The following is a 230,686-nucleotide window of genomic DNA, read 5'->3' as shown; positions in this document are numbered from 1 at the left end:
CCGCCAGCTTTCCATCTTCAATGCCGGCAGTGAAACGCTGGATATCGACATCACCTCCTATGCCGAACTGGCGCTGTTGCCGCAGGCGGCCGACCTTGCGCATCCGGCCTTTACCAAACTGTTCGTACAGACCGAATACCTACCCGCCACCCGTGCCCTGATCGCCACCCGCCGCAGGCGCACACCCGATGAGGCGGGGATATGGGTCGCCCATCTGGCCATGTGCGATACCCCTGTCGAGATCGAGACAGACCGGGCGCGCTTCATCGGCCGGGGTCACAGCGTGCATGACCCGGTGGCCCTGCGGGCGGCAGAGCCTCTTGGCGGCCATACCGGTACGGTGCTCGACCCGGCCCTGTGCATCCGCACGCATGCCACCATCCGCCCGGGCACCATGGCGCGGGTCACGTTCTGGACCATGGTGGCCCCCACCCGCGCAGCCCTGCTGGACCTGATTGAGACCCACCACGACGCGGCGGCTGTCGAGCGCGTGCGCACGCTGGCGTGGACCCAGGCACAGGTCCAGTTGCGTCATCTGGACATGACACCTGCCACGGCGGACCTGTTCCAGCAGTTGGCGGGGCATATCATATTTGCGGGGCCCGCCCTGCGCGCAGGTTCCACCGCGATTACAAAGGGTGCCGGTCCCCAGCCACTTTTATGGGAGCAGGGCATTTCTGGCGACCTGCCGATCATGGTGCTGCGCATAAAGGAAAACGCCAACATGGATATCGTGCGCCTGCTGCTGCTGGCGCACGAATATTTCCAGCTCAAGCAACTGGCAGTGGACCTTGTCATCCTGAACGAACATCCCGCCTCCTACCTGCAGGACCTCCAGGTCTCGCTTGACCAGCTTGTCCATGCACGACCGCGCGCGGGCAATGACATGGGATCGGTGCGGGTGCTGCGTACGGACCTTGTTACCCCTGCCATGCGCAACCTCATCATATCGGTAGCCCGTGTGGTGCTGGATGCGGAACGCGGGCTGGCCGAACAACTGGGGCAGGCAGAACGGACGCCACCACGCCCCTTCCCGCCAGTAGCCGCCCGTCCGCAGCCTGATACACCGGACTTTGGCATGCCGCCGGTGCCAGTGCTTGAATTCTTCAACGGTCATGGCGGTTTTGCACTGGACGGGCATGAATACGTGATCGTGCTCGAACCCGGGCAGACCACGCCCGCGCCATGGGTCAACGTGATTAGCAACGACCGCTTCGGCTTCCAGGTCTCGGCCGAGGGAAGCGGCTATACATGGTCAGGAAACAGCCGCGAGCACCAGATCACCCCATGGTCAAATGACGCGACCAGCGACCATGCGGGAGAGATCTTCTACTTCCGCGATGAAAATACCGGCACGCTATGGTGCCCCACCGCCACCACACGCCGCGACCCACAGGCGACCTACGTCACCCGCCACGGCTACGGTCATACGCGCCTGGAGCGGATTGCCCATGGCATAGCCAGTTCGCTTTTGCAGTATGTGCCCACAGACGACCCGGTCAAGATCACGCGCATCCAGCTCCATAACCAGTCGGGGCAGGCGCGCACACTGTCCGTTACCGCTTATGTGGAATGGGTGCTGGGGGCTGCGCGCAGCACGACCGCCCCCTTCATTTCCACCACCATGGACCCTGATACGGGGGCACTGTTCGCGCGCAACCACTGGAAGCCGGAATATGCCAACCGTGTGGCCTTTGCCGATATCGGGGGCTACCTGAGTGCCAGTTCGGGCGACCGGGGGGCATTCATCGGCCGCAACGCCACAATGGACAACCCGATTGCCTTCATACACCCGAACGGGGTGCAGGGACGGACCGGGGCGGGGCTGGACCCGTGTGGCGTGGTGCAGACAGTGGTGACCCTGCCACCAGGCGGGCGGGCGGAAATCGTGTTCCTGCTGGGCGAGGGCACGGACGAGGAACAGGCCCGCGCACTGGTAAGCCATTATCGTAGCGCCGACCTTGACCGTGTGCTCGCTACGGTCAAGGCACACTGGAAAAAAGTAACGGGAGGCATTGAAGTCCATACACCAGACCGCACGATGGACATAATGCTCAATGGTTGGCTACTGTACCAGACACTGGCCAGCCGCGTGCAGGCGCGCGCGGGCTTCTACCAGGCCAGCGGGGCCTACGGCTTTCGTGACCAGTTGCAGGATGGCATGGCGCTGGCCCTCACCTGCCCGCAGCGTGTGCGCGCCCATCTGCTGCGTGCGGCATCGCGCCAGTTTGTCGAAGGGGACGTGCAGCACTGGTGGCTGCCCGATACCGGGGCCGGGGTACGGACCCATATCTCCGATGACTGCACATGGCTTGCGCATACGGTCCTGCATTACGTCACCACCACCGGCGATATGGGGGTACTCGAGGAACAGGTTCCTTTCCTTGAAGGCCCGGCGCTGCCCCTGAACGAGCATGACCGCTTCATGATCCCGGTCCGCTCCGCCCTGACCGGCACCCTGTTCGAGCACTGTGCCCGCGCGCTGGACCACAGCATGGCGGTGGGCACGCACGGATTGCCGCTGATGGGCACCGGTGACTGGAATGATGGCATGAACCGCGTAGGCGAAAAGGGACAGGGCGAGAGCGTATGGCTGGGCTGGTTCCTGCATGCCACGCTGGGCGCCTTCATACCGCTGGCACGTGCACGCGGCGAACACACGCGCGCGCAGGCATGGCAGGACCACGCGCAGGCCCTGGTCACGGCACTGGAAGCCACGTGGGATGGCGATTGGTACCTGCGCGCCTATTTTGATGACGGCACGCCCCTTGGCACCCATAAGGCCGCGGAATGCGAGATCGATGCCATTTCCCAGTCCTGGGCCGTGCTTTCGGGCGTTGCGCCGCCTGAACGGGGGGAACATGCCATGCGCTCGGTCATGACCCACCTGGTACGCAGGCAGGACGGGCTGGTTCTGGTGCTGACGCCGCCTTTCAATACAGCGGAGCCCGATCCGGGCTACATACGTGGCTACCCGCCAGGCATACGCGAAAACGGGGGCCAGTACACCCATGCCGCACTCTGGACGGTCATGGCCATGGCCGCACTAGGCGATGGAGACCAGGCGCATGCCCTGCTGCACATGCTCAACCCGATCAACCATGCCCGGACCCCGGCGGATGTCGCCCGCTACCGGCTGGAACCATATGTGGTCGCGGCCGATATCTATTCTACCCCGCCCCATGTGGGCCGGGGCGGATGGTCATGGTACACCGGATCGGCGGGATGGATGCAGCGCGTGGGCGTGGAGACCATACTGGGCATCCGCATTGTCGGCACGCAGCTTGTCGTACAGCCGTGCATCCCACACCAGTGGCCGCAGTTCCGCGCCCTCGTACGCTGGCGGACGGCAACCTACCACATTACCGTACTTAACCCGCACCAGGTCTGCCGGGGAATTGGTCATGCCACACTGGACGGCATGCCCCTACCTGCCACCGGCGTGATTGATATGGTGGATGATGGCGCAACCCATAATGTGGACATGACACTGGGCATGACCGCATAAGTCCCATCTTCCATCCCTGCCCTGTATCCGGTGCAATACAGGTCTGCACAGTACTGTCCAGGATGCAGGAAACAGGTGCCGGATATTTATTCTCACGACTACCCGGACAATACAGAACCATCCTTCATGTACACCGTTACCCCTACAGGTGGCGCGACAGGGAAGAAAAGCCGCCTTGCGCACTCATACGCGCCACAAAAGGTCTGCAGGCGTCTCCGGCCTGTCCCTGTTTTCCATTCGCACAAAGGGAGCCAACAATGACTTACACCATGCATGAACGCACCCTGCCCCACGGCGTTGTGCTGTCCCCCCCACGGCATGACACGCCACCCCGGGTCGGTACGCCAGGGCAGGGCGGACCACGCGCGGGTGAGGACGAGCCTGAATCCACCCGTGATAATGACGAAAAAATAGAAAAAACCAGCCACCGCGACACAGGGCGCAACAGCCCCCATGGTGGCGGTACCAAACCGCATGCCCATAAACCGGCCCCTGCCGGTCAGCCCGACCAGACACCCTGCTGAGCCATACCGTGTGCCGTATGATGGCATGCATGCAAATCATGCACGTGAATACTGTCATCTGAAGTCGGCCCGCTTTTACTATAACCGGGCAACAGCCATGCAACCTTCCCGCGCATGGTTTCTTTAATCAGCAGCATATTTTTCACCAAACCGAAAGGCGCACCCAATGGCCAAGACATTCCGCTCAGCCCTGCTGGCAACGCTCATTGCCAGCGCCCCTGTAATGGCGCTGGCCCAGTCCAACATGCAGACAAACCCAGCACCCACCGCCGATTCAGCGGCATCGGAAGTAGGCAAGAACCCGCCTTCGGCCATATCGAACTCGGGCAAGCGCGTCGAACCGTCCGACAAGCTGTGGAATAACCCGCGCACTGTAGATGAACAGCCTGGCACGCAGCCGCCCACCAGTGGTTCCGGCGGCACCAGTACTACCAGCAGCGGCTGGCATCACCACGGGGGCGCGGAAGCCGGGCGCAGCAGTCATGGTGGCAACAAAACCCCTGCCCCCGCTGATAGCAGCGGACAATAAAACTGTCGGCCCAGCGCCCTTCGCGCATCAACCCGATGCGAACGGCCATGTCCCTGCCGTATGCTCATATATCCGGCCAGCCGCCATTATCGCCACCGGCTCCGCCCGTTCCACAGGACTATCCCCCGTGGGTCCAGGAAAGCTCTTTCCCTTCGACACATCCTCCCAGCCGCCGCCATTGCACAACCATGCTACCGGCCTGCAGGGCACAGGGCACAGGGCACAGGGCACAGGGCACAGGGCACAGGGCACAGGGCACAGGGCATCATTCACACTGGCGAGGAAAACTGACAATGCAGCAAAAACCTGATCCCGATATGGAAAAGCAACCCGGCCCGACCCAGCAGCACGAAGACGAAGGCCGTGACGAAGCGTTGGATGAAAGCTTTCCCGCAAGCGACCCACCCGCGCAGGGGCGGACAACCGAACCGAACAAAAAGCCGGAAAAATAACACTACCAGAGTGGGGTATGCGACATGACGGAAAACCGCACTTTCCTGGGTTATTATGCCACCAGCATGCTCTACGCGGGTGCCGTTACCCTTGAGGCGGCCGTGACTGGAAAGCAAAGCCCGGCTGACTGACCCCATCCCCGGCCCAGTCCGCACAATCCTGCACCTTACAGAAAATCGATAACAGCCCGGACACGGCATGTCCGGGCTGTTTTGCGTATATGTCCGTACTTACGATGAAGACTGTAGACCCATCGCATGGTTACGCCTGTACAGGCGGGCAACCTGACGGGGCAGATCATCACCCCCCTGCAGCGTACGGTTGTGGAAGGCACGTACGCTGTCATGCGTTGCGTAAAAGCGCTGTGTGACACGGTCCGCTTCTATAATGAGGGTACCGACAAATGTGCCGTCAACTTCGACAATACGGGATTCAAGCATTGGATGACTGCCTTGCGGGACTGTGGACCGGGGTCATGGCCCCCAGTTGTTTGCCGGCAGGCGCTCCGCCGACTGTTCTAACGATAGCCCGCCCATGCACAGGACATGGCAGGCAGGTTGCTACATCGACCGATGCACCACATTCGCATTGCTGGATGGTTCATGTCAGATCACCCTGTCCGTGTCTGTTCACGCCTTATACCATAGGACGTTGAGGCAGATCATACATGAAAGACGGACACCGTCAACATACCATCATATTAATTGTATTATTTTTTAATATGACATTTTATGTGTATTTTTTGTCAAAAATCGAGAATAATTTATATAATCTTATATTTAACAAATGGTTAAATAAATTTTCTTGTTAAAGATCACCCAACCTGATGCGCCGGAACGGCCTTACACCGTGCTTCCCCTCCCCATTTTTCGAGAATGGGAGGTCGAAGATTTTTGTACATTTTTTATGTTGTATTTTTATATAACATTTTTAATTAGCATAATTTTTGAAACACGCTACATTATCCACAACGCCTGAAAGGATAAGCCATGTGTTCGTATAAAACAGGATGCCTGCCCCCATACAAACCAGAAATACGGCCAGCGCATTGTCCCGCGCCCGCGTAATGATGACAGCTTTCTCCACCCGGCTACAGTTCTTGCGCACGCTGTCGCCATCCTGTTTAAGGAAGAACCTGCAATGGCACTTTTCCCCGGCTGGCAGGCCCCGGATTTCACGATTGAAACCACAACCGGCCCGATCCGCTTCCACGCATGGGGGCAGGACTGCTGGCGAATTGTGATGACCCATCCGGGTGATTACAGCCCCCATAGCCTGCGCCTGGCCCTGCGGCAGATACGCAGCGGAATAGCCAGCATACACCTGCTGGGACTTTCCCCTTTCCCCGACGCTGATCAGGACATGATGGTGCGGTCCGGTGCGACGGCACTGGCAGACCTGACGGATCTGGCAACGGTTACGGATGATACGGCCAGGGTGATGGCCCTGTGGCAGGGCATTGCCGTGGATGCAGGACAGGACAGCCCCTTGGTGGATATGCATGCAGCCTTTATTGTGGACCCGGAAAACCGGATTCACAGCACGGTCACCTATCCTCCCACCACCGGGCGGGATTTTGCAGAAGTGCTGCGCGTGCTGCCAGAACCGGCGCCGCACTGCTGTCCCACGCTGGAATCTGCCCGCCGCGCGGCATAACAATGCACGCCCTTCCCTGCACATGACCCGATAGCGAAAAACATGATGATGCCTTTCCTCTCAGTCGCCATGGCGCTTCGCCCCCGCACTACTGGCATACCCCCGCAGGCGCCATTCCCCCTAGCAGATGAGTTGGACTGCACACAGGCAACCAGACGACTGGTGCGTGCGCTGGCGGGGTTTGATGTGGTGATCGTGCCGGGTCTGGATGGTTCCCTGTCCCATCACTGGCAGTCACGCTGGGAACATGTGCTGCGCCTGCACGGGATTGGCGTGCACCGCGTAAGGCAACGGAACTGGGCACGGCCAACTTACCGTATGTGGGCGGACACCCTGCGCCTGACACTTGGCCGCACGGGTCCCCGCCCTGCCATAGTGGTAGCGCACAGCCTTGGAGCCGCGCTGAGCGTGCGCATGGCTGCGGAGGAAGGGCTGGGCAATGTTGCCGGGATCTTTCTGGTAGCGCTGGCGGATGTGGCGTCCTACCGGGGGGCGGAACAGGCGCGTGTAGCGGAATTCGCGGCATTGCCCACAGGCGCGCTGCCTCTGCCCGCCATGCTGGTAGCCAGCCGCAATGATGAGTGGCTGGCCATGTCCCGCGCGCGCAGCCTGAGTGCGACGTGGCACGCCACATTACGTGATGCAGGCAGAGCCGGGCATATCGGTAACTACGCCCCCATCGGCGCATGGCCGGACGGGATGGACATGCTGGCCGATTTTGCTGCCAGCCTGCCTCATACCACCAGGTCATAAGGAAGTTTTTGGTGAAGATTTTTTCAAGAGGGCCTTCAGGAAATGCCGCCTTTAAAAAAGGCGGTACGCAGTAACTTTTCCTGATTTTTCAGGTCGCATGCCGTCATGCCAGATTGAAGTCGGACCTATACACCGGTTTCAGTATGCTGCCTGCGTACCCCCACAGGGTGGATACGCAGGCTGTCGGCCACATGCGTGCCATCCAGCAGATCATCCCCACCGAACAGCTTGTGGCGCAGGGTGCCGGGACGATAGGCGGTCTTGTACCGCCCGCGCCGCTGCAGTTCGGGAATAACCAGGTTCACGATATCCTCAAACGTTTCCGGTGCCACGGCATAGGCAAGGTTGAAGCCGTCCACCCCGGTTTGCGCCATCCATTCCTCCATCTGGTCGGCAATCTCGGTCGGGCTGCCCACAATGGTCACGCCCATTCCGCCAATCGCGGCATGCCGGGCCAGTTCACCTACGGTCCAGACCTTATCCGGGCTCTGCACGGTCAGGGAGTCAATGGCGGAATTGATGGCGTCATTCCTGACATGCCGCACCGGTTCATTAGGCTCAGGACTCATAGCCAGAAGATGACGGTTGCAGCGAGACAGATGGCTGAGAAGAAGACGTTCGGGCATCTGTCATAGCGTGTTGCGACCCGCCGCCAGTCCTTGAGGCGGCCGAACATGATTTCGATGCGGTTGCGTCTTTTGTATTTTCGCTTGTCGTATTTGACTGGTTTTCCGCGGGATATTCTTCCCGGAATGCAGGGCCTGATCCCTTTTTCCTCCAGGGCATCCCGGAACCAGTCAGCATCATAACCCCGATCCGCCAGCAACCACTGTGCCATGGGAAGGTTGTCCAGCAGAGCAGAAGCTCCGGTGTAATCACTGATCTGTCCGGCTGTCATAAAGAAGCTCAGCGGTCGTCCGTTCTGATCGGTGACCGCATGCAGCTTGGTGTTCATGCCCCCTTTAGTGCGTCCGATCAGGCGGCCTGGATCCCCTTTTTTAACCGCAGGCTTGAAGCCGTGCGGTGTGCCTTGAGATAGGTCGCATCAATCATAATAGTCTGAGGCTCAGCCTTCGCGGCAGACAGGCCATCCATCATCCGCATGAAAATGCCCATGTCGCCCCAACGCTTCCAACGGTTGTAGAGCGTCTTGTGCGGACCGTATTCCCGGGGCGCATCACGCCAGCGCATACCATTGCGGTTCACAAAAATGATGCCGCTCAGCACGCGGCGGTCATCAACGCGCGGTTTACCATGGCTCTTGGGAAAGAACGGCCGCAGACGCTCCATCTGTTCATCCGTCAGCCAAAACAGGTCACTCATCTTCAGTCTCCTTGCAGAACCTGAAGCAAAATTCCCTACACAAATCAATGGGTCCTGAGCCTAAAGGTCATGTCCCGAGGTGTGCTGTCCTGATCGTGACGGGACAGACACACAGGGCAGGGCAGTCCGTTCTTCAGGCCAGCGCGGCCTGTCCCGCCCTGCTGCGCAGTAGTTCGCCATGAGGAGCATGAATGCGGCCGCACAGGGCATCGCGGTGGGCGCGTTCCAGCGGGTTGTGGGCCGAGAGTCCGGCATTGCCCGCAAGTCCCATGATGGCCGAGGTGAAATCCCCCGCCGCGTCCACCACCTTTGCCTTGATGACCGCCGCATCGGCATTCAGGCGTTCAGGCGGTGCGTCGGTCTCCACGCCTGTCATGTATCGGTCCAGCAGCATGGTGTTCATGTGCAGGGTCAGCGAAAAGCCGCCCACCGCATCGCGCATGCCGGGCAGTGTTGCCAGTGGCGCACCCAGACTGGAGGGGACGCGGGTCTTGAGGAATGTGACAAACCAGTCAAGTGCTGCGGTTGCAATGCCATTGTAAAGTGCGCCCAGCAACCCCGTGTTCCATAATAACAGCGTATTGCGTGGCGCAGGTGGCGTATCGGGCAGGTGCAGGTCAAGGGCAGCATCGGCCCTGAGCGGCACATCATGCAGGATCACCTCATGGCTGTTGCTGGCCCGCATACCGATATGGTCCCAGTTTTCAATGACCGTAATGCCCGGGGCCGTGGCCGGGACCATGAACAGCCCGACCCGGGGCGTCTCTTCCGTAGTGCGGGCGCGCACCAGCAGCCACGACAGGCCGGGAATACCCGTGACATAGGCCTTGCGCCCGTTCAGGCACCACCCCGCAGACGTACGGGTTGCAACCGTGCCCGGCAGTCCGCCACGTGACGCGGAGCCTAGATCAGGCTCGGCCAGCAGGATGTTGAGCAACTGGTCATGCTGTTCCTCTTCCACCCATCGGGCCAATGCAGCCGATCCACATTCGTGCCGCGCCATGGCCGCACGCACCATGTAATGATTGACCAGCACCAGCGCTGTGGAGGCATCGGCCTGTGCGATCGTGCCGACAATCGCCGCCACCACGCCAAGTTTGAAGGCTGTTGGTCGCTGTGGCGTGTCGATAGGGAGCGACAGCAGCCCGGCCTGGCGCAGATCCTCGATATTCTCATGCGCGAACTGGCCAGTACGGTCATGACGCGCTGCTCGTGTGGTGAAAACTGACTGAAGATGTCGGGCGGCTTCCATGGCCTGAGGGGCGTCGTGCAGGGGAAATGACATGGGCTTACCTTATCCTCATGCGATGGCGATATCATGACCGGTCCGGTCACTCAATTTTACAAATTATATAGTTTAATATGGATCATAACCAAACCCGGATAAAAAATCATATAAAATAGTGGAATATATCGTTCGGACCGTCACGGATGCGCTATTTTACGGTTAGCATGAAAAAATAAAATACATATATACTTGTATATTTTTTACATAAAAAACACATTTAAATCAACATGATAATATAAATTTTTATAGAAAATACGAAAATAAACGGGAATAAATCGCAAATTAATTCGGTTGTTTTTTATAATAATTTAAAAATACGTGAATTATATAATTGACTCTAAAATTACAGTTGTTAATGTCGTTAAGGTTAAATACGAATAAAAATAGTAATATCCTCCATGCAATGAGGTTGTCATGACAGATCGGGTCCATCCCGCACGCGGCTTCTCCCCCCGGATTGAAATGGTGGCACAGACGCTGCGTCCCGTTTTTGCTCGGATTGCTCAGGGTGCGGTCGAGCGTGAACACCACCGCATCCTTGCGTATGATGCGGTGCAGTGGCTGCTTGAAGCCGGTTTTGGCGCGCTGCGGGTGCCCGTGCAGCATGGCGGCAGTGGCGCCAGCCTGACCGAGACCTTTGCCCTGCTGGCGGAGCTGGCAGAGGCGGATTCAAACCTGCCGCAGATTTTCCGTGCCCACTTTGCCTTTGTCGAAGGCCAGTTGCATGAAGGGGCCAGCCCACAGGCCGCACGCTGGCTGGAACGCGTGGCGCAGGGTGCCCTGTTTGGCGCCGCCATGGCGGAACTGACGGACAGTACCGGCACCACGACAGCCCTTACCCCCCGGCTGGATGGGGACGGGTGGCGGCTGGAGGGCACCAAATACTATTCCACCGGCACGCTTTATGCTTCGTGGATCGTGGTGGTAGCGACCGACGGGACAGACCGCATCCAGTTGATCGTGCCCGCCACCGCCCCCGGCGTGACCCGCGTGGATGACTGGGACGGTTTTGGCCAGCGCCTGACGGGTAGCGGCACCACGGTTTTTGAAAACGTGAGTGTGCCGGATGAAAACATCCTGGGCCGCACCCCACTGTCCCAATTCCCCACCAACGAATATTTCACCACTTATTACCAGTTGTTCCATCTTGCTACGCTGGCAGGCATCGGGCGGGCCATCGTGCGCGATGCAGTGGCCTTCGTCCGGCCGCGCACGCGCACCTTCGGCATACCGGGGCAGGTGGCACAGCGGCATGACCCGCTGGTGCAGGGTGTGGTGGGGCGGCTCTCGGCGCTGTCCTTCTCCGCCGATGCATTGGTGGAAAAGGTGGCAGAGGGTCTGGAAGACACGTTCCCCCTGTGGGTGGCAGGCCACGAAAGCGGCCCGGCATTCGACCGCGCACAGGTGCAGGCCTATCAGGCCCAGCAGATCGTGGCCCCCCAGGTGCTGGAAGCGGCCAACCTGCTGTTTGAAGTGGGCGGAGCATCCGCCACCAGTGCCGCTCGCAGGCTGGACCGGCACTGGCGCAACGCGCGTACGCTGGCGTCGCATAATCCGCTGGTGCAACGCCAGCGTGAACTGGGTGACCTTGTGCTCAATGGTACGGCGTTCGGCTCCCGGTGGCGCACGCATGCAACCGATGCTGCACCGCAGGCTGCCGGCACCCGCACCCGGTCGGAGCAGGTGGCATGAGCCGCCCAAAAAAACAGCTGCACGTCAACCTGTTCGAGATGGCCTGTGTCAGCCATATCGTGCATGGCATGTGGCGTGCCCCCGGCAATAACCGCCATCGCTTTGGCGAGATGGGGTACTGGCTGGAAGTAGCAAAACTGGCCGAGGAAGGGCTGTTCGACGCCGTATTCCTGGCCGATGTGATCGGCACCTATGACCGCTTTGGTGATGGCAATGCGGCTGCCCTGCGTGAGGGGCTGCAGATCCCGAATCTTGACCCGCTGATGGTCGTGCCCGCCATGGCGGCGGTGACGCAGAATCTGGGCTTTGGTGTCACCTTTTCCACGACTTACGAGCCACCCTTCGCCTTTGCCCGGCGCATGGCAACGCTCGACCTGCTGACTGGCGGCCGCGTGGGCTGGAACATCGTGACATCCTACCTGCGCAGTGCCGCCCGCAATTTCGGGCTGGATGATGAAATCCCGCACACGCAGCGATACGCCATCGCGGATGAATACCTCGATGTGCTGTACAAGCTGTGGGAAGGCAGTTGGGATGATGATGCGGTCGTAAATGATGCGCAGGCCGGCATCTATACCAACCCCGATGCGGTCCGCCCCATCAATCACGATGGCCGATACTTTCGCGTGGCGGGACCGCATCTGGTCTCGCCGGGGCGGCAGCGTACGCCGGTGCTGTTCCAGGCTACCGGGTCGCCAGACGGGCTGGAATTCGCCGCCCGTCATGCGGAAGTCGTGTTCATTGGCGGCCAGACGACCGAGGCCGTGCGCGCCAACATCGCCCGCACGCGCGAACGTGCCCGCGCCCATGGTCGCAATGGTGATGATATTCGCTTTATTGTCATGGCCGGGATCATTGCCGATACCACGCAGTCCCTGGCGGAAAAGAAGTTGGAGACCTACCGCCAGTATTACAGCGTGGAAGGCGCGCTGGTGCATGCGCAGGCGGAAATCGACCTGCGGCGCTTCAGCCCCGATGAACGCATTGGCGATGTGCTGAAGCGCGAAGGGCTGGCATTTGGCAACATGGGCCGGCGCTTCCGCCCGGAGCAGACGGTGGGCAGCGCACTGCGCCAGATTGCCTCGTTTGATGAAGGGCGCTTCTTTGTTGTCGGCACGCCCGACAGGATTGCCGATGAAATCGAGCACTGGCTGGACGTTGACGGCATCGATGGCATCAACCTGCGCCAGTACCACACCTTTGGCACCGCGCGGGATTTCATTGATCTGGTCGTGCCCGAACTCCAGCAGCGCGGGCGCTATCGCACAGCCTACACGCCGGGCGAGACCCTGCGCGAACGGCTGTTCGGTGCGGGTCGCGCGCGTCTGCCCGCGCAGCATTTCGGCAGCCGCTACCGCGACCCCGCAGGCCTGAACCTGACTGCGGCTCCGCTTTTTCCCCATGAAACATTTTCCAAGGCGTCCTGAGAATGTCCTACGCAATTCCTGACAAGATCAATGTGCTGTGGTTTCTGCCCACGCATGGCGACAGCCGTTATCTGGGCACGCAGAAGGGCGGCCGCCCGGTTGACCTGCCTTACCTGCAGCAGGTGGCAAAGGCTGCCGACGCGCTGGGCTATTACGGTGTGCTGATCCCTACTGGCCGCAGTTGCGAGGACAGCTGGGTTGTTGCATCCGCCCTGGCGCCGGTTACCGAGCGCCTGCGCTACCTGATTGCCGTGCGGCCCGGCCTGCTGTCCCCAACCCTTGCCGCGCGCATGACAGCAACGCTGGACCGCTTTTCGGCCGGGCGGTTGCTGATCAATATTGTGACCGGTGGCGACCCGGCGGAAAACGCGGGCGATGGTCTGTTTGCCGACCATGCCACGCGCTACGAAATCACCGATGAGTTCCTTGACATCTACCGTACGTTATTACGCGGCGAGACTGTCAATTTTGAAGGAAAGCACTTCACTATAAAGGATGGTCGCCTATTGTTTCCCTCCTTTCAGGAAAACGGGCCACCACTGTACTTTGGTGGCTCATCGGAAGCAGCGGCGCATGTGGCCGCGAAGTCGATTGATAAATACCTGACATGGGGCGAACCCCCGGCCCAGGTGGCCGAGAAGATTGCCCATGTGCGCAGGCTGGCCCATGCGCAGGGGCGCGATGTGTCATTCGGCATCCGCCTGCATGTGATCGTGCGCGAAACGGCGGAGGAAGCCTGGCATGAGACTGACCGCCTGATCAGCCATCTGGATGACGCTACCATCGCAAAGGCCCAGAAGGTCTTTGCCCGCATGGATTCCGTGGGCCAGTCGCGCATGAGCGCGCTGCATGGCGGCCAGCGCGGGAAGCTGGAAATCAGTCCCAACCTGTGGGCGGGCGTGGGCCTGGTGCGTGGTGGTGCTGGCACGGCGCTGGTGGGCGACCCCGATACGGTGGCGGAGCGGATTGACGAATATCGCCGGCTTGGCATCGACACCTTCATCTTCTCGGGTTATCCGCACCTGGAGGAAGCCTATCAGTTCGGTGAGCTGGTGTTGCCCAACCTGCCCACGGCGCACCCCGTGCGGGGTCGGTCAACCCTAAATAACATGGGGCCGTTCGGTGAGACGATTGCAGGCGACCACCGTCCCACGCGCGCTGCGTGAGAATGGTGCGCGCCATGCGGGTTTCCTCTCATAGTCCCCATATCGCCATTATTGGCGGCGGGTTTAGCGGTGCGGCGCTGGCATGGCATCTGGCGCGCAGGCGCGGCGGCCCGAAACGCATCACCGTGTTCGAGCCGCGTCCCTTCCTTGGGGCGGGGCTGGCCTACGGCGCGCAGGACCCGCAGCATCGGGTCAATGTGCCCGCAACCCGCATGAGCATCGATACCAGCCAGCCTGATGATTTCATCAACTGGATCCACCAGACCGACGCGCTGGCCGATGATCCGGCGGCGATCAGGCCCGATGGCAGCGTCTTTCCTGCCCGCGCCGTGTTTGGCCGCTATGTGGCGGACCGGCTGGCAGCACTTTTGCAGGCGGGCACAATCACGCATCTGCGCCGCAGGGTGACGGGCGTACACCGGACACCCGATGGTGGCTGGATCGTGACCGATGCCACCGGCGTTTCCCTGCATGCTGATATTGTGGTTATCGCCACCAGCCATCCGGCCCCCGAAGCGCCAGCTGTGTTGCGTGATCTGGAACTGCATCCCGGCCAGCACCCTGTGCTGGTTACCAATCCGTGGCAGGCAGGGGCGCTTAACGCCATACGCGATACGGACCGGGTGCTGGTCGTAGGCACGGGACTGAGCATGGCCGATGCCGTCGTAAGTCTGAGCGCGCGGGGGCATGCGGGCAGGATCACCGCCATTTCGCGGCGCGGACAGCGCTCGCGCGCGCATGCGGCAGACGTGGTGGACCCGGTGGGGAATTTCATTTCCCCCCCCGTACGCACGGCCAGCCTGCTGCTGCGGCGCATCCGCCATGAACTGGCCCGCCATGCAGGCCAGCCATGGCAGGCCGTGTTCGACCGCATCCGCACGCAGGCACCCGATATATGGGCAGCCCTGCCGGTGCCTGAACGCAGGCGGCTGGTCCGGCACCTGCGCCCGTTGTGGGATACGCATCGCTTCCGTATTGCCCCCCAGGCCGATGCAGTACTGCGCGCGCGCGAACAGGCGGGCACGCTGGATATCCGCGCGGGCCGCCTGATTGGCGTGCAGGTGCGTCACGGGCATTTTGTCGTCAGCCTGCGCCATGGCAATGCCCCGACGTGGAGGGCGGATTTTGATGCCATCATCACGACCACCGGCCCGGCGCATGGCACGATCATGCAGGCTCAGCCTTATCTAGGCGAACTGGCGGCGGCGGGCCTTGTGGAACGTGATGCAACGGGCCTTGGCCTGCATGTGGATGCGCTGGGCCGGGCCTGTGTGGGCGGCCGGCATGAAGACAGCCTGTTTGTGGCGGGCCCGCTTGCACGTGGCCGCTTTGGCGAACTGATGGGCCTGCCCGAAGTCACGCATTATGCCGAGAAACTGGCCGTAATCATCAGCGCGCTTACCGCCGGGGGTACTGGTGCTTTCCACCATCATCAGGAACGGGCAACGACATGACGTTACAGATATCCACCGCGCGCCCCGTCGTGCGCGATGCGGATGACATTTCCGCCATTGTCAACGCAGGGCCTGCGGCGCAAAGCCATGCGCGCATGGTCGTGGCGCTGGCGCTGGGGGGCGTATTCCTTGATGCATATGACCTGACCACCCTTTCGTGGGGTATTACGGACGTGCAGGCTCACTTTGGCCTGTCCGCGTTCCAGACGGGGCTGGTGGCAGCAGCACTTAATGCCGGGACCATCGTGGGCAGCCTGGCAGGTGGCTGGCTGACGGACCGCATCGGCCGCTACGCCGTATTCATGGCCGATATGGTGTGCTTTGTCATCGCTGCTCTGGTGGCGGGGTTTGCCCCTACGGCCGGTATCCTGATCGCGGCCCGTTTTGCCATGGGGTTCGGAGTGGGCATGGACCTGCCGGTGGCCATGGCGTTCCTGTCGGAGTTCTCCCGGCTGGAGGGGCGTGGTAGCAAGGCGGCCCATGCGGCCGCGTGGTGCCCGACATGGTATGCCGCGTCCTCTGCCTGCTTTGTAATCGTGTTCGTGCTCTCCCATGTGCTGCCCGCCACCCATCCAGACTGGTTGTGGCGGGCCTCGCTGGCTTTTGGCGCAGTTCCCGCCCTGATCATCATTCTGGTACGCGGGCGGTACATAAGTGAATCCCCCGTATGGATCGCACGCCGGGGTGATCTGGAGCAGGCGGCGGCAATCCTGCGCCGGTCGTACGGCGTAGATCCGATTGTCTGCCCCGTGCGGGGCAGGCCGCCGGTGGTGATGCAGGCGGACCCGTGGCGGCTGGCGCGCAGGCCGCTGCTGGGGCGCGGACTGCAGGTGGGCGCCATGACGCTGATCAGTTCCATGTCTTACAACATCATTATCTTCGGCCTGCCTACCCTGCTGGTCTCCATCATGCATGCCAGCGCGGTGCAGGTGGTGGTGATTTCCATCATCCTTAACCTTGTCGTGGCTTTTCCCGGCGGGCTGCTTGGGGTCCGGCTTGCACGCAGCGTGCGTTCGCGGCCCATCTTGCTGGCAGGCTATATCATGCAGGTCGTTGGTGTTGGCCTGCTGGCCATGACCGGCGTGCCCCATGGCAGCGTGGGGGTCATTGCAGCACTTGCCGGTTTTGCCGCCTTCCTGTTTGCGCAGGGGTTCGGGCCGGGGTGCCAGCTTATGGTGTATCCCACGCTGAGTTTCCCGACTGAACTGCGTGGCATGGGCATAGGTGTGGCGCGCCTGGTCTCGGGCGTGGGGGGCACATTGGTGCTGCTGTCTTTCCCGTGGCTGAATGCGCATCTGGGCCCGGCGCTGTTCTGGCTGGTGCTGCTGGCGCCACTGGCGGGCGTGGTGATTACCTGCCTCTCGCGCTGGGATGTATTTGGCTACGACCCGGACATGGACCCCGCACTGCGCCAGTCCGCCCGGCCCGATCCACACGCTGCGCTTCCAACTACCCCTGAACTGCTGTTTTCCTCTGATATCGGGAACTGATCAATAATGAACAACATGATTGCACCGTTCGGTTACAACCAGTCGGATGTGACTGCTGTGCCTGTCGAAGCCTTCCGCAACGGCATGGCGGCACTGGCCAGCGCGGTCACGGTGGTGACGACGGATGGACCCCACGGCCCGCATGGCTTCACGGCATCGGCGGTGTGCAGTGTATCGGACACGCCGCCTACCGTGCTGGTCTGTATCAATCGTGGCACGGGGGCACATCCCTATATTCTCAAACACGGGGTACTGGCCATCAATGTCCTGCATGCCGGCCAGCATGAACTTTCCAATATTTTCAGCAGTCGTTCGCGTTCCATGCAGGAGCGTTTTGCAGCAGGCCGCTGGCATGCCGGCCCGACCGGCGCACCCGTGCTGGATGATGCGCTGGCCAGTTTTGACTGTCGCATCCGTGAAATCCGTGATGTGGGAACCCATACGATCGTCATTGCCCATGTGGTTGATGTCAGTCTGGCGGTCGATGGGGTCCAGCCCGGCCTGGTCTGGTTCAACAGGCAGTACAGCCGCGTCATTCCGAAATAAGAATATCGAGTATTTCCGAGGATAAAAACAGATGTGTACACGCTAAGGGGTCGGACAATGAACAAGAAATACATACGAAATAATCATGCAGATGCATCTACCCATGGAATTATGCCCAATGGCACGGATATCCTTACACCGCCTGTCTGACAGGTCCATCTTTCGCTCCCGCCTTCTTTCACATCGCACGACACTGGTAGTCGGCTCCTATCTTATGGGTTTTGCCCCCGCAGCCTTCGCGGCGGATGTGGCTCCCGCCCACCCCGTACGGAACACTACACCCGCAGCACAGCATGATCGCCCCGCAGGCCACGGGGCAGTCCCTGCCGCGGCCGCCCCCCAACCGGAAATCATTTCCGTCTCGCGCCATCGCCTGTCGCCTGCAGCGCGGGCGGAAGCGCGTCTGGCCTCCATACCGGGGGCAACCAGCGTGATCGATGCGCAGAAAGTACTCAAGGGCCGTAACTTCACCAGTGCGGATACACTGTCCTTCCAGCCCGGTGTATTTGCACAGTCCTCGGGCGGGGGAGACGGGATACGCCTGTCCGTGCGCGGGTCGGGCATTGCCACCGGTACCAACTATTTTCGCTCCGGCATGCTCATGATGTTCGATGGCCTGCCGGTCACAACGCCTGCGGGCACGCCCTATGAACTGTTTGAACCCCTTGGCCTACGTTACACGGAAGTACTGCGCGGGGCGAATGCGTTCGACTATGGCGGCATGCAACTCGGCGGTGCGATCAATTACGTCAGCCAGACCGGCTATGACGCCCAGCGCTATCAGGCGCGCGTGGAGGCAGGCAGCTTTGGTTACGTAAAGGAACAACTCAGCTCGGGTGGGGTATTTGGCAAGTTTGACTATTACATCAGTGCCACCAATTCTTACCGTAGCGGCTATCAGGACAATACCAAAGCTACCAGTTTCGGGCTGAATGCCAATTTTGGATATAAGTTCAATGACCGTGTCTCCACCCGCGCGTTCTTTCGCTACCGGCAGACGGTCAACGGCTATCCCGGCTACCTGACACGCGACCAGATCCTGTCCGATCCCAAACAGGCGCAGTCACCTTATTACGCATGGGGCGCGCACCGTATCCAGCCGGGCACGAAGTATTACGGGTCCATGACCTCTATCCGTATTGATGACAAATCAAAGATAGAAATAGGCGGCAACTACCAGGACGCGCCGATCGATATCCAGAACACCGCCTCGTCCCAGATATGGGGGTACAAGACGATCGCGGGGGTGCTCAATTATGATCGCCATGACGTGCTGGCCGGTCACAGTAGCGATACCCAGGCCGGTATCATGAGCTATAGCGATATCGAGGCCTGGCAGCGCAACCGCATCCGTGTCAGCAGCGTGTTTGGCGGGGCACCGGATGGCATGTTGCTGCGCAATGTCAAATATGGCGGAACGGAAAACTATTTTCATCTTCGCAACAATACCGAAGTGGCGCACAATCTGTGGCTTACGGCGGCGGGCGCGCTGGCGTTCATCAAGCGTACGTCTGATGTCACCTATCCCAACCGCAGCGACCTGCATACGTCTTCGGTCAATTTCATTCCCCGTGGCGGCTTTCGCTACAAACCTGACAGTCATGTCGAGATTTACGGCAATGTCAGCCGCAGTATCCAGCCGCCCAATGACTGGAATTACAATTACGCGGGCAGTTACTACAATGCTGCATCCTACCCGCTACAGGCGGCAGCGGGCGAGAACGCGACTTCTGGCCGTCTGCGCAACCAGACCGCCACCACATTCGAGATCGGCACCACAGGCCATTACTTCCATAATAAATGGAGCCTGACCTACTACCATTCCTCCGTTCATAACGAATTGCTGACCGTCACTACCCCGGAATCGCTTGCGGCGGGCACGTCCATTTACGGCAACGGATCGCCCACCATGCACCAGGGGGTTGAATTCTCGCTGGAGACAGAATTACTGAAATGGTCAGGTAATACGCTGTCGCTGCGGCAGGCCTATACTTACCAGGACTTCCGCTATAAACATGATGCCGTATTCGGCCACAACCGCCTGCCGGGCATACCGGAGCATTTCTATCAGGGTGAAGTGCATCTGGACATGCGCAACGGGTTTTATGCCGGGTTCAGTGCGCAGGTCTCCTCCAAAGTGGGGGCATCGTATGACATGGCGTATTTCGCGCCTTCCTATCACATCTATAACGCCAATATCGGCTATTCCTGGCCACGCCGGCATCGTGAAGTGTTCGTAAGTTTCAACAACCTTGCCAACACGCATTATGCGGCAATCGTTGTGCCGGGTTATCAGGCGGCGGGCAAGCAGTTGTCTGTCATGCAGCCAGGCGACGGGTTTGGCGTGTTTGTCGGCGCATCCATCGGTTTCAACTAAGCTCAATGAGAAGCAGGGCAGGGCTGGAAACATGAAAGAAATTCGCCTCAACGCGTTTGATATGAACTGCGTTTCCCATCAGGCCAGCGGCCTGTGGCGGCACCCGCGCGACCGTTCGGACCAGTATCATACGCTACAATACTGGACCGACCTGGCCCGACTGCTGGAACGCGGGCTGTTCGACAGTCTTTTCCTGGCCGATGTTCTGGGTGTGTACGATGTGTACGGTGGCAGCCCTGATGCCGCCCTACGCAATGCGGCCCAGGTGCCGGTCAATGATCCCGCCATGCTCGTTTCAGCCATGGCGGGGGTGACGCGCCACCTTGGCTTCGGGCTTACAGCGACACTTTCCTATGAGCACCCGTACCCCTTCGCCCGGCGCATGTCCACGCTGGACCACCTGACACAGGGGCGCATCGGGTGGAATATCGTGACCGGCTACCTGAACAGCGCGGCAAAGGGCACGGGCCGCAAACAGCAGCCGGGACACGATACACGTTACGATATTGCTGATGAATACATGCAGGTCGTCTATGCCCTGTGGGAAGGCAGTTGGGAGCATGGTGCCGTGCGACGTGATCGCGCCAGCGGCATCTTTACCGATCCGGCGCGGGTGCGTTCCATCCGGCATGAAGGAGACTATTTTACCCTTGATGCCATTCACCTGTCCGAGCCTTCACCTCAGCGCACGCCGGTGCTGTTTCAGGCTGGGGCTTCGCCACGCGGGCAGGAATTCGCTGCCCGCCATGCCGAATGTGTGTTCATTGCCGGTCCGTCGCGCGCCAGTGTGGCAAAAACGGTGACCAGTATCCGCACGCAGGCGCGCGCGGAGGGGCGTACGTCCGGCACGCCACTCATCTTTTCACTGCTGACTATCGTTACGGCGCCAACATCGGCACAGGCATGGGCCAAATATGAAGACTACAGACAGTAAATAAGCCTGGAGGGCGCGCTCACCCTGCTTTCAGGCTGGACCGGCATTGATTTTTCACAATATTCGCCTAGGTGTTTGGTCCCGGGGTTTTATGGTGCAATCTTTTCATCGGAATGGAAGGAAGCACTATGGGCCAGGTGGAGGGTTCGAAAAACCCCTGGTTCTGGCCCTCTGTGTGTGATTCCCTCTCTTCTGTGATGATTGAGGGAATGGCTCATGAAGCAGCCGGGCTTCTTTGATGTGGACGAGCGACTAGCCCGTTTGAGTGGCCTTGGCGATCAGCTCGAAGCGTTTTCTCGGACTGTGGATTTTGAGGTGTTCCGTCCTGATCTGGACAGGGCTCTGGCCTATGCGGATGGAAGTAAAGGTGGCCGTCCCCCGTTTGATCCGGTGCTGATGTTCAAGATCCTGGTGATCCAGACGCTGAACAATCTCTCCGACGAGCGAACGGAGTATCTGATCAACGACCGGCTGTCCTTCATGCGCTTCCTCGGCCTGGCGTTATCGGACCGGGTGCCTGACGCCAAAACGGTCTGGCTGTTCCGTGAACGGCTGACCGAGGCTGGCGCCATCCAGAAGCTGTTCGAGCGCTTTGACGCCACCCTGCGAAACGCCGGGTATCTGCCGATGTCCGGCCAGATCCTGGATGCCACGCTGGTGGCGGCGCCAAAGCAGCGCAATACCAACGCGGAGAAAGTTGATCTTCGGGAAGGCCGCATTCCGCAGGACTGGCAGGACAAGCCTGCCAAGTTGTCCCACAAGGATCGCCATGCGCGATGGACACTGAAGTTCACGAAGGCAAAGCGGCAGGAGGACGGGACGCTCCCGTCCACGGACCTCGCCATCCCGTTCTTTGGCTACAAATCGCATATTTCCATCGATCGAAAGTTTCGACTGATCCGGAAATGGAAAGCGACGGATGCCGCCGCCAGTGATGGTGCCAGGCTGCGCGAGGGCTTGCTGGGACTATCCTGAATTTTGTGCGGTGCGGTGATAATCTGCTCGAAGAGGAGCCCCCGCATGAGCATTGATAAAGATCTTCTGGACCGTCTGATGGAAGGTCGTTCACCGGGCGACCTGTTTGGCAAAAGCGGCATACTCTCGGAATTGACGAAGGCTCTGGCGGAGCGGGCGCTCAACACGGAGATGACACTTCATCTTGATGAGGAGCGCGCCGATGGCGCCTCTGCTGAGGATAATCAGCCGCCCAACCGCAGAAACGGCAATAGCCAGAAGACCGTGACGACACAGAGCGGCAAGGTTGTTCTGGATATTCCCCGGGATCGGAACGGTACGTTTGATCCGATGTTGATTGCAAAGTATCAGCGTCGCTTTCCCGAGTTCGACCGCAAGATCATCAGCATGTATGCCCGAGGTCTGACAACCCGCGAAATCCAGGGGCATATTGAAGAAATCTATGGCGTTGAGGCCTCCCCGAGCCTCATTTCCGCGATTACCGACGCCGTGATGGAGGAGGTCGCCGCCTGGCAGAACCGTCCGCTGGAACCCTGCTACCCGATCGTCTTCATGGACGCGATCCGGGTCAATATCCGCAGTGATGGGACTGTCTCGAACAAGGCTGTCTTCGTGGCGCTCGCGATCCTGCCTGACGGCACACGGGACGTTCTGGGGCTGTGGTTCCAGGCGAATGAAGGGGCCAAATTCTGGGCCAAGGTCCTCAGCGACCTGCGCAATCGGGGTGTGCAGGACATCCTGATCGCCGTAGTCGACGGGCTGAAGGGCTTTCCGCAGGCCATTGAGGCGGTCTTCCCCAGAACCCGCATTCAGACGTGTATCGTTCATCTGCTGCGTCATTCCATGAGCTTTGCCAGCTACAAGGACCGCAAGGCCATCGCCACAGCTCTCAAGGCAATCTATACAGCAGTGGACGCCACAGAGGCCGAGGCAGCCCTCGGCGGGTTCGAAGAAAGCGATCTGGGCAGACAATACCCGGCCATCGCGCCCAGTTGGCGCAGGGCATGGAATGAGGTCATTCCGTTCCTCGATTATCCTCCAGAAGTGCGCAGGTTGATTTACACAACAAATGCCATTGAGGCCCTGAACTCAAAGATCCGTCGTGCCGTGCGCACCCGCGGCCATTTCCCCAGTGAAGAGGCCGCAGCAAAATTGATTTACCTGGCGCTCAATGCTACCTCAGCACAGTGGAAGCGCTCAGTGCGCGAATGGTACGCTGTCAGATGCCAGCTCGCTATCATGTTCGATGATCGTTTCCCAATGGCCTGAAAAAATGGCACCGCACAAAATTCTACACAGTCTCGGCTTGCTCGATAAAACCAATACGGCCTCAAGCGTTTGGGCCGACACCGCGTATCGCTCGAAAGCCAATGAGGACTTCATGGACAAAGAGGGTTTCGTCTCGAAGGTTCACAGGAAAAAGCCGCATCTCAAGCCCATGCCTCGCCATATCCAGCGCTCTAACGCAGGGAAGTCCGTCATCCGATCCCGCGTCGAGCATGTCTTTGCCGATCAGAAATCGCAGACGGGATTGTTCGTCCGGACCGTGGGCATTACCCGGGCCACCATGAGGATTGGCTTGGCCAATATCGTCTACAACATGCGCCGCTTCCTCTTCCTCGAGAGGTTGAACGCGGCCGCGTAGCTATCCCATTGGCGACAGCGTCCGATCTGCTCAAGACGCAGATCAAAAGTCACCCCAAGAACCGTCAATCAGCACAACAAAAGCCTGAAATCAGGAACCACGCGCGCCAATCAACGGTTCTTCGATCCCTCCACCTTGCTCGTGAACAGGCCGATTTACATACGGATACTTTCTTAAAAGCCCCATAGTCCCGTGGTTTTATTTCAAATAACACTCATCTGTCTTCTTGAAGGCGAATTCTATTTCTCCATTTTCTGGTTCCCGCCGTGGCCCTTCGCGTACGCCTGCGGTCCGTTTTCATGGCCACCATCGGTGCGCCTTGTCCTGCCGCCCCTGTCCTGTCGGTTTACGATTGTCCAGGCATAGCGTGTGGCTTCGTGTTCATCCACGCCCCGGTTTTCATAATTTTCCTCAATATGAGCGATCTGGCACTTCTGCCTGTCGGTATAGCCGACTTGTCGCCACGAGGCATGATCCACCTCCCTGCATGATGGACCTGCATAGCGTGCCGCAAAAGTGTTCGTTCTCACCGTGTGGCGCAGGTTGGCTTTATGCCGGTTTTACGGCCAGTTGCACGATCAGGGCATGAAGACCGGCTGGGGATAGCGCCACGGGTGGCGACGCAGCTTGATCATCAGGCCTGCCTGCGGGAAGGGATACGGCAACATAGGGCACGTCACGCGCGGCACCGGGCGTGAATATACCGGGGATGGATGGTCGATGGTCCCCATAGAAAACAAGCAGGATGTTCCGGTCCATGCCTGACAGGGCATGCATAAGGTCAAGCAGCATGCGGTCGCTATTGCCAAGATGGCGCAGGTAATTGGCAAGCCCCTGTGCCGGTTGTGAACTGGCGGCCCATGGGCCATGGTTCTCCATGGTCACGGCATGGACCATAATGGGTCCCGACGCTGAACGGACAAGGGTTTCAATGCTTTTGCCCAGCGCCATGTCACTCACATAAGGCATGTCGGCACTGGCTGTGTGGCCATAGGCTTCGGGGCCGATCATGCGCCCGAATCCGCAGGCGGGCATCAGCAGGTTACGATTATAGAAGCGTATGTCATGCGGATGTACGAAAACACTTTCATACCCGGCTCCCTTCAGGCGGTTGGGCAAAGCATAGGAACTTTCCTGCATGGCTGTCAGGAACGGGTCAAAAGCACGAAACCCCAGTTCAGCCTCCGTGCGCCCGTACAACACGCCATATTCCGAACGCATGGTATAGGCACCAAACCCGCTGACCTGCAGTTCCCCCTGCTGAACCGCCCACCTGCGTGCCTGGGTCAGGCCGGGCATGGCAACTGGCCCCACCGATGCCGGAAGGGGCAGGCAGGCGGGATCGGCAAAGGATTCACACTGTATGACCACCACCGCATCATAAGCAGCGCTGCCCGGCAGGGGGGGGACGGCAGGCGGGATTGGGCTGGCCTTCCATTGCCGCCAGTACAGGAACGTGATGCCCGGCAGGCCGAAGCGCTGCAGATCCTGCTCCAGTGCCGGGGTCGGCACCCAACGGGCTGCAGGCAGGGCATGTATGCCCAGCAGACCAAGCACCGTCATGGCAATGCCGACAAGATGGGGCCGAATGTCTGGCACCACAAAGAAAAAGGCGCCAACGACAAGGAAAAGCAGGAAAACGACAACAAATACGCGTGCATACCACGGTATGGAAAACAGGTAGAATTTGGGATGCTGCAGAAAACTCCGGGCCACAAAAAGATCGCTGAACAGCAGCGGTTCACCCAGTATTTTATATTTTATGTTGGAGACCGATACGAAAATGACCTCAAACAGCACCGCCACAAGCAGGGATACCACGGGATTACCCGTCAATGCCAGCAACAGACCAACCGTGAACAGCGCGCACAGGATATCGATATAAACCCGCCGGGGCGGAATAGCCTTGCCACTGCCGCCTGTCCTGATCCCCGCCAGTTCAATAAAGGGCATGACGATGAGAATGCAGGCCACAGACAGAAAAAACATCATGTGCATCAATAAAAAACCCTGACGGGCATTACCCGTGCTTCCCTGCTGCATGGCGGGACGATCCGATATGGACCGGTTACCGTTGAACAAGCCCCCTCATGCCACAGCGGCCGCGCCGTTTCCACCCGGCGCAACCGCCCTGCCCTTTACGCATGCAGGTGGATCGGGAATAAGATACAACAATGCGGGCAATGGAGGCCACCATGCCCGCCTGAAACCACAGATATGAAATCGGGCGGATGAACAGTACTTTCTGGCAGGCCAAATGGCAGCGCAATGAAATCGGCTTTCACGAACACAGGCCCAACGTGCTGCTGGTCCGTAATTTCCCCGCCCTGTGCCTGCAGCACGGCGCACGGGTATTCGTGCCGCTATGCGGGAAAAGCCTCGATATCCACTGGCTGCTGGCGCAGGGCCACCAGGTGGTGGGGTGTGAACTCAGCCCACTTGCCGTCGGGCAACTTTTTGCCGAACTGGGGTTGGCCCCGCATGTATCCATCTGTGGCACGATGCAACGTTATGATGCGGAAGGGCTATGTATTTATGTCGGGGATATATTCGACCTGACGGCAGATGCGCTGGGGCAGATCGATGCGGTCTATGACCGTGCGGCGCTAATCGCCCTGCCCCCCGCACAACAGGCCGACTATGCCGCGCACCTGTGCGCCATCACGCATCAGGCCCCTCAACTGCTGATCTGCCTGGAATACGACCAGTCCCGCCTAGCAGGGCCGCCCTTCAGCGTTGATGCAGCACAGGTCAGTCAGTACTATGGTGCCACCTTTACCCTCACCTGCGTTGAAAGGGTCATGGTGCCCGGTGGGCTGAAAGGCGCATGCCCGGCAACAGAAGCGTTATGGCACCTGGTACCGGCCTGATAAAACCGAAAAAAATGCAGTACCGGCAGCAGGAGCTTCATGCCTCTCCGCCATGGCCGGAATCCATGAAGCCCTGCACCAGCGCAAGGAAGGCGGCAGGGGCCTGTGCATGCACCCAATGCCCTGCCTCCCTGATGGTCTCCAGCCGGTAATGGGGGAAGAGACGGCGCATGGCCGGATAACTGGCAGGCTGGATATAACGTGAGTTCCCGCCTGCAATGAACAGCGTGGGACCATTGTAATGCACGCCCGGCACAATGGGGGGCCAACCGATGATGGCAGACATGGACGCCGCAATTTGCTGCAACCCGATACGCCAGCGCGACTTTTCTCCCAGTTCAAGGTTCATTAGCATCAGGTCGCGCACGGGCGGGTCGGTAATGACCTGCCCCAGCCAGGCTTCCGCCCCGGCGCGATCCAGGTAATCGGGCAGCGGCAGGGCAGCCAGATCGTGGGCCAGTTGCCGGGACTGGGCAAACCCGCCCTCACCCGGCGCAATATCGGCAACAATCAGGCTGTGGACAGCGTTAGGATGGTTCAGGGCCAGCATCATCGCAGTTTTTCCCCCCATGGAATGACCGATAACCATGGCGGGAAGGGCCGCATGCGCCACAAGGGTTTCATGCACATGGAGGGTTCGAAAAACCCCTGGTTCTGGCCCTCTGTGTGTGATTCCCTCTCTTCTGTGATGATTGAGGGAATGGCTCATGAAGCAGCCGGGCTTCTTTGATGTGGACGAGCGACTAGCCCGTTTGAGTGGCCTTGGCGATCAGCTCGAAGCGTTTTCTCGGACTGTGGATTTTGAGGTGTTCCGTCCTGATCTGGACAGGGCTCTGGCCTATGCGGACGGAAGTAAAGGTGGCCGTCCCCCGTTTGATCCGGTGCTGATGTTCAAGATCCTGGTGATCCAGACGCTGAACAATCTCTCCGACGAGCGAACGGAGTATCTGATCAACGACCGGCTATCCTTCATGCGCTTCCTCGGCCTGGCGTTATCGGACCGGGTGCCTGACGCCAAAACGGTCTGGCTGTTCCGTGAACGGCTGACCGAGGCTGGCGCCATCCAGAAGCTGTTCGAGCGCTTTGACGCCACCCTGCGAAACGCCGGGTATCTGCCGATGTCCGGCCAGATCCTGGATGCCACGCTGGTGGCGGCGCCAAAGCAGCGCAATACCAACGCGGAGAAAGTTGATCTTCGGGAAGGCCGCATTCCGCAGGACTGGCAGGACAAGCCTGCCAAGTTGTCCCACAAGGATCGCCATGCGCGATGGACACTGAAGTTCACGAAGGCAAAGCGGCAGGAGGACGGGACGCTCCCGTCCACGGACCTCGCCATCCCGTTCTTTGGCTACAAATCGCATATTTCCATCGATCGAAAGTTTCGACTGATCCGGAAATGGAAAGCGACGGATGCCGCCGCCAGTGATGGTGCCAGGCTGCGCGAGGGCTTGCTCGATAAAACCAATACGGCCTCAAGCGTTTGGGCCGACACCGCGTATCGCTCGAAAGCCAATGAGGACTTCATGGACAAAGAGGGTTTCGTCTCGAAGGTTCACAGGAAAAAGCCGCATCTCAAGCCCATGCCTCGCCATATCCAGCGCTCTAACGCAGGGAAGTCCGTCATCCGATCCCGCGTCGAGCATGTCTTTGCCGATCAGAAATCGCAGACGGGATTGTTCGTCCGGACCGTGGGCATTACCCGGGCCACCATGAGGATTGGCTTGGCCAATATCGTCTACAACATGCGCCGCTTCCTCTTCCTCGAGAGGTTGAACGCGGCCGCGTAGCTATCCCATTGGCGACAGCGTCCGATCTGCTCAAGACGCAGATCAAAAGTCACCCCAAGAACCGTCAATCAGCACGACAAAAGCCTGAAATCAGGAACCACGCGCGCCAATCAACGGTTCTTCGATCCCTCCGGGTGGGACAGGTCACCATTTTCAGGGCCACGTTCGATCGTATTGAGCAACATGGGCAGGAAGGCTCCGTTTTTTCCGTATTATCACGGACAACTTTAAAGACTTTGCCCAGACAGCGCCTTTCATATCTCTGTGGGCATGTGCGGCACTGGCCATTCATGACCAGTCCCTCTGTGGTATGATCACGCCACAGTCGGCCCGGTTATGAAACCAGGCCATCACCATGCAGTAACCCGCCGCCTTGCCACATAGACCAGCACAAAGAAAAGCGACGTGCCCAGACTGGCAAGTGCCACCATGCGCTGCGCAGGGTCCATGAGCATGACGACAAAAATAATGACAACCCCAGCCAGCGTCAGGAAATTGAGCGCCGGAAAGAACGGAATGCTGAAAAGACGCGCACGCTCCCCTGGCGGTGTGCGTTTACGCATGACCACATAAGCAGTGACGATAAGCGAGTACACCAGCAGCATCACGCCCCCGCTGCAACTAAGCAGGAATGCAAAAACCGTACCCGGTGCCAGAATGGAAGAAAAGGCGACAAGCACCCCAGCCAAGGAATTGGCAATAATGGCATTGACGGGTGCCTTCTGCCCGCCCCTGCGCCGCAGCATGGCGGGGGCATCCCCATAGGATGCGAGTTCCGCCATAACGCGGGAGGTGATGTACAGGCTGGAGTTCATGCATGAGAGAATGGCCGTCAGCACCACGATGCGCATGGCGGGCGCCGCACCGGGAATTCCCATAACCTGCATGGCCTAAACAAAGGGGGAATATCCGGGCACTACATCCGACCATGGTACGATCATCACGATCAGCGCCACGGAAAGGGTATTGAACAGCATCAGGCGAAGGCCCAGCGTGCGGGTGACACGCCCGACATTCCTGGCCGGTTCTGCTGACTCACCTGCCGCAACAGTTGCGATTTCCGACCCGATCATGGCGAACAGGACCGTGGGCACGATGGACACCATTGCGGCAATGCCATGGGGAAACATGCCCCCCGACCCGACAAGATTGTGCATGACCGGCACACCAGTCCCAAATATGTGAAAAATATACAGGCTACCCGCCACAATGAAAAATACGATACTGATGACCTTGATCAGCGAAAGCCAGAACTCACATTCACCAAATATGTGAACTGCCGCCAGGTTGATCAGCTTCAGCACCACGATCAACACCGTTGCCAGCAGCCAGACAGGCAAGTCGATCCATTCATGCAGTATGATGGCACCCGCTATCGCCTCACTCCCCAATGCGACCAGCCAGAAAAACCAGTACAGCCACCCTGCTGTAAAAGCCGCACCCGGACCATGGGCCATGCGGATATAGGCAATGAAGGAACCCTGACCAGGACGTGCCGCAACCATTTCCCCCAGCATGCGCATGATCAGCATGACCAACAGACCAACCACGGTAAACGCCAGCAGGGCACAAGGCCCCGCCGCCGCGATGACAGCACTGCTACCCACGAACAGTCCCGCCCCGATGGCGCCGCCAAAAGCGATCATGATGATATGGCGCTGCCTGAGTACGGAATGAGGAGGTTGTGTCATGCCGGATGTCGGTTCCTTAAAAAGTAAGGGAGAACGCGTTCTGCACAGGACGTAACCATGCCCAGCAGTTCATCATCCGCCAGCCTTTCCCAAAAGCCTGACTGGTCCAACAGGGCAACCCTGGTGGCCGGACAGACCCGCCAGATGAAGGAAGGAGGCCCGACCCAACAAGAATGGCGGATCATGCCAGCATGCAAGCCGGACAGGGGCGGAAACGCGAAGACCTTAGCGACCGAGGAATTGTTTCGGTTTCATTCCTGTCATAGGACCGGAAGCCGCCCGACCTGTAAAAAGGAACGCGCAGGTACGGGGTGATGCGCAACGGAACAAATCCGCCCCCATGCAAACCTGCTCCCCCATCCCTCCACAAGCGGATGCAAAGGTTGTATCAGGGGCATCCTCCCGCCTGTAACAAGTGGATCACCTGATGAATTCGCCTGCCCCGTCATCCGCTACCTTCATTCTAACCCTGAGTTGCCCCAACCGGCCCGGCATCGTCGCCGCCATAAGCCAGCATCTGTATGAGCATGGCGCCAACATAACCGAAGCCCAGCAGTTTGATGATACGGGCAGCAAGCAGTTCTTTATGCGGATTGTATTTGAACTGACGCGCCACGACGATCTGCTGCACACCCTGCGCAAGCAATTTGTCAATATTGCCCACACCTTTTCCATGACATGGACCCTGACGGATATCCGCCACCGCCCGCGGGTGCTGCTGCTGGTCTCACGTTTCGATCACTGCCTGGTTGACCTGCTCTATCGCTGGCGCATCGGAGAATTGCGGATCGAGCCCGTGGGGATCATTTCCAACCACCCACGCGAGACATTCGCCGATGTGGACTTTTATGGCATTCCTTTCCACCACCTGCCCGTTACCAAAGATACAAAAGCCGAACAGGAAGAGAAGATCTGGGCCATCTTCAACCAGAGTGATGCAGAACTGGCGGTCCTGGCACGCTATATGCAGGTACTCTCCAACGAGATGGCGGCACGCCTGAGCGGGCGATGCATCAATATCCACCATTCCTTCCTGCCCGGCTTCAAGGGTGCTCGCCCCTATCATCAGGCATTCAGTCGCGGGGTCAAGCTGATCGGGGCCACCGCGCATTACGTGACCAGCGACCTTGATGAAGGGCCGATCATCGAACAGGATGTAGAGCGCATCTCGCACGCGGATTCGCCCGAGGACCTGATCCGCAAGGGTCGTGATATCGAACGCCGCGTGCTGGCCCGGGCAGTCAGGTTCCACATTGAACGCCGCGCCATCCTGAACGCCAGCAAGACCATTGTCTTCACACCCTGAACGCCCGCTACCCATGCATGACCGGGGAGGCAACACAGCCATTTGCTTTCAGCTACACGACAGGATAGCCCCGTTTTGATAAGCTCCGTTACAGTACAAAACCTATCGGGAAAACTATGAAAAAGATCCTTCTATGCGGCATTGTCCTGACCGTGGCTGGCTGCGCTTCCAACCCGTCTGATATCGGCGCGCAATATGTGGATCCGGCCCCTTACCTGCAACAGAGTTGCGCCCAGTTGGCCCATCAGGACCAGGCAGATACGCAGGATCTGGCCTCGGCCGAGAAACATCAGCGCCGAATGCATCAGTCCGATGAATGGGGTGTCGCACTGATTGGCGTGCCAGTTGGCAGCATAGGGGGCGACAGGCACAAGGATATCGGCCGGCTGAAAGGAGAACTGGATGCCCTCCATGCAGCCGAACGGGGCAAAAACTGCGTGGGCAGTTACAGTCCGACCGATTACAATGGTACGCCGTCGGCCTACCCTGCCACCCCTGCGGCCGGGGCACTCCCTGCCGACACAGGCATGACAGACCCCGCCATCCCTGTCACAGCAGGCCAGCAAGGCAACGTGGCCAGGACTGGCGGCGTGCCACCCGTCACCACGCCCTCCAATTACAACCCGCCTGCGTACCATATGCCTGCAGCAGGCTATGCCTCACCGTCCTATTCCGACAACCCGTTCCGATAAAGGGATGCTGCGCGCGGCAACCCAAACGCTACTGCCACGACGCGATTTAAAAGGTTTCCAGATGGTCTTTACTTCTGGAAACCTTGCATACTCACATGGTCTGGAAAGACCTGTATCTCATATTTTTTGTGATGAGGCCTGGTAGATTTCATCGATCGACGCGGCCAGGGTTTGGTTGAATTGCTCATCCGTCATCTGATAACGGAGTTCCTCAAGCAGGGCGCGCGAGAAGCTGGCAATCATGCCATGATTGGCGGACAGACGTTTGCACGCCTCATCGCGCGGGTAGCCACCAGACAGCGCAACAACACGCTGCACCCGCGGGTGCTTGACCAGATCAAGGTACAGGTCAGACTTTTCGGGAATACTGACCTTGATCATGACCTGGTAGTTGCCCGGCAGCCCATCCAGCCCACGCTTGAGTTCTTCATGCAGCAGAGTCTCGGCTCCCGCCTTGTCCGGGCTTTTGATCAGCACTTCCGGCTCAAGGATTGGTACAAGCCCATGGGCCGCGATCTGCTCGGCCAGCGCGAACTGCTGCTTTACGATGGCGGCCACACCGGCAGGTTCAGGCAGGCGGATGACCGAACGGGCCTTGGTGCCATAAATACCAAGCTTGACCGCATGTTCAAGTAACACGTCCAGACCAGGAATGGGTTTCATCATCTGAACCCCCCCCGCTTCGGCCTCCAGTCCCTTGTCCACTTTCAGGAAGGGAACAATGCCACGCTCCTTCCACAGATAGGTCGGGGTCGGAACATCCTTTACCAGCCCATTCATGGTCTGTTCAAACAGGATGGCGGCAATGATTTTCTTGCCCGTAAAGGCAGGCGATGTGATGACCCTGACCCGCATTTGGTGCATAAGCGCGAACATCTCGGCATCATTACTGTAGGCGGTATCCGGAATTCCGTAATGTCTGAGCGCGCCGGGGGTTGATCCACCGCTCTGGTCCAGCGCCGCGATAAAACCGGCATGTGAGGACATGTTTTCCTTCATCTGAGCAATCGACATAACCCTTAATTCTCCCTTTGAGCAATTCATTCCCATGATCAGAAACATCACGGTGTCATATGGTATGCATCCGCCTGTTTTTAACTTATCCCAGCCGGTAAATTTTCTCCTCGCCAAGCCGTGATGCGGCTGGCATGTCCAGTCTGACATGCCTATCATGTTACCCGGTTTTGGCAAAATCATGAAATCAAAGTATCAAGACCAGATCGGTACCAATAAAGCCGCACCGGATGCTGGTTGTCCGATGTACCGGCATCAGATGTTCTTTCGGAAAAAAATAACGCAATACCGCAATGACTGCCCGAAGTGATCAAGACTGCCCACCGTCGCAATGGCGCGCTGGGCACAAAGATGCAGTTCCCAAGCCCCGCCCATCATCGAGGCGGGACAGTGATTTCATAATTCATTAATGATCATGCCTATCCGTCCGGCCTGCTCATGCATCAGGTGCGCGGGCCGGTTCCGTGCCGTGGCATCAGAAATCAAGCGATGTCTTGACATAGTATATGCCACCGCTGAAACCGTAAGGGAAACAGAACGGATACTTCGTCAGTCCCTGCTGTTTATTGGAAACGATCATCAGTACAGGGGTCGTATATTTGTTGCCGATTTTTTTTAGCGCCCACGCTGATAGCCCATTCCGGCAGGATCTTGTAGTCAACTACCGGGTTGGTGACGAAGGCCGGGTTCTGTTCACACGGCATGCCATCAAAGGCCGGTGGAGGCCGCCATGTAAGCTCAGGACTTATTAACCTGTTGAATTGAACTACGTACAATAATTCACAGATATTCGGGCGAATAAGTCCATGAGTGATGTGTTTTTGCTCTCTGAGAGTTAGATGGAGAAGATTGCACGGTATTTTCCTCTGGCTCATGGAATGCCGCGCGTGGATGATCACCGCGTGCTCAGCGAGATGGTGTATATGATCCGTAACAGGATTCAGTGGAAAGATGCGCCCGAAGTGTATGGCCCACGTAAGACCTTATACAACCGCTTCATCCGCTGGAGCCGTTCGAAAACATGTTCGCAAGGCTGAAAGACTGGCGACGTGTTGCAACCAGATACGACTGGTGCAGTCATATATTCATGTCTGCCATTCAGATCGCGGCAAGTTTCTTCTATCTCAAATAATGAATCCCGAGCCCAGTCAGCGCACTGATCCGGCTGGGGAGGCATGCTCCTGTCGATGCGGGATAAGCACAGGCAGGGTCAGCCTGCATCTCCGTAAACAGGCGGAGTGGGCACCAGACTGGCCCATAGGTAGCAGCGTATCGCATTGATGACGGGTGACCTGCCATGATTACCATCAATAAATGCATAACAGGCATGCTCAATATGCGTTTTTGGTCAAAATATCGATACCACGCCGATCTGAACATAACAGATGAAAACCAGCGCCGGACAGAAACCCGTCCAGTTTTAAAATACAGATGAAATATAGATTTTTTTTATAGGATAATGAAAATAAATGAAAAAAATTATCTCATTTATCCTGCTTATAATGTCACCTGCCTTACGAAAGTTGCTGTTATTTTGTCGCTCAGGCACTCTTGCCACCATGGGCCATCCGCTTATGGTAGGCATCCTTGAAGTGTTACGCATGTATCACCCGAAGGGAGTTTCAGTCCGTTGGCTACACCTCAACCCGTTGATACGAAAATAACCCAGGCTGCCATCTTCCTGGTTCTGACCCTGAACCATGATGAAGGAACTGCCGGGACGGTCCGGGATCTTCTGGGAGATCTGTCCTCCCTCCAGCGTGCTGTCGGCTTCCGCATACCCGACGGTCAACTCAGTTGCATTACCGGCATAGGTTCGGATGCATGGGACAGGCTGTTTGGCGCACCCCGCCCGCGAGAACTTCACCCGTTTGCAGAGATCAACGGCGTTCATTACGCACCTTCTACCCCTGGAGACCTGCTGTTCCATATCCGTGCAACACGGATGGACCTGTGCTTTGAGCTGGCCGCCAACATCGTCTCCCGACTTGAAGGCGTCGCACGCGTTGAGGACGAAGTACATGGCTTCAAGTATTTCGATGAGCGTGACCTGCTGGGCTTTGTGGACGGAACAGAAAACCCATCAGGCCAGGCCGCGCGCGATGCGACCCTTATAGGAGAAGAAGATGCCGCCTTTTCGGGCGGTAGTTACGTGATAGTACAGAAATACCTGCATGACCTGAAGAAATGGGATGCCATCCCGACAGAAGTGCAGGAACACATAATCGGCCGCAAGAAAGTATCCGATATTGAACTGTCCGAAGCTGCAAAGCCCAGCTACGCCCACAATGTACTGACCAATATTGAAGAAAACGGCCAACAGTTGCAGATCCTGCGCGACAACATGCCTTTTGGAAAAGTAGGCAGCGGTGAGTTTGGCACGTATTTCATCGGATATGCCTGCTCACCTGCACGAATAGAACAGATGCTGCAGAATATGTTTGTGGGTAAGCCGCCCGGCAATTACGACAGGATACTGGACGTCAGCACCGCTGTAGGGGGTACTCTGTTCTTCATTCCTACAGCCGATTTTCTGGACAATGCGCCCGGTGCTGGCCCCGTTGCCACGCCCGCTACCCGAACAGACCGGCCATCTAGCCCCCCGCATGATGTGGCAGACCGGCATAACGGTTCCCTAGGAATCGGATCACTCAAAAAGGAAGCCTGACATGAACAACCTTCACAGACATCTGGCCCCCATTTCCAGCGCGGCATGGACAGAAATCGAAGAGGAAGCGGCACGCACCATCCGCCGCCATCTTGCCGGACGACGGACAGTTGACACATCCGAACCCAAAGGCGCGGCGTATGCCGGTATCGGTTCCGGTCGGGGTACATTGATCGATGCCCCGCAGCAGGGTATCCGGGCCATGCGCCGCGAAGTACTGCCACTGGTCGAGTTACGGGTGCCTTTCAGCCTGTCACGCGAGGAAATCGATGCGGTTGAACGCGGATCTGTTGATTCCGACTGGCAACCGGTCAAGGACGCCGCGCGAACGATTGCCTTTACAGAAGACCGTGCCATTTTTGATGGCTATGCGGCGGCAGGCATCGTTGGACTCAGGCAGGGAACGTCCAATTCCCGTCTTACCCTGCCTACAGCTGCCAAGGACTATCCGCACGTTATTGCCCAGGCACTCAACACCTTACGTCTGGAAGGCGTAGGTGGTCCCTATTCCATCGTGCTGGGTGCACAGGCCTATCTGGCGCTGAATGGGGGCGATGACGATGGTTACCCTGTCCGCAAGCATATCGAAAGCATGATCGACGGAAACATTATCTGGGCACCCGCTATTGAGGGGGCTTTTGTCGTATCAATGCGCGGTGGTGACTTTGCCCTTGATATTGGGCAGGATTTTTCAATCGGCTATCTGGGACATACAGCAGAAACAGTTGAACTCTACCTGCAGGAAAGTTTTGTATTCCGTGTCCTGACGCGCGAGGCTATTGTCGCGATCGGGTAAGGTATGGATAGGAGCATGACCGCAATATCAGAATATCTGCCTTACGGTCATGTAAAAACAGTTCCTTAAGCTTATGCTCTTGGCCACCATTTACCAGTGCGGATGGTGGCCAGTCCGCTCCACAACAATGGCCTGCCTGTTTTTTAATCCCTATGCGGCATTGCGTAGGTCTTGCCACTTTCCAACTGGGTAACATACGGACCGGTCCAGTCGCGCATGAAGATGGCATTCAGGTCCCGTGCAGGCGATGCGCCATGCACGAAAATAGCGGCATTGACCGAAGTTGTGAAATAGCTTGGTTCCCAGTTTCCTGTGCCAATATAAACCGCATTGTCATCAGCCACGGCATATTTACAATGCTCCACACGGGCATAAGGCACAGGATTACCCTTTATTGCCGGAACGGTGCTGAACTTTACCGTAACATGAGGCAGGACGGATAGAGATTTGAGATAGGACTGCATGGGTTCCGAGAGAGCCCAGTCTGATACGATAATCTGTGTCTCCACACCACGGGCCGCGGCATCACGCAATGCCGTATCCAACACGGGCCAGTAGCCCGGTGCCCCATAGTGGTTGATGGCGCTCATGGTCAGTACCTGCAGTCTGAAATTCTTGCGGGCTGCATGGATCATGTCAACAAGTGCCCTCTGCTCGGTTGTCAGGGCCGCTGGCATCATGACTGCGGGACTGAAGGCGGGAAAAGCTATAAGGGGTTCTTCCCCATCTGAAAGGATGACCGGGTTATCTTGGGTCACAGGCACAAAATCCGGCGTGCCAGCAAATTTTGTCTGAACTGCTGGTAACGCCGCACCCTGCGCCAGCATCCAGAGCATATTGAAGTCGGTTTCAAAATCACGCGCTATGGGTTCATTATCAATACGGGCACCAATTTCATGAATATGTTCAAGGGCACGCCAGTCCCAGTTCTGGCTGCCAACAAACACGGTTCTATTATCCACCACCATATATTTTGCGTGCAGTATTCCACCTGTCAACTTATGCCCCGGCAGGATGGCCGTCGTGATATTGGGAACATCTTTCAGCTTTTCCAGAACGGGTGCCGTTTCCTTTAGAAAAGACTGTTCAACTACAATCCTGATCTGGATACCTGCCCTGGCACGTTCAACCAGACTATCAAGAACGTCAGATATGCCATGACCTGGCTTGTCCGTAATATAGAAAACGGCGGCATCAATGGAATGCTGGGCGTTATGGATCATATCAAGCCAGACATCCTTGGTGCGTGGTATGCCGACCTGCCCGTACTGCGTCTGTTCGGGTATGCTTTCAACGATCTGGAAATTCTTTTCTTTCTCACTTGCACAGGCAGTACCCGTTGCGGAACAGGCCAGAATGACAGTCGCAATGTAGCCAAGTGGCCTTGAAATCTTTTGTGAGATCATTTTTGAATACCGTTCCTGTGTTTCCAACTAAGGCGACATCGTTTTCTTATTAATTAGAAATGAAATAATCGATCATATCCCGTATATCCCCTACCCGATGCACGACAACAATACGAACTGCCGCATATAATGACTACTGCAAAAAGCATACCATCACCAGGAAGGCACCATGGCAGTGGTCTGGAGAAGGGTACATTCTCCAGACATACCAGTAATTGGGTCAAGAAAATCGTGAAATTGGGGGCCTGATATCCAATCCGTAAACACCACCGGTCATGGATACGATAGCATCCCCCAGTTCCCATCATACTGCCAGACAGGCTGGCATGACAAACGATCAGAAACCACTGCTCATGGAGAAAATGGCCGAGAACGGAGAAGCGATACCATAGGTTGGCACATAGCCTTTTACGGATTTACCATTCATTGCAATAGCAGTCTGAGCGTTTGTTTCAATACCAGAAGCATAGTTCAGGTAGTGGTTGTTGGTAATGTTGGACAGGTTCAGCTTGATGGTCGGGCTTTTGAATAGTCCCCAGCTCTTGAATCGGTACCCTACACCGATATTCATGCGGACATAGGACGGAACAGCTTCGTCATTCATGAAAGTTGAATACTGCTTTGCTACGTATTTCAGGCTGAAATTCCCGAATATACCACCGTTATCATAATCCAGGCCAAGGCCAAACTGGTAACGCGGTGTCTGAGGAGCAAACTTTCCTTTTGTCGGCAGGAGTGCGCTCACACCCCTGGTCTGGGCAGCAAGATTGCTGTCATTGCGAGCATCGATATATTCAGCCGAAAAATACGGACGAATATTATAAATGGGACGTGTACCAATTTCAAAATCAACACCATTCGTGGTTTCGCCACCACCATTGATGCTGGTTGTATAGTAATCGCCCATATTATGGGGATCAACAATGGTCTGGGTAAAGAGCCGATTCGTGAAATTGTAATGGAAATAAGTCAGCGATGTATTGATCAACTTGCCCTGATAACGCCAGCCAAACTCCTCAGAGATGGACACTTCCGGCTTCAGGCCCGTGGCTGCGTGGTTGCTGTACCCGCTGCCTGCGTAATAGGCCCCTGAATCATAAAGGGAAGAATTCATCGGCACACGATAGTTTGTTGCAACAGAGAAGAAGAGCTGGTTCTTGCTATCCACCTTGTAGCGAAAGGCCATAGTCGGCAGAGCTTCGCGATAGGTCTGGTTGATGACGGTCCCGGTGGATGTATCTGGCAGATAGTTACGACCATCACGGGTAATGATGGAATATTTCAGACCTGCATCGATTGTCAGGCGATTGTGAAAGAGTGAAATGCTGTCACCAATGAATGGCGTATTAATGATCGTACGCGTCAGCGTGTCACGATACTGGGCGACCTGACCGTTGGCGAGGATAAGGTTGGCCCCATCACCATACTCATTGACCGGCGTGCCATCGGCATTCAGTGCACTGTAAGGGGATGTCTGGCGCTGATACGAATATTCAAACCAGTAACCAACCATCAGCCGGTTGATCCCTGCGGTCCAGGTCAGTTTCGTCACCGCACCCGGACGATACGTTCTAGTTATGGATGGGTTATAAAGCACGACATTCGTATTGCCGGCACTCTGCCCATTGATCGTGCCAGACATGGTCTGGGACCCATAGCTCATCCGGGTCATGTTTTCCGAATAGGCACCGCCACCGTTGCCGTAACCGTACCAGAAATAGGGTGTCTCGGTCAGGCTGAGATGACTTCCCAGATTGAAGTGGGACGGTGCACTGATATAAATGTTCGTAAACGGGTTGATACGGTTCTTGTAATAATACTGATCAATCTTCGGGTTACCGGTCATGACAGAGTTATAGACCGTATTAGCAGGCGTACCAGAGGGTGAGCCATCAATTGCTCCCGGAACCCCGATACCATATTTGTTCCATGATGCCATGGAAACCGATGGCTGGCTGTAATTGTTCAGCTGGTTACCAACAACAACCAGGGACATCCGGTTGCCTTTACCCCATTCCTTGACAACCTTCATCTCACCATGAAGCTTGCTTTCATCACCCGGCCCACGCCACATCTCTTCATGCGTGTCAGAGAACGAAAAATACGCGCGTGTACCGGAATTCCCCATAAGGCCCGTGTCAAACCGCGCAAAACCGCGGACCGCGTTATATGAACCGTATGAAAAGTCTGCCCGCCCCCCCATCTTCTCGGTCGGGTCGATGAGATACATGTTCACCACACCACCGGACGCGCTGACGGTCGGACTATCCAGATCGGCGGACCCCTGTGCGACCTGAATACTTGACAGGTTTTCCGAATCAACAATTTCCTGTGGATAGACGGCATAACTCCCGATATCATTGAGCGGAAAACCTTCAAGGGTATAGCCCATCGAGTTTTCGTTCATGCCACGGACGGATGTATGTCCCCCTGTCAACCCCATCGGGTCGGAATCCGTTGCATTGACACCAGGCAGCAGCGCAATCAACTGCATGGGGTTCAGCCCCGGGGTCTGCTTTTCAATATAGTCGCGTGTAATGGTTGATTTGGATTTGGGCGCATCTTCCTTGACCATAAGGCCACCACCAATGGCGCGACGCGTTACACCATCACTATAGTGATGACCTAGTACCAGCATTTTCTCATCGGTCGGGGCAGTCTGGCCAATCATGGTGGGGCGATTATCAAGATTGACATCCGCAGTGTCGGCCGTGCCTGTGGATGCGGGTACATTCTGTGCCTTGCCGCCAGCGGACAAAGACATGGTCGTGCCTTGGGCAAATGCGCTGGAAACCCACAAAGACGAACACAGGAATGCCAGTTTGACACTGGACTTTCCGACGACAGACCGATTCATTTCGTTGTGGAAAAAATATCTTATCATTCTTTACTCCACATAAATGTGTCTCATTTTAAAAAAAATGATTGTTGCTGCGATAGTTTTTACCGTGGAGACAAGATTATTATGAAATTCATAGAAAATTTATGAAGTTATTTTTAAATCTTATAGCTTGTTTCGTAAGTGTTGTTATATTTAAGCACCTGGAAATCTTGTATATCTTTTTATTTTTTTGCTCACTCTGTTCAATATCCGATTTTACGTTTCTTGAACATGGTGTATATAAAAAAAGAACAGTATTGTATCGTGGAGGCTGTTCTGTCTGATACAGGTCTATGCCGTTCATATCATTCACAGAGCGCAGAACCACCAGTACAGGCAGGGTTTGTTACCGGATGATATGATACTGCATCCACACCCATCCTGCCCAACCGCCCTTACGGCAGCCCATGGCGGCCATGGCACCGAATGACACATGCTACGCTTTAATCGAACCAACAGCTTTACACGTGGAATACCAGACCAGGATGGAATCGACTGGCTACAGTGCAATAAGACATGGCTGTAGCCGGACAGGGTCACCGTATCGTTTCATTCCTGTGAAGGCCACGCAGCCGCAAGCGTGCCTCATGCCGCGCCTTAAGGGCCAGACGCTCGTAATGGATATGCTGACGTATCCAGTTGAGCATGCCAGACAGCGTGACCACCACAATCCCAACACAGGTCCAGCTATCAAGCGGTTGATGGAACAGGAAATAGCTGAAGGCAACGGCCCAGAGCATCTGGCTGTACTGCGGTAGGGCAACCCGGTTAGCCGGCGCGCGGGCGGTAGCCATCATCATAAGCAACTGACCTAGTGCCGCCAGAAAGCCATAACCGAACAGGAACATCCACGTTCTGACCCCATGCGGCCAGTGTGCGTGCGCGAACATGAGCGCCCCATCACCAATCAATGGACCGAACAGGCTGGAGCCAAACAGGGAAAGTCGTGGGGTATCATTACCTGCAAGCCGATAGGCAATGACTCCCACCGCATTTGCGATGGCCGCGATCAGGGCGCACAGATGCCCCAGATGGAGGGCACGCATACCCGGCCGCAGGACAATCAGCACCCCGACAAATCCCAGAATGACGGACAGCCATGCCCAGCCTGAAACTTTTTCCCGCAGCAGGGTAACGGACAGAATGGTAACAAAGAGCGGCATGAGAAACATGAGCGAAAGCGCTTCAGGCATGGGCAGGAGCATGAAGGCTTCCACGCTTGCAGCCGTGGCGGCAAAGGTAGCTACGGCCCGTACCACCCACATGCCCGGATGCTGCGGGGCAAAAATATCCAGATAGGATTCACTGGGCCTGCGGATAAACGGGATAATCAGGAAACCAAAGACCCCACCGGAAAAAGCCACCTCGAAGGGATCCAGTTGTCCGGCGAGCAGCTTGGAATAGGCATCACTGACCGAAAATGATGAATATGCAGCAAAAGCAAGCATCATCCCTGATGTAAGAAAGGCGAATTTCATCTGTGACATCCCAACCTGCGGTAAGGGAAGCCATTATAAATATGCAGTCCCAAAAACCAGTGCGGGTAGGGAGAGCCTGCCATGCGCCATGCAGCACCGCCCGTGGGCCATCTGTCCAGCCGGTTACCGCAGACCCAGCGCTTTTATCTTGCGGTATAGTATTGCCTGCCCAATGCCAAGGTTACGGACCGTTGCCGTCATATTTTCATGGGCCAGCGCCAGGGCCGCGCGGATGACATTCTCCTCTGCCCTGCGGAAACCGACCCTGTTCTCGGTTGCAAGCCTGTCCAACAGGTTGGGGTAGGTACGGAGCACGTCAGCGGTCCAACCTATCATGATGCGGGTACCATGGGTGGCGCCAATGACCTCTCCCTCCCCGTTTATGGCAACCGGGGGGCAGAGCAGCCTTCCACTGGCCCAAGAGATCAGTATCCTCTCGTCCTCATGGTATTCACGGAACAGTTGTTCCGCTATCCGGCAGCCGGACTGTTGCAACGTATCCAGCACAAGGGAGCGGCGTTGGAATGGACCGTACCGTTGAAGGTCGCAATGTTAATCACCCTGGCCACCTGCCCTACTGCATTGACCACCGGCACCGCATCACGGGCCAGCAGCGAGAAACAGAAACGACAGTGTTCGCCCGCCCGTAGAAAGATGAGACAAGCGTCGCGCATTGCCGTGCCGATACCATTCGTGCCGGCTATAGACTCATCCCATCACCTGCACGCAGCGCCAGTCTACTGCTGCATACGGACAGATGGACAGGGTCCATATTGCAAGCAAGAATCGTAACATCCAAGGTCAGCCAGCAGAATCATGAAATCCAGCCGCTGCATTTCAGGTATGGCGGTTTTAAGCAGGGCAGCGGAGCGATGGCTGACATGGCGCAGTTCTGCACCAGAAAGTACCTCCGCCTTCCATCATTATGAAGGATCAAGGTTGTATGACGACATACAACGTTGCCAGGACCTGATGGCTTCTGTCCAACCCGATGCCCGGGAATCTGACTTGAAGCGGGATATCTCCCTGTTTCTGACTGTCTCCATCCCTTGCTGCCCCCTGATCAGTCTGTCTGGCCTTCCTTCATGCATGTCAGGTGAGTTGCAGGGTTGCGTGAAAATTATCTAAAAAAACAGAAAAGAATTTTTATACCCATTATCCTATGTGCAGGACTTTATCAGTCTCTACCACAGATAGACAAATTTTACATAATATGCATTGCTTTCAGGAATATTACGTCCGTCAACAGAATGCGAATAGCGTGTTGTAAAGGAAAGATGCTGTGAAATATTGAACATTGCACCTGCCCCCAATGTTATTTCACGGCTGTTTGAATCATCAAGATACTGGCCGGCAGTACGGTCATATGTTCCTTTTACGTTCTGCCAGTCCAGAGCAAAGAAGGGCTCAAACAGGTGGGTCGCCTTCCAGCTGAAGCGCAGGTTCGTATAAAACACCACACCGGGGGAATAGGTATGCCCCCCCTTCACATGCTTGGCAGCCCCCGCCACAGTCCCGGCATCGCCATCAAAACTGAAGTGCTTCCATTCGTAATCAAATATGAAACTGGAAATATTTGACCAGTAATTGGGTGATGTCGCATCGCGCGTGCCGACAGCCGTTTGCATAAAGGTCTGGATACCGAAAGTACTGTGTTTGTTAGGTTTGAACCATGCCGCAGGCCCCACAATGGTCGGGCCAAGGCCACCATAATTCGTACCATCAGCCAGGCTATAGCTTTCGCTCTGGATCAGTTCGAAAGCGAAGCCGACATGTGGGATGGCCTCAAAACTGCGGAAATGGACATATTTCGTCATACCTGACCAGGTGTGACTCCCTCCCATCGGTTTGCGCTGCCCCAGACTGTTATAGGAATGGCCGGCGGCGTTACCATCGCCGTACTGCACCAGAACATTGAACGGCTTGAAATCGACCGGCAGGTCATATTCATGGGGTCCGATGATCCCCAGAGTCACATCCGAAGCCTGTGCCCTGGGCGCAAGGTCGCTAACGGCGGACGTAATGGTAAGACTCAGCATAGCATATAGCCATACCGATCTTTCTCTCAGACGCATGGGAAAACTTCCATGTAAAGCTGCAGGAACCGAGCATGATCGGGTAACTACACGGTTATTGTTATTTATTGGGATGCGTTGTTACGCAAAACCTTGCCGATAGCGGGATTGAAAACCTGCGTGCCATTATCAGCGCCTACGTCCATGAAGACAACGCCACACCCAGTCACAATATTGCCACCAAAAAAGTGCATGCTCGTGTCCACAGATCGGATACCATACGCTACTACTGTTCCTTATAGTGTTTCAGAAACCGACATTGCATGCGGAAACAGGAAAATTCCCATTAATGAGCAATACTATAAATATCAGAAGCGATAATGACCCCCTGTAGGCTTCGTGCATGCCGTGCGTCTTTCCATCAGTCTCCCGGGCTGCACGACATACGAAAGGTTCTGGCTCCGTGTTATGTCCAGTCCATGCCCTATGCGGAATGCCGCGCAAAAGTTTGTCTTATGTCGACCAAACTGTCTCGGATATGAGACAGTTTTCCGGGACGGAACCAGATTCCATCTATCCCTGCACCATGAAGCCCGCAGTACGGATGTAAGGCCTGAGTTCATTCATGAATGCACGGATACTGGCCCGTGTGTGCTGGCGGCTTGGCAGTACGGCGTACAGGTCAATCTTTTCGCCCTGCAGATCAGGAAATATACGTACAAGTTTTCCTTCTTCCAGATCCTGGTACACGTCACAAAGCAGCTTGTAGGCGATCCCCTGGCCTGACAGGGCCCAGTCATGAATGATTTCCGCATTGGTTGTGGATAGACGGGGTTCGACAGTCACAACCTCCGTTTCCGTATCGTTGCCGATCGCCCACCGGTTCAGCAAAGCCATGGTTTTGTTGCGACGCAGGCACAGGCAGTCATGTCGGACCAGTTCGCGCGGGTGTCCGGGCAAGGAACGCCGACGGATATAGTCGGGAGAGGCACATAATACCCGCATGGTCGAAGCCAGTCGGGTCACCACGGCACCGGGTGTATCGGGCAGCCCCAGTCTGAGCACCACATCAAGCGAGTCACTGACATCATAAACCCCTTCCGAAGCCAGGGCGAGGTTGATGTTCAGCCCCGGATGGCGGGCACTGAAAGCCGCGATGAAAGGGGCAATCTGCCTGCGCCCCAACTCCACCGGGGCGCCGATGGCCAAGGTTCCCTTGGGTGCGCGGGTGGAAGAGGAAATTTCCTCTTCCAGATGATCTATATCAGCAACGATGGCCAGACCACGTTCGTAATAGAGCCGTCCCGTCTCGCTCAACCCGAAATGGCGCGTATTGCGAATGACCAGCATGCTTCCCAGCCTGGCCTCGATCCGCGCCAGCCGCCGCGATACGGCGGCTGGCGATGTACCCAGGCTGCGTGCGGCAGCCGTCAAGCTGCCGGAATCCACCAACGTACTGAAAAAACGTAGATCTCCAACTTCATTATATGACAAATCCGGTACCTCCTCTCTGTCCTGATTACCCCGCTTTTTGCGTTTTCCGTAATATTATTTTTCCTTATAGATCACTACCGAACTATTCAGGTAAAAGGTATGTTACCACCAACAGATACCGACACTGCGCGTAAAGCGGTACCATGCATCAGCGATGGAGACATGAAGATGCCCGTTCAGGATACCATGCAGCAGACCGGAACCCCGTACGTGGGAGAGGAACTGCGGCAAAAACTCATCGGGACATGGGAACTCGTGTCCTACAAGGTGGAAGAAAAGGAGAGCGGTACCTTCATACCGGCAATGGGGCCCGCACCCAGGGGACGGGTCGTGTTCACAGCCGATGGCTGGGTGGCGTTCAATCTTGAAGGCAGCCATCGCCATCCGGCAAAAAATGATGAAGAGCGCGCCCGGTTGATGAAAACACTGGTGGCCTATATCGGTCGCTTCCGGGTGGAGGGAAACCAGTGGATCACGCATGTCCAAACCGCGTGGGCACCTGAATGGGTAGGCACAGAGCAGCGCCGCACCGTTGTGGTAGAAGACGGACACGCCAATGTACTGACTCCATGGCGCAGGATGCCCAACTGGGCCGAAGGGCGTCTGTCGCGCAGCATCATCCGCTTCCGCCGCGCACCCGCCGCCTGACCGGACTCCCATAATCCCTGAACGTAATCCTGCACTTTCATGATCGTAATTCCGGGATGGCGATGCGGGCACACCAACCGCCCATGGTACACAGAAGCCTCGCTGCGGCCTGTATCACACAGCCTCCCCGCCCCGGCCCAGACCGAGGCTTTTTTGTGTCCTGCCCTTGGGTTATGCACAGGGGTGCCCGTTACATGCACAAAAATGCAATGTTCAAATAAAAATAAAGAACACTATTCACAAAATCGTGTTATTTGTTAATATAATCTTTCTGCTCTGTAAACCGATACACACTCTGTTCCTGATAGCCGAGCCTGCGGCCCCAAGGCGCGCGGGAAGGGAGAGCAGACAATGTGTGTCATCAAGACATGCGCCAAGAACGAGAATAAGTCTGCAATAAAATGGAACATCATTCCTGCCTGTATCAGGTCACTGGTCATTACACTGGGAATGCTGTTCGCCGGTTGCACACTCACTTCCGCAGTATTGGCCCAGACAGAAACTGCAAAGACCGCGTTCACCACCCATTACGAACCAGCCGCCTTCCCCATGACCGAAATGGGACAGGTGGCGATTGGCCCCCTCGTACCCATGCTGACCGCCTCCCCCCATCTGTTCGGGACCTGGGGCGGCATCCAGCCATGGCTGGCAAACCGGGGCATTTTCTTCAATGTCACCATCAATGAAGAATACATGGGCAATGTTACCGGTGGTAAGCAGCGCGCCAACGTGCTGGCGGGACAGGTCGCGGGTGCGCTGGACATAGACTGGCAGCGCCTTGCGGGGGTCCCGTCTTTCTGGACCCATATGCTGGTCATTAATGGCCATGGCAACAGCCTGTCTAACGCCATGGGGGATTCCATCACCAATCCTGAGGAAATATATGGCGCGCGTGGCAACGTAGTCGCCCATCTGGTGGACATGTATGCCGACAAGGGTTTCCTGCGCGACCGCATCATTCTTTCGGTGGGCGTGATCCCGACAGGCAGCTTTTTCAACCAGGACTATCTGGCCTGTTCGTTCATGAACGTATCGGTATGCGGCAATCCCGCACCTTCCAAATACGTGCCGGGCGGCCGGGACTGGCCTTCGGGCAACCTTGGGGCGATCCTGCGGGTGCGGCCCACGCTGCGCACCTACATCATGGGCGGTATCTTTGCCGTCAGTCCCCATGCTTATAACGGCGGCATATCAGGCTGGGCACTGGGGCAGGACGGGTTGGGCAAGCTGTCCTCGCAGGTCGAAATCGGATGGAGTCCCTCCTTTGGCAGGCACCACCTGCTGGGGCACTACAAGATTGGGTACTGGTATGACAATTCCCGCTATCCCAACCTGTATGCCGACATAAATGGCAATTCCTTCCAGGCGACCGGCCTGCCGCGCCGTTATGAATCCGGTATGAATGCGGCATGGCTCATGTTCAACCAGATGATCCACCGCAGCGGTGATGGACTGGCAAACGGCCTGATCGTGATTGGGGGCGTTGATTACACCCAGGGTAGCCAGGTAGCCATGCGTGACCATGAATGGATTGGCCTGCTACAAAGCGGCACGCCATGGGGCCGCCCGCTGGACCAGATCGGCGCCATGTTCCAGTACATGGAAATGGGCCATACCGTAGCGTTGCAGCAGGAATCTTCTCTGGCACTTGGCCTGCCCTACCTGCCCAACCAGTGGGGCGCGGTGTATGGCATCCAGAGCCATGAAAACGTGTGGGAAGCCTTCTACAGCATCCATGTTGCCCGTGGCACGGCCTTCCAGCCTGATTTCCAGTACCTGCAGCGCCCCGGTGGAACAACCACCTTTCATGATGCGGCGGTGATCGGGTTCCAGTTCACCACTAACCTGTAAAACAAAAAAATAAAGTAAAAACTTTGGGGCCATGATCCGTTATTGGTAATAATATATAAAAAAGGAATGCAGCATGGCGGAATACGTTGGCGCGATAGACCAGGGCACGACCAGTTCCCGGTTTATGATATTCGACCGCAAGGGGACCGTGGTTTCCGTTGCGCAGAAGGAGCACCGACAAATCTATCCCCAGCCCGGCTGGGTCGAACATGATCCCATCGAAATTCTTGAAAACACGAATGAAATGATTGGCGCTGCCATGGCGCGCGCCAATCTGGGGGCGACCAGCCTGGTATCGGTCGGCATAACCAACCAGCGCGAAACCGCCGTGCTATGGGACAGGACAACCGGCCTGCCGCTGCATAACGCCATTGTCTGGCAGGATACCCGTGTAGACCAACTGGTCAGGGAATATGGCAGCGATGGCGGGCAGGACCGCTTCCGCGCCATTACCGGACTGCCGCTGGCAAGCTACTTCGCGGGGCTGAAACTGCGCTGGCTGCTCGATAACGTGGAAGGCGCGCGCCAGAAGGCCGAAAGCGGACAGGCGCTATTCGGCACGGTAGATAGCTGGCTTTCATGGAACCTGACCGGCGGGGTCAACGGCGGCATCCACATCACCGACGTGACCAATGCCTCGCGCACCCAACTCATGAACCTCAGAACCTGTGCGTGGGATGAGGACATGCTGCGTGCCTTTTCCATTCCCGCCGCCTGCCTGCCCCGTATCGTGCCGTCTTCGCAGGTGTACGGCACGATCACGATCCCCAGCCTGCAGGGTACGAAACTTGCCGGCATTCTGGGCGACCAGCAGGCGGCTCTGGTCGGGCAAACCTGTTTTTCGCCGGGGGAAGCCAAGAACACCTATGGCACCGGCTCGTTCCTGCTGATGAACACCGGCACCGACCCGGTCCAGTCAAAGGCAGGGCTGCTGACAACGGTGGCTTACCAGTTCGGTATGGAAGAACCGCGTTACGCGCTGGAAGGCTCCATTGCCATTACGGGCGCGCTGGTGCAGTGGCTACGCGATAACCTGAAACTGTTTGACCTGGCCACACAGATCGAACCGCTGGCACGCAGCGTTGCTGATAATGGCGGGATCTACATCGTGCCCGCCTTTTCCGGACTGTATGCGCCTTACTGGAAGGAAAATGCGCGTGGCACCATTGTCGGGCTGACCCGCTATGTCACGCGCGCGCATTTTGCACGCGCAACACTGGAGGCCACGGCCTATCAGGTCCGCGATGTCGTGGCCGCCATGGAGGAAGACAGCGGCATCGTTCTGACCAGCCTGAAAACCGATGGCGGCATGGTGGCGAACGAACTGCTCATGCAGTTCCAGGCCGATATCCTCAACGTACCGGTCGTGCGCCCCAAGGTGGTGGAAACCACGGCGCTGGGTGCAGCCTACGCCGCGGGCCTGGCCGTGGGATACTGGGAAAACATTGATGACCTACGTGCAAACTGGGTGGTGGACCATACCTGGCAGCCCACCATGCCCGCGGAGCAGCGCAGCCGCTACCTGGGGTGGTGGAAGAAAGCCGTACAGAAATCCTTTGACTGGGCGGAATGACGCACCCGTCCTGCATACACAGACAGGGAAACAGGCCAATGAATCGCGCATTCCTCGGCGAACTGATTTCTGAAGCCCTTGCCGTATTCATCATCATCGCCTTTGGTGATGCGGTGGCGGCGATGTACCTCCTTTATGATCCCAGTCCTTACCTACAGTCCTACTGGGGCGTATGCATCGTATGGGGGCTGGGGGTAACCGTTGCCATCTATGCCACCGGGTCGGTATCGGGCACGCATGCCAACCCGGCCGTTACCCTTGCGCTGGCAACCTATCGTGCCTTTCCATGGAAAAAGGTGCTGCCTTACTGGGGTGCGCAGGTCGTAGGGGGTTTTGTGGGGGCAGGGCTGGTCTATGCGCTGTATTACCCTGTCATCAACCACTTCAATGATGTCCACCAGCTTACCCGCACGGGCGGTGGCGGTGCGGGTGTATTCTTTACCGCACCCGCACCGGGCATAAGCATATGGCATGCCTTCAGCGATGAAATCATCCTGACCGCCATACTGGTGTTCGGCATCTTTGCCATTACCGAACAGTATAACGAAATGGCGCCGGGCGCCAATTTTGGGGCGCTGATCATAGGCTTTCTGGTTGCGGCCATTGGTGCCTCCATGGGGTATCTGGAAGCATGGGCCATTAACCCCGCGCGCGATCTTGGCCCACGCCTGTTCGCCTATGTCGCGGGCTGGCATGAAGCTGCCCTGCCCGCGGCAGGCCATTACTGGTGGGTGCCCGTTGTCGGCCCGCTGATCGGGGGGCTGCTGGGAGCCACGGCCTATGAACACCTGATATTTCCTTTCCTGCCTGCACAGTTGCGTGCACAGAAGGCACTCCAAAGCAAGATCGAAGAAGAGAGCATCATTATAGGAGAATAAGCCCCTGCCCGCCCCCCTGCTTTTCCGGTAACGCGACACAGGGTCGAGGAGCCATTACCCCGATACGAAGGTGGAGGGTTCGAAAAACCCCTGGTTCTGGCCCTCTGTGTGTGATTCCCTCTCTTCTGTGATGATTGAGGGAATGGCTCATGAAGCAGCCGGGCTTCTTTGATGTGGACGAGCGACTAGCCCGTTTGAGTGGCCTTGGCGATCAGCTCGAAGCGTTTTCTCGGACTGTGGATTTTGAGGTGTTCCGTCCTGATCTGGACAGGGCTCTGGCCTATGCGGACGGAAGTAAAGGTGGCCGTCCCCCGTTTGATCCGGTGCTGATGTTCAAGATCCTGGTGATCCAGACGCTGAACAATCTCTCCGACGAGCGAACGGAGTATCTGATCAACGACCGGCTGTCCTTCATGCGCTTCCTCGGCCTGGCGTTATCGGACCGGGTGCCTGACGCCAAAACGGTCTGGCTGTTCCGTGAACGGCTGACCGAGGCTGGCGCCATCCAGAAGCTGTTCGAGCGCTTTGACGCCACCCTGCGAAACGCCGTAACCGGCCGTTTGAGGCCGCCTTATGATTGAGGATTGTGACTGGTAACTTACCGTCGTTAACGACGTCGTTAACGACGTCGTTATTGACGTCATTTGAGAGGTAAGAATGACCCAGGAAATCCTGATTGGCGTTGAACGCCGCCGCCGCTGGTCGGATGAACGGAAGCTGGCGATACTGGCTGAAGTTGGTGTGGATGGAGCAAGTGTATCGGATGTGGCACGTCGACATGACCTGACCCGCCAACATCTTTACCAATGGCGGACGTCATTCCGTCAAAGACTATCTTCCCCAGATCAGTCTGTGGCGTTTGTTCCTGTTGCTTCAGTGACGACACCTGCTGTGGCATCTGGCGGTGATCCTGACGAACTGGCCATAGTGCTGCGCAATGGCCGTAGTATCAGGGTGACGGGACATCCTGCCGAAGATCTTCTGGCCCGGGTCATCCGGATTGCGGAGACGGCATGATTGGCGTGGGCAACGGCGTGCGTGTCTATCTGGCCTGCGGGGTGACCGATATGCGCAAGGGCATATCGGGTCTGGCAGCACTGGCACAGGACGTGCTGCGTCAGAACCCGACATCAGGGGCGCTCTTTGCCTTTCGTGGTCGCCGTGGGGACAGGATCAAGCTTCTGATGTGGGACGGTCAGGGGTTCTGTCTTTATTACAAGGTGCTTGAGAAGGGACGTTTTCCATGGCCGTCTCCGGCAGAGGGCGTTGCACGCCTGACGACAGCACAGATGGCCATGCTGTGGGAAGGCATGGAGTGGAGACGCCCTTCCTGGTCTGCACCACCGTCTCGCGTGGCCTGATTTTTATGGCGTGAGAGTGCAGAACATTTTGAATTTTCTTAGGTTTTCTGCTATTTTTTCATAATGACGTCTGCACCTGCGGTCCTGCCTGATGATCCGGATACCCTGAGGGAAATGATTGTTTCCCTGCAGACCGAAGTGGCTCGGCTTTCTGCGTCAGCCCGTGCGTATGAAGCTCTTGTCCAGTCTCTCAAAATCCGGATCGCACGTCTTCAGAAACAGAAATTCGGGGCCAGTTCAGAAAAGATAGACCGTGAGATTGAACAACTCGAACTGCTCCTTGAAGATGTAAAAATCGCCATCGCGGCAGCCGATCCTTCTCCTGATATCAGGGAGCATGATGTCAGCGATGATGCACTCTCTCCCCCACGGCAGCGTGGCAAACCAAAGGTTTCTGACACGACACCACGGGAGCGTATTGTTCTCGACCCAGGTGAGGCCTGTCCTGCCTGTGGCGGTCCCCTGCGTCTTGTAGGCGAAGATGTCACCGAAATACTGGACTTTATTGCGGCAAAACTGAAAGTTGTCGAAACGGCACGGCTGAAGAAATCCTGCCGTCACTGCGAAACACTGGTGCAGCCTGAAGCACCGTCGCGCCCTGTCCCACGGGGGATGGCTGGCACCGGGCTTTTAGCCCATATCCTGGTCTCGAAATTCGATGACCACATTCCGCTTTATCGTCAGAATGAGATCTTTGCCCGTCAGGGTGTGGACATTCCCCGTTCAACCCTGATCGACTGGTGTGGTCAGGCCGTTGCCGTTCTGCGTCCTCTGACAGATCTGATCCGTCAGGATGTCGTAAAGGCAGACCTGCTACATGCTGATGATACACCCATCCAGGTTCTTGACCCCCGTCTGCGTCAGGCTGGCAAACCCCGGGGCGTGAAGGAAGGGCGGATCTGGAGCTATCTGCGCGATCCCCGCCCATGGGGAGGGAGTGATCCGCCCGCCGTGGCCTACTGGTTCTCTCCCGATCGCAAGGGGATCAATCCCCAGACCCATCTGGCACAGTTCCGGGGCATTCTGCAGGCTGACGCCTACGCCGGGTTCAGGGATCTGTATAAACCAGACGCAACAGGAACCGTGCACGTGCGCGAAGCGGCCTGCTGGGCTCATCTCCGCCGGGCCTTCCATGATGTCTGGAAGGGCAGTGATTCGACAATCGCAAGGGAAGCACTTGAACAGATCGGAGAGCTCTACGATATCGAGCGCCAGATCACCGGACACCCGGCCCCGTATCGTCTGGCTGTCCGACAGGAACAAAGCCGCCCCCGTGTCACAGCATTCCACGCATGGTGCGAAACACAGCTTGCCCGTATCCCTGGAAAGGGGGAACTGGCAAAAGCGATCCGTTATGCGCTCAACCGGTGGAAGGCCTTTACCCTGTTCCTCGAAGATGGTCGTGTCGCCATCGACAACAATCCTGCCGAACGCGCCATACGGCCCGTATGCGTGGGGCGAAAAAATTATCTCTTTGCCGGATCCGACACCGGGGGCGACAACATCGCTGATGCCATGACGCTTATCGAAAGCGCAAAACTCTCCCGGCTTAATCCGCACGATTACCTCGCCGACGTCCTGGCCCGTATCAACGAGCACAAGATCAACCGGCTCCACGAACTGTTGCCATGGAACTGGAAACCCGTGAATACACTGCACAGACAGGCCGCATAATCAAGGCGGCCCAGAGCGGCCGGTTACGAAACGCCGGGTATCTGCCGATGTCCGGCCAGATCCTGGATGCCACGCTGGTGGCGGCGCCAAAGCAGCGCAATACCAACGCGGAGAAAGTTGATCTTCGGGAAGGCCGCATTCCGCAGGACTGGCAGGACAAGCCTGCCAAGTTGTCCCACAAGGATCGCCATGCGCGATGGACACTGAAGTTCACGAAGGCAAAGCGGCAGGAGGACGGGACGCTCCCGTCCACGGACCTCGCCATCCCGTTCTTTGGCTACAAATCGCATATTTCCATCGATCGAAAGTTTCGACTGATCCGGAAATGGAAAGCGACGGATGCCGCCGCCAGTGATGGTGCCAGGCTGCGCGAGGGCTTGCTCGATAAAACCAATACGGCCTCAAGCGTTTGGGCCGACACCGCGTATCGCTCGAAAGCCAATGAGGACTTCATGGACAAAGAGGGTTTCGTCTCGAAGGTTCACAGGAAAAAGCCGCATCTCAAGCCCATGCCTCGCCATATCCAGCGCTCTAACGCAGGGAAGTCCGTCATCCGATCCCGCGTCGAGCATGTCTTTGCCGATCAGAAATCGCAGACGGGATTGTTCGTCCGGACCGTGGGCATTACCCGGGCCACCATGAGGATTGGCTTGGCCAATATCGTCTACAACATGCGCCGCTTCCTCTTCCTCGAGAGGTTGAACGCGGCCGCGTAGCTATCCCATTGGCGACAGCGTCCGATCTGCTCAAGACGCAGATCAAAAGTCACCCCAAGAACCGTCAATCAGCACGACAAAAGCCTGAAATCAGGAACCACGCGCGCCAATCAACGGTTCTTCGATCCCTCCAGATCGCTTTGATGCGGCCCTGCGGAATGCGGGTTATCTGCCCATATCAGGCCAAATCTCCGATGCCGCGCTGGTGGCAACACCCAGGCAGCGCAATACCAATATGGAGAAGGCCGACAAACCGGCTCCAGCCCAGCATTACTCTATAGAAGCTGTCGGATCGCCCATTCAACACGATCAATGTCAACATACCATCCATTATGCGGTCCATCTTCAAAAAAGAGCATGGAATAATAACGGCAACCGGCAATCTGGGCCAGGCGCATTGGTCCTACATTGAGATAACTGGCCTGTATTAGCTCAAGCAGGGCCGTACCTTCACGGGCAAACAGCATGTTCGATACGCCTGCACCATGGCCTGCCACGACAAGGCGGGCCTCACGAAATATTCTGATCTGGTCTGCCAGACTGGTCCCGGTTGCGACAAGAATTTCAAAGCCGAGAGACCGCAGGCGATCAATCAATGCATCCTCATTAAGAATGCGCCTAGCTTTTGTGTCCTGCCGCGATATATAAACCAGCCTGTCGGTCCTGCCGATCTCGCGCAAGCCTGTCTTTTCAAGCAATGTTTTCTGGAAGGCAACCCTTTCGGCAACAAGCCCTGGTTGCGGCAGAGCCCTGCCCAACAGGCGGCTGCAATAGAGTGTCCTATCGGTCCGCACATATTCATTACGCGCGATCTCCACCAACCGGACATTATGACGCCCCTGCAGCAAAATATTGAAATAGCTTCTCCGCAGGGGATCGAGTGTTCCGGTCAGGATGGATACTGTCCCCTCACCATCCTCACCATCAAGAATATCAAGGCACAAGCTGACTGCATTGAAGGCTTCAGCCATGAAATGATAATAATTCCCGTACAGATGGTTAAAACCCATAATGGAAATGCCGGGCACAACATGCTCGTGGTGCTGCTTCTGCATGCCTTCCCATACCGACTGGTGCAGGGATGTCTGGATATAGGGGATCAGATAATCACTACCAAATACTGGCTTCCTGCCTGAAAAGATGAAACCTGACCCACCAACTACACAATCGGGCAGTTCATGGACCGAAAGGTCTAACCACTGGGGAGCAGACATCCCGCGCCACTGCATCTGTATTCCGGCCTGGGTCTCGTTATGTACCGTCGCTCCACTGTCGAGCAGTACAGCCGCATGGATTTCACGACCACCCAGCAGGGATATGGCATCTTCAGGTGTGGCATATAATTGCGTTCCCAGGTCATGCGCATGCCGGAAGTCATCAAGCAGAAAACCACCCGCCCGCGCGTGCGGCTGTACAAGACGGGATTCAATCAGTTCCAGGTCACTACCCAGGCTAACCTTGGGGGCATCAAACCCGCGAACGACAAAAGCCGACATGTTGAATATTGTCTCATCAAATACATGATTGGGGCGGGCAGCCAACTCCCTGTAATCCACATCATGTAACCATGTCTGCGGCACGATCCACCAGGCACGCACATCAAATGTCGGTTCGATGCCAAAATGCTCAATGTGGTAGAGTCCGCAACTATGCCCTATTTTCCTGAAAAAACCGACATTAATCTGTCCAAACATCCTGTTTTCCCGGTAATTCTCATGAAAACTCTTGTATCCCAACCCAGCCAGATATGCCCGCCCATCTGATGAGGGTTCGATAAAGACAACCATGGGAAACCGCGTACAGACCCGGGCTACAAAATCAGATGCGGTATCGATATCCGCAGCATGCGTAAGCTCCAGCGCACAGAGCAGTATCCTTGCCTGCGGATATTCTGAAGCTTCTGCAAGATCTGCAATCTCGATAACATCATAAGACGAAAAAAAATGTTCGATATTACTGCGCACTTCATATGGCGTTTTTAGCAACAGTGCCTGTTCTTTTTTAGGTTCTTGCATACCGCAGACCCTTTTTCCATTTCACCCGCACCCAAAGCGAACACTTAATCAGAATAATAAAACCACAACTGCTATCTACTATTTTAATGTTATATGAGACGGAGAGATGCAATTCTCGTTTTCTTTAATAGAAAATAATATAGAATCCATTTTTTCATTTTTTACAACATCAAAGCCTGCAGACTTATATAATTTTTGACACGGCATATTATCCTTGGTTTTCATCATGACGGCATTCACCGCCTTGCACTTAGAGGCCGAGCGTATTTTCTTCACAATCTCATCAACAACAAAATATTCTATGTCCATACCCATAACCCGGCAGCTCATAAGGAACTGTATAATGGTATTACCCTGCACATATACGACACCAACAAGGCCATAGTCAGCGAATTTATCTTTTACTGAAAATGTAAATATTAATCCGCCACTAAATAGAAACTGCGTTACCTTCTCATTTGTCCACCTGACTCCTGTCGTATTAAACTGGTTTGTTTTATTGGTCAGTTCAAGAACGCGGCCCAGATGCCGGTCTTCCCCGTTCGCAATTCGGGAAATCATGACTTCTGTTCCCAAAGAGCCAAGGAATTCGGTACGGGTTATTGAACTGCGAACCTGTTCACGGGCAATCTGCCCCTTGACCATGACTTCACGCCTTGACGACTCATCAGTCAGGTGCAGAATTTGTGTCTCTGCTGACCATAGAAGAATACGACGCACCAGATAAGGGTTGCTGCCAATAACACGGATGCCGGGTAGCGCTGCCCTTACGGATTCCCGTTCAACCGGATTGTCATCAACAAAAACAACATTCTTGGGTTTTATATTAAATAGACTGCATATTTCGTGAATATTTTCTGGCTTGGGCTGCCAGTTTATCCGTATGGCTGCAAAATCATCAAGAGACAGGAACCCGGGCTGGACAACACTTTCCCATCTTTCCCGTACAAGCGCCATGTCGTTTTTTGAACAGATGGCCACCAGAATGCCACGGGCCCGCAAGTGATGGATTGCTTCCCATATACCAAGAGGCCAGCCATCTGTTCTGGGCCACGGTTGGCGATCGGGGCGATAATCCTCTGCAATCTGCCCCCGCCACAGGGTATTGTCCAGATCAAAGATGACGGCCTTCACCTGGTCCACCTGTCGGACAGTGCGATATGTTGAGACAGCCTGTTCATAAACGGCTGCCAGCAATGCTGATTGATGAGATTCATAAAATGTATCAAGCGCTGGCACGGCTTCAATACGATTATGCGGCGCACGATCCCATTCTTCTTGGAAAAAACTGGCGCCATGTGAATAGAAATAGATCATGTCATCAAGAAAATACTGCTTGCCCAGACTATTACCCAGTGCATCAACATCACATAAAACGACATTATTGTATTTTCGAATACTCCGGGCAAGATAAGCATTGAGTTCACGCACGACCTGTGAAAGATCCCCTGCCCCATGCCTCTCCGCCAATGAAAGCACGATATTCATCTGCGGGACGGAAAAATTGGCGACAAAAGTCAGAAGACCATGGACCTTGTTATAACCCAGGGCGGAATCCAGCATCGTATCCATGATGCCATATCCATCTTCAAGGACCTGGTCGAGAAAACCCGGGGTTCCCAACCTCATCGCCCATATGACCCTGTCTGTCAGGATAGACCGCAAGGGGATCTGGATATACTGGAAATTATAGGTTTCCACTCCCATCGGCGGGCAATCGGGCAGGCTGCCGGCGTAATTGAACGGAATATAGTCAAAATGCACATCTGGGTACAGCCGACTGAACTGCTCATAATAAAGGGCCGTGAGGCATGACCCGACAAGAAGGACGCGGGTAATGCCCGCAGGGGTCATGCTCAGGTCTGTCGGGAACAGGAACCGGGCAGGAGACAACGGGACGTTATGCTGTATGGTGGGCCGAAGGGAAAAATGCACGCCGGGATCGGCAACAGCCTGCAGGATGATTGTTTCGTCATCTGCCGTGCGGACCTGCTTCCACATGGGGATGGCCTTGCTGTTATAGATGACAAGCCCATCATGCATGATATCCCAACGGGCTTCATTTGGATGTTCATACCCTTGTATACAGCCATCTGCTGCAAAGCGCATGATCGTGGTCAGAGGTTTCCCTGCACCCAGGCCGAATGTCCACTCTCCTGTCTGCAACCGGGCACGGATGAAAGCAATCTGATTGTTCATGACCATTCTCAAAGCAGTAAAGAATTTCACCTCCAGATGAGGAAAAAATATTTTAAAATAATATTATTATCTAAATGTTAATACACTCTGTTTTTTATTTTTGTCCGGCACTGTGAAACGGTTCGATGATCACAACCGCCCTACCCCACGACCTGATATGGCCTTAAAAACTTAACAGTCAGATAATACACGACAAATGCTTTCTGTTACGTTTAGACTTCATATACCCGATGGCAGGGCCAATACAGAACGCGCATTATGATATGGATCAATCGCCGTTCCACACTGGCGCCCCTCTACAGATTTTGGGGGAACATCGACATTCTGCCGCTCGACGTCGGGGCGCAGGCACCATATCCTGTCCACTTCAGGCACCCGGGCAGAACCGGCCCCGCGACCTGAAAACTTTACGGCCCAGCAACGGGCATTGAACACAAAGAGGAGACACCGAAAAGGTGGCCAAACGCGTAACCCTGGCAGATCTGGCGGAACAGACCGGTCTGAACATTTCCACCGTAAGTCGCGCGCTTTCAAGACCCGACCGGGTCAGCAGCGAAACACGCAGGCTAGTTGAAAAAGTTGCCTCTCAACTCGGTTACGCAACGAATATTGCCGCGCGGAACCTCAGTCGCGGCACATCGGATACCATTCTTGTCCTGGCCTCCAGCTTCAAGGGACAGGCGATTTCCCCGGTTTTCACCCAACTACTGCTGGGGGTATGCGAAGAAGCAAAGTCCCAGGGCCTGAATGTCATGCTGCAGCAATGCCTGGAGCAGACCATATCGGCCCGTGATATTATCCGGTACCTACAGACCGGCGTAGCGGACAGCGCGCTGCTGGTGGCTGCAGAGCAGTGGCTGCCCCCGACAGATAGCGAAACAGGAGAGAAGATACTGCCAATTGTCAGCATCTTCAAAGATCTGACGGCGGCTGGCCTGACCAGCGTCATGACACAGGAGACGGATGGTTATACGGCAATCGTCGATCACCTACTCGCACGCGGGCACCGCCAGTTCGCCTTTGTCTCTGGCCCGGAAGACATAATGCATGAACAGATCCGATATCGCGCCGTGAAGCAGAGACTGTCGGCCCAAGGGCTTGACAACGCGCTGATCCGCCTGAAGGGCGGCCCATTCGACATGCCTTCGGGCCAGAAAGCCGGACAGGCCTTCGTAGCATTGGAAAACCGTCCTTCCGCCGTGATCTGCTGTAGCGATGCGCTGGCACTGGGGTTCATGCATGCCGTTATGGAAAGCGGCCTGCGCGTACCGCAGGACGTAGCCATAGCAGGCTTTGACGGTATGGATTACACTGCCTTCACCACCCCAAGCCTGACAACTGTCATCCAGCCCGCCGTGGAACTGGGCCGTGTTGCCGTGCAGTTACTGGGCGACCTGCACAATGGCAAAATTACAGTCCCGCGCCTTGTCGCCCTTGCACCAACCTTCATGGCACGACAGTCCACCTGCCCCCCTGCCAAGACTGATGGCAAGCGCTTGCATTCCTGCTTCATTGCTGTATGCAGGGATTAAGTATTGCACTCAGTCCATAAAGCCGCCCTCTCCAGGCGGTAAGGGAGCACGCACGGGTGAAAATTGGAACCGACCTGGTCACTTTCTATAATCCTGCGTTCTGGAGACTGACAACACAGGCGGACATCACCAACTTAGCCCGTGCAGATGGCCGCGCATTCTGGACCCGGATACTGGACAGCCTGCACGAAGCGGGCATAACCGGCATTGAAATGACTTTCCCCCCCTTCGACCAGATGGGAGCGGTTGCGGCATTTGGTTCGGAAGCGTCGCTTAAACATGAACTGGGCATCAGGGGGCTGGAAGTATGGTCGTGTTTCTTCGCGGCGCTGGATCGCATGCCTGCAGGCCATTACGCGAGCACTGAGTCGCAGATCCTGACTGAAGTCGATGCTGCTGCCCGCTTCCTTTGCGCAATGGGCGGGTCCGTCCTTGTGGTGGGCCTTCCCTGCCGTCAGACTTTTCTCTCCACGCCGTCTGCCTTTATTGATCTGGCCTTTGCAGCCCCCCTGTGCGGGCTGCTCAACCGCATGGGGTTTGCTGCCGCACGCCATAGCATCACACTGGCCATCCATACGGAATCCCATACCGTCGCCTGCGCCCCGCGTGATGTGGACCTGTTCATGCTCCTGACCGATCCGCGTTATGTTTCCCTGTGCCCCGATCCGGCGCATATCATTCTGGAAGGGGGTGATCCGGTTGCCCTCATCACCCGCCACCGCGAACGGGTGGTGGCGATGCACTGGAAAGATGCAACCCGCGCCATGCCGGTCGATACCCCCATCGATACGGATATCCATACCCGCCACCGTGCCTTTTTCTGTGAACTGGGCGATGGCAGGGCCAATTTTGGGCAACTGGCCGCACAGTTGGGCCATGCTCCTCTGCGATGCGGCCCTATCTTGGAACTTGATGCCTGTGCGCAGCCGGTGCCCGTGCTCCGCCGTGGCATCGCGTTCATCAGGGATCTGACTGAAAGACGCACACCATGAAAGGGCCCGGCCTCTTTGTTGCCCAGTTCATCGGAGCACAGGCTCCTTTCAACACCCTGTCCGGCCTGGCCCGTTGGGCAGGCGGCCTGGGTTACAGGGCACTACAACTCCCGACACATCTCGATCATATATTCAACCTGGCACAGGCAGCCTCCAGCCAGGATTACTGTGATGCGGTGCGGGGCACACTGGCAGAACATGGCCTGGTGATCTCGGAACTGTCCACGCATATCCAGGGTCAGTGCGTGGCGGTCCATCCGGCTTATGATCTTCTGTTCAACCGTTTTGCCCCTCTGTCGGTACGGGACTGTGCTTCTTCGCGCACGCAATGGGCCGTTACACAACTTGGCCTTGCAGCCCAGGCTTCGGCCCGGCTGGGACTTAAAGCCCATGCTACCTTTTCCGGCGCGCTGGCATGGCCTTATCTGTATCCATGGCCACCACGCGATAACGGGTTGATCGACCTTGCCTTTTCGGAACTGGCAGCCCGCTGGCAACCGATTGTAACAGCATTCGAGGCAGTCGGGGTTGACCTGTGCTTTGAACTGCATCCCGGCGAGGACCTGCATGATGGCACGAGCTTTGAACGCTTTGCCGGCCTGCTCGGCAATCCGCCGCGCTGCGCCATCCTGTATGATCCCAGTCATATGCTGCTCCAGCAGATGGATTACCTGTCCTTCATCGACCTTTATCATGACCGGATTGGCGCCTTTCATGTAAAGGATGCCGAATTCCACCCTACCGGCCGGCAGGGCGTCTATGGCGGCTTTGCGGACTGGCGCGACCGGGCAGGCCGCTTCCGCTCCCCCGGCGATGGGCACATTGACTTCAACGGCGTTTTTTCGCGCCTGACGCAGTATGGCTATGAAGGCTGGGCGGTGCTGGAATGGGAATGCTGTCTCAAATCCGCGACACAGGGTGCACGTGAAGGTGCCTCTTTCATACAGCGCCACATGATCGAGATGACACAGCAGTCATTTGATGATTTTGCAGCCAGCCCCCTCTCCACGCAGGAACGGCAGCATTGCCTGGGTTTGTCAGGAACGGACAATATACCATGAAGACATGGCCCGTCGGCATGATTGGTGGCGCGCCCGGTGCTTTCATGGGTGATGTCCACCGACGCGCGCTTGCCCTGAGCGGACAGTTCTCACTGGTGGCAGGATGTCTGTCGCGCCACCCGCAACAGGCCCTTGCGGCCGGGCGGGCACTGGGGCTGGCACCCGAGCGTACCTATGCCGACTGGGCACAGATGGCACGGGCCGAGGCCGCCCGGCCAGATGGCATTGCCCTTGCCATTATCGTCACGCCAAACGACACGCACCTACCTGTTGCCGCGGCCTTTCTTGCAGCGGGTATTCCGGTGCTGTGTGAAAAGCCGCTGGCGCTTACGCTGGAACAGGCACAGCATTTTGCCAGTCGTTTCACTGCAAAAGCGAACGATATGGTCATGGCCTATACCTACAGCGGTTATGCCATGGTCAGGGAAGCCCGCAGGTTGGTACAGGCAGGCGCGCTGGGGGCAATCAGGAACATTCAGGTCGAATACCTTCAGGACTGGCTAGGCAACGCCGACAGCAACGGCGGATGGCGGCTTGACCCGCAGACTGGCGGCGCGGGGGGCTGTCTGGGTGATATTGGTACGCATGCCTTCCATCTGGCGGAATTCGTATCCGGCTTGCAGTGCCAGAGCCTGTCGGCACGGGTTTCGCGGCTTGTACCCGGTCGCGCCGTACCCGATGATGCCCAGCTCCAGCTTCGCTTCTCGCACGCGGCGATAGGCAGCCTATGGGTAAGCCAGGTTGCCACCGGCTGCGGCAACGGCCTGCGATTGCGGCTGTACGGCGAAAAAGCCGGACTGGAATGGAAGCAGGAGCAGCCCGATACCCTGGCCCTTTCGACCATGGATGGCCGCACCACCCATACCGCACGCGGTGGTAGTGCTGTCCTGACCCCTTCCTTCCTGCCACGTGGCCACCCCGAAGGGTATCTGGAAGCCTTTGCCCGCCTTTACAGCGATACGGCGCGCCTGCTCGGGGGGCTTGATGCGCCGCTCCTACCCCGTTTGGCGGCAGGGGTGCGCGGGCTGGGATTTGTCGAAGCCGCTTTACAATCCGGCGCACGGGACGGTGCATGGACCATGCTGCGGACATAACCATCAAACCCGTCCATGCTTTTGCTCCATCAGGAATGGAATATGACCGAAACGCGATACGATGTCATTGTCGTCGGCTCAGGCGCCGCAGGAGGGATTGCCGCCAAGACCCTGACAGATGAAGGCCTGTCCGTACTCGTAATCGAGGCGGGACGTACGCTTTCAGACAGCGATCTCAAGCCCCCACGCGGGGGGAAAAACGATAACATACAGCTCTTTCCCCGCATCCGGGCTACCCTGTCAGGCCAGCATATCCAGTCTCGCGTAGCGTTTTTCCGTGAAACGCTGAAGCATCTTTTCGTCAATGACCGCCAGCATGGCTATACCACCCCGAAGGATGCCCCCTTCCTATGGATACGCGGGCGGCAGACGGGCGGGCGGCTGCATACATTCGGGCGCGTGCTGTTCCGCTGGTCCGACCATGACTTCAGGGGTGCCAGCAAGGGCGACGGTGGCGTGGACTGGCCCTTTTCCTATGCCGATCTGGCACCGTGGTATGACAGGGTGGAAACTTTTCTTGGCATCCACGGCACCCGTGACGGGATCGAAACCGCGCCCGATGGCATCATGGCGCAGTCCACCCCCCTTACACCGGAAGAACGCAGTTTCCGCACGGCGGTCGAGACACGGTGGCCAGATCGGCATGTAGTGCCATGGCGCATCAATCCACATAATGGCAGCCCGCTGTCCAGCGCGCTGCGGGCGGCAATGGCGGGCGGCAGGCTGACGGTCCGCCCGGATACCGTGGTGTGCGAAGTCCTGACGGACCCTGCATCGGGACGCGTGACCGGTGTGTCCCATGCCGACCGCACGACGGGGGAGCGCGGCGTGAGCCAGGCCAGGGCAGTAGTCGTGTGCGCCTCCCCCATAGAGAGCATCCGCCTGTTGCTGAACTCGCGCAGTCGCCTGCATCCCAAGGGGCTGGGCAACAGTTCCAGCCTGCTTGGGCATTATTTCATGGATCAGTGCCCCAGCCTCATGTTCGGGCGCTGGCCCACGTCGTGCCGTGAAGGTAAAGATGAGCCCCTGCCCACTCATACCTTGTTCGGCACGACCGGAGGACTGTACGTTCCCCGTTATGAGAATGCCTGCGAAGCGCATGACCCAGCCTTCATGCGCGGCTACACGTTCCAGGGTTCCATAGGCCGCCATCCTTCGGAACCGGGTAAGGATATGCCGGTCACGATCATGGGTTTTGGGGAAATGCTGCCTTATCATGACAATGCCATCACCCTTGACCCACAGCGGCGCGACCGATGGGGCGTGCCCCTGCCCCATATCCGCTGCGTTCCACACGCCAACGAACGCGCCATGCTGCACAGGCAGATCCGTGACTGTGCAGACATGATCGAAGCATGCGGCGGACAGGTTGACTTCTGGGCTTCCCCCCTCGGCCTGAGAGAAAAAGGTGCAGGGCTGTATCCTGATAAACCGTTCCCCATCCGCTGGTTCATACGCACGATGTTCCCCAGAAGCCTGACCATGGGCGCTGCCATTCATGAAAGCGGTGGCGCACGGATGGGAAATGACCCGGCAACATCCGTGCTCAATCCCTTCTGTCAGTCATGGGATGTACCCAACCTGTTTGTCACGGATGCCTCGTGCTTTCCCACTGGCGGGGCGCTGGGCACGACACTGACCGTCATGGCCGTAAGCATGCGGGCCTGCCACCATCTTGCCGGCGCGCTCAGGGCAGGCCGCCTGTAGTCGCTCATTCTCTGTCGGGAGGCGCCCATGTCATCCATCATCACCGAAGTTTCCCTGCGTGAGAAGATTGCTTATGGATGCGGCGACCTGTCCTCCAACCTGATGTGGGGCATGACATCCTCCTACCTCATGTTCTATTATACGGACATATATGGCCTGCCTGTGGTGGCGGTAGGGTGGATCTTGCTGGCGGCACGGATTTTCGATGCTTTCTGTGACCCTGCCATCGGCTATATCATAGACCGCAAGGGCGGGCACATCGTGCCCCGCCTGATCCGCAACCTTGCCGTGGTGTTCGGGTTGCTGGGCTGCCTGTGTTTCCTGCCTGCCCCCTTTTCTTCGCAGGGGAAAATACTGTGGGCCATGCTGACCTATACTGCATTTGGGGCCATCTATTCCTGCATCAATACACCTTATGGCGCATTGGGCACGATGATGACCCGCAGCGCACGCGACCAGGTTGACCTGAACGCCTTTCGCATGATGGGCTGCCAGGGTGGCCAGTTCATCGTATCCCTGCTGACCATTCCCGCCATCACATGGCTGGGGGGCGGTGCCAGCATGCTGCAGCGCCAGCATGGCATGGCGCTATACGCAATGATGCTTGCCCTTACGGCCACCCTACTCTGGCGCTATGTCGGGCGGGTCTGCATTACACGATACCCGCCCCCGCCGGTGCGCCATTCCCCCATGGCGATGCTGCACACCCTGACGCGGAACCGGAGTTGGTGGATCTGCAATGCGCTTGTCTTCCTGCAGTTTTCCGGCCTGGCAGCACTGTATGGCTTTGCACTGTACTATGCCCATATCATTTTGCGTGGCAGTGATGAACTGGGCAGCATTCTGCTGACGGTCGCCACCATAGCGGGCTTTACCGGCGCAGTCATATGCCCGCATGGCGTACGCCTGCTGGGGGTGGTCGGCACTGCCTTGACCTGCCTGGTTACACAGGTGGCAGCCTACATACTGCTTGTGCTTGCCGGAAGTTCGATACCATTCTTTTTTGGAGCTTTTGTCACGCTGACCCTGGCTCAGGGTATCGCATCACCCCTCTATTATGTGCTTCTGACGCATGCCATAGACCGGGGCAGGCAAGCATCACCCCCCAACACGGCTGGAGTAGCTTATTCAATCAATACGTTGATCACCAAAATATCTATGGGAATAACTGGTTTTATACTCGCAGGCTTCCTCTCATATGGCCATTATGCGGTGGGTGTCAGTACATACCCTGCCGAGTTGCAGCATTGGGTCATGGCCGGTTTTGTATGGCTGCCGATGGGCGCTGCCGCCCTGCAACTTGTGTTTCTGGCATTATGGCCACGGGGCGTGGTGCCGCGGCCCAAAACTGCCTGTTCGCTTTCCTGACGTGCCATTCGGGGCCGGGAGCGCCATAAGGCACGGCTGGACGAGATAGCTTCAGCTCCGTTGGGAGAGAAACAATGTCCGCTACCGCGCACTACAACCCCGGACCAGCAGGCAACCCTGTTTCAGCACAAAACACGAGATTTTCTGGTGCGTTAGCGACGCCATGCAGGTCCAGCCCAGCGGAGATACCCTGCCGAGTTCGGTATTATCTCGGCGACTGGCGTCGCGGGCCTGAACCAGATGATTGCACTGCTACATGCAGAACAGAAGGCACTGACCGAACCCGCGCGGAAACTGTTTCAGGAGATTGTTGCGCATATGCGGGTTCTTGAGCAGCAGATCGACGATATTGAGAAGCAGATTGTCGCCGCTGTCCCAGATGCTTCGACTTTCCGGTCAGGACGTCAATGTGCTGCCTGGCTCGGTCTGACGCCCAAAAGTCACAGCAGTGACAGCAAGGAACGACAAGTTGGCATCAGCAAGGATGGGGACAGCTATCTCGTCCTGGAAGCAATGGCCGTGATCCGGCTGGCACGCAAGGAAAGTGCTGGTCAGCAATGGGCTACAAAGCTGCTTGAGAAGAAAGCAGCGCGTGTCGTATCCGTCGCCTTGGCCAACAAGACAGCCCGGATTGTCTGGGCGGTTCTCACGACAGACAATGAATACAGCCGCCCGGAGTGCCTGATAGAATACAGAGATTTGCCCTCATCGACCGACAGGAACGACGAAGGTGAAAGTGCGGAATGGTGAAATATGATGGCAAACCGGTCAGGCCGGGGAGAGGACAAACCCGACGGGACCAAGTGCTGCAAAAGCACGCAGAGGTGATCAGGTATCCAATCCCCAGACTTCATCAGAGCCAGCAGCCCTTGGGCTACGCAAACAGGCCGGACACATGGTTCACCCGACATCAAAGTCATACCATTTGCATCGTCAGGACCGTCCACGCATAGCTCTGTCTGGGTGATATCGGCATCCTACCCCGGTGTGATATCGAGTTCGCCGGATTGCCCAGAGTATCGCAAATGACATGGATCCTTTGTAATCAATCCGCCTTATAGGCATCCGATGGCCTGATCCGTGAGCCCCCTCTTTTTGAGAACACCCACGCTGTGCTCATACGCCCGGACAATGATGCTGTTAATCATCATGTATTCGTTGTCGTGATCTGCGGGCAGATGACAAAAGATCCTTTCGATGCCACCGCTTTCACACCAGCGGTGCAGACGGCGATGTATGTTTTTCCAGTCCCCGAAACGGGCAGGAAGGTCACGCCAGGGGATGCCTGCACGGTAACGATACAACACGGCTTCCACAAACAGACGGTTGTCCGCAGGCGTGCCGTCGACGTGACCTTCACGACCGGGAAGAATATCCTTTATCCGCTCCCACTGATCATCGCGTAAACCGTAGCGCCGCATCTGTCTGCCTCCCAAAAAGAAGGGGAAACAATCAGCACAGAGAGACAGAAAGTACAACCCACAGCCGTCAGGACCAGCGGTTAACTGACGACACGCCGTAGGACTATTTAATTTATTTTCCTGAAAATGAGGAAGAATATGCTAAAATTATGTTATTACAAATATATAACACATATTGCATATATGAATAAATAACAGGTTTATTTATACTAATAAGTAATGCAAAGGTTCAAAATTTTATAGAAACCCACGAATTATTAGTATAATTATAAGTCTTATGCTCAGCGTATGATTTTCTGGATTTCAAAAAATCGATTAGATATGCACAAAATGCATATAAGCCATAAGGTGAAATCAGAACGCATCGTTATTATATAATCGTGATGAAACTTTAGAGTGAATATAATACAAGAGGTTGCAAAATAATGAAGGGTATTGTTTTTAATATTCTGGAAGAAGTCGTGGAAAATAACCACGGCGTGGAAGCATGGGATACCCTGCTGGAGGCCGCCAATGTCAGCGGCGTCTATACTTCACTGGGCAGCTACCCCGATGCGGAAATGCAGGCGCTGATAGTAACAGCTTCAAAGCACTTGGGTATTACGCCAGCCGAATTACTGCACAGCTTCGGGCGAGATGCCATGCCCATCCTCAAGAAACGCTATCCGGAACTGTTTAATACGCATCCCAATTCGCGCAGCTTTATCCTGAGCGTGAACAGCATCATCCATCCCGAAGTGCGAAAGCTCTATCCCGGCGCGATGTGTCCGTATTTCCACATGAAGGAAAACGACGATGGCACGCTAGACATGACTTATAGTTCCGAACGCCACCTGATCGACCTGGCGCAGGGCTTTGTGCTCGGTGCGGCCGATGTGTTTGGCGATAAAGTTGAAGTCGAGCGTTTCCCACCCGGATCTGACAAAAAAAACATGTTGCGGGTGAAGTGGTTATGACCATCAACTCTGGATCGGAGGCAGAAGTAACGGATTATGAAGCCCTGTACCGCCGCATCCGTCGCCGTTATGAGCGCGAACGCGAAGTGCGCATGGAAGCTGAACGCATCGCGGAGGACGGGTTGAGCCAGTTGTATGCGCGTAACCGTCAGCAGACCTTGATGGAAGCGGTTGCCGCCCAGGCCAATAGTGGCCAGTCAGTGGAGGACATCGTCCGCTTTGCTTTTTCGCAGGCCTGCGAGATGGGACCATGGTGCATGGCCCTGGCATGGTTGCCAGACAGTAAGGGCAGCGACCGAGTGTTTCGTCTGGCCAGCCATCTTTCAGGACATGAGAATGCAGCTGCCGGTCGTGCACTGCCTATCGGGTCTGACGATGCGCTATTGCCCAGCATCTGCTCACGTTTGCAGATGGAGGGTTCGAAAAACCCCTGGTTCTGGCCCTCTGTGTGTGATTCCCTCTCTTCTGTGATGATTGAGGGAATGGCTCATGAAGCAGCCGGGCTTCTTTGATGTGGACGAGCGACTAGCCCGTTTGAGTGGCCTTGGCGATCAGCTCGAAGCGTTTTCTCGGACTGTGGATTTTGAGGTGTTCCGTCCTGATCTGGACAGGGCTCTGGCCTATGCGGACGGAAGTAAAGGTGGCCGTCCCCCGTTTGATCCGGTGCTGATGTTCAAGATCCTGGTGATCCAGACGCTGAACAATCTCTCCGACGAGCGAACGGAGTATCTGATCAACGACCGGCTGTCCTTCATGCGCTTCCTCGGCCTGGCGTTATCGGACCGGGTGCCTGACGCCAAAACGGTCTGGCTGTTCCGTGAACGGCTGACCGAGGCTGGCGCCATCCAGAAGCTGTTCGAGCGCTTTGACGCCACCCTGCGAAACGCCGGGTATCTGCCGATGTCCGGCCAGATCCTGGATGCCACGCTGGTGGCGGCGCCAAAGCAGCGCAATACCAACGCGGAGAAAGTTGATCTTCGGGAAGGCCGCATTCCGCAGGACTGGCAGGACAAGCCTGCCAAGTTGTCCCACAAGGATCGCCATGCGCGATGGACACTGAAGTTCACGAAGGCAAAGCGGCAGGAGGACGGGACGCTCCCGTCCACGGACCTCGCCATCCCGTTCTTTGGCTACAAATCGCATATTTCCATCGATCGAAAGTTTCGACTGATCCGGAAATGGAAAGCGACGGATGCCGCCGCCAGTGATGGTGCCAGGCTGCGCGAGGGCTTGCTCGATAAAACCAATACGGCCTCAAGCGTTTGGGCCGACACCGCGTATCGCTCGAAAGCCAATGAGGACTTCATGGACAAAGAGGGTTTCGTCTCGAAGGTTCACAGGAAAAAGCCGCATCTCAAGCCCATGCCTCGCCATATCCAGCGCTCTAACGCAGGGAAGTCCGTCATCCGATCCCGCGTCGAGCATGTCTTTGCCGATCAGAAATCGCAGACGGGATTGTTCGTCCGGACCGTGGGCATTACCCGGGCCACCATGAGGATTGGCTTGGCCAATATCGTCTACAACATGCGCCGCTTCCTCTTCCTCGAGAGGTTGAACGCGGCCGCGTAGCTATCCCATTGGCGACAGCGTCCGATCTGCTCAAGACGCAGATCAAAAGTCACCCCAAGAACCGTCAATCAGCACGACAAAAGCCTGAAATCAGGAACCACGCGCGCCAATCAACGGTTCTTCGATCCCTCCAGATTGCCCCGAAAAGCCAGACGTTGGGCATAGTGCTGGCGGGCTCCCCGTTTGGCCCCTTGCCGGACGACGCCGTTCTTTTGCCCGCTCCGCGCTTCGTCCTGAAACCAGATTTCGATCCGTTTGCCGCGCGGCAGATGGCCGGTGCAGGACTTCAGGATTGTCAGGAAGTTTTTTTTGAAAGCATCCATAACGGACGGGTCCTGTCCCGGATGGGGGGCCCTGCGCTGACATGACTGAAGCCCGGTCTCTTCAGCAGGGTGGAAACGTGGCGCTTGTGATACGAGACGTCCAAGCGCTCCTCAATCACCCACTTCAGATCAACGCGGCACCACGCCGTCCCGGTTACGGTCGGGTCCAGCCATTTCCGCCTGCGGGTCTGCCATCAGGCGACAGACAGAGCCGTTTCACCATTGATCCCGCAGCATTGAACCGGTGCCCCAGTCCCGCAGGGTCTGCCGGTTCATGCCACCGATCCGTGTCGCGTCCCCTCGGCTGGCACCGTCCCGCACCAAAGCCAGAGACAAAAGGCGCCGTGCAACATTCGCATCCCATGCACGAGAGGCCAGCCGCCGAAGCGCTTCAGCCGTACAATCCGTCTGCAATGCAATCGCTCCTGCCCTCTCCGATCCTCCCTCACAAGACAGAATTAAAACAGGACGGCTACGTCACTTCACAGATTAGGTACATGTAATAGCCTTTATTATAACATACATATTCATTGAATACATAATTTTTATAATATCTATGCCCGCACCCCAAATATCCGACCAATTGCAGCCGTCACTACCATGGCCATAATGCCCCAAAAAATGACCCGTATCGCCGGACGCCATGGAGAGGCCCCCCCTGCGCGAGCACCTACAAACCCCAGAACCGCCAAGCCTGTCAGGGATACGGCGGAAACTGCCCACGACACCACCCCGGCAGGCGACAGCAGGGCTGCCAGCACAGGTAGTATGGCACCGGATGAAAACGCACCAGCCGATGCGAAAGCGGCCTGTACCGGGCGCGCTGCCGTTGCTTCGGAAATGCCGAGTTCGTCCCGGGCATGGGCTCCCAGCGCATCATGTTTCATAAGCTGGAGGGCAACCTTACGCGCCAGAATGTCGTCCAATCCACGCTGACGATAGATTCCAGCCAGTTCGCTCACCTCAGCATCCCAACTACAGCCAAGTTCCTTTTTTTCACGCGCAAGGTCAGCCTTTTCTGAATCCGCCTGCGAACTGACGGACACATATTCCCCGGCCGCCATGGACATGGCCCCTGCAACCAGACTGGAGATCCCAGCCAGCAGGATGCTTGCCTGTGTCGCATTGGCACTGGCAACGCCAATGATCAGGCTGGATGTTGACAGGATACCATCATTTGCTCCCAGAACAGCCGCTCGCAGCCAGCCCAGTCGCGATGTCGCATGGATTTCCTTGGGCCGGACCGAAGTGTTATTTGCCATATTCATCAGATGCGTTTCCTGTCATCAGCATTCTCTGAAAGATGCTGTCCCTCAAAATGAAGTAATGAAAACATGCCGCCAGCGCGTGACCGGTAGCCAGAAAGATGATCAGCCAGCCATTCCACTGATGCAGCTGGTGCAGCAGGCTGATCGTTGAAGCTGAAAATTTTTCGAACGGTGGCATCAGTTGCAGGGCGAAGAAGCTCATGGGCTGCCCGTTCCCCCACCGCCACAGGTACCCAAGGGCAATTTCCAGCGTAACCAGCCCGTACAGGCTATATTCCACGCTGCGCGCCATCACGCAGTCCAGCCAGCGGTCCGCCGCCTGGATATGACGCCCCCATCCTATCCGCCACATCAGACGAATGGGAAACAGGACACTCAGCATCATCCCTGCTGTCAAATGGGTAACCACCAACTGGTGATGCAGCGGGTTACGGAACAGTCCCCATACGTTGGCGCTTGCGAACTGCAGTATAATAATGAAGGCGCAGACCCAGTGAAACAGGATGGTTGGCTTATCATACCGCAATGCCTGAAAAGAGGGTCGATGGCTCATCCTGATGATCCTATATTTCAAACATGACGCAAACCTGAACGCAGCCGCTCACGTATCATCAGGGATGGTCACGATCTCCGGGTTTGGAAAATACAGGGAGACACCCAGTCCCCTTGTCGAACCAACAAGGGGGGAGCGTAACTGCATGCCGGCATCCATTTGGCTGGCTATGTTGCTGGCAATGGCCAAGCCAAGCCCACTGCCATGGGCGGCAGTACTGCCCCGTACGAACGGGCTGGTCAGCCGTGACAGGGTATCGGGCGTGAGGGCCGTACAGTCATTGGCTATATCAATGCTGCCGTCAGGGCGGACCACAACCTGAACGGGTATGCCGGAGTTACCATGCAGCAGCGCATTTTCAAGCAGGTTACGCATCAGGATGCCCGTCGCGTCCATGTCCCCATGCACGAACACATGGCCAATGCCGTTTGTTGTCAGGACCAGGCTCCGGCCATCGCGCGGGTTATGCCCCAGATCGTCCACCAGCACATGCACCACCGCCAGCAGGTCAAAGCGGTCACGCCGGAAAGCTACGCCAGAGGAAGCACGTGAAAACTGCAACAGTTTTTCCACTGTCCGGCCCAACTGGCGGGTACGTCCGGCAATGACGTCCACCCGCCTGCCCGCGTCCGAGCTTTCCGGCACCATGCGGCCCAGCATCTGCACCTGCGCCAGGAGGGCACCAAGCGGGTTACGCAACTCATGCGCGGCGCTGGCGGCAAACGCCCGCTCGGTGGAAAGCGCCGTTTCCAGTCGGGCCAGCAACGTATTGACCGCACTCTGTATGGAAATCAGTTCGACAGGCAGGTCAAGTGGCGGAATGGGTTGCAGGTTGCCACTGTCGCGTGCGCGCATCTCATCATGCAAGCGATCCAGCGGGCGCAGGGCGCGGCGTACGATCAGGCGCACCAGCCACCAGATTACCGGCAGGAAAACCAGCATGGGCACAATGGAAATCAGCATTGCCCGCCGCACAGTCTCGCGCCGGTGAAATGTTGGCTCGCCCACGATCACACGATATTTCCCTGTGATCGGTGCCGCCATGTAAACGCGGAAATGCGGCACATTGGCAAAGCCGGTCTGCCGATCCCTGACAAATGGGTCCTGTGGTGCATTCTGTGAGCGCAGTACGACATGGCCGGATCCGTCCATCACCTGATAGGCCAGCGTGCGGGGACCGACTTCGGGCAACAGGGCCACCGATCCGGCAGCCTGATCGTGCAGCCGGGCCGTCACAACCGCCTGTAGGCGTTCGGAAACTTCCTGCAGGGAATTGTCCAGCCGTTCCGTTACTTCATAACGGGTAAACCCGCCCACGGCCGTACTCAGCAGCAGCAATCCCAGTATCACGACAAGCAGCACGCCGCTGACAATCCGTGTGGACAGGCTCCAGCTTTTCATGAACCGTTCTTTTCATCCAGACAGTAACCCCGGCCGCGTATGGTGCGGATGACGGCATTGCCTACCTTGCGCCGCAGTCGGCTTATGAAAACCTCGACAGTGTTGCTATCCACGTCGTGCTCCAGCGCATACAGGGCCGTTTCGATCTGCTGGCGTGAATGGATCCGACCCGGGCTGCGTGAAAGCAGTTCCATAATGGCCCATTCCCGTGCGGTCAGGTCCAGCACCCGCCCATTGCGCGATACCGAGCGATTTTCCCGGTCAATCGTAATCTCGCCAATACGGTAATGGACCTGCCTGCGCGGTGTCGCATAACGCCGCGCCACGGCAGCGATACGGGCCACGAGTTCGTTCAGGTCGTAAGGCTTGACAATATAATCATCCGCCCCTTCGGACAGACCGGTAATGCGATCACTGATCTGATCTTCCGCCGTGGTGATGAGGATGGCAATATCGGACGACGTGCTGCGGATTTCACGTAGCAGGCTGCGCCCGTTGCCATCCGGCAGCCCAAGATCGAGCAACATGAAATCATAATCCACGGTCGCTATGGCCGCGCGCGCGTCCTCCAGCGTCATGAACCAGTCCACTGCGTGCCCATCCAGCCGTACGCGCTCCTGCACTGCCGCCCCAAGGTCACGTTCATCTTCCACAATAAGGATACGCATCAGTTCCGAACCTTCTCTCGCATGACCCGGGCATAAAGCGATGGCAGCACCAGGAGTGTAAGCAGTGTGGACGTAACCAGCCCGCCAATTACCACACTGGCCAGCGGGCGCTCGACTTCTGCCCCCGCACTTTCGGAAAACGCCATGGGGAAAAAGCCAAGGCTGGCGACAAGGGCCGTGGCCATGACCGGGCGGAAGCGGGACTCAGCAGCAGCAAAGGCCGCCTGCGCCACCGCCATACCGCCCACGCGCAGGGTTGCGATTTCACTGACCAGTACTACACCGTTGAGGATAGCCACGCCAAACAGTGCAATAAAGCCGATCCCTGCCGAAATGCTGAATGGCAGGCCGCGTAATGTCAGCGCCACGATGCCACCGGTCGCCGCCACCGGCAGATTGATGAATACCAGAAGAGCAGGACGGACCGCACCAAACGCCACCACCAGCAGGGCAAAGATCAGGCCAAGGGCAATGGGCAGGACGATCTCCAGCCGCAGCACGGCTGATTGCAGGTTACGAAACTGGCCATCCCACTGCATGGTATAGCCTGCGGGCAGTTTCACGTCCCGCATCACACGGGCCTGTGCCTCGGCCACGTAGGATGCAAGATCGCGCCCGCGCACATTGGCCTGCACCACCATGCGCCGACGCACGCCATCGCGGCTGATGCGCGGCGGGCCATCGACTTCATGCACATGCGCCACCTGTGAGAGCATGACACTGCCTTGCCCGTCCGCACGTCGCACCAGCAGCGCACCGATGGCCGCAGCCGAGGTCACGCGCTTCGGGTCCAGGCGCACCTGCGTGCTGATGATGGCGTTATCCACGATCACCGGTTTCGTGCCGATATGTCCGCCCACCGCCTCTACCATATCCAGAATATCCTGTACCGCCACGTTGCGGCTGGCGGCCTGCGTGCGATCAATATCGGCCACGATCAGTGGCACGGTGCCATCGCCCGCCGCCGCCACGTCCGCCGCGCCTTTTACACCCGACATGGCGGCCACCACCCGGTCACCCAGTTCGGCCAGCGTAGTCAGGTCATCACCGAAGATCGAGACGGCAATCTGGGTACGCACGCCAGAGAGCAGGTCGTCCATGCGCATCTGCACCGGCTGGCTCCATGAATAGAGCGCATCGGGCAGTTCGCGCCGCAGGGTATCGTCCATCGCCGCGACAAGCCCGGCCTGGGTGCGGGCGGTTTTCCATGTGGAGGACGGGTTGAGGAAGATGAAGCTGTCGGTCTCGTTCATGCCCATCGGGTCGGTCGGGATGGCGGATGTGCCGGTATTGCTGACCACCGTCCTGACCTCGGGAAAGCTGCGTAAAATCTGCTCCTGCTTCGTAACTGACGCCAGAACCGTGTCGAGTGAGGCCGAGGGCAGTCGCGTGGTGGTGACCGCAAGAGCCCCTTCATCAAGCTGGGGAATGAACTCGCCGCCCAGCCGTGTGGCAAGGACAGCCGATATGACCAACACCGCGATCGTACCGCCAAACAGAGTGCGCGGATGCGCCTCGCCCCATGTCACCATGTGCGTATAGGGACGGCGCAGCCATGCGATCAGCCGCGTATCACCCGTAGGCCGCACCTGCCCCAGCGCCAGGCTGGCCAGCACCGGAATACAGATGAAACAGTATGCAAGCGAGGCCAGCAGCGCCATGATAACCGTCTGCGCCATGGGGCGGAACATATGCCCTTCTATCCCCTGCAGGGTCAGGATAGGCAGGTAAACCATTATGATGACCAGGATAGCGAACCCCACCGGACGCATGACCTGCTGCACGGATGATACCACGAGAGGCGTGAATTCCAACTCCGGTTCCTCCTCGCGTCGTGACAGGATATGTTCGATCACCACCAGCGACCCATCGACGATCATGCCGAAATCGATCGCGCCAAGGCTGAGCAGGTTGGCTGAAATCCCGAACTGCCGCATGCCCGCCATGGCGCAGACAAGGGCCACCGGAATGACCGAGGCAATGACAAGAGCTGCCTGCCAATATCCGATCACCACCACCAACACGCCTACCACAAGAACCGCGCCCATCACCAGGTTGTCGCGCACGGTAGCGATGGTCTGCCCGGTCAGGGTGGCGCGGGTGTAGTAGGGTTCCAGCGTAACCCCTGCGGGCAGCGCCTGCCTGATACCCGGCAGGGCGTGGTTGATCGCGGCAAGGGTGGCGTTGGAACTGGCCCCGCTTTCCATCATCACCACGCCGATCACGATTTCGCCCTGTCCATCGCGCGTGACCGCCCCCAGTCGGGTACGCGCACCCGTGGTGATGCGCCCGAGGTCGCGCAGGCGTAAGACCGAGCCGTCCGTATTGGTCCGCACGGCGATGTTGCCAAAGTCCGCAAGACTGCCCAGCAGTCCGCGCCCGACCACGCTCTGCTGTTCGGCATGATGCGTGATCCAGCCACCACCGGACGCGGCATTATTCTCATCCACCGCGCGATAGACCTCACCGACGGAAAGATTGACCCCGATCAGCCGTGCCGGATCGAGCGTGACTTCATAGGTTTCCTCCGCCCCGCCATTGACGTTGACATCCACCACGCCGGGCACAAGGCGCATCTGCGGCACCACGGTCCAGTTCATGATGCGGTTGAGTTCCATGAGCGAACGCCCAGCGCCGCGGATCTGGAACTGCATGATCTCACCCATGCCGGTGGCCAGCGGCCCCATGCTAATGGTGATTCCGGGCACGGATATGTTCGAACGCGCCTGCTGCATGCGCTCGTTCACGCGGGTGCGGTCAAGGTTGATGTCGGTATTGTCGGCAAACTGTACATACACCACCGACACCCCGCCACGGGAGACGGAGCGCAGGTCGGTCATGCCGGGAATGCCGGTCATGCTGGCCTCGACGGGAAAGGTGATGAGTTTCTCCACCTCTTCCGTCGCAAGGCCGGGGGCGACGACCGAGACAAGTACCTGTTTGGGCGAGATATCGGGCACTGCCTCCACCGGTAGACCCAGAACCGCCATGATGCCTGCCGCCAGCAGCAGGAAAAGCCCCCCCAGAACCAGCATGCGCGCACGCAACAGGGTTTCAAGATATCTGCGCGCCATCAGTCCGCATCCATCCCGGCAAGGCCGATGACCGAACGTAGGGCGAAGCTGCCGTGTCCTACAACCGGCTCGCCCCCCTTCAGGCCGGAACGGAGAACCGCCCGTGTCCCGTCATCCAGCGCCACATCCACCACGACGGGTCGGTAATCGGTTTCGCTCACCCGCACGAACACGACGCTATGCCCGTCAATCTGCTGGATGGCTTCGGACGGCACGACAATGCCCGCAACGCCGTCGCGCTGCGCCAGTGTCGCATCCAGCACCATGCCGGGCACCAGTGCGCCGGTGGGGTTGGCCACGGTGCTGATGACTTGGACCAGTCCGGTCTGCGGGCTGGCCATGCCGTCCACCGTGTCGATACGCGACGTGAACGGGCCACCTGCCGCCTGCGTCACCTGCTGTCCGCCTGGCGCAATCCGTGCGGCCTGATCGGGCGGAATATCGGAGACAAGCCATATGCGGGACAGATCCGCCACGGTCGCCACGTCCATGGTCGGGTTCACGTCACCCGCCACCGACGTATTGATCGCCTGCACCATGCCATCGACAGGGGAAATCAGGGTGGAGGTTTCATCTTCCGTGCCTTGGCCGCCCTGTTCCGATGATGAATTAAACTCTTCCGCAAAGCGGTGGCCCAGCGTGCCCACATCCGCCTGGCGCGCGCGCATGGTGGCATCCGCCTGCGCCAATGCATCCTGCCTGCGGCGCAGTTCGGCCATTGACAGGCTTTCACCCGCCAGTGCCTTTGCCCGTTGCACGGCGGCCGCCGCATCGCTCCGGGCTGCGATAGCAGCAGTGAGCGCGGCACGCATCTGGACCGCCTGCAGGCGCGCGACATGCAGGGAATGGTCCTGATACCGTAGCAGCGCCTGCCCGCGCACGACATGCGTGCCAGGCTGTACCAGAACCGCCAGCACCTTGCCGCTGCCAGCAGGGTGGATATGCACGACCCGCGTCGTATCGGGCATGACCCGACTCATGACCGGCAGGGCGGGCGCAACCGTGCCGGGTGCTGCTGTAGCGATGGTAATACCCTCGTTCGTCACGGCCGCCCCATCCAGTTTCACGACAGGAGGCAACGCCCCATCTGTAGCGTGGGCTGGCGGGCAGGACAGGCCCAGTATGAACAAGGCAGAGGTAAGCCGCTTCATGGTACGATCCCGGTTGCGATCAGCATGCGAATGCTGGCGACATGCCATTCCACCTCTGCCCGGACACTGGCCAGCCGAGTATTGGCCGCCGTCTGCCGGGCGGCAAGCGCCGTATCCAGACTGGCTTCACCCAGCCGCCAGGCCCGTTCCTGCGCCTCGGCCCTCTTCTCCATGTTTTCGGTTGCGGTGCGCGTGGCCTGTCGCGTCGTGGTGGCTGCGATCAGACGTTCGCGTACCCGCATCATTTCCAGATGCACCATACGGCGCGCCTGCGTTTCCTGACTAGTCGCGCTGGCCAGCCGGTTGCGTGCTTCGGACATGATGGGGGTATTACGGACTTCACTGGGTAGAGGGATACTGAAATTCAGTCCCACCCGATCATCCCACGGACTGCCATACTGCTTTTCATGGATTGCATCCACGCCAATTTCCGGGTTGGGCATAAAGGAACGGCGCGCCAGCTTCATGTTGGCCTCGGCAGCTTCAACATTGCGGTGCGCCACCCTGATGCGGGGGTCATTGTCCTCCATGTCATGGGGCGTGATAAAGCGGGCGTGGGTAATGTCACCCGCCCCGTAACGCGCAAGATCCGGCACAACCGGGCGGCCAAGGAGCACCTCCAGTGCAGCCGTTGCGTTCCGGGCTTCCTCCTGTGCCAGGGCCAGTTCATTGCGGGCGTTCTCCACTGCTGCCTGCGCCATCTGTCCATCGACAGAGGCCAGTTCACCACCATGCACTGCCCGTGTGGTGCTGGTGGCCATGCGTGCTGTCGCATCGTACAGGGCACGGGCCACGTCCACCCGTGTAAGGGCAATCAGGGCGGCAGCACCTGCATCAAGCACCCGGATGGACAGCGCCATGTGTTCGACATTGAGCTGTTCATCAAGCGATGCGGCTTCCGCGCTTGCAACCTGTTGTGTGGCGCTACCCTGTCCCGGCAGCCACAGCGGCACGGACACCCCGCCCTGATATGTTGTATAGCCTTCGTTACTACCCAGCATGTGGTCATCCATATATTCACCCGACAGGGTCGGGCCTCCGGCAAACCATGACCCCGCCGCACTGGCGCGGGCACGGGCGGAATGATGACCGACCTGCAGTTCGGTACGGACCGGATCAATGGCCCATGCCATGCCGACCGCTTCATGGAAGGATGGGCCGGACCGGGGCACCTGAGCCCGGGCCAAAGCCCCCCATGCCAGGACACCGGTCATCACGACCGACAGGATGGGGCGCATGACGCGCTTCATACTTTAGGACCTTATGGAATGACAGGACCATCATGGCTGATCCGTGAGGCGAGATCGCTCCACAGTCGCGCCATCATGAGATTGATGTCGGACGAAACCGAGAAGGGAGACTGGGAACGCGCCAGAGGGGAGAGGGACATACGCTCCCCTATGACAAAGCGCCCCTTTGCGAAAAGCCGGGCGGAAATCGAGCCCTGCTGCCCCTGTCCCAAGGGTCTCGTAACGGATATACGCAGATGAGGTGCTGGCTCGGCGATAAGGTTGAATGCATGGAGTTCAGCCTCATCAGACGGGCAGGCCACGCCCTGCAGCACGGCATCGCGCAGTACGGAGTGGGGATATCCGCCATACATGCCGTCTACATGCAGGCGGATGCCATGCTGGACTGTCATGCATACGCCTTCCGTCCCGCTGTCTGCCCAGGTGGGCGATACCATCAGGAAGAAAATACAGGCTATATACAGGCTGCCGTGCAATATCCTTCGCATAATATGGGTCTGTTTCCTGTCAAACGTAGAATTCCTGTCATCACGATGATGACGTCTTACCGATAACAGGGAAACCTGACGTGAACCTGAACATGTCATTTACGGAAGAAAATTTATATTATGAAAATGATTATCGTTCTGATATTTTTGTGGGGATTATGAATGAAGGTACATTAATAAAATATAATATTATTGAAACTTGTTAGGTTTGGAATGATACAACGGGCAGCATAACTATTTATGACGGGCATGATGTAGTCTGTCTGAAAAGGTCAGAAGCGCAGATCCAACATAGGACAGGGTCTTTCCTGATGGCATGACTATCCGTGTCCATCACAAAGCGGTCGGAGTTGTCAAAAAAGATGATACGGTGGGACGCCACAGGGATCGTGAGGCGGACGGCCTCTTACAAGGAGGTTGTGACACCAGGGGATGCGTAGCTGTAGATGGGCAAGGGCGCTGTCCTTCACGCTATTGCCCGGTCAGGCACTTGAACGTAACCGGCCGCTCTGGGCCGCCTTGATTATGCGGCCTGTCTGTGCAGTGTATTCACGGGTTTCCAGTTCCATGGCAACAGTTCGTGGAGCCGGTTGATCTTGTGCTCGTTGATACGGGCCAGGACGTCGGCGAGGTAATCGTGCGGATTAAGCCGGGAGAGTTTTGCGCTTTCGATAAGCGTCATGGCATCAGCGATGTTGTCGCCCCCGGTGTCGGATCCGGCAAAGAGATAATTTTTTCGCCCCACGCATACGGGCCGTATGGCGCGTTCGGCAGGATTGTTGTCGATGGCGACACGACCATCTTCGAGGAACAGGGTAAAGGCCTTCCACCGGTTGAGCGCATAACGGATCGCTTTTGCCAGTTCCCCCTTTCCAGGGATACGGGCAAGCTGTGTTTCGCACCATGCGTGGAATGCTGTGACACGGGGGCGGCTTTGTTCCTGTCGGACAGCCAGACGATACGGGGCCGGGTGTCCGGTGATCTGGCGCTCGATATCGTAGAGCTCTCCGATCTGTTCAAGTGCTTCCCTTGCGATTGTCGAATCACTGCCCTTCCAGACATCATGGAAGGCCCGGCGGAGATGAGCCCAGCAGGCCGCTTCGCGCACGTGCACGGTTCCTGTTGCGTCTGGTTTATACAGATCCCTGAACCCGGCGTAGGCGTCAGCCTGCAGAATGCCCCGGAACTGTGCCAGATGGGTCTGGGGATTGATCCCCTTGCGATCGGGAGAGAACCAGTAGGCCACGGCGGGCGGATCACTCCCTCCCCATGGGCGGGGATCGCGCAGATAGCTCCAGATCCGCCCTTCCTTCACGCCCCGGGGTTTGCCAGCCTGACGCAGACGGGGGTCAAGAACCTGGATGGGTGTATCATCAGCATGTAGCAGGTCTGCCTTTACGACATCCTGACGGATCAGATCTGTCAGAGGACGCAGAACGGCAACGGCCTGACCACACCAGTCGATCAGGGTTGAACGGGGAATGTCCACACCCTGACGGGCAAAGATCTCATTCTGACGATAAAGCGGAATGTGGTCATCGAATTTCGAGACCAGGATATGGGCTAAAAGCCCGGTGCCAGCCATCCCCCGTGGGACAGGGCGCGACGGTGCTTCAGGCTGCACCAGTGTTTCGCAGTGACGGCAGGATTTCTTCAGCCGTGCCGTTTCGACAACTTTCAGTTTTGCCGCAATAAAGTCCAGTATTTCGGTGACATCTTCGCCTACAAGACGCAGGGGACCGCCACAGGCAGGACAGGCCTCACCTGGGTCGAGAACAATACGCTCCCGTGGTGTCGTGTCAGAAACCTTTGGTTTGCCACGCTGCCGTGGGGGAGAGAGTGCATCATCGCTGACATCATGCTCCCTGATATCAGGAGAAGGATCGGCTGCCGCGATGGCGATTTTTACATCTTCAAGGAGCAGTTCGAGTTGTTCAATCTCACGGTCTATCTTTTCTGAACTGGCCCCGAATTTCTGTTTCTGAAGACGTGCGATCCGGATTTTGAGAGACTGGACAAGAGCTTCATACGCACGGGCTGACGCAGAAAGCCGAGCCACTTCGGTCTGCAGGGAAACAATCATTTCCCTCAGGGTATCCGGATCATCAGGCAGGACCGCAGGTGCAGACGTCATTATGAAAAAATAGCAGAAAACCTAAGAAAATTCAAAATGTTCTGCACTCTCACGCCATAAAAATCAGGCCACGCGAGACGGTGGTGCAGACCAGGAAGGGCGTCTCCACTCCATGCCTTCCCACAGCATGGCCATCTGTGCTGTCGTCAGGCGTGCAACGCCCTCTGCCGGAGACGGCCATGGAAAACGTCCCTTCTCAAGCACCTTGTAATAAAGACAGAACCCCTGACCGTCCCACATCAGAAGCTTGATCCTGTCCCCACGGCGACCACGAAAGGCAAAGAGCGCCCCTGATGTCGGGTTCTGACGCAGCACGTCCTGTGCCAGTGCTGCCAGACCCGATATGCCCTTGCGCATATCGGTCACCCCGCAGGCCAGATAGACACGCACGCCGTTGCCCACGCCAATCATGCCGTCTCCGCAATCCGGATGACCCGGGCCAGAAGATCTTCGGCAGGATGTCCCGTCACCCTGATACTACGGCCATTGCGCAGCACTATGGCCAGTTCGTCAGGATCACCGCCAGATGCCACAGCAGGTGTCGTCACTGAAGCAACAGGAACAAACGCCACAGACTGATCTGGGGAAGATAGTCTTTGACGGAATGACGTCCGCCATTGGTAAAGATGTTGGCGGGTCAGGTCATGTCGACGTGCCACATCCGATACACTTGCTCCATCCACACCAACTTCAGCCAGTATCGCCAGCTTCCGTTCATCCGACCAGCGGCGGCGGCGTTCAACGCCAATCAGGATTTCCTGGGTCATTCTTACCTCTCAAATGACGTCAATAACGACGTCGTTAACGACGTCGTTAACGACGGTAAGTTACCAGTCACAATCCTCAATCATAAGGCGGCCTCAAACGGCCGGTTACACTTGAACTGCCATCCGCGCTTATGCCCTGCTCGACGATCTGCCGCAGCCATCGACCTATGTCGTCTATGATCGTGGGTATGCTTCGCACAAACTCTGTGAATATTTCTGGAACCGGGAACTTCGTCCTGTCATTCCGTTAGGGAAGAATGACCCAGAAGTCGCCTGTCCCAAAAGGGCTTGTAGACATCTGGTCGAAAACCTGTGGGCATGGTTCGAGGAATGGCGGACTGTCTCAACCCGATATGGTAAAGGTAGCCGCTTCCTTGCTCCCCGTCATTCTCATCATGGCTACAGCAAACTGTACCAAGGTTCCTAAATAGTTGGCAGAGCCGCTACAGACAGCACTTCGGTCGCATACTATGGTGCGGCAGGGTTCGAGGGATAGCGATCCGTCATGCCGTTTTTTATACTGAATTGGCAGTCGGCATGACCGGATGGTCAGTTAACACGCAGCATGTAGATTATTTTTTTTGAATCCGCCAGTGGACATAAAACCAGCATTGTCTACTAATAATAATTATATATCAGCATGTTATTACCACAAAATCGGCAAAAAAACGGTTGGTTTATTCCTGGAATATTTTTATTGCTAATCCGTTACGAGGATGATAAGAAACTAACCATATGGTCAAAAATGTTTGTTCACAAAGCTCATAGTGTAACCCACCGGGACCGAATGTACGGAACACCTGAAACGACTATAGGGAGCTGGAAAGTTGAATCTGTTCATGAAGGATTTGTTTTCCCCCACCGTGCAATCTGGTCTCCCGCTCAGGAGACGGAAGATCTGGAAACGGATATCATGTTGCGCAGGTGATGAAGTTCAGACCAATCTGACGCTGCGGGAAACAGGTCTGGAGGCACATCGCAATAGAAGGCTATATTTTTAATAATAGCCAATAATACATGTATATTTTATATTGATTTATGTGAATTGCATTTATTTTTAGTTGAATGATAGCAGCCTGCTGCGGCATATCTTACAAATAAAATGAAAGCAGGAACAGGTCTTGTTTTTGAATTCATTATCCTGTCACCGCCATTATGGCGGCAGGATGTCAATGCGCAAATGATACAGGCGGAATAGATTTGCCTATATGGCAGGCCCGTTGATGAGAGACGTAACAATAATGCCGGGTGGTCCCGGGGTGCGTGCAAGGCATGGGTCATGCCTGTTCCAACCTCGTGCCCATACCGGAGGCATGTGTGTTGGAGGTGATCTTGACGGTTCTATTGCGTGTTTCCATGACCAGCCTGCTGGCCTGCTCGTTATTAAGTGGTATCGGGACGAATGATGCGCTTGCCCGCACCCTTGGCAACACGGCAACGGGGAAAGCAAAAAACCTCCATCCGGGGAAGCTGGCAACCAAAACCACGACGCCTATGGATGGTGTCGCACCGGTAAGCGCCCCCGAGGTCATCCATGTCTCGTCCAGTCATGCCACCGGGCAGCGCGAGCAACCCGGCGGCGGGCTGCTACGAGTGGAAACCGCGCCCAAGGCAATCCAGACAGTCTCGCGTGATTTCATTTCCAAGCAGTCACCTACGACGAATGTCGAACAGGTCCTGAAAATGATGCCAAGCGCCAACGTGAACGATCAGGACCCCTTCGGCCTGCAGTCGGGCAGTATGTCGGTACGTGGCCTTAATCAGACGGAAATCGGCTGGACACTTGATGGCATGCCGATGAACGATATTGGCGGTGGTGCTTTCTATGCCAACGAAGTGCTGGAGGCGGAAGATCTGGAATCCGTTTCGCTACAGCCCGGTTCCGTCAATCTGGACAGTCCTGTAATCAGTGCGGCGGGGGGCCTGGTTTCTGCAACCATGAGCAACCCGACACATAAGCGTGGCGGGCTATTTGATGCCACTTTCGGCTCATTTGGCATGAAGCGTGAGTTTATCCGCTATAACTCGGGCGATATCGGCAATACCGGTGTGCGGGCTATGTTTTCTTTCGGCCATACCTATGCCGATCACTGGCGTGGCCCCGGCCATGATGAGAAGTTTCATTATGACCTGAAGGTCCGCAAGGATTTTAGTAACGGTAGCAATACCGGCATCACAATTTCATATAATGACCAGATCAATGATTCTTACCTGAACCCCAATTATACCCAGTACAATACCACGGGGTACGATACGAACTATCTGTCAAATTATGCAGGAGTGAACAGTCAGGGCGCGCAATATTATAAATTGCATGCAAACCCCTTCCGTAACATCATTGCCTCAGCGCCCACGCATATCGAGGTCACGCCGCGTTTCTCGATTGATGATACCGCCTATTTCTGGTTTGGTCAGGGTAACGGTACCGGCGCATCGGTGCTGAACGCGAACCAGACCTATTATGGTGACCAGAAGCTTAGTGGTGTCCTGCCTTCTGATGGCTCCACGCTGGTTCTTACCCCGTCCAATCAGGAGCAGATCCGCTCGGGCAATACGCTCAAATTCAATTACCGTCTGGGCAGCCACCATCACATAACGGCGGGCTACTGGTATGAATACGCCAATCTAGAGCAGTTTTCTCCCGTTGGAATGGTCAACCAGGCAACGGGTCAGCCGTCAAACATCTGGGGCACGTCGGGTGTATATAAAATGCCCAATGGCCAGAATTATGATTATCGCAACTTCCTCAATCTGTCACAAGTCAACATGCTGTTTGTGGGTGACAGCATGGATTACTTCAACAAGAGACTGCATATTGATGTCGGCTTCAAGGAAGCCATGGTCACCCGCCGGGTCTATAACGATATTCCCGGCACAACCTATAACCGCAACCTGCATTCTGCCGAACCGCTACCCCAGCTTGGCATAAGCTGGCAATTCAATAAACAACACCAGATCTACATAATGGGCGCGACCAATTTCAAGATGCCCAGCAATACATCACTAGTAGACCAGCGCAACAATACAACTGGTGCGATTTCGCAGATGGGCGGTGCCAGCAACCCAGAATATTCAATCTCGGAAGAAATTGGCTATCGTTACAATGGCCCTCTGATCATTGGTAGCATTTCGTTCTTTAATTATAACTTTACCAACCGTCAGCTGACAGTTGATTATTACCTGAACGGGGCAAGCTACAGCCAGTCGGTTAATGCGGGTGGGCAGACCAGTCGCGGTGTGGATATTCAGATCGGCACACGTCCGCTCAAGTATCACCTGCGGCCTTATGCCTCGTTTGAGTATCTGGATGCTCGGATTGATAACAACTTGCGTGCAGTCGGAACTTATGCCAATGGCGTGCAGGGCACTGATTACCTTGCCACCAAGGGCAAAACACAGGTCGAAAGCCCAAAGGTACAGGCTGCACTAGGTCTGGATTATGATGATGGCCATTTCTTTGCGGGCGCGCAGATCAAGTATGTCGGAAAACAGTATTCAACAATGATGAACGATAACAGCATTCCACAGTTCATTACGGATAATATTAATTTCGGGTATCGATTCCGAACGATCGGCTTCATGCAGACGCCAAAGATACAAGTCAACCTTTCCAACCTGACAAACGCGCGTTTCCGCAGTGGCGTCTATACAATGCAGACCAATGCCAATGCTACGACCGGGGTCAATGGTTCGACCATCAAGGGCAGCAGTCCGGCCTATTACCTGCAGGCGCCATTTACAGGTGTTGTGACCATATCCACCAATTTCTGAACAGTGAGCAGGGATCTGCCAGATCAATGACCAGACATAGGTTATCCGCCATAAAATCTTTCAGCATGCCTGTGGCCGCGGCTATGGTTTTCTGGCTGGCGGAAGTCATGGCAGGTCACGCATCTGAAAACCCGGATATATTGTGGCATATTGTACATGAGCGTTGTACGATCAAACCGGATGAGCAAGGAACCGTGCCGTGTGAGGAAACGAATGTCCGCGCCGGTTACGCCGTGCTGAAGGACCATACCGGCCCGGCACAATATCTTCTTATACCAACGCAGCGTGTAACGGGCATGGAAGATCCGGCTATCATAAAAAAGGATGCGCCGGATTACTTCGCCTATGCCTGGAAACAGACCGAACGTGTCAACCGCCATCTGGCGCATCCCCTGCCGATGGATGATATGACGCTGGCCATCAATTCAGCCTATGGCCGGACACAGAACCAGTTGCATATCCATGTGGATTGCATCCGCCCGGATGTAAAAGTAGCCCTGCACTGGGCGCGCCCACAGCTTGGTACAAAATGGGTGGCACTGTCACTGAACGGGCATGGATATCGAGCGCGTCTGCTGCCTGTCCTGTCCGGTGCCCGCCCCTTTCAACTCCTGGCAACGGATATGGCGGATCCGGCAAGTGAAATGGGCCAGCATACGCTGGTTATAGCGGGGATGGCACAGGCTGATGGGCGGCCCGGTTTTGTCCTGCTTGATGACCGGATCGATCTGCAGCATGGCGATCATGCATCGGGAGAGGAATTACAGGATCATACCTGCCAGATCCAGAATTTTCCCTGAAAATGATAAACGTTTCCGGACGCTGCCTTTTTTAAAGGGGCTGACATAGGTAAGCATTGTTTGCGACGGTTCACGCGGGCAGTCTATACCAAAAGACGTAGCCACTGACTTGTATATGAAGTGGCTACGCCCTTTGGTATAAGATTACCACCGCCCCGGGTTGCGTAGCGGAAGAGCTGGAAGAGCGATGACCGAGGATCTTCCTGTCGCGTAAGACCTCGAATTGGTTCTCCGGTGTCGTTGAGGGAGAGCCGTGGCATAATGGGCATGTCGGTATCATGATCATTTGCCCAGACACCTGCTTATTCAAAAATTGTCCAAAGCGCACGGTGTGCGACCCTATTCAGCACGGGGAGGAAGGAAGAACCGGGCCATTGCGGGATCCCTCAAGGCTCTTATGCTGGTTTGTGCATGGTGTCAGACAGCCGGGCTGATACAGTCGGTTGCATCAGGAACCCGGAGATCTGTATTTCCCATGAAGTCATATCGTCTCGCTCTTGCCACGACCATCCTGCTGGTAGGTGTCTCCACATCCGCTTTCGCAAGTCGCGAAGAGCGGCTCATGAAAATGTCCGAGGCAGAAATTCAGGAAAAAACGATGGTCGTGAACCAGCCCTGGGATCAGGCCATCATGATCGGACAGAACCGATTACCGCTAAAGGGATCGGTGGATGAGGGGCGGGCATGGCTGGATGCAGCCATCCTGACGAAGCCCAGTCCACTTGGGAAGCCTGGCGATGCGCTGTTTTACGTGGGGGCCGGAGCATGGGGCAAGAAAGCGTATACCGGCAGTGAATTCCGGGATTATGCCCACATGAAATATATGGACAGTACCGGCCCTGCGTTCATCAACGTCAACCAGACGAACAAGAATGGCGAGTGCTCGGAAACAATCGTGCCACATGGCGGGATTGTCGACGGGTTCCTGCCCCGCGAGACGATCGAGATGGATTGCGCGCATAGCGTCGAACTGCTGTCACCCATCCTGCGTAGCACGGTTGAATATATCGCCAGCTTGGACCATCCGTGGGAATTTCAGTTCGTCGCGACAGATGGAACCGCCTTCACGGATATCATAACCCCAAATGAAGCCAAGGCGTTGCTGGATAGGGTTGATGAAGAAAAGGCCAAAATGGCCAAATAATTCATATCCGCGTTTCCCGATATTTGACCGGAAAACGCGGACGGTCAGAAAGTCGACCGCCTCAATGCCATGCGGGAAAAGGCTGGTGATGAATTCTTTTATATTCGCTTGCGAAATATTGGAAGGCTTGGCTAAAGCCGGTTAAATCTACCGTACTCGTACCTGAATCGCTCGTGGCACTGAAGGTTTCAGCACTCATTAGTGCTTGAAGTGCTGGCGTCCAGTGTGAAAGATCATCATCTTTCACGGCCCACCCTCCTGGTGGGTTCGTAACCCAACCGTTGATGTGATGATAGGAGCCAAAATCGAACGTGACGTTTTTATTTATATCTTTGTTATGGAGCTCATAATAATATAAAATTGGAACCCTTTTTTTTTCCGGGCTTTCCACGTCAATCGTAGTTCTTATTAAGATACTTGGCTCCGTTTTCATCTCTCCACAAAATACAATAACTTCCTCAAATGTATTTGGAGCAGGACCGACCATGCAGTGTCCGAATTCTCTTGGCATTACATCTGGGTCAGCATACGTCGTCGACATCAAGGAAGCTAATGTTCCAAATAAACCGACTGAGAACGCGACGCAAACGAGATGTTGTCTCGTAGTTTTACGCATGATCTAATCATCCCCATAATATTTTCGACTTTTCGACTACAAGAAATAGCATGACGCGCGATGCTATACATAGACCGGAAAATGCATTCCAGATATACATCCAACTATACAGGCGAGCATGCAGATTGATATAAGAACTTGTATCAGAAAGCGGTTTGATTGATTTTTTGTAGAACTCTGCGGATAGCGGCAATCATCAACCACACGTGGGATGACGAGATTGTTGCCTTGACATCCTTCGTGAAGCAACGTCCGGGCCATGCAAAGCTGCGCTTCACTATCCAGCGTTTGGGCAGGACAACGAAGTCTCTGGCCTGATCGCTACGTTTGACGATCATCCATCAGCCAAGTTCAGCCAGCGCACCACATAACGTCTCGCCAGCATATCCTTCCATCACCGATCAGATGACGAAATCAGTGAAGCAAGAACCTGATCCGGGCCGCGACAAGCGGCGCGCCGTCACGATCCTGGATGTCGGCAGGATGCATTACGGCCGCGACGATATATCCCTGTGTATCGGTCGCCTGCAAAATTCCTGAAAATACTTACTCAGTGGGCTAAACTGCCCACGTGAACCGTCGCAAAAAATGCTTACCTATTCCAACCTCAATTATTATTCTTCCTATATAGAAATATACCGACACATATATTGATGAATATCTAATCGCATTACACGCTATATGTGTCTTACGCACAACAAACTGCAAACTGTAAACGTATCCCGGTTGTCGTTGGGGAAACATGATGCTTTTCGAAGGATACCATACTGTGATGCAAATGCGACCGGTCTTATTTCTTCGGACATACGCTCCATTGACCTTGCAGCTCTGTCTGTTCGGTATTCCATGGAAAGCATCTGCCACGCCAGTCAAAGCACCAGGGGTCGCTTATTTTACTCCCCAGAACGCTTCGTCATCTTCGCCACACTCGGTTCCACTTTCCAGTCCATCCGCAACACCGAACTCGCGCACCTTACAGGAAAGTTTTTATCAGAGCGCCCCCTCCCCCCGCTCGTTTGCGACGTCGCCTGACCTTAAGAATTTGGATCATGTTGGCCCTTTTGCAATCGAACATAGCCAGAGCAGCCCTATTCCGCTGGAGCAGGGAACAACGATCACAGCAGCTTATCCCGTAAAAGGCGTGCAGGGCATGGACCTTGTTGTAAACGCCTTTGGTGGCCATAGACAGACCAATACAGGTAGCAACGTAGGCTCCGCCGCTGTAACGGCTGGCGTACGTTTCAAGTGGTAAATCCAGAATGTGATGTAACGACTGGATATAGGTATCGCTGACCAGACAATGATCTATCTCTTTGAAAACGTCATCGATCTGGCTGCTGCGATGCGGCAGGCATCTGAAATAGATGAACTGAACCAGTCTTTTCGGACACTCGTGGCCCGACTTGGGCCGTTTGCTCATGCTGCGGGGACAATCCACAAGACCCGGCTTGGAGACCGTTACTTAATCGACACGACATATCCTGAACAGTGGCTGGAACACTACGTCCAGAATAATTACCAGAAGATTGATCCTGTCATAGATCCCGTCAACCACGGTCTGACGCCCTATGACTGGAATCAGGTGTATATCCGGAATGCGGACCAGCGAAAAATAATGAATGAATTCAGGGATATCGGTTTTCAGTCTGGGCACGCCATCCCGCTTTACTTAACCCCGAGCATGCTACTTCTTGTGAGTGTGGCTTCACCTGAAAAAGAGATCGACTTCCAGACACAAGCACTGCTTCAAATGATTGTTGGTCAATATCACACGCGCTATTGTCAACTCGCCAAACTGCTGAGTCATGATGACCAACCGCTTGTGACAGAGCGAGAGCAAGAATGTCTCCTTTGGGTTGCCCAGGGCAAAGACACAATCGAAATCGGTTCCATTCTTTCGATAAGCGACAATACCGTCAAACATCATCTAAAGAACCTGATGCAGAAGCTTGGTTGCCACAATCGTGTACAGGCTGTCGTACGCGCCATTCAACTTGGCCTGATACATCCATGATGTGTATGGACGACCAATTTGAAACATATTGTAACGTATTGGCTACCCGGATGGGTAATAGGCCATATTTATCAATTTTCTAGAATGCAGAGATCGCAAACTTTGTGGTTTTTGTGTTCATGCTTTCACCGCTCGTCCACTTCATGTCCGGTCTGCCGCGGTCAGGTTCGACCCTGCTTGCCGCAATCCTACGCCAGAATCCGGTTGTAGCCGAAGCGGGGTATATTTCTCCCGTTGCACCGATGATCGTTAAACTCACCTCGGTCATGGTTGAGGGAGAATACCAGACCGAATTTGACACCAAAACCCGCGATCGGGTCCTGCAGGGCGTGCTTCTGAACTATTACGGCAAGCTGTCTGCGCCCGAAGGTCAACAACCGATGATCATTGATAACAGCCGCATCTGGTGTACCCGTCTTGGATTGGCAAATGCACTCTTTCCCGGTTCCAAAGTCATCTGCTGCGTACGGGATCCGGTCTGGATTATTGATTCCTTCGAGCGTCTCATTCAGAAAAATCCGCTGCTGGGATCAAAAATCGTGCCCATCGAACGCCGGGGCAATCTCTACAGCCGCATAGACTATATCCTTGCGGCAGACGGCCCGTTCGGCTTCTGCTGGCGAGCTTTCAATGAAGCCTATCATGGTGATATGGCGCATAACCTTATTGTGGTCGATTATGACCGTCTGGTGAACGATCCGGCCGAAACAATGGCCATCCTCACCGATGCACTCCAGCTTCCTGCATGGCGCTACGATTTTGAACGCGTACAATTTGAAGAACCTGTTGCGTTCGACCAGAACCTGAATTCGCCCGGTCAGCATATCGTGCGTGAGCGAGTTGGGGCTATACCTCGCAGACTATCTATTCCTCCCGAAATTTCTTCCCGGTTGGCAGGTGGTACTTTCTGGCGTGATCCCCGCAAAAATCCGGGTGGAGCTACGATCATTGCCTGAGTGCTCACCGCCCGGGATTGTGGCGACAATCGGTCCTGTTTCTGCAAATCGTGAGATGCTGCTGGCGCTTGATGGTGCAGGCATGACAATGGCGAGATTGAACGGCTCGCATAACACAAGCGAATGGCACCGGCGAACAATCAGGCTGATAAAGGAAACTTTACCCGGTATTCCTGTTCTTCTGGACATTCCCGGCAGGAAGATCAGGACAATACCTCTGGTTCATGAACCCGCGTTCAGGACCGGGGATGTCATTATCCTGACCACTGACCGACAGCATGACGGTTCAATCAAAATACCGGTCAATTTCGATCAGTTTCATGAATTCATGATGCCTGGCCTCGAGATTCACGCCGATGATGGTCATCTATCATTCACCGTGGAAAAAGTATACGGGCGCGACGTACATATCCGGGCAAACGTCGATGGAGTGCTGCGAAGCCGCAAAGGCGTTAATGTGCCGCAGGCTCGCTTCGAGCGACCACTGGTTACGAATCATGACCGTGAAATGATGGCCTTCGTCCAAGAAAATGACGTGGACTTTGTTGGTATCAGTTTTGTAGAAAGCGCGGGACACGTCGCAGCAATTCGTGATCTCATAACGCAAGAGCGGTTGGGTGTCGTCTCCAAGTTAGAAAATCAGGAGGGGCTGGACCATATGGATGAAGTTATCGCCACATCCAATATGGTCATGATCGACCGAGGTGATCTTGCGGTCGAAACCAGTCCCGAACTGGTATGTCTATTTCAGAAAAGCATTTTGGCAGCAGCACAAAGACAGAAAACGCCAGTTATCGTAGCGACCGAACTCCTGAACACCATGATCGAGCACCCATACCCCACCAAGGCTGAAATCAGCGATATTACCAACGCAGTTCTGGACGGTGCCCGCTTTCTGATGTTGTCGGGTGAAACAGCGATCGGATCTTATCCAGTGGAGGCAACATCCCGTTTGCAGCGAATAGGGCAAGCTGTTAGCACGTATATACATCAACGCAGTTGATGTTTGATCGCGAACCCTGAGTCACGTTTGATAACGGGGGATGAGCTATGATCTGGTGGTACACACTCGACCAAGGGGAGCGCGCTGCTTTCTGGCTCTGCCGCACTCTTCTTGATCCGACGTTACATTTATAATACCAACGGCTATCGTCTTTGACTTTTATGACACCATTTTCTGCGGCCGATGGAACGGATGGTGCCAGGGAACGCGGCGAGGTTGTTCCACGCGCTACAGGCGGCATTGATACAGCCAGTTGGCGTGGAGGAAAACTGCCAGACATTCTTGACCGGGTTCTGTGCGGGAACGCGCGAGGCCAGGAAGATCAGGCCGACGTTAAGCGACAGTCTGATTTTGGCGGTCGTTATGCCATGGCGCGTGATCAAGCAGAACGACGGCACGAGCTCCCCGGGCCACACAGCGCGCAATCCCATCGAGGTGCAGTTGCATGCTGTCCGTGCCGATAAACGGGAGAGCGGGGCCTGCGATCTTGTCTCATGCGGGACAGATTGCCCCAAACAGACAGGCGTTGGCATAGCGCTGGCGGGTTGCCCGTTTGGCCTCTTGCCGAACGACACCGTTCTTTTGCCCGATCCGCGCTTCGTCCTGGAGCCAGATTTCGATCCGTTTGCCGCGCAACAGATGGCCGGTGTGGGGATTCAGAAGTGTCAGGAAGTTTTTTGAAGGCGTCCATGATGGACGGGTCTCTCCCAAAAAAGAGAATCAGAAATGATGCACTACGTCACTTCACATATCAGTCAGTGGTTATGTACTTTGTTATTACTTTAAGTTTCTTAAGAATTAACCACAAAACCACGAAGAGTACTTGACTGGAAAACACCAGCAGAGGCACTCGACCAACTCCTCAAAAAGTATATAATCGAAGGTGTTGCCATGACCAGTTAAAGCCGCCTTGGGTGTCCTGATCGGGAACATCAAGCTGTTTGAAGGCAATACAGCACGCCCCATTTCCGACCATCTTGTCACTGGGAACCCCGATGGGTGGTATGCCCCGCGCCACATGCCCTGCCGCTGGACGGGCAGGCCAGCCTTCATCTGGGGCTGCTTTGTCTCGAAATTCTTGCAGGCGGCCCATATATCGTCAGGAACGATGAAGCTCCTGCATCCATTCCCGCTTCCCTGCACCCGATCAGGGTGCAGGGACCAGACACTTCCTGAACTTACGGAAGAAATTCTTAATAAAACGACGCTCTCGGAGAGCCCCCCTTAGAACGGGCACCTGTCAAGGCGGTCATCCTTCCCGCTGCGGCCCTTCAGCGCCTGTCAGGCATGTCCAGATCCAGCCTCAGCGCCATGGCCAGTTCAAGCGCCCGCCGCCTCTGAGCGTGGTCGTGCACAGGCAATGCAAGCAGAAGTTCATCGGGCTGGTAGCGCTGCACGAAGGTGCCCAGCGCGTGCGCGATTGTGGTAGGCGTGCCGGCAAAGGTGCAGGCCAGCGCATGGTTCAGCATGGCCTGCTCCGCCCCCGACCACAGGCCCGTGGCATCAACCACCGGCGGCGGAAAGGCAATGGGCCGACCGCGCCGCAATGCCACGAAATACTGCTGGAGCGATGTGACCAGATGGGCGGCTTCCCCCGCGCTATCGGCCGCGACCATGTTTATGCCCAGCATGACATGGGGCTTCGCACAGCGTTCTGACGGGATGAAGCGGTGGCGGTAGAGGGTGATCGCCTCCTCCATTTGCGCAGGCGCGAAATGGGAGGCAAACGCATAGGGCAGGCCCAGTTGCGCCGCCATTACGGCAGAATACAGCGACGAGCCGAGCAGCCAGACCGGCACCCGCAGACCCGCACCGGGAATGGCGCGGACAATATGGGGGGTATCATCCATGGCGGGTTCAAAATACTGCAGCAGTTCTTCCACATCCTGGGCAAAACGCTCAGGAGCATGCGGGTCCCGGCGCAAGGCACGTGCGGTACGCGGATCCGACCCCGGCGCACGGCCCAGCCCAAGGTCGATCCGGCCAGGAAAAAGGCATTCCAGTGTGCCGAACTGCTCGGCTATGACCAGCGGGGAATGGTTGGGCAGCATGATCCCGCCTGCGCCTACGCGGATATGGCGTGTCGCTGCCGCGACCTGACCGATCAGGACGGCGGTCGCGGCGGACGCGATACCGGGCATGCCGTGATGCTCGGCCAGCCAGTACCGCGCACAGCCCAGGCTTTCCGCCAGCCGGGCAAGGTCCATTGTGTTGCGAAAAGCATCGGCCGGGCCATGGCCGCGCGTAATGAGGGACAGGTCAAGAACGGAGAAAGGAATCACCAGCATACCTCGGCATAACAATCACGCACCTACAGCACATATGGGAGCCGGGAGCAGGCAATCCAGATGGCGCGCAATGGCGCAGCCCCGCCGGGCAACCATCGGGATCGGGCCACGTTGGTTGGGCAGGCATCTTGTGGAGTTTTCCCATGCTGACCCTTCTCATCATCATCCTGCTCATCCTCGCTATTGGTGGCGGGGGTTATGGCTTCCGCTCCGGATGGTATGGCAGACCAAGGGGTACGGGCTTCAACGGCCTGGGCCTGCTGCCTGTCGTGCTGTTCATCATCGTGCTGTTCCTGCTGTTCTACCCGCCCGGCACGGCCCCCACGCCCTGACCCCGGCGTGCGACCGCGATCGGGGTTCAGACATTCTGATCGCGTGGCGGGCGGGCCGCCCACAGGGCCGCCAGCGCCGAGCCTGAAATATTGTGCCATACCGAAAAGACTGCTCCCGGCAATGCTGCAAGCGGCGAGAAATAAAGCCGCCCCAGGGTTGCCGCCAGGCCAGAGTTCTGCATGCCTACCTCCAGCGCCAGGGTGCGGCAGACCGCCTCATCAAACCCCAGCAGGCGCCCACCCCAATATCCACCCAGCAGCCCGGTCGCATTATGCAGCACCACCCCTACAAGCACGAGCGGGCCGACCGCAGCAAGTGCTGGCGCGGCACCCGCGACGATACTGCCAATAATGGCCATGATCGACACCATGGCGACCAATGGCAGCGCCGGTTCCACCCTGCGGATTACGGGCGCGCATAGCGTGTTGACCGCAACCCCGCCCAGAACCGGCAGGGCCACGATCTCCATGATGCTGCAAAACAGCCCCCAGCTGTCCACGCTCACCCCGGCCGAGACATAGAACCGGGTCAGTAGCGGCGTGGCCACAATACCCACCAGCGTGGAAAGCGTACTGATGCTGACCGACAGCGCCACATCCCCGCGTGAGAGGTAGATCATGACATTGGAGGCCGTGCCACTGGACACGCAGCCCACCAACACCATGCCAGTCATGATCATGGGGGGCATGTGCAGCAGGTGGGCAATGACCCAGGCCGCCAGCGGCATGACCAGGTAATGCAGCACCACCCCGGCCAGAACCGGGGCCGGACGGCGTGCGATACGCACGAAATCGCTCCCCCGCAGCGTAACACCCATGGTGAACATGATGAAGGCCAGCAGCGGCGTGATGGCAGGCGTCAGCGCCACGAAGGGCGCGCGCCACAGCACAGCAGCAACCGAGACAAGCACGGCCCATAGCGGGAACAGGCGCGTCAGCACGGGCATGGACCCTGCGGATGGGCTGATGGGGTCACCACTCTGTCTCCTCCTCCATATGGGGCCGCAGGCTTAACAGACGGCACGCCTGCCATCAAACCACGCCCACCACCAGCCATGGCGGAACCACAGTCGCATCGCGATGTTGTATGCATGATGCTGCCGTACCGCTTATAATAAGCGACAGACCCGGAATTTTCCGCCCTGTCCGCCCCGCAATCCCAGTCTGGAGGTCCGTGTGCCTGATACCATTTACCGAAATGCCATCCTGTTTGACGGGACGGGCAGCACGCCCGTCATTTCCGATGTCGCCGTATCTGGTGGCAGGATTTCCGCGATTGGCCCGGCACTTGAGGTAGAGGGGGAGGCCAAGGAAGTGGACTGTACCGGCCTGTGGCTCATGCCCGGGCTGCTGGATATCCATACCCATCTTGACCTTGAACTGGAGCTCTCCCCCGAACTGCCCGAAGTGGTGCGTCACGGTACGACCACGGTGGTGATCGGCAACTGCTCCATCGGGGTAACATACGGCAACCAGCGCCGTGACGGGGAAGACCCGATCGTGGACTGTTTCGCCCGCGTGGAAAACATGCCCAAACCCGTTCTGGCCAAGGTTGCGAATACCTGCACATGGTCGGATTCACAGGGGTATCTTGACCATCTTGGCGAGCTGGCGCTGGGGGCGAATGTCGTGCCACTCGTGCCGCATTCCATGCTGCGGATCGAAGTGATGGGCCTGCAGCAGTCGATCAGCCGCAGCCCCACACGGCGCGAACGCGGACGCATGGAGTTGCTGCTTGATGCGGCCATGGCGCAGGGTTACGCCGGTTTTTCAACCGATGCCCTGCCCTTCCACTTCCTGGCCAACGATCCACACAAGAAACGCAAGATCCCGACCCAGTACGCCAGCTACCGGGAACTCAGGCAGTTGACCGGTGTCGTGCGCCGCTATGGCCGGGTATGGCAGGCAACGCCACCCAAGGATGACATAATCGAGGCCATGCGCGCCTTCCTGCTGACCAGCGGGCGACTGTTCGGCCGCCCGCTCAAAACCACTGTACTGGCCGCGATTGACCTGCAGACCAACCGCATGGCGGTCAGGCTGTGCCTCATGCTCTCCGCCATCCTTAATTCACGCCTGCTGGAGGGGATATTCCGCTTTCAGGTACTGTCCGGCACGTTCCGGGTCTGGAGCGACGGCGCCATCAATCCTCTGGCCGACGAAATCCCTGAATTGTGCGCACTGAACGAACTGGAACTGGACGACCGCGAGGGGCGGGCGCGCATCATGGATGACCCGCAATGGATCGCGGCCTTCCGTCGAATGTGGATGCAGGGCAAGACGGGCTGGTCACTGGCACGCCTGCGCCGCCTGCTGCGGCAGGAAGAAACTGTGCTGACCCGCAACCTGGCCGACATGACCGTGGCCGAATGCCCGCTACCACAGTGGAACGGCGAGAACTTACAGGCCCCCTATGACCGCCTGCGCCGGTGGCAGAAATCACATGGTCGACGAGGCGCATATGACGCGACAGAGGCTGCGTTCTTTGCGACCTTCCCCAACCCGGTGGGGGATGACGCCAGCTTCCTTCTGCACCTGCTACGGCAATGGGATACCAACCTGCGGTGGGAGACGACGTTTGCCAACCGCAATCCCGCCACCCTTGCCAGCCTGCTGTTCAACCCACAGACCCTGCCCGGCTTCAACGACAGCGGCGCCCATCTGGCCAATATCGGATTTTATGATGGCAACCTGCGCTTCCTCAAGATCGCGCAGCAGGCTGGCGGCATGGATACGGTGGCCAATGCGGTGCACAGGCTGACCGGCCTGCCCGCCGCCTTTTTCAACCTCAATACCGGGACCATAAAGGTAGGTGCGCAGGCCGACCTGTGCACGATCGACCCCCTTGCCCTGCATGCGTGGGAACCCGAAGAAACCTATGCCTTCGTCCATCGTGCCCAGTTCGGGTGCAGGCAGGTGATCAATCGCCCCACGGGGGTGGTGCGCCACGTGATGGTGGGCGGAAAAATGGCGTGGACAGGCACGGATTATGCCCCATCCTTCGGGCAGGAAGCCTTGGGGCGGGTCATGCGGGCAAAGGACCATCCGCTTGAGCGGGCATACAGCCCGCCCGCGCCACATACCCCCGGCAATGGGCCGCAACAATAATTTGACTGCCCGCCTCGCGGCAGGCCCATGGTATGAACACGAACCTGATATCGCCTGTTACGTGGAGATACCAAGCCTTGTCATTCCGGTTGCGGGCCGGACCTGCCGCAGCAGGTCTGCTGGCCTGTTTTTACACGACGGCCCAGGCCCAGAGCGTGCCTGCACTGGCCCTGCATGGCGTAACCATCAAGCCCTATGCCACCGACCAGCTTGACGTAGGCGGCTTTGCCAATGCAGGCCCCGCCCACCCCGGCACCGGCGCGCGTGCGGCACGGCTGCGCAATGGCGTGCGGATTGATATCCACAAACAGGTGGAAATCGGGGCGATATGGGATTTCGGCCCCGCGCCCGCTGGCCCCATGCGGCTGTTTGAAGGGCAGGTTTCCTATACCGGCCTGCGGCATTTCGTGTTTACGGCGGGCATTTTCAAACCCAGCTTCGGGCTGGAATCCATGGCGGCCCAAGGCGATACGGTTTTTGTCGAGCGCTCCAGCATTTCCACCATAACCCGCAACCTTGCCACGGGTATCGAGCGTGAGGCGGTACAGGCCGAAAGTTATGGCAGGCGCTACCATATTGCCGTATCCGCCACGGCAGGCACGGCCGGCCCCGGCGTAGATGGCAACCAGCGCGCCATGGCCTTCCGCGTGGTGGGACTGCCGGTGCGGACCCGGTCGCTCCTGCTGCATCTGGGTTTTTCGGGGGAGTGGATATTCCACCCCGCCAGCGCGCACGGCGCAGGCCCCGGCCTGGCACTGTCCGACAACCCCGAACTTAATCCCGGTACGGTGTCCAGATACCTCAATACAGGGCGAATCGCGGTCGATGCCGGGGGCGCATTCGGCGTGGAAGGAGCGCTGTCATGGCGCAGGCTGCTGGTACAGGCGGAAGGCTATGACATCATGCTCCATACCCGCGCGCCGCAATACAGCCACCAACCACACTTCCATGGCTGGTACGGCATGCTTGCCTATACGCTCAACGGGCGGGGACGGCAGTGGAAAGGCCGGTCGGCGGCATTTTCCTCTCCCACATGCAACACGGCGCAGACCGTGATGTGCAACGGATATGGCGTGCTGGAAGTGGCAGCCCGCTATTCACAGGCCGACCTGCAATCCGTCGGCATACAGGGCGGAAACCAGCACACTGCGGCACTTGCACTGAACTGGTGGCCAACCGCGATCATGCGCGTGACCATACAGTATGAATATGGCCAGATCCGGGATGGCAGGATACCCGAACACTTTCATGGCATCATGTCGCTCTTCCAGATAAAATTCTGATCACTCACGTTACCCAGTATCACTGGACCAGCATGGTCCCGTCCGGGAGGCAATACCCATGGCACAGCAACCCGCCACGGCGGCACCGCATTCCATCCAGCCGGTCATGTTCCTGCCCCATGGCGGAGGTCCCTGCTTTTTTATGGACTGGCCCGATACGTGGGACCATATGGCAGCCCACCTGCGTGGCATTGCCGCCACCCTGCCCTGTCGGCCTGACGGGATTGTCGTGGTATCCGGCCACTGGGAGACCGGCGTGCCCACCGTGACATCTTCCCCCCACCCGTCGCTGATTTATGACTATCACGGCTTCCCCGCCCATACCTATGAACTGCGCTACCCCGTGCCGGGCTCCCCTACCCTGGCGGCACAGGTGTGCCACCTGCTGGATAAAGCGGGCATACCCAATGCACAGGACCCTACACGCGGGCTGGACCATGGGGTGTTCATCCCCTTCCTGCTGGCCTTCCCGCAGGCGGACATTCCCGTGGTGGAACTGTCCCTGCAGCGCGACCTGCTCGCTGGCATGGAACTGCGGATCGGGGCGTCACTCCAGCCCCTGCGGGCGCAGAACGTGCTGATCGTGGGCACGGGCATGACCTATCACAACCTGCACCACTTCATGAGTAGCAACCCACAATTCAACACGGTCTCACACGATTTTGATACGTGGCTGACCCATGCGGTAGAAGCGCAGCCAGACATACGCAACGAAGCCCTGACCCACTGGACACAGGCACCCGGTGCCCACATCTGCCACCCCCGCCCCGAACACCTGCTGCCGCTGGTATTTGCCGCCGGTGCCGCAGGACAGGACCGGGGCGTGCGTGACTACAGTGATACGATAATGGGCAAGGCGCTTTCGGGATTCCGTTTTGGCTGACAGGGGCCGGTCCCGGTTTTTCGTTACACTTTGCAATACCGCCACAAAGGCGAAACGATAGATGGGATCTTGCCATCATCCCCTATCTGAATTCATAAAGATCGGGCGATAACGGGCAGGAGACTGGCTTTGCGACCTCGTATGACCGGGGGGCGCGTGGGTGTTTGCATATCAGCGCTGATATATTGCACATCCCTGCCACCTGCGCCCGCGCTTGCAGTGGGCCAGCCCGCCGCACCGGCTGCCCACCACGCCGACATGGTCATGATAGGCGATCTGGAACGCCGGACCTTCCAGTGGTTCTGGGACTCAGCCGATCCGCGTACCGGCCTGGTACCCGACCGCGCGCCATCGGCCCAGACATTCAGCAGTGTCGCCTCCATCGGCTTCGGGCTTACGGCGTACGGCATCGGGGTCACGCGCGGCTACATCACCCGCACACAGGCCATTACCCGCACCCTGACCACGCTGCACTACCTGCTGGACGGCCCGCAGAATGACAGCGCCGATGGAGCGATGGGGTACAGGGGATTCTACTACCACTTCCTCAACAGGGCGACCGGCCTGCGCTACAACCACGAGATCGAACTCTCCAGCATCGACACGGCACTGCTGATGGAAGGCGTCCTGTTCGCCCAGTCCTTCTATGACTACCACACCCCGCGTGAAGCCGAGATCCGTGACCTGGCCGACCGGTTGTACCGGCGTGTGGACTGGCAGTGGATGAAACGCCCCGACAACAGGCTTAGCATGGGCTGGAGCCCCGAACACCAGTTCATCCCCAATTACTGGGAAGGCTACAGCGAAGGCATGATGGCCTACATCCTTGGCCTTGCTGCTCCTACCCACGGGCTGGAACCTGCATCGTGGCAGGCATGGCTTGCTACCAACAACCAGCGCTGGGGGAATTATTACGGCCAGACCTTCCTCAACTTCGCTCCCCTGTTCGGCCACCAGTACAGCCATGCCTGGATTGACTTCCGTGGCGTGCGCGATGAATGGGCGCGCGGCAAGCAGATCGACTATTTCGAGAACAGTCGCCGCGCGGTCTACGCCCAGCGGGCCTATGCCATGGCCAATCCCGGCAAATGGCAGGGCTACAGTGCCACCACATGGGGCCTGACCGCCTGTGACGGGCCGGGCGAGGTAACGCAGAAGCTGGATGGACGGGACCGGCATTTCCTGTCCTATTCCGCCCGTGGTGCGGGCCGTGACTACACACAGGATGACGGCACCATAGCGCCCACCGCCGCCGCCGGTTCCATCGCCTTCGCCCCGGAGATCGTACTGCCCACCCTGCGCGACATGAAAAACCACTACGGCCAGAAGATCTATGGTCGCTACGGCTTTGTCGATGCATTTAACCCCAGCTTCCACAGCGGCCAGTCTTACTGGACCGACAGCGAGTACCTGGGCATTGACCAGGGACCGATCCTGCTCATGATCGAGAACTGGCGCACGGGACTGGTCTGGAACGTGATGAAGCGCAACCCTTACATCCGCGCAGGGCTGGAACGCGCGGGGTTTGAGGGCGGGTGGCTACCTGCTGCACCGCCTGCCCCGGCAGGCGGGCATGATGCCCGCACCACCCAGCTTGCCCCACTCCCCGCCACGGGCGGCACCGCCAGCGGGCAAACAGGCAGAAGGGACGGGGCGGCATCGGTTCATCCATCGTGACACGCCCACCATCAGGGGGCCGCATCAATGGGCACGACATCAATCAGCTTTTTGTTAACGAACTCCTGTATGCCCATGGATGACAGTTCCCGCCCGAACCCTGAACGCTTGACACCACCAAAGGGCAGGTCAGACGTGGTCCAGGTGGGGTGGTTGATATAGACCATGCCGGTCTCGATCTGTTCGGCGACGCGCATACCGCGCGCGGTGTCGCTGGTAAAGACCGAGCCACCCAGGCCATACGGGTTGTCATTGGCCAGTTGTATCGCCGCATCATCATCCTTGACCCGGAAGAACATGGCCACCGGGCCGAACAGTTCCTGATGGAACACCGGGTTATCGGGCTTCACATTGGTCAGGATGGTTGTCTGCACGAACGCGCCGGTATTGGGTGGCGTGGGGCCTACGCGCATGGCAATCGCGCCATGCCTGACCGCCTGCTCCACCTGCTCGTTCAACTGGTCGGCTGCCGCCTGCGATGACAGAGGCGGCACGCCACTTTTCTCATCCATCGGGTTGCCGGGCACAAGCTTGCCCAGTTCGGTGGCAAACCGGTCCAGGAAGGCATCGGCAATCGGCTCCGCCACGATGATGCGCTTGGCCGCCACACAGCACTGCCCGCCATTGTTCATGCGGCCCCATACCGCCCATTTTACCGACTTTTCAAGGTCGGCATCATCCAGCACGATAAAGGCATCACTGCCGCCCAGTTCCATCGTGGTTTTCTTGAGCGCCTTGCCCGCCTGTGCCCCCACAATGGCTCCTGCCCCCTCGCTGCCGGTCAGGGCCACGCCAATCACACGGTCATCGGCAATGATGGCACCAAGCTGGTCGCGGGTAGCGTAGAGGTTGGTGTACAGCCCCTCCGGCGCACCAGCATTGGCAAAAAGCTGCTCGAAGACGGCAGCCGACTGCGGCACGTTGGAGGCATGCTTGACCACCACAACATTGCCCGCCATGAACTGCGGCCCCACCACGCGGGCCAGTTGGTAGTAGGGGAAGTTCCACGGCTCAATGGCAAACACGATACCAAGCGGCTGGCTGACCACCATGGCCTGGTCGCCCCGGCCGCTCTTTTCGGTCAGTTTCTGCGGGGCCAGGAATTCCTCGGCATTATCGGCGTAATACTGGAGAATATCGGCTGAGAGTTCCACTTCCGCCAGGCTCTCGCGGTACAGCTTGCCCATTTCCAGTGTCAGGTAACGGGCATATTCGTTCTTGTGCGCGCGCAGCAGTTCCGCTGCCCTGCCCACAACAGTCGCACGCCGGGCAAAGGGCAGACGTGACCATTCCCTGTAAGTCTCCTGCGCGCGGTCCAGCTTGCAGGCCAGCTCCGCATCCGTCAGATCGGGGAAGGTTGCCACGGTCTCGTTAGTAAAGGGGTTAACGGTCTTGTACGCCATTGGTCTGCCTCCGTACACAGTGCACCAGGCATGTCCCGTGCGGCAGGAACCTGAATGATAAAAGTACGCTCCGCAGGCTGCCTGTCCATGCGCAACGGCATGCAGTCACAAGGGTTGCATGACCATTGCCGGGCTCGATGTCACAACCCGGAACGAAAACACGCCCGTGCAGGGCACGGGCGTGTCAGATCAGGCGCAACGGTGGCGGCCTCATCAGGCCGGCACGGACCGGGAGGCCGGGGCTGGCACGCGGATCAGGTAATCAAAGGCCGAGAGGGCTGCTGTGGCCCCATCACCAATGGCGATGACGATCTGCTTGTAGGGCGTTGTCGTGGCATCGCCTGCGGCGAACACGCCCGGCACGGACGTCGCGCGATGGTCGTTGACTACAATCTCCCCAAAATCGTTGAGTCTGAGCGTGGTCTTCAGCCAGTCGGTATTAGGCAGCAGACCGATTTGCACAAACACGCCTTCCAGATCGACATGGTGGTCGGCCCCGTCGCCGCCACGATAGGTCAGGCCGGTCACGTTCCTGCCGTTGCCTTCGATCCGGGTGGTCAGTGCCTCGGTCAGCACCGTCACGTTGGGCAGGCTGTGCAACTTGTCCTGCAGCACCTTGTCGGCCTTCAGGTACGACCCGCGCTGCAGCAGCGTGACATGCGCAACAATGCCGGCCAGGTCGATCGCAGCTTCCACCCCACTATTGCCACCACCCGCCACGGCCACGCGCTTACCCTTATAAAAGGGACCATCACAATGCGGGCAATAGGCAACACCCTTGTTACGGTATTCCTCCTCACCCGGTACACCCAGGTGCCGCCAGTGGGCACCAGTAGCCAGTATGACGGTGCGAGCATGCAGGATCGCCCCGCTTTCCAGCGCAACACTATGGAGGCCACCCGGCAGGGCCGCCGGAAAAAGTTCCTTGGCGCGCTGGCCGCTGATGATCTCGACATCATAGGCACGCACATGCGCCTCCAGTGCCGCTGCAAGCTTTGGTCCGTCGGTTTCGGGCACGGAGATAAAGTTCTCGATCCCGGCGGTATCCATGACCTGCCCGCCAAAGCGCTCGGCCACCACACCCGTTCGCAGGCCCTTGCGCGCGGCGTAGATTGCAGCCGATGCCCCAGCGGGGCCACCGCCAATGATCAGCACGTCAAACGGAGCAATGTCCTTCAACTTTTCCGCAGCACGGCGGGGAGCATCAGCATCCAGCTTTGCCAGAAGCTGCTCCATATCGGCGCGCCCGGTCTCGAACGGCGCGCCATTAAGGTAGACCTGCGGCACGGACATGATGTTCTTTGCCGTGACCTCATCTTGAAACAATGCCCCGTCAATCGTGACATTGCTGATATTGGGGTTGAGCACGCTCATGGCATTGAGCGCCTGCACCACATCAGGGCAGTTCTGGCATGACAGCGAGACATAGGTCTCGAAATGGTATGGCCCCGGCAGCGCTTTTATCTGTGCGATTTCATCATCAGACAGCCTGGGCGGGTGTCCGCCCACCTGCAGCAGCGCCAGCACGAAAGATGTGAACTCGTGCCCCATGGGGATGGCGGCAAACGTAACCCCTGCCCTGCCCCCTTCGCGCTTTATGACAAAGGAGGGCCGGCGCGTGGCCTGCCCCGCCTCTGATACCTGCACCTTGTCGGAAAGGGCGGCGACCTCGTGCAGGAGTTCATGCATCTCGCGCGATTGCGCGCTGTCATCCAGCGATGCCTCAAGCACGATGGGGTGCGCGAGACCTGCCAGATACCCCTTGAGCTGCGCTTTGATGGGATCTTGCAACATGGGAAAACTCTCCGCTCTTTGCCGAAAAAGGGGCAGGATGGCCCGGCCCTAAAAGGGCCAGGCCGTGACCGCAGGGCTCAGATCTTGCCCACGAGGTCCAGCGACGGGGTCAGTGTTGCGCCGCCTTCCTTCCACTTCGCGGGGCAGACTTCACCGGGATGGGAGGCGACGTACTGGGCCGCCTGGATTTTATCAAGCAGTTCGGCGGCGCTACGACCGATGCTGCCGGCAGTCACTTCCATGTACTGGATCTTGCCTTCGGGGTCGATCAGGAAGGTGCCGCGGTCGGCCAGACCTGCTTCCTCGATATACACATCAAAATTGCGTGCGATATGGCCGGTCGGGTCCCCCAGCATGACATACTTGATCTTGCTGATGGCCGGCGACGTGTCGTGCCAAGCCTTGTGGGTGAAATGCTTGTCGGTCGAAACCGAGTAGATCTCGACACCCAGCTTCTGGAAGGTCTCGTAATTGTCAGCAAGATCTTCGAGTTCAGTCGGGCAGACAAACGTGAAATCTGCCGGATAGAAGAAGAATACGGACCATTTGCCCTTCACATCGGCATCGCTCACCTTGATGAACTTGCCGTTATGGAAGGCGTCGGTCTCGAACGGCTTCAATGACGAATTGATGCGTGCCATGTCGAATGCTCCTTGCTTTTGCTTGTCAGGTTTTGACGGGCCTGTTGTCCCACACACACGAAATGCGGGGAAACTGTTTCTGTCAATGGTTGTGATCGGTAAAACCTTTTTACAAATCAGTCTATATCGGTCTTATCTATAATCATGAGTTCTGTTCACCTTTCCGGCCTGTCGCTGCGCGATATCGAATATGTTGTGGCGGTGGATGACCTGCGCAACTTCTCCCGTGCTGCGGAACGCTGCGGTGTAAGCCAGGGCGGCCTGTCCGAGCAGGTGCGCAAGCTGGAGGCGCTGCTGGGGGTTGTGCTGTTCGAGCGTTCACGCCGCCATGTGGCCCCCACGCCTGATGGCGCGCGCCTGATCTCCATGGGGCGTGATGTGCTGACGGCGGCACGGGCCATGATCGAGGCCGCGCGCGCCCAGACCGGCCCGCTGCAGGGGCTGCTGCGCATGGGGGTGATCGCCACCCTTGGCCCTTATTACGTGCCCGACCTGCTGCCGCTCTTGCGCCGCACCTACCCCGAACTGCGCCTGCAACTGACCGACAGCCTGACCGGCACCATGCTGGACGCACTACGCCACGACAGGCTGGACATGGTCTTTGCCGCCCTGCCGGTCAGAGGCGAAGGCTTTGCATGCGCACCGCTGTTTGACGAACCGTTCGTGGCCGCCTTCCCCGCCGGACACCCGCTTGCCCGCTGCGGCAGGCTTACCATGGCGGACCTGAACGGCCCGGACCTGCTTTTGCTCGAAGACGGGCACTGCCTGCGCGATCAGGCGCTGTCCCTATGCGGCACGACCTCGCCGCAGACACAGCAGCGCCTTGCCACCAGCCTGGAAATGCTGTGGCACATGATCGGCGCAGGGGAAGGCCATTCACTCATCCCCCGTCTGGCCCTGCGCCACCGGGGTGCATGGCAAGACCTGATCACGCTCACCCCGCTGCCCGGTGCCAGCCGCACCATCGGGCTTGTGTGGCGCGCATCTGACCCACGCGGAGCCGCCTTTGCCGATTTTGCCCGCTTCCTGCGCGAAAACGTGCCCGATGGCTGCATGCCCGCCAGCACCGTGCCGTGCGGAAACGACGGGACGTGACGACTTGTTTCGATGGTCATCGGAAAATATTAAGGATAGGATGAAGGTTATATTAGTTCAGAAATCATGGACATACCTAGTAAATTACTAAAAATAATCCTGAAAACTATTCCAATACAAGAAATATAGTTATAAAATTAATCGATAGTGTTGAAAAAATCGCGCAGGAGCTTTCACTCAACATTTAGGTTCGATACAACAATGTATAGAGCACTGTAATATATGAGGAATTTTCATTTCCCATTGCATACAAAATCCTGAACGAACACCTCAGCCTGACTTTTTCAACACAATCAATCCATAGCGGACCGGAACGGAATACGCCCGTCAGCTACAGCCTGCACCTGCTTGCCCATGGCGACGCGCCGGTTACACCTGTACCGCGCCGCGCTGGTGGATGTCCATTACAGGCTGTCCGTTGCTATCGCAGGCTGGAGCGGATTGATCCAGCCATGGACAGGCTGAAGGTGGCACTGGCACAATACTGCCACCTTGCCGTCCGCAGGTCAGAAGAATTCCGCATGCGGCTGGCGCGCTGTCTACTGAATATGACGACGTCCAACATGATCTTCAACCAGTATGAAACCGCACTGCACAAAGCGCATGAGGCAGCAGCCCTCTACACTGACCTGACCCAGCCGGACCGCGAAACCTACCAGCCTCTTCTCAGGAAAATATGCGATCAGCAGGCCCTAATCCGCAAGAAGCTGCAACGCTGAATGCACAGTGCCCCCTGCACAATAAAGCTATTGCGGCCCGAGCCGGGTTACCAGCAACTGGTTGATGCGGAAGCCCTCCACATCCACCACCTCAAAGCGGAAACCATCGGTATCTACCCGGTCCGCCTTGCGGGCCATCCGGCGCAGGCAGTGCAGGACAAAGCCGCCAATTGTATCAAAAGGCCCATTTTCATCGAGGTCCAAAGCCTCGAGTTCACGCTTTACGTCCCCGATGGAAGCCGCCCCGTCAATCAGCCATGAATTGGCATCGCGGCGCACGATCAGCTGTTCCTCGAACGGATTGACCAGACCGCCCATCAGCGCGCCCATGATGTCCTTGAAGGTGATCAGTCCCACAACCAGACCGTATTCGTTCACCACCAGCGCAAAGCCCACGCCATGGCTGTCGAACTGGGCCAGCGTATCCCACAGATTGATCGTCTCAGGCACGGTCAGCACGTCACGCCGCATGCGCAAGATCGCCTTGCCGGTAGGCAGGCCCTCATTTGTGGCGCCCGAGGGGTCGGGGTCCACCACGGCAGCCAGCACGTCTTCAGCCCGGATGGAGCCGATAACGGTGTCCAGCCCGCCATTGCACAGGGGATAGCGCGAATACGGCTTGGCGCGGACCTTGGTTTTCTGCACCTCCATGCTTTCCTGTACATCAAGGAAAACAATTTCATCACGTGGAGTCATGGCGGAGGTAATGGAGCGGTCCTGCAGGCCCAGTACATTCTGGATCATCTGGTGTTCCTGCTCCAGCAGAACGCCCGATGCCGTACCAGCCGCCAGGATGGCGCGCAGATCCTCGGGCGTTACGGGTTCGACCGCCGAGGCCGCCGGAATTTTCAAAGCCCGCAGCGTCGCATCCGACAGTTTGGAAAATACCCACACAATGGGATAGAGCATCCTAAGCGCCGCAGCGGGAAACCAGCCCACCGCAAGCGCGATCTTGTCAGGCGCGTTCATAGCCACGCGCTTGGGCAGCAGGTCAGCAAACAGCACGAACATGCCCGTAACCAGCATAAACCCGAAAGCAGAGGCCAGCATCTCGGCCGTGGCGCGCGACAGGTGCCAGCCCATCAGGCCATCGGCCATGGAGGGCGCGAGCATTTCCGAACTGATCATGCCACCCAGCACGCCCACGCCATTGAGGCAGATCTGCAGGACCGTCATGACCTGCCCGCTGTTGCGGCGCAACCGCAGGAAGGCGGTAGCCCGTTCGTCACCCGCCTCTGCACGCGCGCGCAGGCGCACATCGCGTGCGGCAGCAAACGATATTTCCGACAGCGAAATAAAGATATTCAATGCGACCAGAAGCACCAGTGCTATCAGGCCGGAAAAAAACAAGATCACCACTACACCCAGAAAACAGTCACGGGACATTTATAGCAGGTCGTTTTACAAATGCGTATAAATATATCAGGCTTGGACTGAAACATCCTGCCTGCATTACATTTCGTTCCATCAACAATAGACTGGTACTGTTCCGCGAACCCCGCCATCCTGGGCCCGCCTGTCGTGCATCTTGCAAATACCACGAGGCTTTCAAATAAATTACTTTCGATAACATCGATCTGGATGTTAGGGTCTGCTAGATCTTGAAATCCTTCCTATATTTATAGGGATAGAAGAAGGAGACGGAACAGGCACTTTTACGGACGAGACATGGGCGATCTAGGAACCTCTGATTGAGGCGGTTCGTCCACGAGGCAAGACGCCGCCCCATGATCCGCGGCGCACGATAGCAGCGATTTTCTGGCGCCATGAGAATGGTACGAAATGGCGGAGCATTCCCGCTGAACTGGGTCCGTGGTGGCGGGCAGCACAGCTTTTCATCCGCTGGGCGAAACCCGGCGTATGGAAACGCCTGTTTGAACGGGTTCAGGAACAACACGGCGTGACGTTCGGAATGACTTTTCTGGATGGTACGAACATCAGGGCTCACCATAAAGCGGCGGGAGCCCAAAAAAGGGGCCTCTTTCGAAAAGCGAGACCATCGTGAAACACCTGGCCGCTCTCGCGGCAGTTATGGCACAAAAGTCTGCGTGATCGCGGACGGACATGGAAAAGCCTTTGGTTTTGCATTGGCCCCCGGACGGCTCATGAACTGCCTCTGGCACCAGTCATGCTTGACAGCCTTCCCGCCACTCCCCTGTGGGTCGTGGCGGACAGGGGCTACGCGTCAAACGCCTTTCGTGAACGGATATGGGACATGGGAGCCCGGCTCACCATTCCTGCGAAACGATACGATGGGGCGGTCGCCTGCCCCAAATGAGTCTATCGGGGCCGGCATCTCGTTGAGAACCTCCGGGCTCGCCTCACGGGATGGCGCGCTGTCGCAACCAGATACGAAAAAACAGCAACGTCGTTCCTCGCGGTCATCCACATCGCTGCCGCAGCAGACTGGATCAAGCCCTAACAGGCCCTAGCCACGGGCGAGATCGTCGGCGTTGTCAGCACGACAATCGCCTCGCAGATGTGCTGATCACGTTGCCCCGCCTCATGGCGATGAAAGCTCAGTTGCAACATCGCGACCCACTTTCAAGTCATGGGACGACCTCAGCCTGAAAGCAGACCCCCTCATCCTGTGAGGCAACATCATCCAACCAATCATGCCGGTGCAGCCACCGGGACCGTCCGGCAGCAGACTACCAGAAACCGTAAAACACAATCTGGCGGGCAATACATGCCTGCCATCCAGGCAGCATGGCGCATGTATTGCCTATGCTGATAAAATTCTCTCATGCAATTTAATATAGCATATTGCATATTTCAGGATGATCGGATTGACTGATGCCATGACACCGCTCGGAACACCCCCTACCTCCGCCCGCCCCGCATGGCGCTTTGCCAACCCGGCGGATCCCGAACGCAACAGCCTGCCCGAGGTTTTTGCAAGCGTGCGGATACCCGGTCCCGGTGCCTCGTGGCTACGGCGGTTCCTTGCCTTTGTGGGGCCGGGATACATGGTATCGGTCGGGTATATGGACCCGGGCAACTGGGCTACAGACCTGCAGGGGGGCGCGCAGTTTGGCTATACGCTGCTGGCGGTGATCATGCTGTCCAACTTTATGGCCATACTACTGCAGGCCCTTTCCGCCCGACTGGGGATTGCCACGGGACGAGACCTTGCTCAGGCATGCCGGGATCATTTTCCGCCAGCACTCAACATCGTGCTCTGGTTGGCATGTGAATTGGCCATCATTGCTTGCGACCTGGCTGAAGTCATTGGCACGGCGGTCGCGCTCCAGTTACTGTTCGGTCTGCCCTTGCTGGCAGGCACCCTTATTTCGGCGCTTGATGCGTTTATCGTTCTACTGCTCATGAACCGTGGCTTCCGTTATCTGGAAGCCTTCGTGATTGGGCTGCTTACGGTCATCGCCGTCTGCTTTGCCGTTCAGGTCGTGGCGGCGCAACCGCCTGTTGCCGCCGTACTGCGGGGTTTCCTGCCTTCGAGTGCAATCATCACCAACAGCCAGATGCTCTATATTGCCATCGGCATCATCGGGGCGACCGTTATGCCCCATAATCTGTACCTGCATTCCTCCATCGTGCAGACACGCGCCTATGACCGTACCATGCCGGGTCGACGGGAGGCGATACGCTGGGCAACATGGGACAGTACCATCGCCCTGATGCTGGCGCTGTTCATCAATGCCGCTATCCTGATCGTGGCCGCGGCCGCTTTCCATGGCAACGGCCATGACGGTGTTGCCGAAATCGAAGATGCCTACCACCTGCTCTCCCCCGTACTGGGTCTGGGCATTGCGTCCACCCTATTCGCCCTTGCCCTGCTTGCTGCGGGCACCAATTCCACCATTACCGGCACGCTGGCCGGGCAGATTATCATGGAAGGGTTCCTGCGCCTGCAGATTCCGCACTGGGCGCGGCGGATGCTCACGCGCGGACTGGCCATCGTGCCCGTCATCATCATGATCGTCTTTTATGGTAACCGAGGCGTGGGGGAACTGCTGCTGGCCAGCCAGGTTATCCTGTCGCTGCAACTTCCCTTTGCCGTCATACCGCTAGTCATATTTGTATCTGACCGGCATAAGATGGGGGCGTTTACCATTTCCCGGTTCATGGCCATGCTTTCATGGCTGGTTGCGCTTGTCATCGTGCTGCTCAACCTCAAGCTGCTTTACGATACGCTATTCTAGTATCCTGATCTATAAATTTATACGATTATCAAGCTAACAGGGGTAATCGAATGGAACTTACGGCGGTAGCGATTAAACTGATGGTATTGAAACATCAGAAACTGGAAGCTCTGCCACGGGCGCACAAGACGGGCCAGTCATTTGCGCGGCGGGTACGTCTTGTCCTTGCCGCAACCAATGAGCATGAAAACAAGGCAATCCGTGACCTGATAGGCGCAGACATCAACACCGTCGACAAAGGGTGCCAACGGTTCGTGGTGGACCGTCTGGACGGGCTTTACGATGAACCCCGGCCGGGAACACCGCGCTTGATCGGCAATGAAAAGATCGCGGAAACAATCCACTAAACACCGAAAAAAAACCTGCGCGATACCACGCATTAGTCGCTGCGTTCGATGGCGTAGGTCGTGGAACATGCGCCGTCCACAATCCATCGCATCTGGACAGCGTTCGGGTTACAGTTGCATCGAACAGAGACCTTCAAACTGTCGAGCAATCCATTTTTCGTGAAGAAGGTCCGCGACATCGTTGGTCTATATGTGGCACCAACTGAATATGCACTGGCGTTATGCATTGATGAGAAGAGCCAGATCCAGGCGCTGGATCACAGCCAGCACATACTGCAACACTTTGACGCACGGCAGTGTTGCAGCCGCTGCCCGGCTGGCAGGGTTCTTTATCCAGACAAGCAGGCTATAACGGGAACAGTCCGTTATAACATGCGGCAACCCCTGTTATCCAGATGGAAATCATCCATGTCAGTTGCAAATACACTCCGTGAAGCCATCGAGAAGAAAATCGTTGTCGGCTTTACCTTCAATGGCAAGAATTATGTCGGTTCGCCCCACGCGCTGGGGGAAAGTGACGGCACGGCCCATGTGCTGATCTATCGCGGCGAAGATGCCCATGCCAAGGGTATTCCCCCCATGGGCGAGTGGAGCACACTCCCCCTGTCGGACATGACCGACATAAAGCTCCTGCCCGGAGAAGCCTTCCATACCGGCCACCCCGATACCCATGCCGCCAAGGGTCTGCACAAGGTGGATGTACGCGTGGCCTGAAGCCTCGCCATCAGGCAGAAGGCCATGCCCGCCAGAGCATTCCCACCGAAACCGGTTAGGTGATAATGCTTTATTTTGTTGTTCTTACGGGCATCTTCATGTGTTTGAATACACGTATTCAAACAGGGCCTGCTCTAGCCTGTGTAGACTTCGGCCAGCCCCTTACGCCTGTGGCGTGGGGGGCCTGACATCTGACAGCGTTACCTTCAGGCCCCTGTCGCCATCGGGGTTATCCAGCAGGTTGAGAAAACTGGGAATGGGGAATTTGATTCCCTCGCTGTTCATGCGCACGGCAAGTCTACTGTAATAGGCGCGGTAGACCGTCCATTTGGCCCCGGGCGATGTGCGGATCGAACCAAGGAAACGTGCCCCGTTGCCGTCCGCCTGCTCGATGCCCAGAAATTTGAACTCCGAGAGCACAAGATGGGCAAAACGCGGCTCCTTGCGTAGCTCTTCCAGTTCTTCATGCAAGATCGCGCTGAGTTGCTGCGTGTCCTGTCCCAGATCGATCATGAAATCGACCACCACCAGATTGTAATCGCGCGATGTATTGGCAATGGACGACACTTCCGAGAACGGAATGATATGTAGGTCGCCATTGATCGAACGCAACCGCAGCGTGCGGATGGACAGGTGCTCCACCGTGCCCGACACGCCGCCCGCCGTAACCCAGTCCCCGACCTGAATGGCATTTTCAACCAGCATGAAAAAGCCGGTAATGAAGTCCTTGACCAGACTCTGCGCGCCAAAGGCGATGGCCGCACCCATGATGCCCGCACCCGTAAGCAGAGGGGCCACGTTGATACCGATCTGCGATAAGGTGGTCACCGCGACAATGATGATGATCAGTGCAAGCAGCACGGTCTTGATGATGGGCAGCACTGTACGCAGCCTGCTGGCGCGCCCCGTCTGCGATGAGTTTTCAAAACGCGCAATCTGTCCCTGCAGGCCCGCATTTGCCGCCTCCCACGTAATCACGGCTACTGTGTAGGCAACCAGGACGGAGCCGATCACCCCGATGATCTTCTGCCCCAGTTTGCTATGAAGCAAGAAATAGATGGCTGGCAGTCCAAGCGCCTGCAGAAAGATAACGGCAGTGGCGAAGAACATGAGAAACGACAGGATCCTGCGCGAGACCGGATAATAATAATCCACCCGTGCCTGCAGGCCGGGATAGCGAGCTTCCAGCGCGGGGGAGATATGGAAAAGCCGGTTCTGCAGATTGTAGACTACAACCGAGACAACACGCGAGAGGATGACCACCGCCGTTGTCAGGATGACGGTACGGATGATCCACGCATAACCCCCACTGATATGCGTCGCCCATATCAGCCACAGCGCGAAATTGAAGAACATGGCGGGCACCCACCACAGATGGACCAGTCGCCCCACGAACATCCAGAAGGGTTGCGCAAGCAGTCGCGCCGGGGGCTGGAGCGCGGTTGCCACATGGTTACGCATGCGCCACGTAAAGATGGCGATAAGCACATGCTCGACCAGCACCACGCTACGGATGATTGCCTCGGTTCCGCGCGCGGGCATGTCAAACACCCCCCCCAGCGTGGAGAGACAGACCACAACCGAAGGGGCCGCAACAAGAAAGTTCAGCCAGTGCGTGACCATGAACGCGGTCTGGTTACTGGCGCTGCACAGGCGGATAGCGGGAGAGCGGGGAACGAACAGTGTCTCCATCAGCAGGTAGACCACGCGCGCGACCACATAGGCATTGGCCAGTGTGATCGTGACCGCCCGGGCCTGCTGGGTTGTTGTAAGCAGGTAGGCAAAGCTGGTGCCCAAGGCAAAGAACAGCCCTACGGGCAGCAGCTTGATCAGCAGGTGCAGCAGCGAATAGGGCACCCGGGCCAGCAGGCGCAAGGTGGCGTGCTGGGCCTGCATGTCATCCTGCCGGGCCTGCAGGACGGTCGTATCATCACCGCCTGGTGCATCCGGGGTGGGGGTGGGTGGCACGGCCTGCGGCGGCGGGGCATGCAGGCTCAGGCGCTGCTCGGTCGCGATAGCGCGGGCCGTAATCTTGAGCAGCGGCCTGCGCAACAGCAGCGAACAGCCATGTTCCGCTGCCAGCGCCAGCAGCAGGATAAGGGTGGCCCGCCCTACGGCATCAAGCAAGATGATGCGGGAATCAGGATCGGCAAAGATCGTGTGCGTCCAGTGCACGACAAAGACCAGATCACCAAACAGGGCCACAAAATGCTGTGCCTGGATGATCAGCGTGCCACGCAGGGAGGATGCATCCTGCACGATATCACTGCTCAACGTGTCAGGTTGGGCGGATACGGAGGCCGCCTTCGGCGTGGATACAGGTACGGGCGCAGGTTGCGGCGCAGATTGCGCCGTGGGCAACCCGGATGCGATTGCGGAAAGCGTATTCTGAAAAGCAGCACGTTTTGCAGGATCGTTCAGAACATCAAGTACCTGCTGGGCCTGTTCACGCGTCATGCCGGCCGGCGCCGTATCGGCGGCATACCCGGCACGGGTCCCTACCAGCACCCATAGCCCCAGCAATACCCATACGATCCCGCGCCACCTGCTGGGTGCCCCGGCTGGCCTGACCCCGACAGGCAGGGAATCCTGCCCCATCCCGTGGTGGCAGGTATCCGTATGGTATCGCATCTTTCCCGTTCCGTCCCGACTGCTCAGTTCTGGCCATCTGCAAGGTAAATGTGGCTGGGACATTTGCCATTTCAGACAGGTGGCCGGATTTATCGCAGAGATGGACAGGCAAGCGCAGAGGCGCTGAAGCCGGGCAGATATGCAATAAAATACCCTAGCCTTCTGCTACGGGTCCGTGCGGGCTGTATTTGGTTTCTATATTTAATTTTTATATAAATAAGATATATCATTTAATTTTATATCGATTTTTCTTATATTCATTACAAGCATGGATTACGGCATTGAAACTGCGCCATGCACCACGGAGAGCATCCATCCGGGCCTTAACGGCGCACATCGTAATTCAGGTAGCTTTACGTTTATGTGCCACAGGATTTCGGTCTTGTGAAACAGATCCCGCCTGTCGGACTGCAGGGCATGGCGGGACAGGAGGACGCGGGTTTCCGCCTTGGCTTCGCGGCTGGGATAATCCTGCATCGCCGGTTGAGGTGCTCCCCGGTCGTGTAATCCATAATACCGACATTGTGGTTGTTCTTGCGGGCTTCATTTCAGAACAGGGTATCGGTTCCCCATGCCCATCGCAACTCAGGAAAAGGAAAGATAATAAGCAATTGCAGCGCAGTGGAACGCGGCCAAGGCTGTCTCACTTGAGGTAATTGACGGTAAAGGACGCATGGGAACGATACTTATGCGGGAGCTGTGAGATCGTAAGATCCATGACCTCGGACAGGAATATGAATGTATCCAGAAAGTGCGCAGGCAGAGCCACGTCATCATCGGCAACCGTGACCCAGTCATACTGTTTCAGGTTTACCTGCGAGATTACCGCGTTGATGTTACCGAATTTCCCCCTGCTCCCCATGTCGGCAGCCTGAAAATCGACCTTGTACCGCGTCAGACTGAGCCGGTTGAACACATGACGCAGCTTCCGCTCCCTTCTGGGCACATGGACGGATACAACAAGGATACGATGCAGCGGACATTCCTGTGTAACGCGCCTGGCCTGCCTGGCAAACGTCCTGTTATGGAGATCAAACAGCATGTCTGTCAGAAACAATACTTTGCGCTTTTTCCAGAAACTCTGATGCTGGCAGAAGTCGGAATCAAAAAAATCCACTTCTGCCTGTGTCGTGCCTGCCTTGAGCATGGCGCGACTCCTGTTTTTACGCGTGAATGGCCCTTACCCTGTCCCGTCTTGTACGGCTTGTGCGACACATAAGCAGATAGACGCGACAGGGCGGGACATATATACTGCCCCGCCCTGGTGCATGCTGCTGGACTGGTGCGTGGCACGGAGCCGTGCCTGTTCAACGACAACTTTTTCCCTGTGTCAGACTAAGTGCGTGGGAGGCAAGGAAACGGAACTGCTCCTGCTCCTCGGGGAAGGCAGGAATGCCCTGCATGGGGTGTGCCGTATTATGGTAACGGTGCAGGTTGCTTAGCCGCCGCCATGGCCGGTCGGGATGCTGCTTGCTCCACAGGCTGATAGCCCGTAGTTCAAGTTCCTGATTGTTCAATTGTGTATCTGACTTCGTCATGTCCATCTCCCTTGCATGAGCATGGTGGGCACTGGAACTGTCACGAGGCATGCCGGTATGCGGTGGGGCGTGCCACCTGCATCCAACGCCTTATTATAGCACAGGTTCAGCCATATCCTTACATTTTCCCGATAGTGTGACAGAAAAAAAGGAACTGACATCCGATCCCAGAACATGAGGAATTCCATTATTAATAATTCCCCTACCCTGCCAACCACCAAAATGGTTCATAACCCACAGGATATGGAAACCCGGCATGGTACGGACATGCAGCCTTGCTCCTTGGCAGCATGGTGGTAATGGCAGGGTGTGCACGTCACCACCCCGTGCTGATTGATGATGACGGCCTGCCCGTCACCACCGTGACAGATGACAACCCATCCTCCGTACCCAATCATACTTCGGGCAGAGACCGTAGCCTGATGTGCTGCATACGGGCATGCTGGACCGCAGTATTTCCAGGTGGGATATATTGGTCCAGGTACCGCCTTTTTCGGGAAGGCGGTACCTGAAAGGTCCACTCAGGCTATGCGAGGATCATGCACAAGACAGGCGATGGGCACCCCGCCCCGCACGAAGGGCGCATGCACGCAGGGCGGGACATCGCCCAGCAGACTGTGCCATGGGCCGGACAGGGCTGGAAGTTCGATCGAGATGTCCGGCGTATGCCCCAGCGCCAGCGTATCCGCGTCCACCCGCAGGCCAAGCGGCAGGCGGGGAGCTACAACCAGCAGGCTCATCCCGTCATGCTGACGCAGGAAGGCGATGGCATGCGCCTGATCCGCCCCGCCAATGACAACAGGCACATAATTACCCGATGCGAACAGGCCCGGATAATGCTGGCGGAAAGACAGGATGCGGCGGATCATGTCCTGCTTGATCCGGCCCGTGCGCCATGTGGCGGCAGCACTGGCAAAACCGGTTGCCTGTTCAAGCAGGGTGGCGCGATGGGCAAAATCCACCGCGCTACGGTTATCGGGATCCACCAGGCTGAAATCCCACAGATCACACCCCTGGTACAGGTCCGGCACGCCCGGCACACATAACCGCAGCAGGGTCTGCGCCAGTCCGTTCAGCGCACCGGCGGGGGCAATGCGGGTGACAAACCCTTCAAGCTGGCGCAGGAACACAGTGGAGCGCGCAGGGTCCAGCAAGCGTTCGACAAAGCGGGTGCAGGCCGTCTCATACGCCTCATCAGGCCGGGTCCAGCCGGTATGGCGCTTGGCTTCCCGCAGCGCCTTGGTCTGCCATTGCGTAATACGCTGGACAAAACGCGCCCGCGCCGCTTCATCGCCAAATGGCAACAGGGGCCATGCACCCACCAGCGTCTGATAGAGCATGAGTTCATCAATCCGGTCAGGCCCGCAACCCTGCCCCGCACCATTATGGGCAAACCAGCCTTGCACCAGGGCTTCCCACTCCTCGGCCGCCTCGCTGATGATCGTCAGACGGGCACGGGCATCCTCGCCACGTTTGTGGTCATGGGTAGCGGTGGCCAGCAGCGCATGGGGGTAGCTGGCCGCGCGCTCGGCACAAGCCGCATGAAAGGCCGCAACCGGCAGGGCCAGATGTTGCGGGTCCGATCCCACCTCGTTACGTGACAGCAGGCGGCCATAGCGGTAGAAAGCCGTATCTTCCAATGATTTAGCAGCGAGTGGCGCGGTCAGATGCTCAAAGGCAAGCTGGAGGTGGCGCACCGCAACCGGCGGAGCCTGTTCGGGACGGGCTTCCAGAAACCGCACCATATCGGACATGACGGCATGCTGCCCGTTTGCAAGGAAAGCACAGGCCGCTCTTTCCGCCTGCTGCAATGCCGCACACCCCGCCGTATGGTCCTGCATGGCCTCATCCCCAAAATAGGTACGGTAGGGATGGAACTGCACCAGCAGGTTACACAGGGCATCATGCAGCCCATGTAGGGCGCAGGCTGCGGCCGTGCCGCACAGAACACGCTCCAGTAGGAAGGACAGGTGCGTAAACTCGGCGCAAAAAGTGTGTTCAAGCAATTGGGCGCGGGCAGTCTTTACAATCGGGTCAAGGGGCTGCGCATCCGGGCCGCAGGTGGCCCAGAGCCTGTCTAGCACTACAGCCCCCGCGCCATCGTGCAGGACCGCGCCAACCTGGTCCATGAAGTCATAGCCGGTCGTGCCATCCACCGGCCACGCGGTGGGCAGACTTTCGCCTGCCACCAGTATCTTCTCCACATAAACCGTACCGCCGGGCCGCGCACGTTCGGGGCGCAGCGGACCCAGAATATCCAGCCGTTCGCGCAGGCGCTGGCAGTAGGCGGCAGGCGCATCCAGCCCATCGACATGGTCCACACGCAGCCCGTCTACCACCCCGCGCTGATAGAGTGAGAACACGTAGGCATGCACTGCTTCGAACACTTCCTCACGCTCCACGCACACGCCCACCAGCCCGGTAATGTCAAAGAACCGCCGCCAGTTAATGCGCGTTGCCGCTTCCCGCCAGAAGGCGGGCTGCCACGCCTGCGCCGCCAGCAGTTCCTCCAACTGTCTGCGACCGGACACGTTGGTCGCATCATGAAGGGTGGCAAGGCGGCACATCGCCTGCGTCCCCTCATCCGTGCCAGCCCACTGGCGCAGGGCAGCAAGAGCCGCATCCACTTCGGCACAGGGGCCTGCGCGCATGGCAACCCGCGTCCATGCCACCAGCAGCGGCGCAGGTGCATGCACTTTCGCCAGCAGGCCCGCGTAGCCTGCCGGGCACAACGGAAAGCGGTGTTCATGATGATGGATAAAAAACAGCCCGCTATCCTCATCATGGCGCAGGTAGAGCAGTCCCGCCGTTATCGCGTCCTCAACCGGCCGGTCAAGGAACGGCAGCAGCACCTTGCCATGCAGTTCAGGATCGGGAGCATGCCACTCGATATCGAACCAGTTGGCATGCGCCGAGGCCCGCCCCCATGCCAGCACATCGAGCCACCAGGCATTGCCCGCATCAACCGCCATATGATTGGGTACGATATCGAGGATCAACCCCATGCCATGGGCATGCAGCCTGTCCGTCAGCCGCAGCAGTGCGGCCTCTCCCCCCAGTTCGGGGTCGATACGGTCATAGGCAATCGTATCGTACCCATGGGTGGAACCGGGGCGGGCAGCACACAGTGGCGAGGCATAAAGGTGGCTTATCCCCATGCGGGCAAACTGCGGCACCAGCGCGCAGGCCCCATCCAGCGTCATGCCGCCACGGAACTGCAGTCGCAGCGTGGCCCGCATGCTACGCGCACCCGTGCGGCTATTCATGGCCATTGCCCCCACGCCCCGCGCGCAGGCGATTGATGCGCCGGCGCACATCGGCACCCGACATTACGGTGGCCACCGTGCCGGGATAACGCCTGCGCCAGTTGGGGTGGCCCGTGGTGGTGCCCGGCAGATTGGGCTGTTCAGCCAGGCCAAGCAGGTCTTCCAGCGCAATGACCGCCAGCGGGCATGGGGTGCGGGCAACAAGGCTGATCGCCTCATCCACCACCACAGCCGCCCCGGCGGGGGTTGGGGGCGGCGTTTCCGCCAGCCGCCCTGCCCGCAGGCTGCGTAAGCGACGCGCGCTTGCTGCCACAAGGGCGGCCCATAACATGGCGCGGTCGTATTCACGCGTGGCCTGCAGGCTGGCCGCATCCACACCCGGGGCCATCTGCCCCAGCCTGATCCGCCATTCCAGGTCGATCCCCTGCCACCAACCCGCAACCGTGGCCAGATCGTGCGTAGTGGTCATGGCCACCGCATTACGTGACCACGCAGCGGGTGACTTGTACGCACCCTGCGCCGTACGTTCAAAAAACAGTACGTTCATGCCCATTATGCCCTGCTTTTTTGCTGCCTTGCGAAAGGTAGTGGTCACCGTGCCCAGATCTTCACCAATCACGACGGCATTGGCCCTTGTCGCCTCCAGCGCCACAAGCCGCATGAGGTCACGCACGGGAAAGGACAGGTAAGCCCCTTCAGCCGAGGTGCCGCCCTGCGGTATGACCCATAACCGCTCCAGCGCCATGACATGGTCAATACGCAGGCCTCCGCCATGGGCAAAACCCGCGCGCAGAGTATCGATAAAGGCCCGGTAGCCGCTGGCCTTCAGCCCATGGGGGGAAAAGGTGGTCAGCCCCCAGTCCTGCCCCAGCGGGCTGAGCATGTCGGGCGGTGCGCCAATGGCTGCCCCCATCAGGAACTGATCCTGCCGTGCCCAGCATTCACTTCCCGTGGGGTCCACACCCACCGCCATGTCGGCAATCAGGCCGATCCGCATGCCGGCGTTCCGGGCAGCCGTGCCAGCCTGCGCCAAGCTACGGGCGGCAAGCCACTGCATGAATACATGAAAGCCTACATCATGGGCGAAAGCTGCCGCAAAACGGGCCACTTCGGGGCTGTCAGGCAGGCGCATGGCCTGCGGCCAGCACCGCCAGTCCCCCCCACGCGCACCACGGGTGGTAAAATGGGCATGCAGGGTCTCGAATATGGCATGCTGCTCCAGCGCCCTGCCGCCAGCATGGCGGAAGGTCAGCAGGTCATCGGGGGGAGAAGCGGCAATCCGGTCTTCATATAACTGGCGCAGCAGGCGGTAGCGATGGGCAGTGGCCTGCTCCCATTCGATCAGGGGCGCATGTTCCAGCGCGCGCAGGGTGGCCATCCACTCACGGCCCTGCCGCACCTCCGCCCTCTGTATCGTTGCAGTATCGAATACCGCATGCGGGTCACCCAGCAGCGGGTTGAGGAACAGCCGTGATGAAGGGGAATACGGGCTGTACTGCCCCGGCCGTGCCGCGAACATGGCATGCACCGGGCTTATGGCCAGCACATCCGCCCCCTTGCCCGCCGTCGTACGCGCAAGGCCGCCTAGCGCGCCAAAATGGCCGATCCCCCCATCACCAGGCATGTGCAAACCATGGATCTGCACCCCCACGCCCCATGGCCGCACCGGGCCACCCGTCGTGCGCGATGCAATGCTGGGGCATGCAGGGGGAGAAAGAGCCAGCGTGGTATGCGCACTGCCGATTTCCAGCCGATGATAGCCGCAACGAGTCAGGGCAGGCAGCACCAGACGGCCTCGTAACTGCCTTAGCTGACCTTCAAGACGACTGCCATCTTCCATGACAAGGCGGAACGTGGCCGGGGCATCTGCACCCATATTCGGCAGGATGGTCGCCTGCCCCGCCACCGCCACAACCATAGCGGGCAGATTGGCGGGGCTGCGATCTGTTCCGCCATGGTTTTCCATCACGGTCAGTAGGCGACGGATACTGTCGTTGGAGACCCGGTGGATCTGCCCGGCAGCATCCCGCCAGCGCACGCTCAGCCCGGCCCGGCGGGCACGATCGGCCAGGTCACGATTATTCATCGGCTGTCTCCGCAAGACAGACCACAACACTGTCGGGCGGCAACATGGTGCAGAACAGATCCGTCCCCTGCGGCAGCACCGCATGCAGGCAGCGCCCGCGCAGCGTATCGGGCCGTTCCACCGGTGTGGAACCAAGGTTGAGCGCCATGCCCAGCACCATGCCATCGCCCATGCGCCACCGCGCCATGACGGCGCGCGCGCCGATGACCTGCGCGCCAATGGCACGCGCGCCTGGCAGGCGAGGCATGATCTCGGCATGGCGCAAGGCAAGAAGCCCCTGGATCATCGCCATCCACTGCGCATGCGGCCGTGCCTCACGCTCAGCCACACGTAATTGCGATGCGGCAAAGGTTTCCGGCGCATTGGGATCAGGGATCAGGTGGCGCTTTTCTTCAGATGCGAAATGTGAGAACCCGGCAAACTCCTTGCGCCGCCCCTCACGCACGATCTGACCCAGTTCGGGCGTGTGGCTGGTAAAGAACAGGAAGGGCTGGCACGATCCCCATTCCTCCCCCATGAACACAAGGGGGATCTGCGGGCACAGCAACACCAGCCCATAGGCCGCGCACAGAGCCTGGGGTGCGGCCAGCACGCTCAGCCGCTCCCCCAGCGCGCGGTTGCCGATCTGGTCGTGGTTTTGCAAAAAGATGATGAAGTGATCGGGTGCAAGGTCCGCACTGGGGCTGCCGCGTGGTGTGTGGCTAACGGGTGAGATTTCCCCCTGGAAGGCAAATCCCTCGGCCAACACGCGCGCCAGTGCGCTGGCAGGGTCAGGTACGAAATTGCCGTAATAGCTTTCATCCTCACCGGTCAGCAGCACATGCAGGGCGTTGTGGGCATCGTCATTCCACTGGGCGCGGTAGCCCGCGCGCAGCAGTCCGGCATCATTGTTCTCATTCTCCACCATCAGGTGGACATGCCGCCCCGGCTCCACATGCGCGCGGATGCGCGCGGGCAGTTCAACCAGCCATGCACGCTCGGTTATGGCCTGCACCGCATCCAGACGCAGCCCGTCAAAGCGGAATTCCATAAGCCAGTACAACGCATTGTCTACAAAGAAAGTCTGCACCGCATCACGCCGGAAATCGATGGCAGCCCCCCATGGCGTGGGCTGGTCGGTGCGGAAGAACGGGGCAGCATAGGCCGCCAGGTAATTCCCGTCCGGCCCAAAATGGTTATAGACCACATCAAGGAACACCATGAGGCCAAGCCCATGCGCGCGATCGATCAGGTCCTTGAGTTCATCAGGGTGGCCATGAGCGGATTCCGGGGCAAAAGGCAGCACGCCATCGTACCCCCAGTTCCGCCCCCCCGGTATTTCGGACAGCGGCATAAGTTCGATTGCCGTAATCCCCAGCGCCACCAGTCGCGGCAGTTCGCGCGCAACCCCGCCATATCCGCCCATAAGACCCACATGCACTTCGTATATAACCGTCTCATGCCACGGGCGACCGGCCCAGCGGGGGTACTGCCAGTCATACTTAGCCGGGTCCATGACCTCGCTTGGTCCATGCACATCATCGGGCTGGTAGCATGATGCGGGATCAGGTACCGCAAGGTCCGGGCTGATCCGGTAGCGGTAGCGCGCACCCGCACCACAGGGATAGACGCATTCAAACCACCCCCCTTTGCGCGCAGCCATGGGAGCAGGGGCGTGCCCTTCCACTTCCAGCGCAACCGTACTGCACGATGGTGCCCACAGGCGGAAGCGCGTATGCCCCTCGTCAACCAACGTGGCGCCTGCGTGGCGGCAATAGTGAAAATGCACGCTCATGCGTTCTCTCCCTCTTCCCCTGCCGCCACCGCCGCGAACAGCAGCAGCCCGCGCGCGGGTACGATGATGTCACGCACGCCGTGCTCCAGCATCATTTCCGGCTGGTCGGGGCGCGTGGTATCAAGCAGCAATGTCCATTTCCCATGCGGTGCGGGCAGAATTGCGGTCAGATCCTCCGCATGGGCATTGAGCACGGTGTACGTCACATCCACCGTGCCACCTTCATGGGTGCTGGCCCGCCGCACCCCCAGGAAATGAAAACTTTCATCCGCCCACTGCGCCGCCCCGATCGGGTCGCCATCGGGGCGGAACCAGCTTATATCGGGCAGGTCAGGCATGGGTTTGTGGTGCCCGTGCATATAGCGCGCCGCCCGAAGCGAAGGGTGGCGGGCACGCAGTGCCGCAAGGCGTGCGACAAAGCTGGCCATGACCCGACCCGCAGCCGTACCCGCCAATTCCCAGTCCAGCCAGCTTGTGGCATTGTCCTGACAGTAGGCATTGTTGTTGCCGCCCTGTGTCTGGCCGAACTCATCGCCCGCCAGCAGCATGGGCGTGCCGTGGGAGAGCATGAGGGTCGCCATCATGGCCCTCTGCACGCGCCCGCGCAGGTTGAGAATGACGGCATCGGAGGCAGATCCTTCCACGCCCCAGTTGGCGCTGTAGTTTTCAGGTGCGCCGTCCTGTCCGTCTTCCCCATTGGCCCCGTTGTGACGTGTGGCGTAGCTGACCACATCCGTCAGGGTAAAACCGTCATGCGTGGTCAGGATGTTGATTGAACTCCACGGCCTACGGCCCCGTCTGTCCAGCAGGTCGCCAGAACCAGCGATGCGCGCCGCCATGTCACCCTGCTGCCGCGCGTCACCACGCCAGAACCGGCGCGTGGTATCGCGGAAGCGGTCATTCCATTCAGCAAACCCGGGCGGAAAGTTGCCGAACTGGTAGCCTCCCGGCCCAGGGTCCCATGGCTCGGCAATCAGCTTGCGGGAGGACAAGACGGGATCCTGCATAATGGCATCGAGAAACCCCGATCCCTGATCGAAACCATAGGGTTCACGCGCAAGGACGGTTGCCAGGTCAAAGCGGAAACCATCGATATGGTAGGATTCCGCCCAGTAGCGCAGGGAGTCCAACACCATTTGCAGCACACGCGGGTGCGACAGGTTGAGCGTGTTGCCACAGCCGGTATCGTTGATGAGATGCCGCTCATTACCGGGCACAAGACGGTAATAGGTAGCGTTGTCCAACCCCCGGTAGCACAGGGTCGGTCCCAGCTCGCTGCCTTCGCATGTGTGGTTGTAGACCACATCCATCACCACCTCGATCCCGGCCCTGTGCAGACGGCGGATGGCGGCACGCAGCTCATGGGGCGAACCGCTGGCAAGGTAGCCCGCATGCGGCACGAAAAAGGCCAGCGTGTTGTAGCCCCAGTAATTGGTCAGCCCGCGTTCGATCAGGTGGCGTTCAGGCATGAAACACTGGATGGGTAGCAGTTCGATGGTGGTCACACCCAGCCGCCTCAGGTGCGCGATCATGGCGGGCGCGCACAGGGCCCGGAACGTGCCGGGCCGGGCGCTGGCCATCTCGCGCTGCATGGTCAGTCCTTTTACATGGGCTTCCATGATCACGGTGTCCTCCCACGGCACGCGGGGCAGCACGTCGTCCTCCCATTCATAGGTATCATGCACCACCACGCATCTGGGCATGGCGGCGGCACTGTCGCGCCGGTCAAATGACAGGTCGGCGCGCGGAGAATGCAGGCGATAGCCGAACTGCGTGTCCGACCATGAAAGCGGGCCGCTCAGACCGCGGGCATAGGGGTCCAGCAGCAGCTTATGGGGGTTGAAGCGGTGGCCACTGGCCGGATCATACGGGCCAAAGGCGCGAAAGCCGTATAACAGGCCGGGTTCCGCGTCGGGCAGGTAGCCGTGCCAGACTTCGTTGGTATATTCAGGTAGGCGGTAGCGCCTGATCTCACGCCGGTCACGTGGATCGAAAAGGCAGACATCCACCTGCTGGGCATTGGCGGAAAACACGGCGAAGTTGACCCCCAGCCCATTCCAGTGCGCACCCAGTGGCGCAGGCATACCGGGGGAAAGCCGCGGTGGAAGACGCATCATGCCCCATCCCCCGCCGGGTGGAGATACAGCGCTGCAAGTGGCGGCAGTGTCAGCACGCACGAACACGGCTGCCCATGGGCGGCCTGATCCGTTGCCATGACCGCGCCGCCATTACCCACGCCGCTGCCACCGTAGGAAGCGGCATCGGAATTGAGGCATTCGCGCCACAGGCCGCCCACCGGTACGCCCACCCGATAGCCATGCCGGGGGACAGGAGTCAGGTTGAGCACGACCAGAACCGGCGGGTGGCCGGGGGCAAGGCGCAGCCAGGACAGGACCGTGTTGACCGTGTCATCACCAATGACCCAGGCAAACCCGGCGGGGTCACTATCCAGCGCGTGGAGTGCAGGCAGCGTGCGGTAGACATGGTTCAGGTCGGCCACAAGCGCTGCAACCCCTGACTTGAACGGTGCCACAAGGCTGGACCAGTCCGGCTCGCCATCATGCGACCATTCACCTTCCTGCCCGAACTCGGTGCCCATGAAGATGAGCTTGCGCCCCGGATGCGCCCACATGAAAGCGAAGTACAACCGCATGTTGGCATGTCGCTGCCAGTCATCACCGGGCATGCGCGCCAGCAGCGAGCCTTTGCCGTGCGTGACTTCATCATGCGATATGCACAGGATGAAGTGCTCGCTGAACGCATAGTGAAGGCCGAACAGGATATCCTGCAAATAAAAGCCCCGCCACAGCGGATCGCGCGCGAAAAAGCGCAGGCTGTCATGCATCCAGCCCATGTTCCATTTGTAGGAAAACCCAAGGCCGCCATATTCCACCGGGCGGGTCACGCCGGACCAGGCGGTTGATTCCTCGGCAATCATCATGGCATCGGGCACGGTGGCGCGCACGGTCTCGTTCAACTGGCGCAGGAACGCCACGGCTTCAAGGTTTTCACGCCCACCATGGATGTTGGGTATCCACTCCCCTTCCCTGCGGCTGTAGTCACGGTACAGCATGGAGGCCACGGCATCGACCCGCAAACCGTCAATATGGTAGCGCCGCAGCCACATGAGCGCGCTGGCAATCAGGAAACCCCGTACCTCGTGCCGTCCAAGGTTGTAGATATGGGTGTTCCAGTCCCGGTGTACGCCTTCACGCGGGTCCTGGTGTTCGTACAGTGCGCAGCCATCAAAACAGACCAGCCCGTGCACATCATTGGGAAAATGTGCTGGCACCCAGTCCAGTATCACACCGATGCCAGCACCGTGGCAGGCATCGACAAAGCTTGCGAAATCCGCTGGCGTGCCATGTCGGGCAGAGGGTGCGAATAGCCCCAGCGGCTGGTAGCCCCACGACCCGCCAAACGGATATTCCATGACTGGCATCAGTTCCACATGCGTAAAACCCGCACCCAGCACATAAGGGATCAATTCACGCGCCAGTTCGCGCCATGACATGATCCGCGCAGGGTCCCCCTGTGGCCTGCGCCACGAAGGGACATGCAGTTCGTATATGGACAGTGGCGCATCATGTGCCTGCAGCGCGCCACGGCGGGCCATCCATTCCCCATCGGACCAGGCAAAGTCTTCCGCCGGCGCAATAACGGAGGCCGTAGCGGGCGGGCGCTCGGCAAAGCGGGCATAGGGATCCGCCTTCTGGGGCAGGATATGCCCCTCACGCGTCAGGATCTCGAACTTGTAGCGCTCGCCCGCAACAAGGCCGGGAATGAACAGTTCCCACACCCCCGCTTCGTGCCGCAGGCGCATGGGGTGGCGTCGGCCATCCCAGAAATTGAAGTCCCCGATCACCGACACCCGCCGCGCATGCGGCGCCCATACGGCAAAACGTACGCCGGGCATGCCCTCCATCACCATGGGTTGTGCCCCCATCACACGATCCAGCATCGCATGCCGCCCTTCGGAGAACAGGCGCAGCGTCTCCTCATCCAGCAGCAGACCGAAGGAATAGGGGTCTCCCGTCTCTTCCACCGCATCCGCCCAGGTAATTTTCAGGTGGTAGCGCGCCCCTGCGGCAATCGTACCGATATGCAGCCCCGTATCCCCCATGCGGCGCATGGGGCGTTCCACCGCGCCACCACGCGCGCGTTCGATCACCAAGCGCACACGCGCTGCGTCATGATACATCACACGGACGACATCGACCTTGCCCATGTTGTGGCGACCAAGAATGGAAAACGGATCGGAACTGCGGCCATGCACAAGATCGTCCACGCCGGGGGGCAGGTGGTAATGGGCTTCATCCTGTCTGATCCTCATGCCTTGGCCTTCTGCTGTAATGTGCTGGTGTACCGGAGCGTGGGATTGTGCCCCCTGCGGGGCCTCACATTCAGTGTGGCACGGCCACGGGATGGGACAGGCGTGGCGCCCTGCGCGCGATATGGCGTCTGCGGCTCTCGCGCAGCCTGTCGGCGGTAGGGATGCGCCCTGAAGACAGCATGATCACATTGGACATGGCCGGAACGGACAGGTCCACCCCCAGCAGTTCGGCAAACAGCGCCACATAATGGGCGGCCTTGGCATTCCATGACACGTCATACCCTGCGCCATTAAGCTGCAACTGGCGCCAGGTGGCGCGCTGGCGGCGATAGAGCAGACGCGCGCGGTTGACAGCCGATACCAGGGTTTCCTCATCAACCGGCGAGAACAGGAAACCAGTGCCCCCACCACGCGCCATTGCAGCGGGGTTGGCATCCACGATGGTATCGGCCAGCCCCCCTACGCGTGAAGCGATGGGCACTGCACCGTAGCGCAGCGCACCAAGCTGGGTCAGGCCACAGGGCTCAAAGCGTGAAGGGATGAGCAGTACATCCGCCCCCGCTGGCACGCGATGGCCCAGTTCTTCGCTATAATTCAGGTGACAGGCGACACGGCGGGGAAACTGGCGCTGTAGCACAGCCAGGCTACGTTCGATCTCACGATCCCCCTCCCCCACCACGATCACCTGCGTATTGGCCACCAGCAGGCGGGGCATGGCGGCAGCCAGCACGTCGATGCCCTTCTGGGCCGTCAGTCGGCTAACGATGCCGATGACAAAGGCATCCGGGTCTGCCGCCAGGCCGAATTCCGCCTGCAGAGCACGCTTGTTTGGTGCCCGCCCCACCGTATCGCCCACCATGTAGGGAAAATGCACGGCCCGGTCGCTGGCAGGGTTCCATGTAGCGGTATCGATGCCGTTGAGGATGCCCTCCAGCAGTTCCCCACGGTGGCGTAGCAGACCATCCAGCCCCATGCCGCCCTCCGGCGTCTGGATTTCATGCGCGTAGGTGGGAGAGACAGTGGTGATGCGATCGGCATGATACAGTCCGGCCTTGAGGAAACTGATTGCGCCATAGCACTCACATCCTTCGACCGAGAGCGCCTCGGGCGGCAGACCAAACCGGGCCAGGTCAGCTACCGGAAAACGGCCTTGGAAGGCAAGATTGTGGATGGTCTGGACAACCGGTACCACCCGGCCGGGGACTACCTGCGCCCGGCGGTCATGATACAGGTAGGCCGCGACAAGCCCCGCCTGCCAGTCATGTGCCTGAACCAGGTCGGGCTGAAAGGCCGCTACCTGCCCCTGTGCAATATCGGCCGCCATGCGCGAGAAGGCAGCAAAGCGGATACCATTATCTGGCCAGTCCAATCCGTCGGGGCACAGATAGGGGTTGCCGGGGCGATCAAACAGGGTCGGTGCGTCAAACACCAGCAGATCCAGATCCTGTGCCCGCCCGGACCACAGGGTTGCGGCGTGTCCCAGAATATCGGGCCGGTACGCCAGCTTCTTGCGCTCCCGCAACGCCGCCATGACGGCAGGGTAGCCTGGCAGAAGGGTGGTGACCTTGACCCCGTACGGGGCCAGCGCATGCGGTAGCGAGCCCGTTACATCACCCAACCCGCCGGTCTTGACGAAGGGAAACATCTCGGCCGAGACCGAAAGCAGCCGGACGGGCAAACGGAAGGGGATAGCCGTACTGACCATGGGCCTGTTTCCTTGCACTAGGAGGATGGCTGTCGAATTTTGTGGTTCTGCAGTCCGTTAACGGTCCATCCGGCGCATGGTCTCACTGACACGTTTAAGTGATCATGTTGTGGTCTGCCCATTACTTGGCAATATTTTCCAAATTACCCCCTCTCAAAAAAAGGCAATTATGTGTCATGCATAACCTGGTCCTGTCTCTCTTTTATTATTTTCAGGTATGATGCCCTGTCCATGCCTCTTCAATGCACGACGGGCACCTGCCCTGTGGCAAGGTCAGCGCACAATATAAAGATGATGAAAGTGGACTTGTAACGGTTTTGTGGCGGTCAGGAAGTGATTATGCCCCCCCCTTGCTTCGAAAGCGAAGGGGCTGATGCCGCCCGGGTATGAATGGCGTCGGCGTGGATTGTAGAACCCATTGATATACTGGAAGATGGCGGCCGTAGCCTCGCGACGGGTTGACCGGTTCTGTCTCCAGAGCCGTTCTGCCTTCAGACTTTTGAAAACTGTTTCGACAGCAGCATTGTCAGAACAGTTTTCCTTTCTGGACATTGAATCCAGTAGCCCATGGGCCAGCAACTTTTCTGGAAATCATGAGAGCTTTACTGGCTGCCGCGATCAGAGTGGACAATGCAGCAGGGCACCGGATCACGCAGCCGCACCGCCATGTCCAGAGTACGGATGGCCAGATCCTTTTTCATCCGGTCCTTGACAGCCCACCCGATCACGCGATGACTGAACAGATCGATGACGACCGCCAGACAGAGCTAGCCCTCGGCCGACCAGAGGAGGCGTTGCCCAGGGCATGATGTTCACGGATATGCACCAGTATCTTCAGATCGGTGCGCTGGCGCTGACAGGCCGGTCGGAATGTCCAGGCCCGGTAACCACGTGCCGAGACCTGCAAGACGCGGCAGAGCCTCTCGATTAGCCACTCATGCCGATGCCCATGGATGAAGGCGAACCTCATGACTTTTGGCTCGCAAAGAACTGGGGAGCTTTTTTAGGCTTTCCCTCTCCTCCCGCAGAATCCGGTTCTCCAGACGAAGCCGTTCATTCTCGCGGGCCAGATCACCCTGAGGCTCGGATGTCAGCCCGGTCGGACGGTAATCCACTATCCATTTACCAAGAGTGGATTTGCCAATACCAGGGTCGGCCGCAATGCGCATACGTAACAGCCCGCTGCTCAACGCAATTCTCACGGCCTCGCGTTTGAAATCTTCCGTATGCTTCATGATCTCGTCGGTCTCCTGATACGAGCTTAAAACGCTCAGATGACCGGCACAAAACCGTTATAAGTCCAATGGACGCGCTGGCAGCTCATTCCATATGGGGGATGGCTACCGTCATCGCTATCGGCCTGTCAGGACGGCAGCATGGCGCGTTGCTGCTGGGCACGCAGGGAATAGCGCTGCGGCCGTGCATATTATGGAATAACGAGTGTGCTGCACGGAAATGCGTGGAAATCGCGTACAGGTTCCCCGGTAGCCGACTAAGGCCTGTTAGTCCTTGAATGACGGAACGGATTGCATAGCTGTTTATGATGAGCATGATGCAGTCAGTCTTTTCTGATACCGCATGGTCCGTCTGGGAGCCTTTGATCGAGGAAGTCCGTCCGAAGGGCAAGACCCCACCAAAGAACCTTCGACGGACGATATCCGCGATTTTCTGGCGCCATCAGAACGGCGCGAAATGGTGGAGTATCCCCGCTGAACTGGGTCCGTGATAGCGGGCAGCACAGCTTTTCATCCGCTGGGCGAAACCCGGCGTATGGAAACGCCTGCTCGAACGGGTTCAGGAACAACACGGCGTGGCGTTCGGAATGACTTTTCTGGATGGCACGAACATCAGAGCTCACCATAAAGCGGCGGGAGCCCAAAAAAGGGGCCTCTTTCGAAAAGCGAGACCATCGTGAAACACCTGGCCGCTCTCGCGGCAGTTATGGCACAAAAGTCTGCGTGATCGCGGACGGACATGGAAAAGCCTTTGGTTTTGCATTGGCCCCCGGACAGGCTCATGAACTGCCTCTGGCACCAGTCATGCTTGACAGCCTTCCCGCCACTCCCCTGTGGGTCGTGGCGGACAGGGGCTACGCGTCAAACGCCTTTCGTGAACGGATATGGGACATGGGAGCCCGGCTCACCATTCCTGCGAAACGATACGATGGGGCGGTCGCCTGCCCCAAATGAGTCTATCGGGGCCGGCATCTCGTTGAGAACCTCCGGGCTCGCCTCACGGGATGGCGCGCTGTCGCAACCAGATACGAAAAAACAGCAACGTCGTTCCTCGCCGTCATCCACATCGCCGCTGCAGCAGACTGGATCAAACCATAACAGCCCCTAAATCATGGTTGCCAATAGAATTGTAATACATGAATAAAATTAAAATGTAGTTAAATATATTTATTAAATAATATGAATGATCATATGGAATTACAATTATATTTATAAATTTATTCTCTATCATGTCATTTATTTATTAATATTTTTGGATATCATTTTTCTGATTTTTAACTCTGTCAACATAACGTGATGTGAAGCGATGTGTCACATTACTGCAACGCACTGATGTCGAAACGATATGATGGGTATTTTTTTCTCGATAATCATTACGATAATTCAATATATTAAATCGACAGAAGATATCGCGGGGCATCATGAACAGACGGACTTCTTTCCTGATCACAACTATCTGCTCTTTTGTTTCTTTGGGAGCAGTCGCCGCAACACCCAGTGGAAATTCTGTAACAAAGGAACAGAATCCAGAAAAAAATGGGACAGTCCGCGCACGTCGTGCACCGACAGCGCAGACACATACGCGTGCCGCGCAGAACCTGAAGCAAGAAAATAACGCAGGTGTAAATAGTTCCGGTGTCGAGACAATAAACGTATCAACCGGCACGCATACGGTCAATCGGAAGGCACGTGACAGCATAAGTCCCGTCTCAGTCGTCAGCGCAGCAACCCTGCGTCGGTCGGGCCAGATGAACCTGGCTGATGCCCTGACCCGTACCTATGCCTCGATCAATGTCAGCACGATGGGAGCCGATGCTGGCGCCCTGACATCCGCCATTCGCATGCGTGGTCTGAACCCGAACGAAGTGCTGGTGCTTGTTGATGGCAAGCGCCGTCATACGACAGCCAATCTGTATGCTGATTCTGGCCCGGATTCAGGTTCAACCCCGGTTGACCTGAATATGCTTCCGGCCAATGCCATTGATCATATCGAGGTGCTGGAAGACGGTGCGGCCGCCATGTATGGCTCGGATGCGATTGCCGGTGTGGTCAACATTATTACCAAGAAACAAGATCATGGCCTGAACCTGAGCGGCCAGACCGGCGCGAATGCTTATAACGGTGATGGCTGGGGCTACCAGCTTAATGCCGATGGTGGCATGAAACTGGGACAGGACGGTTTCCTGCATATCAGCGGCCAGATGTACCATACGGACCATTTCGTGGCCAACAATGCACGGGACCACCGCCTGCTTGGTTCCCAGCCTGCCGATGCTGGTACTGCGACCTATACTGGTGTCAATGCTGGAAAAATTTCAACACGTTCCAACAAAATCATGAGTACGCCGGAAGAAACGCGTGAAAATCTGGCGATTGAATGGGGCAAGCAGTTTACACCTGGAATCAATTTCTATGGGCTGATTACCTATGCCCATCGTCATGCGGAATCTTATGAAAACTATCGCACGCCCACTGTCGGCGGTTCCTGCGAGGCCTGTGCCGCTATTGCGCCCTATGGCTTTTCACCACTGGAAACCATGGAAGAAAACGATTTTGCCGCCACACTGGGCCTAAAGGGTGACAACTTCATGGGCTTCAATTGGGATATCAGTTCCACCTATGGTGAAGATATCGACAAGGTCGGCAACAAGAATACCCTTAACACATCTTATGTCACTGCATACGGTTCCAGCCCACGTAAGGCGCGGGCTGAAAGCTACAGCATGGTGCAATGGACCAACAACGTCGATTTCCGTCGTCATTTCAAGATCGGGGACGTCGTTCCGATGACGCTTGCTTTCGGTGCTGAAGAACGGATGGAATCCTACAATATCACCGCAGGTAATCCCGTTTCGTACCTGGGGGGTGGCACGCAGGGTTATGCTGGCATCTCCCCCGGTTCGGCTGGCACATGGTACCGTGACATCTGGGCGTGGTACCTGGATGGTGATTTCCGCCTAACCAAGAAGTGGGAACTGGATTTTGCCGGGCGGCTGGAGCATTACACCGATGTCGGCAATACAGAAAATGGCAAGATTTCAACACGTTACAACTTCACAAAGCGTATTGCCATCCGTGGTACCATCAGCACGGGCTTCCGTGCCCCGACGCTGGCTGAATCTCATTTCAGCGCTGTCAATGTTTCACCCACGGGTGCCAGCGGCCTGCTTGCCGCTGATTCTTCGGCAGCCCAGAGCATTGGCGCGACCAAGCTGAAGCCCGAGCGCTCCACCAGTGTCAGCGGTGGCATCGTGCTGGAGCCTGTCGATGGTTTCCATGTTGAAGCGGACGTCTACCAGATCAATATGCGTGACCGCATCGTGCAGGATACGAACTTCGGCGGTTCTATCCCTTACGGTAATACAACGCAGGGCGAGGTTGCGGCGCAGGCCATTGCCCAGTTGGCTTCCCTGCCAACCGGTTTTACCGGTTATAACGATGTTTATGCCGATTATTTCACTAATGGCGCCAGTACCCGAACACAGGGCGTGGACATCAAGGCGGATTATATGTTCCGCTTCCATCAATACGGCAATCTGGCGCTGTCGATGTCGATCGACCTCAACCGCACTCGTCTGCATCATAATGGCGCGGACCTGAACCTTTCAAATATCGCAGCAATCACAACCGACTATCCGCGTAGCAAGATCATCCTGAACGCATATTATACCTACAAGAACTGGGATTTTAATATCCGTCAGACCCGCTATGGCCAGACCAGCGACATGATGCAGTATCAGGACTGGGGGCCTGCGGCTCTGCAATACTCCAACAACGCCCTGCAGCAATTCATTAATACGCCACACTGGCTGACGGATATTGAAATTGGCGTCCGTTTCAAGAAAAACTGGCATATGGCAATCGGTGCCAATAACGTATTCAACGTGCGTCCACGCATGGTCCCGCAGGCTCTTAATGCTTTGGGCGCCATGCCTTATGATGAAGATTCTGCTCAGATTCCCATGTATGGCGGGTATTATTACGGTCGTCTTAATGCCAACTTCTGATCCAGCCTGACAGTTGAAGTCAAAATCCCCATGTCCGACACCACGGATATTTTACTGATAATGGGCAAAAACCTTGCCGTTTCCTGCGGTCATCTGGCAATCCGTCCATGGCTGGAAAGGCATGATCTTCATATCCGCTTGCATTGTTCCTGGTCAGAATCAGTCCGGAGCAATGAAGGCAGGTTTATCACGATTGTTGTTATGGGAATTTTCTGGTGACAAACGCTCATCCGCGCAAGGTACCTACGCGCAGGCAACTCTTGACCCGTATTGGCACGCTCGCCGGCAGTGCCGCTCTGTATCAGGCCATGACATCCCTGGGACATGCGCAGGGTACGGATTTCACGTCTCCACCCGTCCTGTCCGGTGCAAAACGCGGGACACGCGTGCTGGTTCTGGGGGCAGGACTTGCAGGCATGCTTTCCGCTTATGAACTGCGCAAGGCAGGCTACCATGTGCAGGTTCTGGAATTCCAGAACCGTGCTGGTGGCCGTAATATCAGCCTACGCGGGGGAGATACCGTAACCGAACTGGGGGGAGCCACTCAGAAGGTCAGCTTCGCATCGGGCAATTACATCAATCCCGGTCCATGGCGTATTCCCTACCATCATCAGGGATTGCTGCATTACTGTCGTGAATTCGGGGTGGAACTGGAACCGTTTGTGGAACTGAACCACAATTCATGGCTCCATTCGAGCACGGCCTTTGATGGCAAGCCGGTCCGGTACCGGGAATTTGCCGCAGATTTCCATGGTTTCACGGCGGAACTTCTAGGCAAGGCGATTGAGCAGCACAAGCTGGACGACATGGTCTCAGTCGATGAGCAGGAACATGTCATGACCGCCATGCGGCAGTGGGGCTGCTTAAATTCCAATCTGAACTGGACCAAGGGTATCATCAGTTCCGAAACCCGTGGATATGAAAAGGCGCCGGGTGGCGGCATAAACGGCGCGCCGGTTCCATCCGAGCCGTTTGCCCGCAAGGATGTCATGCGTTCCGGCCTATGGACGTGGCTTGCCTTCCATGAACGTCTGGACATGCAGACCACCATGTTCCAGCCCGTGGGGGGCATGGACATGATCGGCAAAGGCTTCAACCGGCAAGTACACGACCTGATCACCCTGAACTGCAAAGTCACATCGATCCATCAGGACGACAAGGGCGTAAAGGTCACTTATAACGATATGAGCCATGGTGGTGCGATACGTGAGGCGGAAGCCGATTACTGTGTCTGCACCATCCCGCTGCCCATCCTCTCCCAGCTTGATGTAAAGGTCAGCGCGCCGCTCAGGGCCGCGATCATGGCAGTGCCCTATGCGTCCTCCGTCAAGCTGGGGCTTGAGTTCAAACGCCGGTTCTGGGAGGAGGATGACCAGATATATGGCGGAATCAGCTTTACCGATCAGCCAATCAGCCAGATTTCCTATCCCAGCCACGGCTACTTCTCTCGCGGCCCTGCGGTCTTGCTGGGGGGATACATGTTTGGTCCGACAGCATACGATTTTGCCGGCATGACCCCGCAGGAGCGGATCGAGCATGCCCTGACGCAGGGTGAGATTTTGCACAAACAATACCGCAAGGAATTCTCCAACGGCGTCAGTTTTGCATGGAGCCGCGTGCCCTGGGCAATGGGGTGCTGCTCGATGTGGAGCGAACAGGCGCGCAAGACCCATTACAAAGCGCTGTGCACCATGGATAACCGTATCGTACTGGCTGGTGAGCATGCATCCTATGTGGGGTGCTGGCAGGAAGGGGCCATCCTGTCTGCACTGGATGCCATAACCCAACTGCACAGCCGTGCGCAGGGAGCCAGCTGATGCGCAAGTTTCTTCTGTTTTTCATTTTTGCCGTCCTGCTGCTTCTGGTCCCTGTTGGTCCAGTACAGGCGGATAGCGCCAGTTCGGTCGAGGGACAGGTTCAGCCCCTGAATACAGGCGAGGACGTATATCGTCATATCTGTCAGGGCTGTCACATGCCAGACGGCAAAGGGGCGGTCGGTGCCGGTGCGCAATTCCCTGCCTTTGCCAACAATGCTAAACTGCAAAGCAGCGGATATCCGGTTTATGTCATCATGAACGGATATGGCGGCATGCCATGGTTTTCGGGCATGTTGAAAGATGACCAGATTGCCAGTGTGGTCAATTACATCCGTACGCATTTTGGCAATCATTACACCGATGTCGTAACGACTACCGATGTCGCGGCCCAGCGACCTATCGTAAAGCAGAAGGAACAGTGAAGCGAATGTTCGATCTTAAAAAAACAGTCATAGCTCTTGTCATTCTCTCCAGCATGGCTGGTGCGGTCCCGACCTATGCCTATGACGGTATCGTGCGGCATTCCGCAGGCAAATTTCCCATTGCATCCTCTATCGAGGTTCCGACCGGGGCGAGTACCATCTACCTCAGCGGCATGGGCGCGCCAGTGCAGGACAGGAAAGCGGATCCGCATACCCTTGCCGCCTATGGTGATACACAGACCCAGACCTATGCCGCGCTGCTGCGTATTCAGGATGAACTGAAAAAGCTGGGTCTGGGCATGGGCGATGTCGTACAGATGCACATTTACATGGCCGAGGACCCCAAGCTGGGTAAGCTCGATTTTGACGGGATGATGAAAGCTTATACCCAGTTTTATGGTACCGACAGGCAGCCGGATCTGCCGGTCCGCTCGGCCTTTGGTGTGGCCCATCTGGCCAATCCGGGTTGGCTGGTTGAGATCGAGGTTACTGCAGTGCGTATGCCTAAAAAGTAATAAATTGGCATATCTTATCCCATTGGCGTGTAATGTAATTATGCCCCATAATACTAAGAGCTATCACTTTTGACCTTTATGCGCCCATTTTCTGAGGCTGATAGACCGGATAGTTTTGGGGAGCGCGACAAGATTGTTCCACGCGTTACAGGCGACATTGATGATGTGATCGATATCGTTGAAGACGGTGTTGGCCAGCCAGTTGGCGCGGAGGAACTGCCAGACATTCTCGACCTGGTTCAGTTCGGGAGCATGCGATGGCAGGAAGATCAGGCTGATGTTGCGCGGCAGTCTGAGTTTGGCGGTCGTATGCCACGGTGCGTGATCAAACAAAAAACGACGGCATAGGCTTCCCGGGCCACACAGGGCGCAATCCCGTCGAGATGTAGGTGCATGCTGTCCGTGTCGATAAACGGGGGAGCGAGACCTACGGTCTTGCGCCGTGCAAGACAGATTGCCCCGAAAAGCCAGACGTTGGGCATAGCGCTGGTCGGGTTCCCCGTTTGGCCCCTTAACCGGACGACGCCGTTCTTTTGCTCGCTCCGCGCTTCGTCCTGAAACCAGATTTCGATCCGTTTGCCGCGCGACAGATGGCCGGTGTAGGACTTCAGGATTGTCAGGAAGTTTTTTGAAGGCATCCATGACGGACGGGTCCTGTCCCGCATGGCGATGCGTTTGAACTCATAGAGCTTACAGAAAAAATTCTCAATGAGATGGCGCGCTTTGAACAGGGACCTATCGAACGGGCGTCTGTCGAGGCAGTCTTTGCGTTGGGGATAACCATGCAGGCTCCTTGCGTATCCATCAATATCAAGCGGTCCATAGCGGCTTTGAAACACATCAGGGGTCTGTAGAAAACTCAACTTCCAACGGAACCTGATATGTAAATACTTTATATTTATTTACCAGGACTCCTGACGACAGAGATCATCCAATTGCTCTTCGAAATCTATTTTTATGATGATCTTCCAGACCTCTGCCACAAAAGAGGCCAACGGGGATTCATACAACCTCACCAGACCAATCGAGCCCGCAGAAAACCCGGAAAGACGCCGTATCTGCAATCTGCCCCGAGGCGGCACCCTTAGCGGAAACGAAGAAATAGGTAATATTGTTGTATGTGTTCCCTTCATGATCGCAGCATGGATCAGTTCCAGGGAAGTGGTTTCAAGCCGGACAATCGGCTTGACGCCTGCGGTCTGGAATCCGACATCGATAAACTGCCTGCAGCGCATGCTTCGGCTCAGCAGGGCGAGTGGAAACTGTCCGGCCGTCTCCCAACTGACATCATCGCCTGCCGGAAAATCGTACGCTGCTGTTCCGGCAAGAACCTGTTTTTCCTTATAAAGTTCGTACATGGCGAAGACAGATGCTTTAGGACACTCGTCACAATACATGATGCCAATATCCAGTTGCTTTATATTCAGCTTTTCAATAATCTCTGCGTTGGCAAGAACCAGAACGTCACATATAAAATCACCGATATGCTCCTTTACCGCATCCATAAGAAGGGGAATGATGTGCACGGCTGTTGGAATGACGCCTATTTTGATTACACCTGCCAGTTTCTGGTGGGATAGGGAGACGACATTCTGGATTTCTGCAACACCGTGCAGGATTTCATGTCCCCATTTGAGTATCTGTGTGCCTTCAGGCGTCAGGCCAAAAACTTTCTGCTTCCGGTCAACAATAACAACGCCAAGCTCTTCCTCCATGACGCGTATGGCGCGCGAAAGGGATGGCTGCGAAACGTTGCATGCAACCGCCGCTTTTGAAAAACTCCTGAACCTATCTATCTCCCGAAGATAGTACAGTTGCTTGAGAAACATATTATACCCCATGAATACTTATAGACCGACAGCCTGCGGAACCGACCATCTTCCTATGGATGTCATATTGCCCACTATTCCGGCATAGCCGAAACAGGTAAGCATCTTTATTTTCTTTGAATAGGGAATACTATTCGATAAGGCGCTTTCCACCACAGAACAGTGTCTGTTCATCCCGACGCGCAATGGCGATCAGGGTCTGGTTCATTGTTTCAGCCGTCTGGAACGCACGATATGTCGGGGCTGAAATTGCGACCACAATGGCAATACCTGCACGCACCGTCTTGAGCGCCATTTCAAACGAATAACGGCTTGTCAACAGACAGAATCCTTCGTGGAAAACTTCCAGGTGGCAGGCACGCGCACCAATCAGTTTGTCCAGTGCATTGTGCCGCCCCACGTCCTCCCGGATCATGTGAATATTACCGTTCTTATCTGCCCATGCGGCTGCATGCACCATGCGTGTCGCCGCGTTCAGCGTCTGCCATTGGCGCAGTTCATGCAATGCATTTCGTATAGCTGCCACTGACAGGTGCGCTCCCTCCCCCAATGGAGTTGCGGCTACAGCGTTATATTCCGGTACACTCTCGCTGCCGCATATGCCACAACTCGAATGACCCGCCTGCATGCGAACATTACGGCGCATGAGTTGCGTCAACGCTTTCCCCTTTATAAAAATATCAAGGGTCAGGCCATCATCAGCCTCTGCAATGTTCACTGAACGGATATCTGCAACCCCGTCGATGATCTGTTCGGTTATACAGTATCCATAAGCAAAATCTTTTAGATCCGCCGGTGTCATCATCATCGTGCCATACGGAAAAATCCCGTTGAACAGGAGACTGACCGGCACTTCCTCTGCAACATTAAGGTTGAATTTTTCATTCGGACGGGACAGAGAACTTACATCTAACGGGTAAAAGAGATCAGGCATTACGGTAGCCTCACGCATCGAGATAGGCCGTTTGATAGCCAGGGGGTGTGGCATGGCACCCATCCGGTCTCGCCACTCGTATAATACTCATTTTTCCAGATCGGAACGCGCTGCATGATCTCATCTATAATGTAACGACAGGCGCTGAAAGCCGCATCGCGATGCACTGAGAATACGCCAATCCATACCGTCATTTCGCCAATGGACAGATAGCCGGTCCGGTACATGCCCGTTGTCCAACAGATGGCAAAAAGCTGCTTCGCTTTAATCATGATGCCCTTCCGCCAGTGTCAGTGACCCGAAAACACTATAATCAATGCCAGAAACGGCACGACCTGCGTTTGTGTACCTGGCCCATCCTTCAAAGGAGCAGAACCCGCCTGCTTCAGCAACAAGAATCACCCTGCGCAAGGTGCTGAATCCATCAGCGTCCCGACCATGATGATGTCGTTCATTTGCCTGTCTCCGACGGAATAAAGGCAACATGATCACCTTCGCACAGCGACTGATCCCATGGAGCAAATACCGAATTGATCGCAACACGCATGTAGGCAGGTTCAAGCGCAAAACCATAGGCATTACGAAATTCGTACGTCTTTCCAACTTCATCTTGAATCTATGCGAAATACTTCAATTATATACTTCATCGTCTTACTTCCTGTTCAGAATACCCCAGGAATTTCATAACTCGGTCGCGTTCATCAGGTGCGTTTACGTTTTGCAGCGCACCGGTTTTGTTTATTTCAAGTAAACGAACTGCTGGACCGGCAAGCATCTGACGCAGCCGAATTGTCCGGTTTACTGCCTGCCTGTTCATAGCAGCCAGCGTAGCGGGCTCCCATATCGTGCAGAGCGGCTCAGGCAGACCGTCGCTTTCGCTCACATAGGCCGTAGCAGCCAGGGTGGTATCGCGTCCATGTACAAGAGTGGCAAGTGTCGTATCATCCAGCATCGGCAGGTCGCAGGCAACGACGAGCCAGGCAACATCCGGGTAGACCACATGAGCAGAAAGCACGCCGACCATTGGGCCGCCGCCGAGCACGCCCTTTGTCTCCCGCCTGTCCATAATGCAGGGATAGGACGCCCGGAGCGGATCAGGCTGCTGATCGGGGCGTATTGAGACAAAACAGCGCCCTACATGTCGTTCCAACAGATCAAAGGCACGGGCAAGCTGCGGGCGGCCACCGTAAGGCAGTGTCGCCTTATCCTGCCCCATGCGGCGACTTTCACCACCTGCAAGAACCAGCCCGTACAGTAACGCTGTCATGGTTTGCGCCCCTTAAACATTGGGAATTTGCACATGAAATTCACGTCATCCCCCGATATAATGCATTTCGATTTTTTCCTGGGGGAACGTCTTTTTCCTATCGGCCCATAATGCAGGCCGATGCGTGCGCTCCTCACTATAGCGATCCGTCCGGTGGTACCAGATCCGTGACAGGGTTGTGCGCAGACATTCATCAATTTTGACATTGCAGACATTCTGGCGCAGCAGTCCGCGCAAATCCGTGCCAGTCGTTGCAAAAAGGCAGGTGTAGAGCTTTCCGTCCGAAGACAGGCGTGCACGGGAGCATGCTCCACAAAACGGTGCACTGACCGATGAGACGAAACCGATTTCCCCGGCTCCATCAACGTAGCGATAACGACGGGCCACTTCGCCGCGATAGCGGGGCGGTAACGGCTCAAGGGGCCAGAGTGCCGTGATGCGGGCGCGCAGTTCGTCCGAGGGCACGACGTCGGTACGGTCCCACCCGTTGCGATTGCCCACATCCATATATTCGATCAGACGGACCGTGATACCGGTGTTGCGAAAACGCGCCAGAATATCTGGAACGCCTGCATCATTTACGCCTCGCTGGACTACGGTATTGATCTTGACGCCGCCTTCAAACCCAGCAGCACCTGCAGCGTTGATGCCCTCCATTACGGTAGACAGATCACTCCTGCCGCCGCTCATATGGGCGAACACGACGGGATCGAGACTGTCGAGGCTGACTGTCACGCGCCGCAGTCCTGCCTGCAGAAGTGCTGGCGCAAAACGGGGCAATAGGACGCCATTGGTTGTCAGGGCGATATCCTCAATGCCTGGCAAGACACGCAGCTGGCTGACCAGATCGGGCAGACCCGGCCGCAGGAGAGGCTCCCCACCCGTTAGCCGTATTTTGGTAACGCCCAGTTCGGCCGCTACGCGCGCAACCCGTTCGATTTCGTTAAAATCCAGCCGTTCCTCGGGACCAAGAAACCGAAACGCCTCGTGATAGGTAGCTTCCGGCATGCAATAGGGACACCGAAAGTTACACCGGTCCATGACCGAAATCCGCAGATCGCGCAGCGGGCGGCCAAGCCTGTCAACAGGCGGCACAGGGCTGCCCAGCCGACTGTTGTTATCGGCATCCATGGCCGCCTGCCCTATCAGCCTGCAATCTGGATTGGCGGTGCGGATGCAACACTTTCCACCACCTTGACCGGAATGGATTTCGCCGCGGGCGTTCCACTGATCTCGTCAAAATAGTCCAATGGCAACAGCGGATTCAGTTCCGGGTAGTATCCGGCAATCGCACCGCGTGGCATCGGGTAATCCAGCACATGCAGGCCATCGACATACCGCCTGATCCCGTCATCGCTATAGGTCTCCAGCCCGATCACATCCCCGTTCGCCAGACCGCGTTCCGCCATGTCATCCTTATTCATGAAAATGACGAGACGGGTGTTATACACGCCGCGATACCGGTCGCTGTTGCTGTAGATGGTCGTATTGTACTGATCGTGCGAACGAATGGTCGCCAAGCGTAACATAGCCGCATCCTTGACCGGCATGTTGACTTCCAGTCCCGGCAGCACAAGAAAATTTGCCTTGCCATTGGGTGTGTTCCATACGCGGCGACGAGGCGGGATATCGAGGTGGAAGCCGTGCGGGTTTTTGATCCTTTCGGAAAAATTCGCATAGATCTCAGGATAAACCTCGGCGATCTTGTCCCGGATCAGGGTATAGTCGACCATATAATCCGCCCACGGCGTACGGGAGTTGGGTAGTGTCGCCATGGCCATGCGGCAGACGATCTCCGTTTCCGGCCGCACATGTCCGGTCACGGGTTCGAACACACCACGCGATGCCGTAACATTCGCCATGGCATCTTCAATGGTTACAAACTGCTCGCCCGCTTCCGTGCGGATGATTTCCGAGCGGGCGACAACCGGCAGGATAAGCGCATCCTTGCCATGCACCAGATGGCCCCGGTTCAGCTTGGTCGCCACACCAACCGTCAGGTTGAGGTTGCGCATGGCGGCGTAGGAACGGTCCGTATCCGGCACGGCGCGGATGAAATTGCCCCCCATGCCAAAGAACACCTTGGCGGTCCCTGCTTCCATGGCCTCGACGGCTTCCAGCACATGGTGACCATGCTCACGCGGCGGTTCAAACCCGAAAGCATCACGCACGCGGTCCAGATAAGCATCGGTCGGTTTTTCATCAATGCCAACCGTGCGGTCACCCTGTACGTTGGAATGACCACGGATCGGCGCGATACCGGCACCAGGCTTTCCAAAGTTACCGCGCAGCAAAAGCAGATTCGCAACCTGCTGGATCAGACGTGATCCTTCCTGATGCTGCGTCAGTCCCATGCCGTAACAGATGATCGTGGCATTGGATTTCATATAAATATCTGCGATTTTGCGGATCTGTGCTTCGGTTATGCCCGATATCTGGGTAATCTCTCCCCAGCTACAGCCAATAGCATCATCCCGCACGGCGTCCAGCCCAGCCGTGTGTTCATGGATGAAGTCGAGGTCCAGTACCGTCTCGCCGCGCGCTTCCGCTTCAAAAAGCGCCTTCATCATGCCCTTGAAGATGGCCAGATCGCCACCGATGCGCACATGCACGAATTCGCTGGAAATCGGGGTCGAGCCAAACGTACCCATCTGGAGCATGTCCTGCGGTTCCGTAAAGCGGATCAGCGCCCGTTCCGGCATCGGATTGATCAGGACAATCGGCACACCGCGTTTGCGGGCTTCGACCAGATTGGTCATCATGCGGGGGGAATTGGTGCCCGTATTCTGCCCCACCACGAATATCGCTTCGGCATGTTCAAAATCGCCCATGACGATCGTGCCCTTGCCAATACCGATCGCCGGCGGCAGGCCACGGCTGGTCGGCTCATGACACATGTTTGAGCAGTCGGGGAAATTGTTGGTGCCGAATTCCCGCACGAATATTGAATACAGGAAAGCGGTCTCATTCGCCGTACGGCCCGATGTATAGAACTCGGCCTGATGCGGGCTGTCGAGGGCGCGCAGATGCTGGCCGATCAGGGCGAATGCGTCATCCCACGCCACCGGCACGTAGCGGTCGCTTTGTGCGTCATAGCGCATCGGCTCGGTCAGGCGGCCCTGCATTTCCAGCCAATAATCGCTTTTCTGCATCAGTTCGGTGACGGTATATTTTTCAAAAAATTCCCGCGTCACACGTCCCTTTGTGGCTTCATGCGCCAGCGCCTTGGCCCCATTTTCACAGAACTCCAGCGTCTTGCGATGGTCGGGGTCAGGGAAAGCGCAACTGGGGCACTTGAAACCGCCCGGCTGGTTCATGGACAGCAGCCCGCGTGATCCCTTGACCAGCACGCTCTGTTCCATCAGCACTTTCGCGGTTGCCCCGGCCGCACCCCATCCCCCTGCCGGATGATGATAGGGTTTGTACTCAGGCGTTTTTTCGTTGCTCATGATCTCGACCCTGTAAGCTGCATTCAGGTGGGCAGGCGTGTATGGGCACGCGGGACGGCTGTCTGATTGGAGAAAGCACCCACATCATGCAGCAGGCCAAACTCCCGCATTGCTGGCACGAAGTTTTCGTTTTCATGCTTCGAACGGGCAAGCTTCACCAGGGCAAATCTCTGGAGCGGCCGCAGGGTTGCCCATTGTACGGCAGTAGGCGGCGCTATGCCATCAGCCTGCGCCTGGGTCTTTACTGCATCCGGCATCCGGTCTGCGTTACGCCAGTCCTCCAGCCCACGGGTTGCAAGCTGGCGTAACGGCTCGTCACTACGGGTTGCGATCAGGTGAACCACCAATGCGCGATAGGTAGCCTGCTCAGGTACGGTTTCGCACGGCAGGTCAGCCAGTTGCCCCCTTTCTTCGCGTGTAAACCGGCTCCACTGGCGCAGGCTCAGTTTGATGCCAACGATGTCAAGCTTCTGGCGGGCGATCATCGGGATGCACCGTAGGGACCCCGCAAAGTCACGTTCAAAATCAAAAAGCATTGGACCAGATCCCTTATTGTCGGGAGAGGAATGTCGGGTGGCCATGCCACCCGTTTTACTTGGGAATGATCAAGTGAAGCAGGAACGCCGTCCCGAGAAACACTATGGTGCTCAGCGACCAGATCGCAACAAACCATGCGATCCGCGCACCGGTGCGTGGTGGTGCATCATCTCCGTTCCCGCTGACAATCTCAGTGATACCCATCTGTTTCCGTCACCTTTCCGCGAAAGACGTGATAGGAATAGATCGTGTAGGTCAGGATGATCGGCAGAAGAATGGCGGTGCCGATCAACTGAAAAAACTGGCTCGATGGCGGAGACGACACATCCCATAGCGTCAGACCCGGCGGCACGGCATAGGGCCACACCGTAATTCCCAGACCAGACAGGCACAGGAAGAACCAGCCTAGCGCACACAGGAACGGTCCCTTCGAGTGCCCCCTGCGCAGACCCATGACAAACAGCACAGCCAGCACGACCACCAGAACCGGCACGGGCGCAACAAACGCGATATTCGGCCAGTCAGTCCAGCGGCGTAGGTAAGGTGCATGCAGCAGCGGCGTCCACAGGCTGACCGCCACAATGCCGATGAACAGCCCCACAGCCAGCCGTGCAGCCCAGCGGCGGCATGATGCCTCCAACACGCCGGTTGTGCGCCAGATCAGCCACGTTGCCCCCAGCAGGGCGTAACCGCACATGACAGACAGCCCACACAGGATGCTGAACGGCGTCAGCCAGTCGAGCGGGCCACCGGCAAAGGCGCCATCAACAACTTTGATCCCCTGCACCACGCCACCGAGGATCGCACCCTGACAGAAGGCAGCAAGGGCGGAGCCTGCCATGAAACCGGCATTCCACATCCCTTCCCTTCCCCTGCCGCGCGTCATGACACGGAATTCAAACGCCACACCGCGGAAGATCAACGCCAGCAGCATCAATACAATCGGCAGGTAGAAAGCTGGCAACAGGGTAGCGTAGGCACCGGGGAAAACCCCGTAAAGCACGGCCCCACCCAGCACCATCCACGTCTCGTTCCCATCCCAGACGGGGGCGATGGTGTTGACCATCACATCCCGACGGCCCGGGTGGCGTTCAAGCGCGAACAGCATCCCGATGCCGAGGTCAAAACCATCAAGGACGACATAGATCGAAATCGCGACCACCAGTATGACGGCCCACACGATGGGGAGCCAGTATGCGAAGTCCATCATGCCTCAGGCTCCTTTGCCAGCAGAAGGGTCAATCACGCCCGGGTGCATGCGGGTTGCCAGAATTTCGGTAGCGTGGTCAGGTGGGGTATCATGCTCGCCTTCCTGTGGTGCGTGGCTCAGCATGCGAGCCAGAATGCCCAGACCTGAGCCGAACACGAGCACGTAGACCACCACGAACGCTGTCATCGAGAACGCCATGGAAGACAGGGCGACCGGGGAAACACTGTCGGATGTGCGCAGCAGGCCATAGACGGTCCAGGGCTGACGACCGACTTCCGTCGTAACCCAGCCGCATAGCAGCGCCAGGAACCCCGCAGGGGCCATGCATAATGCAACACGGTGGAAAACCGGATTGGTAAACAGTGTGCTGTTTCGTCGCAGCCATAGCGACCACAATCCGACTAGCATCATCAGCATACCAAGAGCGACCATAATACGGAACGAGAAGAAGATGACCGGTGAAGGCGGTCGCTGGTCACGGGGGAAATCCTTCATGCCCGGCACCTTGCCGTTCAGGCTGTGCGTCAGGATCAGCGAGCCGGCCAGTGGTAGTCTGATAGCATAATCCGTATGTTCGGTCTTCATGTTGGGAATGCCGAACAGCAGTTCAGGCGCATGATCTTCCGATACCCAGTCCCCTTCCATCGCCGCGATCTTCACCGGCTGGTATTTAAGCGTGTTCAGGCCATGCGCATCGCCCGCCAGGATCTGTAGCGGCGCCACGATCGCGGCCATCCACATGGCCATGGAGAACATGACCCGCACCGGCTCGCTGGAGATTTTTCCTGCCTTACGGGCCTTCAGCATATGCCATGCCCCCGTTGCCCCCACGATAAAGGCCACCGACAGGAACGCCGCCAGCCCCATATGCACCAGACGGAACGGAAAGGACGGATTGAAGATAATGGCCAGCCAGTCCGCAGGCATGAACCGCCCGGTAGCCGGGTCGATGGTGTAACCGCGCGGGGTCTGCATCCATGAATTGGATGACAGTATCCATGTCATGGAAATCAGGGTGCCAACCGATACACAGCATGTGGCGGCAAAATGCAGCTTGCGCCCCACCTTGTTCATGCCGAACAGCATGACGCCGAGGAAACCAGCCTCAAGAAAAAAGGCAGTCATGACCTCATAGGACAGGAGCACACCGGTAATCGGTCCGGCTTTTTTAGAAAAAATAGACCAGTTGGTGCCGAATTCATACGACATGACCAGTCCCGAAACCACGCCCATGCCGAAGACGATGGAGAACACCTTGATCCAGTATCGGTAAAGATCAAGGAATACGGGGCGCCCGGTCCTGAGCCACAGCCCTTCCAGCACCGCCAGATAGGCCGCCAGCCCGATTGAAAAGGCCGGAAAAATGATATGGACGCCTACGGTGAAGGCGAACTGGAAACGCGCCAGAAGAAGCGCTGGGTCATGTGCGTACTGCATCGATACTTTCCAAAACTTATGGCGAGAGGAATAAAATTATAAAGAACTTCTCGACATAATGGTCCCGCAAGGAATTTACCGGCCTGAAAGGCTGATATGTGCTGCGGCGTCGTGAGAATAGTAGTAGATCAATCAGACGTATGACGTCCAAGAGAGATTATACATAAGATTATAAACAAAATTTATAACCATAGTATCGACAGGTTTCGTATAGTTATAACAGAATATAGAGAACCGAAAAATATCTATGATCGATTACAAAATATTTGGCGGATATCCACTGTTTTTAGGTCATGGACGGTATCTTCGCACGGCCTGCTTATTCATTCCAGACATAATGTGAGCTAACCTGACCGGGTCTGGAGGTATGTTGTATATGCATACATGATGATATAAAATTGAATACGAAAGCCGGTTTGATAGCGTAAAAACATAATCTACGTGTTTAGGCTCAGGACCCATTGATTTGTGTAGGGAATTTTGCTTCAGGTTCTGCAAGGAGACTGAAGATGAGTGACCTGTTTTGGCTGACGGATGAACAGATGGAGCGTCTGCGGCCGTTCTTTCCCAAGAGCCATGGTAAACCGCGCGTTGATGACCGCCGCGTGCTGAGCGGCATCATTTTTGTGAACCGCAATGGTATGCGCTGGCGTGATGCACCCCGGGAATACGGTCCGCACAAGACGCTCTACAACCGTTGGAAGCGTTGGGGCGACATGGGCATTTTCATGCGGATGATGGATGGCCTGTCTGCCGCGCAGGCTGAGCCTCAGACTATTATGATTGATGCGACCTATCTCAAGGCACACCGCACGGCTTCAAGCCTGCGGTTAAAAAAGGGGATCCAGGCCGCCTGATCGGACGCACTAAAGGGGGCATGAACACCAAGCTGCATGCGGTCACCGATCAGAACGGACGACCGCTGAGCTTCTTTATGACAGCCGGACAGATCAGTGATTACACCGGAGCCTCTGCTCTGCTGGACAGCCTTCCCATGGCACAGTGGTTGCTGGCGGATCGGGGTTATGATGCTGACTGGTTCCGGGATGCCCTGGAGGAAAAAGGGATCAGGCCCTGCATTCCGGGAAGAAGATCCCGCGGAAAACCAGTCAAATACGACAAGCGAAAATACAAAAGACGCAACCGCATCGAAATCATGTTCGGCCGTCTCAAGGACTGGCGGCGGGTCGCAACACGCTATGACAGATGCCCGAACGTCTTCTTCTCAGCCATCTGCCTCGCTGCAACCGTCATCTTCTGGCTATGAGTCCTGAGCCTAGGAATTTCAATCATCTAGACGAGACTGTGTAGAATTTTGTGCGGTGCCATTTTTTCAGGCCATTGGGAAACGATCATCGAACATGATAGCGAGCTGGCATCTGACAGCGTACCATTCGCGCACTGAGCGCTTCCACTGTGCTGAGGTAGCATTGAGCGCCAGGTAAATCAATTTTGCTGCGGCCTCTTCACTGGGGAAATGGCCGCGGGTGCGCACGGCACGACGGATCTTTGAGTTCAGGGCCTCAATGGCATTTGTTGTGTAAATCAACCTGCGCACTTCTGGAGGATAATCGAGGAACGGAATGACCTCATTCCATGCCCTGCGCCAACTGGGCGCGATGGCCGGGTATTGTCTGCCCAGATCGCTTTCTTCGAACCCGCCGAGGGCTGCCTCGGCCTCTGTGGCGTCCACTGCTGTATAGATTGCCTTGAGAGCTGTGGCGATGCCTTGCGGTCCTTGTAGCTGGCAAAGCTCATGGAATGACGCAGCAGATGAACGATACACGTCTGAATGCGGGTTCTGGGGAAGACCGCCTCAATGGCCTGCGGAAAGCCCTTCAGCCCGTCGACTACGGCGATCAGGATGTCCTGCACACCCCGATTGCGCAGGTCGCTGAGGACCTTGGCCCAGAATTTGGCCCCTTCATTCGCCTGGAACCACAGCCCCAGAACGTCCCGTGTGCCGTCAGGCAGGATCGCGAGCGCCACGAAGACAGCCTTGTTCGAGACAGTCCCATCACTGCGGATATTGACCCGGATCGCGTCCATGAAGACGATCGGGTAGCAGGGTTCCAGCGGACGGTTCTGCCAGGCGGCGACCTCCTCCATCACGGCGTCGGTAATCGCGGAAATGAGGCTCGGGGAGGCCTCAACGCCATAGATTTCTTCAATATGCCCCTGGATTTCGCGGGTTGTCAGACCTCGGGCATACATGCTGATGATCTTGCGGTCGAACTCGGGAAAGCGACGCTGATACTTTGCAATCAACATCGGATCAAACGTACCGTTCCGATCCCGGGGAATATCCAGAACAACCTTGCCGCTCTGTGTCGTCACGGTCTTCTGGCTATTGCCGTTTCTGCGGTTGGGCGGCTGATTATCCTCAGCAGAGGCGCCATCGGCGCGCTCCTCATCAAGATGAAGTGTCATCTCCGTGTTGAGCGCCCGCTCCGCCAGAGCCTTCGTCAATTCCGAGAGTATGCCGCTTTTGCCAAACAGGTCGCCCGGTGAACGACCTTCCATCAGACGGTCCAGAAGATCTTTATCAATGCTCATGCGGGGGCTCCTCTTCGAGCAGATTATCACCGCACCGCACAAAATTCAGGATAGTCCCATCTAGACTTTTGAAACAGTCTCTTATGATGGGCACGGATTGTCGTGCCATCAAGAAAGACCATGCCGAGGTCTTGATCCTTGTCTTTGACCTTTTCAAAGAGGCGCTGTCACACTCCAAGCTTCGACCAGCGAATGAACAACTGTGCGGCAATCCACCAGGGACCAAACTCTGATGGCGCCAGAAAATCGCGGATATCGTCCGTCGAAGGTTCTTTGGTGGGGTCTTGCCCTTCGGACGGACTTCCTCGATCAAAGGCTCCCAGACGGACCATGCGGTATCGGAAAAGACAGACTGCATCATGCTCATCATAAACAGCTATGCAATCCGTGCCGTCATTCAAGGCCTAACAGGCCCTAGCAGACAGGGCATACGACGCAGACAGGCTGATCGAGAGATTCTTCAAGAGAACTCAAACAGTTTCGTGCTATTGCAACCCGCCACGACAAGCTGAAATCAACTTTTTTGCCGCCGTTTATTTCGCTTTAATTGCCATCCTTCTTAACTGACGACACGCCGTAAGGCAATACCTTTATGAAAGGCAATATGTCCGGTTTTGAGGCTTTCAATTTCATATTGTGGATTTGTGGACGATGCATGATGCTGATACCCATTCACCATAAAAGGTATGGTGTGTATGGTACGGATCCGACCAGTGACGTAACCAGCTTCGGAGTTCCACGAAACAATATCACCGATTTCGAAAGTTCTTGACTGCATGACGGTTTCTACTCCTGATACACAAAACACCGACAAATTTTTTAAACCTTTTTACACAGTAGGTCACTCCACACATTCATTACCTGATTTTATTGCGATCTTACGTCACTATAATATTACGATGATCGTGGATGTTCGCGCTTTTCCATATTCCAGACGCAATCGAGATTTTGATGGGTCACGCCTCGTCTCGGAACTGGCCGTATATGATATTGGATATTGTCATATCCCCGAACTTGGTGGACGACGGCCCCGTTCAAAAACAGTTTGTATAGAAACAAATGCTTTCTGGCGCGTACAGAGTTTTCACAACTATGCCGATTATGCATTGGGTGAAATCTTTCATCAAGGATTGGCAAAACTCCTTGAACTGGGAAGACAAAACACCGTTGCCATCATGTGTGCAGAAGTTCTGTGGTGGCGCTGTCATAGACGCATCATCTCAGACTATCTTCTGGAAAATAATCAAAAGGTATTTCATATCCTTTCTCTCGAAAACGTTGTTCAGGCACAGATTACGCCCGATGCTGTTATAGCAAAAAAAGGGCTTATTACATATCCACTATCAATATCTGGTGGGTAGAGAATATATTCTGACCACTGCAGAATATTCTGAAAAATTTATAAGTATTTATAAATAATGATTCAAAATTTTTTTAACAATACCAGACATTTGTGATTCATCATTCTTTGTAAAAAGTATCGAGAAAATGATAGCATGGACTGGTATTGCCTGACGCGAACATAGCCGGGAGAGACTACGATATCCAACGGATATGACGGATACCGAGTGGACTTTGGTTGCGCTCTTCGTGCCCTCCAGGAAAACCGGGGGATCGGCCTCGAACGGCCGATATGCGTGAGGTCGTGAATGCGATGCTTTATCTCGCCTCGGGCGGGTGCGCGTGGTGCCTCCTGTCGAAATGCTTTCCACCGGCATCAACTGTCAGACGCTCCTTTTACGAGTGGCGTGACACGAGACTGTTGGAAGTTATGAATACCGTGCTGATCATGAACCTACGGGAGATTGAGGGACGCAATGCTTCCCTCCGCGTGGGCGTGATTGACAGCCTGTCGGTAAAAACTACGGAAAGCGGCGGTATTTCGGGCTATGATGCGGACAAGAAGGTCAAAGGGCGCAAGCGTCATATCATGACCGACACCTGCGGCTTCCCGATCTTTCTTCTCGTCCATGCCTCCGATATTCAGGACCGTTATGGGGCCGTCGAACTCTTGGCGGCCATACGCAAACGCTTTCCCTGGCTTCGTCACGTCTTTGCCAATGGCAACTATGCCGGTGATAAACTGCGGCCCATGCTCGCCAACATGAGACGATGGACAATGGAAATCATCAGGCGATCAGACACAGAAAAGGACTGCACAATTCTGCCGCACCGATGAGTGGTCGAACGAACATTCGCATGCCTCGGTCGCCGCCTACGGCTCGCCAAAGACTGGGAGAAGCCCATTGCTTCCTCAACCGTATGGACCCTGATCGACTCAATCCGCATACTCACACGACGGTCGGCAAGACATTGTCAGGGTTGAAAAACTTTCGAATCAGGTTTTGAGAAGCGAGAAGTGTCAGAGCGTAACGGATTACAAGGCTTGAGTAGGCCCAGAGTGGTATACTCCGGTCTGGCTGGTGTCATGATCCGAATTGGTCAGCAGCAAGACTGGACCATGATTCAGTCGTGTTGTGCTTGCTTTGAGGTGTTTTTGCGTAGAAAATCCTGCAAAACGAGTGCGTGATTACAGTGTGGGTCATGCGCTGCGTAAAGAAGGGTTACTCTTTCTTTGTCTGCCAGAGCACTCAGTTGCGACAACTCGACGCTCCCTCGTGACAGTTCTTGACGATAACTGATCTGGAACGCGGCCCAGTGCGCGGGATCGTGACCGAACCAACGCCGCAATTCCGTACTGGGTGCAACGTCTTTCAGCCAGTAATCCATAGAGACATCGCTTTTGCGAAGCCCCCGAGGCCAGAGACGATCCACAAGAACGCGAATACCATCATCCGGGGCTGGTGGATCATAGATACGTTTGATTCTGATATCGGACATTCTGTCTTCCCTGACGGCATTGTGCGTGGGAAGCTGGCGCTTCCCACGCTTTAAAAGCCGAACTATCAGCTATCAGGCAGCGGAAAGTACAAGTTCCGGATCGGCGGCAGAACCGAAAAATTCATAACGGATCTGTGTGGCAGGCAGTTTTGCGCTCTTGAGCGCCTCTACCATGTCCCTCATGAAAGAATCCGGACCACAGATATAATAGGTGGCTGTGCGATCAAGCGTTTGCAGCAACCACGCAGGGGTGATCCGTCCGGCATGGGTGGTCACACCCGGTGTGCCGTCCTGTACAGGTGCCTGTTCTTTTGAATAAAAGAAATCGGCTTTGACACGATCACTTTTTGCCAGATCGTCAATCTGCGGTACAAACGCTGTCAGTGCCCGGGTTTCTGCCCCATGAATGTAGTGGATATGTCTGTTCGTGCGTGTCTGTGCAAGCTCACCCATCATGGAAATAACCGGGGTAAGCCCAACGCCCGCTGTCAAAAAGACAACAGGGTTGCTGTCCGCATCGTTAAGAAAGAAATCACCTGCGGGATTTGCGACCTGAAGGATATCACCTTCCTTCACGCTATCATGCAGCCAAGTGGAGGCAACACCGCCATCCTGGCGGCGTACACTGATACGGTAGTGATCAGCCCCCGGTGCAGAAGAGATACTGTAATTCCTGCGCTGTGAGCCGTGTTCGGGTACGTCCAGCTTGAAACTGAGATACTGTCCCGCTTTGTGGCGAAAGAGTGCCCCCCCGTCTTTGGGGACCAGATCAAAGGAGACAATTGTGGCGGTTTCATTCTGGCGCGCGCGAATGCGGAAGGCACGCCAGCCTTTCCAGCCGCCGGGCATGGATTCGTTACCGTCATAAATCTGTTTTTCACGGCCAATCAGAATATCGGCCAAAAACCAGTAAGCCTTGCCCCAGGCATCCAGAATTTCTGGTGTTGCAGCATCCCCAAGCACATGACCAATCGCGCCAAGCAGTGCAGTTGCGACGTAGGGGTAGTGTTCAGGCAGGATGTTGAGACCAACATGCTTTTCCGCAATCCGCTCCACCATGCTGCTCAGTGCGCCAAGGTCGTTAATGTGTTCGGCATAACACAGCACGGCCAGAGCAAGGGCTTTGGGTTGTTCGCCGTCCTGCTGGTGGGAGAGATTGAAAAGGTCTCGAATGGCGGGGGTCGCAAGAAGACGCTTATACATCTCCGTTGTAATGGCGAGGCCATGCGCCTTCAGTGCAGGGACCGTGGCGAGAATAATGGAGCGTGTGTTTTCATCAAGCGGCGCGGACATGGGGATTTCCTTTTAAGGTTCATAATCCATGAACCTTATTTATCCGCATTGGAAAACATGTCAAGATAGGATATCTTTAAGGAACCATGAAACTTACATTGCAAACAGATTATGCGCTCCGTGCTTTGATCTATCTTGGTACGCGTCGAGACCGTCTTTCGTCGATACGCGAGATTGCAGACGCTTACCAAATCTCTGAAGCACATATGATCAAAGTAATTCATAAGCTTGGACAAAGTGGATTTGTAGAAACTATCAGAGGCCGAAATGGTGGTATACGCCTTGAAAAGTCACCCGATAACATTTTTATCGGAGATGTAGTTCGGTACATGGAAGGCAACCTGGCACTATTGTCGTGTATGGATACTGTGGCTACACCATCAATTATCTGTACACTAATGCCAGGATGCCGTCTGCGCGGCGTCATGTATGAGGCGTCACAGGCTATGACGCATGTTCTGGACCGGTATACACTTGCCGATGTCATTACTCCCTTTGAGATTGAGCGTCTTCATGGGAAGCGTTACGTGGATTAAACATCTCAAATTTAGGAAAGAGAGTTTCCTGATGCGACAGCATTTTTCAATTTATTTTGGTTATTATGATTCAGAGAAAGATATCATGTTTTATAAATAAAGTAATTGACGATATTGACATAAATTCTTTTCTGAGAGTCCGTCCAAGATCATGATGTATGATTACAGAGTCTTCTGAGCATCATCCGGACTGAGGCCCATCGGAGGAAAACGAGTGCATTGCAATTGAGGCACTCCCAATCCCTGCTCAGGCGTCGGCAGCGGTTCAGCCATGCGATGGTGCGCTCCACGATCCAGCGCTTGGGCAATACCACGAATTTTCCGACATCACAGCGCCGCACAATCTCGACATTCACAGAATGGCAGACATGAGCCAGTCCCTGCTGAAACTTTGCCCCCTGATAGCCCGCATTGGCGTAGAGTTTCAAAAGGAACGGATACAGCCCGAACAATGTCGCCATCAGCATGACACCGCCATCACGATCCTGGATATCGGTTGCGTGGACCGTTGCCTCCATCAACAGGCCCTGCGTATCGACGAGGACATGCCGCTTCTTGCTCTTGATCCTCTTGCCGGCGTCAAAGCCGGACGAATCGATGCGCCGCCCCCTTTTTCGGCGTTCTTGACGCTCTGGCTGTCGATGATCGCCGCTGTCGGACTGGCCTCACGGCCCGCCTGCTCCCGACACAGAATGTAGAGCGCATGGTGCAGACGATTGAGTGTGCCGTCATGCTGCCAGCGGCAGAAATAGTAATTGACCGTGCTGCGCGGCGGAAGGTCTTTCGGGATCGCGCGCCACTGGCAACCCGTTCCAAAAACATACATCAGGCCGTTCATGACCTCCCGTATATCCACTGTCCACTTATTGCCGCCACGCCGGGCGGCCGGGATCAGGGGGGCGATCAGCGACCATTCCTCCTCCGTCAGATCGCTCGGATAGCGAAGCTGGCTCCGGTCATATCGGGCACGGTTCTCGACGGTCCACATCAGCAACTCCTGCAAAGCGGGTGCGCTGATAGAGAATCACAAACAATTCCAAATGATTCAAGATGTTCTTGGACGGACACTTAGAATTCATAGGAATTTAATTTCTGCATAATGAATTTATTTCGGATATATTTTTTTTTGAAGTGTTCCTGTCTTTTATAGATATTCGAGCAAGTTTTGTTCATTTCATTGGATAGTTCTTTTTTTCTTTTCTGAGGAAGATTGCTATCCCATTCTCCTGCCAGATACTGACAAATATCTGCATCATGGAAAAAGGAGATAACGTCCTCTGGAACATTCTTTTCATTTTTTGCAATGACTGATGGAATATTTACACAATATAACATCGCAAAAAAAAATATTCTAATGACCATCTGATGACCAGTGTGGTTTATCTTTTTGCCCAACAACAATTTTAATAACGCCAAATGATTTTGCAACATTTTGTAGCTCTTTGTTCATGCCATCTCGGGGGAACGTACTGATTTTAAAAAGTTTTCCATCTTTGTCTAGGCTCAGGACCCATTGATTTGTGTAGGGAATTTTGCTTCAGGTTCTGCAAGGAGACTGAAGATGAGTGACCTGTTTTGGCTGACGGATGAACAGATGGAGCGTCTGCGGCCGTTCTTTCCCAAGAGCCATGGTAAACCGCGCGTTGATGACCGCCGCGTGCTGAGCGGCATCATTTTTGTGAACCGCAATGGTATGCGCTGGCGTGATGCACCCCGGGAATACGGTCCGCACAAGACGCTCTACAACCGTTGGAAGCGTTGGAGCGACATGGGCATTTTCATGCGGATGATGGATGGCCTGTCTGCCGCGAAGGCTGAGCCTCAGACTATTATGATTGATGCGACCTATCTCAAGGCACACCGCACGGCTTCAAGCCTGCGGTTAAAAAAGGGGATCCAGGCCGCCTGATCGGACGCACTAAAGGGGGCATGAACACCAAGCTGCATGCGGTCACCGATCAGAACGGACGACCGCTGAGCTTCTTTATGACAGCCGGACAGATCAGTGATTAAACCGGAGCTTCTGCTCTGCTGGACAGCCTTCCCATGGCACAGTGGTTGCTGGCGGATCGGGGTTATGATGCTGACTGGTTCCGGGATGCCCTGGAGGAAAAAGGGATCAGGCCCTGCATTCCGGGAAGAAGATCCCGCGGAAAACCAGTCAAATACGACAAGCGAAAATACAAAAGACGCAACCGCATCGAAATCATGTTCGGCCGTCTCAAGGACTGGCGGCGGGTCGCAACACGCTATGACAGATGCCCGAACGTCTTCTTCTCAGCCATCTGCCTCGCTGCAACCGTCATCTTCTGGCTATGAGTCCTGAGCCTAGCCGCGTCAACAGCGTGGACTTTGATCGCCTCAATCCGCATGCTGACCCGCAGAACCGCAAGGCATTGTCAGTGCTGAAAAACTTTTGAATCAGGCTCTTACATAATCTGTATCTGGGATTTAAACCCTATAAATTCAACATTTTTTAGGTTTCGTTGTGCATTTGGATGAAAATATACCTGAAAATCTGGCGCTAACACAACACCTCGCATGACATGGATCTGGTAATTCGTCTCGAATATTGTTGCATGTCCCTGCGTGCCGGTTGCATGATTGGGAGCAGTCTTTACCGGCACCATGGATAGATCAAGTATATCCGTATCCGAAACGCCCGGGGCTATCTTCACATATGTCATCACCATGCCAAAAGCATCGTACGGTCTGCTTTTAATAAAACCGCGATCTACAAATGCTACATATGTTTCGTAATTGCGTAAGGATGTACGAGGATCATTATAGATCACTCCCCCCATGACTGTCAGTCCGCCTTCAGAGTTGGAATAAGGATGATGGAGAATTTTTTGATCTGCTTCCAGCCATGTGCTCCATGTCTGTTGGTGATTACGGACTGTCCTTCCCGACAAGGCATAAGGTTGTCCATTTACGTCATAGTAATTATCAGGATTGGGGGCTGAAATAAGCTGCCCACCAATCTTGTAATGTCCAGGCAATTCATGTTTGCTTCCCATTACAGGTTCCCACCCAAGTTCAATGGGAGCCAACTGACCAACAATATTTGATGAATTGAAATGAAATCCAGTCCTATGTTGATTGTTAGCATATATTCCACGTTCAGCGAAATAAACACCTGCCTGTATGTAGATATAACGTGATGGACGTCCGCGGACACGGAATCCCCATTCTCCAGCGGGATAAGAGGTGATGTACTGGTTATCAATCGCGGCCTTGGGTCGTCCACAAAAACTGTTATTCTGGAAATTGCAAAAAAGGGAACTGGCGCTGAACTCGCTCATTTCCGTTAAACGCCCTCCAGCAATACTAACGCGCCCTCCAAGCAGGTTTTCTTCTCCATAAGCCGTAACCAGGTGAACGACGACATTACCTCCGCCTCCATATATTTCCGACGAATGCGCCAGCCAGTCTCCCATCATGCGATTGGCGGTTGTGCCATACCTGCTGGTAAAAAGCGTATGCGTGGCAAAGCCTTTCAGGCCCAGTATCTTATCCCAGTTAATATGCAGGGCTGTATTGACTTGACCTGCATTACTTGATCCCTGACGGTAATTCGGATGATCGGCTGTAGGGGCAGAAAGAGCATCTGTATATTCATTGGTATTGTCCATGGTCAGGGCAACCCCCCGCGACCGTAGCCATGACGTCATGCCAAACGGGTTGGTAAACAGGGCTTCTGGCCGTGAAAAGGGTGGGACTACAGGCTTGCTGGAGGGATTGGCCATAAGCGGGGTCGCGACACGCAATCTGGCATCACTGTTTGAATTGTCCTGAAAAGTCTGCGCCAGTGCCTGCACTGATGATATAATGACGAGGACGCCGAATATCAGGGTCGTTTTGACAAAATACCATCCATGACAACATGTGTTTTTACGCATTGCAAAAAATGCAACCATTCATCCGGCCCCAATATAACTTTACTTGATCATCATCAGGATAAACAATGAGAACAATAAGTACTTGGTCATAGACCTACTTTTATAGGTCAAAATTATAAAAATATCTTCTTTCTGATATTTTTTATTTTTTATATAATACTGAAAAAGGCTGACCTCACACAAGATCTGCCGAGCTCATTACCAGAAATTCCCGATAAGATGCCGCCTGTATAAAAAGGCGACATCTAGGAAATATTATAATTATTATAATCAACCGATGATTATATTGTTAAGAATCATACGGTCCAATACCGTTACAATCAGATAACGGCTGTCGGCAATGACTGCCCTGCAAAATGAGCCGCAAGATTGCGCACCACCAGATTACCCATTTCCAAGCGCGTTTCCACCGTAGCACTTGCGCGATGGGGCTGCAGCACGGTGCGATTGGAATGCATCAGGGCAGTCGGCACGTTGGGTTCATGTTCGAACACATCAAGAGCTGCGCCCCCCAATGCTCCTTCTTCCAACGCCTGCACCAATGCCTGCTCATCCACGACTGAACCACGGGCGACATTCACAACGACCCCATGCGCTCCTACCGCATCAAGAATATCGCGATTTACCAAATGTCGCGATCCAGGCCCACCGGATGCAGCAATCACAAGAATCTCACTATCCAGCGCCAGTGTTTTCAGGTCAGGAACAAAATGATATTCATCCAGCCCGAAATCCTTCAGATCGGTGTAGGATATGGGCATTGCAAAAGCTTGGGCGCGCCGAGCAATCGCTCGACCAACCTGCCCCATTCCGATAATGCCCAGCTTTTTACCAGTAACCTTATGACCAAGGGCTGGTGCGGGTGAATGACCCCACGCACCATCACGCACATACCGATCACTTTCTGGCAATCCACGCAACAGGGACAGAATCAGACCCAGCGCCATGTCTGCCACATCATCGGTCAGGACGCCTGGCGTCGTCGTGACATGAATATGCCGTCGTTGGGCTTCCTTCAGGTCCACGGCATCGGTGCCAATACCATTTATGGCAATGATTTCAAGCGCGGGCAGGCTGTTCATGACCGACGCGGGCACACCTGTCGCTCCGCCCGTTGCAATTGCGCGTATGTTGGGGGCAATCGTCTTCAATTGCTCCACAGAGGTGAAGCGATGAACAGTATAAGCCGCATCAAGCTGCTTTTCAACTTCAGGCATCATCGGTTCAATTAACAGGATTTCAGGCTTCATGATGTATTGTCTCCCGTTTCAGGCAAGAATGGTATGGACGGACCCAATGCCAGAGAAGCTTGCGCTGACCCTCGCACCATGATCCACAAAAATAGTCCCGGTGGTGGAACCAGTTGTAACAATACTCCCCGCATCAATACCCAGATTGCGGCGCGAAGCATGATTGGCAAGCCATACCAGAAGACGAAGTGGATCCCCGGCGGAGTTTCCTCCCACATGCTCGACAACAGTCTCGTCATTGATGCTAAGGCGCACATGCTCCTCGACAGGGTTATATTTTTGCCACTCGGCACTCCCCGGTCCGACGATCAGTGCGCCATGACTCTGCTGGTCGGCAGTGTGCAGAAATTTATGCTGTGATCCCGGTGTTTCGAAACGTGTATCCAGAATCTCGATAACAGGATGGATAGTACCGATCCTGTCCATGACCTCATCGCGTGTCCAATCCCGCTCACGCGGGGGCAGAGCCTGGGCAAAGCGATAGGCTATTTCCGCCTCAACGCCCAGATGACGACACAATCCATGCGGAACTGTCGCACCATCGCTGAAGAGAGTTGATGCATGGATGGGCGCACAGAACGGTTCAGATGATGGGGTCTGCGCCCCAACCTTCCACCCCACAATCGGCCCAAGATGCTGCGCAACCTCGTCCTGGATACGATAGGCTTCTTCAATCGACAAAGGCACAAGACGATCATCCACATGTGCCGGCGGTAGTGTTTTGCCCTTTCGCACCGCTAACAGCAGATGTACCACGTCGGTCGAGACAACATCAGTCATTATTATATTTCCGTCTAATCATGAAAATTTACAGAATATCGTTCTGCTCAAGCAGGTCGCGGTTGCGACATTCCGGAATGAAGAACGTGGTTGCAATTGTAGTCATCGAAAGTAGGATGACATATCCAGCGATTGGTAGCCACGCCATCTGTCCGGGATGAACCGCATCGGGATGGAATGCCGCGACCCAGCGAATGATAAATGACCCCACCAAAGGCGTCACGCCACCGGCTATTACGGCTGATACTTCGCGTGACATGGATACCGCCATGTAGCGATGACGTGCGCCGAACATTTCCGGCAGCATCGCCGCCTGTGTTCCGAACATGCCCCATGTCGTTATCCCCAGTCCCATCGAGAGCGCAAGCACGGCCAACAGAGGGCGACCCGTGCTGAAAGCATACCATACGGGAAACGCCGTGATGCCCTGCAGGATCGCAAAACTGCGATAGACTTTTATGCGTCCGAACCGATCACTCAGCAACCCAGCGATAGGTACGGTAAATCCGCCCACCACGGCAGCCGTTATCAGAGCCGACGTGCCCCACAGGCCCGGTAGGCCCATCGTATTGACGATATAGCTGATCGCCAGCACCTGATAGATGGATGAGCCGCCATTTTCCGCCATCCTGACGCCAATCCCCGCCACGATGGTCCGCCATGAGGTACGGATGACCACAGCCAGAGCTTCATGCTCTTCTTGCGTCTTACGCTGGATTTTCTCGAACGTCGGCGATTCTTTCAGCTTGAGACGCATATAGAGAGCAACCACTAGAATCACAGCGCTGACCAAGAACGGAACACGCCAGACCCATGAATGCGTAATGTCCGTCACACCAAACAATAGGCCGCAATAGACAATGGCGGCAATGATAGTGCCGATCTGGATGCCAAGAAATGGCAGCGAGGCATAGAATCCACGATGTCCTGCCGGGGCATATTCCGTCATCATCACGGCCGCACCTGCCTGCTCTGCCCCGGCGCCAAGCCCCTGCAGTACCCGCGCTATGACCAGCAGGACGGGAGCCCATACCCCTATTGTCTGGTACGTGGGAATCAGGCCGATGCCTGTGCTTGCAAGACCCATCAGCGTCACCGTGATGAGCAGGACTTTCTTGCGCCCGATATTATCTCCCAATGTACCAAAAATAATGCCACCGACAGGCCTTACGGCAAACCCGACGAAATAGGTTGCAAAGCTGGCGATGAGGCTTGTCACAGGAGAAGCCGACGGAAAGAAAAGTGGTCCGAACACCAGTGCGGATGCAAGGCTGTAGAGCGCGAAATCGTAATATTCGAGCGCACTGCCGAGCGAGCACGTCCATGCCGCACGTCGAAGTTCACTTACGCTTAGGGCCATGCGTGTTGCGCCGGTGCCCCGTATTATCCGACCGTCCGTACCGACGGCCCCGAATGCTGCCTGTGTCATGGAATGTCCACTTCGATCTGACGGCCCGTCAGGGCCGATTCACGAATGGCCAGCGCTATGGTAAGCGCGGCTAGTCCATCTTCGCCAGTGGCGGCGGGCTGTCCCCTGCCCCGCACCGCAGCGCTGAAGGTGGCAAGTGCATAGTGATAGAGATTGTGGTGATGGATGGGTATTTCACGCTCCCCATCGGCATTACGGATAAACAACCGACCCGCTGGCCGTTGGCTCATGCAATCGCGGCCGACAAGGACGCCATCGCTGCCATAAAATTCCATGCCGCCTTCTGAAAATGGCACGGTATAGGAGCCATGGATCTGCACCAGCACGTCACCGGGAAAACGCATAATGACCATGATGCCATCTTCCATCCCGTCATGAGCCAAACGACCGCTTTGCGTCATGGCCATGACGTGGGTCGGGTTGCTGCCGATCAAGAAGCGGAGCGTGTCAATATCATGGATCGTGCTGTCAAGGATCAGCCCGCCACCACCTGCATCATTGATCCGCCAGCCATGCAGGGCATGGGCCAGAAAATTCGCGTGGAACACACGTACAGCGTTAAGCCGCCCGATGACACCTTCAGCCAGAAGCCGACGCAGTTCCTGATGCATGGCGTTGCAACGCAGGTGATGATTGATTCCCAGCACCACCCCTGCCTTACGACACGCGGCAATCATGTCATGCGCGTCGGTTACACGAAGGGCGAGCGGCTTCTCGCAGAGCACGTGTTTACCCGCCGCCGCAGCTGCTATGGTCTGCACATGGTGAAACTGATTGGTAGTGCTGATATAGACGGCATTCACCCTGTCATCCGCAAGGATTGCGCCAATATCTGTCACATGGGCAGGAATGGCGTTTTCATTTGCGAACTTCGCCCCACGTTCGTCACTGGAACTCAGGACGGTTACAATGCTGCTGTCATTCTGTACACGAATGGCATCCACAATCCATTGTCTGGCGACGTTACTTGCACCAACCAGGGCCCAGCCGATATGTTCGTTCATTGAATAGCCACGGGCATCACGTGCCCTCCCCGTCTCTGGCACGGATTCGTGCAGGTCTATATTGTTTTTATATTTAGTTTGGGAATGTTACATATGTAACGATGGTTTTTATTAGCCTGTTGTTGAAAACTCTGATTCTGGCAACCATGAACTTTAACGTCGCCCTGACAGGCTGGTTTTCCAACGATAAAAACAATATCGTGAAAAAAAGGACCAAGTTTCTGGCCCTACGCCCAATCTTTCATCGCCTTGCCTGTCTTCTTGTGCAAATGGGATTACTTGTCTCAACTCGGCAGGGTCATCAGTGCCTCCTTTGTGGTTACGATGGTGCCACCATGCGCCAGAAGTCCCATCAGAAGGGGCGTCTGTCCCGCATTCCACGCCATGCTGAGCAGGCCAGAGGGAACATCGGCGTCAGTGTATGGATATGCCATTTCCATGGCATCGGACGCCATGCGCCTGTAATCCCCCACCGTGTGGGTTACAGCGCAGACACCATTGCGACCTCCAGAGGAATAGAGTACGAATAATGGATCGTCCCGGCACATGGCTTCTGGTGGGAAGTCAGGTTCATACCAGTCCACCATGGCGTTATAATAATGGTCACGACCGGGTGTCATCGTAATTTCCGCACCGTTGATGGCAGTAACCAGAACCAGATGCGCCCGCACCCGCGTCCCCGCAAATTCCAGCGCACTATCCAACGTAGCCTTCAGCGGAACGGGACCAGACGCATCACCAATACCATCCCCCGTCAGGACGGCAACCGCGCCACACTCCATCAAACGTTCCGCCATTGAGTGTGCATCAAGTTCCATGTCCAGCACGACATGTACCGCACCAATACGAGCACAGGCGAGCAGCGCCACGATGCTTTCCACCATAAGGGGCAGGTGAATTGCGACCCTGTCACCACGCTGCACGCCCTGATCCTTCAGCGCATTCGCAAGGCGACAGACACGTTCGTGCAGTTCGCGATAACACACCGCCCCTTCGCCTACATTGGTGCGGATAATCACGGCTGCCCGGTCTGGACAATCACCCAGGTGGCGGTCAACACACAAGGCGGACACATTCAATGCCCTACGACCATGATCCGGCAGCGGGCGAAAACGATGCTTTCCAGCCGTACGGGGCTGTTGCGGGAGGGCCGCCCCCGTGCGGGGAACTGACCGAAAGGCGGAATTTTCATAATTCATGCTGATCATGGTCCTGTTCCTTAATCTATCGGGTTGCGCCCACATCCACCGCCCAGGAAACAGCGACGAATAAACCGGCAGGAAAGATTGCTTACGAATTGCATCACAACAGGCAAAGGCAGGGATGCGGTATGGCATGCAACCTGCCGGACATTGACCAAACGATGTCTTATGTCCAGCAGGCCGTGCCAGAAAACACAATCTGCACTTTATATTTTGCAGAACATGTTTATTTTATAATTGTTTTTTTCCGTCATGGCGCTTCATGTTTTCTGCTCTTGTTTTTTTGTTACCCAGACTTTGGCAAATCCTGATTGTAGACGGAAGATGTTTTGCCGTTTAAAGGGGCGAATGCCGCGCCGCGAATTGCAAAGATTGCGAAGATGAAAAAAGCCGCTACCAAAACCTTTACTGGATCACGTATCCGTCATCAGCGACACCGTGTCGGAATGACACAGAGCGCACTGGCACAGCGACTAGGTATTTCCGCCAGTTACCTGAACCAGATTGAACATGATGCAAGGCCGCTTCCCATTACATTGCTTGGCGCGCTATGCACTCTTTTCTCCGTCGGTGCGGATTATTTTAGCGATACCGAAGAAACACGCGGCATACAGGCCGTACGGGAAATTCTGGCTGATCCTGTATTCGACATGGATGCCATACGGCTTGACAGTATTCACGCCGCCATGCGTGTAGCCCCAGATCTATGTGCGCAGTTCGTGCGGCTTTATCGTGCCTATCTTTTGCGGCAAGAACATGCCGAAGCGGCGCTAATCGGGGGAGGATCTGCGTCATCACGCGCGATGCAGCATGACGGCCCTGATCGGGTTGAACCTTATGAAGCCGTGAATGACTGGGTTCAGGCGCAACGTAACTATTTTGACGAGATTGATCGCTGTGCGGAACAGCAATTTGAGATGATGCGCCTTGATGAAGGCAGTCCTGGTGAGCAGCTTGCCCGCTACCTACTTGACCACCATGGCATCCGCACTGAAATCGACCTCAACCTGAGCCAGAAAGGCCTGATGTGGCACATCGACCGTCGCCAACGCATCCTGTTCCTGTCACGCCTTGCCCCTTCGGAAAGCAGCACGTTCTGGATGGCACAGGCATTGGGTCAGATCGAACATCAAAGTCTGTTCGCACGCGTAGTCCGCCGTTCACGCCTGAAGGAAAGTGAGGCGCGGGGATTGGCACGCGTTTATCTTACCAACTATTTCGCGGGTGCATTGCTTCTGCCTTATGAGCAATTTCGTGTTACGGCACATGAAGTGCGCCATGATCTGGAACTACTGCAACGCCATTTTGGTGTCAGTTTCGAGCAGGCCTGCCACCGACTGAGCACCATGCAACGCCCTGGGCATGAAGGAATCCCCTTTTATTTCCTGAAGACGGATATTGCGGGAAACATTCTTAAAAGTTTCAGTGCGAACCGCTTTACACAGTCCCGCTTTGGCGGTCCGTGTCCGTTATGGAACATTTTCCGCGCCTTCAGCACCCCCCAGCAGGTGCAGGTCCAGCTATCCCAGACTACCGACGGCGCGGTCTATCTCAATATCGCGCGGACAGTCGGACGCAACAGCATCTCTTATCTTGACCGACCACGTCTGACGGCTGTGGTCCTTGGCTGCTCCATCACCGACGCGCCCCAGATCGTCTATTCTGCGGGACTGGACCTGAAAGATCCGCGTATGATCATTCCCATCGGTCCTGGCTGTCGCGCATGCACCCGCGAACACTGCCATCATCGTGCCCTGCCGATGGTAGGTCATCGTGTTGATGTCGATAACGAAGGACGTGGCATCGCACCCTATCGCACTGCACTATAAGCAACGTCTCCTCGCCTGAATGGTATAACTGTTGATCTTCTCTGAGAGTATCCGTTGTGGTCAAGCGGCTTTTGGCGTCTAAAGCCGATCTTTGTGAAACAGGGCGTTTGCGAGCACGATGAGCTTTCGCATGATTGCGGTAATGGCGATCCTGGCGTGTTTCCCCTTGGCGATGAGCCGGTCGTAAACACGCTTGAGCTCTGGGTTGAACCGCATGGCGACGATAGCCGGCATGTAGAGCGCTTGCCGCACGGTGGCACGACCACCCTGGATGAAGCTGCGGCCTCGCCATGCGCCGGACTGGCGCGCAATGGGTGCCATCCCGGCCAATGAGGCTGCCTGACCTTCTCTCATCATGCCGAGTTCGGGCATGTCGGCCAGAAGCGCATGAGTTGTAACCGTTCCCAGTCCCGGAATACTGACCAGCACGTCCCGGCGCCGTGACAGATGCGCATCTTCCGCCACGAGCGCGTCAGTCGCCGCATTGAGGGATGTAACCTGCGCCTCGATCTGCCGCAGGCGATGACGCGCGTGGCGCTGCAGCAAGCCGATCGTCAGGGTCTTGAGGCGATTGAGCGTTGCCGTGCGGTCGCGCATCAAACTGCGGCGCGCGGCCACCAGTTCGGCCAGGCGGTTCTGTAGATCCGTGCGGACCGGACGGGCAACCGGCTCCAGCAAGGCACCATAGCGCGCGAGCATCAACGCATCGACGCGATCTGTCTTCGCGAGTTTGCCGGTGGCTCCGGCGAAACGCCGCGCCTGTCATGGATTAACCTTGACCTGCGGGATACCAACGGCCGTCAGACGTTCCTCCGGTGTGCGGTGATAGGGGCCGGTTGGCTCGAACACCACCCGGGCAACGGCTTTGATGTCGCCGATCCAGCGCAGAAGCGCGGTCTGGCCCTTGCGGGTGTTGGCGACACGAACGGCATCACCGCCGGGGTGACGGGCAGCGTCGAGATGATCCTTGGATGGGACTATCCTGAATTTTGTGCGGTGCGGTGATAATCTGCTCGAAGAGGAGCCCCCGCATGAGCATTGATAAAGATCTTCTGGACCGTCTGATGGAAGGTCGTTCACCGGGCGACCTGTTTGGCAAAAGCGGCATACTCTCGGAATTGACGAAGGCTCTGGCGGAGCGGGCGCTCAACACGGAGATGACACTTCATCTTGATGAGGAGCGCGCCGATGGCGCCTCTGCTGAGGATAATCAGCCGCCCAACCGCAGAAACGGCAATAGCCAGAAGACCGTGACGACACAGAGCGGCAAGGTTGTTCTGGATATTCCCCGGGATCGGAACGGTACGTTTGATCCGATGTTGATTGCAAAGTATCAGCGTCGCTTTCCCGAGTTCGACCGCAAGATCATCAGCATGTATGCCCGAGGTCTGACAACCCGCGAAATCCAGGGGCATATTGAAGAAATCTATGGCGTTGAGGCCTCCCCGAGCCTCATTTCCGCGATTACCGACGCCGTGATGGAGGAGGTCGCCGCCTGGCAGAACCGTCCGCTGGAACCCTGCTACCCGATCGTCTTCATGGACGCGATCCGGGTCAATATCCGCAGTGATGGGACTGTCTCGAACAAGGCTGTCTTCGTGGCGCTCGCGATCCTGCCTGACGGCACACGGGACGTTCTGGGGCTGTGGTTCCAGGCGAATGAAGGGGCCAAATTCTGGGCCAAGGTCCTCAGCGACCTGCGCAATCGGGGTGTGCAGGACATCCTGATCGCCGTAGTCGACGGGCTGAAGGGCTTTCCGCAGGCCATTGAGGCGGTCTTCCCCAGAACCCGCATTCAGACGTGTATCGTTCATCTGCTGCGTCATTCCATGAGCTTTGCCAGCTACAAGGACCGCAAGGCCATCGCCACAGCTCTCAAGGCAATCTATACAGCAGTGGACGCCACAGAGGCCGAGGCAGCCCTCGGCGGGTTCGAAGAAAGCGATCTGGGCAGACAATACCCGGCCATCGCGCCCAGTTGGCGCAGGGCATGGAATGAGGTCATTCCGTTCCTCGATTATCCTCCAGAAGTGCGCAGGTTGATTTACACAACAAATGCCATTGAGGCCCTGAACTCAAAGATCCGTCGTGCCGTGCGCACCCGCGGCCATTTCCCCAGTGAAGAGGCCGCAGCAAAATTGATTTACCTGGCGCTCAATGCTACCTCAGCACAGTGGAAGCGCTCAGTGCGCGAATGGTACGCTGTCAGATGCCAGCTCGCTATCATGTTCGATGATCGTTTCCCAATGGCCTGAAAAAATGGCACCGCACAAAATTCTACACAGTCTCGGTTTTTCCCATGTCAGCGCCCGGCCGCGTCATCCGGGGCAGGATCCTGCCGTCATGGAGGCATTCAAAAAAACTTCCCTCGCATCCCGAGCGCCCACACCGGCCATCTGCAAAAGGGAAAGCCGATAGAGATCTGGTTTCAGGACGAGGCCCGGATCGGCCAGAAGAACGGCATCGTCCGGCAATGGGCCTGGCGCGACAAGCGGCCACGCCAGCCGGCCAACCAGCGCTACGACAATGCCTGGCAGTTCGGGGCGATCTGCCCGGCGTGCGGCAAGGCCGCTGGCCTGGCGCTCCCATTCACCGGCACGGCTAGCCTGCAACTGCATATCGAGGAAATCTCGCGTTGCGTGGCATGAGACGTCCACGCGGTTGTCCTGCTCTATCGCGCCGGATGGCATACTACGCCCAGGCTCAAAATGCCCCGCAATGTCAGCCTGATCTTCCTGCCGTCCCGTGCTCCCGAACTGAACCCGGTCGAGAATATCTGGCAGTTCCTACGTGCCAACTGGTTGTCCAATACCGTCTTTGACGGCATCAAGCACATCATCGACGCTGCCTGTTCAGCCTGGAACAACCTTGCCGACCTGCCGGAAACCATCCAATCCATCGGTCTCAGAAAGTGGGATCATACAGGTCAGTCTCTATAACCATTGGTATAAGGCCGATGCCCATGGATGAAGGCGAACCTCATGGCTTTTGGCTCGCAAAGAACTGGGTAGCTTTTTTTAGGCTTTCCCTCTCCTCCCGCAGAATCCAGTTCTCCAGACGAAGACGTTCATTCTCGCGGGCCAGGTCACCCTGATGCTCGGATGTCAGCCCGGTCGGACGGTAATCCACTATCCATTTACCCAGAGTGGATTTGCCAATACCAAGGTCGGCCGCAATGCGCGTACATGACAGCCCACTGCTCAACGCAATTCTCACGGCCTCGCGTTTGAAATCTTCCGTATGCTTCATGATCTCGTCGGTCTCCTGATACGAGCTTAAAACGCTCAGATGACCGGTACAAAACCGTTACAAGTCCAGTATGGGAATCTTAAAATGAGCCCGTTAGATCGGATTATGCTCTATGTGATCGGGAACGTATTGCTACCACGCGGTTGCCTATCCTCGCCGCGCGCCGGATACAGTGCGAGACGGCCATACGCCATGTTGATGACCATGGCGCCTACCGCAGCGCCTACAAGACAGAGAAAAACGATACTGTAGCTTTTTGTAAACCCCAGTATGACCCCGATAAGCGGCGCAGACACGAAGCCTGCAGTCTGGCCGCCAAAATTTACGATGCTGATGCCTAATCCGATAAAGACAGGCGGCATCGTGCGTGAAGGCAGGAACATGATGGTTGAAAAAACAAAGGACTTGAAAAAATAGACCAGGACTTCACACACGATGACTTGATTAACCGTAGAGGCACAGTACATGCCACCCAGCGCCAGACACAGCAGCATGATGTTTACGTTCATGAACATGCGCTCACGGTCACGAAAATACCGCATCAGCACCCATCCCCCCAGCGCCGTTGCAATCCCAGCGGACAGATAGGGCGCTGAAAGCAGGAAGCCGGCAGATTTGAGGGAAATGCCACATTCACGTAGCAGGTAGGACGGCATCCAAGTATCCAACCCCTTGTTGACCAGGCTGATACAGAAGAAAATACCGAAAAGCCGCCATGTTTCACGCAATCTGAACAGTGTTGCAATCGTATGCCAGTTTACGGGCACCCCCACTGCAGTATCTGATGATTTTACCCGTGCTGGCACCGACAGGGCATACACGGCCGCCAGCAGCATCCCGACGCCACTCATGACCACGAACAGGGCACGCCAGCCCATGTAATAGATAAGAGGAATGATGATGAACGGCGCGATCATACTTCCAACAAAGTTTGACGACATCAGGAATGCCGTCGTGCTGCCTCTCTCTTTTGACACGAAATACTGGTAAATGCTCTTTACACTCGCACCGGGAAAGATCCCTTCTCCCAGCCCGAACAGGATACGCACCCCGATAAGGGACAGAAATGACCATGTCAGCCCGGTCATCATGGTAAAGACCGACCATACGACCAGTGCCACGATGACAATCCATTTGGGGCCATACCGGTCGGACATCCACCCACCAGGAATCTGCATGAAGGAATATCCCAAATAGAATATGCCCAGTACCATGCCCTGCCTGGCTGGTGAAATATGCAGATCTCCGACAATAACGGGTGCAGCCATGTTCATGGCCGAGCGGTCCAGAAAGGAAAGACACCAGGCCGCGTAGAGAAGCGCGAACACCCACCATTTCGATACAGGATTTTTACTATTGAATGGCATCACGGATCCCATTTCATATCAGTAATGGCACGGAGCGGCATTATTCGCGCCCGGCCTGATGTTACAGGTTCAGGCGCTCAGGCAGATAAGGCGTCATATTGATGAAGGGTGTCTTGCCCGCAATGCGTTCAGCCAGCATGCGCCCCGTTACCGGGCCAAGCGTAATACCCTGATGTCCATGACCAAAATGGAACCACATGCCCCTGTGCCGGGGTGCCGGCCCGATAACGGGCAGCATGTCGGGCATGCAGGGCCGGTTACCCAGCCACGGTCCGGCCTTGGGGCGGCTGCCACCAAGGTCAAGCATCTCACCGGCATGGTGGCAGCAGCGCGTCAACTGCCGCAGGGAGGGCGGCGCGCCGAAACGTGAAAAATCCGCCCCTGTGGTAATACGCAGCACGCCATCGCCCATAGGGGCCAGCATTGTGCCAGTATGGGTATCGAGCAACGGCGCATCGGGACAGTTCTTCACCGCGCCATATTCACGGTGGTAGCCCCGTTTGACAAAAAGCGGCACATTGTAACCGAACTGTTGCAGGACCTCCCGCGCCCAGGGGCCCAGCGCAATCACCACATGCTCGGCCTGCACCACGCCATCTGCCGTGCCGATCTGCCAGCCCGCCCCGTCCCGGCGCAGGGTCTGGGCATGACCAATGGTAAAATGGCCGCCATCACGCCCAAACAGCTCAGCATACCGCCCCACCAGTCGGCCGGGGCCGTGAATGCTCCATGGATCGCGCCAATGCAGTGCCCCCGCCATGCTGCATTTAAGCATGGGTTGCGCCGATGCCAGTTCCGTCCCGTTCAGCACATCAAGCTTCAGGCCATACTGTTGCGCCTTCTGCCGCGCAATGGCGGCTTCGGCCGTGAGCTCGCGCGCCGAACGGTACATGATATACATGCCCGTATCCTTGATGATCTGGTCGGATGCACCCGCGCGCTCGATCATGGGAAGGTGTTCGTCCAGCGCATGCCGGATCAGGGCGGAATAGGCACCGGCAATATCGCCATAGGCCGATGGGCGTGAATTCCACCAGTACCGCAACAGGCGCGAGGCAAGACCCGGCAGCGCGGATGGCGTGTAATGAACCGTATTGTCCAGCCCCAGCCCCACCTTGAGCAGTTTGCCTACCGAACGGGGGAACGGATAGGGCTCGACTGCCTCTCGCTGGATCACACCCGCATTCCCGTACGATGTTTCCAGCCCGGGCTGCCTGGCATCGACCAGAACAACCTCCAGCCCCTGCTGCCGCAGGTGGTAGGCCGTGCTGGTGCCGACCATGCCCGCACCCAAAACGATTACCGATGCTTTCATCATTCCCATTCCGTTCGTACCACCACCACGGCAAGCGGTCGTGGCATCATTATTGGCTCTGCCAGACTACAGGCCGCCTTGCGCAGCCGTTATCCGAAGAAGCCGGGATACTGCGCAATGGGAGGCGCCCTGCGCAACGCGTCAAGATCCGGCAGGGGGCGGCACAGGACCGGATCGGACGCCAGCGCCTGCTCCACGGCAAGGGCAACCTGCAGCAGCAGCACATCCCCACCCCGGGGGCCGACAATCTGCAGCCCGAATGGCATGCCTGCCTCATCAAGCCCTACGGGAATGCTTATGGCAGGATGTCCGGCCAGGGTCACCGCATAGGCCAGTGCCAGCCAGTGGTAATAACTGCGCGTTTTCTTGCCATCTATCTCGGCAGGGTACAGTTCCGTCCAAGGTCGGGGGGAAAGAGTGATGGCGGGACTGATCAGGATATCATGATCCTGGAAAAACGCCTGATAGGACCGATAGATACGGGTCTGCTGGACAGCCGCGCGAGCTTGGTCGTGCAGGGTATATTTAAGCCCCTCTTCAATATTGGCACGAATATTGGGACCAATCTGATCAAAGTGGCTGACATAGCGCTCATGATGCGCGGAGAGAAACATGGAAGCACGCTGGATGCTGAAGGCCTCGTCAGCCTGCGTGCAGTCAGGATGCGCCTGCGTCATGCTGCCAAACAGGGCGCCAATGGCTGGCAGCCGGGCCCGAAAGGCCCGCCTGACAAGATTTTCGGTGGGTGCAAAGCCGAAATCCTCGGTCACGGCAAGGCGCAGCCTGCCTGTAATGGCGGGTTCAGTGGGGGTATAGTGCTGCGGCACAGCGCGCACGGCCCCGGTCGGCAGGGTGTAGGCCAGCGGGTCTTCGCAGGAGTCACTGGTAATGACGGACAGCATGAGCGCCGTATCCGCCACATTACGTGCCATCGGCCCATCAACCGAAAGCGGGAACCAGCCCTGTGGCCGCCGTTCGTTCGCCACCAGCCCGGGGGATGGGCGCATGCCGACAATGCCATTGAAGGCTGCAGGGTTGCGCAGGCTGCCACCCGTGTCGGATCCCGTGCACAGGGGCAGCATGCCGCAGGCTAGCGCCGCACCCGACCCGCCAGATGACCCGGCAGCGGAAAGCAGTGGATTGAACGGGTTGCCCGTTGCGCCGTACACCGGGTTGCGGCTGTTGGCGCCTGCCGCCCATTCCGGCGTATTGGTCTTGCCAACAATGACCGCCCCGGCAGCACGTAACCGGTGGACAATGCCCTGATCATGCTCCGGCACATAACTGGCATAGATAGGGCTGCCAAAGGTCGTGCGCAGATGGGCGGTGACGTGTGTATCCTTGATGCCGACAGGCAGCCCGCATAACGGACCGACCTCTTCCCCTGCCCGCAGGGTCTTGTCGGCACGGTCCGCCTGGGTACGTGCCGCCTGTACATCCATGGCAACAATGGCATTGATGGCGGGATTGATTTCCTCAATCCGCTCAAGGCAGGAGTCCAGAACCTCACGCGCGGACACATCACCCGCCCGCATCATCTGACAGAGCCCTATTGCCGATACATCACACAGACTGGTCATAACTTTTTCTTTCCGCGCACCATAAACTGCGGGCACGATATTTACTTCAATAAATAAATATCAGTCCCGTACATATTATTATAATACGGAACAAATGATAGAAAAAAACAGACGCATGTTCCATATTGCGGGGCTTTATACCGACCACCGCACCGGAACGTGCAAACCATAACAGCATGTTATTTTGATATGCAAACAAATATGTTTTGCCTGCAGAACCCGGACCGGCGATGCAGACTGATATGAAAGTTAATTTCTTTTTATCCTATAAAGAAGAATATTCTCTCATAAATCAGATCATGGTGTACATATCAGGCCTCCTGTTTTTTGAAAAATTGAATATATTTTCACGTAGTTCCTGGCAGCGATCGAGATCACAACATGCCGTCACGACCTCATCGCCGGTTGTGCTGGCCAGCGCCACGATTTCGCCCGTGGGGGCAATGATGCAACTCTGTCCCAACATCGCGACACCTTCCTCTATTCCGGTCTTGCCCACGCCCACAACCCATAAGCCATTCTGGTAGGCACCTGCCTGCATGCACAGGTGGTTATGGAATGACTGAAGATGATCATGCTCGGGTGCCAGTGGATAATGCAGAGGCGTATTGTAGCCGATCAGCAGCATTTCGGCGCCGCGCAGGCTGACCTCACGGTATGTTTCGGGCCAGCGGCGGTCGTTGCAGATTGCCAGGGACATCCTGCCCCCCAGTACGTCGGTACAACTGTAAGAATCTTTCCCCAGTTCGAAATAACGCTTTTCCAGATGCTGGAACTGCCGCCAGGGTTCGTGCTCGGGGTGCCCGGGCAGGTGGATCTTGTAGTATTTCAGGCAGATGTTACCTTCTGGATCCACCAGTATGGCTGTGTTGAAACGGTGCGTCACGCCATCGATCACCGTTTTTTCAGCATAGCCAAAGTTCATGGCGATACCCAGTTCACGCGCACGGGCAAACAGGGGGGCGACTTCGACCGAGGGCATTTCCGTTTCAAAGAACATGTCGATTTCAGCCTGGTCCGCCATGAACCATCGTGGAAAGAACGTGGTGAGCGCAAGTTCGGGATACACGACAAGGTTGGCCCCCTGCCCTGCGGCCTTTTCAAGCAGGGCAAGCATGCGCACGACAACCTGGGGGCGTGTCTCATGGCGTGCGATCGGTCCCATCTGGGCCGCTGCCACAATAATTTCTCTGGACATCACTTGTATCCTTCCGGTTTCAGGCAAGACCTGCCTGATCTGTGACAACACGAAGCAAAAGATTGGCCCCATTCATTATGTCGTCTGGATGGGTATATTCACGGATATTGTGGCTGATCCCCGCAACACTGGGCACGAAGATCATGGCGGCGGGGGCGACAGGGGCGATCATCTGGGCATCGTGGCCCGCACCGGAATACAGCCGCATGCAACTCAGCCCCATCTGGCAGGCCGTGGCTTCAATGGTATCGACAAGGGCGGGCGTGAACGGCACCGGCTCGAAACGGGCAAGGGTGCGGTGCGACACGTTCACGCCATAACGGGCCTTGGCCTCCCCCATCAGTTTTGCCAGCGTGGCTTCGGCCGCGCACAGTGCGGTATTGTCGGGATTGCGCATGTCAACCGTCATGACCGCGCGGCTGGCCACCACATTGACCAGATTGGGGGTAAGGGTCAGCGCGCCAACAGTTGCAAGCTGCGCCGGCCCCATGGCTGCCACCATGTCGGACAGGCCCATGGTGATGTAAGCAGCAGCAAGCCCCGCATCATGCCGCAGCCGTGCTGGCGTGGTACCGGCATGCGCCGAGCGTCCCTCCACCGTAACTTCGGTCCATGAAATACCCTGCACTCCGGTCACGATGCCGATATTCAGACCCTGATCTTCCAGCACCGGTCCCTGCTCGATATGCAGTTCCACATAGGCATGGATATTCCGCGGGCCGGACTGCGTGCCGCAATGGCCGATCCGGCGCAGTTCCTCCCCCAGAACCGAGCCGTCGCATCCCGTTATGCGGTAGGCATCATCCACATCCATCGCACCGGAATAGACCAGGCTGCCCAGCATGTCGGGCGCGTAGCGCGCCCCTTCCTCGTTGGTAAAGGCGGCAACCACCACGGGGTGGCGAGGGCGGATGCCCTCATCCTTCAGGCAGGCCACAACTTCCAGACCGGCAATGACCCCCAGCGCCCCATCATACAGCCCACCGGTCGAGACCGTGTCGATATGCGATCCCATCATGACAACCGCATCTTCAACACCCGCATAGATGCCAAAGATGTTGCCAATAGGGTCAATCCGGATCTCCATGTCCAGTTCACGCATCTGGCGCAGCAGTTCCGCCCGCCCCTGTGCGTCAGCATCCGTCAGCGCAAGGCGCGAGACACCGCCACCCGGCAGGGCACCACAGGCACCAAGGCTGACAATACGTTCCAGCAGGCGGGTCGGGTTGACACCGAGCGTGGACGCCGTCATGTCGGCTGTTCCAGTCTGCGGCCGGTAATGCTTTCCCACATCTGCACGTCCGTCGCCCCTTCCGTGCCGATCAGCAGCACGCAGGACTGGCCGTCCAGCCCCAGCGTCTGACGCACCGGCGCATCGGTTGCGGCCACAAGGAAACCGGCCAGCCCCGCAGCCCCGCTTTCCCCTGCAATAACGGGTGGCTGCCCCCTACCCTGCGCCAGCTGCCGGATGGCAACACGCACGGCCTCATCGGGGATGGCGAGATAATTGGAAACCGCGCCCTCCACATACGGCCATGCCACGAGGGAGGGCTCGCCACAGGCCAGACCGGCCATGATCGTGTCATGCAGGCCGCTTACGACACTCGGGCGCCCGTTGCGCGCACTCAGCAACAGGCAGGCGGCATTTTCCGGCTCGACAATGATAATGCGCGGGCAGCTCTCCCCGTAATGTTCCCACAGTCCGGAAATGATGGCGGCAGCAAACCCGCCTACGCCACCCTGCAGGAAAACATGCGTGGGCTGGCGGTTGCCCAGTTGCGCCAGCGTTTCATGTAGCAGCACGCCGTAGCCACGCATCACGTCCAGCGGTACGGTCATGTACCCTTCATAGGATGTATCGGATACCACCAGCCAGCCATTCGCCTCGCCCGCTGCATTGGCGGCGCGCACGGCATCATCATAATTGCCGGGATCACGCACGATTCGAGCACCCAGGCGGGCGATTTCCTCCGCCCGCTGGCGGGTGACCGTACCATGCACGAAGATTACGCTGTTGCAGCCAAAAAGCGATGCCCCCCATGCAACCGAACGGCCATGATTGCCATCGGTCGCACAGGTTACGGTCACCTTCCGGGTAATATCACGGTAACACCCGGCCAGAAGGTCCGCCACCTGCGGTACATGGCCTGTTTCTTCCTCGATTCGCTGAGCAAGAAGCCGAAAAACCGCATACCCTCCCCCAAGCGCCTTGAAGCTGCCCAGGCCAAAACGGCTGGCTTCATGCTTGTACAGCACACTGCCTACACCCGCATCGGCCGCCATGCCAGACAGGGCCAGCAGCGGGGTTGGCGTATAACCGGGCCACTGCGAAATGATGGCAAGGGCATCGGCCGTAAAATGGCTGTTCAACGCCCTTGCCAGCGTGGCCGGGTAACTACCCGTGCCACGTTGGTCAGCATGATGCGCATCAACAATCATGCCCGTATACGGATCAGTCACGATTTTCAGTTCCCTTAAAGACGGACAACACGGTAAATCTCTGTGAGAAGAGCAGGATCGACCGTGAAACCGGGTATAATTTTCATTATCTCGATATTATGAAAAATAGTTTTCATAAAGGAAAGGCTTAATTTTTTGAATCAGAAAAAAAGCAGTTCGCTCAACCAGCGGATCATGGATGCGCTGGAACACCTTACCCCGGGGGAACGCAGGCTTGCGACCGTGATCCGTGAACTGCATGGTGACATTTCAAGCTATGCCGCCAATGAACTTGCTGAACGTGCGCAGGTCTCGAATGCCACTGCGGCACGGTTTTTCAAGCGGCTGGGATATGACAGCTACACGGTCGCCCGCGCACAGGCCCGTGCACAGGTCAACTGGGCGCCGCCTTCCCTGCGGCAGGAAGAAAGGTTACGCAACGGTAGCCAGTCGGACAATACGCTAGCGGCCTATATCAAGGCCGATATCAGCAACCTGACCTATACACTGGAAAAGATACCAGATCGTGCCATGCACCGGGCAGTCAGCATGATCGTGGCCGCCCCGCGGATCTGGATCACGGGCTTCCGCAATTCCACATCGCTGGCGCTATATGCCCGCGCGCTGCTGGTCCTTCTCAAGACCGATGTAAGACTGATTGCCCAGAACGGCATGTCGGCCGGTGATGACGTGGCCACCATGCAACCGGACGATCTCCTGATTGTCATAGGGTTTCGCCGGCAGCCGCAACTGGTGCGAAACATTCTGATCGAGGCTGGCAATATCGGCATGCAGAGCATTCTGGTCACCGACCTGCACAGCGCCCCGCTGACCACTCTCGTAACCGTATCCCTGCTGACCTTCAGCGACAGTCCCGGAATTTTTGACAGTTACAGCGCGGGCACCACCGTCATTAATGCCCTGTGCTCCATGGTGGAACGCGCGATGGGTACGGAAACAACCGAACGCCTGGCCCGTATCGAGGCGCTGTACCGGCAGGTGGACAATCTGCACGGGGAATCCGAAAACACGAACACTGTCTGATGAGCAGCCAGCCAAACCTGCCTAGCAACTGTGTTTAAGCGGCGGAGCTAATGCGCCATGGCACTCCGGTTTTGAGGACAGCGTTGGCGATTGTGACGAGACGCCGTGCGATAGCGACGATCACCAATTTATGTGGTTTACCCCGCTCTTTCATGCGCTTGGCAACAGCTTTCAGAACTGGATTATGGCAGGCAGCTGCCAGTCCTGCCTGGAACAGGACGTGGCGGAGAGATCTTCGGCCCCCTGAAATGACACGTTTTCCGCGCATCGCACCGCTATCGTGAGCCATTGGTGCAAGTCCGGTCATGGCAGCGGCTTCTGTCGCTGTCATACGGCCGAGTTCTGGCATTTCTGCGAGAAGCATGGCGACTGATACTGGGCCGATACCAGGAATGGAACGGAGAAGTTCTGCTTTGGCAGAGAGTTCTTTGCCCTGTGCAATGACTCCTTCAATCCGCTGTTCGAGCTCGCTGATCTGGCTCTCAAGAAATGCTTTGAGGCTGTTGTCCATATCCTCCAGTTCAGCACTTACGTCCTGCTTGCGACGCGCCGAAATCTGGGCAGAAAGCCGTTTACGCGCGTCTACCATCTGTGCTCTGCGAACCGTCAAGGCCCGGAGAAGCTGAAGTTTTTCATCTGGCAGTGTTCGGCCGGCCTCTGAGCGAAACACCATGAAGCGCGCAATAAGTTCTGCGTCGATCTGGTCGGTCTTCGCTCTTTTTCCCATGGAAAATGCGAAAGCTTTGATCTGTGCAGGTGGCAACTGGACTGCATTGATCCCTTTACGAATGAGAACACGCCAGAGCGCCCATTCCTGTCCTCCTGTGGCTTCAAACCCGACCTTGAGATCGTCGGGCATGCTCTGAAGGATTTCGAATAATCTGGCATGGCCATCGGGTGAATTCTGACAACGGAATCTCTGTTTCCCGGGCAGGCAAAAGCTATCAAGCCAGTCTCGGGACACATCTATGCCAATGAAGATCTGCGCAGACATATCACTCTCTCTTTCTTATGTTCGCGGTCCCGGAACCGGGCCGCCGTCAACTGTTCGAGACGGTGAAGAGAGGCGAGATCAGCCTGCTAGAAAACGTGGTCAGGCTACCAGGTGTTAAACGCTGTATCTCACCTCATGAACGCCCCTGGCCAGGGGCGTTCATGAGGTCATCATAACAGGCTGGAAACACATAAGGTGTTCAGTCCCGGGATTTGATGGTGTGATATTTTCACGTGAGTTGAAGGAAGCATTATGGGACAGATACGTCATGGCAGCGCCACGACCACGCATGCCGTGCGAGCAGCAATACAGTGATCGCAGGCTTCACTCGCGGCGCAGGGCAAGGCGTTCGGGATCAACCCGAAAACAGGTGCAAAATGGCGGAAGCGTCAGACTGTCGAAGACCAGAAGACGGGACCAAAAGAGCCTCGATCAACGGTCCTGTCCGAGACGGACGAAGCGATGATCGTGGCCTTTCGTTACCATAGACCGCACGAGCAAGTTTGCGGTGACGCAGTTTGTGGACAAAGCCAACAGACGAACGGCCTGGGAATTTCTCGAATATCTTCTGCACATCGTCCCTTATCAGGTTCATACCATCCTGACGGACAACGGCATCCTGTTCGCTGAGCAGCCCCGCAACCGGGGCACGGCATGGCCACGTTCCATGCGTTTTGACATGATCTGCGAGGCCAACGGGATCGAGCATCGCCTGACAAAACCCAATCACCCGTGGACCAATGGTCAGGTCGCGCGGATGAACCGCACAATCAAGGAAGCCACTGTCAAACGGTTCCATTATGACAGCCATGAGGAGTTGAGGACGCACCTCGATGACTTTATCGCCGCGTATAATTTCGGGCGAAGGTTCAAGACACTCCAAGGCCTCACGCCCTATGAATACATCTGCAAAATATGGACTTCAGAGCCAGAACGATTCATCATCAACCCAATCCATCAAATCCCGGGACTAAACAGCTAGGCCGCGACGGCTGTGATCGGCTTGTGTTGTCTGGCGGGCCCGCGCGGCACGGACAGGAACAGCAGAAGGCTGCCGGTCGCCACAATCAGGCCCATGCAGACAAGACCCGCGGCCAAGCTGCCGGTCCACGTTGTCAGATGACCGATGATGATGGGACTGCAGAACCCGCCCATAAGCCCGATGGAATTGACCAGCGCGAAGCCGCCAACCGCACCAGGCCCCTTGAGCATCTCGCACGGCACGGTCCAGAAGATGATGTAGGCTGAAAAGATCAGCGAGATCGCGATGGATACGATAACAAGCGACAGGAACAGGCTGCCTCCCACAAACGCTGTGATGAACAGGGCCAGCGCCCCAAAGGCGGCAGGTAGTGTGCTGTGCAGCCTGCGTTCACCCGTGCGGTCGGAGCGACGTGCCCATATGATGATCGCGACCGTGCACACGGCATAAGGAATGGCCGAAAACAGACCGGTCTGCAGTTCCGACTGGACGCCAGCGTTACGTATGATGTTGGGCAGCCAGAAATTAACCGTGTAGATACCGCAGATCAGGCAGAAATAGGCTAAGGAAAGCACATAGATCACGGGCGAGCGCAGCACGGCCCGGAAACTGGCATAATAGACCGCCGTAGGGACCGGGGTGCTGTCCCTTTTCAGCACTATGCGTTCCCGATCATCCAGCCAACGTGCATCCTCTGGCCGGTCGGGCAGGACGAAGAAAACCACAACTCCCATGATGATGCTGGGCAGTCCTTCCAGCATGAACATCCAGCGCCAGCCATCCACCCCGCCGACATGATCCATGGACGAGATCAGCCACCCCGAAAGCGGCCCGGCCATGACACCGGCCAGAGGCGATGCGGTCTGCTGTACCGATAGGACGGTAGCCAGCCGTGAAGGCGGATACCACAGCCCCAGATAGAACATGCATGCGGGCGCAAAACCGGCTTCAAACATACCAAGCATGAAGCGCAGGATGTAAAACATGTTCTTGTCATGCAGCAACCCCATACAGGCCGACGTGCCCCCCCACAGGACCATGATGCGCGCGAACGTACGCCGTGCGCCCACACGCGGCAGCATCAGATTGGACGGAATTTCAAACAGCACGTAACCAATAAAGAAAATACCCGCAGCCATGCCGTAATCGCTGCTGTTCATGCCCAAATGTTCGGAAATATTCTTCTGCGCAAACCCGATGTTCAGGCGATCAACACAATCGAGAAGATAGGCAATCAGCAGGATTGTTACGATACGCATATCCATCTTGCGATAGATGCGCCCGAGCATGTCCTGCTCCGTTGCATTCATGGAAGATCGTGACGGATCAGCCATCAATAAACCCCGCTCTGTTATGACTATCGATAATGAAAACATTCCGCGCACATCTACTTGCAGAATACAGGGAAACAGCCTGACCGCTGTCCCGCCTACAAAATCTGACGTGTCTGCCAACCGACTTTACGTTTCAAAGGCAAGGTCATGTCAACGCAGAAAATCATTTCGGTGACGAATTTAATATCATGCATAAAACGAATGCGATCACCCCCGATACGGGGCGGAGATCTGCATGCACAGAGCGTGACATTTTTATCTCATTACCGACAATGCGAAAGCATACCCTCCCGATTAAAACCGAAATCGATATGAAAAAATACTCTAAAAAAATTTGAAAAAAATAAAAAAATTACCGTAAGTTTTTAATATTAAACAATATTATTGTCTTCATTTATTTTAAGCAATGAAAAAATTGTTGCCTTACGGGCAACGGTGAATAACAAAATAGCAGATGTAAAAACAAACCACATTCGTAATGATAAACGCAGCTTCCCGATAGGAACACAAAACGAGTCCTTTTCCCAACCCTACACACGATCAGGTGCTGCAAACTCTCATATGTTTGTGCCATCCCAGCATGATTGGAGGCGTGAGTTGAGCTTGAAAAAATTTGCACTACGCAAAACCTTGCTACTGGCGACGGCCTTCGGCTGGACAGGATATGACCTGCAGCACAGTGCCGTGGCAGCCAATACACAGCCTGCGCATACCACGGCACAGCGCCCCCATCGTGACACCCCGCAGCATGCCGCATCGGCACACACCACGGCAGCAGCCACAACCCTGCAATCCAGGGCAGCACCTGAAACCATCAGCGTGCGCCGCAACCGCGCCTTTCAGTTCTCTGCAGCACAGCACGAGCCGGATTCCACTTCGCACATCAGCGCTGCAACACTGATCGAGCAGCATGTGCAGACGGTCAATGACCTGCAGCGTCTGGTGCCTAACCTGACGATCCAGACCGAAGGCGGCTCCACTTCCGCATCGTATTACCTGCGCGGCATCGGTCTGGAAGATTACACCCAGAACAACATGTCATCCGTCATGACCTACTTTGATGACGTGGCGTACCCGATCAGTTCCATGAGCACGGGGCAGATGTTCGATGTTTCCGCCGTTGCAGTGGAACCAGGACCCGTGGGCACCGAGCATGGCATGGCCGATACGGGTGGTGAGGTGCGTATCGACAGTAACGCCCCCACCAAGGAATTCCATTACGGTGCATCAGAGGATATCGCTTCCTATGCCCGCAGCAAGACCAACACCTACGTATCAGGCTCGATCACGCATAACCTGCAATACCGCATCGCGGGGCAGATGCTCGAAGGTGGCGGCTATTTCCACAACCGTAATACCGGGCAGACCGTGGGCAATGCCAACATGGGCGCCCTGCGTGGCCGCCTGGCCTGGCAGCCCGACAGCAAGACCAACATCGACCTGATTGCCAACTGGTCACAAGATGAATCCCAGTCTGGCTATGGTTTCGTGCTAAGCGATCCGTATTCGTCCTCCACCTACGGCGCGCAGCCGCGCGACCAGAACATCTACAACACCGGGTGGAGCCTGAATCCGAATTTCGCGCACCTGGTGGGTATCAGCCCTAACAGCGTACCCAACAACCACAACGTGACCTGGAGCATTATCCTCAAGGGATCACGTGACCTCGGTTTTGCCAAGCTGAAGTCCATTACTTCTTTCGCCCAGCAGCAGCGCCACGAATATAACGACCGTGATGCTATGGACCTGCGCTCGGGTGATACATATTTCGTTGGTGAATCGAACGTCTTCTCGCAGGAACTCCGCCTGGAAGGCAGGCCGATGTTCAATGACCGGTTCAAATGGACCATCGGCACCTATTACAACCGTACCCGCACCTTCGGCGCGAACTGGTTTGACATGACGGGTACCAACCCCTCCGATCCGTTCATCCGTGACAGCTACCACAACCAGCCGGCCGAAACGTTCGATCAGTTCGCCAACCTGAGCTACAAGATCATTCCCAGCGTCCGCGTAAACTTCGGACTGAACCACGAGACCGATACCCGCCAGATCGTCGATGATACGGTCGTGCAATATTACGGTGCCACCAACACGAACAAAATGCTGATGAACGGGAGCCCCTTCCCCACCTTTGGTGCAATTACCAACCAGTTCTCCGGGCGTGTCGGCATTGATTGGCGCATCAACCACGATGTGATGGTGTATGCCTCCATCAAGCGTGGTGTGAAGCCCGGTGGCTTCACCACCAATACAACGGTCTCCGAAGTGCAGCTCAAGCCGTTCAAGCCAGAATGGGTGCTGGCCTACGAAATTGGGGTCAAGAGCGAGTTCTTCAAGCATCGCCTGCGCATCAACGCCGCCATGTTCTATGATGACTACCATGACAAGCAGATCCTGGGGCAGATCGTCATGCCCGGTCAGCTCAATATGGGCCTCAACCCCACACCGGGCATCTACGGTTCCTACATCAACGCGCCCAAATCCACCATCTGGGGCACGGAAGTGCAGATTCAGGCCCACCCCATCCGTGGCCTGAGCCTGACACAGAACATCGGCTGGGAACGCGGGACGTATGATGACTTCCAGGAAGTCAACCAGCAGGCTGTACAGGCCTACTTCGCCCAGACCCAGACATACAAGTCCTTCACCACGAACTATAACGGCGCGGACATGGGTATTCCCAAACTGACGCTGAACGGTTCGGTATCCTACCAGACCAGGCCGCTGCTGCATAATGCTTACACCCTGACATTCGAGGGTAACTACTCCTACCGCGGCGCACAGGGCTGGCAGCCTCGTGCAACAGGGGTTTACGTTATTCCCGCCTACTTCCTGATGGGTGCGAGCATTACCTTCAAGCCGCGCAATGGGCAGTGGTATGTCAATGCGTATGCCTCCAACCTGCTTAACCGCCATTATATCCTGAGCGAAACCTTCGCCACAGTTGACCAGGTCGGTTACGCCGGTGCGCCCCGCTTCGTGGGTGGACGTTTCGGATGTGATTTCTAATCCATGAAATAAGACATGTACCTGACTGGTATCCCATGCGGGATACCAGTCTTTTTTTGTTTCAAACACCATTGCATGAAAAGGAGATCAGGCCATGCGCATTGCCCTTACGGGAGACAGCATTCTGCTCCGTCGCCTCAACAGCCTGGAAGATGAAACGCTTCTTCCGCTATTCGACCTGATCCGCGGCGCGGATGTTGCTTTTACCAACCTGGAAGTGCTGCCAAACGATTTTCGGGGCGATCCGGCCCTGGAAAGTGGTGGGTCACATTTCGGTGCTCCGTCCTGGGTAATAGACGAACTGTGCGATGCAGGGTTTGACCTGTTTGCAACAGCCACCAACCACAGCCTTGACTATAGCATCTCCGGCCTGCGCGCCGCCATGGAAGCCATGCAGGCACGCGAACTGCTCTATGCCGGCGTGGGCGACTGTCTGGAAGCCGCACGCAGACCCACCTACTGCACCCGCCCACAGGGCACGGTAGCCATGACATCGTGTACATCCAGCTTTGCCACGGGACAGGAAGCCGCATCCCAGACCGATGGCATGCAGGGCCGCCCCGGCCCCAGCGCGCTGCATTTTGATACAATGCATACCATCACGCCCGGGCATTTTACGACGCTGCGCGATATTGCCGTATCACTGGGGCTGGAGACATTGCGGGAGCGGACCATCCAACTCGGTTTCGCCTTTCCTCCCACTGACCCGTCCGTGCTGCCCATCGGCGGCCTGAACTTCCGTGCCGGCGAACAGGCCCGCATCACCACCAGACCAAACGCGCGCGACTTGGCCGACATGGCACGCTGGGTGGAAGAAGCCCGCATGACTTCAGACAGGGTTATTGTCAGCATTCATGCCCATGAAGTGGGCTATAACCCCGCCGGCCAGCTTGACCCTGAAATCCCGGCGGAATTCCTGCGCACATTCGCCCATGCCATGATTGATGCGGGTGCCGACATTGTTGCAGGCCACGGGCCACATCTGCTGCGGGGCCTGGAAATCTATCGTGACCGGCCGATTTTCTACAGTTTGGGCAACTTCATCGGGCAGAACGAACTTGTGCCCCGCCTCCCTCATGATTCCTACCTGCGCTTCCGTGCCGATCCTGACCTGACACCCGCCAAGGTGTATCAGCAGCGCACACAGAACGATACCAAGGGCTTCCCTGCCGAAACACGGTTCTGGGAAACGGTGATGCCAATCTGTGAATTCGATGAAAACGGGCTGAAGTCCATCCGCATCTACCCGGTCAGCCTCGGGCTGGGCATGGAGCGGCACCGGCGCGGCGTTCCCTTCCTTGCAACCGGCGCGCATGCCCACAGCATAGAAGACCGCTTTACACAGCTCTCAGGTGCCATGGGCACGACCCTTGCCCGCGATGCAGAAGGGATCCTGTCCTATGTCCGCCCCTCATGACATCATGACAGAAACAGGACAGGTCACGCTGGCAGTTCCTTCGCCACAACACACAGGTAACGCGACATGTATGATATCGTCTTGAGAAATGGCCGATTGATCGACCCTGAAACCAGGCTGGACGTAATTGGCGATGTGGCCATAAACAACAGCGCCATCGTACAGGTTGGTAAGGTCGATGGTACGGGCCAACGGGAAATCGATGCAACCGGGCTGGTCATTGCGCCGGGTTTCATTGACATACATGCCCACGGCCAGTCGCTTGCCGCCGATCGCATGCAGGCGTTTGATGGCGTGACCACAACGCTTGAATTCGAAATCGGCTCCCTGCCGGTTGGTCTCTGGTACGAACAGCAGGCCCAGACCACCCGGCTGCTGAATTACGGCATATCCGTATCATGGGTCGCGGCACGGATCGCGGTCATGACGGAGCAGGATATCAACCATCCCCCGCTCACGCTCATGGGGCGTAGCATCGGCGACCGGCGCTGGGTGGATGACGTGGCGACCGACGCGCAGGTTGGCGCCATTACCGCCATGATGGAACAGGGGCTGCGTGAAGGCGGCATCGGCATCGGTATTCCCAATGCCTACCTGCCGGGCGCGGGGGTAAAGGAAGTCTCGCAGATATGCTCGCTGGCAGCGCGCTATGACGTGCCAACCTATACGCATATCTCCTTCTCTTCCAACATTGACCCGCGCAGTTCAGTGGAAGCCTATACCCGCCTGATCGGCTATGCCGGATCAACCGGCGCGCACATGCATATCTGCCACTTCAACAGCACCAGCCTCATGGATATCGAGCGCTGTGCCGAACTGGTGCGCAACGCGCAGGCACAAGGGCTGCGGATCACGGTGGAAGCCTATCCGTATGGCACGGCATCCACCGTCATTGGCGCGCCCTTCTTTGCTGATCCCGCTTTCCCGCAGCGGACGGGCCAGGGATACGACGCGCTCCAGCGCCTGGATAACGGCCAGCACATGACCAGCCGCGAGGACGTGCTGCGCGCCAGCGCGGAAAAGGCCGACAACCTGGTGCTGTGGCATTTTCTGGATGTGGAAAGCAACCAGCGCCACCGTGACCTGCTGGACATGTCGGTGCTATATCCCGGCGGCATCATCGCATCCGATGCCATGCCCTGGACCATGCCCGACGGATCGACCTACATGGGCGATGCATGGCCCCTGCCTGATGAAGCCGTAGCCCATCCGCGCTCGTCCGGCACCTTCACGCGGTTCCTGCGTGTTTACATGAATGAACGCAAGGCCGTCAGCCTGATGGATGCCATGGCCAAGTGTTCCTGGCTGCCCGCCACCATCATAGAATACGCGGCGCCGACCATGCGGCGCAAGGGGCGGCTGCAGGTCGGGTGCGATGCGGACATCTGTGTGTTCGATGCGGATACGATCAGCGACCGGGCGGAGTTCACCGCCATGAACCGGCCCGCGGTGGGCGTGAAATACCTGCTGGTCAATGGCCAGCCCGTGATCGAAGCGGGTGAACTGGTAACCAGTGCCAGCGCCGGGCAGCCGGTACGCGGGCGCTACCGGGCATGACAGCCGTCTCCCCCCCGCCCGGTACGCGTACGGGTGCGGTGCCTGTCATCGTGATTGGCGGGTTTCTGGGTGCAGGCAAGACAACCTTCATCAACCGGATCATCAACAGCTTCCCCACACGGAAACTGTCGGCCGTGGTCAATGATTTTGGCGCGATTGACATTGACGCCGATCTCATCAACCTCGGGCGCGAGCAAGTCATCCCGCTGCGCAACGGCTGTATCTGCTGTTCGCTGCAGGGTGACATGCTTTCGACCATCCGTTACCTGCTTGCACAACCCGTGCGGCCTGATGGCATCATTATCGAATGTAGTGGTGTTTCGCAGATTGGCGATGTAAAAACAGCGCTGCTTGATGCCGTATTCTGGAAGGAAGCGGCGCTGGACAGCGTGATCTGCGTGGCCGACGGGCAGGATATCCTGGAGGATCCAGCCTATTTTGCGCAGTCCCTGCGCGCCGAGCAGTTCCGGGACGGAGATTTCATCATTCTCTCCAAGATGGAGCAGATGCCCCCTGAACAGCGCCAGACCGTGCGTGAACGGGTGCTGGCACACGGCAAGCGCGCGGAATTCGTACTGGACAATACCGCCGTGGCGCAGATGGAAAACCTGCTGTTTTCCTTCTCCTTTGACCATACCGCTCCACTGCGTAAGACAACGGGCCTGCGCGCCAGCGATGCTGCTCCCGGCCAGCCCTTCGCCTCGCTGGCATGGGAAAGTGACCGGCCCATCGCGTTTGACATCTTCCAACAGGTCATTGGGGCGCATGCCTCTACCCTGCTGCGTGCGAAGGGCATTCTTTACGCCAGCCATGCGCCACACACACCCGCCGTGTTCCAGATGGTGGGCAATCGCGTAACCATGGGCGCAGGCCACGATCCGGAGATGGGCGCCCACCGCTCACGCATCGTTTTCATTGGATATGAGGGGCAGATCAACCTCAAAACCCTGCGCGCGGACATGGACCGCTGCGTGGCTGAATAGGTGGATATACGCAGCATGAAATATTTCATTGCGACGCTTGGAACCGAAACCAACACATTCTCCCCCATTCCAACCGGGCGCACGGCCTTCATGGGTGCGCGCGACTGGTTCCGGACCGATGGTAGCCTTCAGGCCACCACCGCCGCCACGCTGCCGCTGCGCACATGGCGCGCTCGGGCACAGGCTGACGGGCATGAAGTGGTGGAGAGCATCTGCGCCTTTGCCCAGCCTGCAGGGCTTACGCTCAGGGCCGTGTATGAAGAACTGCGCGAAATGATCCTTGATGACCTGCGCCGTGCCATGCCGGTCGATGTGGTCCTGCTTTCCATGCACGGCGCCATGATCGCGGTGGATTACGATGACTGCGAGGGCGACCTGCTTGCCCATATTCGTGCCATTACCGGCCCGCGCACCGTTATCGGCGCGGAACTGGACCTGCACTGTCACCTGACGGAAACCATGCGGGAAAATGCCAGCCTGATCATCACCTACAAGGAATACCCGCATGATGACATAGTGGAGCGGGCACAGGAGCTTTATGATCTTGCCACCCGTACCATACGGGGCGAGATCCATCCAGTTATCGCCTATTATGACTGCCGCATGCTGGCCATATGGCGCACCCCGTACGAACCCGTACGTTCCTTCGTGGACCGGATGCAGACATATGAAGGCCATGACGGCATCCTGTCGGTCTCGTTCGCCCATGGCTTTCCCTGGGCGGATATTCCCGATGTCGGTGCCAAGATGATGGTCATTGCCGATGGTGATGAAGCCGCGGCAGCGGCACTGGCCCGCAGGCTGGGCCGCGAGATATGGGACATGCGCGACAGCACGGTCGCAAGCTACGTCTCCCTGCCCGATGCGATCGGGATGATCAGGGACAATGACAGTAGCAAACTGATCGTGATTGCCGATGTATCCGACAACGCAGGCGGCGGCGCACCATCGGACAACACGATCATCCTGCGTGCGCTACTCGATGCCGGGGTGGATAACGTGGCTGTCGGCTGCATATGGGACCCCGCCGCCGTGGCCCTGTGCATCGAAGCGGGTGAAGGAGCGACCTTTGACCTGCGCCTGGGTGGCAAGTGCGGCGTGACATCGGGCAACCCGATCGATATGTGCGTGACCGTACGCCGCTGTATCCGCCCCCTGCTCCAGACAGGCCTGAGCAACGGTCAGGCCACTTTGGGTGACAGCGTGTGGCTGCACACGGCGGGGATCGATATTGTCGTGACATCCAACCGGCAGCAGACCTTTGCCCCCGATGCCTTTACCAATTGCGGCATCTCACTGGACAAGGCAGCCCTGGTGGTCAAGTCAGCCCAGCATTTCTACAACGCGTTTGCCGCCATTGCCGAGCGGATCATATTTGTAGCAGTACCGGGCTGTGTCATGCCCGACATGAACGGGCTTTCCTTACCCCGACGGACCATTCCAATGTGGCCCCACGTTGAGGATCCGTTTGCCTGACCGGTTACCTAGCCACGCCCACCGCCTTCTGCCATGCCGCCCGATCCTGTCGGGCGGCATTCATGTTTCAGGCACGGCTTTTTCCTACAGTTCCGGGCCAAACATGTCGGGAGTCAACGCAACCGGGCGGACCATGCCGATGGAGCACACGCCTACCATCACGTGCCGGAGTCCGTGCCGAAAGCACGCCACCGGCAATGATGAGGGCAAGCCCGATGCCCAGCACCGGGGTCATGACTTCATGCAGGAAAACCATGGACGCGAACAGCCCGATGACCGGCACCGCAAGCGTGATGCTGGACATGGAAAAAGTAGAGACCCGGCACCTGAATTCGCACGAAATGACAAAACATACCGATGTTGCCAGCGGACCGATGAACAGCAGCAGCCCCGCCAACTCACCAGACCAGACAATGTGCGAGGGCGGTCCTTCCTTTACCCATGCCCGCACGCTCAGCACAATGGTGGCAAGCAGCATCTGCCACGGGGCCAGCGCCAAGGGGGATGAAGTCCATTTGTGATGGCGCACGATCACGACTGACCAGCACATGGACGCAGCAAGCAGTATGCAATTGGCCTGCAGCGCACCCGGCCGGCTCCAGTCCATACCGATGGGTGAGCAGATCAGCACGATACCGCTAAGGCCGACGCACAGCGCCATTACCTGCCTATGGCCAGGACGCTGCTCCATGAACGCCCCATGAACAGCCATGCCAGCAGCGTGCCCCACAGCGGCGTGGTTGTAGGCCAGCAACGCCGCCCGCCCTGCATTCGTATGCTGCATGGCCACAAGCCCCAGCGCCGTGAACGCCATCATCTGCAATCCGCCGACGCTGAACACGATTGGCAGGTCACTACGTTTTGGCAGGGTAATCCCCTCCGAAACAGCAGGACGATGAGCAGCGTGGCACCAGCCCGCGCAAAACACAGAACCGCCAGCCATAGCGGTGGCGCAAGCGTTACGCATGTTTTCATGGCGGGCCAGCTCAGCCCCCATAGCAGCGCCATGACACCAAGCGCCACCCCCGTCCGGGCAGAAGGGGAAAGAGACCGGATTTTTATTTGTGGAGGAACCCTGCATCGCGCATTCGCACCATGTCCTGTGAAGAGTGCGGGAAATATATATTGGGTATTCTGAATAATAATTTCCTATTTTTATCCATCACCAAGTCTTTTCAGTAATAATTTTCCGTTTCATGAAAAAAAAGAGAAAAAAATGACTGACAATCGCTTTGACCTGGATGGAACCAGCCGCCAGATCCTGCGGGAACTGCAGAAAAATGCCAGCCTGACCAACCAGGAACTGTCGGAACGGGTGGGTATTTCCCCTTCCCCTGCTGGCGGCGGGTATCGGAACTGCGCAGTTCGGGCGTGATTACGTGCACGGTAACACTGCTCGATCCAGACCAGCTGGGGCTGAGTGTCAGTGTATTCGTACATCTCTTTCCAGCGCCAGGATCAAGCCTGGCTCAAGGAATTCGAGACACAGATCAGCCAGCGCTCCGAAATCATGGAATGTTATCTCATGACCGGGGAATCCGATTACATGCTACGTATCGTGGTGCATGACATAAGGGAGTTCCGTGATTTCATGATCGGCTTCCTGACCGCGCTGCCCAACGTATCCAACCTGCGTTCGCGCTTCGCGCTGTCACAGATCAAGTACACGACAGCCCTGTCACACTGCCCCGATCTGGCGATCAGGACGCTACGTAGAACCAAAAAATGTCATGCAATAATATTACATAAATTATGTTTTTATGAATTATATATTCTATAACTAACTATTTAATGAATTTTTACTTCATTTTATTAATTAAATAGAAATTACATTTCATATCGGTTGTGGCATGATCAATCTACAATTACCAAGCAGGAATGGACATTTCCCATGCTTTCCAAATTCAAGCGCTATCCGCTGACGTTCGGTCCCACCCATATCGAAAAGCTCTCCCGCATGAGCGAATACCTGGGCGGCGATGTGGAGATATATGCCAAGCGTGAAGACTGCAATTCCGGCCTTGCCGCTGGTGGCAACAAGCTCCGTAAGCTTGAATACATCGTTCCCGATGCAATCGACAGCGGCGCCGACACGCTGGTCTCTATCGGTGGCGTACAGTCCAACCATACCCGTCTGGTTGCCGCCGTGGCCGCCAAGATCGGCATGAAGTGCCATGTGATCCAGGAAAGCTGGGTACCGCACGAAGATGCGGTATACGACCGTGTCGGCAACATCCTGATGACCCGCATCATGGGTGCCGAAGCCCAGTTGGTCGATGAAGGGTTCGACATCGGCATACGCGACAGCTGGCTCAGGGCGCTGGAAGACGTGAAGTCCAAGGGTGGCAAGCCCTACGCCATTCCGGCAGGTGCTTCGGTCCATAAATATGGTGGCCTTGGCTATGTCGGCTTTGCCGAAGAAGTGCGCGCGCAGGAAGCGGAGCTTGGCTTTAAGTTCGACTTCATCGTGGTGTGCACCGTAACCGGTTCCACCCATGCCGGCATGGTTGTCGGTTTTGCCGAGGATGGCCGCGCGCGTAATGTCATTGGTATCGATGCTTCCTTCACCCCGGCACAGACGAAGGCGCAGGTTCTAGATATCGCGCAGAAAACGTCCGCTCTGGTCGGCGGCAAGGAAATCGCCGGTGACGATATCGTCCTGATCGAAGACTATGCCTACCCTGCCTATGGTGTTCCTTCCAAGGAAACAGTGGAAGCCATCCGCCTTTCCGCCCGTCTGGAAGCCATGATCACGGACCCGGTCTATGAGGGTAAATCCATGCAGGGGCTGATGGATCTGGTCAAGAAGGGCTTCTTCCCCAAGGGCTCCAAGATTCTCTATGCCCATCTGGGCGGCGCGCCCGCACTGAACGGTTACAGCTACACCTTCCGCAACGGCTGAATGCCGCAGCACCCGGATGCTGTATTCCCAGCATCCGGGCTCATGCCTTTACGGATACGATACCGCCTGCCGCCATTGTATTTCGCCCATTCGATACCGACACACCATGCAAGGACGACAAAGACCCGAACCCCATACGATTGGCACCACATCCGCCTGCATATCCCGTCATTGATCAATGGGGTTCGTCAGTCCAGAATCACAGCGGAAAGATGAAGGCGATGCTAGATGTTTGGTCCCGGGGTTCAAACATATCTGCCACATCATGGGATCTTGACGGTCGTATCCTCCAGTATTTCTTTACTGTTATCGCCGAAGGCTCCATTCGCGGCGCGGCCGAGCGGCTCAATGTCGCCGCATCCGCCGTCAACCGACAGATCGGGGATCTGGAATATCGCTGTGACCTCAAGCTGTTCGAACGCAAGCCACGGGGAGTCATTCCCACCACCGCGGGCCGCGCGCTGGCGGATTTTGTCCGCATCCAGCATGAATACAGCGAGCGGCTGCTGAACTATTTCTGTATCCTTCACAGGCAGCATGAGAGATCATGCGCATCTGCTGCGCGGAAGGTCTGGCCGAGGATATCATCGACCATATCCTGCCGCTTTTCCAGCAGGCGTTTTCCCGCACCCGCCTGCAGATACAGGGCAGGCCAGCAGCCGAAATCGCCAGTGTGCTGCTGGAAGGCGGTGCCGATGATCGGCTTAACCTACGACCTTGTGCCATGTCAGGGCATACGCAGCGTACTGTGCGCCAGCCAGCCCATATCCATTATTGTCCATGCCGGGCACGAATGGCTGGAACACATCCGCATACGCCCCCGGCACCTTGCCGCCAGGCCCCTCGTCCTGCTGAGTAAAAACCACGCCCTGCGCCGCAGGCTGCCGCAGATGGAAACCAATGCAAGCGTCTGTTTCCAGCCCACACTGGAAGCCGCGGACATCAATACCCTGCGCAGTTTCGTCATGTCAGGCCAGAGTATTTCACTACTGCCGCATTCTGCGGTGCGCAGGCAGGCAGAGGCCGGCGTGCTGCGCACGATCCCGCTCGACAACATGCCCCTATGCGTCACGACGCATGTCGTAGACCGGGTCCAGCGCCGCATGGACCCCATGCTCAAGAGCTTGCTGGGCATGCTGGCCGATCATCACCCCGCCCTGCAGCCCCCGGTCGATTCCGTTACCAGACTGTCCGCCTGATCCGGGCGTGAGTGCTGGAGGAATGACGGATTTCCCGACCTTAATGAAAATATTTTTTTATCGCGTTTTTGTAATGAATAATAATTTTACACGCTTCACTCACCGCATTATGTTTCATCGAACCTTTTATCGATAACGGTTGGTGGGTCTGATCCATCTGCCTGAAACGCGGGAAGACGATGTCGATTTCCATTGATAAGCTCGATACCCCGGCCGTGCTGGTTGATATCGACAAGGCATTTTCCAACATCAATAAGGCCCAGCATTACGCCAACACGCATGGCTTCAGCCTACGGCCGCATATCAAGACACACAAGCTACCCTATTTCGCCCACCAGCAGGTCAAGGCGGGGGCAGTGGGCATTACCTGCCAGAAACTGACCGAAGCCGAAATCATGGCGCAGGCGGGCCTGTCTGACATCCTGCTGACCTACAACATCATCGGTGCGCACAAGCTGGGCCGTATGGTCAATCTTGCCCGTCAGGTCACGCTGTCTGTCGTGGCGGACAATATACCGGTAGTGGAAGGTTACGACCGGGTTACCGCCGGGACGGATATCGCGCCGCTCAGGGTTTTTGTCGAATGTGATACCGGCGGTGGCCGCTGCGGGGTCCAGACCGTTGACGAGGCCCTGACCATCACGCGCCGCATAATGTCCGCGCCAAATCTGCAGTTTGCAGGACTGATGACCTACCCCGCCGCAGGCAAGCAGGCACAGTCCGACCAGTGGCTGGGCCAAGCCAAAGCCGTTTTTGAAGCAGCCGGCCTGCCCATTCCCGCCATTACCGTAGGTGGAACGCCGGACCTGTGGACGGCAGGCGACATGCAGAACATGTCCGAATACCGTCCCGGCACGTATATCTACATGGACCGCTCCCAGGTTGCGGTGGGTGCCGCCACGCTCGATGAGTGCGCGCTGACGGTACTGGCCACCGTGATCAGCCGTCCGACAGAAACACGCGCCATTATCGATGCTGGCACCAAGACCCTCACCAGCGACCTGCTGGGACAGGATGGCTACGGCCACATCATCGACCATGAGGAAAGCCGCATCACCGCACTGAGCGAGGAACACGGCACGATCAGCGCAGGCGCGGACGCCACCCTGCCCGGCATAGGGGAAAAGGTCCGTATCATCCCCAACCATGCCTGCGTGGTCACAAACATGTTCGACCATGTCTATCTTGTCTCGAACGGCAAGGTTGTCGACCGCCTGCCGGTTGCGGCCCGTGGCGGCGTGAGTTGACCCACAAACATACCACCATCACAACAATACGGAGATCATGATGAAAAAGGTTTTTGGCAAGGCCGCCGTTCCCCTTTCAATGGCAGTCCGGGCGGGTGATTACGTCTATATCTCGGGGCAGGTACCGGTCGTGGATGGCAAGGTGGTGGAAGGGGGCATAGAGGCCCAGACCGCTGCGGTCCTGGACCATGTCACCGCCGTTCTGGAAACGGCAGGCTGTACAATGAGCGATGTGGTCAAGACCTTCGCCATCCTGACCAGCGCCAGTGACTTCAAAGCGTTCAACAAGGTCTATGCAACCTATTTCCCTGTTGAGCCTCCAGCCCGCACCACTGTCGAAGCCGGCCTGATGGCTGCGGACATCATGGTCGAAATCGAGGCGATTGCCTACAGGCCCATTGGCTGATCCTCTTTCCCGCCTGCCCTCTGGATGGTCCTGATGACCGGAGGAGAATAAACGTGCGTGTATTTGTTGCCTCGCTTGCAACCGAGACAAATACCTTTTCCCCAATACCGACCGATCTCAATGCCTTCAAGAGCGCGTTCTACGCTCCCCCGGGGCAGCACCCGCCAACACCGACCCTGTGTTCCGCTGTCGTGCCCGCCCTGCGCGCGCGCCAGCAGGCGGATGGTTTTGAACTGGTTGAAGGCACCTGCACATGGGCTGAACCGGGTGGTCTGGTAAAACGGCAGACCTATGAAGGGCTGCGAAACGAAATACTCGGGCAGCTCAAAGCCGCCATGCCGGTGGATGCCGTTGTCATGGGCCTGCATGGCGCCATGGTTGCGCAGGGCTATGATGACTGTGAAGGCGACCTGCTTTCACACATACGCGCATGCGTTGGCCCGGATGTGGTGATTGGCGCCACGTTCGACCCACACAGCCACCTCACCCCCCTGCGGGTAAGCTGCCTGAATATCATGAACGCCTTCCTTGAATTTCCACATACGGACTTCATGGTGCGCGCCGAGCAGGTGATTGATCTGGTGCTGCGCGCCGTGCGGCACCAGATCAGGCCGATCATTTCAACCTTTGACTGCCGTATGATCGACGTGCTGCCCACCAGCCAGCAGCCCCTACGCGGTTTTGTTGACCGCATCCGCGCCATGCAGGGCCACGACGGCGTTCTGTCCGTCTCCCTCATCCACGGGTTCCTGGCCGGCAATGTAGCGGATCTGGGCACCCAGATTGTCGTGGTAACGGACAATGACGCCCGCAAGGGCCAGCATCTGGCGCATGAACTGGGTATGGAAGTCTTCGGCTTCCGGGGCAGCACGCGCATGCACACGCTGCAGCCGGCACAGGCCATAGCCCGCGCGCAGACTGCTATTGCCGATCCTGCCATAACTGCCCCCATTGTCCTGGCCGACATATGGGACAATCCCGGTGGGGGCGTGGCGGGGGATGGTACCCTGCTGGTTGCTGACCTGCTCCGGGCTGGTATTGACAACATGGCGATCGCGACCATCTGGGATCCGGTTGCCGTTTCCTTCTGTGAAGCGGCCGGCAAGGGCGCGCGGCTTCACCTACGCTTTGGCGGCAAATCCGGCCCGGGCGGCGGTGACCCGATCGATGCCGATATCGAAGTGCTGGAAGTTGTTGACCAGGCCTGGCAGAGCTTTGGCGAAAGCCAGGTGCCACTGGGTGCCAGTGCCGTTATCCGTATTGCCGGAACCCGGAACGATATCATCCTCAATACCAACCGGACCCAGTGTTTCGAGCCCGATATATTTTCCAACCTTGGCATCGATCCGTTAGGCAAGGATGTACTGGTTGTCAAATCAACCAATCATTTCTACGCGGGTTTTATCGGCATTGCTTCCGAAATACTTTATGTCGATGCGGGCACCCACTATCCATCCGACCCGCTGCGTACGCATTACACCAAACTCAGCCGCAAGATCTGGCCGATCGTGGAAAACCCGCATGATCTGAAATAAACGGCGCGACCACGCGTATCTTGCCGCATGCCGCATGGAAGATGACTGAAATGTCACTGACTTACGCTCTGATTACCGGGATAGTGGCAATCGGGCTGATCATTGTCCTGATTGCCCGCTTCAACATCAATTCCCTGCTCGTGCTGTTTGGCGTGGCCATTGCGCTGCTACTGGCGGCGGGGGATACCCCGGCGCAGGCCGTGGCATCATTTCAGCATGGGGCGGGCAACGCGCTGGGCAGCATTGGTTTCCTGCTTGCATTCGGAACCATGTTTGGCAAGCTGATTGCCCAGTCGGGTGCGGCCGATACCGTGGCGCTATCCGTCATGGCCCGGTGCGGGGCGCGTAACCTGCACTGGGCCATGGCGGGCATTGGCATGATTGTGGGGCTACCCATATTCTTTGACGTGGGCTTCATCCTTCTTGCCCCGCTCGCCTTCATCGCGGCACAGGAAAGCCGCAAGCCGGTCCTGTTCGCCATCCTGCCACTCATGGCCAGCCTGTCCATTGCCCATGCGGTCATGCCCCCCCATCCGGCCATCATGCAGGCCATTGGCATCTATCATGCCAACCTGCTTGAAAACATAGCGCTGGGCCTGCTGATCATGGTGCCCACGGCCATCATAAGCGGGCCTTTGTTCACGCAGTTCATCATGCGCCACATCGGCCCGATCGATACCAGCCCGATGGAAGCCGAATTCCTCTCGCGCACGGCCCTCTCCATCCGCCCCTCACTGGGCAGGAGCCTGCTGTGCATCCTCCTGCCCTTCCTGCTGATCGGGTGCGGGCAGATGCTGACAAACCTGTCAACGCAGGGCTGGCTGCATATGCTGGGGCAGTTTCTGGGTGAGACGAATGTCTCCCTCATCATCTCGCTGATGGTGACCGTATTACTGCTCTGCCTGCCCAATGGCATGACGACACGACAGGTTGCACACGCCCTGCATACATGTCTGGCCCCCACGGGATTTGTCATCCTGCTGGTTGGTGCGGGCGGCGGTTTCGGGCAGGCCGTTATTGACAGCGGCATTTCCCGCACCTTGACAACGGCAGCGCTGTCGGCCCATGTTCCACCGCTGCTGCTGGCCTATCTTTCTGCCGTGATTGTCCGGCTGGCTACAGGTTCAGCCACGGTCGCAACCGGCACGGCGGCCAACCTGCTGGCTCCGGCCATGGCGGAAATGCACGGCGTCTCACCCGAACTGCTGGTGCTGGCCACGGGGGCAGGGTCCATTGCCTTCGGTCCGGTCAATGATCCGGTTTTCTGGCAGCTCAAGGAATATCTGGGCCTGTCATTGTCCCAGACCTTTATTGTCTGGTCGGGAACGGAAACCCTGATTTCCGTGATTATCCTGCTCTTCACGCTGGGTCTGTCGATCCTGTAACGCACGGTGCCTTACAGGATATTCCTGCCCTTACCCTACGGGCAGGGCACGTTCCGCCAGGCGCGACAGGATCGAGGCGCCAAAGACCAGCGCCTCATCATTGAAATTGTATTCCGGGTGATGCAGCATCTGCGTATCGCCATTACCCAGGCATAGATAGGCCCCTGGCACACGTTCCAGCATATAGCTGAAATCTTCCGAAGTCATGACCGGCTCCATGGCGGGATTGATGTTCTCCGTGCCACAGATATCGCCTGCGGCCGCGACCATCAGTTCCGTGCAGGTCGGGTCATTAATCACCGGCAGGAATTCCACCGGAAATTCCACTTCGGCTGTCGCGCCAAACGCACTGGCAACACCCGTGGCAACACCATGCATGCGCGCGCGCATGTCCTGCAGCAGGGCAGGATCAAGGCAGCGCAGCGTACCCCCGATTGTCACGGAATCCGGTATGACATTACTTGCATGCCCTCCTTCAATCCGGGTCACGCTGATCACGGCTTCCTTATAGGGTGGCACGTTTCTGGATACGATTGACTGTAGTGCCGTCACGACATGACAGGCACAGAGCATGGGGTCGATCGCGCGTTCCGGCCGTGCGCCATGCGCGCCCCTGCCTTTTACGGTAATTTCGAAAAAGCCACCGCCCGCCCACAATGCACCGGCATTGATGGCGCAGCGCCCGACCGCAAGGCCGGGCCAGTTATGCATGCCGAATATGGACTGGCAGGGAAAATCCTCGAACAGCCCATCGCGCAGCATGGCCGCAGCGCCCCCACGGCCTTCTTCGGCGGGCTGGAAAATGAAATTGACGGTTCCGTCAAACCGCCGCGTTTCCGCCAGATAGCGCGCAGCACCCAGCAGCATTGTGGTATGGCCATCATGCCCGCAGGCATGCATCCGCCCGGCATTCACGCTCCGGTAGGCAAGGTTGCCCAGTTCTTCCATCGGCAGGGCATCCATATCGGCACGCAAACCGATTGAACGTGTGGATGTGCCATTTTTCAGAACACCGACAATACCCGTTCCGCCGATATTGCGATGGACTGTAATACCCCACTCCTGCAGCAGGTCGGCCACGGTATCGGATGTCCGGTATTCCTCCATGCCCAGTTCGGGATGCTCATGGAAATCCTGCCGTATGGCAATCAGTTGCTTGCGATAGGTTTCGATTTTTTCAAGAACAGCCATTCTTCACCAATCTGGCCCCAGGGCCTGTAACAGATAGTGTGTACCCATACGCCTGCCACGGGCAGGCGCACAGTACGCCACGGAATTCATCGTGATCATAAGCACAAAATGCGTATCCAGAACGGATAAACACGCTCACGTTCCATCCTGCACCGCACGGGGGGATAATCTGTTGCGTTCATACAACATGATACTTTCCAATCCTCGCAACAACAGGCACTTATAAAATTGCGCTCATATCGTTTACGCAATAATATAAATTCCAGCAGCCAGGGGATGCAGCCATCCCTCATGTGACGCGACAGCGCTGTCACCCGTCAGCCCACACGGAACCAATGGGAGAGCACATCTTGCACAACAGATCGCGAAAAACACACAACATTGTCGCGGCCACAATTGGCAACACCCTGGAATTCTACGATTTTACCGTATACGCCGCTTTTTCCACCTTCCTGTCGCAGGCCTATTTCCCAACCGGCAACCCGCACCTGATGCTGCTGCTTTCCACCGTCATTTTCGGAATCGGCTTTCTCTCACGCCCCATCGGGGCGATGGTGATGGGCGCCTATGCCGACCGTTACGGCCGGAAACAGGCGATGACACTGACCATCTGGCTCATGGCGCTTGGCAGCCTGATGATCGGTGTGCTGCCCGGTTATGCCACGCTGGGGCTGGCGGCACCGCTGCTGCTGACCCTAGCGCGGCTGATACAGGGCTTCTCTGCTGGCGGGGAGATGGGAAGCACGACCGCTTTCCTGGTTGAATCATCGGCCAGAGACCGGGTTGGCCTGGCAGCAAGCTGGCAGATCGCTACACAGAATATCGGCTCGATCATCTCCGGTCTTGGCGGCATCGGGCTGGGGGCATGCCTGTCAAACACCCAGCTTGCGGGCTGGGGCTGGCGGCTGCCTTTCCTGTTCGGGGCCATCATTGCACCGGTCGGGTTCTGGATACGCCGCAACGTGGATGAAACGCTGCATGTCGGGCAGACACTGCACAGCATGGGCACGGTCATCAGCCACCTTCTAACACAGATGCCAGGCCGCATCGCCCTGTGCATCATGCTGGTAGCCGGCAATACCGTTGCGCAGTATTTCTTCTTGTATGGCACCATATTTTCCATACATGACCTGCATTTTCCTGCAGCTTTTTCTATCTCCATTAATATTGCGCTGGGTGTAGTGGGCTTCCCGGGGGCGCTGCTGGGCGGTTACCTGGCAGACCGCTACGGCCCGTTCCGTATCGTGCTGGTTACCCGTTTCCTGCTGTGCGTGCTGCTTGTTCCCGCCTTCATGCTTCTGCTGGCCCATCCCACGCCCGCCGTCTTTACAATCGTGATCATGTTCCTCATGTCATTCCACGCAGTGAGCACAGGCGCATGCATCTGCCTGCTGCCCGCCATGTTTCCCATGAAGGTGCGTACTCTTGGTACCGGACTGTCCTACGCGCTGGGTGTTACAATATTCGGCGGCACGGCACAGCCAATCTTTACCATGATGATTGCCAATACGGGCAATAACCTGTCGTGGATCTATTATGTCGTGGGCATGTTGTGCATCTCGTCACTATCCCTGATCTTCCTGTGGCGCATGCCGGGCACCCGCACCACCGTGGCATGCGCTGACCGGTAGCCCGGAGCGCATGAAACACCATTCCTTCCCCGTATCCGTTCCCATGTGCAGAGTAATAAAACAGATGAAAGAAACAACGGAAGAACGCAGCCTAGACAAGGCGGACCGCAAGATCCTGCGTTTCCTACAGAAAGATGGCCGCATGGCCAATGCCGACCTGGCGGTAAAGGCAAACATAAGTGCCGCCACATGCCACCGTCGTATCCAGATGCTTTTAAAGGCCGGTTTCATACGCAGTGTCCGCGCCCTGCTTGACCCGGCAATGCTTGATCTGGGCAGCCTTGTGCTGGTGGGCGTGGTGCTTGACCGTTCCACACCCGAAAGCTTTGCCGCGTTTGAACAGGCAATCCGTACAATACCTGCTGTTCTCGACTGTCATCTGGTGGCAGGCGACTTTGATTACTTTTTGAAAATTCGTGTAAAAGACATGACAGATTTCAACAGGCTGCATGGCTCAAAACTCCTGGCCCTGCCAGGAGTACGCCAGACACGCACGTTTTTCGTAATGAAAGAAGTCGTGGATAATGCACCGCTCGATATATGATATGCCCGTAAGGCGTATGCATGGTATCCCCGTTGGTATATTACTGCAAAATAACGAGATGCGCCCTTGCCGCCATGGCGCGTGATTCCCGCAGGCAGGTTACAGACATGATCGAGGAACACACACTCCTGAACGAAATACGTTCATGGGTGGAAATAGAAAGCCCAACTGACTGCACCGCCGCCGTCAACCACATGATGGACCGGGCACAGGCCACGGCACGGACTGGCGGCCTGCAATCCAGACGTTACCCCGGCACCCACGGCTATGGCGACCATGTCCTTGTCCATGCTCCCGGTGATGACCTGACCAGACCAGGCATACTTGTCCTGAGCCATCTGGATACCGTTCACCCGCCAGGCACGATAACGCACAAGCTGCCTTTCAGGGTGGCGGGGGATCTGGCTTATGGTCCGGGTATCTATGACATGAAGAGTGGTGCCGTGATGGCGCTGGCGGCCCTGTGCAGCCTTGTGCGCAGGGGGCAGTCAATGCCGTTACCGGTAAGGCAGCTTTTCGTATCGGATGAGGAAATCGGCAGCATCTCGTCCCGCCCCCTTATTGAAGAACTGGCTCGCGGCGCACGTTATGCGCTGGTAACCGAACCTGCCCGCCCCGGGGGCGAAATCGTGACCGGCCGCAAGGGCACCGCGCGCTTTACCATGCAGGTCACCGGCAGGCCCGCCCATGCCGGCACGCATCATGCCCAGGGTCAGAGCGCCATAAAGGAACTGGCCCGGCAGATACTCGACCTTGAAGCCATGACCGATTACGCGCAGGACATCACCATCAATGTCGGCCTGATTCAGGGGGGAACGGGTGCCAATGTCGTGCCCGAAACGGCGGTGGCTGAAATTGACATGCGTATGCCCGACAGCGCCACCGGCCTGCCCACCGTCAACCGCATTCTGGCCGCCGCACCACATAACCCCGAAACACAGGTTACCATCACCGGCGGCATCAACCGGCCGGGCTACAGCAAAGACGCTGCCATCACGGCCCTGTTCAGCCACGCGGCGCAACTGGCGGGGCGTTATGGCATCGAACTGCGCGATGTGTCCTCGGGCGGGGGAAGCGACGGGAATTTCACCGCGGCCATGGGTGTACCCACCCTTGATGGGCTGGGTCCGATCGGTGCGGGCGCGCACACGCTGCACGAACATATACGCATCCCATCGCTCATACCACGCACCCTGCTCTTTCGTGACCTGCTTGCCACACTGGCCTGAGCACAAGATCCCACTTCATATTTTTCTTGGAATGGATAATGAAAAACGCTGATCAAATCTGGAGCAATGTCGATGCCCTGGGCAAAGACTTTTCCTCCTTCGCCGACCGTATCTGGGAAACGCCAGAACTGGCCTATGATGAATACAGGTCCGTTGATACGCAGCAGGACATGCTGGAGCGGTCCGGCTTCCGCATCACGCGTAACCTGGCGGGCATTCCCACCTCTGTCATGGGGGAAGCAGGCGAAGATGGCCCGGTTATTGCCTTTCTAGGTGAATTCGATGCCCTGCCCGGCCTGAGCCAGCAAGCCGGCGTTGCCACCTGCAGCCCACTGCCGGGCAATGGCAACGGGCATGCCTGTGGCCACAATTTGCTTGGAGGGGCCGCCATGCTGGCGGCAACGGCGCTTAAGAACTGGATGGCCGAAAACGGCATTGCCGGACGGGTGCGCTATTATGGCTGTCCGGCAGAAGAAGGCGGCGCCGCCAAGACCTACATGGTGCGCGATGGTGTATTCAGTGATGTGGATTTCGCGGTGTCGTGGCATCCCGGTTCCATGGCTGGCGTGTTCTACCCGGCCTCCCTGGCCAACATGCGCATCGATTTCACGTTTCATGGCCGTTCGTCACACGCAGCGGCGGCCCCCCATCTGGGCCGTTCGGCGCTGGATGCGGCGGAACTGCTCAATATCGGCACCAATTACCTGCGTGAACACATGCCAAGCACGGCACGCGTGCACTATGCCTATCTGGATGCGGGCGGTGAAGCGCCCAATGTTGTGCAGTCAAAGGTAACCATACGCTACCTGGTACGCGCCGATAACCTAGCAGAACTGCGCAGCCTGGCGGAACGGGTCCGGAAAATAGCCCACGGCGCCGCGATGATGACGGAAACCCGCGTGGAGGAAAGCGTGGTCAGTGCCGTATCCAACCTACTGGGCAATGCCCCGCTGGAAGATGCGATGTACGCCAGCCTTGTCCGTCTGGGACCGCCGCAATATGACAAGGAAGATTACGATTTCGCGCGTGAAATACAGAAGACGCTGACACCGGCGGATATCCGTTCCGCCTATCTTGCCGTGGGCTTGCCCCCGCGTGATGACACGCCGTTATGTGACCAGATATCCCCCATGGGGTTTGTGCCGCCGCCCTTCGGTTCCACAGATGTTGGCGATGTGAGTTGGGCGGTGCCCACGGTGCAGGCATGGGGAGCAACCAGCGCCATTGGTACCCAACTCCATTCCTGGCAGATGACCGCGCAGGGCAAAAGCGGTATCGCCCACAAGGGCATGATCCATGTGGCCAAGGCGATGGCCGCGACCGCGCGCGATGTATTGATGGACCCGGCCCTGCTGGAACGTATCAAGGCATTCCATGCGGACCATCTGGCACGCGAACCCTATGTCTGCCCACTGCCTGATAATGTAACACCCCCCATTCAGGACCGGTAAGCGCCTGACAGGCATGCCACGGCACGGTTCCCGCATCCATGCCATGCCATGCCCGCAACCTGAAACAACACGGCCCCGGCCAAAAGAGTGGACACAGACCATGGTAACAACATGGGATATCGATACGCGACTGCTGCGCTATTTTCTGACCGTTGTAACCGAGGGGTCCATCCGCGGGGCTGCAGACAAACTTAATATCGCGGCATCGGCCATCAGTCGACAGATCGGAGAGTTCGAGGTGCGCTGCGGCACGCCGCTGCTCGAACGCAAGCCCCGCGGCGTGGTGCCAACACAGGCCGGGGCCGCACTGGCCGATTACGCCCGCATGCAGATTGAGGATGGCGAGCGTTTTCTCAATTACCTGCGCCGCCTGCGGGGCCTGCAGGATGGCGCCATCCGTATCGCCTGTGGCGAAGGCTTCAATGGCGACCTGATCGAAAACGCCCTTGTTCCCTTCGTGCAGGCGCACAAGGAAAGCACTTTCCATCTGATACAAGCCGGTACGATGGAAATTGTCGATGCGGTGCTTGAAGGCCGGGTGGATATCGGGCTGGCCTATGACCCGCCCCGCATGGTGGGTATCCAGTCGGTTGTCAGTGCGCGCCAGTCGTTGCATGCCATCATGCAGCCTTCCCACCCGCTGGCCCAGGTCAGCCAGGTGCACCTGAAGGATCTGGTTGACATACCCCTGGCGCTGCCAACCGATTCCTATGGTATCCGCGCCCTTCTGCGTCGGGTCGAGGCCAGCAGCGGGGTACTGCTCGTACCAAGCATACAGTGTGCAACGCTGGATATGCTCCGGCGGCTGGCCCTGTCAGGGGTTGCCGTAACTTTTCTGCCGCCCTTTACCGTATTTCATGAACTGACAACGGGAGAACTGGCAGCGGTTCCCCTAGCCGAGCCTTTTGCAGGCGAGGCCAGCGCCCACCTGATCATACGCAGCCAGCGGCGGCTGTCCATGCCCATGGAACATCTGCTGGACATCATCTCAAGCCGCGTGCGTGCATTCCAGCCCGATCCCTCATGACGTGACCCTGCGTTGTGGATTGGGCAACACCCCATCGCAAAACAATACTTGTTTGTTATTCGTAATGATGACACGATTTTTTTAAGTAAATGTCCTGCAAATAACAGGAACAATAGATTTATTTTTACAGTCCGGAACATGTAATGGCACAGTCCCCCAAAATAGCTGTTGTTGGCCTGGGCAATATGGGCCTGCCCATGGCGGCACTTCTGGCTCACAGACAGTTTGACATCACCGGGTTTGACGTAAGCAGTGAGCGCGTTGCCTTGGCCGTGCAGGAAAACGTGCCCTGCACGCACGATCTTACCGGCCTGCTGCAGGATGCGGACATCATCATCGCCTCTCTGCCCAATGATTCCGTGGTGGAAAAGGTATTCCTGCAACCCGATGGCCTTCTGGCGCGCACGGACAGACGCGCCATTGTTATCGACACCTCCACCGTAAGCCCCGGCACCACCCGGCATATTGCGACCCTGATGCGCAGGGCAGGCCATGGCTGGCTGGATGCGCCGGTCAGTGGAGGGGCGACCGGCGCACGCGACGGCAAGCTGACCATGATGGTGGGGGGCACGGACGCAGATCTGGCCGATGTACGCACCGTAACCGACGTTCTGGCCGCGCGCGTGCTGCATGTAGGTTCCAGTGGCGCTGGCAATGTAGCCAAGCTGGTCAACAACATGCTTGTGGCCGCCCATATGCTTACCGCCGCTGAAGCGCTGCGTCTGGGACAGGCAGCCGGCGTGCAGGCGGGTGACCTGCTGAAGGTCATCAACGCATCAACCGGGCGCAGCGCCGTGAGCGAGAACACATTCCCGCGCTGGGTTCTGAATGACAGTTTTGACAGCGGCTTCAGCGCGGGCCTCATGCGCAAGGATGTGGCACTTGCACTCAGCCTGGCCCGGGATGTCCATGCCAGCCTGCCGCTCAGCACCGAAGTCGAACGTCTGTGGAATGCCTGCCGCAAGACCTGTCCCGACAGCGCCGATTTTACACGCGTCGGCAGTTCTGAAACACAGCCGGCCTGATGTAAATGACCACGGCATGGGACACACTGTGCAATACGCTGGGCCGGGCCGAACCGGCCCTGTGCGGCGCGGGGGGCGCCATCATTACACTGCCTGCGGGACTGGCCGCACGTCTTGCCGCTTTTACCCAACCCGTATGGCTGAATGCACAGACATGGCAGTCAGTCCTGCACGATTTGTTCAGCCGCAATAGCAATCTGGCGGAACTGGTCATGGAGGATCTGACCGCCATAGCCGGGCGCAACCTGGAGGAAGGGGGGCTGGTCGCCACCTGGATTGGTGGCCGGGGGTTCCATGCCCTGTTCGCGCATCGGGCCATTCACGCCTTATGGCAGGAGAACCGGCAGGAACTGGCCCAGGCGCTCAAGGCATCGCTTTACACAACAGGATGTGACATCCATCCCGCCGCCCGATTTGGCCGCCGCATATTCCTTGACCACGCCGTGGGCACGGTAATCGGAGAAACCGCCACTATTGGAGATGACGTCTCGTTATGGCACGGCGTGACATTGGGGAGCACCCTGATGGAAGAAGGCGACCGACACCCCAAGATCGGACCAGGCGCCGTGATCGGCGCGGGTGCGATCATTCTGGGCAATATCACGATCGGGCGCGGCGCCATTGTGGCTGCCGGCAGTGTGGTCCTGCACGCGGTTCCGCCATGGCGGTTGGTTGCGGGCAATCCGGCTGCATTGAAAACAGGATACGTCCATCCATTCGGAATGAAACCGGAACAAGATTGAGGTCTGCCACAACATGACCGCTGCCCTGCATATCGATCATCCACTTGTTGTCGTAAACGATATCGAGACAACAGCAGCCAGTTTCCGTGCCCTTGGTTTCAATACCGCACCGACCGGCTACCACCCGTGGGGCACCAGTACAAGTCTTGTGATGTTTCCGCGCTCCGCCATCGAGATCATGAGCATTCATGATACCAGCCTGCTGGATTCACACGCCATTGGCAGCTTTGCCTTCGGGCGGCACATGGCGCAGGCTTTGTCCGAACGCGAAGGCATAACACTTGCGGCACTTTACAGTGAAGATGCAGCGGCAGACCGCAGGCGGCTTGAGGCCAACGGCCTGCCCTGCCAGGGACGTGTCGATTTCCGACGCAGGGTCAGGATACCGGGGCATGACTGGGATGAAGCCGTAGTCTCGCTGGAAATTTTTTATGATCCGGCCCTTCCGCGCGCTTCCAATTTCCTGTGCCAGCAGCACCGACCGGAACTGATCTGGGTGCCGCAATGGATGCAGCACCCCAACGGGGCCACGGGTTTTGCCAGCCATACATACGCCGCAGTGGATCCGGACAGGCTGGCCGACCGTTTCCGCCGGATATTCGGTAACGCTACCACACACCGGACCGATACCGGGTACCGGATAGAAACCGGCCGTGGCCACATACACATCAGGCCGCCGGGCCAGTGGAGCCGCGAGATCGGCCTGCCCGATGAACCCATGATTGCCCCGGCAGATGCGGCCTGTATCGCCATGGAAGTCATCGTGCCAGACCTGTTGCTCCTGCGCGACCTGCTGGACCGCAACGGTGTCACGTATGTGGAAGAAGCCGATGGCATTTCCATTACCGGTTTTGCGCCATACGGCAATACCATCATCCGCTTCGTAAGGTCGCCCGGCCAGTAACATCCCCCCATTGCAGGCAGACCCGCCACATCAGACGGCCAGGGAAGGAAACCTTCGTTGAACGGCATGACGACAGACCAGACGGTACAGAATGGACCCGTCAACCTGCTGAAGGCATGGCGGCTTCATCTATGGGTATTCATCCTGACATGCGTGGCGGAAATGATCGGCTCGGTTTCCGTGCCGCTTGGCTTTGCCACCATCACCATCTTCCCGCTGGTATGGGGCATGCTGTTTGGCGCTGCGGTGGGCCTGGTGTCCACCCGCGTGGCAACACCCGTGTCCCTACGCCGCCCCGATGTGCAGGCCGCCACCATCGTCATACAGGCAGCGGTCATCATGTTCGTGGCAAAGCAGTCGCTGCTGGTAGGGCCGCTCATCCCCAAACTGCTCTCATCGGGGTGGGCGCTGTGCTTTCAGGAAATCGGGCATTTTTTCGGGACCGTGCTGCTGGCCCTGCCGCTTGCGCTGCTTCTGGGCATCAAGCGTGAAGCGATCGGGTCGACCTTCTCGGTCGGGCGCGAACAGAACCTTGCCATCATCGGAGAGCGCTACGGCCTGAACTCACCCGAAGGGCGCGGCGTCATGGCGGAATACATTACCGGCACCGTGCTGGGTGCGCTGTGCGTGTCCATTGTTGCAAGCTGCATTGCCTCAAGCAGGCTGTTCAATCCGCTGGCGCTTGCCATGGCATCAGGCGTTGGCTCCGGGTCCATGATGGCAGCCGCGGCCGGAGCGGTGGCGGCTTACGCACCCGCCCGGGACACGACTGAAATACTAGGATTTGCCGCTGCATCAAACCTGATTACGACCACGGTCGGCACCTATTTCACGCTGCTCGTGTCCCTGCCTTTTACCGTGTTCCTCTATCGCGTGCTGGAGCCACGGATCGGTCGTTTCCGGCAAGGCGCGGCGCGCGTTACGCCAACCACAGCCGGGACAATCGTGCAGGAGGATGGTCCCCTGCCCTTTTCCTCCCTTGTGCTGATAACCGCAACTGTCAGCATCATGACCCTGCTGCTGGGCAACTGGATTACCTATGATGTGGCACCATGGGCGGCCATGACCGGTGCGCTGTGCATCATCCTGACTGGCCTGGCGGGGGAAGGATTGCACCGGCTTGTTCCCCTACGCATTCCATCCGTGCTGTGGGTAACCATGCTGGGCATGGCGCTGACCGCGCCCTACTGGCCCGGCGCGCGATGGTTTGCCGCCTGTACCCAGCATGTGAACTTCCTTGCCATTGTAACACCCCTGCTGACCTATGCCGGCATTTCGCTGACCCGGGACATTCCCGCCTTCCGCCAGTTGGGCTGGCGGATTGTCGTGGTCTCGCTCAGTGCCAATGCAGGAACTTTCATTTTTGCGGCACTGATCGCGCAGTTCTTCATATGATTACTTCCATAACCTTCAACCGGTCAGTGAACTGGTGGAAACGGGAAAGATAGCAATATGGACATACCACGTTTTTTGGAACAGGTACTTCCCGCGCCATGCCTGGCCGGTCGTACGCTATGGATCAACGGACAGTGGGAGGCCGCGTCCTCCGGCCTGCAATTTGAAAGTGAAAACCCGGCCACGACCAAAGTCGTGTTTTCACTGGCAAAAGGAGATGTACAGGACACGCACAGAGCAGTATCAGCTGCCAAAGCCGCTGCCCGCAACTGGGCCATGACCGAAGGCCGTGCACGGACGGGCATGCTCCTGCGCGTGGCGTCCCTTATTCGCACCCATGGCACAACACTGGGATTGCTCGATACGATTGATAGCGGACGCCCGATCAGCCAGACAACGGGAGCCGCGATTGAAAGTGTCGCCTCCCTGTTTGAATATTACGCAGGCCTGACGGACAAGATACATGGCGCAGCCATTCCCATGGGCGCGGACAGGAGCGGCGTGGTGGAACGTGAACCCCTGGGGGTAGTGGGCGCCATCTCACCATGGAACTATCCGCTGCTCAACGCCGCCACCAAGATTGCGCCCATCGTGGCCTGCGGCAATACGGTCGTGCTGAAACCGGCGGAACAGACGTCCCTCTCCGCCATGTTTCTGGCCACGCTGCTGCATAATGCAGGCGTGCCCAATGGTGTAGTCAACATCGTGACCGGTCTGGGTACACAAGCCGGTGCGGCACTGGTGGAACATCCCGATGTCAGGCTTGTCAGCTTTACCGGTTCCACCACCACAGGCCGACATATCGCATCGCAGGCAGGCAGGGGATTGAAGCCGGTCGTACTTGAGTTGGGCGGCAAGTCTCCCCTGATCGTATTTGCCGATGCCGATATAAAGCAGGCAGCGGAAGCAGCCGTGTTTTCCACTTTCATGAACATGGGCCAGACCTGCACGGCGTGTAATCGCGTGATCGTGGCCAGTTCGGTCAAACGGCAGTTCGTGGAACACTGCCAGCAAGCCGCCCGCAGGCTGCGCATTGGCAACCCGCAGGACCCGGCCACCCAGATCGGACCTATTGTCTCGCGTGCCCAGTTCCAGCGCGTAACCGACCTGACACAGGATGTGGACAGCATTGCGCTGGACATACCTGGCTACCTGCCGCCAGAGAAGGGATATTTCTTCCGCCCCATGATCGTGGAACATTTTGACCCTGACAGCCCCTTCGCACGTGCGGAGATATTTGGCCCCGTCATGTCGATTCATGAATTCACGGATACCCCGCAGGCATGGCAGATCGCCAATGATACCGAATACGGACTTGCCGCATCTGTCTGGACCACGTCACTTTCTATCGCGGAACAGGCGCGCAGGCATATCGAGGCGGGCATTGTCTGGATCAACTGCGTGCATGCCCTCAATCCCAACCTGCCCGTATGTGGCCACAAGAATAGCGGCATAGGCATGGAATATGGTCTTGAGGCCATCAGCCAGTACACAAGGGTAAAATCCACGGTCACCATGTTTGGTGGGTGGACATCGCCTTTTGCATGATTTCCCCGTTAGGGAGCGCGGCAACCACGATGGTTGCCGCCCCCCATACCCGTCAAGAGCAGGAGCATAAAACATGACCGACAAACTTCTTGAAACCGGCCGGCAGATTCGTGGCGAAGTCATTGGGGAAGCGCTGTCGGAGCGCGCCCTGCAGGCTGCGACCGACTTTGACCGTCCCTTCCAGGAACTGGCATTGCGTTACTGCTGGGGCGAAATCTGGGGCAGCGAGGGACTGTCACGCCCCACACGCAGCATCATCAACATTGCCATGCTCGCAGCCATGGGCAAACCCAATGAACTGCGCATCCATGTCCGTGGCGCCCTGCACAATGGCGTAACCCGGAAGGAAATTCAGGAAGTACTACTGCAGGTCTGCATCTATGCCGGTGTTCCCGCCGCAGGCGAGGCATTCCGGGTCGCACGTGAGGTGTTCGAGGAAGAGAAGAAATAGGAGCGGACCGAGGACGCCATGACAGACACCTGGGAAACCATTACCGTGAACACAAGCCGCGAAGACCTTATTGCCAGTGCCGCATCATTGTTTGATGCAGGTGAATACGAACGCAGGCTGCGTGATCTGGTCGCCATACAGAGCACATCACAGGACGACGCACACAGTGATGACGTGCAATGTTACCTGACCGATGCAATGGTTCCCTGGCTTGAACGCATGGGCTTCACCTGTACCATATACCCCAACCCGCAGGCCGGGTTCGGTCCGATCCTGATGGCGCGCCGCATTGAGGATCCTGCCCTGCCCAGCATTATTACATACGGGCATGGCGACACGGTACGCGGCATGGACGAACAGTGGTCGGAAGGCCTGCACCCGTGGGAACTGACCCGTGTCGGCAACCGGTTGTATGGCCGTGGCAGCGCAGACAACAAGGGGCAGCATCTGTGCAACCTGCTGGCGCTTGAACATGTACTGGCCGCGCAGGACGGCAGGCTGGGCTATAATGTCAAGCTCGTACTTGAAATGTCGGAAGAACGGGGTTCGGCTGGCCTGGATATATTCATCCGCACCCATGCCAGTGAACTTGCGGCGGATGTGTTCATTGCCAGCGACGGCCCTCGTGTGGCCCCCGACACGCCCACAGTAGCAAGCGGAACGCGGGGCAACTTCCAGTTCGACCTGTCTGTTGAGGCACGCAAGGGGGGTGTTCATTCCGGGCACTGGGGCGGGATCACGACAGACCCGGCCCTGCTTGTGGCCCAAGCCCTGTGCACGATATGCGACAACAGGGGCCGTATATGCATCCCCGAATGGCTACCCGCTAATGGCGCACCTCTGACGCCTGCGATGCGCACGATGCTACGCGACTGCCCGACAGACAATACGGGCGATGCGGCACAGGCTGAAGATGACTGGGGAGAACCCGGCCTGTCAACAGCCGAACGTCGCTATGCCTGGACTAGCTTCATTGTGCGGGCCATGATCTCCGGCTCCCCCGCAAGCCCGCAGAACGCCGTGGCGCCCACGGCATCTGCCGCTTGTGAAATACGCTACCCCCCCGGGCTTGATGTCACCACATTCCTGCCCGCGCTACGCCGCCATCTGGATGCACACGGTCTTCAGGCCGTGCGGATCGACAATGGCATTGATCGCATGCCAGCCAGCGCCACACAGTCCGGTTCACCCTGGCCGACATGGGTTGCTGCAAGCATTGCCCGTTCAACAGGAGCCCGGGTGCAGGTCCTACCCAGCATTTCCGGTGGCATGCCCGGCTACGCCTTTGCCGACCATCTGGATGTACCCCTGATCTGGGTACCCCATGGCCATAATGCCTGCAAGCAGCACGGACCGGATGAACATATCCTGACAACCGTCGCACGACAGGGCCTTCTGGCCTTTGTCGGCCTGTGGCATGACCTGAAACATGTTGATTTTCACTGGGAACTGACCCAGCCAGATACTATTCAGGCATAATGTCCTGATTCTGAATTTTTGCTGATTTTGGTAGTACGGAGGCAGAATCGCTTGACGGCCTGTAGGATGTCGTCAGCGGACCTAGTCCATTTAAAGGGCCTGGGCTGTTCGTTATGAGCGACGATGAAAGCCCTGATGTCAGCCTCCAGGGCCTCGGTCGAGCGATGGATGCCGCGCCTGATCTGCTTTTCAGTGACGAGAGCAAAAAACCGCTCTACCTGATTGATCCATGAGGCCCCGGTCGGCGTAAAATGAACGTGCCAGCGCGGGCGCCCGGCCAGCCAGTCACGGATCAGCTTCGTCTTGTGGGTAGCATAGTTATCCATCACCAGATGGATATCGAGGTCAGTCGGCACATTGGTTTCGATCTGGTCAAGGAATTTGCGGAATTCCGTGGACCGGTGCTTCGGAGAAGCACTTTCCAATGATGGGGCCGGTGGCAATGTCGAGAGCGGCAAACAGCGAGGTTGTGCCGTGACGGGTGTAGTCATGGGGCCGCCGTTCGACCTGAACGGGCCGCATCGGCAGCATGGGCTGGCTGCGATCCAGCGCCTGGATCTGGCTCTTCTCATCCACGCACAGCACCAGCGCACGCTCCAGCGGTGCCATATACAGTCCAACGATGTCGCGGACCTTCTCCACAAAGAGGGGATCGGTCGACAGTTTGAAGGTCTCTGTCCGATGCGGCTGTAACCCGAACGCTTTCCATATGCGATGGATCGTTGACGGTGCATACCCCACGGCCTGCGCCATCGAGCACAGTGACCAATGCATGGCATCGCGCGGTCTTTCTTCCAGTGTTTTGCGGATCGTTTCCGCGATCTCATCATCGCCGATCGAGCGTGGTGTCCCTGGCCGGGGTTCATCGTAAAGGCCGTCCAGACGGTCTGTCACAAAACGCCGCCGCCACTTGCCAACCGTGTTGATGTCCGCACCCGTCAGGTCACGGATCGCCCTGTTCTCATGCCCATCGGCTATGGAATCATAGCCAACAGTTCAGAGCCAGCGGTTCTTCAAACCCTCCAATTCTATGCTGAAGGGTTTGTAACTTTTTGTTGCCAAACACTCGCCACATTTACCACGGCACACTAAACGGGTCGATGAATCGACAATAACCGACACATAAAGGAATACGGACCATGATGATCCGATCGGCTTCCATTCTTGCAACCGTCGCAGCCATTGCGCTGGCAACGCCAGCCTTCGCGCAGAGCCATCCTGATTACTGCAAAAGCGTATCCAAGGTACCCTCGGGCGAGTGGAAAATCAATTCCGACACCACCGTCACGGTGGGTGGTGCGCGTGTAGACCTCAAGCCCCAGTCGGTCTATCGCGGGGAAATTAAAATTAACGAGCAGGACGTGCATAACGAGTTCGAAAAGAGCTGCGGGAAGTAAAATCCCGTGACAGGGCCGGAATTGCCTATCCGGCCCTGTCTGTCATGAAGTCCGGTCTGAACAGCCTGCGATTGAGAGAGCCTGGAGGATTCGAAGAACTGTTGATTGAAGACCTTTCTGCCTGATTTTGGGCTCGCTGGTTGATATTGAAGGTTCTGGATGGTGATTTACTGCGGGCTCACGCCGATGATTTACAGCCACGTCAATCCTTATGGGTGTTTCGACCTGGGCCTGGACACGCGGATAGATTTTAACGCCCTGGCCGCATGAGAAGAAAATCCTCATAACATTAGGGCCTGTTAGATCTTGAAATTCTTCCTATATTTATAGGGATGGAAGAAGGAGACGGAACAGGCACTTTTACGGACGAGACATGGGCGATCTGGGAACCTCTGATTGAGGCTGTTCGCCCGAGGGGTAAGACGCCGCCCCCTGATCTGCGGCGCACGATAGCAGCGATTTTCTGGCGCCATGAGAATGGCGCGAAATGGCGGAGCATTCCCGCTGAACTGGGCCCGTGGTGACGGGCTGCGCAGCTTTTCATCCGCTGGGCGAAACTGGGTGTGTGGGAACGGCTGCTCACACTGGTTCAGGAACAACAGGGAGTGGCGTTCGGAATGACTTTTCTGGATGGTACGAACATCAGGGCTCACCACAAAGCGGCGGGAGCCAAAAAAAGGGGGCTCTTTCGAAGAGCGAGACCATCGTGAAGCGCTTGGCCGCTCTCGCGGCGGCTATGGCACAAAAGTCTGCGTGATCGCGGACGGACATGGAAAAGCCTTCGGTTTTGCACTGGCCCCCGGACAGGCTCATGAACTGCCCCGGGCGCCAGCCATGCTCGACAGCTCCCCGCCATTCCCCTGTGGGTCGTAGCGGACAAGGGCTACGCGTCGAACGCCTTTCGTGAACGGATATGGGACATGGGAGCCCGGCCGGCCATTCCTGCGAAACGATGCGATGGGGCGGTCGCCTGCCCAAAATGGGTCTATCGGTGCCGGCATCTCGTTGAGAACCTCCGGGCTCGCCTCACGGGATGGCGCGCTGTCACAACCAGATATGAAAAAACAAGCAACGTCGTTTCTCGCAGTCATCCACATCGCTGCCGCAGCAGACTGGATCAAGCCATAACAGGCTTTAGCTGTCGCAAGCTTCCGGCGGGAGACGCCTTGCTGAATTTTTCTGGTCCGGGTTCTCCCGCCTCCCGGTTTTTTGAGACACCCGATAAGCACGAGCGGAATGTGCAAAGGTGTGACGATGACGAACGACCTGAAGAACGATACGAAACGCCCCGGGCATGGGGGACGGATGTCGCGTCGCCGCAAGAAGGAGGCCGTGCTTCGTCTGCTGCGCGGCGAGGACCTGAAGATGGTCTCGCGCGAACTGGGCGTGACAACCGCGACCCTGAGCGGATGGCAGGACGCTTTCCTTTCTGGGGGCGAGGCCCGTCTCGCGACGCGACAGACCGACGGAGAGACGCTGGAGAGCGATCGCCTCAAGGTAAAGCTCGGCGAGGTCATGATCGAGCGCGAACTGCTGCGTGAAAAGATCGCAGCCTTGGAGGGAGGACGCCCTTTGGCCCGTCGGAGGTCGCGGCCATGAGTGCAACGGTCTCCCCATCCTCCGACCGCCCCTACGGGTTGGCGGCAGTCTGCCGGATATGGAACATCAGTCGGGCGACACTCTATCGACACAGGACACCTGCGTCGGCGAGACCGGAGCCACGGCGGCGCAGCCCGATAGGCCCCATGCCGGACGCCGAACTGGTCGAGCGCATCCGTGCGACCCTCTCCGCCAGTCCGTTTCATGGTGAGGGACACCGCAAGATCTGGGCAAGATTGCGGGTCGCGGGTGTGCGCACGTCCCGTCGCCGGACGCTACGCCTGATGCGCGAAAACGATCTGCTCGCCCCCTCGTGGACCGGGGCGCCGAAGGGACCGCGCAACCATGACGGCACCATCATCCCCGATACCATCGACGTCATGTGGGGCACCGACATGACCACGATATGGACGCAGGAAGGTCAGAGCGCCGTGTTCATTGCCATCGATCATCACAGCGGTGAATGCACGGGCATCCATGCAGCCAGACGCGGCACCCGCTTCGAAGCGCTGGAGCCGATACGACAGGGCGTGCGGCGCTGCTTCGGCGTGTTTGCCGAAAAAGTAGCAATCGGCCTGTCCCTGCGCCACGATCACGGTAGCCAGTACATGTCAGATGTCTTCCAAAACGAAATCCGCTTCCTAGGCATCGAAAGCTCACCAGCGTTCGTCCGTGCCCCCGAGGGTAACGGATGTGCCGAGCGTTTCGTCCGGACGCTCAAGGAAAACCTGCTCTGGGTCCAGACCTTCGAAACCGTCGAGGATCTTCGGCAGGCCCTGCTGGAATTCCGTGACCTATACAACAAAACCTGGCTGCTCGAACGGCACGGATTCATGTCTCCCAACGCCGTCCGAGCCAAGGCTCTGGCCAATGCGGCTATCGCCGCTTAGGCTCAGGACTCATAGCCAGAAGATGACGGTTGCAGCGAGGCAGATGGAGGGTTCGAAAAACCCCTGGTTCTGGCCCTCTGTGTGTGATTCCCTCTCTTCTGTGATGATTGAGGGAATGGCTCATGAAGCAGCCGGGCTTCTTTGATGTGGACGAGCGACTAGCCCGTTTGAGTGGCCTTGGCGATCAGCTCGAAGCGTTTTCTCGGACTGTGGATTTTGAGGTGTTCCGTCCTGATCTGGACAGGGCTCTGGCCTATGCGGACGGAAGTAAAGGTGGCCGTCCCCCGTTTGATCCGGTGCTGATGTTCAAGATCCTGGTGATCCAGACGCTGAACAATCTCTCCGACGAGCGAACGGAGTATCTGATCAACGACCGGCTGTCCTTCATGCGCTTCCTCGGCCTGGCGTTATCGGACCGGGTGCCTGACGCCAAAACGGTCTGGCTGTTCCGTGAACGGCTGACCGAGGCTGGCGCCATCCAGAAGCTGTTCGAGCGCTTTGACGCCACCCTGCGAAACGCCGGGTATCTGCCGATGTCCGGCCAGATCCTGGATGCCACGCTGGTGGCGGCGCCAAAGCAGCGCAATACCAACGCGGAGAAAGTTGATCTTCGGGAAGGCCGCATTCCGCAGGACTGGCAGGACAAGCCTGCCAAGTTGTCCCACAAGGATCGCCATGCGCGATGGACACTGAAGTTCACGAAGGCAAAGCGGCAGGAGGACGGGACGCTCCCGTCCACGGACCTCGCCATCCCGTTCTTTGGCTACAAATCGCATATTTCCATCGATCGAAAGTTTCGACTGATCCGGAAATGGAAAGCGACGGATGCCGCCGCCAGTGATGGTGCCAGGCTGCGCGAGGGCTTGCTCGATAAAACCAATACGGCCTCAAGCGTTTGGGCCGACACCGCGTATCGCTCGAAAGCCAATGAGGACTTCATGGACAAAGAGGGTTTCGTCTCGAAGGTTCACAGGAAAAAGCCGCATCTCAAGCCCATGCCTCGCCATATCCAGCGCTCTAACGCAGGGAAGTCCGTCATCCGATCCCGCGTCGAGCATGTCTTTGCCGATCAGAAATCGCAGACGGGATTGTTCGTCCGGACCGTGGGCATTACCCGGGCCACCATGAGGATTGGCTTGGCCAATATCGTCTACAACATGCGCCGCTTCCTCTTCCTCGAGAGGTTGAACGCGGCCGCGTAGCTATCCCATTGGCGACAGCGTCCGATCTGCTCAAGACGCAGATCAAAAGTCACCCCAAGAACCGTCAATCAGCACGACAAAAGCCTGAAATCAGGAACCACGCGCGCCAATCAACGGTTCTTCGATCCCTCCACCTCGTGGCGCGGGACGTTCAGGGGGCCAATTGATGATGCACTGGAGCAGGTGGGATACCATCGCATCGTGTCAGTCGTCGTGCCCGGCTTTCCGGACGCGCCCGAGATCGTGCGGCACTCGGATCTGGTGACGCATGTCCCGCGATCATGTCTCGCGAATCTTTCCAGTGATGCCGTAGAGATATCGCGCCTGAGACTGTTCCAGCTTCCCGTGAATACACCTGAAATCGCGATTTCCGCCATGTGGCATCCCAAGCTGGACGCCGATCCTGCTCACCGCTGGCTTCGAGACATAGTGCACGCGGTGTACCGGGAAGTTTTCTCCTGCTAACGATGTCCGCTTTCGGAAAGGCATTTCACGGTTTTGGACGTCCAAGATGAGGGCGACGGTCGCCTGTCTGTTTCATGTTTGCTAAACAGACAGGCGAGTAAGGGAGGGGGTAAGGAGAATGTCGGCTGTTGATGATGAATAATCAGAAAACTGACACTCGCATGAAGCACTCTTGGGTCAACTACCAGCCCTTAACAGGACCGTTGTGCCGCGCGCAGGGTGCGCTTGGTGCTTAACTTGCACCTGTCTATCATGCCAGGATCAGGTTGCATTTGGCGTCTGCTCTTTCATACAGTTGATGAGGCGGGAATACAGTCAAAAGTGGCCATTTCCACAAATCTTCAGTTTCATCGGAAAGTCGCGCCCTTCAATTTCTTTCTTTAAGCAACTGAGCCAACTTAAGAATCTGAGACCTTAAGTCGTCAAGCCCTCCTAGCAGCATCCAAAAATTCTCATCGTCCCTTTCGAAAGCTAATTCGTTGAGGACCTCGCGCAGTATACCATTTGGCTCCTTGGGTTCATATAAGTAGAATTGATATTGTCCAGGCGCTTGATACAAAGTCAGATAAAATGTGATTTCTGTTCCTCTGTAATCACTTGTGCAGCACAGGCCAGGCTCATCATCCGTCGACGTCGCTTCATAATAACTCACCGAAAATCCGTATGGCTCCAATTCGGACACGAGACTTTCGTGCAGACAGTAGGTGAACAGTTCCATATGTCTTCCATTCATTTGCGTCTTCTTGAGAAGGTAGATGCCTCCTTCGTCTGTGAAACGCATCATTCTGTAAGCACCGTAGCAGTAGACCGACGGCGTCGCGAGGATCGCCTCACGCCACGGATCGATTTCGGATGCAGTCTCGATGATACCGGCAAGATCAGCAGCATATGAACCTAAGCCTTCGAGACGGTCCCATAGGGATTGTAGGATATGGCTAGGTCGACCACCAGTTGCTGCGTTCCGAAGCAGTCTCTTCCACCCCCAAGCCTCATCGTATGACGTAGTCAACAGTGATCGATTTCGGCCAACATTCGGCAAGAAATCTCCGACCGCGAGAAGTGCACGCTCCCAGAGCCGGCCAGATCCCGTAGGGTGCTTCACAAGGTCGTCGAACATCTGTGAGGCGCATGCAAGATAATGATCAAACGGTTCCACTAGCTCGTTTGCAGTAGCTGTCGTGAGACGTTCAAGCTCGGAATCTACCTCATCAAGTTTCAAGCCGCAGCAGCGTAGCAGAAACCCAATCTGCCCTCGGAAATAGGAATGCCGCTCTGCCCGATCGAGCCGTTCCGGCCAGCCGTCGCCGAAACCGATGAGACGAGCTTTGATACGTTCTTCTGCGACCTGCTCGCGGGAGAAGCCTCTCACGTCGCCTTCAGAACTCGCGAGATGGTTGAGGATATCGTTCATCCACGGCGTGAGGTCCCTGAGGCCAGCAAAGCTCCGGCGCAGATCTTCCGGCCGGTTGTAATCGGTGTTGATCGCAAGATTAGACACGACTCGCATCCATGCATCGAAAGCAGTGGAATCAATCTCTCCGGTCGAATGGACAAGGAACTGGGTATAACCGGCAAGCTGAGCAAGCTGTTGGAAAGTAAAACTGGTCGGCTTGGTAAGTAGGTCCTGAAAAAAAGCCTGCTCATCGAGATGCCGCGTATCGGGAAGATAGCAGCGGAACGTTTCGGAGCCCGCGCTCCACCGATCCAGGAGGGTGATCAGCGCTAGGATCATTTCCTGATCCAACCACCCCCTGTCGTGAAACCAAGTGTAGCTGCTAGCCCGCGCCGTAGAGCGAAGGTCAGCCAAATCAGCCGAGGTCGCAGCAGCTTCGGGATCCCTCGTCACCATGATCACTGTCCGCAGTAGGTTCATCATGGCGTCGTCGAATGTGGAGGTTTTCTTGTCACGAAACGGCCAGAAAAAGTCGGACCATCGGGTATCAATTCGACGAGAGAAGAAGTCTGCAATGGGCGTTCCGTTGCAGATATCCGGCATAGCGTCCTTGAACTGGTTTTCCAGATGCCTCTCGAAACGTGCCTTGAATGTCTCGAATGGAGTTAGCGGCTTTCCGCGCGCATTCATCTTGATGTACAAATCATCCGAAAGATCAAATTGCTCAAGATCAAGAAGTTGGAAGGTGATCGCGGGGGTCGTTTCATCAATCAATCGGGCATAGAGGCCTGAGGTTTTCTGGAAGACCTCATGCATCCTGTCCAACATTGATAGTGCAGCACGAATCGTTGGATCGAACCGCCAGCTGCGAAAGTACCAAGGCTGGTCAGTTATCATCCCTTCAATATCTTGGCACTTCTTTGCCGCGATATCTGGTACATAATTAGCAAATGCGTCGATGAAATCCCGACTACTGGGACGCACTTCGTAGCTGAAGCGGGACCGTCCCGATGTGACGATCCGACTGCGGAAATCTTCGCTGCAGCCGTCGACCCAAGCGAGATACCAGTGCAGTAGAAACAATGTGGTGAGTCGCTGTTGGCCGTCGAGCGGTTGGAATGAGCCGTTTACGACGCTCCCGTAGACGAAGTCGAGATCAAGGGGCAGTGTTGAGTCTTCTTTAGGCAGGCACAGCGCGGAGTAAAGAGATTTAAGGAAATCGTCTCGGACGATGTGCTGGTCTACCCGCCCTTGCGCATAGTCTCGCTGGATGACAGGGATCTCGACACGGCCGTGACGTTCGATCAGCTCGCTGAAGGTAGTTCGCGAAGTCATCGGCTTGCCCCTGTTTGCCCAAGGAAGAATTGCGTCAGCGTTCGACTGATCGCATCTAGATAGTCCTGCCCGTCCTGTTCGGTCCAAAACATGACGTTTCCAACCGTGCGGCTGTAGCATTTCAGGAAGACGTTACGAGTGCAGAGAGGGACAAAAATCCCAGATCTATCGTTTTTCAGCAAAATGCTGCGCTTTACCGCAAAGACCGCATTTCGATAGCCGCGGTTGGTCCGTGAATCCAGCAGTGTCAGGTTTGCGAGGCCATGATCAGGGCCGTCCGTCGCCTCTTTGAAGAACGATAGAATCTCGCCGTCGATTTTCTCAAAGCTCTCCTGGCTCCGCTGTTCAGAATCTGGATCGAGGTAGCCTTCAATGCTTTCAGCAAGCGCTTGCTTATCTTCTTCCTCGGTAGTGCGCAGGAACTTCAAGCAGTGGTCCAGCCATTCGTCCTGCTCTCGGGGGCGTGAAGGTCGTTCGTCGCTCACTGAGCGTATGTGCTCGATATCCCAAGACTCTTGCTTGAAACTATCGAACTGGAACCGGATGTTTGATCGCGGATCCTCAAGCAGCGTTGCCAGATTGAATAAAAGGAGCAGGCTCCGCACCTTGGGTGCATTTGCGTAGTCGACTGTACGGCAGAGATTGGTGATCTCTTCCTCAAGTTCATCTGGGGAAGCAGCTGATAGATCATTTCCAAGCACCATCCGACAAACCCGATTGCGCAGACCTTTGGAAAAATCGTGTTTGCTAAGTGCCTGGCTATCAGTGAGCAGTTCGGTAATTGTGGGAAGCCGACCAGCGGTTTGATTAAAAACAAAACCAAGAACGTGGAAAAGGTAGCGGTCTTCGTACCATTCCTCCAGCGCCATGAAGATGTCCTTCACCTTACGCCATTCGATCTCGGCACTTCGTTCTGCGCTCAACAGGTCTGAAAAATGGGAAAACACCGCGTAGTCTTCCCGATTCAACGCATGGCCTTCCATCCTGGCAGCGATCTGGAAGATAAGGCCGATCCTGTTTGTGACATCGAGGTCGGTGTTCTGTAGGAAGTACCAGACTGAATTATCCTGCAGCCGTTTTTCGATCTGGTCCCATTCGTAGGCAATTCGTAAGGAGATGTTGCCGGTGTCATCGTCCTGAGCCGCGCGACGCAGAAATAAAGCACGCACCAGTTCGGCCTCTGTAAGTGGTATCTTGCCTATGTTCAGTCGGGTGAAGGCTGCGATCGGATCGTCATTGGGTGCCAGCTCGTACCAGATGACCTTCACGTTCCGACCGGCCTCATCATCATTGAGCAGATGCTGCAGCAGCTTTAGCGCATGCATTCGGTCACGGCCGGCAAGCCATTCCTCAATAGCTCGCCAAGCTTGGTAAATATGGTAGAAATCTACGTTCTCGTCGGATCGGTCGAGATCAATCTCTTCAAGAAAAGCACGGTCGCGGGTCTCGTAGTCAATGGAAAAGCATTGTTTACCTAACAGTGCGAGGATTTCACTACGGTGAGACAGAAGGATAAAGATGGTTGTCAACCGTTGCTGACCATCCACGACCTCGTACCGTCCGTCTTCCAGCTTCCGAACGACTAACGGCTGCAGGCAATAAAAGGAGGTTCGAGGTTTTTCCTCGCTGTCTTGGATAAACTCCCAGATGTCATCCAGAAGTTGGATGACCTGTAGCCGGTCCCAGCGATACCCGCGCTGATAAGCGGGGATCCAGTATCGCGCAGGGATGCCACCTTCATCGACGAGCAGCCTATTGATTGATCTCAGCTCAATCGATGCATTCTCAGACGGCATGCTTTCTCCAGTCAAATCACACTTCTAACCGATCAAAAAACATATATTTCCCAATGTGTATATGCATCTTATCGAATACCCAACCATCCGATCTTGGCTAGGCTCAGGACTCATAGCCAGAAGATGACGGTTGCAGCGAGGCAGATGGAGGGATCGAAGAACCGTTGATTGGCGCGCGTGGTTCCTGATTTCAGGCTTTTGTCGTGCTGATTGACGGTTCTTGGGGTGACTTTTGATCTGCGTCTTGAGCAGATCGGACGCTGTCGCCAATGGGATAGCTACGCGGCCGCGTTCAACCTCTCGAGGAAGAGGAAGCGGCGCATGTTGTAGACGATATTGGCCAAGCCAATCCTCATGGTGGCCCGGGTAATGCCCACGGTCCGGACGAACAATCCCGTCTGCGATTTCTGATCGGCAAAGACATGCTCGACGCGGGATCGGATGACGGACTTCCCTGCGTTAGAGCGCTGGATATGGCGAGGCATGGGCTTGAGATGCGGCTTTTTCCTGTGAACCTTCGAGACGAAACCCTCTTTGTCCATGAAGTCCTCATTGGCTTTCGAGCGATACGCGGTGTCGGCCCAAACGCTTGAGGCCGTATTGGTTTTATCGAGCAAGCCCTCGCGCAGCCTGGCACCATCACTGGCGGCGGCATCCGTCGCTTTCCATTTCCGGATCAGTCGAAACTTTCGATCGATGGAAATATGCGATTTGTAGCCAAAGAACGGGATGGCGAGGTCCGTGGACGGGAGCGTCCCGTCCTCCTGCCGCTTTGCCTTCGTGAACTTCAGTGTCCATCGCGCATGGCGATCCTTGTGGGACAACTTGGCAGGCTTGTCCTGCCAGTCCTGCGGAATGCGGCCTTCCCGAAGATCAACTTTCTCCGCGTTGGTATTGCGCTGCTTTGGCGCCGCCACCAGCGTGGCATCCAGGATCTGGCCGGACATCGGCAGATACCCGGCGTTTCGCAGGGTGGCGTCAAAGCGCTCGAACAGCTTCTGGATGGCGCCAGCCTCGGTCAGCCGTTCACGGAACAGCCAGACCGTTTTGGCGTCAGGCACCCGGTCCGATAACGCCAGGCCGAGGAAGCGCATGAAGGACAGCCGGTCGTTGATCAGATACTCCGTTCGCTCGTCGGAGAGATTGTTCAGCGTCTGGATCACCAGGATCTTGAACATCAGCACCGGATCAAACGGGGGACGGCCACCTTTACTTCCGTCCGCATAGGCCAGAGCCCTGTCCAGATCAGGACGGAACACCTCAAAATCCACAGTCCGAGAAAACGCTTCGAGCTGATCGCCAAGGCCACTCAAACGGGCTAGTCGCTCGTCCACATCAAAGAAGCCCGGCTGCTTCATGAGCCATTCCCTCAATCATCACAGAAGAGAGGGAATCACACACAGAGGGCCAGAACCAGGGGTTTTTCGAACCCTCCACGCAGGGTTGCTACGCGTGAATTCGCTTCCGAATGATTCCTATATGATTCCAGTTGGTGTTCTGGAACGCCAAAAGGCGGCTTGCGCCGCCTTTTAAGTCATTGATTTTATTTGGAATTCATGGTTGCGGGGGCAGGATTTGAACCTGCGGCCTTCAGGTTATGAGCCTGACGAGCTACCGGGCTGCTCCACCCCGCGATTGTAGGGGAGACTGGAAGACCTGGCGGCGACCGACTTTCCCGTGCCTTAAGGCACAGTATCATGGGCGCTGGGGCATTTCACGGCCGAGTTCGGGATGGGATCGGGTGGATCATTCCCCGCCATTGCCACCAGGTCATCTAGTCTCCCCGGTATGGGGAGGGATGTGGATGGGTTGGTGTTTTTGTTAGGTGTTGAGAGTGGATGACTGCTGTGCATGTGTGTTGCCCTTTATGGGGGCTATGGAATGAGCCTATTGGGCGATTAGGACCAGTTAGCTGCACGCATTACTGCGCTTCCACACCTGGCCTATTGACGTGATGGTCTATCACGGCCCTTGGGGAGACCTTGTTTTGAGGTGGGTTTCCCGCTTAGATGCTTTCAGCGGTTATCCCGTCCACACTTAGCTACCCGGCTGTGCCGCTGGCGCGACAACCGGTGCACCAGAGGTATGTTCATCCCGGTCCTCTCGTACTAGGGACAAATCCTCTCAAGTCTCCAACACCCACGGCAGATAGGGACCGAACTGTCTCACGACGTTCTAAACCCAGCTCACGTACCACTTTAATCGGCGAACAGCCGAACCCTTGGGACCTGCTCCAGCCCCAGGATGTGATGAGCCGACATCGAGGTGCCAAACCTCCCCGTCGATGTGGACTCTTGGGGGAGATCAGCCTGTTATCCCTAGAGTACCTTTTATCCGTTGAGCGATGGCCCTTCCACGCGGGACCACCGGATCACTATGGCCGACTTTCGTCTCTGATCGAGCTGTCACTCTCACAGTCAGGCGGGCTTATGCCATTGCACTCGACAGCCGGTTTCCGACCGGCCTGAGCCCACCATCGCGCGCCTCCGTTACACTTTGGGAGGCGACCGCCCCAGTCAAACTGCCCACCATGCAGGGTCCCGGACCTGGCTAACAGGCCTCGGTTAGACATCAGAAACAGTCAGGGTGGTATTTCAAGGATGGCTCCACCGGAACTGGCGCCCCGGTTTCAAAGCCTCCCACCTATCCTACACAGAATGTCTCTGATGCCACTGCAAAGCTGCAGTAAAGGTTCATAGGGTCTTTCCGTCTGACCGCGGGTACCCCGCATCTTCACGGGGAATTCAATTTCGCTGAGCCGATGCTGGAGACAGCGGGGAAGTCGTTACGCCATTCGTGCAGGTCGGAACTTACCCGACAAGGAATTTCGCTACCTTAGGACCGTTATAGTTACGGCCGCCGTTTACCGGGGCTTCAATTCAGTGCTTGCACACCTCCTCTTAACCTTCCGGCACCGGGCAGGCGTCAGGCCGTATACGTCGTCTCTCGACTTCGCACAGCCCTGTGTTTTTACTAAACAGTCGCTACCCCCTGGTCTGTGCCACCCGCCGATGGTTGCCCACTGACGGGTCTTGCTTATCCCGAAGTTACGCAAGTAATTTGCCTAGTTCCTTCAGCATCGTTCTCTCAAGCGCCTTGGTATTCTCTACCAGTCCACCTGTGTCGGTTTCGGGTACGGTCTATATGCCAGAGCTATTTCCTGGAATACGCCAAAAGCCGGATCAATCCGATAAGACCCGACAACATATTGTATTCGTCACTTCTGGCAGGCCCGGGAATATTTGCCCGGTTTCCATCGACTACGGCTTTCGCCCTCGCCTTAGGGGCCGGCTCACCCTGCGCGGATTAACCTTGCGCAGGAACCCTTGGACTTTCGGCGACAGTGTTTCTCGCACTGTTTGTCGCTACTCATGTCAGCATTCGCACTTCCGATATCTCCAGAGAGGGTCACCCCGTCTCCTTCACAGACCTACGGAACGCTCCGCTACCGCGCATTCATAGAATGCACCCACAGCTTCGGCACGTGGCTTGAGCCCCGTTACATTTTCGGCGCAGGGTTTCTAATAGACCAGTGAGCTATTACGCTTTCTTTAAAGGATGGCTGCTTCTAAGCCAACCTCCTGGTTGTTTTGGAATCCCCACATCCTTTCCCACTTAGCCACGATTTGGGGGCCTTAGCTGGTGGTCTGGGCTGTTTCCCTCTCGACAATGGACCTTAGCACCCACTGTCTGTCTGCCTGGCTCATACTTCCGGGTATTCGGAGTTTGGTTAGGTTTGGTAAGGCTTTGGGCCCCCCTAGCCCATCCAGTGCTCTACCCCCCGGGGTAATACCAGACGGTCTACCTCAATAGATTTCGCGGAGAACCAGCTATTTCCGAGTTTGATTGGCCTTTCACCCCTAGCCACAGCTCATCCCCGACTTTTTCAACAGGCGTGGGTTCGGCCCTCCAGTGCGTGTTACCGCACCTTCAGCCTGGCCATGGCTAGATCACTCGGTTTCGGGTCTTCTGCCAGCAACTCGTCGCCCTATTCAGACTCGCTTTCGCTACGCCTACACCTAACGGCTTAAGCTTGCTGCAAACAGAAACTCGCTGACCCATTATACAAAAGGTACGCCGTCACCCCATAAGAGGCTCCGACTGCTTGTAGGCATTCGGTTTCAGGTCTCTTTCACTCCCCTCGTCGGGGTGCTTTTCACCTTTCCCTCACGGTACTTGTTCACTATCGGTCACCAGGGAGTATTTAGGCTTGGAGGGTGGTCCCCCCATGTTCAGACAGGATTTCACGTGTCCCGCCCTACTCAAGGATCACTGTGGACACTACGCATACGGGGCTATCACCCGCTCTGGCCGGACTTTCCATTCCGTTCTGCTTCTTCCACAATCATCACGGGCCTGTTCCGCGTTCGCTCGCCACTACTAGCAGAATCTCAATTGATGTCTTTTCCTCCGGGTACTTAGATGTTTCAGTTCCCCGGGTTCGCCTCATGTCCCTATGTATTCAGAACATGATA

The 230,686-nt window shown here is 56.9% G+C and carries 172 protein-coding genes, 1 tRNA gene, 2 rRNA genes and 27 pseudogenes (2 of these 202 only partly in view); 109 read left to right on the top strand and 93 right to left on the bottom strand.

The window, feature by feature from the left end; all coding sequences use genetic code 11:
* The 4 genes from GLX_RS01285 to GLX_RS18555 all read left to right on the top strand — a co-directional run.
* Positions 1 to 3,508 carry the end of a GH36-type glycosyl hydrolase domain-containing protein gene (locus tag GLX_RS01285; protein WP_014104246.1) on the top strand. Its footprint begins 5,039 nt before the window's first position, so only the last 3,508 of its 8,547 coding nucleotides appear in the window; the start codon falls outside the window, past its left edge; the stop codon is at positions 3,506 to 3,508.
* Between the two features lie 257 nt (positions 3,509 to 3,765).
* Positions 3,766 to 4,032: a hypothetical protein gene (locus GLX_RS01280; RefSeq protein ID WP_050856077.1), complete on the top strand. Its 267-nt coding sequence runs from the start codon at positions 3,766 to 3,768 to the stop codon at positions 4,030 to 4,032.
* Between the two features lie 166 nt (positions 4,033 to 4,198).
* Positions 4,199 to 4,561 carry a chlorophyll a-b binding domain-containing protein gene (locus tag GLX_RS01275; protein WP_014104244.1) on the top strand — a complete coding sequence of 121 codons (363 nt, stop codon included), beginning with the start codon at positions 4,199 to 4,201 and terminating at the stop codon, positions 4,559 to 4,561.
* A gap of 293 nt (positions 4,562 to 4,854) precedes the next feature.
* The gene (locus GLX_RS18555; protein ID WP_167537190.1) at positions 4,855 to 5,013 is read left to right on the top strand and encodes a hypothetical protein; all 159 of its coding nucleotides are present in this window, start codon (positions 4,855 to 4,857) and stop codon (positions 5,011 to 5,013) included.
* A gap of 231 nt (positions 5,014 to 5,244) precedes the next feature.
* On the opposite strand, the gene GLX_RS01265 is transcribed toward GLX_RS18555, so the two are convergent.
* The gene (locus tag GLX_RS01265) at positions 5,245 to 5,454 is read right to left on the bottom strand and encodes a hypothetical protein (protein ID WP_014104242.1); all 210 of its coding nucleotides are present in this window, start codon (positions 5,452 to 5,454) and stop codon (positions 5,245 to 5,247) included.
* Positions 5,455 to 6,154: 700 nt separating this feature from the next.
* Here GLX_RS01265 and GLX_RS01260 point away from each other — a divergent pair.
* Together GLX_RS01260 and GLX_RS01255 are read left to right on the top strand one after the other, a co-directional pair.
* Complete coding sequence (locus GLX_RS01260; RefSeq protein WP_014104241.1) at positions 6,155 to 6,670, top strand: thioredoxin domain-containing protein; 516 nt, start codon at positions 6,155 to 6,157, stop codon at positions 6,668 to 6,670.
* Between the two features lie 42 nt (positions 6,671 to 6,712).
* The gene (locus GLX_RS01255) at positions 6,713 to 7,423 is read left to right on the top strand and encodes an RBBP9/YdeN family alpha/beta hydrolase (protein WP_014104240.1); all 711 of its coding nucleotides are present in this window, start codon (positions 6,713 to 6,715) and stop codon (positions 7,421 to 7,423) included.
* Positions 7,424 to 7,548: 125 nt separating this feature from the next.
* Here GLX_RS01255 and GLX_RS01250 read toward each other — a convergent pair.
* The 3 genes and pseudogenes from GLX_RS01250 to GLX_RS01235 all read right to left on the bottom strand — a co-directional run.
* A pseudogene (locus tag GLX_RS01250) lies at positions 7,549 to 7,983 on the bottom strand (monooxygenase); the annotation flags it as partial.
* 5 nt (positions 7,984 to 7,988) lie between these two features.
* A protein-coding gene (locus tag GLX_RS16915; protein ID WP_148268520.1) for an IS5 family transposase occupies positions 7,989 to 8,746 on the bottom strand; the annotation gives its coding sequence in 2 pieces (ribosomal slippage) (positions 7,989 to 8,425 and positions 8,425 to 8,746; 759 coding nt in all).
* Between the two features lie 133 nt (positions 8,747 to 8,879).
* Positions 8,880 to 10,031: an acyl-CoA dehydrogenase family protein gene (locus GLX_RS01235; RefSeq protein WP_014104236.1), complete on the bottom strand. Its 1,152-nt coding sequence runs from the start codon at positions 10,029 to 10,031 to the stop codon at positions 8,880 to 8,882.
* Between the two features lie 417 nt (positions 10,032 to 10,448).
* Here GLX_RS01235 and GLX_RS01230 point away from each other — a divergent pair, with 417 nt between their 5' ends.
* The 11 genes and pseudogenes from GLX_RS01230 to GLX_RS01180 form a co-directional block, all read left to right on the top strand.
* Positions 10,449 to 11,726, top strand: a complete 1,278-nt coding sequence (locus GLX_RS01230) for an acyl-CoA dehydrogenase family protein (protein WP_014104235.1) — start codon at positions 10,449 to 10,451, stop codon at positions 11,724 to 11,726.
* Complete coding sequence (locus tag GLX_RS01225; protein WP_014104234.1) at positions 11,723 to 13,153, top strand: LLM class flavin-dependent oxidoreductase; 1,431 nt, start codon at positions 11,723 to 11,725, stop codon at positions 13,151 to 13,153. The genes GLX_RS01230 and GLX_RS01225 overlap by 4 nt, the downstream gene beginning before the upstream one ends.
* 2 nt (positions 13,154 to 13,155) lie before the next feature.
* Entirely contained in the window at positions 13,156 to 14,319 is a 1,164-nt protein-coding gene (ssuD, locus tag GLX_RS01220) for an FMNH2-dependent alkanesulfonate monooxygenase (RefSeq protein ID WP_014104233.1), read from the top strand.
* Between the two features lie 14 nt (positions 14,320 to 14,333).
* Positions 14,334 to 15,773 (top strand): FAD/NAD(P)-binding protein, encoded by a 1,440-nt coding sequence (locus GLX_RS01215; protein ID WP_041247523.1) that lies wholly within the window; start codon positions 14,334 to 14,336, stop codon positions 15,771 to 15,773.
* Entirely contained in the window at positions 15,770 to 17,263 is a 1,494-nt protein-coding gene (locus GLX_RS01210; RefSeq protein ID WP_014104231.1) for an MFS transporter, read from the top strand. The genes GLX_RS01215 and GLX_RS01210 overlap by 4 nt, the downstream gene beginning before the upstream one ends.
* Before the next feature lie 6 nt (positions 17,264 to 17,269).
* Positions 17,270 to 17,809: a flavin reductase gene (locus tag GLX_RS01205; RefSeq protein ID WP_014104230.1), complete on the top strand. Its 540-nt coding sequence runs from the start codon at positions 17,270 to 17,272 to the stop codon at positions 17,807 to 17,809.
* 118 nt (positions 17,810 to 17,927) lie between these two features.
* The gene (locus GLX_RS01200) at positions 17,928 to 20,186 is read left to right on the top strand and encodes a TonB-dependent receptor family protein (RefSeq protein WP_193360652.1); all 2,259 of its coding nucleotides are present in this window, start codon (positions 17,928 to 17,930) and stop codon (positions 20,184 to 20,186) included.
* Positions 20,187 to 20,217: 31 nt separating this feature from the next.
* Positions 20,218 to 21,183: pseudogene (locus tag GLX_RS01195) on the top strand (NtaA/DmoA family FMN-dependent monooxygenase); the annotation flags it as partial.
* Positions 21,184 to 21,336: 153 nt separating this feature from the next.
* Positions 21,337 to 22,083 (top strand): annotated as a pseudogene (locus GLX_RS17940) (IS5 family transposase); the annotation flags it as partial.
* Between the two features lie 57 nt (positions 22,084 to 22,140).
* Positions 22,141 to 23,364 (top strand): IS256 family transposase, encoded by a 1,224-nt coding sequence (locus GLX_RS01185; RefSeq protein WP_014104109.1) that lies wholly within the window; start codon positions 22,141 to 22,143, stop codon positions 23,362 to 23,364.
* A gap of 34 nt (positions 23,365 to 23,398) precedes the next feature.
* Positions 23,399 to 23,740 (top strand): annotated as a pseudogene (locus GLX_RS01180) (transposase); the annotation flags it as partial.
* A gap of 549 nt (positions 23,741 to 24,289) precedes the next feature.
* On the opposite strand, the gene GLX_RS01170 reads toward GLX_RS01180, so the two are convergent.
* The gene (locus GLX_RS01170) at positions 24,290 to 25,738 is read right to left on the bottom strand and encodes an LTA synthase family protein (RefSeq protein ID WP_231850372.1); all 1,449 of its coding nucleotides are present in this window, start codon (positions 25,736 to 25,738) and stop codon (positions 24,290 to 24,292) included.
* A 233-nt stretch (positions 25,739 to 25,971) separates the two neighbouring features.
* Between GLX_RS01170 and tmpT the strand changes: the two genes are divergently transcribed.
* Entirely contained in the window at positions 25,972 to 26,610 is a 639-nt protein-coding gene (gene tmpT / locus GLX_RS01165) for a thiopurine S-methyltransferase (RefSeq protein ID WP_014104223.1), read from the top strand.
* 37 nt (positions 26,611 to 26,647) lie between these two features.
* On the opposite strand, the gene GLX_RS01160 is transcribed toward tmpT, so the two are convergent.
* On the bottom strand, positions 26,648 to 27,238 hold the full coding sequence (locus GLX_RS01160; RefSeq protein WP_231850371.1) for an alpha/beta fold hydrolase: 591 nt from the start codon (positions 27,236 to 27,238) through the stop codon (positions 26,648 to 26,650).
* Positions 27,239 to 27,317: 79 nt separating this feature from the next.
* On the opposite strand from GLX_RS01160, the gene GLX_RS01155 reads away from it, so the two are divergent.
* Positions 27,318 to 28,397, top strand: coding sequence for an IS5 family transposase (locus GLX_RS01155; RefSeq protein WP_014104060.1), 1,080 nt, complete (start codon positions 27,318 to 27,320; stop codon positions 28,395 to 28,397).
* 350 nt (positions 28,398 to 28,747) lie between these two features.
* Here GLX_RS01155 and GLX_RS01150 read toward each other — a convergent pair.
* Positions 28,748 to 30,088, bottom strand: a pseudogene (locus tag GLX_RS01150) (amino acid permease).
* A 427-nt stretch (positions 30,089 to 30,515) separates the two neighbouring features.
* Between GLX_RS01150 and purU the strand changes: the two are divergent.
* Positions 30,516 to 31,394 (top strand): formyltetrahydrofolate deformylase, encoded by an 879-nt coding sequence (gene purU / locus GLX_RS01145; protein ID WP_014104219.1) that lies wholly within the window; start codon positions 30,516 to 30,518, stop codon positions 31,392 to 31,394.
* 116 nt (positions 31,395 to 31,510) lie between these two features.
* A complete protein-coding gene (locus tag GLX_RS01140) occupies positions 31,511 to 32,086 on the top strand; it encodes a hypothetical protein (protein ID WP_014104218.1) in 576 nt (191 codons plus the stop codon).
* A gap of 117 nt (positions 32,087 to 32,203) precedes the next feature.
* Here GLX_RS01140 and GLX_RS01135 read toward each other — a convergent pair whose 3' ends face one another.
* Entirely contained in the window at positions 32,204 to 33,100 is an 897-nt protein-coding gene (locus tag GLX_RS01135; protein ID WP_041247045.1) for a fructose bisphosphate aldolase, read from the bottom strand.
* 839 nt (positions 33,101 to 33,939) lie between these two features.
* Between GLX_RS01135 and GLX_RS18760 the strand changes: the two are divergent.
* From GLX_RS18760 to GLX_RS01120, 3 genes and pseudogenes are all read left to right on the top strand, one after another.
* A pseudogene (locus tag GLX_RS18760) lies at positions 33,940 to 34,232 on the top strand (transposase).
* Between the two features lie 498 nt (positions 34,233 to 34,730).
* On the top strand, positions 34,731 to 35,768 hold the full coding sequence (locus GLX_RS01125) for a Dyp-type peroxidase (RefSeq protein ID WP_014104215.1): 1,038 nt from the start codon (positions 34,731 to 34,733) through the stop codon (positions 35,766 to 35,768).
* Position 35,769: 1 nt separating this feature from the next.
* Positions 35,770 to 36,564, top strand: a complete 795-nt coding sequence (locus GLX_RS01120; RefSeq protein ID WP_014104214.1) for a family 1 encapsulin nanocompartment shell protein — start codon at positions 35,770 to 35,772, stop codon at positions 36,562 to 36,564.
* Between the two features lie 143 nt (positions 36,565 to 36,707).
* On the opposite strand, the gene GLX_RS01115 is transcribed toward GLX_RS01120, so the two are convergent.
* From GLX_RS01115 to GLX_RS01090, 6 genes are all read right to left on the bottom strand, one after another.
* Positions 36,708 to 37,970, bottom strand: coding sequence for a phospholipase D-like domain-containing protein (locus tag GLX_RS01115; RefSeq protein WP_014104213.1), 1,263 nt, complete (start codon positions 37,968 to 37,970; stop codon positions 36,708 to 36,710).
* Positions 37,971 to 38,307: 337 nt separating this feature from the next.
* Positions 38,308 to 40,854 (bottom strand): TonB-dependent receptor, encoded by a 2,547-nt coding sequence (locus GLX_RS01110; RefSeq protein WP_014104212.1) that lies wholly within the window; start codon positions 40,852 to 40,854, stop codon positions 38,308 to 38,310.
* A gap of 533 nt (positions 40,855 to 41,387) precedes the next feature.
* Positions 41,388 to 42,329, bottom strand: a complete 942-nt coding sequence (locus GLX_RS01105) for a DMT family transporter (RefSeq protein ID WP_041247043.1) — start codon at positions 42,327 to 42,329, stop codon at positions 41,388 to 41,390.
* Between the two features lie 123 nt (positions 42,330 to 42,452).
* On the bottom strand, positions 42,453 to 42,824 hold the full coding sequence (locus tag GLX_RS18845) for a hypothetical protein (protein WP_231850369.1): 372 nt from the start codon (positions 42,822 to 42,824) through the stop codon (positions 42,453 to 42,455).
* Positions 42,825 to 43,513: 689 nt separating this feature from the next.
* Positions 43,514 to 44,368 (bottom strand): transporter, encoded by an 855-nt coding sequence (locus tag GLX_RS01095; RefSeq protein ID WP_231850427.1) that lies wholly within the window; start codon positions 44,366 to 44,368, stop codon positions 43,514 to 43,516.
* 549 nt (positions 44,369 to 44,917) lie between these two features.
* Positions 44,918 to 45,838 carry a LysR family transcriptional regulator gene (locus GLX_RS01090; protein WP_014104208.1) on the bottom strand — a complete coding sequence of 307 codons (921 nt, stop codon included), beginning with the start codon at positions 45,836 to 45,838 and terminating at the stop codon, positions 44,918 to 44,920.
* A 162-nt stretch (positions 45,839 to 46,000) separates the two neighbouring features.
* Here GLX_RS01090 and GLX_RS01085 point away from each other — a divergent pair, with 162 nt between their 5' ends.
* The 9 genes and pseudogenes from GLX_RS01085 to GLX_RS01045 form a co-directional block, all read left to right on the top strand.
* Positions 46,001 to 46,486, top strand: coding sequence for a lipocalin-like domain-containing protein (locus tag GLX_RS01085; RefSeq protein WP_228391257.1), 486 nt, complete (start codon positions 46,001 to 46,003; stop codon positions 46,484 to 46,486).
* Between the two features lie 351 nt (positions 46,487 to 46,837).
* Positions 46,838 to 48,337 (top strand): carbohydrate porin, encoded by a 1,500-nt coding sequence (locus tag GLX_RS01080; protein ID WP_014104206.1) that lies wholly within the window; start codon positions 46,838 to 46,840, stop codon positions 48,335 to 48,337.
* Between the two features lie 73 nt (positions 48,338 to 48,410).
* Positions 48,411 to 49,910: a glycerol kinase GlpK gene (gene glpK / locus GLX_RS01075; RefSeq protein ID WP_014104205.1), complete on the top strand. Its 1,500-nt coding sequence runs from the start codon at positions 48,411 to 48,413 to the stop codon at positions 49,908 to 49,910.
* A 38-nt stretch (positions 49,911 to 49,948) separates the two neighbouring features.
* Positions 49,949 to 50,788 carry an MIP/aquaporin family protein gene (locus GLX_RS01070; protein WP_014104204.1) on the top strand — a complete coding sequence of 280 codons (840 nt, stop codon included), beginning with the start codon at positions 49,949 to 49,951 and terminating at the stop codon, positions 50,786 to 50,788.
* A gap of 149 nt (positions 50,789 to 50,937) precedes the next feature.
* Positions 50,938 to 51,336: pseudogene (locus GLX_RS01065) on the top strand (transposase); the annotation flags it as partial.
* A gap of 109 nt (positions 51,337 to 51,445) precedes the next feature.
* Positions 51,446 to 51,805, top strand: coding sequence for an IS66-like element accessory protein TnpA (gene tnpA / locus GLX_RS01060; protein ID WP_007400224.1), 360 nt, complete (start codon positions 51,446 to 51,448; stop codon positions 51,803 to 51,805).
* Positions 51,802 to 52,149 (top strand): IS66 family insertion sequence element accessory protein TnpB, encoded by a 348-nt coding sequence (tnpB, locus tag GLX_RS01055; protein WP_010510701.1) that lies wholly within the window; start codon positions 51,802 to 51,804, stop codon positions 52,147 to 52,149. Before tnpA (GLX_RS01060) ends, tnpB (GLX_RS01055) begins: the two co-directional genes overlap by 4 nt.
* A gap of 63 nt (positions 52,150 to 52,212) precedes the next feature.
* Positions 52,213 to 53,823, top strand: coding sequence for an IS66 family transposase (tnpC, locus tag GLX_RS01050; protein WP_007397838.1), 1,611 nt, complete (start codon positions 52,213 to 52,215; stop codon positions 53,821 to 53,823).
* 23 nt (positions 53,824 to 53,846) lie between these two features.
* Positions 53,847 to 54,539: pseudogene (locus GLX_RS01045) on the top strand (transposase); the annotation flags it as partial.
* Between the two features lie 275 nt (positions 54,540 to 54,814).
* On the opposite strand, the gene GLX_RS16440 reads toward GLX_RS01045, so the two are convergent.
* Together GLX_RS16440 and GLX_RS01035 are read right to left on the bottom strand one after the other, a co-directional pair.
* A complete protein-coding gene (locus GLX_RS16440) occupies positions 54,815 to 56,554 on the bottom strand; it encodes a glycosyltransferase family 61 protein (RefSeq protein WP_014104201.1) in 1,740 nt (579 codons plus the stop codon).
* Positions 56,555 to 56,632: 78 nt separating this feature from the next.
* Complete coding sequence (locus tag GLX_RS01035; protein WP_081477913.1) at positions 56,633 to 58,753, bottom strand: HAD-IIIC family phosphatase; 2,121 nt, start codon at positions 58,751 to 58,753, stop codon at positions 56,633 to 56,635.
* Between the two features lie 455 nt (positions 58,754 to 59,208).
* On the opposite strand from GLX_RS01035, the gene GLX_RS01030 reads away from it, so the two are divergent.
* The 7 genes from GLX_RS01030 to GLX_RS01000 all read left to right on the top strand — a co-directional run bounded on the left by GLX_RS01030 (position 59,209) and on the right by GLX_RS01000 (position 67,257).
* On the top strand, positions 59,209 to 60,285 hold the full coding sequence (locus GLX_RS01030) for a LacI family DNA-binding transcriptional regulator (RefSeq protein ID WP_014104198.1): 1,077 nt from the start codon (positions 59,209 to 59,211) through the stop codon (positions 60,283 to 60,285).
* A 56-nt stretch (positions 60,286 to 60,341) separates the two neighbouring features.
* Positions 60,342 to 61,277 (top strand): sugar phosphate isomerase/epimerase family protein, encoded by a 936-nt coding sequence (locus tag GLX_RS01025; protein WP_014104197.1) that lies wholly within the window; start codon positions 60,342 to 60,344, stop codon positions 61,275 to 61,277.
* Positions 61,274 to 62,338 carry a sugar phosphate isomerase/epimerase family protein gene (locus GLX_RS01020; protein ID WP_014104196.1) on the top strand — a complete coding sequence of 355 codons (1,065 nt, stop codon included), beginning with the start codon at positions 61,274 to 61,276 and terminating at the stop codon, positions 62,336 to 62,338. The genes GLX_RS01025 and GLX_RS01020 overlap by 4 nt, the downstream gene beginning before the upstream one ends.
* Positions 62,335 to 63,432: a Gfo/Idh/MocA family protein gene (locus GLX_RS01015; RefSeq protein ID WP_014104195.1), complete on the top strand. Its 1,098-nt coding sequence runs from the start codon at positions 62,335 to 62,337 to the stop codon at positions 63,430 to 63,432. The genes GLX_RS01020 and GLX_RS01015 overlap by 4 nt, the downstream gene beginning before the upstream one ends.
* Before the next feature lie 42 nt (positions 63,433 to 63,474).
* Positions 63,475 to 65,139, top strand: a complete 1,665-nt coding sequence (locus GLX_RS01010) for a GMC oxidoreductase (RefSeq protein WP_041247040.1) — start codon at positions 63,475 to 63,477, stop codon at positions 65,137 to 65,139.
* A gap of 27 nt (positions 65,140 to 65,166) precedes the next feature.
* Entirely contained in the window at positions 65,167 to 66,507 is a 1,341-nt protein-coding gene (locus GLX_RS01005; protein ID WP_014104193.1) for an MFS transporter, read from the top strand.
* 240 nt (positions 66,508 to 66,747) lie between these two features.
* Positions 66,748 to 67,257 carry an IS110 family transposase gene (locus GLX_RS01000; RefSeq protein ID WP_014104192.1) on the top strand — a complete coding sequence of 170 codons (510 nt, stop codon included), beginning with the start codon at positions 66,748 to 66,750 and terminating at the stop codon, positions 67,255 to 67,257.
* Positions 67,258 to 67,565: 308 nt separating this feature from the next.
* On the opposite strand, the pseudogene GLX_RS00995 reads toward GLX_RS01000, so the two are convergent.
* Positions 67,566 to 67,928 (bottom strand): annotated as a pseudogene (locus GLX_RS00995) (IS5 family transposase); the annotation flags it as partial.
* A 425-nt stretch (positions 67,929 to 68,353) separates the two neighbouring features.
* On the opposite strand from GLX_RS00995, the gene GLX_RS00990 reads away from it, so the two are divergent.
* From GLX_RS00990 to GLX_RS00980, 3 genes are read left to right on the top strand one after another with little or no spacing between them, the layout of a single operon-like run.
* Complete coding sequence (locus tag GLX_RS00990; protein ID WP_014104190.1) at positions 68,354 to 68,884, top strand: heme NO-binding domain-containing protein; 531 nt, start codon at positions 68,354 to 68,356, stop codon at positions 68,882 to 68,884.
* Complete coding sequence (locus GLX_RS00985) at positions 68,875 to 69,396, top strand: hypothetical protein (RefSeq protein ID WP_148268519.1); 522 nt, start codon at positions 68,875 to 68,877, stop codon at positions 69,394 to 69,396. The genes GLX_RS00990 and GLX_RS00985 overlap by 10 nt, the downstream gene beginning before the upstream one ends.
* Positions 69,374 to 70,453, top strand: a complete 1,080-nt coding sequence (locus GLX_RS00980; protein WP_014104060.1) for an IS5 family transposase — start codon at positions 69,374 to 69,376, stop codon at positions 70,451 to 70,453. The genes GLX_RS00985 and GLX_RS00980 overlap by 23 nt, the downstream gene beginning before the upstream one ends.
* A 133-nt stretch (positions 70,454 to 70,586) precedes the next feature.
* Here GLX_RS00980 and GLX_RS18835 read toward each other — a convergent pair.
* The 12 genes and pseudogenes from GLX_RS18835 to tnpA (GLX_RS00920) form a co-directional block, all read right to left on the bottom strand.
* Positions 70,587 to 71,232 (bottom strand): annotated as a pseudogene (locus GLX_RS18835) (winged helix-turn-helix domain-containing protein); the annotation flags it as partial.
* Positions 71,233 to 71,330: 98 nt separating this feature from the next.
* A complete protein-coding gene (locus GLX_RS00970) occupies positions 71,331 to 72,038 on the bottom strand; it encodes a VIT1/CCC1 transporter family protein (RefSeq protein ID WP_014104187.1) in 708 nt (235 codons plus the stop codon).
* Positions 72,028 to 72,597, bottom strand: a complete 570-nt coding sequence (locus tag GLX_RS00965; protein WP_014104186.1) for a cytochrome b — start codon at positions 72,595 to 72,597, stop codon at positions 72,028 to 72,030. The genes GLX_RS00970 and GLX_RS00965 overlap by 11 nt, the downstream gene beginning before the upstream one ends.
* Positions 72,598 to 72,645: 48 nt before the next feature.
* Complete coding sequence (locus GLX_RS00960) at positions 72,646 to 73,998, bottom strand: sensor histidine kinase (protein ID WP_014104185.1); 1,353 nt, start codon at positions 73,996 to 73,998, stop codon at positions 72,646 to 72,648.
* Complete coding sequence (locus tag GLX_RS00955; RefSeq protein WP_014104184.1) at positions 73,995 to 74,666, bottom strand: response regulator transcription factor; 672 nt, start codon at positions 74,664 to 74,666, stop codon at positions 73,995 to 73,997. Before GLX_RS00955 ends, GLX_RS00960 begins: the two co-directional genes overlap by 4 nt.
* The gene (locus GLX_RS00950) at positions 74,666 to 77,740 is read right to left on the bottom strand and encodes an efflux RND transporter permease subunit (protein ID WP_014104183.1); all 3,075 of its coding nucleotides are present in this window, start codon (positions 77,738 to 77,740) and stop codon (positions 74,666 to 74,668) included. Before GLX_RS00950 ends, GLX_RS00955 begins: the two co-directional genes overlap by 1 nt.
* The gene (locus GLX_RS00945; protein WP_041247039.1) at positions 77,740 to 78,891 is read right to left on the bottom strand and encodes an efflux RND transporter periplasmic adaptor subunit; all 1,152 of its coding nucleotides are present in this window, start codon (positions 78,889 to 78,891) and stop codon (positions 77,740 to 77,742) included. The genes GLX_RS00950 and GLX_RS00945 overlap by 1 nt, the downstream gene beginning before the upstream one ends.
* Entirely contained in the window at positions 78,888 to 80,141 is a 1,254-nt protein-coding gene (locus GLX_RS00940) for a TolC family protein (RefSeq protein WP_014104181.1), read from the bottom strand. Before GLX_RS00940 ends, GLX_RS00945 begins: the two co-directional genes overlap by 4 nt.
* Positions 80,142 to 80,152: 11 nt before the next feature.
* Positions 80,153 to 80,629, bottom strand: coding sequence for a hypothetical protein (locus tag GLX_RS00935; RefSeq protein ID WP_407927247.1), 477 nt, complete (start codon positions 80,627 to 80,629; stop codon positions 80,153 to 80,155).
* A gap of 523 nt (positions 80,630 to 81,152) precedes the next feature.
* Positions 81,153 to 82,763 (bottom strand): IS66 family transposase, encoded by a 1,611-nt coding sequence (gene tnpC / locus GLX_RS00930; protein WP_007397838.1) that lies wholly within the window; start codon positions 82,761 to 82,763, stop codon positions 81,153 to 81,155.
* A gap of 63 nt (positions 82,764 to 82,826) precedes the next feature.
* Positions 82,827 to 83,174, bottom strand: coding sequence for an IS66 family insertion sequence element accessory protein TnpB (gene tnpB, locus GLX_RS00925; protein WP_010510701.1), 348 nt, complete (start codon positions 83,172 to 83,174; stop codon positions 82,827 to 82,829).
* The gene (gene tnpA / locus GLX_RS00920) at positions 83,171 to 83,530 is read right to left on the bottom strand and encodes an IS66-like element accessory protein TnpA (RefSeq protein ID WP_007400224.1); all 360 of its coding nucleotides are present in this window, start codon (positions 83,528 to 83,530) and stop codon (positions 83,171 to 83,173) included. The genes tnpB (GLX_RS00925) and tnpA (GLX_RS00920) overlap by 4 nt, the downstream gene beginning before the upstream one ends.
* Positions 83,531 to 84,862: 1,332 nt before the next feature.
* Between tnpA (GLX_RS00920) and GLX_RS00915 the strand changes: the two genes are divergently transcribed.
* The 3 genes from GLX_RS00915 to GLX_RS00905 all read left to right on the top strand — a co-directional run bounded on the left by GLX_RS00915 (position 84,863) and on the right by GLX_RS00905 (position 89,245).
* The gene (locus GLX_RS00915) at positions 84,863 to 87,301 is read left to right on the top strand and encodes a TonB-dependent receptor (protein ID WP_158309207.1); all 2,439 of its coding nucleotides are present in this window, start codon (positions 84,863 to 84,865) and stop codon (positions 87,299 to 87,301) included.
* 26 nt (positions 87,302 to 87,327) lie between these two features.
* Positions 87,328 to 88,101 (top strand): CDP-diacylglycerol diphosphatase, encoded by a 774-nt coding sequence (locus GLX_RS00910; RefSeq protein WP_014104178.1) that lies wholly within the window; start codon positions 87,328 to 87,330, stop codon positions 88,099 to 88,101.
* A gap of 562 nt (positions 88,102 to 88,663) precedes the next feature.
* Positions 88,664 to 89,245 (top strand): hypothetical protein, encoded by a 582-nt coding sequence (locus GLX_RS00905; RefSeq protein ID WP_231850366.1) that lies wholly within the window; start codon positions 88,664 to 88,666, stop codon positions 89,243 to 89,245.
* A 61-nt stretch (positions 89,246 to 89,306) separates the two neighbouring features.
* Here GLX_RS00905 and GLX_RS17925 read toward each other — a convergent pair whose 3' ends face one another.
* Complete coding sequence (locus GLX_RS17925) at positions 89,307 to 89,861, bottom strand: hypothetical protein (RefSeq protein WP_148268517.1); 555 nt, start codon at positions 89,859 to 89,861, stop codon at positions 89,307 to 89,309.
* Between the two features lie 143 nt (positions 89,862 to 90,004).
* A pseudogene (locus tag GLX_RS16880) lies at positions 90,005 to 90,386 on the bottom strand (transposase); the annotation flags it as partial.
* Positions 90,387 to 90,603: 217 nt separating this feature from the next.
* Between GLX_RS16880 and GLX_RS18830 the strand changes: the two are divergent.
* The 4 genes from GLX_RS18830 (at position 90,604) to pyk (ending at position 93,834) form a co-directional block, all read left to right on the top strand.
* Positions 90,604 to 91,113 (top strand): hypothetical protein, encoded by a 510-nt coding sequence (locus GLX_RS18830; protein WP_148268516.1) that lies wholly within the window; start codon positions 90,604 to 90,606, stop codon positions 91,111 to 91,113.
* Positions 91,114 to 91,161: 48 nt separating this feature from the next.
* Positions 91,162 to 91,875 (top strand): autoinducer binding domain-containing protein, encoded by a 714-nt coding sequence (locus tag GLX_RS00895; RefSeq protein WP_014104176.1) that lies wholly within the window; start codon positions 91,162 to 91,164, stop codon positions 91,873 to 91,875.
* A 119-nt stretch (positions 91,876 to 91,994) separates the two neighbouring features.
* Complete coding sequence (locus tag GLX_RS00890) at positions 91,995 to 92,831, top strand: sulfotransferase family protein (protein WP_014104175.1); 837 nt, start codon at positions 91,995 to 91,997, stop codon at positions 92,829 to 92,831.
* Complete coding sequence (gene pyk, locus GLX_RS16870; RefSeq protein WP_231850365.1) at positions 92,788 to 93,834, top strand: pyruvate kinase; 1,047 nt, start codon at positions 92,788 to 92,790, stop codon at positions 93,832 to 93,834. Before GLX_RS00890 ends, pyk begins: the two co-directional genes overlap by 44 nt.
* A 143-nt stretch (positions 93,835 to 93,977) precedes the next feature.
* On the opposite strand, the pseudogene GLX_RS18825 reads toward pyk, so the two are convergent.
* Positions 93,978 to 94,543: pseudogene (locus GLX_RS18825) on the bottom strand (IS630 family transposase); the annotation flags it as partial.
* Positions 94,544 to 95,105: 562 nt separating this feature from the next.
* Positions 95,106 to 96,116, bottom strand: coding sequence for an LLM class flavin-dependent oxidoreductase (locus GLX_RS00870; RefSeq protein WP_041247511.1), 1,011 nt, complete (start codon positions 96,114 to 96,116; stop codon positions 95,106 to 95,108).
* 149 nt (positions 96,117 to 96,265) lie between these two features.
* Here GLX_RS00870 and GLX_RS00865 point away from each other — a divergent pair, with 149 nt between their 5' ends.
* Entirely contained in the window at positions 96,266 to 96,454 is a 189-nt protein-coding gene (locus GLX_RS00865) for a hypothetical protein (RefSeq protein WP_014104170.1), read from the top strand.
* Between the two features lie 26 nt (positions 96,455 to 96,480).
* Here the strand turns inward: GLX_RS00865 and panS are convergent, their stop codons facing one another.
* On the bottom strand, positions 96,481 to 97,401 hold the full coding sequence (gene panS / locus GLX_RS00860) for a ketopantoate/pantoate/pantothenate transporter PanS (RefSeq protein ID WP_014104169.1): 921 nt from the start codon (positions 97,399 to 97,401) through the stop codon (positions 96,481 to 96,483).
* Positions 97,402 to 97,630: 229 nt separating this feature from the next.
* Here panS and GLX_RS00855 point away from each other — a divergent pair, with 229 nt between their 5' ends.
* From GLX_RS00855 to GLX_RS00840, 4 genes are all read left to right on the top strand, one after another.
* The gene (locus GLX_RS00855; RefSeq protein ID WP_014104168.1) at positions 97,631 to 99,562 is read left to right on the top strand and encodes an N-acyl-D-amino-acid deacylase family protein; all 1,932 of its coding nucleotides are present in this window, start codon (positions 97,631 to 97,633) and stop codon (positions 99,560 to 99,562) included.
* Positions 99,563 to 99,639: 77 nt separating this feature from the next.
* The gene (locus GLX_RS00850) at positions 99,640 to 100,845 is read left to right on the top strand and encodes an OprO/OprP family phosphate-selective porin (protein WP_231850364.1); all 1,206 of its coding nucleotides are present in this window, start codon (positions 99,640 to 99,642) and stop codon (positions 100,843 to 100,845) included.
* 58 nt (positions 100,846 to 100,903) lie between these two features.
* A complete protein-coding gene (locus GLX_RS00845) occupies positions 100,904 to 101,728 on the top strand; it encodes a DODA-type extradiol aromatic ring-opening family dioxygenase (protein ID WP_014104166.1) in 825 nt (274 codons plus the stop codon).
* A gap of 141 nt (positions 101,729 to 101,869) precedes the next feature.
* Entirely contained in the window at positions 101,870 to 103,405 is a 1,536-nt protein-coding gene (locus tag GLX_RS00840) for a glucoamylase family protein (RefSeq protein WP_014104165.1), read from the top strand.
* Positions 103,406 to 103,416: 11 nt separating this feature from the next.
* Here GLX_RS00840 and GLX_RS00835 read toward each other — a convergent pair whose 3' ends face one another.
* The 3 genes from GLX_RS00835 to ahpC form a co-directional block, all read right to left on the bottom strand.
* Positions 103,417 to 104,808: an NAD-dependent succinate-semialdehyde dehydrogenase gene (locus GLX_RS00835; RefSeq protein WP_014104164.1), complete on the bottom strand. Its 1,392-nt coding sequence runs from the start codon at positions 104,806 to 104,808 to the stop codon at positions 103,417 to 103,419.
* Positions 104,809 to 105,021: 213 nt separating this feature from the next.
* A complete protein-coding gene (gene ahpF, locus GLX_RS00830; protein ID WP_014104163.1) occupies positions 105,022 to 106,602 on the bottom strand; it encodes an alkyl hydroperoxide reductase subunit F in 1,581 nt (526 codons plus the stop codon).
* Between the two features lie 77 nt (positions 106,603 to 106,679).
* Entirely contained in the window at positions 106,680 to 107,243 is a 564-nt protein-coding gene (gene ahpC, locus GLX_RS00825; protein WP_014104162.1) for an alkyl hydroperoxide reductase subunit C, read from the bottom strand.
* Positions 107,244 to 107,387: 144 nt separating this feature from the next.
* On the opposite strand from ahpC, the gene GLX_RS00820 reads away from it, so the two are divergent.
* Positions 107,388 to 108,338 carry a hydrogen peroxide-inducible genes activator gene (locus tag GLX_RS00820; protein ID WP_014104161.1) on the top strand — a complete coding sequence of 317 codons (951 nt, stop codon included), beginning with the start codon at positions 107,388 to 107,390 and terminating at the stop codon, positions 108,336 to 108,338.
* 452 nt (positions 108,339 to 108,790) lie between these two features.
* Complete coding sequence (locus GLX_RS00815; protein ID WP_041247034.1) at positions 108,791 to 109,057, top strand: hypothetical protein; 267 nt, start codon at positions 108,791 to 108,793, stop codon at positions 109,055 to 109,057.
* A gap of 27 nt (positions 109,058 to 109,084) precedes the next feature.
* Here GLX_RS00815 and GLX_RS00810 read toward each other — a convergent pair whose 3' ends face one another.
* Positions 109,085 to 110,443: a hemolysin family protein gene (locus tag GLX_RS00810; protein WP_014104160.1), complete on the bottom strand. Its 1,359-nt coding sequence runs from the start codon at positions 110,441 to 110,443 to the stop codon at positions 109,085 to 109,087.
* Positions 110,444 to 110,744: 301 nt separating this feature from the next.
* On the opposite strand from GLX_RS00810, the gene GLX_RS19150 reads away from it, so the two are divergent.
* From GLX_RS19150 to GLX_RS00790, 6 genes and pseudogenes are all read left to right on the top strand, one after another.
* Positions 110,745 to 111,062 carry a transposase gene (locus GLX_RS19150; RefSeq protein ID WP_331396557.1) on the top strand — a complete coding sequence of 106 codons (318 nt, stop codon included), beginning with the start codon at positions 110,745 to 110,747 and terminating at the stop codon, positions 111,060 to 111,062.
* Between the two features lie 39 nt (positions 111,063 to 111,101).
* Positions 111,102 to 111,335, top strand: coding sequence for a transposase (locus tag GLX_RS19145; protein WP_269448816.1), 234 nt, complete (start codon positions 111,102 to 111,104; stop codon positions 111,333 to 111,335).
* A 523-nt stretch (positions 111,336 to 111,858) separates the two neighbouring features.
* A complete protein-coding gene (locus GLX_RS00800; RefSeq protein ID WP_148268608.1) occupies positions 111,859 to 113,220 on the top strand; it encodes an Nramp family divalent metal transporter in 1,362 nt (453 codons plus the stop codon).
* Between the two features lie 50 nt (positions 113,221 to 113,270).
* Positions 113,271 to 113,567: a helix-turn-helix domain-containing protein gene (locus GLX_RS16425; protein ID WP_014104157.1), complete on the top strand. Its 297-nt coding sequence runs from the start codon at positions 113,271 to 113,273 to the stop codon at positions 113,565 to 113,567.
* Between the two features lie 87 nt (positions 113,568 to 113,654).
* Positions 113,655 to 113,834: pseudogene (locus GLX_RS18820) on the top strand (IS630 family transposase); the annotation flags it as partial.
* Positions 113,835 to 113,975: 141 nt separating this feature from the next.
* On the top strand, positions 113,976 to 114,281 hold the full coding sequence (locus GLX_RS00790; protein WP_041247507.1) for a hypothetical protein: 306 nt from the start codon (positions 113,976 to 113,978) through the stop codon (positions 114,279 to 114,281).
* A gap of 162 nt (positions 114,282 to 114,443) precedes the next feature.
* On the opposite strand, the gene GLX_RS00785 is transcribed toward GLX_RS00790, so the two are convergent.
* The 10 genes and pseudogenes from GLX_RS00785 to GLX_RS16855 form a co-directional block, all read right to left on the bottom strand.
* Positions 114,444 to 116,912, bottom strand: coding sequence for a mechanosensitive ion channel family protein (locus GLX_RS00785; RefSeq protein ID WP_231850363.1), 2,469 nt, complete (start codon positions 116,910 to 116,912; stop codon positions 114,444 to 114,446).
* Between the two features lie 643 nt (positions 116,913 to 117,555).
* The gene (locus tag GLX_RS18815) at positions 117,556 to 118,059 is read right to left on the bottom strand and encodes a hypothetical protein (protein WP_014104153.1); all 504 of its coding nucleotides are present in this window, start codon (positions 118,057 to 118,059) and stop codon (positions 117,556 to 117,558) included.
* A 160-nt stretch (positions 118,060 to 118,219) separates the two neighbouring features.
* The gene (locus GLX_RS00775) at positions 118,220 to 118,450 is read right to left on the bottom strand and encodes a hypothetical protein (RefSeq protein WP_228391263.1); all 231 of its coding nucleotides are present in this window, start codon (positions 118,448 to 118,450) and stop codon (positions 118,220 to 118,222) included.
* A 521-nt stretch (positions 118,451 to 118,971) separates the two neighbouring features.
* Positions 118,972 to 121,716, bottom strand: a complete 2,745-nt coding sequence (gene treY, locus GLX_RS00770) for a malto-oligosyltrehalose synthase (RefSeq protein WP_014104152.1) — start codon at positions 121,714 to 121,716, stop codon at positions 118,972 to 118,974.
* On the bottom strand, positions 121,709 to 123,802 hold the full coding sequence (malQ, locus tag GLX_RS00765; protein WP_014104151.1) for a 4-alpha-glucanotransferase: 2,094 nt from the start codon (positions 123,800 to 123,802) through the stop codon (positions 121,709 to 121,711). The genes treY and malQ overlap by 8 nt, the downstream gene beginning before the upstream one ends.
* Positions 123,795 to 125,576 carry a malto-oligosyltrehalose trehalohydrolase gene (treZ, locus tag GLX_RS00760; protein ID WP_014104150.1) on the bottom strand — a complete coding sequence of 594 codons (1,782 nt, stop codon included), beginning with the start codon at positions 125,574 to 125,576 and terminating at the stop codon, positions 123,795 to 123,797. Before treZ ends, malQ begins: the two co-directional genes overlap by 8 nt.
* Positions 125,573 to 127,693: a glycogen debranching protein GlgX gene (gene glgX, locus GLX_RS00755; protein ID WP_014104149.1), complete on the bottom strand. Its 2,121-nt coding sequence runs from the start codon at positions 127,691 to 127,693 to the stop codon at positions 125,573 to 125,575. Before glgX ends, treZ begins: the two co-directional genes overlap by 4 nt.
* Positions 127,690 to 129,909 (bottom strand): 1,4-alpha-glucan branching protein GlgB, encoded by a 2,220-nt coding sequence (gene glgB, locus GLX_RS00750; RefSeq protein WP_014104148.1) that lies wholly within the window; start codon positions 129,907 to 129,909, stop codon positions 127,690 to 127,692. The genes glgX and glgB overlap by 4 nt, the downstream gene beginning before the upstream one ends.
* Before the next feature lie 70 nt (positions 129,910 to 129,979).
* Positions 129,980 to 131,614: a glycogen synthase GlgA gene (gene glgA / locus GLX_RS00745; RefSeq protein ID WP_014104147.1), complete on the bottom strand. Its 1,635-nt coding sequence runs from the start codon at positions 131,612 to 131,614 to the stop codon at positions 129,980 to 129,982.
* A 348-nt stretch (positions 131,615 to 131,962) separates the two neighbouring features.
* A pseudogene (locus GLX_RS16855) lies at positions 131,963 to 132,849 on the bottom strand (IS3 family transposase); the annotation flags it as partial.
* A 317-nt stretch (positions 132,850 to 133,166) separates the two neighbouring features.
* Between GLX_RS16855 and GLX_RS16850 the strand changes: the two are divergent.
* The 5 genes and pseudogenes from GLX_RS16850 to GLX_RS00705 all read left to right on the top strand — a co-directional run bounded on the left by GLX_RS16850 (position 133,167) and on the right by GLX_RS00705 (position 139,610).
* Positions 133,167 to 133,947 (top strand): annotated as a pseudogene (locus tag GLX_RS16850) (IS5 family transposase).
* A 323-nt stretch (positions 133,948 to 134,270) separates the two neighbouring features.
* Positions 134,271 to 136,856, top strand: coding sequence for a TonB-dependent receptor plug domain-containing protein (locus GLX_RS00720; RefSeq protein WP_014104143.1), 2,586 nt, complete (start codon positions 134,271 to 134,273; stop codon positions 136,854 to 136,856).
* 215 nt (positions 136,857 to 137,071) lie between these two features.
* Complete coding sequence (locus GLX_RS00715; protein ID WP_014104142.1) at positions 137,072 to 138,673, top strand: flavin monoamine oxidase family protein; 1,602 nt, start codon at positions 137,072 to 137,074, stop codon at positions 138,671 to 138,673.
* Complete coding sequence (locus GLX_RS00710) at positions 138,673 to 139,095, top strand: c-type cytochrome (protein ID WP_014104141.1); 423 nt, start codon at positions 138,673 to 138,675, stop codon at positions 139,093 to 139,095. The genes GLX_RS00715 and GLX_RS00710 overlap by 1 nt, the downstream gene beginning before the upstream one ends.
* Before the next feature lie 5 nt (positions 139,096 to 139,100).
* A complete protein-coding gene (locus tag GLX_RS00705) occupies positions 139,101 to 139,610 on the top strand; it encodes a RidA family protein (protein WP_014104140.1) in 510 nt (169 codons plus the stop codon).
* Positions 139,611 to 139,673: 63 nt separating this feature from the next.
* On the opposite strand, the pseudogene GLX_RS00700 reads toward GLX_RS00705, so the two are convergent.
* From GLX_RS00700 to GLX_RS00660, 11 genes and pseudogenes are all read right to left on the bottom strand, one after another.
* Positions 139,674 to 140,279, bottom strand: a pseudogene (locus GLX_RS00700) (IS630 family transposase); the annotation flags it as partial.
* 233 nt (positions 140,280 to 140,512) lie between these two features.
* The gene (locus GLX_RS00695; protein ID WP_014104138.1) at positions 140,513 to 141,439 is read right to left on the bottom strand and encodes a LysR family transcriptional regulator; all 927 of its coding nucleotides are present in this window, start codon (positions 141,437 to 141,439) and stop codon (positions 140,513 to 140,515) included.
* A gap of 130 nt (positions 141,440 to 141,569) precedes the next feature.
* Positions 141,570 to 142,373, bottom strand: a complete 804-nt coding sequence (fdhD, locus tag GLX_RS00690; protein ID WP_041247504.1) for a formate dehydrogenase accessory sulfurtransferase FdhD — start codon at positions 142,371 to 142,373, stop codon at positions 141,570 to 141,572.
* Positions 142,373 to 142,600, bottom strand: a complete 228-nt coding sequence (locus GLX_RS18810) for a molybdenum cofactor biosynthesis protein MoaE (RefSeq protein WP_331396554.1) — start codon at positions 142,598 to 142,600, stop codon at positions 142,373 to 142,375. The genes fdhD and GLX_RS18810 overlap by 1 nt, the downstream gene beginning before the upstream one ends.
* A gap of 224 nt (positions 142,601 to 142,824) precedes the next feature.
* Positions 142,825 to 142,989 (bottom strand): MoaD/ThiS family protein, encoded by a 165-nt coding sequence (locus GLX_RS19140; protein WP_269448815.1) that lies wholly within the window; start codon positions 142,987 to 142,989, stop codon positions 142,825 to 142,827.
* Between the two features lie 27 nt (positions 142,990 to 143,016).
* Complete coding sequence (locus GLX_RS00685) at positions 143,017 to 143,640, bottom strand: NTP transferase domain-containing protein (protein WP_014104135.1); 624 nt, start codon at positions 143,638 to 143,640, stop codon at positions 143,017 to 143,019.
* 45 nt (positions 143,641 to 143,685) lie between these two features.
* Entirely contained in the window at positions 143,686 to 144,771 is a 1,086-nt protein-coding gene (moaA, locus tag GLX_RS00680) for a GTP 3',8-cyclase MoaA (RefSeq protein WP_014104134.1), read from the bottom strand.
* A gap of 14 nt (positions 144,772 to 144,785) precedes the next feature.
* On the bottom strand, positions 144,786 to 147,089 hold the full coding sequence (locus tag GLX_RS00675; RefSeq protein WP_014104133.1) for an FdhF/YdeP family oxidoreductase: 2,304 nt from the start codon (positions 147,087 to 147,089) through the stop codon (positions 144,786 to 144,788).
* 23 nt (positions 147,090 to 147,112) lie between these two features.
* Positions 147,113 to 147,625 (bottom strand): nitrate reductase associated protein, encoded by a 513-nt coding sequence (locus GLX_RS00670; protein WP_014104132.1) that lies wholly within the window; start codon positions 147,623 to 147,625, stop codon positions 147,113 to 147,115.
* 191 nt (positions 147,626 to 147,816) lie between these two features.
* Positions 147,817 to 148,836, bottom strand: coding sequence for a cytochrome d ubiquinol oxidase subunit II (cydB, locus tag GLX_RS00665; RefSeq protein WP_014104131.1), 1,020 nt, complete (start codon positions 148,834 to 148,836; stop codon positions 147,817 to 147,819).
* A gap of 3 nt (positions 148,837 to 148,839) precedes the next feature.
* Positions 148,840 to 150,273 (bottom strand): cytochrome ubiquinol oxidase subunit I, encoded by a 1,434-nt coding sequence (locus GLX_RS00660; protein WP_014104130.1) that lies wholly within the window; start codon positions 150,271 to 150,273, stop codon positions 148,840 to 148,842.
* Between the two features lie 509 nt (positions 150,274 to 150,782).
* Between GLX_RS00660 and GLX_RS16835 the strand changes: the two genes are divergently transcribed.
* A protein-coding gene (locus GLX_RS16835; protein ID WP_148268514.1) for an IS5 family transposase occupies positions 150,783 to 151,540 on the top strand; the annotation gives its coding sequence in 2 pieces (ribosomal slippage) (positions 150,783 to 151,104 and positions 151,104 to 151,540; 759 coding nt in all).
* A 66-nt stretch (positions 151,541 to 151,606) separates the two neighbouring features.
* Here GLX_RS16835 and GLX_RS00645 read toward each other — a convergent pair.
* From GLX_RS00645 to GLX_RS16830, 3 genes and pseudogenes are all read right to left on the bottom strand, one after another.
* Positions 151,607 to 152,829: pseudogene (locus GLX_RS00645) on the bottom strand (IS256 family transposase).
* 80 nt (positions 152,830 to 152,909) lie between these two features.
* Positions 152,910 to 153,187, bottom strand: a pseudogene (locus GLX_RS18795) (IS5-like element ISMex42 family transposase); the annotation flags it as partial.
* A gap of 201 nt (positions 153,188 to 153,388) precedes the next feature.
* Entirely contained in the window at positions 153,389 to 153,607 is a 219-nt protein-coding gene (locus GLX_RS16830; protein WP_081477857.1) for a hypervirulence associated TUDOR domain-containing protein, read from the bottom strand.
* Here GLX_RS16830 and GLX_RS16825 point away from each other — a divergent pair.
* Both GLX_RS16825 and GLX_RS00635 read left to right on the top strand, forming a co-directional pair.
* On the top strand, positions 153,606 to 154,190 hold the full coding sequence (locus GLX_RS16825) for a DUF488 domain-containing protein (protein ID WP_014104126.1): 585 nt from the start codon (positions 153,606 to 153,608) through the stop codon (positions 154,188 to 154,190). The two genes, GLX_RS16830 and GLX_RS16825, sit on opposite strands and share 2 nt — an antisense overlap.
* Before the next feature lie 127 nt (positions 154,191 to 154,317).
* A pseudogene (locus tag GLX_RS00635) lies at positions 154,318 to 155,155 on the top strand (IS5 family transposase).
* Positions 155,156 to 155,295: 140 nt separating this feature from the next.
* Here GLX_RS00635 and GLX_RS16820 read toward each other — a convergent pair.
* Positions 155,296 to 155,670, bottom strand: coding sequence for a DUF488 domain-containing protein (locus tag GLX_RS16820; RefSeq protein WP_081477856.1), 375 nt, complete (start codon positions 155,668 to 155,670; stop codon positions 155,296 to 155,298).
* 72 nt (positions 155,671 to 155,742) lie between these two features.
* The gene (hmpA, locus tag GLX_RS00625) at positions 155,743 to 156,963 is read right to left on the bottom strand and encodes an NO-inducible flavohemoprotein (RefSeq protein WP_014104124.1); all 1,221 of its coding nucleotides are present in this window, start codon (positions 156,961 to 156,963) and stop codon (positions 155,743 to 155,745) included.
* 86 nt (positions 156,964 to 157,049) lie between these two features.
* On the opposite strand from hmpA, the gene GLX_RS16815 reads away from it, so the two are divergent.
* Positions 157,050 to 157,499, top strand: coding sequence for an Rrf2 family transcriptional regulator (locus GLX_RS16815; protein WP_081477855.1), 450 nt, complete (start codon positions 157,050 to 157,052; stop codon positions 157,497 to 157,499).
* A 149-nt stretch (positions 157,500 to 157,648) separates the two neighbouring features.
* Here the strand turns inward: GLX_RS16815 and GLX_RS19310 are convergent, their stop codons facing one another.
* From GLX_RS19310 to GLX_RS16805, 3 genes are all read right to left on the bottom strand, one after another.
* Positions 157,649 to 158,065 carry a transposase gene (locus GLX_RS19310; RefSeq protein WP_407927259.1) on the bottom strand — a complete coding sequence of 139 codons (417 nt, stop codon included), beginning with the start codon at positions 158,063 to 158,065 and terminating at the stop codon, positions 157,649 to 157,651.
* Positions 158,017 to 158,487, bottom strand: coding sequence for an IS5 family transposase (locus GLX_RS19305; RefSeq protein WP_014104122.1), 471 nt, complete (start codon positions 158,485 to 158,487; stop codon positions 158,017 to 158,019). Before GLX_RS19305 ends, GLX_RS19310 begins: the two co-directional genes overlap by 49 nt.
* Before the next feature lie 80 nt (positions 158,488 to 158,567).
* On the bottom strand, positions 158,568 to 158,930 hold the full coding sequence (locus GLX_RS16805) for a hypothetical protein (protein ID WP_081477854.1): 363 nt from the start codon (positions 158,928 to 158,930) through the stop codon (positions 158,568 to 158,570).
* Between the two features lie 130 nt (positions 158,931 to 159,060).
* Here GLX_RS16805 and GLX_RS16800 point away from each other — a divergent pair.
* Positions 159,061 to 159,818, top strand: a pseudogene (locus GLX_RS16800) (IS5 family transposase).
* Between the two features lie 110 nt (positions 159,819 to 159,928).
* On the opposite strand, the gene GLX_RS16795 reads toward GLX_RS16800, so the two are convergent.
* From GLX_RS16795 to GLX_RS00575, 6 genes are all read right to left on the bottom strand, one after another.
* Positions 159,929 to 161,419: a carbohydrate porin gene (locus GLX_RS16795; RefSeq protein ID WP_014104118.1), complete on the bottom strand. Its 1,491-nt coding sequence runs from the start codon at positions 161,417 to 161,419 to the stop codon at positions 159,929 to 159,931.
* Positions 161,420 to 161,721: 302 nt separating this feature from the next.
* On the bottom strand, positions 161,722 to 162,651 hold the full coding sequence (locus GLX_RS00595) for a 2-hydroxyacid dehydrogenase (protein ID WP_014104117.1): 930 nt from the start codon (positions 162,649 to 162,651) through the stop codon (positions 161,722 to 161,724).
* An 18-nt stretch (positions 162,652 to 162,669) separates the two neighbouring features.
* Positions 162,670 to 163,431: a 2-keto-4-pentenoate hydratase gene (locus GLX_RS00590; RefSeq protein WP_014104116.1), complete on the bottom strand. Its 762-nt coding sequence runs from the start codon at positions 163,429 to 163,431 to the stop codon at positions 162,670 to 162,672.
* 28 nt (positions 163,432 to 163,459) lie between these two features.
* Positions 163,460 to 164,791, bottom strand: coding sequence for an MFS transporter (locus tag GLX_RS00585; protein WP_041247029.1), 1,332 nt, complete (start codon positions 164,789 to 164,791; stop codon positions 163,460 to 163,462).
* Between the two features lie 65 nt (positions 164,792 to 164,856).
* Positions 164,857 to 165,864: a Gfo/Idh/MocA family protein gene (locus GLX_RS00580; protein ID WP_014104114.1), complete on the bottom strand. Its 1,008-nt coding sequence runs from the start codon at positions 165,862 to 165,864 to the stop codon at positions 164,857 to 164,859.
* Positions 165,865 to 166,148: 284 nt separating this feature from the next.
* On the bottom strand, positions 166,149 to 167,063 hold the full coding sequence (locus tag GLX_RS00575) for an AMP-binding protein (protein WP_231850361.1): 915 nt from the start codon (positions 167,061 to 167,063) through the stop codon (positions 166,149 to 166,151).
* A 383-nt stretch (positions 167,064 to 167,446) separates the two neighbouring features.
* Between GLX_RS00575 and GLX_RS00565 the strand changes: the two genes are divergently transcribed.
* Complete coding sequence (locus GLX_RS00565; protein WP_014104112.1) at positions 167,447 to 168,895, top strand: helix-turn-helix domain-containing protein; 1,449 nt, start codon at positions 167,447 to 167,449, stop codon at positions 168,893 to 168,895.
* A gap of 78 nt (positions 168,896 to 168,973) precedes the next feature.
* Here the strand turns inward: GLX_RS00565 and GLX_RS19135 are convergent, their stop codons facing one another.
* Together GLX_RS19135 and GLX_RS19130 are read right to left on the bottom strand one after the other, a co-directional pair.
* Complete coding sequence (locus GLX_RS19135; RefSeq protein WP_407927258.1) at positions 168,974 to 169,492, bottom strand: transposase; 519 nt, start codon at positions 169,490 to 169,492, stop codon at positions 168,974 to 168,976.
* Positions 169,466 to 169,642 (bottom strand): annotated as a pseudogene (locus GLX_RS19130) (IS110 family transposase); the annotation flags it as partial. The pseudogene GLX_RS19130 and the gene GLX_RS19135, both read right to left, overlap by 27 nt.
* A gap of 284 nt (positions 169,643 to 169,926) precedes the next feature.
* On the opposite strand from GLX_RS19130, the gene GLX_RS00555 reads away from it, so the two are divergent.
* Both GLX_RS00555 and GLX_RS17905 read left to right on the top strand, forming a co-directional pair.
* Positions 169,927 to 171,150 (top strand): IS256 family transposase, encoded by a 1,224-nt coding sequence (locus tag GLX_RS00555; protein WP_014104109.1) that lies wholly within the window; start codon positions 169,927 to 169,929, stop codon positions 171,148 to 171,150.
* A gap of 19 nt (positions 171,151 to 171,169) precedes the next feature.
* Positions 171,170 to 171,834 (top strand): annotated as a pseudogene (locus GLX_RS17905) (IS630 family transposase); the annotation flags it as partial.
* A 40-nt stretch (positions 171,835 to 171,874) separates the two neighbouring features.
* Here the strand turns inward: GLX_RS17905 and GLX_RS18790 are convergent.
* From GLX_RS18790 to GLX_RS00510, 7 genes are all read right to left on the bottom strand, one after another.
* Complete coding sequence (locus GLX_RS18790) at positions 171,875 to 172,144, bottom strand: transposase (protein ID WP_014104106.1); 270 nt, start codon at positions 172,142 to 172,144, stop codon at positions 171,875 to 171,877.
* A 110-nt stretch (positions 172,145 to 172,254) separates the two neighbouring features.
* Positions 172,255 to 173,511 carry an MFS transporter gene (locus GLX_RS00535; RefSeq protein ID WP_158309206.1) on the bottom strand — a complete coding sequence of 419 codons (1,257 nt, stop codon included), beginning with the start codon at positions 173,509 to 173,511 and terminating at the stop codon, positions 172,255 to 172,257.
* A 61-nt stretch (positions 173,512 to 173,572) separates the two neighbouring features.
* Positions 173,573 to 174,829 (bottom strand): NAD(P)/FAD-dependent oxidoreductase, encoded by a 1,257-nt coding sequence (locus GLX_RS00530; protein ID WP_231850360.1) that lies wholly within the window; start codon positions 174,827 to 174,829, stop codon positions 173,573 to 173,575.
* Positions 174,830 to 174,915: 86 nt separating this feature from the next.
* Positions 174,916 to 176,364 (bottom strand): amidase, encoded by a 1,449-nt coding sequence (locus GLX_RS00525; protein WP_231850359.1) that lies wholly within the window; start codon positions 176,362 to 176,364, stop codon positions 174,916 to 174,918.
* Between the two features lie 334 nt (positions 176,365 to 176,698).
* Positions 176,699 to 177,604: an N-carbamoyl-D-amino-acid hydrolase gene (locus GLX_RS00520; RefSeq protein WP_014104102.1), complete on the bottom strand. Its 906-nt coding sequence runs from the start codon at positions 177,602 to 177,604 to the stop codon at positions 176,699 to 176,701.
* Between the two features lie 19 nt (positions 177,605 to 177,623).
* Positions 177,624 to 178,856: a Zn-dependent hydrolase gene (locus GLX_RS00515; protein ID WP_014104101.1), complete on the bottom strand. Its 1,233-nt coding sequence runs from the start codon at positions 178,854 to 178,856 to the stop codon at positions 177,624 to 177,626.
* Positions 178,853 to 180,064: a diaminopropionate ammonia-lyase gene (locus GLX_RS00510; RefSeq protein WP_014104100.1), complete on the bottom strand. Its 1,212-nt coding sequence runs from the start codon at positions 180,062 to 180,064 to the stop codon at positions 178,853 to 178,855. The genes GLX_RS00515 and GLX_RS00510 overlap by 4 nt, the downstream gene beginning before the upstream one ends.
* Before the next feature lie 135 nt (positions 180,065 to 180,199).
* On the opposite strand from GLX_RS00510, the gene GLX_RS00505 reads away from it, so the two are divergent.
* Complete coding sequence (locus GLX_RS00505; RefSeq protein ID WP_014104099.1) at positions 180,200 to 181,087, top strand: MurR/RpiR family transcriptional regulator; 888 nt, start codon at positions 180,200 to 180,202, stop codon at positions 181,085 to 181,087.
* A gap of 34 nt (positions 181,088 to 181,121) precedes the next feature.
* On the opposite strand, the gene GLX_RS00500 is transcribed toward GLX_RS00505, so the two are convergent.
* Positions 181,122 to 182,081 carry an IS110 family RNA-guided transposase gene (locus GLX_RS00500; RefSeq protein WP_014104098.1) on the bottom strand — a complete coding sequence of 320 codons (960 nt, stop codon included), beginning with the start codon at positions 182,079 to 182,081 and terminating at the stop codon, positions 181,122 to 181,124.
* 252 nt (positions 182,082 to 182,333) lie between these two features.
* Here GLX_RS00500 and GLX_RS16685 point away from each other — a divergent pair.
* Positions 182,334 to 183,063 (top strand): annotated as a pseudogene (locus GLX_RS16685) (integrase core domain-containing protein).
* Here the strand turns inward: GLX_RS16685 and GLX_RS00490 are convergent.
* On the bottom strand, positions 183,060 to 184,397 hold the full coding sequence (locus tag GLX_RS00490) for an MFS transporter (protein WP_014104096.1): 1,338 nt from the start codon (positions 184,395 to 184,397) through the stop codon (positions 183,060 to 183,062). The pseudogene GLX_RS16685 and the gene GLX_RS00490 sit on opposite strands and share 4 nt — an antisense overlap.
* A gap of 603 nt (positions 184,398 to 185,000) precedes the next feature.
* Between GLX_RS00490 and GLX_RS00485 the strand changes: the two genes are divergently transcribed.
* From GLX_RS00485 to GLX_RS00465, 5 genes are all read left to right on the top strand, one after another.
* Entirely contained in the window at positions 185,001 to 187,409 is a 2,409-nt protein-coding gene (locus GLX_RS00485; protein WP_050856074.1) for a TonB-dependent receptor, read from the top strand.
* A gap of 94 nt (positions 187,410 to 187,503) precedes the next feature.
* The gene (locus GLX_RS00480) at positions 187,504 to 188,826 is read left to right on the top strand and encodes a CapA family protein (RefSeq protein ID WP_014104094.1); all 1,323 of its coding nucleotides are present in this window, start codon (positions 187,504 to 187,506) and stop codon (positions 188,824 to 188,826) included.
* A 66-nt stretch (positions 188,827 to 188,892) separates the two neighbouring features.
* Positions 188,893 to 190,383 (top strand): amidohydrolase family protein, encoded by a 1,491-nt coding sequence (locus tag GLX_RS00475; RefSeq protein WP_014104093.1) that lies wholly within the window; start codon positions 188,893 to 188,895, stop codon positions 190,381 to 190,383.
* Entirely contained in the window at positions 190,380 to 191,366 is a 987-nt protein-coding gene (locus GLX_RS00470; RefSeq protein ID WP_014104092.1) for a CobW family GTP-binding protein, read from the top strand. Before GLX_RS00475 ends, GLX_RS00470 begins: the two co-directional genes overlap by 4 nt.
* 15 nt (positions 191,367 to 191,381) lie before the next feature.
* Entirely contained in the window at positions 191,382 to 192,842 is a 1,461-nt protein-coding gene (locus GLX_RS00465; protein WP_014104091.1) for a M81 family metallopeptidase, read from the top strand.
* A 67-nt stretch (positions 192,843 to 192,909) separates the two neighbouring features.
* On the opposite strand, the gene GLX_RS00460 is transcribed toward GLX_RS00465, so the two are convergent.
* Entirely contained in the window at positions 192,910 to 193,659 is a 750-nt protein-coding gene (locus tag GLX_RS00460; RefSeq protein WP_050856073.1) for a DMT family transporter, read from the bottom strand.
* Between the two features lie 399 nt (positions 193,660 to 194,058).
* Between GLX_RS00460 and GLX_RS18785 the strand changes: the two genes are divergently transcribed.
* The 9 genes and pseudogenes from GLX_RS18785 (at position 194,059) to GLX_RS00420 (ending at position 201,516) form a co-directional block, all read left to right on the top strand.
* On the top strand, positions 194,059 to 194,217 hold the full coding sequence (locus tag GLX_RS18785; protein WP_014104089.1) for an Lrp/AsnC family transcriptional regulator: 159 nt from the start codon (positions 194,059 to 194,061) through the stop codon (positions 194,215 to 194,217).
* A gap of 45 nt (positions 194,218 to 194,262) precedes the next feature.
* Positions 194,263 to 194,622, top strand: a complete 360-nt coding sequence (locus GLX_RS18780) for an Lrp/AsnC ligand binding domain-containing protein (protein ID WP_014104088.1) — start codon at positions 194,263 to 194,265, stop codon at positions 194,620 to 194,622.
* Between the two features lie 111 nt (positions 194,623 to 194,733).
* Positions 194,734 to 195,744: a 1-aminocyclopropane-1-carboxylate deaminase gene (locus tag GLX_RS00450; protein WP_014104087.1), complete on the top strand. Its 1,011-nt coding sequence runs from the start codon at positions 194,734 to 194,736 to the stop codon at positions 195,742 to 195,744.
* 212 nt (positions 195,745 to 195,956) lie between these two features.
* Positions 195,957 to 196,142, top strand: a pseudogene (locus GLX_RS19300) (helix-turn-helix domain-containing protein); the annotation flags it as partial.
* 297 nt (positions 196,143 to 196,439) lie between these two features.
* Positions 196,440 to 196,943: a substrate-binding domain-containing protein gene (locus GLX_RS18770; protein WP_041247024.1), complete on the top strand. Its 504-nt coding sequence runs from the start codon at positions 196,440 to 196,442 to the stop codon at positions 196,941 to 196,943.
* 179 nt (positions 196,944 to 197,122) lie between these two features.
* Positions 197,123 to 198,190, top strand: coding sequence for a D-TA family PLP-dependent enzyme (locus tag GLX_RS00435; protein WP_014104085.1), 1,068 nt, complete (start codon positions 197,123 to 197,125; stop codon positions 198,188 to 198,190).
* A 37-nt stretch (positions 198,191 to 198,227) separates the two neighbouring features.
* Positions 198,228 to 198,596 (top strand): RidA family protein, encoded by a 369-nt coding sequence (locus GLX_RS00430; RefSeq protein ID WP_014104084.1) that lies wholly within the window; start codon positions 198,228 to 198,230, stop codon positions 198,594 to 198,596.
* 53 nt (positions 198,597 to 198,649) lie between these two features.
* Positions 198,650 to 200,131 carry a M81 family metallopeptidase gene (locus tag GLX_RS00425; protein WP_014104083.1) on the top strand — a complete coding sequence of 494 codons (1,482 nt, stop codon included), beginning with the start codon at positions 198,650 to 198,652 and terminating at the stop codon, positions 200,129 to 200,131.
* Between the two features lie 50 nt (positions 200,132 to 200,181).
* A complete protein-coding gene (locus GLX_RS00420; protein ID WP_041247497.1) occupies positions 200,182 to 201,516 on the top strand; it encodes a GntT/GntP/DsdX family permease in 1,335 nt (444 codons plus the stop codon).
* Positions 201,517 to 201,546: 30 nt separating this feature from the next.
* Here the strand turns inward: GLX_RS00420 and GLX_RS00415 are convergent, their stop codons facing one another.
* On the bottom strand, positions 201,547 to 202,707 hold the full coding sequence (locus GLX_RS00415) for a M20 aminoacylase family protein (protein ID WP_014104081.1): 1,161 nt from the start codon (positions 202,705 to 202,707) through the stop codon (positions 201,547 to 201,549).
* A gap of 350 nt (positions 202,708 to 203,057) precedes the next feature.
* On the opposite strand from GLX_RS00415, the gene GLX_RS00410 reads away from it, so the two are divergent.
* The 12 genes from GLX_RS00410 to GLX_RS00355 all read left to right on the top strand — a co-directional run bounded on the left by GLX_RS00410 (position 203,058) and on the right by GLX_RS00355 (position 216,134).
* Complete coding sequence (locus tag GLX_RS00410) at positions 203,058 to 204,338, top strand: MFS transporter (protein WP_158309204.1); 1,281 nt, start codon at positions 203,058 to 203,060, stop codon at positions 204,336 to 204,338.
* A 64-nt stretch (positions 204,339 to 204,402) separates the two neighbouring features.
* On the top strand, positions 204,403 to 204,882 hold the full coding sequence (locus GLX_RS00405; protein WP_014104079.1) for an Lrp/AsnC family transcriptional regulator: 480 nt from the start codon (positions 204,403 to 204,405) through the stop codon (positions 204,880 to 204,882).
* 107 nt (positions 204,883 to 204,989) lie between these two features.
* A complete protein-coding gene (locus tag GLX_RS00400; RefSeq protein ID WP_231850358.1) occupies positions 204,990 to 206,111 on the top strand; it encodes a M20 family metallopeptidase in 1,122 nt (373 codons plus the stop codon).
* A gap of 38 nt (positions 206,112 to 206,149) precedes the next feature.
* Positions 206,150 to 207,562: a M20 family metallopeptidase gene (locus GLX_RS00395; protein WP_014104077.1), complete on the top strand. Its 1,413-nt coding sequence runs from the start codon at positions 206,150 to 206,152 to the stop codon at positions 207,560 to 207,562.
* A 100-nt stretch (positions 207,563 to 207,662) separates the two neighbouring features.
* Complete coding sequence (locus GLX_RS00390) at positions 207,663 to 208,589, top strand: LysR family transcriptional regulator (RefSeq protein WP_158309203.1); 927 nt, start codon at positions 207,663 to 207,665, stop codon at positions 208,587 to 208,589.
* 143 nt (positions 208,590 to 208,732) lie between these two features.
* Positions 208,733 to 209,614 (top strand): NAD(P)-dependent oxidoreductase, encoded by an 882-nt coding sequence (locus tag GLX_RS00385; protein ID WP_014104075.1) that lies wholly within the window; start codon positions 208,733 to 208,735, stop codon positions 209,612 to 209,614.
* 5 nt (positions 209,615 to 209,619) lie between these two features.
* Positions 209,620 to 210,357 (top strand): serine O-acetyltransferase, encoded by a 738-nt coding sequence (locus GLX_RS16415; RefSeq protein WP_014104074.1) that lies wholly within the window; start codon positions 209,620 to 209,622, stop codon positions 210,355 to 210,357.
* Positions 210,358 to 210,370: 13 nt separating this feature from the next.
* Positions 210,371 to 211,261, top strand: a complete 891-nt coding sequence (locus GLX_RS00375) for a VOC family protein (RefSeq protein WP_014104073.1) — start codon at positions 210,371 to 210,373, stop codon at positions 211,259 to 211,261.
* Between the two features lie 66 nt (positions 211,262 to 211,327).
* Positions 211,328 to 212,656 carry a DUF3100 domain-containing protein gene (locus GLX_RS00370; RefSeq protein WP_014104072.1) on the top strand — a complete coding sequence of 443 codons (1,329 nt, stop codon included), beginning with the start codon at positions 211,328 to 211,330 and terminating at the stop codon, positions 212,654 to 212,656.
* A gap of 75 nt (positions 212,657 to 212,731) precedes the next feature.
* Positions 212,732 to 214,204 carry an aldehyde dehydrogenase family protein gene (locus tag GLX_RS00365; protein ID WP_158309202.1) on the top strand — a complete coding sequence of 491 codons (1,473 nt, stop codon included), beginning with the start codon at positions 212,732 to 212,734 and terminating at the stop codon, positions 214,202 to 214,204.
* 73 nt (positions 214,205 to 214,277) lie between these two features.
* Entirely contained in the window at positions 214,278 to 214,655 is a 378-nt protein-coding gene (locus tag GLX_RS00360; RefSeq protein ID WP_014104070.1) for a carboxymuconolactone decarboxylase family protein, read from the top strand.
* Positions 214,656 to 214,673: 18 nt separating this feature from the next.
* Positions 214,674 to 216,134 (top strand): M20/M25/M40 family metallo-hydrolase, encoded by a 1,461-nt coding sequence (locus GLX_RS00355; protein WP_014104069.1) that lies wholly within the window; start codon positions 214,674 to 214,676, stop codon positions 216,132 to 216,134.
* Here the strand turns inward: GLX_RS00355 and GLX_RS00350 are convergent.
* Positions 216,125 to 217,061, bottom strand: a pseudogene (locus GLX_RS00350) (IS630 family transposase); the annotation flags it as partial. The gene GLX_RS00355 and the pseudogene GLX_RS00350 sit on opposite strands and share 10 nt — an antisense overlap.
* A 212-nt stretch (positions 217,062 to 217,273) precedes the next feature.
* Between GLX_RS00350 and GLX_RS00345 the strand changes: the two are divergent.
* From GLX_RS00345 to GLX_RS19295, 5 genes and pseudogenes are all read left to right on the top strand, one after another.
* The gene (locus GLX_RS00345; RefSeq protein WP_014104066.1) at positions 217,274 to 217,531 is read left to right on the top strand and encodes a hypothetical protein; all 258 of its coding nucleotides are present in this window, start codon (positions 217,274 to 217,276) and stop codon (positions 217,529 to 217,531) included.
* 332 nt (positions 217,532 to 217,863) lie between these two features.
* Positions 217,864 to 218,659 (top strand): annotated as a pseudogene (locus GLX_RS16765) (IS5 family transposase).
* Positions 218,660 to 218,785: 126 nt separating this feature from the next.
* A pseudogene (locus GLX_RS00335) lies at positions 218,786 to 220,020 on the top strand (IS3 family transposase).
* Between the two features lie 122 nt (positions 220,021 to 220,142).
* Positions 220,143 to 221,222 (top strand): IS5 family transposase, encoded by a 1,080-nt coding sequence (locus GLX_RS00330; protein WP_014104060.1) that lies wholly within the window; start codon positions 220,143 to 220,145, stop codon positions 221,220 to 221,222.
* A 24-nt stretch (positions 221,223 to 221,246) separates the two neighbouring features.
* Positions 221,247 to 221,687, top strand: a complete 441-nt coding sequence (locus tag GLX_RS19295) for a LysR substrate-binding domain-containing protein (RefSeq protein ID WP_148268606.1) — start codon at positions 221,247 to 221,249, stop codon at positions 221,685 to 221,687.
* Positions 221,688 to 222,054: 367 nt separating this feature from the next.
* On the opposite strand, the gene GLX_RS00325 is transcribed toward GLX_RS19295, so the two are convergent.
* The 6 genes from GLX_RS00325 to GLX_RS00300 form a co-directional block, all read right to left on the bottom strand.
* Positions 222,055 to 224,415, bottom strand: a complete 2,361-nt coding sequence (locus tag GLX_RS00325) for a DUF262 domain-containing protein (protein WP_014104062.1) — start codon at positions 224,413 to 224,415, stop codon at positions 222,055 to 222,057.
* On the bottom strand, positions 224,412 to 226,211 hold the full coding sequence (locus GLX_RS00320) for a DUF262 domain-containing protein (RefSeq protein ID WP_014104061.1): 1,800 nt from the start codon (positions 226,209 to 226,211) through the stop codon (positions 224,412 to 224,414). The genes GLX_RS00325 and GLX_RS00320 overlap by 4 nt, the downstream gene beginning before the upstream one ends.
* Positions 226,212 to 226,489: 278 nt before the next feature.
* Positions 226,490 to 227,569 (bottom strand): IS5 family transposase, encoded by a 1,080-nt coding sequence (locus GLX_RS00315; protein WP_014104060.1) that lies wholly within the window; start codon positions 227,567 to 227,569, stop codon positions 226,490 to 226,492.
* Positions 227,570 to 227,768: 199 nt separating this feature from the next.
* A tRNA-Met gene (locus GLX_RS00310) sits at positions 227,769 to 227,845 on the bottom strand.
* 20 nt (positions 227,846 to 227,865) lie between these two features.
* Positions 227,866 to 227,981, bottom strand: a 5S ribosomal RNA gene (gene rrf / locus GLX_RS00305).
* A 108-nt stretch (positions 227,982 to 228,089) separates the two neighbouring features.
* Positions 228,090 to 230,686 (bottom strand): 23S ribosomal RNA (locus GLX_RS00300); it runs 142 nt beyond the window's last position.

The organism is Komagataeibacter medellinensis NBRC 3288 (assembly GCF_000182745.2).
GTDB lineage: Bacteria > Pseudomonadota > Alphaproteobacteria > Acetobacterales > Acetobacteraceae > Komagataeibacter > Komagataeibacter medellinensis.
The sequence above is the reverse complement of the archived record's forward strand: the minus strand, read 5'-3'. Positions and strand labels throughout refer to the sequence as shown.

Bases quoted from the DNA above. Each gene is read 5' to 3' on its own strand.
- GLX_RS01280 (WP_050856077.1), top strand. From the start codon at position 3,766: ATGACTTACACCATGCATGAACGCACCCTGCCCCACGGCGTTGTGCTG.
- GLX_RS01275 (WP_014104244.1), top strand. From the start codon at position 4,199: ATGGCCAAGACATTCCGCTCAGCCCTGCTGGCAACGCTCATTGCCAGC.
- GLX_RS18555 (WP_167537190.1), top strand. From the start codon at position 4,855: ATGCAGCAAAAACCTGATCCCGATATGGAAAAGCAACCCGGCCCGACC.
- GLX_RS01265 (WP_014104242.1), bottom strand. From the start codon at position 5,454: ATGCTTGAATCCCGTATTGTCGAAGTTGACGGCACATTTGTCGGTACC.
- GLX_RS01260 (WP_014104241.1), top strand. From the start codon at position 6,155: ATGGCACTTTTCCCCGGCTGGCAGGCCCCGGATTTCACGATTGAAACC.
- GLX_RS01255 (WP_014104240.1), top strand. From the start codon at position 6,713: ATGATGATGCCTTTCCTCTCAGTCGCCATGGCGCTTCGCCCCCGCACT.
- GLX_RS01235 (WP_014104236.1), bottom strand. From the start codon at position 10,031: ATGTCATTTCCCCTGCACGACGCCCCTCAGGCCATGGAAGCCGCCCGA.
- GLX_RS01230 (WP_014104235.1), top strand. From the start codon at position 10,449: ATGACAGATCGGGTCCATCCCGCACGCGGCTTCTCCCCCCGGATTGAA.
- GLX_RS01225 (WP_014104234.1), top strand. From the start codon at position 11,723: ATGAGCCGCCCAAAAAAACAGCTGCACGTCAACCTGTTCGAGATGGCC.
- ssuD (WP_014104233.1), top strand. From the start codon at position 13,156: ATGTCCTACGCAATTCCTGACAAGATCAATGTGCTGTGGTTTCTGCCC.
- GLX_RS01215 (WP_041247523.1), top strand. From the start codon at position 14,334: ATGCGGGTTTCCTCTCATAGTCCCCATATCGCCATTATTGGCGGCGGG.
- GLX_RS01210 (WP_014104231.1), top strand. From the start codon at position 15,770: ATGACGTTACAGATATCCACCGCGCGCCCCGTCGTGCGCGATGCGGAT.
- GLX_RS01205 (WP_014104230.1), top strand. From the start codon at position 17,270: ATGAACAACATGATTGCACCGTTCGGTTACAACCAGTCGGATGTGACT.
- GLX_RS01200 (WP_193360652.1), top strand. From the start codon at position 17,928: ATGGCACGGATATCCTTACACCGCCTGTCTGACAGGTCCATCTTTCGC.
- GLX_RS01185 (WP_014104109.1), top strand. From the start codon at position 22,141: ATGAGCATTGATAAAGATCTTCTGGACCGTCTGATGGAAGGTCGTTCA.
- GLX_RS01170 (WP_231850372.1), bottom strand. From the start codon at position 25,738: ATGCACATGATGTTTTTTCTGTCTGTGGCCTGCATTCTCATCGTCATG.
- tmpT (WP_014104223.1), top strand. From the start codon at position 25,972: ATGAACAGTACTTTCTGGCAGGCCAAATGGCAGCGCAATGAAATCGGC.
- GLX_RS01155 (WP_014104060.1), top strand. From the start codon at position 27,318: ATGAAGCAGCCGGGCTTCTTTGATGTGGACGAGCGACTAGCCCGTTTG.
- purU (WP_014104219.1), top strand. From the start codon at position 30,516: ATGAATTCGCCTGCCCCGTCATCCGCTACCTTCATTCTAACCCTGAGT.
- GLX_RS01140 (WP_014104218.1), top strand. From the start codon at position 31,511: ATGAAAAAGATCCTTCTATGCGGCATTGTCCTGACCGTGGCTGGCTGC.
- GLX_RS01135 (WP_041247045.1), bottom strand. From the start codon at position 33,100: ATGTCGATTGCTCAGATGAAGGAAAACATGTCCTCACATGCCGGTTTT.
- GLX_RS01120 (WP_014104214.1), top strand. From the start codon at position 35,770: ATGAACAACCTTCACAGACATCTGGCCCCCATTTCCAGCGCGGCATGG.
- GLX_RS01115 (WP_014104213.1), bottom strand. From the start codon at position 37,970: ATGATCTCACAAAAGATTTCAAGGCCACTTGGCTACATTGCGACTGTC.
- GLX_RS01110 (WP_014104212.1), bottom strand. From the start codon at position 40,854: ATGATAAGATATTTTTTCCACAACGAAATGAATCGGTCTGTCGTCGGA.
- GLX_RS01105 (WP_041247043.1), bottom strand. From the start codon at position 42,329: ATGAAATTCGCCTTTCTTACATCAGGGATGATGCTTGCTTTTGCTGCA.
- GLX_RS01095 (WP_231850427.1), bottom strand. From the start codon at position 44,368: ATGCTGAGTCTTACCATTACGTCCGCCGTTAGCGACCTTGCGCCCAGG.
- GLX_RS01085 (WP_228391257.1), top strand. From the start codon at position 46,001: ATGAAGATGCCCGTTCAGGATACCATGCAGCAGACCGGAACCCCGTAC.
- GLX_RS01080 (WP_014104206.1), top strand. From the start codon at position 46,838: ATGTGTGTCATCAAGACATGCGCCAAGAACGAGAATAAGTCTGCAATA.
- glpK (WP_014104205.1), top strand. From the start codon at position 48,411: ATGGCGGAATACGTTGGCGCGATAGACCAGGGCACGACCAGTTCCCGG.
- GLX_RS01070 (WP_014104204.1), top strand. From the start codon at position 49,949: ATGAATCGCGCATTCCTCGGCGAACTGATTTCTGAAGCCCTTGCCGTA.
- tnpA (WP_007400224.1), top strand. From the start codon at position 51,446: ATGACCCAGGAAATCCTGATTGGCGTTGAACGCCGCCGCCGCTGGTCG.
- tnpB (WP_010510701.1), top strand. From the start codon at position 51,802: ATGATTGGCGTGGGCAACGGCGTGCGTGTCTATCTGGCCTGCGGGGTG.
- tnpC (WP_007397838.1), top strand. From the start codon at position 52,213: ATGACGTCTGCACCTGCGGTCCTGCCTGATGATCCGGATACCCTGAGG.
- GLX_RS16440 (WP_014104201.1), bottom strand. From the start codon at position 56,554: ATGCAAGAACCTAAAAAAGAACAGGCACTGTTGCTAAAAACGCCATAT.
- GLX_RS01035 (WP_081477913.1), bottom strand. From the start codon at position 58,753: ATGAACAATCAGATTGCTTTCATCCGTGCCCGGTTGCAGACAGGAGAG.
- GLX_RS01020 (WP_014104196.1), top strand. From the start codon at position 61,274: ATGAAAGGGCCCGGCCTCTTTGTTGCCCAGTTCATCGGAGCACAGGCT.
- GLX_RS01015 (WP_014104195.1), top strand. From the start codon at position 62,335: ATGAAGACATGGCCCGTCGGCATGATTGGTGGCGCGCCCGGTGCTTTC.
- GLX_RS01010 (WP_041247040.1), top strand. From the start codon at position 63,475: ATGACCGAAACGCGATACGATGTCATTGTCGTCGGCTCAGGCGCCGCA.
- GLX_RS01005 (WP_014104193.1), top strand. From the start codon at position 65,167: ATGTCATCCATCATCACCGAAGTTTCCCTGCGTGAGAAGATTGCTTAT.
- GLX_RS01000 (WP_014104192.1), top strand. From the start codon at position 66,748: ATGATTGCACTGCTACATGCAGAACAGAAGGCACTGACCGAACCCGCG.
- GLX_RS00990 (WP_014104190.1), top strand. From the start codon at position 68,354: ATGAAGGGTATTGTTTTTAATATTCTGGAAGAAGTCGTGGAAAATAAC.
- GLX_RS00980 (WP_014104060.1), top strand. From the start codon at position 69,374: ATGAAGCAGCCGGGCTTCTTTGATGTGGACGAGCGACTAGCCCGTTTG.
- GLX_RS00970 (WP_014104187.1), bottom strand. From the start codon at position 72,038: ATGGCAAATAACACTTCGGTCCGGCCCAAGGAAATCCATGCGACATCG.
- GLX_RS00965 (WP_014104186.1), bottom strand. From the start codon at position 72,597: ATGAGCCATCGACCCTCTTTTCAGGCATTGCGGTATGATAAGCCAACC.
- GLX_RS00960 (WP_014104185.1), bottom strand. From the start codon at position 73,998: ATGAAAAGCTGGAGCCTGTCCACACGGATTGTCAGCGGCGTGCTGCTT.
- GLX_RS00955 (WP_014104184.1), bottom strand. From the start codon at position 74,666: ATGCGTATCCTTATTGTGGAAGATGAACGTGACCTTGGGGCGGCAGTG.
- GLX_RS00950 (WP_014104183.1), bottom strand. From the start codon at position 77,740: ATGGCGCGCAGATATCTTGAAACCCTGTTGCGTGCGCGCATGCTGGTT.
- GLX_RS00945 (WP_041247039.1), bottom strand. From the start codon at position 78,891: ATGAAGCGGCTTACCTCTGCCTTGTTCATACTGGGCCTGTCCTGCCCG.
- GLX_RS00940 (WP_014104181.1), bottom strand. From the start codon at position 80,141: ATGAAGCGCGTCATGCGCCCCATCCTGTCGGTCGTGATGACCGGTGTC.
- GLX_RS00935 (WP_407927247.1), bottom strand. From the start codon at position 80,629: ATGCGAAGGATATTGCACGGCAGCCTGTATATAGCCTGTATTTTCTTC.
- tnpC (WP_007397838.1), bottom strand. From the start codon at position 82,763: ATGACGTCTGCACCTGCGGTCCTGCCTGATGATCCGGATACCCTGAGG.
- tnpB (WP_010510701.1), bottom strand. From the start codon at position 83,174: ATGATTGGCGTGGGCAACGGCGTGCGTGTCTATCTGGCCTGCGGGGTG.
- tnpA (WP_007400224.1), bottom strand. From the start codon at position 83,530: ATGACCCAGGAAATCCTGATTGGCGTTGAACGCCGCCGCCGCTGGTCG.
- GLX_RS00910 (WP_014104178.1), top strand. From the start codon at position 87,328: ATGACCAGACATAGGTTATCCGCCATAAAATCTTTCAGCATGCCTGTG.
- GLX_RS00905 (WP_231850366.1), top strand. From the start codon at position 88,664: ATGAAAATGTCCGAGGCAGAAATTCAGGAAAAAACGATGGTCGTGAAC.
- GLX_RS17925 (WP_148268517.1), bottom strand. From the start codon at position 89,861: ATGCGTAAAACTACGAGACAACATCTCGTTTGCGTCGCGTTCTCAGTC.
- GLX_RS18830 (WP_148268516.1), top strand. From the start codon at position 90,604: ATGATGCTTTTCGAAGGATACCATACTGTGATGCAAATGCGACCGGTC.
- GLX_RS00895 (WP_014104176.1), top strand. From the start codon at position 91,162: ATGATCTATCTCTTTGAAAACGTCATCGATCTGGCTGCTGCGATGCGG.
- GLX_RS00890 (WP_014104175.1), top strand. From the start codon at position 91,995: ATGCTTTCACCGCTCGTCCACTTCATGTCCGGTCTGCCGCGGTCAGGT.
- GLX_RS00865 (WP_014104170.1), top strand. From the start codon at position 96,266: ATGCTGACCCTTCTCATCATCATCCTGCTCATCCTCGCTATTGGTGGC.
- panS (WP_014104169.1), bottom strand. From the start codon at position 97,401: ATGCCCGTGCTGACGCGCCTGTTCCCGCTATGGGCCGTGCTTGTCTCG.
- GLX_RS00845 (WP_014104166.1), top strand. From the start codon at position 100,904: ATGGCACAGCAACCCGCCACGGCGGCACCGCATTCCATCCAGCCGGTC.
- GLX_RS00840 (WP_014104165.1), top strand. From the start codon at position 101,870: ATGACCGGGGGGCGCGTGGGTGTTTGCATATCAGCGCTGATATATTGC.
- GLX_RS00835 (WP_014104164.1), bottom strand. From the start codon at position 104,808: ATGGCGTACAAGACCGTTAACCCCTTTACTAACGAGACCGTGGCAACC.
- ahpF (WP_014104163.1), bottom strand. From the start codon at position 106,602: ATGTTGCAAGATCCCATCAAAGCGCAGCTCAAGGGGTATCTGGCAGGT.
- ahpC (WP_014104162.1), bottom strand. From the start codon at position 107,243: ATGGCACGCATCAATTCGTCATTGAAGCCGTTCGAGACCGACGCCTTC.
- GLX_RS00820 (WP_014104161.1), top strand. From the start codon at position 107,388: ATGAGTTCTGTTCACCTTTCCGGCCTGTCGCTGCGCGATATCGAATAT.
- GLX_RS00815 (WP_041247034.1), top strand. From the start codon at position 108,791: ATGGACAGGCTGAAGGTGGCACTGGCACAATACTGCCACCTTGCCGTC.
- GLX_RS00810 (WP_014104160.1), bottom strand. From the start codon at position 110,443: ATGTCCCGTGACTGTTTTCTGGGTGTAGTGGTGATCTTGTTTTTTTCC.
- GLX_RS00800 (WP_148268608.1), top strand. From the start codon at position 111,859: ATGACACCGCTCGGAACACCCCCTACCTCCGCCCGCCCCGCATGGCGC.
- GLX_RS16425 (WP_014104157.1), top strand. From the start codon at position 113,271: ATGGAACTTACGGCGGTAGCGATTAAACTGATGGTATTGAAACATCAG.
- GLX_RS00790 (WP_041247507.1), top strand. From the start codon at position 113,976: ATGTCAGTTGCAAATACACTCCGTGAAGCCATCGAGAAGAAAATCGTT.
- GLX_RS00785 (WP_231850363.1), bottom strand. From the start codon at position 116,912: ATGCGATACCATACGGATACCTGCCACCACGGGATGGGGCAGGATTCC.
- GLX_RS18815 (WP_014104153.1), bottom strand. From the start codon at position 118,059: ATGCTCAAGGCAGGCACGACACAGGCAGAAGTGGATTTTTTTGATTCC.
- GLX_RS00775 (WP_228391263.1), bottom strand. From the start codon at position 118,450: ATGACGAAGTCAGATACACAATTGAACAATCAGGAACTTGAACTACGG.
- treY (WP_014104152.1), bottom strand. From the start codon at position 121,716: ATGAATAGCCGCACGGGTGCGCGTAGCATGCGGGCCACGCTGCGACTG.
- malQ (WP_014104151.1), bottom strand. From the start codon at position 123,802: ATGAATAATCGTGACCTGGCCGATCGTGCCCGCCGGGCCGGGCTGAGC.
- treZ (WP_014104150.1), bottom strand. From the start codon at position 125,576: ATGAGCGTGCATTTTCACTATTGCCGCCACGCAGGCGCCACGTTGGTT.
- glgX (WP_014104149.1), bottom strand. From the start codon at position 127,693: ATGATGCGTCTTCCACCGCGGCTTTCCCCCGGTATGCCTGCGCCACTG.
- glgB (WP_014104148.1), bottom strand. From the start codon at position 129,909: ATGAGGATCAGACAGGATGAAGCCCATTACCACCTGCCCCCCGGCGTG.
- glgA (WP_014104147.1), bottom strand. From the start codon at position 131,614: ATGGTCAGTACGGCTATCCCCTTCCGTTTGCCCGTCCGGCTGCTTTCG.
- GLX_RS00720 (WP_014104143.1), top strand. From the start codon at position 134,271: ATGAACAGACGGACTTCTTTCCTGATCACAACTATCTGCTCTTTTGTT.
- GLX_RS00710 (WP_014104141.1), top strand. From the start codon at position 138,673: ATGCGCAAGTTTCTTCTGTTTTTCATTTTTGCCGTCCTGCTGCTTCTG.
- GLX_RS00705 (WP_014104140.1), top strand. From the start codon at position 139,101: ATGTTCGATCTTAAAAAAACAGTCATAGCTCTTGTCATTCTCTCCAGC.
- GLX_RS00695 (WP_014104138.1), bottom strand. From the start codon at position 141,439: ATGTTTCTCAAGCAACTGTACTATCTTCGGGAGATAGATAGGTTCAGG.
- fdhD (WP_041247504.1), bottom strand. From the start codon at position 142,373: ATGCCTGATCTCTTTTACCCGTTAGATGTAAGTTCTCTGTCCCGTCCG.
- GLX_RS18810 (WP_331396554.1), bottom strand. From the start codon at position 142,600: ATGTACCGGACCGGCTATCTGTCCATTGGCGAAATGACGGTATGGATT.
- GLX_RS00685 (WP_014104135.1), bottom strand. From the start codon at position 143,640: ATGACAGCGTTACTGTACGGGCTGGTTCTTGCAGGTGGTGAAAGTCGC.
- moaA (WP_014104134.1), bottom strand. From the start codon at position 144,771: ATGGATGCCGATAACAACAGTCGGCTGGGCAGCCCTGTGCCGCCTGTT.
- GLX_RS00675 (WP_014104133.1), bottom strand. From the start codon at position 147,089: ATGAGCAACGAAAAAACGCCTGAGTACAAACCCTATCATCATCCGGCA.
- GLX_RS00670 (WP_014104132.1), bottom strand. From the start codon at position 147,625: ATGCTTTTTGATTTTGAACGTGACTTTGCGGGGTCCCTACGGTGCATC.
- cydB (WP_014104131.1), bottom strand. From the start codon at position 148,836: ATGATGGACTTCGCATACTGGCTCCCCATCGTGTGGGCCGTCATACTG.
- GLX_RS00660 (WP_014104130.1), bottom strand. From the start codon at position 150,273: ATGCAGTACGCACATGACCCAGCGCTTCTTCTGGCGCGTTTCCAGTTC.
- GLX_RS16825 (WP_014104126.1), top strand. From the start codon at position 153,606: ATGACGGTTTCTACTCCTGATACACAAAACACCGACAAATTTTTTAAA.
- GLX_RS16830 (WP_081477857.1), bottom strand. From the start codon at position 153,607: ATGCAGTCAAGAACTTTCGAAATCGGTGATATTGTTTCGTGGAACTCC.
- GLX_RS16820 (WP_081477856.1), bottom strand. From the start codon at position 155,670: ATGTCCGATATCAGAATCAAACGTATCTATGATCCACCAGCCCCGGAT.
- hmpA (WP_014104124.1), bottom strand. From the start codon at position 156,963: ATGTCCGCGCCGCTTGATGAAAACACACGCTCCATTATTCTCGCCACG.
- GLX_RS16815 (WP_081477855.1), top strand. From the start codon at position 157,050: ATGAAACTTACATTGCAAACAGATTATGCGCTCCGTGCTTTGATCTAT.
- GLX_RS19305 (WP_014104122.1), bottom strand. From the start codon at position 158,487: ATGTGGACCGTCGAGAACCGTGCCCGATATGACCGGAGCCAGCTTCGC.
- GLX_RS16805 (WP_081477854.1), bottom strand. From the start codon at position 158,930: ATGTTGCAAAATCATTTGGCGTTATTAAAATTGTTGTTGGGCAAAAAG.
- GLX_RS16795 (WP_014104118.1), bottom strand. From the start codon at position 161,419: ATGGTTGCATTTTTTGCAATGCGTAAAAACACATGTTGTCATGGATGG.
- GLX_RS00595 (WP_014104117.1), bottom strand. From the start codon at position 162,651: ATGAAGCCTGAAATCCTGTTAATTGAACCGATGATGCCTGAAGTTGAA.
- GLX_RS00590 (WP_014104116.1), bottom strand. From the start codon at position 163,431: ATGACTGATGTTGTCTCGACCGACGTGGTACATCTGCTGTTAGCGGTG.
- GLX_RS00585 (WP_041247029.1), bottom strand. From the start codon at position 164,791: ATGGCCCTAAGCGTAAGTGAACTTCGACGTGCGGCATGGACGTGCTCG.
- GLX_RS00580 (WP_014104114.1), bottom strand. From the start codon at position 165,864: ATGAACGAACATATCGGCTGGGCCCTGGTTGGTGCAAGTAACGTCGCC.
- GLX_RS00575 (WP_231850361.1), bottom strand. From the start codon at position 167,063: ATGAATTATGAAAATTCCGCCTTTCGGTCAGTTCCCCGCACGGGGGCG.
- GLX_RS00565 (WP_014104112.1), top strand. From the start codon at position 167,447: ATGAAAAAAGCCGCTACCAAAACCTTTACTGGATCACGTATCCGTCAT.
- GLX_RS19135 (WP_407927258.1), bottom strand. From the start codon at position 169,492: ATGCGCGACCGCACGGCAACGCTCAATCGCCTCAAGACCCTGACGATC.
- GLX_RS00555 (WP_014104109.1), top strand. From the start codon at position 169,927: ATGAGCATTGATAAAGATCTTCTGGACCGTCTGATGGAAGGTCGTTCA.
- GLX_RS18790 (WP_014104106.1), bottom strand. From the start codon at position 172,144: ATGAAGCATACGGAAGATTTCAAACGCGAGGCCGTGAGAATTGCGTTG.
- GLX_RS00535 (WP_158309206.1), bottom strand. From the start codon at position 173,511: ATGCCATTCAATAGTAAAAATCCTGTATCGAAATGGTGGGTGTTCGCG.
- GLX_RS00530 (WP_231850360.1), bottom strand. From the start codon at position 174,829: ATGATGAAAGCATCGGTAATCGTTTTGGGTGCGGGCATGGTCGGCACC.
- GLX_RS00525 (WP_231850359.1), bottom strand. From the start codon at position 176,364: ATGATGCGGGCGGGTGATGTGTCCGCGCGTGAGGTTCTGGACTCCTGC.
- GLX_RS00520 (WP_014104102.1), bottom strand. From the start codon at position 177,604: ATGTCCAGAGAAATTATTGTGGCAGCGGCCCAGATGGGACCGATCGCA.
- GLX_RS00515 (WP_014104101.1), bottom strand. From the start codon at position 178,856: ATGACGGCGTCCACGCTCGGTGTCAACCCGACCCGCCTGCTGGAACGT.
- GLX_RS00500 (WP_014104098.1), bottom strand. From the start codon at position 182,081: ATGTCTGCGCAGATCTTCATTGGCATAGATGTGTCCCGAGACTGGCTT.
- GLX_RS00490 (WP_014104096.1), bottom strand. From the start codon at position 184,397: ATGGCTGATCCGTCACGATCTTCCATGAATGCAACGGAGCAGGACATG.
- GLX_RS00480 (WP_014104094.1), top strand. From the start codon at position 187,504: ATGCGCATTGCCCTTACGGGAGACAGCATTCTGCTCCGTCGCCTCAAC.
- GLX_RS00475 (WP_014104093.1), top strand. From the start codon at position 188,893: ATGTATGATATCGTCTTGAGAAATGGCCGATTGATCGACCCTGAAACC.
- GLX_RS00470 (WP_014104092.1), top strand. From the start codon at position 190,380: ATGACAGCCGTCTCCCCCCCGCCCGGTACGCGTACGGGTGCGGTGCCT.
- GLX_RS00465 (WP_014104091.1), top strand. From the start codon at position 191,382: ATGAAATATTTCATTGCGACGCTTGGAACCGAAACCAACACATTCTCC.
- GLX_RS00460 (WP_050856073.1), bottom strand. From the start codon at position 193,659: ATGATGGCGTTCACGGCGCTGGGGCTTGTGGCCATGCAGCATACGAAT.
- GLX_RS18785 (WP_014104089.1), top strand. From the start codon at position 194,059: ATGACTGACAATCGCTTTGACCTGGATGGAACCAGCCGCCAGATCCTG.
- GLX_RS00450 (WP_014104087.1), top strand. From the start codon at position 194,734: ATGCTTTCCAAATTCAAGCGCTATCCGCTGACGTTCGGTCCCACCCAT.
- GLX_RS18770 (WP_041247024.1), top strand. From the start codon at position 196,440: ATGATCGGCTTAACCTACGACCTTGTGCCATGTCAGGGCATACGCAGC.
- GLX_RS00435 (WP_014104085.1), top strand. From the start codon at position 197,123: ATGTCGATTTCCATTGATAAGCTCGATACCCCGGCCGTGCTGGTTGAT.
- GLX_RS00430 (WP_014104084.1), top strand. From the start codon at position 198,228: ATGATGAAAAAGGTTTTTGGCAAGGCCGCCGTTCCCCTTTCAATGGCA.
- GLX_RS00420 (WP_041247497.1), top strand. From the start codon at position 200,182: ATGTCACTGACTTACGCTCTGATTACCGGGATAGTGGCAATCGGGCTG.
- GLX_RS00415 (WP_014104081.1), bottom strand. From the start codon at position 202,707: ATGGCTGTTCTTGAAAAAATCGAAACCTATCGCAAGCAACTGATTGCC.
- GLX_RS00405 (WP_014104079.1), top strand. From the start codon at position 204,403: ATGAAAGAAACAACGGAAGAACGCAGCCTAGACAAGGCGGACCGCAAG.
- GLX_RS00400 (WP_231850358.1), top strand. From the start codon at position 204,990: ATGATCGAGGAACACACACTCCTGAACGAAATACGTTCATGGGTGGAA.
- GLX_RS00395 (WP_014104077.1), top strand. From the start codon at position 206,150: ATGAAAAACGCTGATCAAATCTGGAGCAATGTCGATGCCCTGGGCAAA.
- GLX_RS00390 (WP_158309203.1), top strand. From the start codon at position 207,663: ATGGTAACAACATGGGATATCGATACGCGACTGCTGCGCTATTTTCTG.
- GLX_RS00385 (WP_014104075.1), top strand. From the start codon at position 208,733: ATGGCACAGTCCCCCAAAATAGCTGTTGTTGGCCTGGGCAATATGGGC.
- GLX_RS16415 (WP_014104074.1), top strand. From the start codon at position 209,620: ATGACCACGGCATGGGACACACTGTGCAATACGCTGGGCCGGGCCGAA.
- GLX_RS00375 (WP_014104073.1), top strand. From the start codon at position 210,371: ATGACCGCTGCCCTGCATATCGATCATCCACTTGTTGTCGTAAACGAT.
- GLX_RS00370 (WP_014104072.1), top strand. From the start codon at position 211,328: ATGACGACAGACCAGACGGTACAGAATGGACCCGTCAACCTGCTGAAG.
- GLX_RS00360 (WP_014104070.1), top strand. From the start codon at position 214,278: ATGACCGACAAACTTCTTGAAACCGGCCGGCAGATTCGTGGCGAAGTC.
- GLX_RS00355 (WP_014104069.1), top strand. From the start codon at position 214,674: ATGACAGACACCTGGGAAACCATTACCGTGAACACAAGCCGCGAAGAC.
- GLX_RS00345 (WP_014104066.1), top strand. From the start codon at position 217,274: ATGATGATCCGATCGGCTTCCATTCTTGCAACCGTCGCAGCCATTGCG.
- GLX_RS00330 (WP_014104060.1), top strand. From the start codon at position 220,143: ATGAAGCAGCCGGGCTTCTTTGATGTGGACGAGCGACTAGCCCGTTTG.
- GLX_RS00325 (WP_014104062.1), bottom strand. From the start codon at position 224,415: ATGACTTCGCGAACTACCTTCAGCGAGCTGATCGAACGTCACGGCCGT.
- GLX_RS00320 (WP_014104061.1), bottom strand. From the start codon at position 226,211: ATGCCGTCTGAGAATGCATCGATTGAGCTGAGATCAATCAATAGGCTG.
- GLX_RS00315 (WP_014104060.1), bottom strand. From the start codon at position 227,569: ATGAAGCAGCCGGGCTTCTTTGATGTGGACGAGCGACTAGCCCGTTTG.